The organism is Colwellia sp. RE-S-Sl-9 (genome assembly GCF_048296855.1).
Classification (GTDB): domain Bacteria; phylum Pseudomonadota; class Gammaproteobacteria; order Enterobacterales; family Alteromonadaceae; genus Pseudocolwellia.
On sequence record NZ_CP182631.1, the window covers coordinates 346,029 to 576,714 of the forward strand.

The following is a 230,686-nucleotide window of genomic DNA, read 5'->3' on the forward strand; positions in this document are numbered from 1 at the left end:
AAGACGAAGTAACCAAATGTATTCAAATGGTTTACGATGTTTATAAATCATTCGGCTTTGAAGATATCATCGTTAAATTATCAACACGACCTGAAAAACGTATTGGTAGTGATGAAATTTGGGATAAAGCTGAGCAAGGTTTAGCGCAAGCATTAACTGATTTAGGTATTACTTTTGAGTATCTTCCAGGTGAAGGTGCTTTCTATGGTCCTAAAATTGAATTTACTTTATTAGATTGTTTAGGTCGTAACTGGCAATGTGGTACAGTACAACTCGATTTTGCTTTACCTGAGCGTTTAGGTGCTACTTATGTAGGCGAAGATAACGAACGTTACACACCAGTAATGATCCATCGTGCTATTTTAGGTTCATTAGAACGTTTTATTGGTATTTTGATTGAAGAGTACACAGGTAAATTTCCAACGTGGTTATCGCCAAATCAAGTCACTGTAATGAATATTACCGACAAACAGAGCGATTATTGCAAAAAAGTAGTAAAAAAACTGAAAGAAAGTGGATTTAGAGCAAAACTAGACTTGAGAAATGAGAAGATAGGCTTTAAAATCCGCGAGCACACTTTGAAGCGTGTTCCGTATTTGTTAGTTGTTGGTGATAAAGAGATGGAATCCGGCGAAATAGCAATACGAACTCGAAGTGGTGAAGATTTAGGTACAATGTCTGTTGATGGTTTTATTGAGAAAATAACGGAAGAAGTTAACTCAAGAGCATAAACAGGTATAATAATATTTTATAATCCATATATTACACTTACGTAATAAAATATGGGAACAAAGTTCTTTGGAGGAACATGGCTATTAAAGGTGGTCAACGAGGCGGGCAAAAAGAGCCAGCTCATCGTTTGAATGAATTAATTACAGGTACAGAAGTACGTTTGATCCGTTATGATGGCGAAGCTGGAGGAATTGTTACTCTAGACGAAGCTATGAATCAAGCTGAAGAAGCCGGTGTGGATTTAGTAGAAATCAGCCCAACGGCACAGCCGCCGGTTTGTCGAGTGATGGACTACGGTAAGTTCTTGTATGAAAAAGCCAAAGAACAAAAAGAAGCTCGTAAAAAGCAGAAACAAATACAGGTTAAGGAAATTAAATTCCGACCTGGTACAGATGAAGGTGACTATCAGGTAAAACTACGCAGCCTGAAGCGCTTTTTAGAGGATGGCGACAAGATCAAGGTAACTTTACGTTTCCGAGGTCGTGAAATGGCCCACCAAGAACTAGGCTTAGATTTGTTAACTCGCGTTAAAAACGATTTAGCAGAACTAACTGTAGTTGAGTTTTTCCCTCGTAGAGCGGAAGGGCGTCAAATGGTGATGGTTTTAGCCCCTAAAAAATAGATAATATTTGGTCGTTAAAGTAATAAGCTAGCTTGCTAACTTATTCACCACTATTATCGGACACTGGTGATCCAGGCTTACAAGTAAAGCTTAACTAACTAATTGTAAAATTAGCTAAATGAGTTTTCGCCTAGGTTACTTAAATTTGGCATCCAATGCGGAGTTAGTAAAAATGCCTAAAATGAAAACCAATAAAGGTGCTGCAAAGCGCTTTAAACAAACAGCTACTGGCTATAAGTTCAAACAAGCTGGTCTTCGTCATATTCTGACTAAGCGCCGTACTAAAGTTAAGCGTCACTTGCGTGCTAAATGCATGATCGCTGCTTCTGATATTAAATCAGTTAAAAAACTTTTACGTCACGGTTAATAGGAGATATAGAAAATGGCAAGAGTAAAACGTGGTGTACAAGCACGTGCACGTCACAAGAAGGTTCTAAAGCAAGCTAAAGGTTACTACGGTGCTCGTAGTCGCGTTTATCGCGTTGCTTTCCAAGCCGTAACTAAAGCTGGCCAATACGCATACCGTGACCGTCGTCAACGTAAGCGTCAATTCCGTCAACTTTGGATTGCTCGTATTAACGCAGCAGCTCGTCAAAATGGTTTATCTTACAGCCGTTTCATTAATGGTCTTAAAAAGGCTGCTATTGAAATCGATCGTAAGATCCTAGCTGACATTGCAGTATACGACAAAGCAGCTTTTACATTCTTAGTTGAAAAAGCGAAAGCTTCTTTAGTTTAAGATTGAAATGTTGATTAGTAGAAAGGACGCCTAGTGCGTCCTTTTTCTATTCTGTTTTGTAAATGATAGATAAATAGTTTTAGCTAATGTTATTTAACGCAGATAATATTCGCTACAATTATTTTATATTTGAGATATGAAGGATTTATTGCCATGAGTCTTGCTGACAAAATTTTAGCGGTAAACAACGATTTACCTATTCGTACTGACGCACCAGTACACAGTGGTAAAGTGCGTTCAGTATATTGGTTAACTGAAACCGATAGTAAACGTTTAATAAAAGAAAAAGGCTACAACGTAGCAGAAGATACTGCCTTAGCTATTATGGTGATCAGCGACCGTATTTCAGCGTTTGATTGTATATGGAAAGGCGAAGGTGGTATGAAAGGTGTTCCTGGAAAAGGAGCCGCTTTAAATGCCATTTCAAATCATTGGTTTAAGTTATTCCAAGAAAAAGGTTTAGCTGATAGTCATATTTTAGATATTCCACATCCTTTCGTATGGATTGTTCAAAAAGCTAAACCAGTAATGATTGAGGCTATTTGCCGTCAATACATAACGGGTTCAATGTGGCGTTCATATAGTAAAGGTGAACGCGACTTTTGTGGTATTGAATTACCAGAAGGTTTACAAAAAGATTCTAAGTTACCTAAATTACTTCAAACGCCTTCAACAAAAGGTATTTTGAAAGGAATTCCAGATGTTCCTGAAGCTGATGATGTAAATATCACACGTAAGAACATTGTTGATAATTTTGACGCTTTTAATTTTAAATCGACTGATGATATTGCGTTATACGAAAAACTATTAACTGAAGGTTTTAATGTTATTTCAGATGCATTAGCTGAAATTGACCAAATATTTGTTGATACCAAATTTGAGTTTGGTTATGTAAAAGATAAAACTGGCGCCGAAAAGCTTATTTATATGGATGAAGTTGGTACACCTGATTCATCGCGTATTTGGGATGCTAACGAATACCAAAAAGGTAATATCGTTGAGAACTCTAAAGAAGGCTTCCGTCAGTTCTTATTAAATCACTTTCCTGATCCCGATGTTTTATTGAATAAAGAGAGAATGGTCGAAAGAGAAGCATTAGCAAAAAATAATGAGTTACCTGAATCGGCATTAATGGCTATTTCTGATACTTATACGGCCATTGCTGAGAAAATTACTAAGAGTAAAATTGTAATTTCTGATAATCCTAAACAAGAAGTTATCGATATTTTAAGAGATGAATATCAGCTTATTGATTAGCTTTATGAAATACTGAATCGTGAAATAAAAAATAAAAAACCACATTATATAATGTGGTTTTTTATTTTTTATGTGAACCTAGGTTCACATAAAACTTGGGGTTTTATAAATTTCCTAAAGAAGGTAGTTCTCTTATAATATCTTCACTTAAGGCTACATTGGTGTGAGATTCATCAATTGCATGCTTAGATTCATCAAGCATATCTGCAATGTTTTCTAAAATATGGTTAGTTTCGCCAACTTGTTGATGCATTTGTGCTATAACAGCTTCAGCAGCATGAGTACTCTCTAGAGAAAGAGAATGTACTTGGCCTAAGTCAGTTACTATATTTGACGTAATCTCAAGACTTTCTTCAATACTACCCACAACAATTTTTTGTTGTGTAATAATATCATCTGAAATGCCCATTATTTTTCCCATTCCTTCATGTATTTGTTCAGCTGATTCGTTTGAGATACTTGCTAAAGCTCTTACTTCATCAGCTACCACTGCGAATCCTCGACCATGTTCACCGGCTCTAGCTGCCTCTATTGCTGCGTTTAAAGCAAGTAAGTTTGTTTGACTTGCGATACTTTTTATCGCTTCTAATGATTGAGAAATAGTTTTATTGTTATTAGTTAAGCCTTCAAGTAGTACCGTAAATTCAGAAATGTTTTTTTCGGCCGTAGAAATTTTATCTGAAAGAGACTGCAATTGTTCTATGCTTATTGCACTTTTAGATGATGTTTCTTGTGCTGTAGATACTGAGTTTGCCGATAAGTCAGCCATAGCTGTTGCTTGTTCTGCTAATCGGCTAACTAGTTGAAAGTTATTTTCTATTTTGCTTAGGTGCGTTAATGACGCTTGGCTTGCGAGCTGGGTATTGGAAGCGAGTACCGATACTTTCTCTTGGAACTCGTTTGCAATTAATTGATCAACTATTCCTGCTTTTGTTTTTAAAATTTCTAGTTCAGCTTTATCAATTATGGTTTCGTTAGGAGATATTTTTTGTTTATTAAAAAAAGAGAGCATAAATTTTTTTCCATTTTATTATCATTTATCATGTTGTTTATTCATACTTTTTTGAATAAATACGACAACGGCATTGAAAACCTAATACATTAATTTTATTGAAGACTTAACTAGTATAGTTGAAATATACAATTAGTTTTTAATAAGTTGTAAAAATATAATGTTTCGTAAAGAGTCTGTCTACTTTTATATGAATTTACTTTTTATGCTCAGGTAAATATGAATTTTTCTATGGTGTGTAAATGACTATTAAATACGAAAACACATTACTTTCAATTGATTATATGTGTTTTTTTCTTAGTTTAAAAAAACGCTCTTATTTGTTTACTATCTGTCCAATAGCTTTTTTATGCATGTAAACTGTGAATATAATATATACCCGCTACCAATTAAGATGCTCATTTCTGAGTGTTCAAGCGATTCATCGAATGTGCGGTAGTTGAACTCAACAGGTATATTATTCTCCTTTTTTATGATCTTATTGTAGTTAAGTGCTACTAAATGTAATTTGATGTAATTGCAGATGGAATTCAGTTTTAGTCGTGTTAGATTGTCTTAATAAATCACTAAAATTAGTTTGTTCAGCTGTTGAAATATCTCTTATCCATTTTTTTTATTATTTGTCAGTACAGTATTAGCACATACAGTTTTGCTCAATGCGAAGCTGAAAGTACTTTATGTGCGCCCGTTGGACAATGGAAGTTATCAGTAGGTGTAGGGGCGGGAGTTTATACTAATCCTTTGTACGACAGTAAAAATATCCCTTTAATTGTAGTGCCTAGTATTAGTTATTATGGTGAACGTGTTTTTTTTCAAAACAACACATTAGGTTATACGTTTATAGAAAGCGAACAACTAACGTTAAGTGTGATCACTAAAGCAAATGTTGAAAAAGCCTTTTTTACTCGATGGCATCCTCAAAACATTTTTATCCCTAATTTATCTAACGATTTTGTAGAATCTGTACCCAGTTTTGGCGCAAGTATCAAGATCAGCCCTGATAAAGTCAGAAAAAGGAAATGGGCGTTAGATGCAGGTTTACAGCTAAATTGGTTTATATCAGATTCAATGAATGCTGAATTACAAATTATGCATGACGTTAATAGCGTTTATAATGGTTTGAACGCTAACCTAGAAGCTTCAAAAACATTGAGTGTTACAACAGAATCATCTTTAGAACTAACCGTAGGGGTGCAATGGAATAGCGCTAATTTGGTTGATTATTATTATGGTATTGATGAATCAGAAACGATTTATAATAGTGATTTATTCGAAGGTAAATCAAGTATTAACCCTTATATAAGTATTGGTTATGCATATAAATTATCACCAGATTGGACGTTTAAAAGTTACCTTAAAAGAAAAAGGTTAGACAATAATACCTATTTAAGTCCACTCGTTGAAGACCGTTATATTGATTTAATGTTTGTAGGTTTTTTCTATGAATTTTAAAAAAAAATTCTTAATGTTAATTATATTTAATATAAGTACTCAAGTTGTCGCTCAAGACGAATTAACATCAACTGTATTACAAAGTTCTGAAACCTCGAGTGTTATTAACATGTCTATTTCTCCTTCTATTTGTGTTGTAAAAACAAGGGGAGATCTTTGTCAAATGACGGCCTTTGTTATGTGGCAAGCTGGATTAGCAATAGATGCATGTTTATATCAAAACGATGACTTAATTACTTGTTGGGAAAAAAAACGTCAAATTAAGAAAAAATTAGAATTGTCGTTAATTCAAGATATTATTTTTACCTTAAAAGACCAAGATAAAGTGTTGGCTAAACAGCATGTAAAAGTGAATGCGAGCAGTTCAACCAAATACAGAAGACGATTACGATCGCAATGGAGTTTATTTTAATGAAGCACATATTGTTAGTTGAAGATGATATGAGATTATCTAAATTAATTTCAACTTTTTTAGAGCAAAGTGGCTTTCAGGTATCTGTATTAAACCAAGGTGATCAAGCCATAAGCTATATTCAAAAAAACTCATTAGATTTAGTTATATTAGACGTTATGTTGCCTAAGCTTGATGGTTTTAGTATTTGCCGTAAAATCAGAAGTTCATTTGAAAAACCAATCATTTTTCTTACCGCTAAAGACAGTGATTTTGATCATGTATTAGGATTAGAAATAGGCGCCGATGACTATATTATTAAACCTGTTGAACCTCATGTTTTATTAGCACGAATAAATATGCTACTTAGACGTAATGCTAATCTTAAAAAGGCGAATATTGAACAACTTAATTATGGTGGCTTATCTATAAATAAACCGTCAAGAACAGTTATGTTAAATCAAGAAATTATTGATTTAACAAGCCATGAATTTGAGTTGCTTTGGTTATTAGCACATCATGCTGGTGAACCTCAAAGCCGCGAATATATACATAAAAAAATGATAGGCAGAGAATATGATGGGCTTGATCGTAGTGTTGATGTCAGAGTATCTCGCTTACGAAAAAAATTAGGAGATAATACTGAAACCCCAACTAAAATTTTAACCGTTTGGGGTAAAGGATATTTATTGAGTAAAACAGCTTGGGATTAGTGAAGCGTTTATTCTTAGTTTTACTTTTAAGGGATTGTATTGAATCGTTTATTTATTAACTTGTACGTTGTTATTATTTGTGGATTGTTAGCCATTAACTTTGTGACTGAACAGTTATGGTTATTTTATGCGAATGAAAGCGACGAAATTGTTAACTCACAACACTTTATTGAGTTATTACCTCAATTTATTTCTCCTTCAGAACGTGACATTCAATTAGTTTCATCATCATTAAAAGTTCCAGTGAGTGTTATTTCTATTTCAGATGTAGCATGGTTAGACGACCAACTTAACCAGTTAAACTTAGGGCGTTCGGTTGCTCAATACAATGAGCAAGACGATGTTGTATTTTATGTAAAAGTAGCTAATGAAGAGCGTTTGTATCAAATAGGGCCATTTGTTAATCATCAAATATCATCTGCGAATGTATATATAAAATGGGTTATTCTTGCGTTTTCTTATCTGCTTTTAGCGGGGGTTGTTGCTATTTGGATAAAGCCTTTATGGCGAGATTTACATCAGCTAAATCAAATGGCCGCTACTATTGCTGACGGTGAACATGAGGTTAAGCTAGTTACCCATTCAATATCACCTATTAATCATGTTGTTGTCACTTTTCATCAAATGGCTCATCGTATTAAACGACTTCTTTCTGATCAAAAACACCTTGTGAATGCCGTTTCTCACGAACTACGAACGCCTTTGTCGAGGTTAAGGTTTGCTTTAGCTTTATTGCCTGCTGAAGACAAATTAGCGGTTAAAGAGATGGAAAAAGATATTAAAGAAATAGAAACGCTTATAGATGAAATGTTAGGTTACGCTCGGCTTGAAAATGTAAATCAACAAATTGAAAAGTCATCAGTAGACTTATCTACATTAGTTAATCAGCAGTTAAGTAAGTTAGTTTTTGTTCGCCCACTCAATATCAGTAAAAATATTCCTACTTCACTTTTATATGTATGCAATGCCAAACTCATTGAGCGAGTTATCCAAAACTTATTAGTGAATGCGACGCGATATGCTAACAACACTATAAATATCTCATTAGAAACTGATACTACAAAGTTAAATTTAGTCATTGAAGATGATGGTGTAGGCATTGCTGAAAATGAAGCAAGTAAAGTATTTAAACCTTTTTATCGACTTGAATCTCTCAGTGATAATAGTGAGACCAGTTCAGGTGCTGGATTTGGTTTAGGGCTAGCCATAGTGAAAAGAATTTGTGACTGGCACTTGGCTACATGTAAGGTAGAAAGGTCTTCTTTAGGCGGCTGTAAATTTATTTTATCTTTTCCGTATCATCAATAGCGGTATATTTACGCGTAAATCATTAAAAACTCCTATTTTTACTACATTTTTTCATCGTAATTGTGTAGAATCGGTCTCCATTTTATTAATCAAATTAGTCTACCCAAAGCCTTAACTTTTCAGTAGGGTGCTTAGAGGAAATCATGAATTTAGACGATATTATCTTGCAGGCAGAACAAGCAATAGCTGCTGCTACCGATCCTGCTGCACTTGATCAAGTACGTGTTAACTTTTTAGGTAAAAAAGGTTTATTTACAGAGCAAATGAAAGGGCTTAGTAAATTACCAAAAGAAGAAAAACCTAAAGCAGGGCAAGTAATTAACATAGCTAAACAGCACGTTCAAAAATTACTAACTGAGCGTGGTGAATTATTACGTGCTGAAGTGATTAAACAAAAGCTAGCGGCTGAATCTATAGATGTAACATTACCTGGTCGTGGAAACGAGTTAGGTGGTTTGCATCCTGTTACTCGCACTATCGAACGTATTGAAAGCTTTTTCGGTGACTTAGGTTTTTCTGTTAAAGAAGGTCCTGAAGTAGAAGATGATTTTCATAACTTTGATGCGTTAAATATTCCTGAGCATCATCCAGCAAGACAAGATCACGATACTTTCTATTTTAATCCTAAGCTTGTGTTACGTACGCAAACTTCAGGTGTACAAATTCGTACAATGGAAAAAGAAGCGCCACCATTAAGAATTATTTCTCCGGGTAAAGTATACCGTAACGATTACGATCAAACACATACACCTATGTTCCATCAGGTTGAAGGTTTGATGGTAGATAAAGACGTTAGCTTTACTCATCTTAAAGGTATTTTGCACGACTTCTTACATCACTTTTTTGAAGAAGAAGTTGAAATACGTTTCCGCCCATCTTATTTCCCATTTACAGAACCTTCAGCAGAAGTTGATATTATGGGTAAGAACGGTAAATGGTTAGAAGTATTAGGCTGTGGCATGGTTCATCCTAATGTATTGAAATCAGCCGGTATCGACCCAGAAGTATACACAGGCTTTGCCTTTGGTATGGGCGTAGAGCGTTTAACTATGCTTCGCTATGGTGTGAATGACTTACGCTCATTCTTTGAAAACGATCTTCGCTTCTTAAAACAGTTCAAGTAGGAAAGCCAACAATGAAATTTAGTGAATCATGGTTAAGAGAGTGGGTTAATCCTGCTTTATCTTCAGATGAGTTGTCTCATCAAATTACAATGGCTGGCTTAGAAGTTGATGCTGTTGATCCTGTTGCAGGTGAATTTACCGGTGTTTTAATCGGTGAAGTGGTTGAATGTGGGCCTCACCCCGATGCAGATAAATTACAAGTAACAAAAATTAATTTAGGACCAGATTTCAACGACGGTGAGTTAGTTGATATTGTTTGTGGTGCTAAAAATTGTCGTTTAGGGCTTAAAGTTGCTGTAGCCACTGTTGGCGCAGTTTTACCTGGCGACTTTAAAATTAAAAAAGCTAAATTACGTGGTGTACCTTCTCACGGTATGTTGTGTAGCGAATCAGAAATTGGTTTAGCTGATAGTTCTGACGGTATTCTTGAATTAGCGCAAGATGCACCATTAGGACTGTGTGTTCGTGAATATCTTGATTTAAATGACGTAACTATTGACGTTGACTTAACGGCTAACCGCGGTGATTGTTTAGGCCTTAAAGGTTTAGCACGTGAAGTTGGTGTATTAAATGGTTTAGCGGTTACTGAACCTGCTATTAATGATGTAGCGGCTACGATCACTGACGAGTTGACTATTACATTGTCAGCTGAAAAAGCCTGTCCGCGTTATTTAGGTCGTGTGATTAAAAATATTGACGTAACAGCTCAATCTCCTTTATGGATGGTAGAAAAATTAAGACGTTGTGGTATTCGCTCAATCGATCCAGTAGTTGATGTAACAAACTACGTGTTATTAGAGCAAGGTCACCCAATGCACGCGTTTGATTTAGATAAAATCGAAGGTGGCATTAACGTACGTTTCGCTAATAAAGAAGAGAAATTAACCTTATTAGATGAAAATGAAGTGACGCTTTCAACAGAAACTTTAGTTATTGCAGATGACAACAAAGCATTAGCAATGGCTGGTATTTTTGGTGGCTTAAACTCAGGAGTTACTACTGAATCTAAAAACATCTTTTTAGAAAGTGCTTTTTTTAGCCCATTAGCTATTTTAGGTAAAGCTCGTCAGTATGGTTTACATACAGATGCTTCTCATCGTTACGAGCGTGGTGTAGACCCACAGTTACAACTTGATGCAATGAACCGTGCAACTGAATTACTGCTTGAAATTGTTGGTGGTGAAGCAGGTCCTATCACTGAAGCTAAGTCTGAAGAAAATATTCCTCAAGAAAAACAAATTAGCCTGCGTAGAGTTAAATTAGATTCTCGAATTGGTCATCATATTGCTGATGAACAAGTTGCTGACATCCTGACGCGTTTAGGTTTCACTATTTCGTTTGCAAACGACGTATGGCAAGTAACGGTTCCTGCATATCGTTTTGATATTAAAATCGAAGTAGATTTAATTGAAGAAGTTGCTCGTATATTTGGTTACAACAACATACCGAATGTTTCGCCTAAAGCAACATTAAGTATGTGTGCAAATAAAGAAGCAAATTTAAGTGTAAGCAAATTACGTAACGCTTTAGTTAACCGTGGTTATCAAGAAGCTATAACTTACAGTTTTGTTGATCCTAAAGTTCAAGCCTTATTACATCCTGATCAAGAAGTGATGACATTGCCTCATCCTATCTCTTCAGAAATGTCAGTAATGCGCCTAAGTTTATGGACAGGGCTATTACAATCAGTTGCTTATAACCAAAACCGTCAACAAAACAGACTACGTTTATTTGAAACAGGTTTACGTTTTGTTCCTGACGAGTCTGCTGAAAACGGTGTAAGACAAGACAACATGCTTGCCGGTGTTATTACAGGGCAACGTAATGAAGAACATTGGGATATGGAAAAAGCTGCAACAGACTTTTACGATATAAAAGCTGATGTTGAAGCACTTCTTTCATTAACAGCTGATGCTTCTGCTTATGAATTTTCAAAAGCAGAAGTGAGTGCATTACACCCTGGTCAAACGGCTGGTATTTATCGTAATGGTGCTATTGTTGGTTATGTTGGTACCTTACATCCTGAATTAGAACGTAAATTAGGCTTAAACAGTAAAACATTAATTTTTGAACTATTATTATCTGAAATTTTAACTGCTAAAATTCCTGAAGCCGCTGCTATATCTCGCTTTCCGTCTAACCGACGTGACATCGCAGTAGTAGTAAAAGAAGATGTTGATGCAAAAAAAGTGTTACAACTTATTGAAAAGGTTGGCGGAAATTATTTAATTGATCTAAACTTGTTCGATGTATACCGTGGTGAAAGCATAGAGCAAGGTTTTAAAAGCCTCGCGATAGCCATGATACTACAAGATGATGAGAAAACACTTGAAGAAAAAGACATTTCTGATGTTGTAAATCGAGTGGTAGATTCATTAAAAACTCAATTAAACGCATCACTGAGGGATTGAGCAATGGCGCTTACCAAAGCAGAAGTAGCAGAACATTTGTATGAAAAGGTCGGTCTTAGCAAACGCGACGCAAAAGATATGGTTGAAATATTTTTTGAAGAAATACGTGAGACGTTAGAAAGCGGTGAGCAGGTCAAACTTTCGGGATTTGGAAATTTTGATCTGCGTGTTAAAAGCGAACGTCCGGGTAGAAACCCTAAAACTGGCGAAGATATTCCTATCTCTGCGCGTAAGGTAGTTACGTTCAGACCGGGTCAAAAGCTTAAAAGTCGTGTTGAAGACGGTAACGGATAAGAAATTCGTTTTCATATACTTTTATAAAAGGCTGCATTATTGCAGCCTTTTTTATTGCCTATTATTTGAAGTTTTTCTATAAATATTACTTCTCTGTAAATAATTCATAAGGTATTTTGTTATACCTTATCTTTATTGGTCGTGTAATTTACTTTACAGTGAGTTTTATTGAAAATTTGTACTACCCCGATACGTAAAATCTAGTATTATTTGAAGCAAAAAAGCGCTAAATGTGCTTGTCGTCACTATAGATGTAAGGAAAAAGTATGTTTAGTCTTAAAATTAATGGTGAATCTGTGGAAGTTGATGCTGAACCTGAAACATCGTTGCTTTGGGTTTTGCGTGAACATCTTGGTTTAACTGGAACTAAGTTTGGCTGTGGTGCTGGTGTGTGTGGTGCCTGTACAGTGCATATTAATGGGAAAGCGAGTGTTGCATGCCAATTAAAGGCTATAGATCTTAGCAAAGCCGAAATCACTACAATTGAAGGCTTGTCTGAAGATGGTACTCATCCACTACAACTTGCTTGGATGGAAGAACAAACACCTCAGTGTGGTTATTGTCAATCAGGCCAGATAATGCGTGCAGCCGCTTTACTTACCGAAAAACCAAACCCATCTCGTATAGAAATAGTGGACGGTATGTCGAGCAATATTTGCCGATGTGCAACTTATCCACGAATTATCCGTGCCATTCAACGCGCATCGAAAGAGGTATAAATCATGACGGATACTATGAATCTTTCACGTCGTCAATTTTTAATTGGTACAAGTGTTACAGCCTTTGCAATGTTAAGTACGGGCGCAATAGCCATTTTGAACGAAGATCCGCTTTCTAAAAATGAATCAAACCTTAAAGATCTTGATGCTTGGATCTCGATAAGCTCTGATAATCAAATCACCATTCGGTTTGCATCAACTGAAATGGGGCAAGGGGTTATGACCTCACAGCCAATGATCGTGGCGGAAGAGTTAGATGCTGATTGGTCAAAGGTGAGAGCAGAACAAATCAATCAAGGACCGTTAGAGACATACGGAAACAAAGAGTTAGGTGGCTTATTGTTTACAGCAGGCAGTGCCTCTATTCAAGGCTACTTTACAAAGCTTCGTTTCGCGGGCGCAAAAGTTCGAAGAATTCTTATTTATTCTGCGGCAAAAAATTGGGGCGTTCCCGTAGAAGAATTGACAACTGAACAAAGTGAAGTGATGCACCATTCCTCTGGCCGGCGAGCAACATTTGGATCAATAGCAACAGGAGGTCATCTTGTTGTTGACGTTCCAGAGGTGACTGAAGAAGAGCTTAAACCACAAAAACAATGGCGAATTATTGGTCACGATCAAGATCGTTTAGACATACCAGAAAAGACAAGAGGTGAAACTGTCTATTCTATAGATGTGCGTATTCCAGGGATGGTCTATGCCTCTCAAGCTCTTGCTCCTGTAGAAGGTGAAACACCTATTACTGTTAATGCTGATAAAGCACGTAAAGTGAAAGGAGTAATTGATGTTGTTACATTAGATAACAGTGTTGCTGTTGTAGCTAACACACTTGAAAGCGCTATCGCTGCGAGAGATTTTTTATCAATTACTTGGTCTCAGTCATCGCGATTTAGAAAAGCCGATAGCGAACAGGAATTACTGGATTTACAAAACGCGGCTAATGACCTTTCAATTCCTGCAATGGCTTGGGAAAATAGAGGGGAAACTGTTGAAAAAATTAAGCGTGACGCAAGTAATGTAATCAGCGCTACTTACGTTACAGAGCATGTTTATCATGCACAAATGGAGCCTCTTTGTGCTATTGCCGATGTTGATGATGATGAAAAGGGGGCTGAGGTTTGGTTAGGCACACAAAGTCAAACTATGTCTATTGTTGCTGCAGCACAAGCTTTGCAAACAAAGCCTGAACGTATTCGTTTTCATGGTATGCAAATGGGGGGAGGATTCGGACGACGCACCTTTTTTGGAAGAGATCTACTTAAAGATGCCGTATATATTTCACGCGCTGTTAAAAAACCCGTTAAGCTTATATGGACACGAGAAGATGATGTGAAAAACGCATGGTTGCGACCTGCAACTGCACATCATATGTCGGCAAGTATTAATGAAAATGGTGATGTTGAAGCATTTCGACACAGAGTTGCTAGCCCTTCAATATTTCAATTCGTTTTACCGCAACGCTGGAAAAAGGATGAGCCTGATGCATTAGTGATGGAAGGTACTGAAAGCTCTGATTATGATATCCCTAACTTTTTGGCTGAAACTGTTCGTTTAGAGCGCAAGTCTCGTCTTTCAGCATGGCGAGGGATAGGTTGGGGAGTAAACAGTTATGCACGGGAGTGTTTTATTGATGAACTGGCCAGTAAAGCAGGTAAAAATCCAGCAGATTTTCGTCGGAGATTGTTAAGGAAAAGCCCACGAGGCTTAGGCGTATTAGAAGAGGTTATCAAAATATCTAACTTTGGTAATGCGCCAGAAGGGCGAGCCCATGGTTTATCATTTGCAGGATACAAAAACACATTTGGAGCAGGGGTAGCTGAAGTGTCGGTTGATCCAAAAACAAAAAAGGTAAAAGTTCATAAGTTTTGGGCGGCAGTTGATCCTGGCATTGTGATACATCCAGAGAATTATATTGCACAGACGGAAGGGGGAATTTTATTTGGTCTTTCCGGGTTAATGCGTGAACGTATCAGTTTTAAGAAAGGTGAAATAGAGCAGAATAATTTTTACGATTACGAGTTAATGCGTATGAACAATGTGCCTGAATTAGAAGTGAGCATAGTAGAATCGGGCGAAGCACCATCAGGTGGTGGTGAAATTGGTGTACCTATGACCGGTGGAGCAGTTGCTAATGCAGTTAAAGCATTGACAGGAGTAAGTATTCAGCAAATGCCTTTTAATCAGTACCTGTGAATGAGAAGGAATATAGTGGGAGGTTGAAATCAATTATTTCTTGATGAAACTAAGTCACTATAAGATTAGTCGGGCTTTTAACCGTTTATACTATTCCGCTTCGTTATACATTGGCGATAATGGCTATATTGTGCATAAATTATTTGAATCTCTTGATACAGTAAAGAGGCCTTAACTATTATTACATTCACTCTATAGTGTTTAACTCCGGTGAATAAAGTTGAGGTTTGAGTAACTGACATTCTTAAAAATTGTTGTTGTATCAAGTACATACCAATTGGTACAACCTACTATCACTAAGCATATATACCCGTTATCATTCAAGATGCTCTGAAATACGCATCTTGAATGGTAACGGGTATAGACAAATCGACGTCGTTTTTGATATTTATGATAAATGCTTAGTCATCTTTTTATTCTCATGGAGACTCATGATAGTTTCTGTTTGTATTAGCTAAACCTATTTATCATTAATTACTTTTGAATATTTATTTGTTATTGAACGTATAAATATTATTGTATAGTTAATAACTATATGACTTGTTATAACAATGAATAGAGCAGATGCAACTCCTGTAGATAACGCAGGTAAACTTAATGGAATAGCTAACTGATATTGTTGAAATGTAGCTTGAACCATAGACTCATCAAATTCCGTAATAAAGTAATAAACTCGTTTAATGTAATCAGTTTCTTGTATATTAAATAAATGCGCTTGTAAATCTGATGCTCGAGTTGATGTATTCATAATGATCTCACCGGTTTCTTTAATAGAAGGTTCGCTGTTTAGTAAATACTTCTCTATCATCGTTTTTAAATTTCCGTCAAAATGACGGTTAGCAATTAGCTGGTATTCGTTTAATTGTAATAATGCTTCGTTTAAATGTCCTGATAGCCTTTGTGAATACTGTTGAATAAATTCAGGAAATTGCACACCTACAATAAAAGTAAGAGTAAACAAACACCGATCAAAGAGTGTCGATAAAATTTTTAACATAGGTGTTCTCATCTTTAACTGATTAAACCGAATTCAGGTTAATTAAAAAGCTGGCTGATTTTTTAAGGTAATGTTCAATATTACTACTCAGCATAAAATGCTGTGCGGCAGTAGTAAAGCTTTCTCATACTAAACTCACAGTATCCCATTGTACTGAAAACTCAAACACTATATGGTTAGCCCATTATTTTTTAAGGTAAATTAAATATGCGTCCAAGTCGTTTTAATGAAAATGAAGCCACTGAAATTAATTGGCGAGTAATTAAAATGTTACTTCCTTATATGATGGAGTTTAAAGCCAGAATAGCCCTAGCTTTACTGTGTTTAGTGTTAACTAAAGTCGCGAGTGTTTATTTACCTTTTATATTAAAAGATGTGGTTGATACATTAGATCAACAACAAGAAAACAATATTTACCTCGTACCATTTGGGCTAGTTGCTGCTTATGGCCTTGTTCGACTATCCATCGTTTTATTTGCAGAAATAAGAGATACTTTATTTGGCCGTGTAACTGAAAGAGCCATTAGACGCATTGGTTTAAAGGTATTTAAGCATTTACATGATCTTGATTTAGATTTTCATTTAAATCGTCAAACAGGGGGATTATCGCGAGATATTGATCGTGGTAATTCTGGTGTTAGTTTTTTAATGCGTTTTATGATCTTTAATATTATTCCCACCTTATTAGAAATCGTCATGGTTATTGGTATTTTATTTGTAAATTACGGAATATGGTTTGCTTTAATTACCGCAACTTCAATTACGCTTTATATCTTATATTCGGTAAAAGCTACTAACTGGCGTACTGAATTTATTAGAGAAGCCAACAAAGCAGACTCATCGAGTAACACTCGAGCAATAGATAGCCTGCTTAACTACGAAACTGTTAAATATTTTACTAACGAAGCCTACGAAGCTAAGGCATATGATCACCAGTTAGAAAATTGGGAAGAAGCTAAAAAGAAAAATCGTTTATCGCTCTTTGCTTTAAATGGTGGTCAAGCCATTATCATTTCAGTATCTATGACCGCAATGCTGGGGTTAGCGGCCTATCAGGTTACCTATGGGCACATGACTTTAGGTGACTTTGTTTTGATAAATGCATTTATGATGCAGTTGTTTATTCCTCTTAATTTTCTTGGCTTTATTTATCGAGAAGTTAAAGGATCTCTGGCGAATATTGAACATATGTTTGGCTTGTTATTAAAGTCACCCAAAGTGAAAGATAAAGATAACGCTACAGAGTTGGTTATTAATGGTGGCGAGGTTGAGTTTTCAAATGTGTCTTTCGCTTACGATGAAAAAAGACCCATTATAAAAAACATCTCGTTTTCAATAAAACCGGGTCAAAAAGTAGCGGTTGTAGGCGAAAGTGGCTCAGGTAAGTCAACCTTAGTTAAATTGTTATTTCGTTTTTATGATGTGAATCAGGGTGAAATAAAAATAGATAATCAGGCCGTTGACCAAGTTAGCCAACATTCATTAAGAAAAAATATTGGTATTGTGCCTCAAGATACTGTGTTGTTTAACGACACTTTATTTGAAAACATTAAATACGGTAATACCAATGCGACAGATGCCGAGGTTGCAAAAGCGATAGAGTTATCTCATTTATCAAGCTTTATCGCGTCGTTACCCGACGGAGATCAAACTAAAGTAGGAGAGCGCGGTTTAAAGCTTTCTGGTGGCGAAAAACAGCGTGTTGCTATTGCACGTACTATATTAAAAAATCCTGCTATTTTGGTGTTTGATGAAGCGACATCATCACTGGATAGTCATTCAGAGCAAGCTATTTTACGTGCTATTCAAACAGTAGCAAAAGGTCATACGAGTTTAGTGATTGCTCATCGTTTATCAACTATTGTAGATGCCGACAATATTATTGTGATGAACAAAGGTGAAATTGTGGAAGTGGGCGACCATCAAACCTTAATCGCTAAGAAAGAACATTATTACAATATGTGGCAATTACAACAATCTAGCTAATGTTAAGCCGAGTTCAGGTTAACTATTTAACTTTAATAAATATACGAATATAAAATGAATAAAGAACCCCGTGAAATATCACAAACACGACAATGGATAGAAGACATTATTGTTGGGCTTAACTTTTGTCCGTTTGCAAAAAAAGAACTGGTTAATGATACGATTTATTATTATTTATCTCATCATAAAAAGCTTAAATTAGCTCTAACAGAGCTTTTTGAGCAATGTCATTATTTACAACGTAATATTCAAATTGAAACAAGCTTAGTGATATTTGACAAAGGTTTTAAGTCGTTTGAGCAATATTTAGAACTTGTTGACTATGCTAACGAGCTGCTTATTGATTCAGAATATGATGGTGTATTTCAATTTGCGACTTTTCACCCTGATTATTATTTTGATGGCGTGGGCATTGACGATGCGGAAAATTACACTAATCGTTCGCCGTATCCTGTTATTCATATTTTAAGAGAAGAAAGCCTAACGCGAGTATTATCAACCTATAAAAATCCTGAAAATATTCCTGACAATAATATTGCTTTAGCACAAAAAAAAGGTCGAACGTATTTCGAGCAAGTACTTAAAAATATAAAACAATCATAATTTAATTTTAAACCGTTACAGCTTCTAAACGGTTCTAGCTGAAACATAAACTAATAATAGGTATACTGCGTGGCCCTAATATCGCAGTTAATAAATAGGTATTCTTTTTCGTGGAAAATAATAAATTAATCAATGTGGGTGGTAACGTTGAAAGTGCAGAGCAAGGCAAATATTCAATCGATATAAAATTGGTGTTACAAGAGGCTTGGAGCCTTACTCATAAATCGAGGCTTCCTATTATTGCCGGTGCGTTGATTTGTAGTGTTATAACATTGTTCATTGTATTTATTGCCAGTCAGTACCTAGGTGGCGTTGAAAACGCTTTAAAGGATATGCAGGCGCAGTACATTATTAATATTTTGGTTACTTTAGTTGTTTCGCCTTTTATTGCAGGAATAGAAATGATGGGCGTATTTCATGCTGTAGGATTAAAAACTCAGCCTAAATTAGTGTTTTCTTTTTTAAATAAAGGCGCTGTTATTGCTATATGCGCTTTACTTTCATCAACATTATCGTCATTGGGTTTTAATTTATTGATTTTACCTGGAATATTTTTATTGGTAACACTGTCTTTAACCGTACCTTTGGTGATTGAAAAAAATATGATGCCAATTAAAGCGATTATATTAAGTGTTAAATCATTACGTTTTCAGTTTTTTAAGTTATTAGCAATTTATGGCATTTTATTTATGGCTTTATTACTGTCTACTTTCCCTCTGCTATTATTATTTAAGTCTGGTTTTGAAATTATTGGTGTAGCATTTTTACTGTTTGCGCTTACTTATTTAGCTCCTCTTTTTTATAACACTAAAGGCATCTTGTATCGTGAAATTTTTGGTGTGCAACTCAATGCGTCTGAAGGCCCAACTCAAGGAGACAGTGGAAGTTTTTCCGCTTAACACTATATGGTAGGTCAAACGAATAGAGCTTTACATTATTTTAAAGTAGCAAGCTGTTGGTTGTTAATAGGGCTTTTTATCGTCGCATTAGTTGCTCCTTTTACTTTTATGAAACCACCTGTTGATACTCCAAGTAAAAAAACACCTGACGTAAAAGTTATACCGATTGAAAAACCGTTGCATAATGTAAAACTGCCTAAGTTTTCTAAAATTAAAGACGTTAAAGAAAAAAAACGTACATTCTTTGCTTTTATTAAACCCGTAGTGGAAAAACAAAATAATAAAATTCTTAGCCAAAGAAATAAGCTATTAGAAATAAAAGAACGTTATTTGAATGAATCAGTATTAACGAAAGCAGATAAAAGTTTTTTGGCTAAACTGAGTCTTAAATATAAAAGTAAAACGCAATTTGGAGTACTTGCACAAATAGATAAATTATTACTCAAAGTTGATATTGTGCCTATTCCTCTCGTTTTAGCGCAAGCTGCGAATGAATCTGCTTGGGGAACATCTCGTTTTGCTAGAATAGGTTTAAACTTTTTTGGTATGTGGTGTTTTGAAAAAGGTTGTGGAATGGTGCCAAGAAGTAGAAATGAAGGTGCTTTTCATGAAGTTGCTGCATTTAGTAGTGTAGAAGAAGCTATTACCAAGTATTTACATAACATTAATACTAATACCGCTTATAGCGTTTTTAGAACCATAAGAGGGCAGTTAAGACTACAAGAACTACCGTTAACTCCCGAAATATTAGCCACGGGTTTACTACCTTATTCTGAAAGAGGTACAGACTACGTGTTAGAAATTACCGATATGATCAGGCATAACCGAAAATATTTTTAACCTGTTATCGTATATACCCACACCACCTTAAGGTGCAGGATTCAGCTGCATATTGAGGTGGTATGGGTATACCTTCAATCATCTTCCGTAATTGTTCTATTTAAAAAGGCTCGATAATTAAATGCCATTTTTATATAGTCTGTACCGTCTAAGCATATAAGTCATTTGTGGATGCGAATTACATATGAGCTTTTCACGAGCGACAGATCACGTGCTTATCTTTAACACCAGAAAGCCTTAAAGCATTGAAGAATAAGTCATTTAACTAAAAATAATAGCAGGACTAACGTAGAGGTAGTGTTTATGGATGAATATTGGTTATTAAATGTATTAATTCAGATTTTTATTACTGTGATGATTATTTGGTTAGTTTTAAAGAGAGATAAAAAATCATTTATTGATAATGGTGATACTGTTGTGATTAGAAATACAATATTATCTAGAGTCTTTAACTTTGGAGTGAGAACGGTTAAAAAGTCAGATATCAATAAAGTTCAACTTGCAGGACGTTGTATAAGTATTTTTAATAACAGTAATAATGCTTATGATGTTTTTACTCATTCAGAATCACCCCAGAAGGTATTCAATCAAGCAAAAGCTATATTCACACATGCTGAGTTTATAGAAATAAATAGCTAAACAATCCACCGTAAAGAACCAAAACAGCTAGTCGTTGCTCGTGCGTTTTTCTTCATAGTCTGCCTAGCCTAACTTTTGTATGGGTCAGGATAGGCAGTTACACAGGCTTAATTTAAATAACCTCAGCTCGGGATAAGCAAAGTTACTCAACAAGCTATTTTTATGCCTAACTTCGTTGAATTTATTACTAATAGCTAGCTATTAGATAGAAAAATTCGCCTTGTTATACACACAAATATCAATGTTGAGAGACTAATATAACTTAGGAAAACAACGATACAGATTAAGGTTTTGATAAATAATAATTTTAATTCATTATCTAACATTCATTAACCCGAGTTGAGGTTAAATAGCCAGTTTTTATGGTTTTCCGTTGTTTATTTTTAGTAAATGTATTTGTTTAGCATTCAATTTTTTCCTACGGGTTTGCCAAGTAGCCCCACTCATTATTAATAGTAAAATACCCGCTAAGCTATAATAAATAGCGTTGTTTGGTTCAATGCTTTGCACGATTTGTTTTTCTAATTTTTGTCCGTTAACTTGTTGCTCTGCTTTTTCTACTTGGTTTTGCTGTTCAGCAAGCTGTTGGTTGTTCATTTCTTGCTGTAATTTTGCATTTGCTGCCATAGCTGCCATTGTTTTTGTTACTAAGGGAGCTAAACCAAAACCTTGCGCAAGTTCATTAACATGGGTTTTTACGGCATCATTTAGAATGACTAAGTCATTGTTATTAACCACAGCAATATATTGTTCAACCAGTTGTTTTAAACGTTCAGGATCTGCTTGCCAATAATCTTTACGTTCTGCTTCTAACATGCGCTCCATCATACGAGCAAAGGCAGCAGGGTTAATTTCTTTAAACCATTCATCGAGCTCTAAAGCTAATTTGTCATTAACATAAATGTCCATGTACTCATCCCATTGATCATTTCGTATCAAGTTAGGATCAACCACTTGCCAACCGAAAAAGTTATCCATTTTTGACGCTAATGACACGGCACCGGAATAACCTTCTTTTTGTAGCTCTTTTATCCAACGCGGGTGGAACATACGCGTGCGTAGCTCTTTAGCTAAAAATAAGTCGGCGTTTTCGGCTTTAGCATTTTTAGCGTCACGTAAATTTGCTACAACCATATCAGGGCTTTTACCATCAATATTACGAACGGCTAAACTGAGTGCTCCAAAGTATTCGAATGGATCATCGGTACTTAACATGCCAAATAGGTTTGACGAGCGTGCAAACATAGCAATGTCGGTACCTGATAATTGCTTGGCATAAAGTTGTACTTCTTTACCTTCGCTATTCGCGGCTTTTTGTCCCCATCGGCTGTTGTCGGCACCGAAGAAGTAACCCATTTTTCCAAGGTAGTTATCAGAGATTTTTTTGTCATTTTCCCAAGTGTCACTTGCCCAAACCGCATCATCAATACCTGTACCGTAATCTCCTGATTGATTGGAAAAAATACGTATAGTAGATAAATATTCGGCTTCTTTTTCTTCTACACCTTCAGCTAATAAATCGGCTTTTACTTTCTGGCTATTTTGCCAAACTGAGTTGTTGTCTTCTTTTATAGCTGCAACTTGATTGACGGCTTTTGCCAGCATTTGCATAACATTAGGAAATGCATCGCGATATAAACCTGTTGCAGATAATACAACGTCGATACGCGGTCGTTTTAATTCACTGTAGGGAATTATTTCAGTGCCAGTAACACGGCCGCTTGCACTCCATTTGGGTTTAACACCCATGGCATAAAGCACTTGAGACTCAAGTACGCCGTAGTGACGCATAGTTTCAATCGACCATAATGAAAAGGCCATTTTATCAGGGTAGGCTTTATGCTTTTGGTAGTAGTTGGCAATCATTTCTTCAACCAGTTCTTTACCTTGCTCGAAAGCTGCTTGGGTAGGAACCCGAGAAGGGTTAAAGCCAAATAGGTTATAACCTGTAGCCAATGATTCAGGATGTCGTATGGGATCACCACCTGATTTAACAGGGATATATTTAGCACTTAAAAAGTCAACCATAGCATCAAGCTCGTGGATACTTGCCATGCTTTGGTAAAGCTTTTTACCACGCTCAATATCAGCTTGTAGCTCAGTTGAAATTTCACTTAATGCTACTGGACGTTGCGCAGTTTGATCGTCAGCATCAATGATATAATTTTTTACGGTTAAATAACCTGACAAGCGGCTGATATCATTTTCTTGAGTTGTTTTAGTGTTGGTGATTTTATCGTTTTCAGAGTGTTGTTCGACGTTTTTCTCATTATGTTCGTCATGACTCTTTTCATGATAGGTATGGCTATGATCTGTGTTTTTATCTTCTTCATCGTCGTGGTGCTCACCGATTAAGCTTTCACTATAACTATCATGTTCAAATTCACTGGCCCGTTGTGTAAAGTCGTTACCTAGCATTTGTATTAAGGTTGAAATGGTAAGTGGCTGTTCAGGAATATAACCAAAGGTATGTAAACCTAATGGTTGATTTGCCGTTGCTAACGCCTCTAAGTGAATATGTAAGGCGTCAATAAACTCATCAAATGCTTGATCAATGCGTTCTTGTTCCCAGGCTAAGTCTTTACAAATATTGGTATCGAAACATAACTTAGTTAACTGAACGGCAGTTTTTTGCTTTACGCCACCTTGATCAAGCTGTTTATATTGATGCATTAATTCATGTAAATTACGTATTTCACCTTCTAAACCAGCAGCTGCGAATGGTGGTGTCATATGGGAAATAACTGTAGCGCGACCTCTGCGCTTGGTTTGCATTGCTTCGCCAACATCATCAACAATAAATGGGTAAACCACGGGCGTATCCCAAACCGCTAAATTACCTTGGTCATAAATTGATAAACCACGTTCTTTGCCACCTAAATACTCTTGTGAGCCGTGCGTACCTAAATGAACAATTGCGTCTGACTTCCAGTATTCTCGGGCATAATAATAAGCGGCTAGGTAAAAATGGTTAATAGGCACTAAACCTTGGTGATAAATCATGTTTTCGTCGTTCTTATTATCAGAACGAGGAGGCTGTCGCATGATCAACATATTACCGTTGCGAATGCGAGGTAGAATAAAAAAGTGTTTACCGCTTTTTTCTACGGCCATAAAGTTATCTTCTGGCTTGCCCCAATGATCGTTTATTGTTTGGGTTAACTCAGCGGGTAGGGCATTAAACCATGTTAAATAATCATCAATTGGCATTAACTCAGCTAAATCATTGTCTAACAATTCTGTTAACTGATAATCGCGGTAGAAAGGGTTGAGGATTTTTTTTGCGTTAGCTACAAAGTATTGCGCATCACGCTCTGCGGTTTTATAGCCTTCATTGGCTAAACGTTGGCTAATAGCTTCAATACTTTTAGGAATATTGAGAAAAGAGGCTCCTACGTCTTTGTCGCCCCAAACAAATAGGGTGAGTTTTTTATCTTTATTGGCTTTATATTTTAGATTAACGACATTAATCGCTTTGTTCACTAAATGCTCTAATTGGTAGTCGATAACTTCGATATTCTGGTCGCTCATGTTCCTCGCGGCTACGATCATAGGATCGATTACGCCGGCATTCTCTGGTAGCACTAAGGTAAATGACATCATATTGGCACTAACGCCTTGCATGTCATTTTCCCATGTTTCCTTATCGCCAGAATAGTAAGTCATCGCTTGCATGACAGGTACATTGAATTTTTCAAATTCGACTTTACGTTGGTTAGCCCAATGGATGTTACGAAAGTTAATGATCAAATCTACATCGGTTTGTTGGCCAATAACTTGACCATCCTTAGTCATTGGCAGTTGCAGTAAGTGGCTATAGTCGCTGGTAACAGGACTCAGTTTGAAAAAGAAGGGTACAACATAAGCACCTTTAGCTTCTAATTGGGCAATGGTGGCATCAATTAATTGCGTTTGCTCAGATTCAATCAGTGTTCGTTGTAATAGTATTGCTATTTTAGGTTGCTGAGGCTTTGCTGGACGGTGCTGTTTATATGTCGCTAAATCGTTAATGATTAAGCTCTCTAGCGCTGGATGGTAAATACCTTGCTGTGGAAAAATAATTGGAGTAGGCACGGTATTTTGTACTAAAGCATTGCCTTGGCCTGCTGATTTAATAATGTTTAGTGAGATATATGACAACATGTTATCGAGATTACGTCGGCCAGCATTCATCCAATAATCTTGTAAGGTGCTAGCACTATCAGCGTCTAAGCCTTTATTAAGGCTGGCGTTTTGTAAGTAGTTAAAAGCAACAATGTTAGTGTTTGTTTTAACTACTGCATTGTTATAACTATCAAAGGCCGCGCTGGCTTCTCGTACCGAAACCGCATCAAGAATAACTAAGTCATATTTATTGAATAGTGCAGCAAGGGCATCTGCTTGATTGGCAGTTTGTAATAATGATTTAGCTGATTTTTGCTGAATGTTCCATGTTGAGTTGGTTTTTTTATCGGCAACGGTTTTTAACAGCGTTATTTTGGCTGTGTTGGTATGAGCGGTACTGACAAAAAGTACACTATGGTTTGTGCTTTTGTTGCTAACACTATCTGTGACGGCATTACTAATAAAGCTAATGACGGAAAATAGTAAGATGGAAATTTTAATTAAAAGGTTTTTCATTGGATAATATCACTATTCTTTTACGTAAATCATGCTGCCGTCTGCCATTTCGTAAGCTGTACCGGCTTTTTTACCTGTACCTGCTCCCGTTGTTCCATCACTTTTGAAGCTTTCGATGGTATTGCCTTTTTTGACGATAATTTCCATATTCTCTTTGCCTTCGTTTTTAATGACAGTGACATCCTCAGCTAGGAAGGGATTTAATGGATTTTGTGCGATGGCGATGAGTAAAGCGGCAACGAGCACTAAAAACACATCAACTAAATTAACTACTGATAGCGCAGGGTTAATACCTTCGTCTTCATCAAGCAACCTCATAGTTTTTCTCCACGGCTTGTACAGGTAAGGTGAGTGCTGGTTGGTTAATTTCTGGCGCTTGGTTGTTGATCAGCGGCATTAAGGCCACAAGTTCTTCAACCATCCAGCGTTTTTTCACTGAAGCTATCCAAAAGGTAATTGACGCGATAATCAAACCAAAAATAACTGCAGAGAAAGCTACAATCAGATTTTCACTAATGCCTTGTATATTGCCATCGGCTAAGCTTTTTAATGCAGGCCCCATTGGGATCATAGTAGCGATTAAGCCTAACATTGGCGCAAGTCGGCTAACGTTACGTACACCTTCTAGCTCTTTCAGTGCTGCAACATCAAGTTGATCTTGGCTGATTGTAGGTACTTCATTGGCTAAGCTTGCCATTGGATAACCGTTTAGCGTTAGTTCAGGATTTTTGCCTAAATTATCGTTAAGTAATTGGATAAATGCTTGATAGTGACGACGGCGTTGTATTGTTTGGCTGAAAAACTGTCCGGTAGCAAATAGTGAATAAACAAAAAGTAAAGCGATAAGACAGAGTACTGGTGCCATAAAAAAATCTGACAGCTGGTACATGGTTTGTTCGATTAGATCGATCATAATAATTTCCTAGCGGTATTAAGATAAATTCATTAAGGGTGAGTCAGTGACTCAAGGCACAGAATGTGTGCCTTGAGTATGAGGTTTACAGGTTGGTTTTAATTACTTGCTTCGCCAGCAAGTTCATTGACTTCATCAGCTCTAAAACTGATGTTGCCAGAAATTCCATCGGCATCGTAATAGCTTGTTAATTGAAACTTATGGACGGTTGTTGGTGTTTTAATTAAGTAAACATCAAATTGTGACCATAATAAGTGACCACCATTTAGGGCATATTGATACCAAGGTGTGTTGTCAAAAGCCTTGATGGTGTGGCTATTTTCTTGAAAGTCGTAGAATGAAACGGCTGTTGGGTCAATGGCATTGTAGTTGTTGTCAAAGTCTTGTATCGCTTGAGCATCATCGGCAATATTGATGGTGAAATCAGCAGAGACTTTATCGGTAGCACAGGGCAAGTTAATGTCCCAATCATCGGCGTTGGTAACTTCTTGGTTCGTATCAAAATCTACATAAACATGGGTTACATCACCCGAACAAGTTAACGCTGCATCGATAACCAGTTCTTGTTCTGCTGCGAAGGCTGCATCACTGCTACCTTGGTAAGCTGTTTGTAACGTGAATTGACCAATACCTATGCCAGCGGTGACAATGTCAGTTACTCTAAACTTAGTGAATGCGTCATCTGAATTTACAATAAAGTAATGGTTTTGTGCTGCCGTGACCACATGTGTAGTGGTATTGTAATCGTAAAAACCTTCAATAATGTTTGATGTAACATCACCAATAAATTGAGTGTCATCTGTAGGAATATCAATGGCTTTAACGGCTAAGTAGTCATCTAATTCAGTGTCTGCGTTTGCAGCAATAAAGCTGGCAGCAATTGCACTGCCATCAGCGTTAAAAAATTCGCTGTTATTACCTGTTGCATAAGCTTTGACTGTATTTTCACTATGTTGATTTAAGTAAATGCCGCTGCGCTTAAAGGCCATATCCCATACTGAATTGGTTGCTGCTTGCTCTTCGGTGAGCTCAAGAACGGCTTTAGTTTCTAAATCGTAATAAACAAAGATCGGTTCGCTAACACTACCTGTGCTATGTGGGCCACTGATCGCACCTTGCTCTGGTGCAGTAGGTGCAGGAGTTGGTGTAGGTTCTGGAGTAGTTTCTTTACTTGAGTCACTTCCACCGCCACAAGCGGTTAGTAAAACACACAGTGCTAAGCTGCTTAATTTAAATGTATGGCTGATGTTTGCGTTAAATGTCATGTGATTATCCTAGAGTTTATTAAAATTGGTAACTAATGCCAGCACTGATGGTGCGGCTACTAACAGGTCTTGCATCAAATAGATTTTGATTATTTGTCGACGGGCTTTTATGCTCGTCAAAAATGTTGTCAACACGAATGCGCCAAGATAATTGCGTGGTTAATGCTTGATTTAATAGCGCATTAACGGTGGTGAATTCATTGTTTTCTACAGCTTGATAGCTATCGGGTACGGCTTCACCGGCTTGGTAAACGGCATAGGCAATAAATTCGATATCGTAGGCATCTATGTCGTAATTTATGTTGAATTTTATTTGATGGCGCGGGCGAGAAAGTAAGCGCTGATTTTTTTCATCTTCACTAGTTAAGTAACTGTAATTTAACTGCATCTTCCATTGGTTAAAGGTTAATTGACTGCTGATATCGATACCGTGTATTTTGGCTTTGTTAATATTTTGATATTGGTATATTGATAAGCTACTTTCTTCTGAAAGCTTAGGATCTATAATCGAGTCGATAAGATCGTCTGTTTTTGAATAATGCACACTAATATCACTGCGCAGGTCAACTGTGTTATCGGCAATACTGGTATTAAAGGTTAAACTTGAACTCATTGAATTGGCTGTTTCTGGTTTAAGGTTTTTATTACCTAAAACCATGTAGCCAAGAGCGCTGTGATCAAAAATATAGAAACGTTCTTTTAAGTTAGGTACGCGATAACTTTGACCAATGCCTGCACGCCATTGCAGGCTGCTTTTACCGAATGTAAAGTTTTTCATTGTGCTCAGGCGTAGGGCGTTATGCCAGCCAAAATCTGAATCGTATTGGCTGCGTATTCCTGCGAGTATTTGATCGTTGGATTTGCTCCAGTTGCCTTGAGCAAAAATTTCTACACTTTCTCGACTTTCATTGTCTATTTCAATAACACCGTCAGCAGGCTTATATTGATCTAGCTGGTCAGCATGAATCACACCGCCGGTAACTATTTCTATATGGTGTAACTGAAAAACTTTTTGAGCGTTAATTTCAGATAACTTGATACTCGAGTCTCGAATACTGTTTGACTGGCCACTCGTTTCTTGATGATTAATATATCTGGCGTTGATCTGCCATGGAGTTTTTGGGCTTGCAGCACTTTTTAAACCTAGCTCTATTTGTTGCTGGGTTACATCTGTTTGGTAATAAATTATCTGACTTTGTCCAGGTATTGCAGAGGTGTCACGTAGTTTCTTATCACTGAGCCATTGATACTTAGCACTTGTCGCTAAGTTGTTATGGGTTTTACTGGTGCTTAAGGTGATGAATTTTTTTTCTACGCTAGCGGCGTCTTGACTCACAGTTGTATTGTCATAGTCAAAACCCTGATCGTCGATAAGTAGCGCATTAAGTTGTGTACGCCAACCAGAGAAGTTATCAACCGCATTCATTTTAATGGTGTGGTTAAGATCACCATTTTTGATGGCATTCCCCTGATACTGGCTAACGTCGTAATCAAGTGCAAGTGTAGGTTGGTTTGTTTTCTGGGTAATAATGTTTATCACACCTCCCATGGCCGAACTACCGTACATCACCGACGCTGCACCGCGAATAACTTCTATTTGAGCTATGTTATTAGCGGGTACTTGGTCTAAATCGGCTGATGAACCGGTTGGGCTAACAATAGGTTGACCATCAATTAAGACTAAAACATGGTCACCATCGAATCCTTGCATTTGAATGTTATAGCCGTCTTTAGCGCTGCGCTTTACCACAACACCCGGAATATAATTTAGTGCTTGTGCTAAGGTGCCGTTACTAACCTTTGCAAGAGTTTCACCATCAATAACATCTACTAAAACAGGTGAGTTACTTAATAGTTTGGCTGTTCGTGTTCCTGTTATAACAATGTGTTCTGCACCTTCGGGCTTTGATGATGCTTGAATAGGGGGACTTATGGCTAACATAAATACCAGAGTTGATATGCTATTTTTTATATACATTTTACATTTTTACGTAGTGCGAATGAGATCGATTCGCATTATCATTCTAAAGTTAGGTTATTGCAACCCATTTTCAGAAAATAACTTACTTAAAAACTACCTAACCTGAATTTTGGTTTGATATTTTGATGTGTTTGAGAGGGGATGTTTTTTATAAGGCGTTTATAGAATGGGCTAAGGTAAGTTACGAGGTGAAAACTTACCTAACGTAATATAATACTTAATCTGAACTCGGTTTAATCTGTTATTAATGAATTGAAGTATACCCGTTACTACTCAAGAGTTTATTTCAAAGTGCTTGAGCTATATCAATTCAAGGCAGTGCTTTGTAATAATGGTCGTTCCCTTATAAAAAGCATTATCTTTTATTGCAAGTAAATTTAACGTAGAAGTTAGGAAAAATAGCTGTTAGAGAAGCATTTATCAAGCCGAGTTCAGATGACTTATCATATAAGTTGATGAGGTGCGCTACTATAGTGAAACTATTTTGAGAGACACCTTTAAGATAAATTATTTTGTTATTAATATTTTATGAGATATTGGTAATGTTAATAAACTGGTTTTCATCTATGTTTGTAGATGATACTACTTCATCAGAAAACTCATATGCTTTCCGTTTTTCAGTTCTATCTATGGCAAGGTTTGAAAAGTCGAATAGGTCAGTATCTGCTAATTGGCTTAAACTTACATTTTTGAGTGACTTGAATATATTTTGAACACGTCCGGGTGTTTGCTTATCCCATTCGCTTAGCATGGCTTTAATGTTTTGTCTTTGAAGGTTCTCTTGTGAACCACATAAATTACAAGGAATGATAGGGTAGTGTTGAAAGTTAGAATAATCTAAAATATCTTGCTCTCTGCAGTGAGCTAAAGGCCTAATCACAATATTTCTGCCATCGTCAGAGCGAAGTTTTGGAGGCATAGACTTTAGTTTTGCACCATAAAACATATTGAGAAACATGGTTTCAACAATATCGTCCATATGATGGCCAAGTGCTATTTTAGTGGCTCCTATTTTTTCAGCAAATGAATATAAGGTTCCTCTGCGTAAGCGCGAACATAAACCACAAGTGGTTTTTCCTTCTGATATTTTTTCTTTAACAACAGAATAAGTATCTTTATCAACTATGTAATAAGGAATATTTAACGATTCAAGATATTCAGGAAGAATATGTTCAGGGAAACCCGGCTGCTTTTGATCTAAATTAACTGCAACGATTTCGAAATGAATAGGAGCAGCTTTTTGTAATTTAAGCAGAATATCTAGCATTGAAAAAGAGTCTTTACCTCCCGATAAACACACCATGACTTTATCGCCGTCTTCAATCATATTGTATTCAGCGATCGCCTGACCCACATTGCGTCGTAAGCGTTTTTCTAGCTTAGATAGTTGTATGGCTTGCTCGGATGTTAGTGATACTTCAGGTGTTGTAGGTAAAGCGTTCATATATGTTCTCACGTTAATAGCGAGCGCATTATACCTAAAGGTTTGTTCTTAATAAACTAGGTAAGAGGAGAATTAAAAGAGTCTAGAGTTATATTAATAACTCTAGAGTATTTAGGGAGAAAATTTATTTAATTGTTAGTACGTTACTGCTATCTGACCAATCGATACGCTACCGCCTGACCATGTTGTACGACATTTTAATTCTAAAGTACTGTCAGCTTCATAATTGTTATTAATATTATTTGTACTATAATTTACAAACTGCTCACCTGTTATATTATAGTTTGTAATAGTACTCCAATCAAAACCTTCACCAGTCCCAAATCTAAACCATTTAGGTATTCCTCCATCGTTTACTTTCCGTATACGTGAAATTAGACACCCACCTGGTGCTTGTTGTATACCATTGACTTTGCCATAAACGTTAAGTGAAATATTACCCATATTGGCTGTTAGAGGGACACTACAATTGAAGTATCTAGTGGTTCTTTCAAATTGAGGATCAAAGATAAAGTAACCTTGTTCGGTTGGACCTACAGACTCAGAAGAAATAGTTGATAGGGCATTTAAGGCGCCTTCAGCCGTTTTTAAGTTATTAAATGCAGTTGCATGTTTAACTACATCTTCATTACAGTGAGTTGCACCAGAAAACGTAAGAGTATCAGCTAATGCAGATGTTGAAGATAAAAAGGTAAGGGTACCTAATATAGAGATGAGTTTGTTCATAATAATTTCCTTTTATATAATATTTTTTCCCTAAATACGAAACTAACATTACACAACTTTAATAATAAAATCAATAGATTGATTTGTTAATTGTAGTGTTATATATCGCTAATTGAGTTTTGTTATTGGCGAGGGATCAATTTAATATTACTACAAATAGGAGGACTTGGTTACTAAGCTAGTTAAAGTAGAGTTAAGTTGATTTAGATGTAATAGGTAATAAAGTAACTAAAATAGTAATTAGCTACTTTATTAGTGTTTTTATTACTTAACAAAAGGTGATTCATATCCATCAGGTTTTAACGCGAGTACATCACAGTTCAGTCGATCTATTACGTGTTCAGCGGTATTGCCTATTAATGTGGCTGATAATCCTGTTCTACCTACCGTGCCTAAAATCACTAATTCTGCGTCGATTTGGTTGGCAATTTCTTCGATAACATCTTCAGGTAAACCTTCTTGAACGTAGGTGTTCTCTTTCGCTATCTGGTATTTTTCACAATGTTCTGTCATCGCATCTTGGTGATGTTTTAACATAGTATCGTTGTATTCTACCGCGTTAAATTCAGGTATTTCTATGGTGATGTTAACAGGCGTACCGGGATAAGAATTAACAATGTGCACGTTACCGTTTATTGTTTTTGCTAAGTCGCTCGCTTGTGAGGTGATTTTATGGTTAAGCGAAAGGTGTTCTTCTTCATCACTTCCTACATTTATTGCTGCAAGTATATTGCCGTTTTCAGGCCATAAATGATCTTTAACTAATAACACAGGGCAAGGGCATTTACGTAAAATATGCCAGTCGGTAGGCGTAAATATAACGGATTTTAGTTTGTCGTGTTCGTGAGTACCTTTAATAACAATGTCGTGATTATGATCAAGCACTTCGCTGATCACTGCTTCAAAAGGTCTGTTGTGCCAAACAACTTTGGTGTTGATAGTAAGTGACTCTGTATCGAGTTGTTCGATAATGTTATTAAGCCATTGGTGTCTATCGTCTATAACGGTTTGTCGCATAGATTCACGTTCATCGCTTGATAACATGGTGGTCATTTCGTAAGAAAAATCAAAAATAGATAAGAAGGCTGTGATAGTAGCCTTAGTATGTTGTGCTAGTTCAATACTACGCTTTAACGCTTTTTGGTCGTCTGTCGTAGGATCAATAACCGTTAGTATATTTTGATACTTTTTCATAATATCGTCCCCAATTATTTAGCTCGTATTTATAATACCATGAGTATCAGTATAGTGTATGAACGAGTGTTTTTTAATTGTTTTACATCAAGATATTCTTAATTAATAATATCTTGATGAAGAGGGGAATATGAAATTTAAAATAGATCTTTTACGGAGATTAACAACAGTAATAATAACGTACCTTTTACTACTGTTGTTTATACCCGTTATCATTCAAGATGCAGGTTTCAGTGGGAACTAAAAACAATTTAAGCACAGATTTTACGTTCCAAACAAAATCTAAGGTCTACATCCATGTATGCAAGGCATTAAGTTTACGTCATGGCTATTCTCGGTAACTGCTCCTGCGTTACCCTAATGTCCTACATCCGTGTAGGAACCTGACTAAAGTTAATAACGAAGCATAAATTGTTTTAGACCCATCGAAGAAGCGCTTGAGCAAAATCACTTCATCAACAACGCTTTTCATAAGGGAGTAACCATTATCACAAAGCGTTGCCTTGAATTGATATCGCTCAAGCACTCTGAAATAGCCTCTTGATTGGTAACGGGTATATATCGAATTACAGTGAAGCAACTTCGTTAAGCTTTTCAATATTTTTAATGGTAATCAGTTTGCCACTCACATCGATTAAACCATTTTTATGAAACCTATTCAGTAAGCGGCTAATCGTTTCAACCGTTAAACCAATAAAGTTACCTATATCGCCACGTGTCATGGTTAATCTAAACTCAGACGCAGAAAATCCTCGTTCATGATATCTTTTACTTAACGTACTAATAAAAGTTGCTAATCGTTGCTCTGCATTTTTATGATTAAGTAACATAAGCATTTCATGATCTGAACGAATTTCAGAGCTCATCATTTTTAATATTTGTTTTTTAAGCTTTGGCATAGTGTTAGAAATAGAGTCTAACGTGTCGTATGGAATTTCACATACCATTGATGTTTCCAGTGCTTTAGCAAAACTAGGATGTTCTGAATTGGCAATGGCGTCAAAACCTAATAAATCACCTGCTAGATGAAACCCTGTAATTTGTTCTTCTCCTTGCTCATTAACGGTAAAGGTTTTAAATGTACCAGAACGAATGGCATAAAGAGATTTCATTTCGTCGCCGTCTTGAAAAATTTGCTCACCTTTATGGATAGGCTTTTTACGGTCAATAATATTATCAAGCGTATTAAGTTCTTGCTCGTTTAACGAAAATGGAAGGCATAATTCACTAATACTACAGTTTTGACAATGGATGTGTTGTTTTCCTGAGCAATTGTTGTTTTCCATAATGTCCATACTTAATCAAAGGTTAATTGATTTGGATCATATTCTAACCTTCATCTATATGCAATCGATTAAACGAGCAAGTACAAGGTATAAATACCGTAACCGATAAGGCTTATTGCCATTGTTTTTCTAAATAAGGGGTGGTTAAGTAGCGTTTTTGCTTTGATTAAGCTATACGACATAATAAGCAATGCTGGTAGGGTTCCTAAGCCAAAGCTAGTCATAATTAATGCGCCCGTAGTTACGCTGCCACTAGCTAATGACCATGTTAGCATTGAATAAATTAAACCACAGGGCAACCAGCCCCATAGCGCACCTAAACCTATGGCTTTTTGTGGTGAGTCTACAGGTATTAAACGTTTGGAGTAAGGTGATAAATATTGCCAAATAAATTTACCTAAGCGTTCAACTCTATTTAACCACATAAGCCATTGGCCAATATAAAGTCCTAAAAATATAAGAAATAGAGCGGATATTACGCGTAAACCAGCTAAAGGTACGCCAAGATTTTTAGCCGCGACAGAACCTGTAAAACCAACTATTGCGCCAATTAGGGTATAAGATAATATGCGACCAAAATTATAACTGAAAACTAAAAGTGTTTTTGAGTACGACGAATGTTTAGGTAGAGCAGAGGTTAGCATTGAGGTTATGCCACCACACATTCCTAAGCAATGGCCAGATCCCAAAATGCCTATAATAAAGGCTGAAAAATAATCAATGTTCATTAACTATCTTTTGGTTGATTTGATGCGTTGGTGTTTTTATTCTTTTCTGATATTAATTCTGATGTTGATTTATTTTTATCAGCTGCTTGATCGTCATTTTCGTCAAACAAAATACTTAAACCTTGTTTTTCAAGATCATCAAATTGTTCTGTTTTAACTGCCCAGAAAAAAAGATAAAGGCCAATAGCCGTTAATAGTACCGCGATAGGAATTAATACGTAAATTATGCTCATTGAATATATTAGCCTTTTGTATCTTTTTTGATATTAAGTAAGCGCAGTGAGTTAGTCACAACCAATATGGAACTGGCTGACATACCAATAACTGCGAGGTAAGGCGTAATATAGCCAGCCATTGCTAACGGCAACACTAAGGCATTATAACCAAATGCCCATAAGTAGTTTTGCCAAATAATTTTTTTAGTTTTTTGAGCAATGAGTTTTAACGCAGTAATATTAGTTAAATCACTGTTTAATAATATAATATCTGCGCCGTTTTTCGCAATATCTGTACCACTTCCCATGGCTATGGCTATATGAGCCGCGCTAAATACAGGCGTGTCGTTGACACCATCACCCACCATGGCAACAATATGGTCAACTTGTTTGGCTTTTAATAGCTCAACTTTATTTTTAGCACTTAAATTACTGTGAGCTTGAGATAAATGCAAAACAGACTGTGTTTTATCGCAACCGGCTTTATTGTCGCCTGAAAGCATTAAGGTTGATATTGATTGGTCATGCAAGTTTTTAATTAAGCTAGCGGCGTTATCTCTTACACTGTCTTCTAGGTAAAAGGCAGCGATAAGTTGTTCGCCTGTTACCAATACGCATTGAGCATTATTCACATTAGCTTCTGAATCGGCTAAACGTAGGGTGGGTAATAACCAACTGGGTTTACCTATTTGGTAGGTTTCGTTTTGATAATTACCTGAAACGCCTGAACTGGGTGTTACTTCTATTTGGGTGACATTAAGAGAAAAGTCTCTATGTTTAATAAATGCTTTTGCGATAGGGTGTTCTGAGTGAGATTCTAATCCAGCAGCAATAGCTAATACTTGTTTTTCGCTAAACGCACGATCAAATAATTCCACCTTACTGATAGTAAACTCACCCGTGGTTAACGTGCCTGTTTTATCAAAAGCAAAACAATTAACGTTAGGTAAGGTTTCCATTACGTGGGCTGACTTTATCAAGATACCTTTATTATTTAGTGTAACTGTTGCGCAAGTTAATGCGGTTGGTGTGGCTAACGATAAAGCACAAGGGCAGGTTGCCACTAATACCGAAAGCGTTATCCAAAAGGCTTCTTCAGGTAAGTGTATTTGCCAATAAATAGCCGTTGCTATTGAGGTAAGTAAAATTGTTGCGACAAAATATTGTGCTATTTTGTCTGAAAGCTTGGCTAATTTAGGTTTATGGGCTTGAGACGATTCACTTAAACGTATCATCTGGTTTAAGAATGAATATTGATTTTCTTTTTTTACTTCAACCGTAATATTACCATCGCCGTTAATGGTACCCGCTAAAACATTATCGCCAATATTTTTGTTAACAGGTGTTTGTTCACCAGATAACATCGATTCATTAATTTGGCTAGTACCTGAAATAACCATGCCATCGGCAGGTACAGTTTCACCAGGCTTGATCAATACAAGATCAAACTTCTTTAAATGTTTCGCGGCTATTAATTTTTCTTGTTGAGTTGTGCCTTTATCGTCAGTGATAGAAACAAGCTTGGTTGCGGTCATCGGCATTAGCTTGAGTAAATTAGCCGAAACATGAGAGGCTCGCATTCGCGCTCTAAACTCTAAAAACTTGCCAATAAGTAATAGGAAAGTAAACATGGCGACTGATTCAAAATACACTTCTCCTTGCTGACTAACCGTTGCCCAAGCGCTGGCAGAAAAAGCAAGAGTTATAGCAATAGAAACAGGAACATCCATTGAAAGGCGTTTTATTTTTAATGTATTTATCGCACCTTTATAAAAAGGAAAAGCGCCGTAGGTAACTATAGGTAAAGTTAAAATTAAGCTAGCCCATCTTAAATAAACAAGGTTGTATTCAGACATATCTGAAAACGCGCCAAAATATAATCCTACGGCAATCATTAATACCTGCATCATTAAAATGCCTGAAACGCCTAAACGCTTGATAAATGATTTACTTTGAGCTTTGTTTAGTTCTTCGATTTGGCTGGCTTTAAAGGGAAGTGCTTTATAACCGATGCTGTCTATGCGTTTTAATATTTCACTTAACTTTAGTTTATCATCTTGCCATCTAACGGTTGCGCGTTGTGTGGTTGCATTTACGGTAATAGAAACTATGCCTGTGGTTTTCGATAGCTGCATTTCAATTAACCATGCGCAGGCAGCACAACTAATACCATCAATAGTTAAAATAGCTTCTTTGTATTCGTTAGTTTTAAAGGTAAATTCGTTTTGTAAGCTTTCGTCATCTAATAATTGATTACGTTGTAACTGTTGTGGAACCAGTTGTTCGCCTTTTTTGGCTGGCTCGGTGCGGTATCGATAATATTCCGTTAAATTATTTTCAACAATAACAGAAGCAACGGCTTCGCAACCTATGCAGCACATAGGTTGTATAACGTTATCTATTTTAACTGATAAATCTATACCTTTAGGAATAGCTTCACCGCAATGGAAACACAAAGATGACATAGGTTGTTTTATTTCAGTAATGTGAGTTTATCAATAATTAGTTTAGTCATAATTAACTGGGTAATATGACTAAACTAACATGAAGGTTTAACTGTCTTTAGGTGCAGGCTCAATACTAATAGCTGAAGCTTGAGGTAAATATATCGTGTTTTGAATTTTCCATTTATTATCAAAAGTAGATAAGGTAATTTGCCACTTACCTTTAACGTCATGATCTAAGTGATGTCTAAAATTGCCATCGCCATCTGGAGTTAACGTTAAAGCGAAGTCTTTTTCTTCTTGTGTAGGATGATAAAAATTAACGCTAAGTAATGAAAATTCTTTTTCAATACCCGTAGGTTTTATCACGAGTTCATTATCTTTTAATGTAAGAGAAAATTTCATGCCTAGTTTTTGAGCTAATTTTATTTTACTTAACTCTAAGTTAATTGCTTTCCCTTTTTTGTAATAGTTACCAACTACCAGTGGATCAGGTTCGTGGTTGGCAATAATATAAGTAGCAATACCTGCAACTACGGCCGAGAAGGGTAATGCGAATACCAACCAAGCCCATGGTTCTTTGTACCAATATGTTGTCATTTATATGCCTTGTTCATGAAAATAAATAAGCGCGTATTATACGTTTTTATTAGTGATGAACCAATAAAAGATGGAGGGAATTGATTTAAATCTATAATTTTATGTGAAGGAGGTATAATTGTTTTAATTTACATTATTATAGCCGTTAAGGAGTTTTCATTGATTTACCCTGTATTTTTTATGGTATTACTTACATTAGTTATCGGAATTGTTGCATTTTTTACACGTGTAAATAGCGTAAAAGCACGTAAAGTTAATCCCAAAGCGTATAAATTAATGGATGCTGAAAGTTTTCCTGAGAGCGTTATTAAAACCACGCGTTGTTTTAATAACCAGTTTGAAGTACCGGTATTATTTTATGTGGGATGTTTATTTTACGTTGCTTTAAATATTTCTAGTGTTGTCGGTTTATACTTTGCGTGGGCTTTTGTGATACTGCGCGTAATGCATGCTTATATTCACATTACTTATAATCATTTACTACATCGTATTATTGTTTTTTGGGCCGCTGTTTTTATGGTGTTAGGTTTATGGATAACCTTGATGCTGAATATGGCGTAAATAAATGAGAAGAAAAAGGAGTGATGATCAGCTCATCTCTCCTTTTTATATTATTTTTTAATAGGTGCTTATAAAGTTACACCGTTTTTCCAAATAGAAATTTCACGATTATCGTTAATCTCGTTATTTGTTTTTTCACCTGATGCAACTTTTAGTAAGTAACTAAATAATTGTTCGGCACATTCATCAATACTCATATCAGACGTTAATATTTGGCCTGAATCGAAATCAATCCAATGTTTTTTACGCGTCGCTAAATCTGTATTCGACGATATTTTTACGGTAGGAACAGGAAAGCCTAATGGAGTTCCTCTACCTGTGGTAAAGAGAATGATATTAGCTCCTGCAGCTGAAAGGGCGGTTGATGATACCGCGTCGTTTCCAGGCGCTTGTAACAAGGTTAATCCTTTGCCAGAAGACGCTTTTTTACCATAACCAATCACTTCATTAATAATGGCTTTGCCTCCTTTTTGAATGGCGCCAAGAGATTTTTCTTCTAATGTGGTTAAACCACCAGCCTTATTACCCGGTGATGGGTTTTCGTAAATAGGTTGATTGTTTCTAATAAAGTAATCTTTAAACTCTTGCACAAGGTCAACAATTTCAGTGTAAATTTCTTTACTACATGCTCTGTCCATAAGCACTTGTTCAGCACCAAACATTTCAGGGGTTTCGGTTAAAATAACGCGACCACCGTATTGGGTGAGCATATCAGTAATTCGGCCAACAACAGGGTTTGCTGTTAAACCACTAAAACCGTCTGAACCACCACATTTCATGCCTAATGTAAGTTGCGATACCGGTACTTCGGTGCGAACGTCTTTGTCCATTTCATTCAGTAATTCTTCAACGTATTTCAAGCCCACTTCAATTTCGTTGTCTACTTCTTGGGAGTTGAAATAACGTACTTTCTTGGTATCAATATCTTTAGTTTCAGACATTAATGTAGATAACTGATTGTTTTCACAACCTAAGCCAATAACTAATACGCCACCAGCATTCGGATTTTGCATTAAACTACTTAACAGATTACGTGTATTTGATAAATCATCACCTAATTGAGAACAACCGAATGGGTGTGTTAGTGCCACAAATTCATCAGCACGACCTTCAAACTGTCTTTTACATAAATCAGTTATGCGTTTTGCAGACTGATTTACACAACCTACGGTATTAATGATCCATAAATCGTTTCGGATACCAACCTTACCATTTTTACGTACATAGCCTTTAAAGGTAGGCATGTCTGTTTTATCAGCTAAGGGAGTAGGCTCTTGATCATAATGATAGGTTTCACTACCGTTTAACTTAGTAGATAAATTATGGCTATGGATATGAGAACCCGCGGCAATATCAGCTGTCGCTTGGCCAATAACAAAACCATATTTAACAACATCATCGCCTTGCTTTAAGTTTTTCAACGCGAGTTTATGGCCTTTAGGTATCTCTTGGCTGAGCGTTACATTTTTGTATTCTTTAGATAAAACAGTGCTTTGAGCAAGAATAGAAATGGCAACGGCAACATTGTCATCATTATGTACTTTGATTACTTGGCGAAGTAAATTATTTTCAGAGTTTTTCACGTTAATAAAATTCTTAAATATGATCGTGAGTAAATTATATCATTTATATATAAAAATGTTAATCTTTACTTAATGGTCTAGCCGTAATATTATCAAACCTGAAACTTGCTATTTTTTATTTAGAAAGGAACATTCTTTAGGGTGGTAAATTAATAACGGTATTGTACGTAAAAGTCAGTGCAGCATGTAATAAAAGCAAACCATAATTAAAACAAGAGTTATAAAAATAATATAATTTATATATAAATAACTTAGGTTGTTTATAAATAGGGGACATAGATGAACACAAGCGTGAACGAAACCATTGGCGAACCGTCAACGGCTAACAATGAAGAGCAGTCTTCAAAACCTAAAATTTTAGAAGCACAATATATAGTACCTTTTATATTGGTGGCTTCGTTATTCCCTTTATGGGGTTTTGCAAATGACATAACCAATCCACTTGTAAAAGCATTTAAAGATATTTTTCTTATTTCAAATGCTCAAAGTAGTTTAGTGCAGTTTGCTTTTTATCTGGGTTATGGTGTTATGGCTATTCCTGCGGCAATTTTTATTCGTCGATTTTCTTATAAATCAGGGATATTACTTGGTCTTGGGCTATACGCGACAGGGGCGTTATTATTTCTTCCTGCTTCCATTACTATGGAGTTTAATTACTTTTTAGCTGCACTTTGGATTTTAACTTGTGGTCTAGCTTTATTAGAAACCACAGCCAACCCTTATGTTTTATCTATGGGGCATCCGGACACTTCAACACAGCGCTTAAACTTAGCGCAAGCGTTTAACCCTATCGGTTCACTTACCGGTATGTTTGTAGCCTCTAGTTATATTCTTGGTGAGTTAAAAGTTGAAGAGTTTAGATTAGCAGAAAAAGCAGCAAATCCTGACTATGCGAACATGTTGCCGTCAGTCGTGGACGGAAAATTAACACAAGCTATTCAAGATTTCTCGGTAGCTGATCCTGTTGCACATCAAGCGATGCAAGCAGCAGATTTAGTGACTGTGCGTGGTCCGTATATTGCCATTGCAGCGGTTGTTGCTGTGTTATTTGTTGTGTTTTTATTTAATAAGTTACCTAAAACTATTTCTACCGATCACCCGTTAACACTTAAAGAATTAAAAGAAACTTTCTGTCGTTTAATCGCTAATAAATGTTATTTAGAAGGGGTATTAGCACAAGCCTTTTATGTTGGCGCACAAATTATGTGTTGGACGTTTATTATTCATTACGGCATGACCTCAGTCGGCTTAACTGCAGCAGAGTCACAACAATATAATATGGTTGCTATGGGCGTGTTTTTAGCAAGCCGATTTATTTGTATTTTCTTATTGAGTTTTGTTCGCCCTGGGCAACTATTAATGTTACTTGCAGCTGGTGGCTTTGTGTTGTCGTTAGGTACTATTTTCTTAGGTGGTTATGCTGGTTTATATTGTTTAATTGGTATTTCAATATGTATGTCGTTAATGTTTCCAACCATTTATGGTATTGCCCTTAAAGGCATGGGTGACGATGCAAGTTTAGCGTCAGCGGGTTTAGTTATGGCGATTGTAGGCGGTGCGCTTATGCCACCATTACAAGCAAGCATGATTGACGCAGCTCCTCTTATTGAAGGTATTCCATCGGTGCAAACTTCGTTTGTTTTACCTCTAATTTGTTTTATTGTTATTTGTGTTTTTGGTTACAGAGCGCATAACAAATATAAAGTATAAGCTGTTCAGCAAAGGTTAAAACGAAAAAATGAAAGGCGAATACTTAGGTGTTCGCCTTTTTGTTTAGTTTTTTATACGGTATTAAGGTTTTTTACGTTTATATTTATAAAGTATTTTATATTAAAGGTTAATACCTGTTCCGAAAAACTGCTTAAGTTTAAGAGGAGTGGCATTTTCGTCACCTGTTACAAGATAATACACCAAGCCAGCATCTGAAGCGTCAGCGACTTTTTCAGGATGCTCCTCCATTCTTTTATATATCCATGCAATATTTTTATCTTTATGATTTTTCATCCAATGCCAAACTGTCCAGTCTTTACCTGAGTTCCAGCCTTGGTTTACATCCCATTTTACATTTTGATCTGTAATACGAATATATTTTAATCTGTTGCCACTTAATGCCATAACATCTTCTAATTTGTGATGGCTATTTTTTGCTAATACAGGTTTTTTATCAAATTTAGGATCGCCTCTGCGTAAGTGATTGTCATTGTAGCCACTATGAGAAATGATAGTGACATGAGCAAGGCTTTCTATATTTCCATCTGCTATCACTTGCTTTACAACTCGATAAAAAAATTCAGCAGGTCCCATATGCAGAAAAAACAAAGGATCGGCAGCGGTTGATTTAGCAATCTCGTTGACTAAATGACCTCGAGCTTTATTGTATTCTTCAGTCACGTCAAAGAATTTAGTTTTATCAAAGTTCCAACGCTTGATGGCCCCATCGACACCAATTTCCATTTGATTGATATCGCTTGTATGAGCTGGCGAGTCAATAAAGTTATTGTATGAGTAATGAACAAGTTTGTTGTGCAGTTTCTTCTTGGCAATAATAGCTAGGGCAAAAGGGGTTCCTCCCCAATCATCAGGATCGGCTCTTGGCCAAAAATGTAAATTATCTGCTTGATTATTACCATCAGCACTAATCGCAATGCGATTATTGTGGTAATTACTGTTTTGAGATTGGGCTAGAAACGAAGTTGAAATGAGAAGTATTAATAAGGTTAAATATTTCATTGTAACTCTTTTGTGTTTATATAATAAATTATATGTTTATATATAAGTTGTGCGGGTAATCTAGTCAAGTGAAGTCGATAAAGGTTTTATGGTTAACCAGTACCCTGAACTAACTCATATATACTTAACTTAGCGTTGGAGTATATAAATACCTAATAATAACAACTTAATTAAAGTAAGTTTTTTTGTGGGTACTAAAACCTATACCAATAAAAAATTTAATAATACATTTATATGATTAACCTCAACTCGGGTTAATGAATGTTAGATAATGAATTAAAATTATTATTTATCAAAATCTTAACCTGTACCGTTGTTTTCCTAAGTTATATTAGTCTCTCAACATTGATATTTTTGTGTATAACAAGGCGAATTTTTCTATCTAATAGCTAGCTATTAGTAATAAATTCAACGACGTTAGGCATAAAAATAGCTTGTTGAGTAACTTTGCTTATCCCGAGCTGAGGTTAATTACAATAGGTTATGTGTTTTTCTTTTAATATAAGTAGTTAGTTGGGTTTGTATTTTTATAGAGTAACTAAATGCACAATAAGATGTTAGTTCCTTGCTGTTTAGCCGTTGTTATTCTTAATAAATAAAGTAAAAATTATAGTTGAATCATATTACTCATAAAAATGTATTTATTTTATTGATGTGTTGTATGTAATCTGTTTGGTTTAAATGTAAAAAAATAAAAGGTGTTTTTTGTGAGTGTTTTAAAAGTTATTTTAGTACTAATTGTTCTTTTTGTAACAACTGCATGCGGAGGTAAAGACGATAAAAAGGCTACCAGCATCAATAAAGTTGAACAACCAAAAACAGAAAATAAGGTAACAAAAAATTTTTCAGTTAGCTTAACTCATGTTGAAATTTCTACCGTAGCAAATAGTACTCCTGTTGTGGTTGATACGAATAACATCAATAGCGGTACGCTAACGTTAGATAAGGAACAATAAGATGTCTCATATAACAAAAAAAATTGTCTTAGCAAGTACAATTACCACCGCGTTAACTTCAACTCTAATTATTGCACAAACGCCAGAACCTGAAGCGGGTAAACGCTGGGTACTGAATGCTGAATTCTCTGATGAATTTAATGGAAACACCCTAGATAAAACGAAATGGCGGAATTACCATGAAACATGGAAAGGTCGAGTGCCAGCAAAGTTTGAGCCTAGTGCTGTTTCTGTAAGTAATGGCAATATGCAAATTAGAAATCATAAATTGGCAGTACCTGATGGTAATTACACGATTGCTGGAGGGGCTGTACAGTCAATTACGAAAAACGCTTACCATGGTTATTATGAAGCACGTTTAAAGACTTCTCGTATTAATATGTCGACGACTTTTTGGCTATCAAATGGTAATGAGGACTTATTATCTCCCAATAACGTAAATGCTGATTGTGATAATGATAAATGGAGTATGGAACTCGATATAGCTGAAGCTGTTGGTGGTGTTATTGATAAGGAGTGGGGAGCGTCATTTAGAAATGGTCAACAATACAATACTCATGTGTGGTATTCAGATTGTAGTGGCAACCGTCAGGGTTTTGCTAAAGGTGTTAATGTCGCTGAAGGTGATGGCTCAACACCCGTTAATAATAAGTTACCCGATGGCGAAGAAGTTTGGCAAAATTTTAATACTTTTGCAGCTTGGTGGAAAAATGAAAATGATGTGCAATTCTATTTAAATGATAACTTTTCAGGCAAAGTTAAAGTAAGTACAGCGCTGCATAACAAACCGTATAGTCGTCCAATGGGAATCCAAATGTTAACGGAAACCTATAACTGGGCAACACCTTATCCAACAGATGATGAATTATCGAACGATGCAATAAATACCTCATATTATGATTGGATACGATCATATCTTTATATAGGTGTTAATGATGATTTACCTGTAAAAGACTCGGTTTTATTCACCAATTCAGGCTTTGAGTCAGGTGATTTTACGGCTTGGAGTGGTTGGGGAGGCTCACCACGTGATGTTGTACAAACTAATGTGAATACAGGTACATATGCCGGCCATGTTGTGGGCGGTGGTGCAATTGAAAAGGTAGTTACTTTATTAACCAATACCGAATATACCTTCAGTGCTTATGCTAACGTGATTAGCGGTAGCTTGAATTTTGGTGCTAAAACTAACAATGGAGATGAGATAAGTTTTGGTGTGACTATGCTAGCGGTTAATGATGGTTATGAAAAAGTTACTCTTACGTTTAATACCGGCGAGCAAGAAAACATAAAACTATACTGGTATGCTCCAAATGGCAGTGAATTTTATGTGGATGATATTAAGTTAGATCAAATAGTTCCAGCGCCTGAATCTGTTAATAACCTCTCAACTGCACTTTATACTGAAAACTTTACTATAAAAAATTATGTTTTGACTGAAGATAATCTAGCGTTAGCATTTTTATATCAAATAAACCAAGATCGAGATGCGGAAATCGTTGTTTTTGATGGCAATAATGAAGTAACCCGTAAAAAAATCACACTTAAAGCCGGTTATGGTCATTACCTTACCGACATTGATTTATCGACAATAGATCATTTAGTTAAACCGGTATTTGAAATCAACCTGATGCCTGTTGGCCAAATGGCAATATTAACGAGCACAGGAAAAGTTGCTATCGCTGATTCAGTACCTCCTGCTGAAATCATTCCAACGCTAACTTTAAGTAAAGATATGATTGCAGATACATCATTTAAAACAGGGAGTGGTGAACAAGTTGTTTTAAAAGCCATACTAAATAGTGATGCGGTAGGAGCTCAATTACATAACTTAACTTTTAAAGCAGAAGGGGATATTAATGAACTAAATGATGTTAGCTCTATTAAGCTTTATCACGACAAAAATAATAATGGTGTTGTCGATAGCGATGAATTGCTCGCTTCAGGTAATTACAGTGCTGATAATGGTGATATTACCTTTAATTTAAACAAGGTTATTGTGTTACCGGTTGGAAATACTGCGGTGTTGTTAACCTATACTTTTTAACACCAAACTAGCTATTGAAAAACATATAGCAAAGGTTAGTACGTTTTAATGTTATTGTATTTTGGGTTACAGAGTATATGCCCATCTGTTGGTTTAAAAGCCTCTTATGCTGTGTGATTGATTTCGATAAGGTTTCTACAAGGATGTAGTAAGCGTTTAAACGAAAAAGAAAAAATGAAAGGCGAATACTTAGGTGTTCGCCTTTTTTGTATAGTGAAAATAAAAAAACAAAACATAAATAATAACGTATTACTTGTTGCAGGACGTGACCTCAAATCTATTGAAAAAGCTTACCCTAACTATTTAAGTGATACTTCTGAATTTCTAGCCGAATATAGCCGAATTATACTTTCATAAACTTTATATTAGTAGATTAAATAAGGTAAGACAGTTTTCTTACCTTATTTTTAATTTAACTTTTTTGGAAGCCTAAGCCAATATCGCTTTAACTATTTTACCGTGAACATCAGTTAGTCTGAAGCGACGACCTTGGTATTTAAAGGTGAGCTTTTCGTGATCAACCCCCATCAAATGCATTAATGTCGCCTGAAAGTCGTGCACGTGTACAGGGTCTTTAACTATGTTGTAACCAAATTCATCGGTTTCACCGTATACACCCGGTTTAACACCGCCACCAGCCATCCACATAGTGAAACAACCGGGGTGGTGATCTCGGCCATAACCTGTTTCTGTTAGCTTACCTTGTGAATAATTTGTTCTACCAAATTCTCCACCCCAAACAACAAGGGTATCGTCTAATAAACCGCGTTGCTTTAAGTCGGTAACTAATGCTGCTGATGCTTGGTCGGTTTTTTCACAATTAGCTTTTATACCACCGGGTAAGTTGTCGTGTTGATCCCAACCTTGATGATATAACTGGGTAAATTTAACGTTGCGCTCTGCAAGTCGCCTAGCAAGTAAACAGTTAGCTGCATAGGTGCCCGGTATTCTTGAATCCGGCCCGTACATATCAAATACCCAGTCTGGCTCATCGCTAAAATCAGTAGCATCAGGAACTGATTTTTGCATACGTTCGGCCATGTCGTATTGGGCAATACGCGATTTAATTTCTTCGTCTTTCCATTTTTGGTATTGCAGATCTTGTAGTTTTCTGAATTTTTCCATCATTGAACGACGGTCACCGGTACTTAACCCCGGAGGATTATTAAGATATAAAACAGGATCTTGACCACCTCTAAATTGAACACCTTGATGTATAGACGGTAAAAAGCCATTACCCCATAAGCGTGAATAAAGCGGCTGTCCACTCGCGTTACTCGACACCATAACAATAAAAGGCGGTAGATTTGGATTATCAGTACCTAAACCATAACTCAACCATGCGCCAATACTGGGTCGACCCGCAATAGGAAAACCTGTTTGTAAAAAGGTAATAGCCGGATCATGATTAATCGCGTCGGTATGCATAGATTTTACGATACATAAGTCATCAACAATTTTTGCGGTATGTGGCAGTAATTCACTTACCCAAGCACCAGACTCGCCATGCTGTTTAAAATCGAATACTGAACGTGCTAGAGGCAATGAGGTTTGTTGAGCACTCATGCCTGTTAATACTTGTTCGCCTCGTACTTCGGCAGGAAGTTCTTGCCCATGTCGTTTGTCTAACATAGGTTTGTAATCGAAAGTTTCTAGTTGTGAAGGCCCACCACTTTGAAATAAATAAATTACACGCTTTGCTTTTGCAGGTACGTGTGGTGAACCTAAAATACCGTCTAGGTTTGGACCTTGTTCAGCCGCGGCTGTAGCTGCTGCAAGATGAGGGTAGCCAGCTAAAGCACTAGCGCCTAAGCCGAGTGAAGCACCTTTTAAAAATTGACGTCTGTTTATCATTATATTTCTCTTTTCAATTCTTGTATTGTGATTAACGCTTAATAACTACAGCATCGTGATTCATTAACATGTTGGCTATTGAACCAAGTGACGCAAGTTGAACCTTATTGTCTGACGCTTTTAATGGTTTATCGCCAACTGCTAAAAACTCATCAGCTTGCGCTGGGTTTGCCGCAAAGGTTTGGTTAATTTCGTTATACATACTGATAATTATCTCTAACTCTTGATCTGTTGCTTGATTACTCGTTAGCTTGCGATATACCCACTTTAGCTGTTCATCAAGTGATGCCGAATGGTTGATAGCTTTGCTTGCAAGTGCACGTGATGCTTCAATAATTTGCGGATCGTTTAGTAAGGCTAATGCTTGTAATGGTGTACTAGTTTGTTGTCTTTCACCTACGGTGTAACTACGCATTGGAGCATCGAATGCGGTCATATTAGGTGGCGGCACACTACGTTTGTATATGGTGTACATTGATTTACGGTATAAATCGTTGCCTGAACCGTGCTTGTAAGGGGTTTTACTGTTCATTTTCCAAATACCGTCTGGTTGATAAGGATATACGCTTTCTCCACCAATAGAATCGACTAATAAACCACTGGCTGCTAAGGCGTTGTCGCGGATCATTTCTGCTGTTAAACGGTTTGTTGGACCACGTGCATAAAGTTTGTTTTCAGGATCCGCTTCCATTAACTCTTGGCTAGCTATAGAGGATTGTTGGTAGGCTGATGACGTTACCATGAGTGTTAACATGTGTTTAATGTCCCAACCTGAATCAACAAATTCTCGTGCCAACCAGTCTAATAACTGCGGGTGAGTTGGTAGTTGACCTTGGTTACCAAAATCTTCAGGCGTTCGCACAATGCCTGTGCCAAATAGCATTTGCCAATATCGGTTTATTACTACACGAGATACTAATGGATGTTTAGGATCTGTTAACCATGCTGCCAAACCTAATCTGTTTTTAGGGAGCGATTCATCGTAAGGTAAAATGGTTTCTGGTACACCTGGGCTTACTTCTTCGCCATGTGATGCATAACTACCGCGTTCCAATACATAAGCCTGTCTTGGTTCTGGCATTTCTTTCATTACCATGATTTCTTGAACTTGCTCTGCCATGCTGTTTTGTTTTTGGCGCAGCGCAGTTAATTGAGATGCTGTTTTTTTATAGTCTGGGTTAAAACTTTTGTTGAATAAAGCTAACAGTTCACCTTTGTTATTTAAAATAGAAGGATTGGATATATTGTTTATATTAGCAATTTCGATACCGGTTAAGTCTCTATTATATATTTTTAGATCGTCAACTAAAGCGTCTTTAGTGCCACGGCTACGCCAGCGAGCACCAACTTTAATGCCTATTTCTTTTAAAACACCTTCACGCGTGTGTTTAATGTCTTTGAATAGGTTATCTCTATCAACATTCATTGGAACCGCTTTGCCGTTAATATAAAAATTAACACCTTCTGCTTTCGATGAACCATCGTAGGTCATGGTTACGTTTAACCATTGATCACGTTGTGCGTTTTCTGGAGAGGTTAAAGCAATGGCATTAAAAGGGTAAGTGTGGGCTAAGCGTACTAACCAGCGGTTGTTTTGAATACCAATATCAAAGCCTTTAAAGTTATATAAAATGCCGGCCTTGTTGTAATGCACTAATACACCTTCTTCAAGTTCGGTTGGTAGTTTTACATCAATACTTACGCTGAAAGGTCGTGCTCTATCAAAGTCGTTAACCGACGGAAAATAAAGCGGGTCGTCACCATTGAGTTTAATGGCTTCACGTCCATTTTCATTAACGTGAACCATCGCAGGGCCTTCTTTTTTCTTGGGATTTGAACCAAAAATTACTTTACCGATGGCTTTAGGTGTCACGCTATTCGCTATTGTTTTGTTGTTGTCGCGTTTGGTTAACGGGAAATGAGCAATAAGCGCATCTTCACCTTTAGCTTCTTTAATGGTTTGAGTATTAGCTGTTAGCCATGCATTAAAGCGTTGGCTTTGTGCGTTATATTGGATATTTATTTTATTAGATAAATCTGAAATCTCGTTGGTTACATGAGTTAATTCTTGTGTTTGTTGGCTTGTTGGTATTAACAAGGTAGGTACAGGAATGTCTGTAGGGTCGTAAGAAATTTGTCCTGAATCATCAATATTATTGAAAAAAGCAAAGGTTGAATAATAGTCTTTCGCAGAGATAGGGTCGTACTTGTGATCATGGCATTGCGCGCAATGCATGGTTAAACCAAGTAAACCAGTACCAACGGCTTGAACACGGTCTTTTACGTATTCAACTCTGAACTCTTCTGCAACTATTCCACCTTCACCATTTTGTGCATGAATACGGTTAAAAGCGGTTGCTAAGATTTGATCTTGGCTCGCGTTAGGCAGTAAATCCCCAGCAATTTGCCAAGTAATAAACTCATCAAAAGGACGGTTTTCGTTAAAACTGCTTATTACCCAGTTACGATAAGGCGACATATCACGATAATAATCTGTACTGTAACCATGGGTATCAGCATAACGAGCAACATCAAGCCATTCAACCGATAAACGTTCCCCAAAACTTGGTGAAGCCATTAAACGATCAACTAATTTCTCGTAGGCGTTTTCGCTGGTATCCTGTAAAAAATTATCTATTTCTTCTAACGTAGGTGGTAAGCCAGTTAGATCGAACGTTACACGTCTTATTAGGGTTTCTTTTTCTGCTTTTGTATTGGGTGATAAACCTTTATCCGCTATTTTTTTAGCAATAAAATTGTCGATAGGGTTACTGACCCATTCATCATGCTTAGAGGTTGGTGTTTTTGCTTTAGCTGGCGTAATGTAAGCCCAATGTTTTTTGTACTCAGCTCCTTGGTCAATCCACTTTTTAATAATGGCTTTTTGTCGAGGCGTTAATACTAAATTAGAAGATAAAGGCGGCATCATGTAACTTTCGTCGGTAGACATAATACGCATGAAAGCTTCACTACCTTCAGCATTACCTGGTATTAGTGCCTGTATACCATTGTCGGTTACATGGGACGTTGCTAATTCAAAAGAAGCGAAACTCAAGCCATTTTTCGCATTAGGTAAATCAGGCCCATGACACAAAAAACAGGTGTCAGACAAAATAGGTCTAACATCAAAATTAAAATCAACTACCTCAGGAAGCGGTTCGCTAAATTCAATTTCAGGTTCTTTATCATTACAACCTAGCAGTAAAATACTGGTTGCAGCGAGTAAGGTTAACTTATGTGGTTTTAAATAATTTTTCATTTTAGCTCTTATTATTAATACTTAAACGCGTTCTAATTTAATAGGGTAAATTTGGTTTGAATTCCATTGGCCTACATATAGGTTTTCGTCGTCATCTACACATACGGCATGGCAATGGTTAAATACATCGTAAGTGGTTTGCATGGTAGTTAACTCGCCATTTTCGTACTGAGGCCTTGTACCACCTGGATTTGAAACGACTTTATTGTTTTTATCTAAAATGGTAATAAAACCTGAGTTTGGTGCCATTTTTCCATCAATATGGGACCAACAAACGGGCGCATAAAAGTTTTCACCTTTAAAGGTTGGTCCGCCAACATAAGCACCTGGTAACGAAATGTCGCCTATGTATTTACCGTCTAATGTATATTTTTTAAGTGCGCGTTCAGCGCGAGAACTAATAAGTAAATGATGATTATTTGGATCACGTGTATCAACACCAATACCGTGAGTGTTTTTAAGGTTTAGGTTTTTATCAGCGTTCTTTTTTCCGCCCCAGTGTCTTATGTAGCGACCATTGCTGTCGTAATGAATAACGTAGTCAGATCCGTAACCGTCAGTTACATATAAATCACCATTGGGTGCTATGGTGATGTCGGTAGGTTGAAAAGGCATGCCCGGCTCGTAAATACCAATGGTTAACGGGTGGCCAAGGGTATAAACCAATTTACCTTCAATGGTTAATTTAGAAATAAAACCGCTTTGTTTATACCATTTGTTTTTCCATTGATTATCAGGTCTATTTCTATCTAATACCCAACCACCATCAACGATGTAGATAAAGTCTTCACCGTTTTCTCGCGATATTTTAACGGAATGAGCGCCGGGGTATTGTGTTCCCCAAGCGTCTATAAACTTTCCGTCTTTGTTATATATAACAAAATTGTTTACGTCGCTATCTGTCACCATAATAATTCGACCTTTTGAGTCGAAATCCAATCCATGACAGTTTTCTACAGGTACTTTATGAGGCTCTAAATCGCCCCATAAGTAGTTAACTTTGTATTTAAAGTCGCCGTGACCAACTATTTTTCCATGGGGACTTCGGCCTGCTTTAGGTAATGGCTTTTTTGGTGGTTCATGGGCGATAGCTGAGGTTGATGTACCAGCTAGGATAGCGCCAGTAGTTAACCCCGCGCCTAACATAGAAGATTGTTTAAGAAACTGGCGCTTCTTCAAATCGGGTCTAATAAAATCGGTAGTTTTATCAATATTTTTATTCTTATTTATTGTGTTTTTATTATTCATAATATTTACCTTCAAAGAATCCAGTTTCTATGCTTTTTTGTTTGCATTAATATTTGCAGTAGATAAGCCCAAAATAATGCTTTGTTTTGCTTTATCGTTAAATGATGATGCGCTTGTGGGTGTTATTTTAGTTTGCCCTACATAAACTGCTTTTAACTTGGGTAGGGTTTCTAATAGAGGTAAAGCCTCATCATCTACATCAGTTCTATACAAATTTAAGTATTCAAGATTAACCAAAGGAGATAGGGCATTGATACCTTTACTGGTTACCTTGTTTTTTTCTAATCTCAGTTTCATTAAATAGGTTAGTTGTGCTAACTGGTTAAGCTGTTCATCGGTAACTTGTGAATTAACTAAATTAAGGTAAGCAATATGAGATTTAGCTTTGAGTAAACTAGCGAGTGCTTCAGGCGTTAGTCCTTCACGAGACGAAGACAAATCAACATCAATGTAATTAACGTTTTTAGCAATAGTTTTCACGACAAAACCATGGCTTTGTAAATCACGTATTATCTCTACTGATAAAGGTTCTATCTTAGCTAGCGGCCAACTACCTGCTTTAGGTGTTAGTCCTAATGTACGCATTACTGCGAGTTTAGATTCGCTTGATAACGTGTGGTCGGTTACCATGCCTGATGTTGGTGAGCCGGCGTTTATCCACCACGCTATTGTTTGTACTTGCTCGTCTGAAAGAGGTGTTTTACCTTCTGCTGGCATGTATTTTTTATCATGACTGTCAATAGTTATACGTTTGTATAACTCACTTTTTTCAATACTATTTCCAAAGGTTTTACCTGAACGACCGCCTTTTTCTATGCCTTTAATGCTAGCTAAATTTAATTTGCCTTTTTGTTTACCGTCGTTATGGCAACTTACACAGCGTTGTTTAAATATAGGTTCAATTAAGTCGGCATAGGTTTCAGCTTGAGCAATAGACGTAATAGGGGGACGAGGTTCTTTGTGTGGTTCAAAACCTGCGAGTACACGAACAACGTTAGGTGCATGTTCAACCAAGTAGGTTTCACCGTGAGTCATATTCGCGCCGTAATGTCCGGTACTAAACAATAAAAAAAGTTGTAATGAAGCGAGTGCACTTATTACAATTTTGTTTGTTTTTTTACTCGGTATGAGCGCGCCAAAATACACCCAGCAAATAATGGAACAAACGGCCACCGATATTCCAAACGATTTATGTATAAATACTGCGTCAGCACTGTAACCGCCGCCTAGTGATAACATGTAACCTAAAGTACATGCTCCAATTGCAGAAATAGCTCCCCAAAACCAAATCCACTTTAATAGTGAATTTCTAGGCTTATTTTTTACAGCGTAGAAAATTTCCATTAATGCCGACATTAACAATATGCCTATGGGCAAATGTAAAACTAATACGTGAAAACGACCAAAAAATTGAATTATATCCATCAGTAAATTATATTTTTTATATGTAATAATTGTGATGTTACTTAAATTGTAGAGGTAGTTACATTGGTATTTCTGATATGGATTTGTGTAAAATTGATAAATGATAGATTGATATAGTTCAAATAATAAGAGAGTATTCGTACCAGCCTTTTTGAATGATAAAAATTACATGCAACCAGAAAAAATAGAAACCGGTTCAAATGGCTTTGTTTGGAAAAACGTATTGCCCGACGAGCTTATAAGCCAGATTAAGCTACATGTTTATACGGCTCATAAAATGAAAACAGATACTTCGTGGGCGGGTAGCGACTTTATCAATCATTACAATCGTCTGTACTATGTAGAGTCAGGAGAAGCGGTTTTACAGTTTAAAGACATTGAGATTTTAATGCAGCCGGGATATCTATATTTGATCCCTGCATATCAATTAATATCTCATTACAGCAAAGGTGATTTCACTTTTTATTGGACTCATTTTCAGGCATCACTTGATGCAAATCTTGATTTATTTATGATTTATGGGAAGCCGCAAGGGATAAATTGTAAAACATTGCCGCATATTTCACAGAATTTTGATGCACTTATTCAGTCTATGAATAATGTACACCCAACGGTTGGTTTAACACGTATGCTGCATTTATTACGCTTACTTGAACCTTTTATTGAGAAGTTTTCAAAATCGCCTAACTTACCGACTAATTTTAAACATCAAGCCTTAATCCCTGCTTTAGATATGATCCAAGCAAACTTAACTAAACCACTCGAAATACAAACTTTAGCTGAAATTAGTAACTTATCGCCAGAGCATTTTTCGCGTAAGTTTAAATCAGCGTTTAATATTTCACCTAAGCGATATATTTTATCCAAACGTATTGAACTCGCTAAGCAGCTTTTATTAGAAAAATTTTCTGTAGGAGAGGTGTCGGAGCAATGTGGATTTTGTGACTTATATCACTTCTCACGAACATTTAAACAAAGTACGGGGATGTCACCAACGCAGTTTTGTAAAGCTTATGGTCGTGATGCTTAGTTTACTAATTTAAAAGATTAAAAAAGCCAAAGCATTTTGATGTGCTTTGGCTTTCATTTTTAAACTCATTAAAAAACGATTAATTTTCTAACTGTATTTTATATACAAAAGGTAAGTCGTTATTAAAGCTGAATTTTTGATGCTTTATGGTTAAACCTTCTTTTGATTGCTGCCACTCAATTTTGTTTGGTTTACCTATTAGAACAACCGATTTGACCTTTATATTATGACCATACTGCAAGCGTGAAAGCGCTGTAAGTAAAGTATCATTACCAGATTGACCAAATTGAATCGCGTATAGGGTTTTGTTGTCTTTTGAACGAGTATAGCGAATATCTTGTGGACTAAAGCCTTTAAAATGTAAATCAGCTAAATGACCTTCAGGTGTAATAGTAGGGCCTTCACCATAAGTATACCAAGGACGAGTAGCATAAATTGCTTCGCCATTAACCTTCAACCATCCGCCTATAGCAAGTAATAGATCTTTTTGTTCTTGTGGAATGGTGCCGTCAGCTTTGGGCGCAATATTAAGTAATACGGAACCATTTTTGCTCACAATATCTACCAAGTCTTGCACTAAACGCTGCGCACTATAGTATTTCATAGGTTCAGCGTAACCCCACGAATTAACACCTACTGATGTGTCGGTTAACCAAGGTTGTGGATAAATACTGCTCATTCGGCTACGTTCTAAATCAATGGTGGCTGAACCTACAAGTAAGTCAGGTGTTTTGTAAGTCAATACAACATCTTTCTTCCATTCTTCTGCGCTGTTGTAATAATTGGCCACCATATTCATTCGCGTTTGTTCTGGTAGAATATTCATGCGGTTATCAAACCATAATAAATCGGGTTTGTAGCGTTCGACCACTTCATTAACTTTGGCTAACCATTCATCTGCAAATTTCTGTGGCGGTAACGTTTCAGGATGCAAAGGCGTTATTACACCATTCGCTTTAGCTGAGCCCCAAGCGGTTTTGTCAGATGTAGGGCCATATAAGGCTTCATTTTTTGGGTTGCTTGTATCGGTGTTTTTGTCTGATGTTGGATACCAACCCCATTTCCAATGATGATGGAAAGACGTCATAAACTTTAAGCCTTCACTACGTATCGCTTTTTCAAGTTCAGCAACTACGTCTCTTTTCGGGCCCATATCAGCGGCATTCCAAGGTGTTAGTTGTGTGTCCCACATCGCAAAGCCGTCGGCATGTTCAGCAACAGGTCCTGCAAATTTAGCTCCTGCTGCTTTGTATAATTTTGCCCATTCGGTCGCATTAAATTTTTCAGCTTTAAACATCGGAATAAAATCTTTGTAGCCAAAGTTTTTTAAATCGCCGTAGGTTTCTTTGTGATAAGCGTTTAAAGGATGACCTTCTACATACATGTTACGACTATACCAATCGGATCCAAAAGCCGCTTTAGTTGCAGAGTAAGGTCCCCAATGTGCGTAAATGCCGAACTTAGCGTCTTGAAACCACTCAGGCGCTTGCTGATACTGAGCTAAATAATCCCAGTTAGCTTTAAATTTAGGTGTTTCAGCGGCATTAACCGAGGAAGCAGCTACGAACATAAGTGCCGTAGAAGTAAGCGTTAATAGTTTATTCATTATTATCTCTGAAGTTGTTTTTATTAATGAGGTTATTATGTGAATTATTGACATTCTACGGAGCAAATCAATGAAAATGAATAGATATAACTGATATGGTTTTGTGTTTTTATGATTTTTAGGTTTTGTAAATATGGTATTAGTTAGTGATCAAATTGTACTGATAAAATATTAACTACCGAGAAGTGTAATCTCTGTACCCTCTGTGTAGGACGAAGTCCCTCAGTGCTCTCTGTGGTGAACTTATAGCTTTTAATTAGAAAAATTCGTGTAATTAGCTGGCAAGCAAATCATGAAAAGATAAAAGATGTTAACCACCGAGAAGAACCACGGAGAAACTACCGAGAAGTATAATCCTCTATACCTCTGTGTAGGACGAAGTCCCTCAGTGCTCTCTGTGGTGATCTTATAGCTTTTAATTAGAAAAATTAGTGTAATTAGCTGATAAGCAAATCATGAAAAGATAAAAGATGTTAACCACGAAGAAGAACCACGGAGAAAGTCAAAACAATAAACCTCTTGTATAAAACTCTATGTCCTCAGTGCTCTCTGTGGTTGCACTTATGGTTTTAATTAGAAAAATTAGTGTAATTAGCTGATAAGCAAATCATGAAAAGATAAAAGATTTTAACCACAGAGATGAGTATGGGTATTAATTTATAAAATATTGTTAAACATGCACTTTTAAATTTGCGTAATAAGATTTCTCTTCTATATTCATAGGGTACGGTATTTTTAATGAGGAACGTAGTATGGAAAAATGTGAAGGATTTAGAATGAAAAAGATGAAGTACATGGTGGTTGTACCACTACTTTTAGCGAGTTACTCCAGTCATGCTGATTTTACTTGGAATGGTTTTGCATCAATTGGTGCTGGTGTAACAATGGATGAGGATGAAGTTTTTGTTATAGATGAGTTAACTGGTGCTCGTTATACCGATGAACTTTCTTTCAAACCTGATACGCTTTTTGCCTTACAAGTGAGCAGTGATTTAGGTGATGACCTAAGTGTTACTGCTCAGTTGTTAGGAAACGGAGGCAATGACTTTGATATGGAGTTTGAATGGGCTTACCTTTCTTACAATATAAATTCAGAGTTGACCTTCCAAGTTGGGAGATTAAGAACTCCATTTTTCGTTCACTCACTTTCTCTTGATGTAGGATATACATACAATTGGATCAGGCCTCCTTCAGAGTTTAATACTGTATCTGATTTATCTAAACGTATAGAAGGCGTAGATCTTACTTGGTCTAAAACATTAGGAGATTTCGATACTACATTCTCTTTAACCTATGGTAACTCAGAAGTTGATGCAATTATCTCGTTGGGTCCTTCTAATCTTAAATTTAAAGATGTTACAGGACTTACAGGGCAGGTGACTTATGATTGGCTTACTGTTAGAGCTGGTTATTTAGAGGCTGATGCTGAGGTTACTCCAGAGAGTAGTGGTGTAACTCTTCCGATTAATGCTGGTTATCAAATATATACTGTAGCAGCTATTGCAGAATGGGATCAGTACTCTATAAAAAGTGAGTATTTTCAACGTAATTTCCCTGGTAATGCGGGTAATGATGATACGGGGTGGTACTTAAGTGGAGCTTATACTATAGGTGATTTCACACCACATATTACGTTTTCAACTTTCAAAGATAACGATACTAACTCTAACCCTCTTGCATTAGAAAAATATAACTCGACGATTGTAGGTGTAAAGTATAACTTTCATTCAAATGCTGCACTTAAACTAGAATACATTAGTCGTAGTGTTGATACTACCGAAGAGGCCGCATCTGCTTTAATTGCACGTGGTGGTATACCAATTGTCGAGGCAGATGTACTGGCTGTAGCTGTAGATCTGATCTTTTAAAAGGAGTCAATTATGAGATTAAAATTAGTTAAACTTGCATTAATGTTTAGTATGTTCTTTAGTTCTTGGGTTTATGCAGGAGTCGCAATAATTGTACATCCTTCTAATAATGCATCTTTGGATGAAGAAACAATCGCGAAAATATTTTTAGGTAAGTATAAAAAATATCCTGATGGTGGCCAAGCTATTCCTGTAGATTTAACACAAGGAGCTAGCGCAAGAACATCATTTGTAGATACTGTTTTAAAAAAGAGTGATTCACAAATGAAAGCATATTGGTCAAAATTACTTTTTACTGGTAAAGGCGTTCCTCCAAAAGAGGTTGATACTGATGCTGAGGTAATAGATTTAGTAGCAAATAACCCATCTATAATTGGTTATATAGATTCTTCAGCTGTTAACGATAGCGTGAAGGTTGTTTATCAATTCTAAGTAGCGATGTTGTTAAGTAAAAATAATAAGGGCACTCTAAAAGTGCCCTTTTTCTTATATATCTGTTACCAATCAATATACGTATTTCAGAGTGCTTGAGCGATATAAATTCAAGTCAACGCTTTGTAATAATGGTAGTCTTCTATAAAAGCATTAACGTTTTATTTAATGGTAAACTTAACGTCTTGCTCTCGTAATAAGTAAAGCGTAAAACATGCTGCCCACATTGGCCATGCAGTAAAGAATAATAAGTTATTAAAACCATCAAGATATTGATTGTAAGATGACAGGGTAGACATACCGTGCATAATAAAAATTATGCCATAAGTAATGCGTTTTTTTATTCCTGCTAAAAAAGCGAGAACAAGTATTAACTGTAATGCACCGAGTATGTAAGTAATAATATCGCTTGAACCACTAATACCATAAAATTTTTCAAAAATTCGGGCGCTATGCCCAGGGTTTAAAAATTTATCTAATGTCCACATAACCATCACGATAAATACACCCACACGCAAAGATAATAAAGACCATTGCAAACGATTTTGCACATCAGCACTTATTGAATTACTCATAAAACTAAAATTTCCTAAACTAAAAAATATATACATTAGAAGTAGTAAGACCGTGGTTTTATTTTTTTCTTTCAAATAAAAATCGTATTCTTATAAATATCTCGGCCGCAAGTGACCGAGTTTTAAAATAAGTCCAGCTGACCTGAGTTAATTTCTTTATGACCTAATTCAACTAGTTGGTTTTAAGTATATTTTTGAATAACTTCTTCGCTAGGGTCTATTGATCTTTGCTGATTGTTGCAAGGAATTTACATAGAACAACTATGCTAGATCCCTTGCGCCGCGAGCAACAAGCATTTAATTCAAACAAAATTTAAACATGAAAGATCAACAGACTCTAATAATTTAGATGAAGCCCAAATGTTTACGCATTTGGGCTTCTTTTTATAAGATAGAGAAGAGCTACAGAGGCAGGGATAGAAAGCTTCGATATCTTTTAATTTATCACTTCGGTGTTATCTGTGGCTTATGGGACGCTTATTAATTCGAGTAATTAGTGTAATTAGGTGAAAAGACCTTGTTAACTAAAGAGGCTAATAATAATCACAGAGGCAGAGATAAGAGAGCTTCGATATTTTTAAATTTCTTATTTCGGTGTTCTTTGTGGTTGCTCTTGTGTTTTTAAAGCCTTTTTAAATAGCGGTATATAAATAACCTCAGCTCGGGATAAGCAAAGTTACTCAACAAGCTATTTTTATGCCTAACTTCGTTGAATTTATTACTAATAGCTAGCTATTAGATAGAAAAATTCGCCTTGTTATACACAAAAATATCAATGTTGAGAGACTAATATAACTTAGGAAAACAACGGTACAGGTTAAGGTTTTGATAAATAAGAATTTTAATTTATTATCTAACATTCATTAACCCGAGTTGAGGTTAAATATTATTGAATAATACATCTAACTAAACACAGCGCTTACTTTAAATTTCTTGGGTATAACGCTCTGTTTTATTTATGCTTTCATATAACATTTTATTGTAATCTCATAAATAAATATTCTTTATAATTATTGCTAAGCCCTTTAACTCAAGCTAAGCTCTTGAATAGTTTTAACAATAAATTTTTATAATATTGTTGTTTTTAATTACCAGAGGTTATTTTGAATATTCCTGACATCCCCAATAATCATGCATTAATGATATTAATTATTACTGCTATCGCCCTATACTTTTTTAGACGCGACGATATTCCTTTAGAAACCTCGTCTTTGGCTGTTCTTGTGCTTTTATGTTTGGTTTTTACTGTGTTTCCTTTTGAAACTAGTACTGGCCATTTAGAGGCCTCTTCCTTGTTCTTTGGCTTTGGACATGAAGCGTTAGTCACCGTTTGTGCCTTAATGATAATAGGGCATGCATTAGTCAGAACTGGCTCTTTAGAGCCTGTAGGGCGGTACTTAGCTAAACTCTGGAAAATAAGCCCAACATTATCTTTATTGCTCACGCTTATTATTGCCGGTGCTTTAAGTGCGGTGGTTAATAATACGCCAATTGTAGTTTTGCTTTTACCTATTTTAATGAGCGTTGCTATAAGAACTAAGACCGATTCTTCACCCATGTTGTTACCCATGGGATTAGCAACATTAGTGGGCGGTATGACCACCACAATAGGTACATCAACTAACTTACTTGTTGTAAGTGTAGCCAGTGATATGGGGTTGCCTAGAATAGGTATGTTTGACTTTATTGTACCTGCATTAATTGCCGCTAGTATTGCTATAGCGTATTTATGGATAGTAGCACCGCGTTTATTACCTACTCGATCGCCTACATTACCTGATACATCACCTCGAATTTTTACGGCTTACTTAAATATTAATGAAGAAAGCCAATCTAATGGTAAAACCGTTGCTGAGTTACTTAAGTTAACTGATGATCAAATGACGATAGAGTCAATTCAACGCAGCCCTGATAACCGTAATGTTATTCCATTGCCTGATACTTTGATTAAGGCTGGAGACAGGTTGCAGGTAAATGATTACCCTGATCAATTAAAAGAGTTTGAAACGGTTATTGATGCAACGCTTTATTCAGGTAACCAAAAAGTTGATGATGATCATCCTTTAAAAGAAGATAAACAAGTTTTAGCTGAAATTGTTGTAATACAAGCTTCAGGCTTAGTAGGCAGAACATTGAAAGATGCTAATTTCGCATATCGTTATGGAGTCTCTGTGGTTGCTCTTCATCGTGAAGGTAAAGCGATGAAAATTGGCCGTCAAAGTATTGGTCACGTTACTATTAAAACAGGCGATGTACTTTTAGTGCAAGGTGAAGCTGAACAAATAGATGGTCTAAAAGGAACACGTGGGCTTTTAATTATTGATGGCGCGGCAAGTTTACCTTATACAAAAAAAGCACCTATAGCGCTTTTAGTTCTAGTTTTTGTTGTTATATCAGCAGCCGTTGGCTTATTACCTATAGCGGTTAGTTCTCTTTGCGGTATTCTGGTGCTATTAGCAACTAAGTGCTTAGATTGGAGCGAAATTTCTTCAGCACTAAGTAGCCAAGTTATTCTTATTGTTGCAGCATCTCTTGCGTTAGGTTCTGCCATGATGCAAACAGGCGGTGCAGAATATATTGCACAAGTTTTTGTTGCTGTTTCATCAGGTTTACCACCCGCCGGAATTTTATCAGCGCTTATGTTGTTATTAGCCGTGTTAACCAATATCGTTTCCAATAATGCAGCGGCGGTTATAGGTACACCTATAGCAGTCTCAGTTGCTACACAGTTAAATGTACCCGTAGAGCCGTTTATTTTAGCGGTTCTATTTGGCGCTAACCTAAGTTATGCCACTCCTATGGCGTATAAAACTAATATTCTAGTTATGAACGCGGGAGGTTATCGATTTTCAGATTTTATGAAAGTGGGTATACCGCTTATTATTCTAATGTGGGTGGTATTATCGTTTTTGTTAAGCTGGTTTTATCTTTAGTTGAATGTAGTTCAGTAAAAAAATTAAAAACAATAAATAAAAATTCTTAGGTAGTAATTAATGAACAACATAAAAGCAGCAAAAATTTTATTAGAAAACCGATTAACCAATCAAAAACTTGATCGTTTACCCGAAGACATTCGCCCTAGAAATAATGAACAATCGTTAGCTATACAAGCTAATATTGCTGAACTAAATAGCGAAAATGCACAGGTAGCAGGTTGGAAGTGTTTACTGCCTTTAGCTAATGGAAATATAGTCGTAGCGCCTATTTTTTCAAATACGGTTACCCGCTTAAATGAAGGTTCTGAAGTTTTTTTGGTGCCAGATAACGAGAAAGCGAGAATTGAACCTGAAATAACCTTTATATTAAATAAAGACATTCCAGCCTCCGCTACTCCTTACTTAGAAACTGAAATAGATGATGCTATTGGTCAAACGCATATAGCCTTAGAACTTATCCAAAATCGTTTTTCGGCAACTAGCGAAGCAAATTTTGATGAAAAGCTAGCAGACTGTTTATCAAACCAAGGTTTATTTATTGGGCCTGAAATAGATAAAAAACAAGCTTATGTTGCATCGACTATTGATATTGCTATTACTCAAAATGGCGTTAATTTGTCATACGAAGGAAAGCACCCAAATGAATTACCTGCTTTGCCTATTTATTGGATGATTAATTACATGACGCAACGTGGTGTTAGTTTTAAAGCAGGGCAAGCTATTATTACGGGTTCATATTGTGGTGTTGTTGATTTAGCTTTTAATCAAAAAACGACTATTGAGTATAAAGGGTTAGGTTCGTTTAACGTTGAATTTAAAGCGACTCGTTAATAAAAAGAGTGGTAACGGCTATAAATAGACGACATGCAAGTGTGTTATTAGATTAAATAATAACGAATAGTTAAGTTTTTAGAAAATATGACTGTAATTATTCTTATTAATGTTACGAATTTAAAAAGCTAAACTACACTTACATAAGTCTCTACTTGAACAGTAATGTAAATAATTGTTTAAGTGCTAAACTTTTTTAATAAAAATAAACTAAAATTAAGTAGAATTTGAATACATTGCTTGAATTTTATAATAAATTGACACGCTTAAAGTCTATAAGTATAAATGGTCAATCGCTTTTTTGTATAATGGAGTAACAATGATTAATTATGATGATAATCGCGATTTTTATCGCATGATGATAAACAGCCAAGTTACCGTAACTATTATTGATGATGAAGTTAATTCAACAATATTAGCTGTATGTCGAGATTTGAGTGCGACAGGGATGGCGATTGAAATGCCTCATCCATTAGAGTTAGGGACCGCGATAAGAGTACATGTAGATGCTGCAAATAATAGTATTTCAGCGTTAGATGTAAAAGGGAAAGTCGTTCGATCTAACCAAGAAAGTGATGAATGTTACTTGCTAGGTATCAATATATCTGAAATTGATTAAGTTAATTTTACTGCCTAGGAATTAACAAGCACAGCTACAATGAACAGCTGTGCTTTTTTTTGACTGTAGTATTACTCTACTTGGCAAACTAAACCTTTCAGATAGTAACCTTCAGGGTAGTTTGACGATACAGGGTGATCAGGTGCTTGATGCAAACGATCAACAATATAAGCATTTCTTCTAGCGTCTAATGCTGCATCAGCGACAATTTTTTGAAATAATCCCGCTTCCATTAAGCCTGAACATGAAAAGGTTAGTAAAATTCCACCAGGTTTTAATAATTGCATGGCGAGCATATTAATGTCTTTATAACCTCTGCAAGCTCCTGTTAGCTGCGCTTTAGATTCAACAAACTTTGGTGGATCTAGAATGATCATATCAAACGTGCGTTTTTCTTCTCTGTACTCACGTAATAATTTAAATACATCAGCTTTAACAAATTTTACATTATCACCAAGGTGATTAAGCTCAACATTTTCTTTTGCAATATCAAGAGCTGATTGAGAAACGTCAACGTTAATAACTTCTTTAGCGCCTTTTAAAGCGCAATGCAGTGCAAACGTTCCAGTATAAGAGAAACAGTTCAGTACTGATTTTCCTTCAGCATATTTACCTGCTGCCACTCTCGATTCACGTTGATCTAAATAAAATCCTGTTTTATGACCCGTAACAATATTAACTTTAATTTTTACGCCATATTCTTCAATAACACATTCAGTAGTGTCTTGTGGTTCAGTTAACCAACCCGTTACTGGGAGCAAACCTTCTTTTTTTCTTACATCAACATCTGAACGTTCATAAATATGGCAATCGGGATAAAGCTTTTTTAACGCTGAAACTAAAGTATAACGATGAAAATCAGCGCCAGCGCTAAGTAGCTGACAAACAAGAAAGTTATCGTATTTATCTATGGTTATTCCCGGTAAACTGTCAGATTCACCTGCAATTAGGCGATAGCCCGTTAAGCCACCTTTTTCAATAAACCAATCTCTGCGTGCTTGAGCACTTGATAGTTTTTTGAGAAAAAAAGCTTCGTCGATTTCTTCGTTTTCATCAAAGGTCCAAACACGTATACATATTTGTGATTCTGGGGAATATGCGCCTCTAGCCAGCCAATTATCCTTACTGTCGTATATATCAACAGTATCTCCTAATTGAGGATTACCTTTAATTTTATTGATGGCTCTTGAGAATACCCAAGGGTGTTTTCTCAACAAAGATTTTTCTCGGGAAACTTTTAAATAAATTCTGGCTGACATATGTCTATACTTAATATTAAAGAGGCGTGGATCATACCATATCAATTGGTATTAACCATCTTGGCGAGGTACTCATTATTATGATCTCGGCTACATACAAAGGAAAAAGAACATGAATGTAAGTTACATCGCACATTTAAGTGGCAAAGTACAAGGAGTTAGCTTTAGGTCGTTAAGCCAACAAATGGCAATTGATTATAGTTTAAGTGGTTATACGCATAATTTAGCTGACGGAAGTGTAGAAGTGCTCATTTGTGGAGAGCAGGTCAATGTAGACAAAATGTTGTTATGGTTAAAACAAGGGCCACCAGACGCTATTGTTAATAAAATGGACCAAAAACAAGTAGAGTGGAAAGAACATCATTTTTTTGCAATTAATTGAATATATAGGATTTTATATAATGTTTAGTCATTTATTGAGTTTTAAATGATTTATAATACCTTTAAAAGTTGACACTGTAGTCAGCTTTTTGCTTTACTATAGCAATAGTTTACGTAATGCTGGCATAACAATAGAGAATTCAACATGGCAAATGGCGCGCTTCAATTTCTGCTCAATGATGAAATAGTTACACTCGATCACTTTGATCCTAATTTAACGGTGCTTCAGTATTTAAGAAATATTGAAAACAAAACAGGCACTAAAGAAGGTTGCGCATCGGGCGATTGCGGTGCCTGTACAGTTGTTGTAGCTGAACTCTCTAATACGAGTACAGATTTAGCTTATAAATCGATAAATTCGTGTATAACATTTTTAGGTGCGATGCATGGTAAGCAACTTATAACCGTAGAGCATTTAAAACCTGCTAGCCAGCTTGATTCAAATGAAAAACTTCATAGCGTACAACAAAACATGGTTGATCATCATGCATCACAATGCGGCTTTTGTACGCCGGGTTTTGTTATGTCGTCGTTTGCGTTACACAAAAACAAGCAAAACCCTGATAGAGAAGAAGTGCTTGAAGCATTAGCTGGAAACTTATGTCGTTGTACAGGGTATCGCTCCATTATTGATGCCGCGATAGATCAAACCAACGATTGCGCTAATGATTCATTCGCACAAAATTATCAGCAAACGGTTGATAAACTTTCAGTATTAAACCAATTACCAGCGGTTCAAATTCAAAGTACAAACAAGAGCTATTTTGCACCTAAAAACAGCAAAGAATTATCTACTTATTTATTAGCACATCCTGATGCCATTTTGGTAGCTGGCGGAACAGATTTAGCTTTATCAGTTACTCAACATTTATCCTCTATTAACGAGCTTGTGTATTTAGGTGAAGTTGAAGAGCTAAATACAATCACTGTTGATGACGAATTTATACACATAGGCTCTGCTGTTCCTTATCATAAATTTACGCACTTACTTGAAAAAGAATATTCAGACTTAGGCGATATGATTGAGCGCATTGGCTCAATGCAAATACGTAATAACGGTACGTTAGGGGGGAATATTGGTAACGCGTCACCAATAGGTGATATGCCTCCTGCCTTAATTTCATTGGGCTGTACTATGGAGTTACAATGTGGAGATAAAACTCGCACCGTTTTAGTAGAAGACTACTTTGTTGATTACAAAAAAACGATACTAGCACCTTCAGAGTTTATTAAATCTATCAGCATCCCTAGAGCGAACAAGCCTAAAGCTGAAGTAGCTTTAAAAGTGTATAAAATATCTAAACGTATCGATGATGATATTTCTGCGGTACTTGCTTCATTTTATATCGAATTAAAAAACAACCAAGTTACTGCTATTCGCATAGCTTTTGGTGGTATGGCTGCTATTCCAAAACGTGCACTAGCGACTGAGCAAGTATTATTAAATAACGCGTTTACGAAAAAGAACATTGAACGCGCTCAGCAAGCATTAACGCAAGATTATCAACCAATGTCAGACGTAAGAGCGTCAGATGCTTACCGAATGCGTGTTGCACAAAACTTGTTAGAAAAATGCTTTATTGAACTTACACAAAGTTCGGCTTCTTCAACACCACATCAACTTATTGAAACGCGAGTTATTAATCATGCGTAATTTAACTAATGTACCAAAAGGTACCGATAAAAGCGTAGATGCTGCTACACAAGCTATAGAAATAGGTTTAGGTGGTGTAGGTAAACATAAAAAACATGAAAGTGCTGAAAAACATGTCAGTGGCGAAGCGCTTTATATTGACGACAAGCCAGAGTTACAAGGGCAGTTACACGCAGCAGTAGGGCAAAGTACTCATGCCCATGCAAACATAAAGTCACTTGATTTATCAGCCGTTAAAGCAGCTGAAGGCGTTATTGCCGTAATTACTGTGGAAGATGTACCGGGGCATACTGATATTGGCCCTGTATTTCCGGGTGATCCTGTTTTAGCGATAGGTAAGGTTGAATATGTTGGCCAACCTATTTTTGCTGTAGCGGCTACAAGCCATGATTTAGCCCGCAAAGCGGTTACCTTGGCAAAGATTGATTACGAACCACTTGAAGCCGTTTTAACGGTTAAACAAGCGTTAGAGCAGCAATCATTTGTTAGACCACCCTTTACAATGCAACGTGGCGAGTCCGATGCTGCAATTGAAAAAGCTAAACATCAACTTAGTGGCGAAATCACCATAGGTGGGCAAGAGCACTTCTACCTTGAAGGGCAAGTCTCATCAGCAGAGCCTACCGAAGATGGCGGAATGGTGGTTTATTCATCTTCTCAACATCCGAGCGAAGTGCAAAAACTAGTCGCTGAAGTGTTAGCCATTCCTTTAAATCTTGTCGTTGTAGATACTCGAAGAATGGGAGGTGGTTTTGGTGGTAAAGAAACTCAAGCGGCACCTTGGGCATGTTTGGCGGCACTTTTAGCGAATAAAACAAAACGTCCGGTTAAATTTAAATTAAGCCGAATGGACGACATGATCATGACGGGAAAACGTCATCCATTTGAAAATAATTACACCGTAGGATTTGATGATAAGGGTGTAATCGAAGGCATTAATATTACCGTAAATGGTAATTGTGGTTATTCGCCCGATTTATCAGACGCCATTGTCGACCGAGCTATGTTTCATTCTGATAATGCCTATTATTTGAATGAAGTAAAAGTAACGGGTAACCGCTGCAGGCTAAATACAGTCTCGCATACAGCATTTAGAGGTTTTGGTGGTCCACAAGGTGTTATGACCATTGAAATGGTCATGGACGATATCGCAAGACACTTAGGTAAAGACCCTTTAACGATAAGAAAAGCAAATTTATACGGGAAGAACGAGCGTAACATTACTCATTATTATCAAACCGTAGAACATAATAAATTACCTGAATTAATGGACAGCTTAGAACAAAGTTCTGACTACCAAGCACGTCGTAAAAGTATTAACGATTTTAATAAACAAAGTCCTATTTTGAAAAAAGGCATAGCTTTAACACCTGTTAAATTTGGTATTTCATTTACCGTTCAGCATCTAAATCAAGCAGGGGCTTTAGTTCATATTTATACCGATGGCACTATTCATTTAAACCATGGCGGTACCGAAATGGGCCAAGGCCTATTTACTAAAGTTGCTCAAATTGTGGCTGAAGAGTTTCAAGTGAATGTTGATACCGTAGGTGTGTCTGCCACTCGAACCGACAAAGTACCGAATACGTCTCCTACAGCAGCATCATCAGGAACCGACTTAAACGGTAAAGCGGCACAAGCGGCGGCAATTACGATTAAAAAGCGGTTAATTAATTTCGCTTGCGAACATTACTTTATTGATGAATCAGGTGTTGTTTTTGACAATAACCAAGTTATTTTAAGTATGAACGACAAAGTTATGCATACGTTTAGCTTTGCTGAATTTGTTCAACAAGCTTATATGAACAGAGTTTCTTTATCGGCAACCGGTTATTACAAAACACCTAAAATACACTTTGACCGTTCAACAGGTAAAGGTCGACCATTCTTTTATTATTCAACGGGCGCATCAGTTTCAGAAGTATTAATTGATACGCTAACTGGCGAATACAAAGTACTACGAGCCGATATTTTGCATGACGTTGGTCATTCATTAAACCCCGCAATTGATAGAGGCCAAATTGAAGGGGCTTTTATTCAAGGCATGGGTTGGTTAACTACCGAAGAATTGATGTGGAACGACCAAGGTCGATTACTTTCAAATAATCCGGCAACTTATAAAATTCCGGCAATTAGTGATACACCTGAAGACTTTAGAGTAAATTTAGTGCCTGACGATCCTAACCGAGAGCAAACTATTTATAACTCGAAAGCGGTAGGTGAGCCTCCATTTATGTTAGCTATTTCTGTGTGGTCAGCTTTAAAAGATGCCATTGCAAGTGTGGCTGATTACAAGTTAAGCCCTAAGCTAGATACACCAGCAACGCCTGAACGTGTGCTATGGGCGGTAGAGTCGATGAAAGCTCATAACAAAGCAGATAAAACGGCATAGGTGTGTGTTTGTCTAATGATTTTGGTGAAGGTTTAGGAAAGGTAAATATGTTGGGTGAATGTTCATGAATAAGCAAAATTGGAGTAGTGCAACCTACCAGCTTAACCAGCAAGGTAAAGCCTACGTAATGGTAACCTTAATAGGCATTACCGGATCTACACCGCGTGATAGCGGCACTAAAATGGTGATCACTCATGATGAGTTTTTCGACACCATAGGTGGAGGTCATCTCGAATTCAAAGCGACAAAGTTTGCCCATAAGTTATTAAAAAAAGGTGTGAATGCTCAACATATTGAACACTTTCAATTAGGTAGCCAACTAGGGCAATGTTGTGGTGGTACAGCAACCGTTTTATTCGAATGTTTTGCAGCTACAGGTATTAACATTATGTTATTTGGAGCCGGACATGTAGGCCAAGCACTTATGCCTATATTGTCAGCTTTACCGTGCCAAATTACGTGGGTAGACAGCAGAGCAGAACAATTTCCAGCGAATGCCGAAACCCTTAATAATACCTGCGTTATTGTAAGTGAAACACCAGAAGACGAAGTAGCAAATATGCCCGCGAATAGTTATTTTATCGTTATGACACATAATCACCAAATGGACTTTGATATCTCTCAAGCCATTTTGAAGCGTGGCGATTTTGCTTACCTTGGTTTAATTGCGTCTGACACTAAATGGCGTCGATTTAAACAAAGATACAAACACAGAGATATTGATGAAGCGTTAGTTGAACGTATGCATTGTCCAATCGGTTTACCTGACGTTACCGGTAAATTACCTATGGAAGTTGCGGTATCGGTTGCGGGGCAAATTATCAGTTGTTACCAAACGAACGAGCATCAAAAGATAGCTCCAGAGAAAGGAAGCCAGCAAGGTGTTCCTTTAAAAACGATTAAACAATTAGTTAGCGATATAAATTAGGATCAAGTTATGCACTTTGCGTTACAAAGTAAAAAAGTGATTGTTCAGGGGCAAATGAAGCCTGCATGTATTGAAATTAAAAATGAATTAGTGGTTGCTATTCATAACTATGATCATCCTTTAGATTGCCAAGTGATTGATCACGGTGAACTGGTTATTTTACCAGGATTAGTCGATTCACATGTGCATATTAACGAACCTGGTCGAACAGAGTGGGAAGGCTTTAACACCGCAACTCAAGCCGCTGCTGCAGGTGGAATAACCGCCTTAGTAGATATGCCATTAAACTGCATACCGGTAACAACCACTAAAGCGGCATTTGAAGAAAAGCTAGATGCGGTACACGACAAACTTTGGGTTGATTGTGGCTTTTGGGGCGGTGTTATTCCCGATAACATTGATCAACTTGACGATTTATTAAATGCTGGCGTATTAGGTGTTAAATCTTTTTTAATTGATTCAGGTGTTGAAGAGTTTCCTAACGTACAAGCTGACGACATTCGCAAAGCACTGCCTATTTTAGCTAAACATAATGTGCCTTATCTTATTCATGCAGAGCTAGATTGTGGTTCGCATCCAGATCCTATTATCGGTGATAAATACAATAGCTTTTTAGCGTCTCGCCCTAAAAAATGGGAAAACGATGCGGTTGCTTTAATGGTTGATTTAGCGAAAGAAGCTAAGCAAAACGGCCACGACTGTAAGGTGCATATTGTGCATTTGTCGTCTGATGAAGCCCTTGAAAGCATCAGCGAAGCTAAGCAAGCAGGATTACGCTTTACGGCTGAAACATGCCCGCATTATTTAACCATAGCGTCTGAAAATATTCCTGATGGCAAAACGCTATTCAAATGTTGTCCGCCTATTCGAGAAAACACCAACCGTGAATCGTTATGGACGGCGGTAAAAGATGGTCGTATTAGCTTTATTGTGTCGGATCATTCACCTTGTACACCTCAATTAAAGCATATTGATACAGGCGATATTGAAAAAGCATGGGGAGGTATTTCAGCCTTACAGTTTGGTTTACCTCTTATATGGACCGAAGCCAAAAACAGAGGCTTTAGTTTAGTGGACATCGCTCGTTTAATGTCGCACGAAACTGCTAAATTTGCTGGTCTTGATCATTACAAAGGTCAAATTAAAGTTGGTTACCATGCTGACTTTGCCATATTTGACGAATCAAAAATTTTCACTATTACCAATGAGATGATCAAACATAAACATAAAATAACGCCTTACGTGGGTAGAGAAGTTACCGGTGAAATTAAACAAACGTATGTGCGTGGGCAACTTGTTTATAGCGACGACAGTTTTGTAAATACACCTAAAGGGCAGGTACTACTGAAGCAAAAGTAGATACGGTTAAAGCATTTAATATAAAAGCATATTAAAAAATAGATAAACAACAAATTCAGCCATGAATTGGAGCAAATAATGATCGAGAACACACAACAACAAAATAAACTAACAGGCGAGAGTGCCGAGTTAGCTTTAAAACTTAAAACACACTATGTAGATTTAGCAAGCGAACGTGTTGGCGGTGAAACATTGTCGTGTAGTGACGATTTTTTTGCTGAAATGGAAAATCTACTTAAATCAGGTCGTGGCATCTTTATTGATGACAAATATACCGAGCGTGGTAAGTGGATGGATGGCTGGGAGTCGCGCCGTAGTTATGGTCGAGACAATGGGCGTGAATTTGACTGGTGTATTATCCGTTTAGGTATTCGTGGTGTTATCAAAGGTTTTGATATTGACACAAACTACTTTAGAGGTAATGCACCACAAACCGTTTCAGTTGAGGCGTGTGTAAGTGAAGTACAACCTAATGATGATACCGTTTGGCACACAATTTTAGCTGAAAGTGCGGTAGAGCCACATAGCCAAAACTTATTTGAATTAACGCAAGCATCGGCTGGTGAGTTACTTGAAAAGTCATGGACTCATGTGCGATTAAATATGTTTCCTGATGGTGGCATAGCTCGTTTTCGTGTTTACGGGGAAGCTGATGTGAGCTGGGATGATTTTGTTGCAGGTGAACTTGTTGATTTAGCTTATATTAAAAATGGCGGTAAAGCCTTACTCGTAAGCGACATGTTTTTTAGCGATAAAAATAATCTGATTATGCCTGGTCGTGGTAAAGACATGGGCGATGGTTGGGAAACTAAACGTCGTCGCGATCCAGGGCCAGATTGGTCCATTGTAAAATTAGGCCAGTCGGGTACGGTAGAAAAAGTGATTATTGATACCTGTCATTTTAAAGGCAATTATCCAGATAGCTTTAAGCTAGAAGGTACTATTACGATGGATGATGACTTTACGCAAAACAATGCGCGCTGGGAACCTATTATTGAGCAAACTAAACTGTACGCACATCGCGAGCACTTGTTTATCAATGAAATAATTAAACCTTCAAACATATATACCCATGTACGTTTAAGTATTTACCCCGACGGTGGTATTTCACGTATGCGCGTATTTGGTAAAGGTTCTGAACTTGGAGCGGATCTAAATACTTTAGATGAAGCATTAGGTGGTGAATTAGGTACAAACCATGAGTAACTCTTTAGCAATTGATACACTAAACGCCTTACCTGAAAATGATGCAATACATGCGTTTATGCAGTGTTGCACATCGTCAAAATGGGTAGAACGAATGCTGAATTCTTTACCTGTTGCAGATAAAGACCAGCTGGTAAACCTTGCGAACGAACATTGGAAAAATTTAACCGAAAACGATTATTTAGAAGCCTTTGAAGGTCACCCTAAAATTGGTGATGTTAATTCACTTCGAGCTAAATATGCTAATACCAAAGCCTTAGCCAGTGGTGAACAGAGCGCTGTTGATAATGCGACTGAAACAGTATTAACCCAGCTCGCGAAAGGTAATGATGATTATCAGCATAAATTTGGTTTTATTTTTATTGTTTGTGCAACAGGAAAGTCAGCTGAAGAAATGCTGACGCTATTGCAACAGCGTTTACCCAATAATAGGCAAACAGAGCTGGAAAATGCGGCAGAAGAACAACGTAAAATATTTCAAATACGAATAGACAAAATGTTAGATCACCTTAAGGAAGGTAATAATGACTAGTACAAATTCAAACCCAGTGAGTCAAGGTGTTAGCCAAATAACCACGCATGTATTAGACACTTCTCGAGGTTTACCAGCTAAAGGTCTTCCTATTACTTTGTTTCAGCAGGATAAAGACTCTGTATGGCATTCATTAGCGAATGGAGTAACCAATGATGATGGGCGTATTGCAGGGCTATTAGATCCTACACTCGTATTGCCTGCGGGTTTATATCGTATGCATTTTGATACTAAAGCTTACTTTGATTCGATAGATGAAAAAGGCTTTTATCCGTATGTCGATATTGTCTTTGAATTAGACGCAAGCGGTGATCATTACCACATTCCATTACTGCTCACAGCGTACGGCTATTCAACTTACCGAGGCAGTTAATCAATGACCACCGATGTAATTTCAGTAAAACCTAAACCATTAACTAAACAAAGCTTTTTACCTTTTGGTGATGTGATAGAAGTTGATGAGTCAAATCAGCATTTTACGATAAACGATGGTTTTACAGAGCGTTATCACGATTTAGCTAACATTGATGTAGAAACCAATAACGGCAGAACACTTGTTAATATATTCAGAGCAACACCATTACCTCAGCCTATTACAATCAATATGATGGAAAGGCATCCATTATCAAGCCAAGCTTTTATGCCATTAAGTCAACAACCTTATTTGGTTGTTGTTGCTCCTGCTGGCGATTTTAATATTGATGAATTACAAGTATTTTTGGCAACAGCTAATCAAGGTGTTAATTATCACAAAGGTACTTGGCATCATTACTGTTTGGCATTAAACGAAGTGTCAGACTTTTTAGTTGTAGATCGTGGTGGTGTAGGAGATAACTGTGATGTTATTTCACTAGATCCAATAAAAAATGATGCCGTTAAGCATTCGTTAGTTATTTCTTTAGAAAAGAACAATTAAGGTAAAACCATGTTAAAAGTTTATCGAGGTGAGTTATTACATTTCTTAGCCGATCCCTCTAAAGTTAAGTTAGAAGACAGCTACGAATATTTTCCAGACGCCTTACTCATCATTAAAAATGGCTTGGTTGATACCGTAGGGCATGCTCATGATTTATTATCTACATTGCCTTTCGGTACTGAAATTATTCACTATACCGATGGTTTAATGATGCCGGGGTTTATTGATACTCATGTTCATTACCCACAAACAGAAATGATCGCCTCTTACGGTGAGCAGTTATTAGAGTGGCTTGAAAACTACACCTTTCCCGCTGAACGACAATTTAGTGATGAAGCACATGGTAAAAAAGTTGCTGAGTTTTTTCTTTCTCAGATGCTTGATGCAGGAACAACTACTGCTTTAGTTTTTGGCACTGTACACAAAGCTTCTGTTGATGCCTTTTTTAGTATTGCAGAACAAAAAAACCTTCGTATGATTTGTGGCAAAGTCTTGATGGATCGTAATTGCCCAGATTATTTGTCTGATACCGCAGAGAGTGGTTACACTGATAGTAAAGCTTTAATTGAAAAATGGCATAACAGAGGTCGGCTTCAATACGCAATAACTCCACGGTTTGCACCTACGTGTTCAACAGAACAATTGAATGAAGCAGGGCGTTTACTTAATGAATATCCTAGCGTTTATTTACATACACATTTATCTGAAAACAAAAATGAAATTGAATGGGTAAAGTCATTATTCCCAGACAGTGAAAACTACCTAGACGTTTACGATAAAAGTAACTTACTTGGCAGGCGCAGCGTTTTTGCACACGGTGTACATTTACATGACGATGAATGTCAGCGTTTATCTGATACCGAATCAGCTATCGCATTTTGTCCAAGCTCAAACTTATTTTTAGGTAGTGGTTTATTCAATTTAAAACAAGCTGAAGAATTTAACGTTAACGTGGGGTTAGGTTCAGACATTGGCGCAGGCACAACTTTTTCTATGTTAAGCACCTTAAACGAAGGTTACAAAACGCAGCAACTACGTGGCGATAAACTTAGCCCGTATAAATCGTTTTATCTCGCTACCTTAGGAGGTGCAATCGCATTAGATTTAGAAGGCACCATAGGTAACTTTGTAAAAGGTGCAGAAGCCGACTTTATTGTAATAGACACAAAAGCTACACCATTAATGGAAAGACGAATGCAGCATTGTAAAACACTAACAGAAGAATTGTTTATTTTAAGTATGTTAGGCGACGAACGTCACGTAATAGCAACACACATAATGGGTGAACGAGTATGTTAATTTTTACACCACATGTTTTACTCTATTTAAGAGGAAATGGTTAATGGATCCTTATATTACTGAATGGCTGAATTTAATTATTCGTTTCGCCCATTTAATTACAGGGATAGCGTGGATAGGCGCGTCTTTTTATTTTGTATGGTTAGATAATCACTTACAAAATCCACCCGAGTGGAAAAAAGAAAAAGGTATCTCTGGTGATTTATGGGCCATTCATGGTGGTGGCTTTTACGAAGTGGCTAAATACAAATTAGCGCCTGAACAAATGCCAACAACATTACATTGGTTTAAATGGGAAGCCTACACTACATGGTTAACGGGATTTTTATTACTTTCATTAATGTTTTACGTAGGTGCCGATTCATACCTTATTGATAAAAATGTGGCTGATATTAACCAAACCCAAGCAATATTATTAGGTTTAGGCTCTATCGTTATAGGCGTAGGTAGTTACGAAATATTAGTAAGAACAAAGCTTAAAGATCACAGCTTAATATTAGGCGCTATTCTTATTGTTTTAGCTACCGCTTTATCTTATGGATTAACGCAAATATTTAGTGCTAGAGGCGCTTACATGCATATGGGCGCGATTATCGGCACTATTATGGCGGGTAATGTGTTTTTTGGTATTATGCCTTCACAACGTGCTTTGGTTAAAGCGGTTGAAGAGGGTAGAAAACCTGACGCTAAATATGGGCTAAACGCCAAGTTACGTTCAACACATAATACATACGTTACGTTACCCATATTATTTATTATGATTTCTAATCATTACCCTATGACCTACAACCATAGCGCTAATTGGTTGGTACTTATGGCTATTGTGTTAATTACAGCAGCAATAAGACAATACTTTGTATTAAGACATTTTGGTAAACAAAAACCAATGATTTTTGTGGGCGCTATTGTGGCTGTTATTGCCTTAGCTTACGCGATTGCACCTAAAAAAATGGAATTTACAGAAGAACAAAAAAGTACTCAAATATCAGATGCGACGATTACTCAAATAATTGAAAAACGTTGTTCTAGCTGTCATTCCGCATCACCCACAGATGATATTTTTAAAGTAGCTCAAGCTGGCGTCAGTTTAGATAACATTACAGCTATAAAACAGTGGTTGCCTCGTATTAAAGCGAGAGTGATAGACAGTAAAGACATGCCGTTTATGAATAAAACTCAGATGACAGATGAAGAAAGACAACAACTTGCTTTATGGATTGAGCAAAGCCAATTAATAACACAGTAGAAGTTGTAACGCGTTGGTTTTAATTACATATATTAAATTAAAATCAACGCAATATGTGATATGGAATCGCTTATGTTGTATATTAATTTTTCAATAATGAAAATTATAAATATAAACGTAAAATAGAAAGGGGAGTTAAGTGACAGATAAAAAAGCAGTTGATGGAAGTATAAGAAAAAAGAATAAAGCCATTATTTTAAATGCCGCTAAAAATGAATTTGTTGAACATGGTTTTCAAGGCGCATCTATTAAGCGTATTGCTGAAAGAGCAAATATTCCAAGAGCAAATATACATTACTATTTTGAAGACAAAACTGATATTTATAGCCAATTACTCGATAGTATTCTTGATATTTGGAACACTCATTACGATACATTAAATGCTCAAGATGATCCTAAAACCGCGTTAACTGCTTATATTCGCTCTAAGGTTATGTATTCGAAAGAAGACCCTGATGCATCTAAAATATTTGCTAGCGAAATTATTCATGGTGCACCCGTTTTAAATACCTACCTTTCAGGCGTGTTTAAAGCATGGGTTCAAGAAAAAGTAGAAGTTATTGAGTCGTGGATCACGAGTAAACAAATAGACCCGATAAACCCATATCATCTACTGTTTCTTATTTGGGGAGCTACACAGCATTATGCTGATTTTAATGTGCAAGTTGCTGCTGCCATGGATAAAACTGAAATATCGTCTCAAGATTTTGACGAGGTTGTTGATTCATTAACTGCAATTATTTTAAAAGGCGTTGGTATAAGCGCTTAATATACCTTTGATACACCAGATGTTTTTGCTAAAATTTGTTTTTAAATATAATGTTAGCGCGATAAAATACGTTAGTGCAGATTAATAGCGCTAAACACATCGGTAAATATTAGGTAAATTATAAAAATGGCAAAGCCTAAAAGAGCAAGGATCCAAGACGTCGCAGAAAGAGCTGGCGTATCAAACATGACAGTATCTAGGGTTCTAAATGAAGACTCTAAAGTCAGTGATGCTAAAAAAGCATTAGTACTTGATGCTGTTAAGGCTTTAAATTATCGCCCTAATGTTTCAGCAAGACGATTGGCCAGTAACAAATCATTTTTCTTAGGGTTACTTTATCTTGATACGCGTAATGCCTATGTCAGTAAATTTTTATTCCAAGCCTTAAAAAGTAGTAGAGCTAAAGGTTATCATATTGTAGCTGATGGTATTGATGACAGCATTGAAACAGCACTTCACTCTATTCAAGAACTTATCGACGTAACTCAGGTAGACGGCGTAATACTTTTACCGCCCGTGTGTGATATGCCAGAAGTGTTGAATTTACTACAAGCATCTAAAGTTCCTTTTGTACGTATCGCGCCAGACAGTCAACTTACCTTGTCGCCTTATATTTGTATTGACGACTATCAAGCGGCTTTTAATATAACTGAATTATTAATTAAAAAAGGCCATACAAAAATTGGTCATATTATTGGAAATGCACCAGAAGGGGTAAGTCGTTTACGTTATCAAGGCTATTTAGATGCGTTGCGATCAAATCAAATTAACGTACCACCAGAATATATTGAACAAGGTGATTTCAGTTACGACTCAGGCGTTATTGCTGCCAGAAAAATGCTGGCGTTAGAAGATAAACCTACAGCAATATTTACCAGTAACGATGAAATGGCAGCTGCCGCTATTTCTGTGGCGCATATTAATGGTATTGCAGTACCTGAAGAACTTTCTATTGTAGGTTTTGATGATACGCCATTAGCGACAACAATTTCTCCTCACTTAACTACTATCAGACAACCTATCCAAGAAATGGCAGAACTTGCTATTACCATTTTAACGTCGGGTAAGTTTTCAGATTTATCTAAAGCTAATAGCCACGATTTTAGAAATGTTTTAGGTTTTGATGTGATTGAAAGAAACTCTGTTACACAATTATAATAGGGCGTGTTGACTTTCTCTGTGGTTAAAATGTTTTAGTCTTTTATAAGTAACCGTCAGCTAATTACGCGAATTATCCTAATTAAAAGATCAACCACAGAGTACACAGAGGGGCTTCGCCCTACACCGAGAAAAGATTAGTAAAGAAAAGGGTTTGACTTTCTCCGTGTTCTTCTCTGTGGTTAAAATGTTTTAGTCTTTTATAAGTAACCGTCAGCTAATTACGCGAATTATCCTAATTAAAAGATCAACCACAGAGTACACAGAGGGGCTTCGCCCTACACCGAGAAAAGATTAGTAAAGAAAAGGGTTTGACTTTCTCCGTGTTCTTCTCTGTGGTTAAAATGTTTTAGTCTTTTATAACTAACTGTCAGCTAATTACGCGAATTACCCTAATTAAAAGACCAACCACAGAGTACACAGAGGGGCTTCGCCCTACACCGAGAAGACTTCTTCTTATTTTTAATCATTCGTGAAATTAGCGTAATTCGTTGATGACGTCTTTTAAAACACAAGATCAACCACAGAGTACACAGAGAGGCTTCGCCCTACACAGAGGATTTTAAATCATTACTTCTTATGTTTTGACCTTCTCCGTGTTCTTCTCTGTGGTTAAAATGTTTTAGTCTTTTATAAGTAACTGTCAGCTAATTACGCGAATTACCCTAATTAAAAGATCAACCACAGAGAACACCGAGGGACTACGTCCTGCACCGAGAAGACTTTTTCTTGTTTTTAATCATTCGTGAAATTAGCGTAATTCGTTGATAACGTCTTTTAAAACAAAAGATTAACCACAGAGAGCATAGAGGGACTAGGTTCTAAACCAAGGAACGATTAATAAAGAAAAGGTTTTATTGTTTTGATCTTCTCCGTGTGTGCGAAGCACAGCTCTGTGTCCTCGGTGGTAAATTTTCTTAGAAAACCTTGTCAGCTAATTACGCGAATTACCCTAATTAAAAGACCAACCAGAGAGAGCACGAGGGGCTACATCCTTCTCCGAGAAAAGATTAAGTACATAATTTCTCGGTGCTCTCATTGGTAAATTTTTTAAACTAAGCTTTCACCAAGGCGTAAACAATTTTAAAGCTTAACGGTGTTTCAGGTCCGGTTAACTCAAAAGGGAAATGTGGCTTGTTTGGGCTATCTGGAAAGAACTGAGGTTCTAAACATATGCCTTGAAATGAGTTGAAAGGCGCTTCTAAATAACGCCCAGTATACACTTGAACACCCGGTAAATTGGATGAAACGTGTAATGCTAATGCATTATCAGGGCTGGTTAAAACACCTTGTTTATTTAACGCGTTTTCTGCGTGGGATTGGTATCCGTGATCATCAATAATAAAGTTATGATCTAAATCGTCTAGGCCTACACCTAAATTTAACGCTCGTGTTTCTCTAAAATCAAAGGCTGTGCCTTCAACTGAAGCAATCTCACCTGTCGGTACATTTACCTCATCAGTAGGTGTGTAGTTCGATGCATTAACTTGCAATGAATGGGCTTGAGCCGATTGTTCAGCACCCATCAAATTAAAGTATGGATGTGATGTTGGTCCAATAGCCGTTAGTTGCTCACTCGTCATTTTACCTGAGATAACTAAAGCACCATCATTGGTTAATTCATAGTTAATTTCAGCATTAATAGGGCCAGGGTAGCCATTAAAACCATCATTTAAATAACACGTAAGTGTCAATACCTGATCACTTCTACTGGTCACTTGCCAAAATAATTCACCAAAAGCTTTAGAACCACCATGTAATTGGTTTTTACCTTCGTTAGCCGCAAGACAATACTTAGTATTGTTTGCAGTAAAAGATGCACCGCCAATTCTATTGGCATAAGGCCCAACAATGGCACCTAAAAAAGCATTATCGTCGAGGTATTTTGTAGGATCAGAAAACCCAAGAACAATATTACGAGTTTCACCTTTTACAATGGTGTTCCATTGGGTAATTCTGGCGCCATAATTACAAAGAATTATCTCGTCACCTTGAGTATTTGATAACTTAAATGTTTCTACGGTATTTGTTGTCATGCGTTTTCTAACCTATTCCTTAGATGATTTATAAAAATCTAATAAACCATAAGTAGAACTATCTAAATTATCACTTAATTTATCTGCTGATAATTCAGCTAATACTTTGTTAGCAAGCCCTTTACCTAATTCAACACCCCATTGGTCGAACGAACAAATTTGCAATAAAATACCTTGTACAAATATTTTGTGTTCGTATAACGCAATTAAACTTCCTAATGTTTTTGGTGTTAATTTTTGCATTAAAATAGTGTTAGAAGGGCGATTACCTTTATGTACTTTATGTGGAGCTACTTTGTCTATTTCTTCTGCCGACATGCCTTTAGCTGTTAGCTCTTCACGTACTTGCTCTTCAGTAACACCCTGCATTAAAGCTTGAGTTTGAGCAAAAAAGTTAGACATTAAAATATCGTGATGATTGTTTACCGGAATTAAACTTTCCACTGAACCAATAAAATCAGCAGGAACGATTGTATTACCTTGATGTAAATATTGGTAAAAAGCATGCTGTCCGTTTATACCTATTTCGCCCCAAATAGCAGGTACGGTAGTATATGTGATTTCTTCGCCTTCCCACGAAACTGACTTACCGTTACTTTCCATTTCGGCTTGTTGTAAATAAGCAGGTAAACGATGTAATGATTGGTCGTAAGGTAGAATAACCTGAGATTGCGAGCCTAAGAATGTGGTATTCCATAAACTTAACATAGCCATAATCACAGGAGCATTTTGTTCTAATGGCGTATTACAAAAGTGATAATCAAGATCGTACGCACCCTCAAGCAATTCAACAAAGTTATCGAAACCTAAATCAATCGCAATAGGTAAGCCTATTGTTGACCATAAAGAGAAGCGACCGCCAACCCAATCCCACATATCAAATATGTTTTCTTCGTTAATACCAAAGGCTGTTGCTTTTTCTTTGTTTGAAGATACAGCAACAAAATGTTGTGCAATAACACTTTTATCAAACGCAGCAGCAACTAACCATTCCATTGCGGTTGTTGCATTGGTCATAGTTTCTGACGTTGTAAAGGTTTTACTTGAAACAATAAAAAGTGTGGTTTCTGGATTTAATGGGCGTAATACATTGGCAATTTGAGTACCATCTACGTTTGATACGTAATGCATTTGAATGTCTTTAGAACCGTATTCCTTTAAGCCTTCAGTTACCATTTCAGGCCCTAGATTAGAACCACCAACACCAATACTTACAACGTCAGTAATACACTCGCCAGAATAACCTAACCATTCGCCATAACGCACTTTATCGCTAAAAGCTTTAACATGGTTTAACGCTTTTTGAACATCTTCGTTTACATTTTTACCATCTACTAATATAGGTGTATTGCAGCGGTTACGTAATGCGGTATGTAAAACTGCTCTGTTTTCAGTTTTGTTAATACGTTCACCAGAAAACATTTTATTGCGCCATTCTTCAATATCACATGCCTTAACTAAATCTAGAAGTAGGCTAAACGTTTCATCAGACATTAAATTTTTAGAGTAATCAAATAAAAACGCTGGTGTTTTTATTGAATACTTAGAGAAACGTTCACTGTCGTTAGCAAATAAATCAACCATATGTTGTTGTTTCATTTCTTCTGCGTGCGAGATGAGTTTTTGCCAGCTTGGGAGTGATGTTCTTGAAGTCATATTGAGTTCCTGTTATTGCAACTAATGCTAATATATTTCAATAATTTAAAGAGTTAACATATGAAAACTTAAGTGTGTTTTAATCATTGAAATAAAATTAGAGAAGTAAGCCTATTAAACGTGTTTACAGTGATAATATTTATTTTGTTTATGTTTTAAACTAGGTTAACGTTTAAAACATAAACAAAATAAAACCTATTACGCAAAGCGTAATAGGTTAGATGTGTAGTTACTTAATTAAATCAGCAACTAGGTCTTCTAAAATGCGTTGATCAACAGCAAATTTACGAATACCTTCAGATAATTTTTCAGACGCCATAGCATCTTCGTTATGTTGCCAAGCAAATGTTGCTTCAGTTAATGGAACAATCTCGCTTTGCGACTTAACTTCAATACCGTCAGTAGAAAGTTTAGTTTCTAAAGTACCTTCAGTATTTTGTAACTCCGTTAATAAAGCAGGAGAAATAGTTAACAAGTCACAACCTGCTAATTCAATAATTTCTCCGGTGTTTCTGAAACTTGCGCCCATTACTACTGTGTTATAACCGTAAGTTTTATAATAGTTATAAATACCTGTAACAGAAATAACGCCTGGATCTGCAGCGCCAACAAAGTCTTTACCTTCGTTTGCTTTGTACCAATCTAAAATACGACCAACAAACGGAGAAATTAACGTTACGTTAGCTTCAGCACAAGCAATAGCTTGAGCTTTACTGAATAATAAAGTTAAGTTACAAGAAATACCTTCTTTCTCTAATTGTTCAGCCGCTTTAATACCTTGCCATGTAGACGCTAATTTGATTAAAACGCGTTCTTTAGCAATACCTGCTTCTGCATATAAAGCAATTAACTTACGGCCTTTTTCAATACTTGCTTGTGTATCGAACGACAAGCGAGCGTCTACTTCACTAGAAATACGACCTGGGATTATTTTTAAAATTTCACAACCAAAATTAACAATTAATTGATCACAAACATCATCAATATTGCTACCAGCTTTAGCAATAGCGCTATCAATAAGGTGCTTATATTGTGGTAATTTTGCTGCTTGTAAAATTAATGAAGGGTTAGTTGTCGCATCAACTGGGTTTAATGCTTTAATTGAATCAACATCGCCACTGTCTGCAACAACGGTAGTTACTTTCTTTAATTGCTCTAATAAATTCATGGGAACTCTATCTTATTTGATTATTCTGAATGCATTACTTTGTAATTCATCAGTAATACCAATTGAATTAATAAATTCATTATTTCAGTTATAAACTGGTGAATTTATTCTTTCAATTGGTATAGTTAAGGCATAGCTGATTAGAGCTATAACCCGCGAAAATAATGAACATATATTATTGCTAATATTTTATGTATAGCAAAGACTTATTTGAACTATTTAACAATGTTTTTTTATATCAAATTTAAAAGAGCAAAGTCGTAGAAATAATGGACTATTCCTGCGTGTTTTTACTGTTTTAAATAATGTATGAACTATAACATCACACTCATTTTTATACTTTGTATAAATTATAAACTAATGGTTGATGGGTTTGTTTTTGTTTCAATAAAATCACCTATTGATAGGGGGGAATTACTTGTATTCATCAAAGGGGTAAAATATTATTCATGTGATTTTCGTCAATATTCAAATCTCTCTCATTAAAGGATCTTAAGTGCATCAATACCTCAATAACAATGAATTAAAAGAGCCTAGCTTTCTTGAAACTAAACTTCCCGTTTTATTTTTAATTTTAAATCTTTTTGTTTTTCAAATTATATTTCATATATCAACCGCAACATTAACGTCAGTAGCAGCTAAGCAAAACTTACTATCGTTTGAAGGATTAACCGAATTTACTGTCGACATGTGGTTTGTTGTTATTTTGTTTTCTATTGGGCTGTTTAGTTACGCTAAAATAAAAAAGCAGAGTGAATTACTACTAGTGATTTTTATTACCATGCCTAGCATTATTGTAGTGCTGTCGTTGTTACGTAACGTATCGTCAATTATTGTGGTGGCATTAGTCGTTGTTATATCTTTTCTTATTTGCCGTTTTAATTATCAAAAGCTTTCAGCTAAATATTTAGAAGATGCCGCAAACGCTAACCAAGGCCCATATTAATTGTTATGAAACAGTTTTTGTATTTAATGATATGTATTGTCGCTTTGGGGTTGGGAAGTTTGTTTGTACTGAAAAAACCAGACGGACAACCTTGGTTAAATCTATCTGATTTTTATAACCATCAAAGTGTTACACAAAAAGTAACAGGCTTTAAAGATACCGTGGTCGATAAAACGAATTCGTTACTAAATCAAAGTAGTAACTCATTAAGCCGTGGCGAAGATCCTACTATTTATAAATGGCAAGACGAGCAGGGCATTTGGCATTACTCAGACAAAAAAATTGAGAATGCTAAAGCTTGGACAAAACCAGAAAACTTAACCATTATTCCAGCCATTAAACCATTAGATAAAGCCGAAATAAAAAGTGTAAAAACTGACAGTAAAATTGAAAAAACAAGCTCAGCACCTTCACAATCGAATAAAATAAAAGACTTAATTAATGACACTAATAATGTTCAAAATATTATGGATAACAGAACAAAAAATATTGATAAGCAACTGAAGCAAATGCAATGAGTGACCTATTAAAAAAAGTATTAATTGGTCTTATCGCACTTTATATTATCAGTTATATAGCTGCCTCGTTGTTTAACGCGTTTTACCTATCAGAAACAGAGTTAGCTATTCAACAAACATCCTTGTATTTAGAGCAAGCTAAAAAGAATCAAGAGGCTTATTTAGAGGCTAAATATCAGCAAAAAGAAAACATATTAAATCGCCAGTTAGAGATGGAGCGTAATATGAATGCTCAACTTCGAAGTGGTTATAAGCAAGCCGGATATAAAACTAATGAGCAGTGGCAACAAGAAAGAATAAGACAAGAAGCCTACAAAAAAGCACAACAAGAAAAAAGAAAGAAAAAGGTCGAAGCTGATAAAATTAAGCAAGAACAAATAAACGAAAAAAACAGAATAAGAAGAGAAAATGAACGTGCTGATAGAGAGCACATCAGAAAAGAAAATCTTAAAACCTGTAAATTTTGGACTCAAGCGTATAAAGAAAATCCGACTATCAAAAATAAAAATTTAAGACAAACTTCTTGTGATCGTGTTTATGGTCGCTGATTTTAAATACGCTCATTACCGTCATGACAAAGTCGTTATACCAAGCTGATCTATTTATTACTTAAATTGGTATTGTGTTTATTTACCTTATGATTGATGCATTAAGCTAAACATTATACCGTTTGTTCTATTTCGCTTAGTTACACATTTTAGTAAACTAATCAAAAACTTCATTTAAATATACTACTACAGGAATCGCCTTATTGTTTTTTCAACAAATATTCAGTGATTGTAAAACACAAGTCTTTTTATTTTTTATTTACATATTTACCGCTCAGCTAGGAGACAAGTCTTGAGAAAATTTCTTTTTTACATATCACAAGATTATAGTTTTGCTATTTTAAGACCTTTGCAAGAACTACTCTTCGCAAGAGGAGATGAAGTCAATTGGTTTTTTGAAGGTAACAATGTCACTAAAAGTTTTCTTACGCCCGACGAGCGTTTAATCGATACAGTTGCAGAGGTATTTAATTACCAACCTGATGTTGTAATTGCTACAGCAAATAGTATCCCAAGTTTTTTACCCGGCTTAAAAGTTTGTGTTTTTCATGGTTTTGATGCCGGAAAAGTTGATAAAAGAGGTGTCAACGATCATTTCAAAGTTAGAGGGTGCTTTGATCTTTATTGTACGCAAGGACCTAACACAACAAGTCAATTTAAAGCATTACAAAAACAGTATGGTTATTTTAATGTGGTTGAAACAGGATGGTCGACTTTTGATAAATTATTCGATCCATCTCAAGAAATAAAAAAGAACAAGCAGCCGACTATTTTTCTAGGATCTACATTTAGTAAACGCCTTACACAAGCTAAGTATATATTTCCGCAAGTTAAAGCGCTATCTGAAACTATGGATTGGAAATGGATTGTTTCACTACACCCCAAGTCTGATCCAAGTGTTATTGAGTTATATAGGTCAATTGAAAATAAAAATCTCAGTTATCAAGCAACCGATGATCTTATTCCTATATTGCAAGAAGCCGATATTATGATAGGAGATACTTCTTCTTCTCTTACAATGTTTATTATCCAAAACAAACCGGCTGTAACAGTTAAAAATATTGATGCTAAACCCTATTTACTTAATATTACTGACGCTAAAGATTTAAAATCAGCAATAGAAAAAGCGTTAACTTATCCTGCTGAATTAATGCAGGAAATACTGAGTTATAATGAAGAAACGCACCCCTATACTGATGGTAAATCATCAGATAGAGTTATTAAAGCAATAGATGATGTGCTTGATAATAAATATCCTTTATATAAATCCAAGCCTCTAAATTTTCTTAAAAATTTAAAATTTAGAAAACGTTTAAATTATTGGTCTTGGTAAAAGATAGACTAAATCTATGGCTGCTTAGAAACAAGAATGTTTTATGTTAAGTGAAGAGCCATTCATTTTAATTTAATTTAGTTTTGGAAAATATAACATGCCAATAATTGTTGCAGGTAAGCTTATTATAAAACCTGAATTACGAGACGAATTTATTACAAAATCTCAAGAGTCGATTCAATTGGCAAGAAGTAATACTGCTTGTGAAGATTTTTCTGTATCACCAGACGCTATTGATTCAAATCGAGTTAATATTTTTGAAAAATGGCAATCTTATACTGCTCTTAAAGCATTTCGAGATTCAGGACCAGATAGCGACTTGTTCTCACTTGTAGAATCATTTGAAGTAAAAGAATACGAAGTAAATAGTGAATAACTAATAGATATATTTTCCAAGGATCTTTATGAATTTTCAATCATTATCAGACCAGCAAATTTTTGATATAGCTGATCCTATTATGGATAACTTAATGGCTGCGTCTACCGAAATAAACCATACAAAACATGTTCTGCACTTTACAGAACGGATGAAAGGTATAGTTACACCTGCTTATCTTCAATCGGTTTGTGAACATTACCAAAATGAAAAAGGTGTATTTCGTGACAGAACACCTGTAGCTGTATTTAAAAGGCCAAATGCTGCAGCCATTATTTGGAAGCAAACGTTCAGTAAAGCGGAAGGTGAGTTTGTAGCTGAAATGTTGTTGGTTTATGAAAATGGCCAATACCTTGTTGATCACGTAATGGTGTTTTAATTTGTAAGCGAAGGAAAGAAAAGTATGCAACTCGTACAACCTCTTAACGAACATTTGATAGAAATGATGAGTTGGTTTTCTAATGAAAAAGACCTTACGGACTGGGCTGGCCCTAACTTTAGCTTTCCTTATAACAACACTTCTTTTGTTGATGATTTACAGCTTAATGATTTAAGTTCTTTTTCTCTTGTATCGAACGACTCTGATTTTTTAGCTTTTGGGCAATATTACCTGCGTTTAGGTAAATGTCATTTAGCCCGACTCATTGTAAATCCTAATTTTAGGGGGAAAGGTTTAGCAAAAGAGTTAATCAATTGTCTTTGTGAGTTAGGTCTTAAAGAATTAAACGTTATTCAATGTTCACTGTTTGTGTTCTCTCATAATGAAATAGCATTAAACACTTATAAGAAAATTGGTTTCACTATAGCGAACTATCCATCTGAATTAACAATAAAAAATTGCTTATATATGGTTAAATAAGTTTTTTTATTTGAGCTCAGCACTTATATACGGTAAGTTGGCTGCACTTCAATAATCTAAAAATCTGTCGTAGGGATTATGCAGCATTTACTATCTACTATTGTTCAACAAGTTGGTTCTATTGTTATCGGAAAAGAGCCTCAAATTCGCTTAGCCTTAGCGTGTTTATTTGCCAAAGGTCATATTCTTATCGAAGATTTGCCGGGTACGGGTAAAACTACCTTAGCTCAGGCGCTTTCTAAAACCTTGGGTTTGTCTTACCAGCGCACACAATTCACGAGCGACATGTTACCGTCAGATGTTGTGGGCATTTCAATATTCGATACTGCTGAAAATAAGTTCACTTTACATAAAGGGCCTATTTTTAATCAGGTTGTGCTGGCCGACGAAATTAACCGAGCTAGCCCTAAAACACAAAGTGCATTGCTTGAATCGATGGAAAGTGCACAAGTCAGCATAGACGGAACAACTTATCCGTTAACAGAACCTTTTTTTGTAATTGCTACACAAAACCCTTTATTCCATTCAGGAACTTACCCGTTACCTGAGTCGCAATTAGATCGTTTTACCATGCGAATTTCATTGGGCTTTCCGAGTATAGAGGCCGAAAAGCGCATACTCAGTAATAGTAACAACAAGCACGACATTACTAACTTAGTTGCTTGCATAAGCCCTGAACAACTTATTGATATTCAAAAAAGCGTAGAAGATATTCACGTATCTGACGCTATTTTAGAATACGTTATAGCCTTGTGTCGTATATCTCGCAACGGCTTAGGTAATGTAAATCCATTATCGCCAAGAGCAGGTAAAGCACTGTTAGCGTCAGCTAAAGCTTGGGCGTTTATTGATAATCGAGATCATGTTTTACCGCAAGACATTCAAGCCGTTTTTGAAGCCGTTTGCGAACATCGCTTAGACACCAGCGGTACTATTTCTATGAACAACGAAATAAGCGCAGCAAAAAATATACTGCAGCAAGTTGACCCAACTAACCCGTTGTAAATAGTTCGCTGTAATCAATTTTTTGTAAATAACTCTTGGCTATTATGTTTAAACAACTAAAACCATTTTTTAAAAAGCGCTTTAATAATTTTTTGAAAAAAAGAATGCCAGCGGCAGCTAAGCAAAACTTAAGTAATAAAAATATTTTTATATTACCTACTAAGTTTGGCTTGGCTTACGTGCTGTCGGTATTCGTTTTATTTTTATTAGGTACTAACTATCAAAACAATTTAATTATTTTAATGAGCTACTTATTTGCTAGCGTGTTTTTAACCACTATGCTGTATAGTTTTTTAAATATGTTTGGTTTGCAGTTTTTATTTAAAAGCCAAGTAAGCGCGTATGCGACACAAACCGTTTCGGTTCCTTTAACCATTATCAGCAACAAACCACGTTTTGATATTAATTTTGAGTTTGAGAACAACCAACAAACTACTGAAGTAGCGATAAAAGAGGGCGAGTCTGCCACTAAAATACCGTTTTACGCACTAAAGCGTGGTGTAAATAATCCGGGTCGCTTAAAAATATTGAGTGAATATCCTTTAGGTTTATTTGTATGTTGGACACATTTAGATTTTGATTGTGAAGTAATAACCTATCCCGCTAAAAATACCTTTCATCACATAAAACAAGATTCATCACAACAACATGAAGAAATTAACGGCAATAACGTTGTTGAAGGTGGAGAAGACTTTGGCGAATTACGTGAATACAAGCAGGGCGAGTCGAATGCTAAAATTGCATGGAAACAACTTGCTCGCGGTCAAGGTTGGTTAACTAAAACCACACAAATAGAGCTAGGCCATAAAGTTTGGTTAAGCTTAAAGCAATTACCATCTGCACCTATTGAAACAAAATTAGAAATGCTGTGCTTTTTAATACTCGATCATCATAAAAACAATATTCCGTTCGGGCTAGATTTAGACGCTATTCAAATTTCACCATCAACCGGTAATAAGCATATCAATAAATGTTTAACCGCTTTAGCTTTTTACGGCAAACCACAACATAGCGGCGCGTTGTCTGCATTAAATAGCCATGCTGAATCTGAGGTGGCGCTTAATGTTTAATAAAAAAGCTAAAAAGAAAAAAACTCAGTCAACAAATACAGGGCAACAAAACTTTAAACTAAGCGCTAACAGTATTTTGTTGCTGATTGCTTGTCAGTTTTTTAACTTAATTACCTTGTCGTTAGAGTTGTCGTGGTGGATGTTATCTATTATTGGTATTTGTTTAGTTTGGCAAATACTCATCACTAAAAATAAAACCCCACAACCCAGTAAAATATTAATAGGCGTACTCTCAGTAATTGGTTGTTTGTTATTAGCTTTTACGGCAAAAAGTTTAGGTTTGCTATCAACTATGCTGCACCTACTGTGTTTGTCGTATGTGTTAAAAAGTTTTGAACAAAACAAACGATCCGACTTTTATCAAATTGTTTTATTAGGTTTATTTGTCGTGGTATCGTCGTTAATTTTTCAACAGTCGTTGTACTTTGCTCTAATATTATTTTGTATTCTTATTGTTAACTTTACTCTTATTATTGGATATTTTGCGCCAACTAAAAACTATATGAATACAGTTAATCTCTCTGCGAAAGTGTTTGTGCAAAGTATTCCATTAGCCGTTTTTCTGTTTATTGTATTTCCTAAACTCTCGCCATTATGGGCAGTACCTAGTGCTAAAAGTGCAAAAACAGGGTTGTCTGATTCTGTACAAGTGGGCGATATAGCTAACCTAGCATTGTCTGACGAATTGGCGTTTAGAGTTAAGTTTGAGCAAACCGTTCCTAATTATTCACAATTGTATTGGCGTACTATAGTGATGGAAAACTTTGACGGACGCTCATGGAAAACCAACATAAACCCAAGAGTTATTTATCAATATCCTTTTGATCAAGCCAGCGCAAAAGGTAAACGTGTAAATTACCAAGTTATAGCATCACCTACGTATCAAAACTGGTTGTTCGGGTTAGATCTTGCTCGTATCGACAGCACTAAACCGCAAAGTACCGATATTGTTTACCGACAAGATTATTCGTTGTATAGCAAAAAAGAACTCACACAAAACACCAGTTATAACGTAACCAGCTATGTAGAAGCGCCACTAGCGTTATATATTAGCCAACGCTCTTACCAAAGAAACTTAGCAGTACCCGAACAAAGCAATCCAAAACTGGTTGAAAAAGCTAAAGAATTACGTGCAAAGTATCAAAATAACGAAACCTTAATTAACGCAGTTCTAGCTACTTTTAATCAAGATACTTATCGTTACACCCTTAATCCACCGCGATTAACGAATAATAGTTTGGATCAGTTTTATTTTGAAACCAAAGCCGGATTTTGTGAACATTTTGCCAGCAGCTTTACTTTTTTAATGCGAGCTGCAGGTATACCTGCTCGACTTGTTACCGGTTATATGGGCGGAGAATATAACGCCCAAGCCGACTACTACAGCATTTACCAACGCGATGCTCATGCATGGAGTGAAGTGTGGATACAAGGTAAAGGCTGGACAAGAGTCGACCCAACCGCTGCTATAAATCCTGAGCGGGTAGAGCGTGGATTTTCAGAACAACTACTGCGAGAACAAGCCGCCACCTCAGAAAACTTTTCGCTATTACGTTTTAGTAACAACAACGCCTTTATTAATAGCATTCGATTACAACTTGAAGCGATTGACTATAACTGGACACGTTGGGTAATAGGCTACACCGCCGACAAGCAAAACAAGTTTTTACAAAACATAGCTCTCGCTTTTAAATCAATGCTCGACCTACATTGGCTAACCTTAATTTATTACGCATTGTTATTAATAAGCGCCATTGTTTTATGGTGGGTAGTACGCCAAATAAACCAAGCACGTAAACCACAAAATATTAATTACTACTACCAACAAATACTTGAACACTTAGCTAAACAGGGCATACAAAAACCAACAGATATGACCCCGAAAGACTTTGTATTAGTGATCAAAAATGAATGGCCAACACTTGCCATTGAATTTGCTAAATTTACCCAACTGTATACTTCGCTTCAATATCAGCAGTTAAATGAAAAGCAGCACGCATCAGTGGTTAAAGCATTGAAGAAGAGTTATCGAGAGATAAAGAAAATAGCTTAAAGAATAAGGTTTGATATCAATTTTATTACTCCCGAATAAGACATCTTATTGACATAAGTCTTAAATGAGACTAAATTGGTGTTATTGTCTAATCTGGGAGCAAAGCAATGGCAACGATAGCAGAAGCTCAATATGCACCAAGTATCAATCATAGTGCAGCTTTTACCATGGGTAACAATATTCTTGAAAAATGGGGATGCTCTGCAGCTCAAAAACAAGCGATTTTAGGGATCCCAAAAAGCACTTTTCACCGTTATCAAAAAGATCCTAGCTCTGCCTCTTTAAGCAGCGATCAGCTTGAGCGCCTGAGCTATCTTGCTAATATTCATCAGGCATTAAGAATCATATTCTCAAACCCTGATAACGTTTATGGTTTTATGGGTATGGCTAATAGCAATCCATACTTTAATGGTAAAAGTCCGTTATCTATTATTAGCACCGGAAACTTTGGCGCCTTGTATGAAGTATTTAAGCGAATCGATAGCATGAGAAGCGGACAATGGTAGAGCAGAAACGTGTATCTTTCTCTAAACAAGCCTCTTATCGCATGGTTAACTCAAAGTTTCCGCCAATTACCTTGTTCGACGATGTAATAGACGAAACCGACTTTGAAACGGCATACGCCTTGCAAGCATTAACCAATCCCAGACATCTTGATGAGCTTGGCGATCTAAACCTTATTCCAACCAATGAAATACCTTTTGGTATAACAGGAGTAAACTACGTTACGGCGCCATTTACCCATGTTACCCCCGACGGCTCTCGTTTTAGTGATGGCTCATTCGGTGTCTTGTATCTTGCTGATACTGCGGAAACCGCGATAGCAGAAACTCGATATCACCAAGAAAAGTATTTTCGCAATATTGAAGGACTTCACTACGACACCGTTGATATGCGATGCCTTAAAGTAAAGTTCTCAGTAGAACTTATTGATGCTGTGTCAGTTGATGATATTCATACACCTGATGATTACACTGCCTCTAGAATTTTTGGCGCTAAAGTAAAAAAAGCAGAAGAAGCGGGTATTCAATATCGTTCAGTTAGACATAAAGGCGCTGTTTGTTGGGGACTCATGTCTCCCGTACATGTTGAGTCAGCGGTTCAAACCCAACACTTTGAATTTGTGTTTGATGGTAAGGGTATTTCAAAGGTTCGTGAACTGACTATGGAGTGTTAGCTGTTGGGTTTATTTATAAATCAGAGTAATAGCTTTTAAATTGTGTTGTTAGCGCCTGTAGCTTCATTTATCAAAGATGAACAAGCGACATAAATTTTGCGAGATTGAGTTCATAGGTTCTAAAAAATTACATAATATTTTTAATGCAACAAACTGCGTTTATTTGATGCTTGGCAAATTATTAAATAGAAAAATGATTTTGTTGCTGGTACATCTACATAATCAGAAATCACTAAATGGATAACTAGTAAATGGATAATTACAAATGAATGACATTGCTCAACTACATCTCAAAAATTGGCTAAATTATTTTTTTCTAATAATTATGTTAATAGTTCAAGGGTGCTCTCCTGATAAAAATAATCGAATAGAAGATCTTCCTGAGAGTGAGCAACGTGCATATGCTGATGCGCTTGCACTCTCTACTTCACAATCTGAGCCATATGCATATATTGAAGGGAGTGGTTATATCGACAAAATGGGACGAGGCTCTGTAGTTAGCTGGTTGTCTTCTAATAAAGTTATTTATGGTGTTAATTCCACGAAAAGAAAGAATAGCTTTTATGGTGTAGAATATTCTGATCTTGAATCGTCAAAACAAGTAAATATTCTAGATATTACAACCCATAAAACTATTCTCTATAAAAAAGGACAGTTGATAGGGCATAAAAATGGTAAAATACTTATCCGTTTAGCCATGGGTGGATACAATCCTAAAAACAACCAACATACGTCTAAACCTAAGTTGTTATATGGTAACTTAGGCTCGGAAACTCAAGAAGAATATGATCAAGCTAAAAGTAAGCCTTTCCAATACTTACCTCCTATAGATAAATGCCCTTTTGATAACACCAGTGGTGAGGCCTATGACGCATGGAAGTTGAGCTCAGAACATGGATGCTTACGAATTCCAAAAAATTATGGAAAAGATAAAAGGTGGATTTATTATCAAGCTAATGGACAAGCTCTTGAGCTTATTACTTCGTCAAGTCAATTCACTCCAGATTTCAAATGGATTAGTTGGTTAAAGGCTTATGTGATAGAAAATAGATTCCCTTCAATAGAAACTACAGCAACAGTGAGGGTTTTACATATAAATGGAAAGTTTGAGTTAATGGATATTAGTCCAGCACTTCAACATGCGAAACCAACAAAAGCAGGTATTATTGGTGCAGTCAATAATAAAGGTAGTATTGATGGACTTAGGCTTATTCATGATGGAACAGCGTATCAAATCACTAGAGGAATTGTACGGCTCACAGAAGTATCTCCAGATGGTTGTCAAGTTGCTTATGTAACAAATCAAAAGTTACGTGTGATTGATGTTTGTTCTATATTTTAGATAACGGTAAAGGGATTTGAATTCACTGGTAATTCAGGATCAAGCTTAACGTCCAAAGTTATCTAATTATCTATAAATCATCGTATTCTCTATATTCATCAGAAAAACATCCATGTTCAGCGATAAAATCATTGTATGATTTTATCGCTTTTTTATTTTCAGTTATCCATTTTTTAGCTTCAATTGTTTTTAACTTATTTTGTAGGGCTCGTTCTAATGTCGTTGATAAATTGATGTTATGAACTTTTGATTTTTTAAGTAAGTCGCTATTTAAATTAAGATTTATCTGTTTTTTAGGTGCATCTAAATCATATAGTGTTTGCATGGTTTTTATCTCTATCATTATTTAGTATTTAATTATGAGTATGGTAATAGCCATGCTTTTATAACTCATTACATTCGTATTATCCATAACTTGCAATCTACATCAAAAAGGTATAGTTTTTACTCTATGCATACTTTTGAATTTGATTTAAATAAAAGCCTTACCAATTTAGAAAAACATGGTATTGAATTTAATGAGGCAAAATTACTATGGGACGATCCTTATTTAGTCGAAATTCCTGCTAATACGAGCGACGAACCGCGCTATGTTATTATTACATTTTATAATGGTAAACACTGGTCAGCTGTTATTACATATCGAGATAATAATATTCGTATAATTTCAGTTAGGCGTTCTAGAACAAACGAGGTGAAATTTTATGAAAGCTTCTGATTTCGATAAAGAGTTTGATGCTGGTAATGATGTGCTTGCCAACTTAGATTTATCTAAAGCTAAACGAACAACGCAAGTGACCAAAAGGGTAAATGTTGACTTTCCTGAATGGATGTTAGATTCACTCGATCGTGAAGCAAGCCGTGTTGGCGTCACCAGACAATCAATTATTAAAGTGTGGTTGGCTGAACGTATTGAGAGTTTAAATAAACATCAATTTAAGCATGAGTAATGAGTGCTATTTATCAAGTAAAACGACTTGGTTAAGAGTGAGATTATTATTAAAGCTTCCTCTTAATTAAAAAACATACAACGCCTCTAAACTATCCTCAATAAATCCTTATTTTAACTCGTATTATCCCTATGCTTATGGTTAAATTTACTTAATTAAAATCCATAAGAAAGGTATCGTGTGATCTATCTTTATCCCGCTAATAAAATGGAAAATTTGTTAGTACTTTTAGATAAAATCCAACAGGTTTCACCACTTCCTATTTTCTCCAAAGACGTTATTGTTGTGCAAAATGCGGGTATGCAGCATTGGCTTAACATGTCGTTGGCAAAACAACGTGGTATCAGTATGAATATTGATTACGCGTTACCGTCTCAGTTTTTATGGAAGCTAGTCAGATCAATAGCTAGCGAAGAAGATGTGCCTGATCAATCGCCTTTCTCTCGTGAAGTACTCGCATGGCGAATTTTTACGTTATTTGCTCAGCCAGAAGTAATGAATGATGCTGATTTTGATACCGCAACTCAGTATTGGCGATCGCACACTTCAGCTTCAAACAATCAATTATCAAACAATCAACTAAAAGCCAGTTCAACTACTGATGTAGAACAGGGCGTAGATTTACCACCTGAGTTTGCAGACAAAATAACAAATACAGAACAATTAAAGCGTTATCAGCTTGCTTGCCAAATGGCCGATTTGTTTGAACAATATTTAATCTTTAGACCTACCTGGATTGATGCTTGGGAAAACGGAAATTTTACTGCGGGTTTTGTGCAAGGCGAACAATCAGACGCAGCTGAAATTGCTCAATGGCAAGGTAAGTTGTGGCACTTGTTAACGCGCGAGCAATCGTATAATCCTATTACCTTAATTGAACAAGCCATTACTCAACTTAATGCGGGCTGTTTTGATCAACAACAGTTAAAAAATAGTTTACCTAAACGTATTTCTTTTTTTGGTATTAATATTATGGCGCCTATGTGGTTGTCGTTTGTTAATGAACTTAGCGAATATGTTGATGTACACTTTTTTCATTTAAACCCGTGTTATGCCTATTGGGGCGATGTAATTACTGAAAAACAAGCGATTAAGTCGATTCAACAATGGGTAGACGGTTACGACGATATTACTCAGTCGGTGGGTAATCCGCTATTGGCTAATTTAGGCCAGCAAGGGCGCGAGTTTATGGCCTTGTTGCACGGTTACAGTACAATTAATATTGATGCTTTTGAGGATATTCACGACGAGTTAAATAATGAATCAAGTGATACCTCAGATGATACATCAAGTAATAACACCTCAACACAAGCCAGTGTGTTACAGCAAGTACAACACGACATTTTAACGCTAACGGATGCGCGTAATGCACCCATTGAACAACGCGATAACTCTATTGTATTTACCAGTTGTCATAGTGCTTTAAGAGAAGTGCAAGGGCTGCACGATTGGTTGTTACATCAATTTAATAACGACAGCATGTTAACACCCAAAGACGTTTTAGTGATGTGTCCGCAGGTAGAAGAATACGCACCTTACGTAAATGCTGTTTTTGCCCGAGGTTGGCAAGACTTTGACGATAAAGTACCGCCGTTGCCTTGTTCAATTGCTGATCGTGTTAGTAAAGATTCTGAGCCTGTTGTTGCTGCGTTTTCAGACTTGCTTACTTTGCCTGATAGCCGATTTCAGGTGTCGCAGTTGTTATCGTTTCTTCGTATTCCTGCTATGCAAACCAAGTTTGATTTAAGTATTGAAGACATTGATAAAATTTCAGTGTGGTTAGATCACGCCTCTATTCATTGGGGGCTTGATGAAGAGCATAAACAGCACACCCTTAAAACCCATGCCGTTTCAAATAACTTTACATGGCAGCAAGGTTTATCACGTTTATTGCGTGGCTTTGCGTTTGGCGATGTCGAAACCATTTACGATGAGCAATTATTATTACCCACAGTAGAAGGCAACGATGCTGAGTTACTTGGGCAGTTAATGCTGATATTAGAGCAACTGCAACAGTTTTCATTTAGCTTAACTAAAGAACGTACCGCAACTGAATGGCAAACTTTTTTAACTACCCTGATTAACGAGTTATTTGATACCAGCAATGACGACGGTTTTAACATTGTTACTGATGCCATTGAGTCGTTAATTGAATATTGCTTACACGCTAAATTTGAAGAGAAAATTGATTTACTGATAGTGCGCGATTTTTTAAATCAGCATTTTAGCCAACCAGATCCCGGCAAGCAGTTTATTGTGGGCCAAGTAACGTTTTGTTCTATGTTACCTATGCGGAGTATTCCTTTTAAAGTGATTGCTATATTGGGCTTAAACGATGGTTTGTTCCCAAGGCAACGTCAGCCCTTAAGTTTTGATTTAATGTCGATAACGCCTGCTATGTTAGGTGATAGATCGCGACGTGGCGACGATAGGTATTTATTTTTAGAAGCGATTATTTCTGCCAGACAATCACTTTACTTAAGTTATCAAGGTAAAAACATTAAAAACAACGCGCCGAAACAAGCGTCGTTAGTATTAAAAGAATTAATGGAGTATTTAACTTTAGGTTATGGTTGGGCTTTATCTGAAGAGAGTGCAGAAGACGCTAAAGTAAGCGATTATACGTCTCCCGATGGTAAGTTAAGACATTTACCTATGCAGCCTTTTAGCCATAAAAACTACCAAGGTTTGTTAAAAAGCTTTGATAACCATTGGCTAAACTTAGCGCGACTATCAAGCAAAGAGAATGCAGCGCAAGGTGATAACTTATCATCAGGCATTGATATTCCTTTGCCCGAATCAGACTTAATAGAATATTCAGCTGCAGATGCTTGTTATGTTATGCATGTTGAGTTGTCGCAGCTTATTGCCTTTTTTCAACATCCATCAAGATACTTTGCTAGAAAACAGCTCAACCTGAATTTTGATAATTATTCGTTAGAGTTAGACGATGTAGAGCCGTTTGAGTTTGACCGATTACAAAGCTATTTATTACGTGAACAATTAATAAAAGCTCAACTTACCGATGATGAAAGCACAATAGAAGCCGCAGAGCAGGCGGTTCAACAATGCTTAAAAGCAGCAGCTCTTTCGGGGAAATTTCCTGAAGCGGCAACCCGAGATATAACTTTTGAAAGTTGGAAGTTAGACAGTGAAAATTTTAGTCAAACCATTACAGAGCATAACGGTAAAATTAAACATAAAGAAGACTGTGCAATAACATTCGATTTAGATGCACAAACCTCGCAATTGCTAATACAAAAGTTAACGGGTAACAGTAGTTCAGTAGGCGTTAAAGTAAAAATATCGACTAAGTTACCTATAAGTGACGACAAGTTAGTGTTTTATCGCAGCAGTTCGCCTAAGTTTAAAGATTTTATTACCTTATATTTTCACCAATGTGTGTTGACGATTGCGAAAGAGCAATTAGCTGAAAAAGCATCACTTATTGAAGGTGTTACCGCCACACATGGTTTTTACTTTGATACCAAAAGCCAGAAAGTAACGCAGTTTAAATATGGCGAAATAGTAGACCCTAAAGCTCAGTTACTTAAGTTTATTCAACAATATATTGTCGGTTTGCAACAGCCGTTATTAGTGAATGGTGAAATTGCTGAAAAAGCCTTTAAAGCGAAAGTGTTTGAACAAGCGCAATTCGAACTTTATTGGAGTGATCCTAATTCGATGATGTCGTTAGGTGACGATCCTTACATTCATTACTTTTGGCCACAATGCCCTAATTACGAAGAGGTTCAACCTAACATTGAGTATTTATACCTTGATGTTTTTAACGCAAGGGAGCAAATAAAGTAATGGCTAATACGATGATTCAAAATCTAAGTGCTCATACTATTCCTTTGCAGGGTAAACATTTAATTGAAGCCAGCGCAGGAACAGGTAAAACCTTTAATATAACGCGTATTTATTTACGCTTACTGTTAGAGAAAAACCTAACGGTTGAACAAATATTAGTGATGACCTTCACTAAAGACGCAACGGAAGAACTACGCGGCCGAATAGACGCTTTTATCAGACAAGCCCTAAACGAGTGGGATACGTTATCAGTAGAAGATGAATATTTTATTGCCATAGCAAAACACGTTGAAGCCGCTGACGCCAAAATACGCTTAAAACAAGCGTTATTGTATTTAGATGAAGCGTCTATTTTTACCATTCATGGTTTTTGTAAAAGGGTGCTTACTCAACATGCTTTTACCAGCGGACAATCATTTAACTTAGCGATGGAGTCAGATTGTAACGATGTGCTGCTAGAAAGCACGCAAGATTGGTACAGAGTGTTAGCAAAGCAATCGTCAGAGCAATTTTTATTAATATCTGAGTTTTGGCCAACACCGCATGTATTTGTTAATCAGTTTGCTAAAGCAATCAATCAGGGAAATTCGAGTACATTAGATTTAATTGATGAAATTTCAGTTATTGAAAACTTTATTGATATTGTTGTGCAAGCAAGAACCTCGTTACAAAATAATAACGCTGAATTAGTCGCGTATTTGGTTGATGTTAAAAAGGGCGCAGACAGAGAAGTTAGACTACAAGAACTGAACGAATTAATTGATTGGCTGATTAAATTAGAAGGCGAACTAAAAACCAATATTCAATCAGCTTTGGTGTTAGCGAATGGCAAAATGCCTGATGCTTTTATTGATGGAAAACGCTATTCACGTTCAGCGAATAAAGAAATATTACTCGCAATATTTGAACCCGTAAAACAAGTAAAAACGTTATGTAAAAGCTTGAATAAAAGTATTAATCGCGCGAAAGCTTTATCTGTTGTGAGAGAAGGTATTTACTCAATACGTAAAGATGTAAACGATAAAAAGCTCACACGTGATTTAGTGAGCTTTGACGATTTAATTAGTCGCTTAGCTAATCAGCTAAGTGTAACGCGTAACGATAATGCTATTGAATTTAAAGAAAATAATTTAAACGTAGATGATGAGGCGAATAATAAGAATAACTCACTCGCAGAGTTATTATTTAAGCAATATCCCGTTGCATTAGTGGATGAATTTCAAGATACCGACCCTCAACAATTTACTATTTTACAAGCCATATATTACCAACAGCCTACAGCTGCTCTTTATATGATTGGTGATCCTAAACAAGCCATTTATGGATTCAGAGGCGGCGATGTATTTGCCTATTTAGCTGCACGTTCTGGCTGTGATTACCAATGGATAATGGACACCAATTGGCGTTCAAGTGAGTCGATGATTCAAGGTTACAATCGCTTATTTTATGGCAATAATTTAGACCAAGGCGCTACCGATGTTTTTAAATACAACATTGAATATATACCGGTAAAAGCATCGCCTAAAGCGGCCGAAAAACAATTAGCCGATGCGACTTTTAAAGCATTGCAGTTTGTGCATTTTACGCCAGAAAAAACTAGAGGTTCTGTTAATCAAGCTTTTAGACCCACCATGGCCAAGTGGTGTGCACATGAAATTATTCGTTTACTGGGCTTAAATAACACAAGTAAACATACAAGTGAGAACATTCAACCGCAAAATATCGCCATTTTAGTGCGCGACGGTGCCGAGGCGAGTGTAATAAAACAAGCATTAGATGATGCGGGTTTGGCCTCTGTATTTATGAGTAATCGTTCAAACTTATTAAAAAGTGCGCAAACACAACAATTGGTACAAGTACTTAAAGGTATTTTGTTTGTTGAAAACGATCGCTATTTTTCTGCGGCTTTAGCGTCTGACTTATTAGGTTTTACCGCGAATAAACTGTATGCACTTCAACAAGACGAACTTGCTTGGCAAAATCTTAAATTGTCTTTTGCTGCTTTAAAACAAGAGTGGGAAAGCAAAGGTTTTATCGGTATGGCGTTAAAGTTAATGCACGAACACTTTACTGCATTTATGCATGATAAAGACCGCGTATTAACTAACTTACTGCATTTGTTTGAACTGTTGCAATCAGCCAGCCAACGCCATAAACAACCGCAAGAGTTATTGTATTGGTTTGAACAACAAACCCTACAAGATAACCCTGATATTGAAGCCGAGCTACGATTAGAAAGTGACGATGACTTGATTCGAATTGTGACTCAGCATGGCGCAAAAGGTTTGGAATATCCTATTGTATTTGTGCCTTTTGCGACACGTTTTAAAGATCCCCTTAAATTCGGTGCACGTGCGGTAACCTTTATTGAATATCATAACGAGCAAGGGCAACTAGCGTTAAGCTTAGATGGCACCGAAAAAGCCAAACAAGCCATGGCAGACGAAGCTTATGCTGAAGCAGTTCGACTTTTATACGTAGCGGTAACAAGAGCAGAGCAACGCTGTTATATGTTAACGGTTGAATTTGATAAATGCGAAAACTCGCCATTAGGACAAGCCTTACATTGGCAAAAAGGTTGTGATATTGAGCAAAGTATTCAGCAATTAGTAGCTGATAACCCAGATGATATTGCGCTTCTTACGATTAACGACATAGAAGCATTACAAAACGAAAATCTAACTTATATTGGTGAAGACTCGGCATTACAAGCGCAAAATATGCAAATGTTAGCTGCCGAAACTTTCCGTGGAAAAATTGAACGCGACTGGTGGCTAAGCTCTTTTTCAGCCTTGAGTAGAAACCTAAAACATAAGGGTGTATCAAGTCCCGATCGAGATAATGAGCTTAATAATCAAGAAGACGCTAGTTTAGCGCTGATGTTAAATGTTGCTCATAATTTGGTAGATATTCAACCGCCGAGCTTAGCTAATCAATTACGTTTTGTGATTGAAAAGGGCGCTCGTACCGGTAATTTATTACATAACATTCTTGAGCTCTTACAGTTTGATGATCCTAATTGGGAGCTTGCACTTGAACGCCCACTAACCCGTTATGGCGAGTTCACTATAGGTTACACAGAACATGATCTTCAGCATTGGCTTGAGCAAGCATTATTAGCACCTTTAAATATTGATGATTCAGATACCTTTTGTTTGCAAGATTTGTCTTTAAATCACTGCATTAAAGAAAGTGAATTTTATTTCCCGATGAATGCAAATAGCGCTAACGAGTTAACTAACTTACTCACTGAACATCGTAAAGGCGGTAATACTCATAACAATATGATTGAAGCGTTATCAAGCTCGGTACAATTACCTTATTACCAAAAATTAAAAGGTATGATGCACGGTTTTATTGATTTGATTTTTGAAAAAAATGGCAAGTTTTATGTGTGCGATTATAAGTCGACCTTTTTAGGTGAAGATTTTAGTTTTTACACACAAGAAGCCATGAGAGCCGATATTGAACATAACCATTACGACTTACAGTATTTAATTTATTCGTTGGCATTGCATCGTTACTTGGCATTTTCATTACCTGATTATGATCCCGAGCAACATTTTGGTGGTATTTATTACTTGTATTTAAGAGGTCTAACTAACGATCCTACTTATAAAGGAGCAGGCGTGTATCACCGTGCTATTAACATAGACGAGCTTGAATTACTCGATGCACTTTTTACTGGCGAGCATGTAACAGCAGAACATATTGCTAGAGAAAATGGTACAAGGGAGCAAGCTGATGTTTGATCAAACAGAGGGTAAAACTTTTAATAAGACTTTCAACAAACCAGCATATGCAAGCTATGCGCTAGCGAAAAAAGAAATAGCGTCTATAGCGCCTATCGATTATTTTTTTGCGAAAGACTTAGTTCAGCTGTTCAATCTTAATGAAACACAGCGTACAGAGCTCTTTCATTTGTTAATGGCGTTAAGTCAAAGCTTGAGAGAAGGGCATGTTTGTTTGCCTATTCACGCAATAGCTAATACCCAGTATGGCTATTTAAGTGACGATTTTGGTTTAGTGCAACACCATGGGTATATTTTTTCAGATGTGGCATCTTTACACCAATTACTCGATATGATGAATATTGGAGCTGAGGCAGAGCAGCCGATTGTTTATCATAATCATAATGTTTATATGCGCCGTTATTTTCAGTTTGAGCAAGACTTGTTTAAGTCGATTGCTGAAAAGAATACAGCTGACACTGATGAGCTTTCACAAGCAGATATCAATCTAAATATTAATATAAATAATAAACAGTGTATTGATATGTTATTTCCCGAAACGAATGCAGCAAACACGGAAATAGATTGGCAAAAAGTTGCGGTAGCAAACGCGTTAAATAAAAACTTTAGTGTAATAGCTGGTGGGCCAGGTACAGGAAAAACCTATACGGTAACTAAATTATTGGCCGCTTTAGTGTATTTACATCAACAAAAGCAAAGCGCTAACTTACATGCTCAACAAGCTGCATCGCTTAACATAGCGTTAGTTGCGCCAACAGGTAAAGCCGCTCAACGTTTATCTGAATCTATCGTAAATGCTATAACAGGATTTAGAGGCGCCATTTCGGATGACATTTTAAATGAAATACCAAGCGATACACACACTATTCATCGTTTATTAGGTGTTATTCCGAATAGCCCTAACTTTCGATTTAATGAGGAAAATCCTTTAAACATTGATGTATTGTTGATTGATGAAGTGTCGATGGTTGACCTTGCAATGATGAACCGCGTGTTTAAAGCATTACCCTTAGGTTGCAAAGTGATTTTATTGGGCGATGCTGATCAACTCCCGTCTGTAGCAGCTGGTAGTGTTTTAAGTGATGTAGCGCCTCGACCTTTTTTAGGTTATAGCCGAGAAAACGCTCACTATTTAAAACAGGTAACAGGTTTTAATGTACCTCAAATATCGAAAAAATCAGAAAATAAACAAGTACTCAACCAAGCATCAAACCTATTTAATAGCTGCGATAACGTAACTTTTTTAACTAAAAGTAGACGCTTTGACGGGCAAGGCGGTATTGGGCAATTATCTCAAGCGGTTATTGCAGGTAATTACGATCAAAGCTGGGCTTTATTAAATCAAGCTACAGGCGAAAATCAAATAACACATTTACAAGGCGAACTGGTTGAATGGTTATGGCCTTTAGTTAAACAGTATTACCTTCCTATTTTTAAGTGTATAAGTGTGGGTGATGCGTTTGCGCTATTTAATCAATTCAGGGTGTTATGTGCCACGCGCGTTGGTGAGCAAGGTGTCGACTTTTTAAATGAGTTAATTACGTCGTTACTGATCAATAAAGGGGTTATTCGATCAGATAAAGTGCTTTATCAGGGGCGACCTATCATGATTTCAGAGAATAATTATCATCAAGGTTTGTATAATGGCGATATAGGCTTTTTATGGAAAAATGATGCGGGGCATTTAATGGCAGTGTTTGAAGATGTTGATGATACTTACCGTTGGATCATGACCAGTAAATTGCCTCATTACGAAACCGTGTATGCAATGACCATCCATAAAACACAAGGGAGTGAGTTTTCTCATGTTGCTATGATTTTACCCAATCAAAAAGACAATCGACTATTATCGCAAGAATTGTTATATACTGGCATCACAAGAGCAAAAACTCATATTAGTATTGCTTCAAACGCGAGAGTATGGAGACAAGGTGTAGAAACAAAAGTTAAACGCTATTCAGGTTATTTTAAGAATTCTTAAATTTTCAATTAACATATTACCAAGAAGAATGTACATTTTTTATGCAATTAATAGATATAGACAAATCACTTTACCGAAAACGATTAAACATTGTTATCGGGCTTTCCATCCTATGCTTAACTTTTTTTTCCATTAGTTTTGGCGCCATCCTCATTCAATTATTTGGGCATGCATTACCCGCGGTTCATCCAGAAACGGGTGAGCCATTAAGTAATTTTAGGTTTAATTTTGTTGGCGTTATTTTAGGTTTACTTACTTGTATAAGTATTTTACAACAATTAAAAAACCATCCGTTTTGTTATGAAATTCATTATGTTATGAAATTAAAACAAATTCATAACATAATATATAGACGCTTGAAAAACATAAAAAAAGCGGCTCAAGACTATGAAACGGAAGGTGATGTTAATGCCTTTATTGTGTTGAATTATTATTATACCAGTTTAAAGCAAGTATATTTGCTTGATAACAACACATTAACGCTTTCTGCTTTAGCAAGAGATACGGAAGCCTTACAAGACCGCATGAAAACTCTAAATATTGAAGTTAATACCGATCAATTTGAAAGAGTTATGTTAATTGATTATCGCTAAGTTGTTTAAAATTTACAGAGTAGATTAATAATGAAAAAAATTAAAAATGAAGCAGATCTTCTTAAAAAAGCTATTGAAGTAGGTGAAAAGTACGCTAAAAACCGTGGTTACAAAGGTTTTGATGCGACAAATTCGGCAAAAGATAAAGTAGAAGCTCTTTATCGTTTATTAGTAAACGATAAGTTGGTTCAGCCTTTAGCGGTTACCGATGAAGATCAACCTCATATGAAACATAAACTTGCGTTATGGATTTCGAAACAGCTACCAGCTGATCATCCATTGAATCAATAAATTTATAAACGATAGAACTGACTGATGAACCGTAAAAAGAAAATTAACCAAGTGTTAAAAAGCAAAGTTAAAAAAGCGAATGCTAAGCTACAGAAAAGCAATAAACCTAAATATATCTCGAAAGCTGAACGTGAAAAAATTGCGTTAGCAGCAGAGCAAGCAGAAGAATAATCTTCAAGAGGTGTTTCTTTTATACTAGGTTGGTTGCTGGTTATTAAGTTGTTTTTCTCTCTAATGTTTGCGCTGATATTTGACTCTCTCTAAATTGTGAGGGTAATTGGTCAAACATTTTTTTGAATTGCTTACTAAAGTAGCTGTGTTCACTAAATCCCGTTGCGTTCGCAATATCAGAAATAGATCGGTTTGTTTCTACGAGTAAGCGTCTGGCGTTTTCTAATCTAATTTCATTTAGAAATTGTTTAGGCGTTTTTGCTAAATACTTTTTAAAGCGGCGTTCTAGCGCGCTTACCGACAAATGCGCAACGCCGGCAAGTTCGTTAATACAGATGTCATTCATATAATTATTTTTTATATATTCTACTGGAGTCTGTACTGCGTTTAGGCCTGATAAAACCTCTGAAGTTTTGTTTAAATGTCGAGTAATTCCGTAAGTACCAACAACTTCACCCGATTGATTACGCAATGCCCGTTTAGATGTTGTAAACCACGACAACTTGCCATTTTTAATACTATTCATTTCTAAACGATCATTTACTACATGACCTTGTATATTTATTGTTTTTTTTGAAAGGCTTTATCAATACGCCGAATTTATCATATAAAAAAACGAATTTATCTTAACATCATTTTATCTTTAACTTTAATATCAATGGTCAGTTTATTTCTATTTAGTACAACTGTTATACCCGTAACCATTCAAGATGCCCTGAAATACGCATCTTGAATGGCTACGGGTATATATAACGATAAAACTAAAATAATAATTATAGAGGAAACAAAATGACTGAAAGTAATCAAAACAGCTCTCGACTGTTTTTAATCAGCTGTATAGCATTAACGGTTACAGCAATGACATTCGCAATAAGAGCGGGGATTCTTGGACAACTAGGTGTTGAATTTGAATTAAATTCAGAAGAATTAGGCTGGGTTAACTCCATGGCTTTTTTAGGTTTTCCGTTAGCTATGATGTTTGGAGGTGGTTTATATAACGCCTTAGGTGCTAAAAATTTACTTATTATTGCTTTTGTTGGGCATTTATTAGGTTTAGTACTAACGATAACCGCTGGTGGTTTCTGGGGGCTGTTTATTTCTAGTTTATTTATTGGTTTTGCCAATGGCTCAGTTGAGGCTGCATGTAATCCTTTAATTTCAGAAAGCTACCCAACCAAAAAAACCGCTATGTTAAACCGATTTCATGTCTGGTTTCCAGGGGGGATTGTTATTGGTTCATTAGTATCTAAGTTTATGACCGATGCAGGTTTAGGTTGGCAAATGCAAATAGGTGTTATGTTGTTACCTACACTGGTTTATGGCGTAATGACGTTTAGCCAACAATTTCCTAAATTTGAAAATGTTAAATTGTCTACTGCAAGTAACTTTAAAGCATTGTTCTCACCATTATTTTTGTTTATGGCATTTTGTATGACATTAACGGCAACATCAGAGTTGGCAACAGGACAATGGATTAATACCATTTTAGGTGCGTCTGGTGCATCACCAATGATCATATTAGCAATGATCACAGGTTTAATGGCGGTAGGACGTTACTTTGCAGGGCCTATTGTACATCGTTTGAACCCAGCGGGTGTTTTACTATGTTCTGCAATTTTAACCACTCTGGGTTTATATTTATTAAGTACCAGTACAGGTGGTTTAGTATATGTGGCGGCAATCGTTTTTGCTTTAGGTGTGACTTATTTTTGGCCAACTATGATTGGTTTTATCGCCGAAAATGTTCCACAAAGTGGCGCATTAGGTATGTCGATTATTGGTGGCGCAGGTATGTTTGCGGTAAGTATGTGGAATCCTGTTATTGGCCAGTGGATAGATGATGCTAAAGCTAAAGCCTTACTTAAAGTAACTGAAGGTGTGAACCCTGAATTAGTCGCAGGGCAAGAAGTACTTTCAACGATGATAGTGTTTCCTGCTATTCTTATCGTGGCTTTTAGCTTGTTATACGTATACATGAAAAAGAAGAAAGCAGAGTAAATTTATACCCGTATCATTCTGCACTCTGAAATACGCATCTTGATTGGTAACGGGTATATATACCTGTTTTCTAAGCATAAAAAACCAGTCAATAGACTGGTTTTTTAGTTTAAAGCAGGGCTTCAAATATTAGTTTTTGTAGCTATCGTTATGAACACTCATAACAGCACGGCCAGATGGATCCGCGTTGTTTGTAAAGCTTTCATCCCAGGCTAGTGCTTCTTGAGTACTACAAGCAACAGACTTACCACCAATTACACAATCTGCGGCAGAAGGTAATGGGTACTTGTCTTCAAAAATACAACGGTAGTAATAAGCTTCTTTACTGTCTGGTGTATTTACAGGGAATCTGTATTCAGCACTTTCTAATTCGTGATCCGTTACTTGTGTTTCAATAAACTCTTTTAAGCTATCGATCCAAGAATAACCTACGCCATCAGAAAATTGCTCTTTTTGACGCCATAAGATTTCTTTTGGTAAATAACCTTCGAAAGATTCACGTAAAATCGCTTTTTCCATTTTACCGTTACCACATAACTTATCTTCTGGGTTGATGCGCATAGCAACGTCCATAAAGTTTTTGTCTAAGAATGGTACACGAGCTTCAATACCCCAAGCGGACATAGACTTGTTAGCACGAAGACAATCGAATTTATGTAAACGGTCAAGCTTACGGTTAAGCTCTTCATGAAACTCTTTAGCGTTTGGTGCTTTGTGGAAATATAAGTAACCACCAAAAATTTCATCAGCGCCTTCACCAGAAAGTACCATTTTAATACCCATAGCTTTAATTTTACGCGCCATTAAATACATTGGGGTAGAAGCACGAATCGTTGTAACATCGTAAGTTTCTAAATGGTAAATAACTTCTTTAAGTGCATCGATACCTTCTTGCTCAGTAAAAATAACTGAGTGATGAATAGTACCAATAGCATCAGCAACTGTTTGTGCCGCAACTAAATCTGGAGAGCCCGCTAAGCCACAGGCGAACGAGTGAACTTTTGGCCACCAAGCTTCAGATAAATCATTTTCTTCAATACGACGAGCCGCAAATTTTTGTGTAATAGCAGAAATAAGTGATGAATCTAAACCACCAGAAAGTAACACACCGTAAGGTACGTCAGTCATAAGGTGACTTTTAACTGATTCTTCTAATGCTTCACGAATTTTAGTTGTGCTTGTTGTATTGTCTTTAATCGCATCATATTTGTGCCAGTTACGGTTGTAGTATTTTTGCAACTCACCAACACGGCTATCTAAAATATGACCAGGAGGAAATTCGCTCACTGTTTTACAAATAGGCATTAACGCTTTCATTTCTGAAGCAACATAAAAGTTACCTTCTGCATCGTAGCCAGTGTAAAGCGGGATAATACCAATATGATCACGTGCGATAAGGTAAGAGTTGTCTGTTTCGTTATATAAACAAAAAGCAAACATACCTTGAAGTTTATCTACAAACTCAACACCAAACTCTTCATATAAAGGCAGTATTACTTCACAGTCAGAACCTGTTTTAAATGTGTAATCAACGTTTAAGTTTTTAGCCAATTCTTTATGGTTATATATTTCACCATTAACAGCTAATACGTGAGTTTTATCTTGATTGTATAGTGGTTGCGCGCCATTTTCTGTATCTACAATTGAAAGACGTTCATGAACAAGAATGGCGTGCTCATTACTGTAAACACCTGACCAATCTGGTCCACGGTGACGTAAAAGGCGAGAAAGTTCTATTGCTTTTGGGCGTAATTCTTCAGCCCCGTTTTTTATATCTAATATACCAAAGATCGAACACATTGAAGCGCTACTCCTTTATAGTTAAGTTATATACAATCGTTTATTTTGAATGAAATTGTGACATTTTCTTGAGGTGTTATGACAGAAATAAACAGGAAACAAGTCGTCAGAAGACACTTTGCCATTTTTGTAGGAAAAATCAATATAAATATGGTGATGATCTTAAATTATTTTATGTGTACTATGTCGCCATAAAATATAATAAGTAATTCAAAACAGACTAATTATTGTTAAGTGAACAATAAATTGAATCTGATTGATATAAAAACAGGGTCGTTTTTTCATGTTATTTACTAATAAATTAGCTTGCTCTATAGCTATAGCTCTTTCTATATGTAGTCTTAATGCCCAATCGATAACGATTGAAGAACAACGTATAGAAAAAGCAATTAAAGTTATGCCATCTGTTTCTTTGGCGCTGTCTGAACGCGTAGATTTATTTGCTGAGCAAGTGCAAAAAGCACGCAATTTAACTGTGCTAAGTCAATTATCTATTAGACACGGTAAAGGCATATGGAATGATGCTAAACAACATTTTAAAAATACCAATAGTTATGATGATAGGCCGTTGTATTGGTCTCGACTGCAAATGTCTAAAGCCCTTAAAAGTACTAAGGCTTATAAAGAGTCATTACCAGATCAGCAAAATAAATTACTTTGGAAATTTGAATTATATTCACGTGGTCAAACGGATATTAAATACGATAAAAATACCAACAAAAAAATCTTAATTACAGGCTTTGACCCTTTTTTACTTGATCGAAATATCAAGCAAAGTAATCCATCAGGCATTAGTGCACTTGTTTTAGATGATTTAGTGATTAGTACTGAAGGTAAAAGTGCTGAAATAGAAACACTTATTTTACCTGTGCGATTTTCAGACTTTGACCAAGGCATTGTTGAAGAGATATTAACACCTTATTTGAGTGTTAACGCCGTTGATATGATCATAACGGTGAGTATGGGAAGAAATAGCTTTGAGTTAGAGCGTTTTCCTGGCTTAAGGAGAAGCTCTGTAGCGCCAGATAATTTGAATGTATTAACAGGCGCTAGTAAAGATGAACCGTTAGTTCCTATGTTGCACGATAAAAAGCTTAATGGCCCTGAATTTTTAGAATTTACTTTGCCCTCTGCACAAATGAAGAATGCAGCTGGATTTTATCCAGTTGAAGATAATCGCATTGTTACGACTAAAAATATGACATTAGAAGTTCAAGCATTAACTGAATTAATGAATGAAATTTCGGTACAAGGTTCAGGTGGTGGTTATTTGTCTAATGAAGTGTCGTATCGTAGTTTATTGTTAAGAGATTTATACAGCCCAGTATTGCCAGTTGGGCATATTCATACACCAAGTATTAAAGGGCATGATAACAATAAATTAGAACTCATTGTGACTCAGCTTAAAGCGATGTTAACTCAAGGGTTAAAAACATTGTAGTTGTTCTTAATATCAAAAGTGAGTTGAAATTTTATTAAGCGTCACTGAGAAAATTCACCTCTTATGAAATGTAAAAATCTGATTAAATACTTAGATCAATATGCTGAAAATAATGTTACCCAATTGGGCACACATTTAGCCGATTTGCTTCCACACAATGTGAATTTTGAGCACGTTGTTGTTATACCTGCTTATAAAGAGTCGCCTCAGTTTGTAGCGCGACTTTTATCTTCTCCTGTAATAGTACCTGTTTTATATATTATTGTTATCAACCAGCCAGACAGTGATGTTGATAGTTCACCACAGATAAATTTATATAATTTTATAAAAAGCTCAGGTACGTCAATTTTTAAAGAAGGGGAGATCGAGCTAATTTCTGCAAGCGAACAAACTTATTTTTTGATTGTAGATGCTTTTACTCATCCATTACCTGTAGATCAAGGTGTAGGATTAGCGAGAAAGATAGGTTCAGACTATGCCTTATGTCTAATTAATAAAAATAAAGTATTATCTGATTGGATCCATTCAACGGATGCTGATGCTCATTTACCTGAAGGTTACTTTGAAGCAACGAGTGCTTTATCAAAGCAAAAAAAACACAATCAAACCGTTGCTGTAAGTTATAACTTTACTCATGTAGATAAGAATATAGAGCTACAGCAAGCGAACAAGTTGTACGAAACGGCACTACGATATTATGTTGCTGGCTTGAGTTATGCCGGATCTGATTATGATTTTTTTACCATAGGTAGTGTTATCGCTTTCAAAGCAAAAGAATACGCTATGGTAAGAGGTTTTCCTAAACGCAGTGCAGGAGAAGATTTTTATTTGTTAAATAAACTCGCTAAATTAGGTCAGGTTAAATTTTTAAAAAATGCGGTGGTAACGATTGAGGCGAGGGTGTCTGACCGTGTTCCTTTTGGTACGGGTCCTTCGGTGGCTAACATATTGCAGCTGAAACAAGACAATAAACCTTATTGTTACTATCATCCTCAGGTATTTGAAGAGTTAAAAAACTGTATTCGTACTTTTGATACCTTGTGGGAAAATCGATTTAACCTTGACGATTGGACAAGCGCTTTATCTAAAGAAAGCCAACACGCCTTACAAGATATTAAATTAGCGTCGTTTGTTGATAAGCAAAAAAACAATAACCAAATACAGTTTAATAAACAGTTAACTGTATGGTTCGACGCTTTTAAAACATTAAAGTTTATTCACAGTTTACGTGAACAAAAATACGCTGATATTCCATTACAAAAAGCGATTGAAAGCGCTGGTTTTACTTTCGACCATTATTAATTTTCTGTTCATATTCTAATGTTTTTAAGGTTACAACAGTTTTAACTATCAGCAATTTCTACTAAGTTTGCGTAAAAACCCCCTAACTGAATAAGTGAGTTATGTGTGCCTTTTTCGATAATTTTACCTTGATCAAGTACGATAATTTGATCTGAGTGCTGAATAGTACTGAGCCTATGAGCAATGGCTATAACTGTTTTTTCAGCAAAGACATGATCAATAGCACGTTGGATCATTTTTTCAGTTACAGAGTCTACAGAACTGGTCGCTTCGTCTAGTAAAACAAGATCGCTACCACTTGCCATAGCGCGTGCAAAAGCAACTAGCTGAGCTTGGCCTGCAGAGATGTTACTGCCATTTTCATCCAGTATAAATTGATAGCCACCGGGGAGTTTTTCAATAAATTCATCAGCGTAAACATATTTAGCGGCAGCTTTTATGGCTTCATCGTTAATGCCTTCACGTTGTAAACCTATATTAAACGCTAGGCTTTCATTGAATATATAAACTTCTTGCTGCATTAAAGAAAAGAAATTATTTACCCATTTTTTAGGGATATCTCTTAGTTCTATATCATTTAATTTGATGCTGCCTTCGTAATTATTATAAGTTTTAGTAAGTAGACGAAGGATTGTTGATTTCCCCGAACCTGTGCTACCGACTAATGCAATTTTATCCCCTTTTTTTAGTGAGAAAGTTACACCTTTTAGAACATAAGGACCCGTTGGCTTATATCTAAACTGCACGTTATTAAATTCTAAAGAAATAAAAGAACTTAACTGCTTAGACATTGATTTAATTTGGCTTGCTGATAAGTGCGCTTCATCATTGTCTGTTTCTAGTGGTTGTTCATATAAAGTTTGAATGTTACTTAACGCAGCTAAAGCTCTTTGGATGGCGGCCATTTGTGATGTAAAATCTCTTACTGGAACAAAAATTTTATCTAGTGTTTGTATGAAACCAATTAAAACACCTACCGATAAAGCAGCAGCTAAAATCTCATGAGCACCATACCAAATAATAAGCCCCATACTGATAGTTGTGATCCCTTCGATAATGGAAAATAAACTGGCATCAATTAAATTTGATCTTGACTGAAAACGGAAAAAGGCATTTGTAAAAAAGCCAAAGCGATTTTGTGCTTCTTTTTCTGCATTGTAGAGCTGTACAGTTTTGATACCTTGTATGCTTTCTTGTAAATAACCGGTGCTTTGAGATAATACTTGACGTGAAGCTAGTTGTGACTCGTGTAATAAGCGCCTTAATATGGTTGTTACCCAATAAATAGGTGGCGCAATAATTAAAGTAACTAGGGTCAATTGCCAACTGATTGTTGCTAAGAAAATTAACAAAGCTGTAGTAATTAAAACATCCCGAATCATGGCGAGCATTCCAGCAGCAAGCGATTCATTAATAGCTTCTAAATCACTTGTTAATCGGGTTAATACAGATCCCATAGGAGTTTTATCAAAATAACTACGAGGGAAGTTTAATACACGGTTGAGCATGTCTATTCGCATGTCTCGCATTGTGTAAAGGGCAGCTTTTTGTATAAAGTAGGAGTAACTCGAACTTGCCAAGTAATTAGTGAACAGCACTAAAGAAATCAAAATAAGCCATAGTGTCATTCCATCCCATTTTTGTACGGTAAGCTGTTTGTCTACGATCTGAATAATCAGCCAAGGAAAAGCAATACTACAAAATATTGAAATAGGAATGGGTAATACCCCAAAAAAGTAGAGCTTTTTATACGGAGCTATAAAAGGCAAAAATTGCTTCCAATATTCTTTTATCGTTGGCTTTTGGTTAGCCGAGTTAGAAGAACCGTTTAAAGCTGTGTTAATTTTTTTATTATCTGAGGAAGATGCATTATTTTTAATTTTAGACATTTTCTTCCTCCGTTGTTCCTGTTTGAAGAAATTGCCACGTTTCTCGATATAAGTTAGATGTGCTTAACAACTCATTGTGGCTACCTGATGCTGTAATTTCACCGTCCTCCAATAATAAGATTTTATCTACCCGCTCTAAAACTGCTTGGCGATGGGAAACAATTAAACAACTTTCTGTTTGTGTGCTATTAAATATTTGATCTAATAAAAAGCTTTCTGTTTCATTATCAACAGCCGAAAGTACGTTATCTAGCACCATTAATTTTGTTGGTGTATACATTCCGCGAGCTAAGCTAATACGTTGTTTTTGCCCTCCAGATAATAAAATCCCTTTTTCTCCCACTAAAGTTTGAATACCGTCAGGAAAGGTTTTTATTTCTTTTTCCATGGCGCTTTGTTTTAACACTTTTTGCATTGAAATAGACTTCTCTGACAAGCTTGAACCAAACGTTATGTTGTTTTCTAAAGTGTCAGAAAACAAAAAGGGCTCTTGTGTAATGGTTCTTACTGCGGATCGTAGTTCATTACGAGACAACTTAGTTATATCAAATCCATCAATATAAATGCTGTTTTCTGGTATGTCATAAAAACGATTTAAACAATTAACTAGTGTCGATTTTCCACTGCCAACACGCCCTAAAATAGCAATTTTCTCTCCGGGGTTAATATCAAACGAAATGTTTTTTAGTGCGAATTCGTTTTTGTTTATCTCATTATCGATATTGTTTTTATTTGTTGTTTTTGGGTATTTAAAATTTAAGTTTCTTACCTGTAAACCTTTTGAAAAAAGTTTTTCTTGGTTAAATGACGATTTTTCAGTGTCATTCAGGGTGTTTGTATCTTCTATGGTTTGATTTAATATACGGCCCATACTTTTCAAACTTACCATTCCCATTTGAACGGTTGATATCAATCGACCTAACGACATAAAAGGCATAGCTAATAGGGTTGCGTAAGCTAGAAAAGCGGTAATATCTCCTAAAGAAAGCTCTGATTGAACAAGGTACCAACCACCTAGCCCTAATATAATTATTTTTAAAACAGCTTCTGTATATTCTAAAATGGGCATAACGAAACTACGAATTTTAAGTTGTTGTAATGAAACTTCCAGTATTTCATCATTACTTTGACTGAATTTATTTAAGGCCCAAGGTTGAATACCGCTGCCTTTTATTACATCAACCCCATTTAAAAAGTTGACTGCCTGAGATGATAGCGTTTGTAGGTGACGCATTCTTTGTGACATTAGTTTTCGCATAGTTGAAATAGCATAGTTCACAATTAAAAATGCAATAATCATAGGGATAAGACAGTACAGCATGAGTGTAGGAGATATTTGCCACATTTTTATAGGGGTCATTGAAAGCGTAAAGAAAATATTAAAAATATTCATCATGCCAACACCAGCCATAGCGCGTATGCCGTTAATGTCATTATTTACAATAGAAATTAAGCCGCCTACAGGATTTGAACGATAAAAGCTTTGTTGTGATTGGGTTAATACTTTAAAGGCATCGTTTTTAAATGCTTTTTCGACTAGTCGACCGGGGTTGAAAAATAGCATTCTTGAAGCTGTACGAGTTAATAAAACGCACAATGCAAAACCAATAACCCAGTAAATTTTTTCTATTAACAGTTCATAATCTTCTTTGCCTGAACCACCCAATAAATCGATGCTATCACCTAAGTAAATAGGGATAGTTACTGCTAATAAATTTGTTATAAAAAGGCAAACAATACCTAATAAATAAGAGTATTTGTGTTGCAAGGTATAAGAGAAAAATAAGCGTAATTCGTTCAAAGTAATAAACCAGTTTTATAAAAACAAACCAATAAGAATATATATTCTTAGCATGAGAAAGATGAATTAAATAATGAGTTAAGAACTACAGGATAACATTGAGCAACCCACTTTGTTTTTTGCCCAATCTGGACGTTTACCTGCGTATTGCTCAAACTCAGGTTGTTCGTCATAAGGATTTTTAAGTAAGGCATGTAACTGTTTTATTTCGCTAAAGTCACCATTTTCTGCTTTATCTATCGCTTGTTGAGATAAGTAATTTCTTAACACAAACTTAGGGTTTACTTTATTCATTTTTGTTGCACGTGTTGTGTCATCGTAATTTTCAGCAGTAAAGATTTCTTGGTATTGGCTCATCCACAGTACAAGCTTTTCTGTATAAGCATCAGTTATTTGATCTGCATCGTAATAACAGGGAGTGAAGTGTTTTATTAATGTTTCTGCTGCTGTTGGTGCATTCATATCTGTATTTTTAAGTTCAAAAGTGGCGAGTAAACGATAGAAAATGGTCATATCTGTTTCTATCTCACTTAATAGGCGATCTACGTTCTTACATAGGGTTTTATTCGTTTCTTTTGTTGTTTGGTCTTCTAGGCTTGAAGGTGCAGTTAATCCTAATTTTTGCATCATCATTTCATACCATTTTTGTTCATACATAGCGCTATAACTTTCTACTTTAGTTTGTAGTTCTTCAGTACTACCAACAAGTGGGATAATGGCATTCGCTAATTGGCATAAATTCCATAAGCTGACTTCTGCTTGTGCGCCAAAACGGTAGCGTCTGTTTTGGCTGTCGGTTGTGTTAGGTGTCCAGCTTAAGTCAAAGTTATCTATCCAGCCGTATGGGCCAAAATCTATAGTTTCTCCTATAAGTGACATATTGTCGGTATTCATTACGCCATGAACAAAGCCAACTCTCATCCAGTGTACAATTAGGTCGCATGTTGTATCACAAATTTGATCAAACCAAGCGAGATAAACGTTTTTGTCGATAACGGGCTCTTTATCTTGCTCTACATTTTGCGAAAGTAAAGCAGGGAAGTCGTGTGTAATACTGTAATTAACTAACTGTGTTAATAACTCAAGATCACGTCGCATAGCGGGTAATTGAATTGAACCAAATCGCATAAATGATGGAGACACTCTGCAAACTACAGCACCGAGCTCAGGCTTAGCATTTCCGTCGTACATTATATCTCGAACAACGTGTTCTCCTGTTAAACATAAACTTAACGCGCGCGTTGTTGGAATGCCAAGATGGTACATAGCTTCAGAGCATAAAAATTCTCTTACTGATGAACGTAAAACAGCAAAACCATCAGCCGTTCTTGAATAAGGGGTAGGGCCTGAACCTTTTAATTGAAGTGTTTGAGAGCCTTGTTCATCGGTACTGACTTCACCTAAGTTAATGGCTCTACCATCACCTAATTGCCCAGCCCAATTACCAAACTGAAAACCGCCATAACACATAGCATAAGGCTCCATACCGTCAATTAATTGATTGCCTGAAAATATTTGCGCAAAGTCTTCTGAATCAACAAATTCGTTTGTAAAGTTAAACAATTCAGCGACTTCTGTTGCTACTATAATGGTTTTCGGCTGTTTAACGTTAATAGGCATAGCCTGTGAGTAAGCCGCGTGTTCAACTTGTCGGGGATAGGTTTCTTCAATGGGATCACAAGGTAAAATTTTTCGAAAGGTATTATTGAAGTTTAATTTAAGTTTTTGCACAATATCACTTTATAGCATGGCTTTTGTTTTGTATTGCGAATTATAACTGATAGCAGCCTTGGCATAAATGGATCTTTATTTATTTGTTTAGCGTTTTAGCCTATACAGTTTATGCTATAGGTTGTTGGTATCACTTTATTTAAGGTAATTATTTTGCTTGGATATATTCAAAAAAGTTCATTAACGCATACTTATTTTGGTCCTCAAGGTTTTCAGTTATTTAGCTCAGAAGAAGAGCAGAGGGCAGTACAAAGAAAATTCACCGATGATCCATCGTGGAATAATGCTTGGTTTATTGTAGGTATGGATACTGAATTAGGTGATCCCTATTTAATTAATAAAAGTAGTGATGACGCCGTTGTTTACACGGGTGTTTTTAATGGAAATACATGGGAACTTGTACCTGTAGCGCAAACCATATATAGCTTTATTGAATGTTTAACGCTCCTTAGAACCGTAAGTGCGCAAACATCAGAAATATTTGTGCCAGATGATTCAACCTTAACTGATAAAGATATTTTGAAAGACTTAGAACAACAATTAATTGAAATATCTAAATGTGAAGCATTTTGGCAACAATTTATTGTTTGTTATATAGATTGGTTAACAGAGTGATTTTTTCCTAATCCAACATCTTGGTTAACTTTCTAGTAGTACACTCATTGACTTCCCCTTAGAAGAATTATATTCTTTACAAATGTAAGCGCTTTCATTTTTATTATTAAGTGATTTTTACTTTATAACTATTCTAGGAAATATAATGAATTCAAAAGCTTTAGCCGAGCAAAAACTATCATTAAAAGAAAAACTTGGTTATGCATGTGGAGACGTAGCCAGTAATTTTTATTGGCGTGTTTTTGATGTGTTTTTATTTATATTTTATACCGATGTTTTTGGTATTCCTGCAGCAGCCGTAGGTACTATGATGTTGGTGACTCGTTTAGTGGATGCCTTTTCAGATCCCTTAATGGGAGCGCTAGCTGATAGAACACAAACTAAATACGGTAAGTTTAGACCTTATTTACTTTGGGGGATTTTACCTTTAGCGGCAGCAGGGGTGTTAACTTTCACCGTTCCTGATTTGGATGAAAGCGGTAAACTTGTTTGGGCTTACGTAACCTATATTTTTATGATGTTGGCGTATACATTTATTAATGTGCCTTATGGCGCTTTATTAGGTGTAGTTACAGGCAATACACAAGAGCGAACTACGCTAACCAGTTTTAGATTTATTGGAGCATTTTCTGGTGGTAGTTTAGTTGCATTTTTAACGCCTGAGTTGGTGAGCTATTTAGGTAGTGGCGATGAAATTACCGGTTGGCAATTAACCATGGGCTTATATGGTGTTGTAGCGGCTATGCTATTTGCGTTTTCTTTTTATTCCACCAAAGAAAGAATAAAACCTCCAGCCAATCAAAAAACACCGGTTATACAAGATTTAAAAGACCTAACAAAAAATAAGCCATGGATCGTATTATTTTGCCTTGCGCTTATTATTATGATGACAATTTCGCTTAGAGGAAGTACAGGTACTTTTTACTTTAAGTATTTTGTTGGACGAGAAGATTTAATTGGTAGTTTCTCTCTTGCTTATATGCTTTCGTTAGCGGTTGGCGCGGCATCTACACCTTTATTAACTAAGTTTTTTGATAAAAAATCTCTTCTTACTTTACTAATGATGATTGTGGCCATTTTGTCTGTGAGCTTTTACTTTGTGCCAAAAGATCATATTGAATTAATGTTTACTCTTCAAATACTCATTGGTTTAGCGCTCGGACCAAAATCACCTTTGGTTTTTTCAATGTATGCAGACACTGCTGATTATTCCCAATGGAAAACTGGGCGAAGAGCAACAGCGATGATTTTTTCTGCCGCGGCTTTTGCACAAAAGTTAGGAGGAGCAATAGCTGGTGCCATGATAGGTTGGATTTTAGCGTCTATGGGCTATATCGCCAATCAAGCTCAAACTGGTGCATCGGAACAGGGTATTGTTTTATTGATGACCTTGATCCCTGGAGTTATCGCTATTGTTGCCGTAGTTGTTATTCGTTTCTATCCCTTAACTGACGAACAACAAAAACAAATTCAACACGACTTATCAAATCAAATATCAGCAGGAAAATAATTAATGTTAGATCGTAATACCTATTCATTTGCTCATGATGGCCAAAGCATTACTTTACATAGTCCAACTAAGTTACCCAATGCCAGTGGTTTTTTATGGAATAGCCAAATGATGATAAACATGAATTGTAGAGGTTATGCCATATCGCAATTCATGCAACCTGAACCTGCTAAATACTCGTATGCCCCTAACATGGAAGCTAAAACCTTTATGCAACCCGAGCATGCGTATTTTTCTCATCATCCAGGGCGTTTTTTTTATATTAAAGACGAAGATACAGGTGAGATTTTTTCAGCACCTTACGAACCGGTAAGAGCTTCGTTAGACACATTTGATTTTGTATTGAATAAACACAACATTAACTGGGTCATTAGAAAGCTAGATATTGAAGTGCAATTGTCTTTAAGTTTAACGGTAGATAAACCGATTGAATTATGGACGGTAGCGATTAAAAACTTAAGTGATCGAGCGCGTAATATTAGCGTATATCCGTATTTTTCTATCGGTTATATGTCGTGGCTTAATCAGTCAGCTGTGTTTGATTCATCTTTAAATGCTATTGTTGCGACTTGTGTTACGCCATACCAAAAAGTTGAAGACTATCCAAAGCTGAAAGAATTTAAAGACAAAACCTTTTTAATAGCAAACCGTAAACCTATAAGTTGGACGGCTAATCAAAAAGTATTCGAAGGTGAAGGCGGGTTACATAACCCTAGTGCTTTAGCTAATCAATACTTAGCTAAAGAAGAGGCTATATATGAAACTCCGGTTGCGGTACTTCAATATCAATTTCATTTAGCTCCTCAAACATCTGAGTCATTAAAACTTATTTTTGGCGCAGCTAAAACAAATGATGATATTGCGCAGGTAAAGAAACACTTTTTTACGACTAGGCAAGAGAACAGTGGAGAAGATGGCTTTACTGATGAACTAAAACAATATGAAAACTATGTAAATAGCGGTAAAAGTAATATCAACATAGCATCGCCAGATGCTGAATTTAATCATGTAATAAACCATTGGTTACCTAGACAGGTTTTTTATCATGGTGATGTAAACCGACTATCAACCGATCCCCAAACTCGTAATTATCTGCAAGACAATATGGGCATGAGCTACATAAACGCTTCGTTAACTAAACAGTCGTTTATTACCTCGTTATCACAACAGCTATCAAGTGGTGTGATGCCTGATGGCATTTTGCTGCACCCAGATGCGGAGTTAAAATATATTAATCAGGTTCCTCATACCGATCATTGTGTGTGGTTACCGATTTGTTTGTCAGTCTACCTATCTGAAACGAACGACCAAAGTTTGTTAAGCCAACAAATACCTTTTGTTGATTCAGCTCAAACTCAAAGTGTTAAACAGCATATTGATTTAGCTATGGAGTCGTTAATTGCAGCTAGAGATCACCGTGGTTTAAGTTTTATTGAACAAGGCGATTGGTGTGATCCTATGAACATGGTAGGACACAAAGGTAAAGGCGTATCAGCATGGCTTTCTTTAGCAACCGCTTATGCATTAAATACATGGGCTGACTTATGTGAAATTTACACGAATGATCATAATAAAATTGAATATTATAGAAAAACTGCTGCTGAAATTAATGAAGCCGTTAACCTAAATTTGTGGGACGGAAAATGGTATGGCAGAGGTATTACAGACGATAATGTTGTGTTTGGTGTTAAAAAGGATGTGGAAGGGCGTATTTATTTAAATCCTCAATCGTGGTCTATTTTAAGTGGTGCAGCAAATAAAGATAAAATTTGCAGTATGTTAGATGAAGTAGAACAACAACTTTCAACACCTTTTGGTGACATGATGCTAGCGCCGAGTTATACCAAAATGCGTGACGATGTAGGTCGTTTAACGCAAAAGCATCCAGGTGTTTCTGAAAATGGGGCGGTTTATAACCACGCTGCTATTTTTTATGCATATAGTTTGTATACCATCAATAAGAGTGATGAAGCCTTTAGTCTTCTTAAAAAGATGCTCCCATCGTTAGATGATGTAGAAAAGCGCGGACAATTACCCAATTTTATTCCCAACTATTATCGAGGTGCTTATAAACAATTTCCAGAGCAAGCGGGTCGATCAAGCCAGTTGTTTAACACAGGTACAGTGGCATGGTTTCAACGATGTATTGTTGAAGGTTTATGTGGTTTAAAGGGGGTAAAAGGGGAGTTAGTTATTCATCCGCAATTACCTAGCCATTGGAATGAAATGGAAATTACCCGCTCATATTTAGGGGCGCAATTTAACGTTAACATTGTAAGAAAAGACATAAATAAAATGCGCATTATATTAAATGGAGAAGAGTTAATGAGCCATATTATTTCAAATATTAAACAAGGTAGGTGTTATAAACTTAACATTAGTATTCCTTTAAAAAATAGCGATAACTGATTATGAGCTCTATTAAAAAAGCTACCACTAACTCATTGCAATTCATCATTGTAATGGGGGTTAGCGGTTCAGGTAAATCAAGTATTGCAGAAAAAATAGCGAGTCAATTAGGTTATTTATTTGTAGAGGCCGACGATTTTCATTCAGATGAATCAAAAGAATGGATGGCGTCAGGAAAACCTTTAACTAATGAAATGCGTGAACCTTGGGTTATCTCAGTTCAACAATACATAAAAAAACAATTAGCTAATAATGTTTCATGTGTACTCTCATACTCAGGTTTAATCAAATCTCATCGAGATATCTTCAGGCAATTACAGATCAATATACAATTTTTGTTTTTAGATGGTTCAGAGGAACTGATTAAAGGCAGATTGAAGAAAAGACAAAATCATTTTTTTAACCCTTCGTTGTTGCATAGTCAATTTGTTGCTTTGGAGCGACCATTTCATAATGAATATGATACAAAAGTTATTGACATATCTGGAGATTTTGAACAGGTGTATAAAAAGTGCCTTATACATTTAAGCCAATAAAATTAAATGTTTACTTAGTTGCGAGTTGTTTATTTTAGGTTTGTTGTAGTGGGGGTTTTGTGATGGTAACTAATGAGATTTATACCCGTTACCAATCAAGATGTGAATTTCAGAGCATCGTGAATGGTTACGGGTATATATTACTTTAATTCAAACTGAAATAAGGTGGCATTGAGTAGAAAATATACAATAAGGGATGTTTGGTCTATACTAAATTTATGTTTTTATTATTGTGAGAAATCATCATGAAAAGACATTATGCTCAATTTGTAGTTCTATTCCTTTCACTTTTATTACTTTCGGGTTGTGAAAGCATCACTAATGGCTATCGGCAAAACATTAAAAATACCAACGAATTATATTTAGATAGCGCCTACCCAACATCAAATACATTTCAAATAGAAAGCGAAGAAGAGCTTTTCGCCATTGATGAAGAAATGGCAAACATGGTTGAATATGTTTTAAAGCCAGTACGTGATCATGAAAAAAAAGCTCGTCTTTTATTAGAATATATATTTTCATCTAATCATATTGCTATGTCTTATGAAAGCGGCGCTAATGTAACCGCGATAGATGCTTTTCATGGGAGAAAAGCAAATTGCATGTCGTTAACCATTATGGCTTATGCTTTAGCCACTAAAGCAGGTATGAAGTTAAAATTTCAAGATATTCAAGTACCTGAATATTGGATGAGAAAAGGTAGTCATCAATTATTGATGGGGCATGTAAACTTACTAATAAATAAACCTGTGTCTAATTTAGGTAATCAAATTTGGTCAAAGGACATTTTACAAATTGATTTTGACCCCAGTGCAGCTAAATCACATTTTAAACGTAAAGTTGTGAGTAAAAAAACGATAGTCGCCATGTTTTATAATAATAAAGGCGCAGAAGCACTCATTCGCTCTGAATACGATTTAGCTTATGCTTATTTTAAAGCGGCAACACAGGTTGATCCTTTATTTTATAGTGGTTGGGGCAACTTAGGCGTTTTATATAAAATGAATCATCATTACGACTTAGCGGTGAATGCTTATAAGTATGCATTAGATTTGAGTCCTAATGATTTGACTTCTTTAGAAAATATTGCGCTTTTATTCAAAAAATTAGATAGAAAAGACGAAGCATTAAATATACAAAATAAGTTACATACTAAGCGTTTAAGTAATCCTCATTATCATGCGTTATTATCAAATGAAGCGAATTATAAAGGTGAGTACTTATCAGCAATTACCCATTTAAAAAAAGCGATTAGGTTAGAATCTAAGTTTCATGAGTTTCATTACAATTTAGCTAAACTTTATTTAAAAACTGAACAATTAGATTTAGCTAAGTCTTCAATGAGAAAAGCCCTTAAACTCAATAAAAACATGAATACTGAGCGTGAGTACAATAGAAAATTAAATTTTTTGAACCAAGCTTCAATCAGATACGAATCTAAATAAGATTGGAGCAAGTCATTAATTTATTTGTTCCTTTTTCGTGTATTCATTTTATTGTAAAAATCGTATCGTCTCTTTTCAATAAATTGGGTTTTATACTATAGTATTCACCTTCAAATTTAATTATTTCGATCTTTTAATTCAAAACCTAACCATTTGGTAAAGAAATGGTTATAATGTTTTAATTATTAAGATATCAAGAGGCATGAATACCAATGGAAAAAAAATTTATTACCGCTCAAGAACTTTTAGAAGATTCTTTCAGGCTTGCAGCTAAAGTTTACGAAGACGGTTTTAGACCTCAGTTTATAGTAGGAATATGGCGTGGCGGCGCACCTATTGGTATTGCAGTACAAGAATATTTTGATTTTAAAAAAGTTGAAACCGATCATATTGCTGTTCGTACATCATCTTATTACGGCATCAATAAACAAAGTAAAGAAATTAAAGTTCATGGTTTACATTATATTATTGAAAATGCGAATGCTGACGATGGATTACTTATTGTAGACGACGTGTTTGATTCTGGCCGCAGTATCGATGCTTTAATCAAACAATTGAAAAAACTGAGCCGTAATAACATGCCAACAGATGTAAGAGTGGCCTGTCCTTGGTTTAAACCTAAAAATAATAAAGTGGATATTGTTCCTGACTACTATGTACACGAGTCGGATGAATGGTTAGTTTTTCCACACGAGCTTTCTGGGTTAACTGAAGAAGAACTTCTTAACGGCAAAAGTGATTTAGCGAATATTGTACATCTTTTAAAATAAAAATTGTGGGTGGTGGCTAAGATAATAGCCACCATTGCTTTAATAAAACCTTAATCAATTTATTCTAAACTATCATTTCTTTTTACTTATTTAATAGCATCATAATCTAAATATGAAAAATCTCTTTATTGCATCGATTGCTGGTATTGTTTTATTTTTTTCTTTTTTACTTATTACTGACTCAAATAAACAAACAATTAAAACACTTCAAATAACACCAACGATCTTATTGTCGATTGATGGTTTTTCTAATGATTATTTACAACGCTTTAAACCAAAAAATATATTAATGCTGGCTGAAGGCGGCGTAAAAGCTAAGTCGTTAACGCCTGTATTTCCAAGTAAAACATTCCCAAATCATATTTCAATGGTTACAGGAAATTATCCTGCTAAACATGGGGTTATTCATAACAGTTTTTATAATAGGGCGTTAGATAAAAATTATAAATTAGGTTTAGGTAAAGATGACCCTAATTGGTTACGCAGTCCTACGTTATGGTCAATAGCAGAACAACACGATATTAAAACGGGTATTTATTTTTGGCCTGAATCAGAAATTAATACAACTCAATATAAGCCTACCTATGTAAAACCTTATAAACATAATACGCCTAACGAACAGCGCTTTAATCAAATTATTGATTGGTTAAAAATGCCAGTAAATGAACGTCCTTCATTAGTGTTAGGCTATTTTTCGGTAATTGATAGTGCAGGGCACGATTACGGTACTACATCTAAAGAATTGGAAGAGGCGATAGCAGAGCTTGATGATCTCTTAGGTCAATTTATTGATAATTTAAAACAAAACCTAGATTACGAAGTCAATATTGTTTTAGTTTCAGATCATGGCATGACGAATATTTCCCCCAAGACAATATTATATAATCACCTTTTTGAAGGGCTGGAAGATATACGTGTTGTTGATGGCCAAACTCAATTATTTCTTTATCTACCAGAGGACGATAAAGCGAAAGAAGCGGCATTGGTTCGCACTATAAAAAATAGACTAACACCTTTTGAAAAAACATTAGTTAATGTTTATGATTTTGATAATTATCCAAAACATTGGCATTTTAAAGATCGTTCATCGGTAATGCCTAACGTGATTTTAGAAGTATTGCCGCCTTACGTTTTTGGTAAACCTAGAGAAAAAGGTAATGCTACTCATGGTTATGATCCAAAGCTTACTTCAGAGCTGAATGCTATTTTTATTGCTAATGGTCCTAGTTTCAAAGAAGGGTTAGTCATTGAGCCTTTTGAAAATATCTATATATTTCCTATGATGCTTTCGCTGTTAGGGATAGATTTACAACCAGACGCTGATGCCCATCAAAATATTTTATTACCTATATTAAATACCAATAATTAGGGTCTATTGAGCTTTAAATTTTGTTCGAATTTAAAGCTTGTTGAATTGCGGTGTTAAATTGCTGTAGAAACAATTAGACCCTAATGGTTATTTTTGAAAATTAAAATAAGCAGCTTATTGCCTTCTCATTGCATGTAGCTCATTTTGGAGTGATGAGTAGGTTGAAACACAAAAAGGTACAAAGTAAGTCGCGATAATTTTAAAAATATCTAAAGAACTTAAGTCTACGGTTAATAATTTGTCTCCATGGTTTAAAACCGCCAGAAAGCTACCCACAATAAGTGAAATTTTTATACTTCTTTTAATTATGTCTGGACGAGTAGCTATTTGTAACCATGTTGCAGCGTTAGAATTTTCAGTCGTTAACATATAACCTTCTGTAGCTTATCTAAGGTGTGCATTGCTTTTAAGCATTGTACTAAGCTTGCATTAGGTTCTTTCCCTGTTTTTATCGCGTTTATAAACTCTCTGTCTATTAATTCTACGCCATCACCTAATAATGCAAGGTCACCTAAGTCTATTTCTTTACCTGAACCATCAAAGAGTTGATCATAATGAGCTATGTAAGTGCCGTTATCGCATATATAACGGAACTTAGTGCCGAGAGGTCCATCACTATTAAAAGATAGAGATAGGTTACATATAGCTCCGTCTGTTGCTTTTAAACCAATACTCATATCCATAGGGATACCTAACTCTGGGTGTATAGGACCTTGTAGAGCAAAACAATGTTCAATACTTTGGTCTGTTTGATATTGAAATAAATCGACAGTATGACAAGCATGATGCCAGAGCAAATTATCTGTCCAGCTACGAGCTTCTCCTTTGGCGTTGGTATTTGTACGACGAAAGAAGTGTGTTTGTGCTTCAAGTTGTTGTATTTTTAACTCTCCACATTGAATTTTATTATGTATCCATTGGTGACTAGGGTTAAATCTACGGATGTGTCCCGCCATAGCGATAACATCCGTTTTCTTCTGGATCTCAACCAACTCTACGGCATCTTCTATATTATCTGCCATAGGTATTTCTACCAATAAGTGCTTACCTGCAAGCATAACTTGTTTTGCTTGAGAAGCATGAATAGGAGTAGGACTGGTTAGAATGATCCCGTCAATCTCTGAACTATTGAGAGCATCGTTGAGATTGCAACTCCAGTTAGGAATGTTGTGATGCTCGGCAACTGACTTTGTTGATGTTTCAACACCGCCAATTAACCAAGAAACATCAACATTTTCTATTTTTTTTAAAGCTTCTAAATGTTTATTTCCAAAAGCTCCTTCACCGACTACGCACAGTTTTATCATGTTATATTTATTATTTAAGTTCAGGCCAATAAAGCTTAAGAGGGTTTGCAACAAGTAGTTTATGTTGAAGCTCTTGAGTAGGGGCTATTTGAGGTATGAAGTTAACTAAGTTCCCATCATCTGGTATATGAGTTTTCATATTAGGATGTGGCCAGTCTGTTCCCCAAAGGACTCTGTCAGGAAATTCTTCAACTACCCTACGCCCAAATGGAATAGCGTCTTGATATCCATTTGGTCCAGTATTTGATATCCGTTCAGGACAACTTACCTTCGACCAAAAATTATCATTATCACTAAGTAATTTAATAAACAAATCAAAATCAGAACCTTTAACTGGCTTACTTACATCAGGACGTCCCATATGATCAACAACAATGGTTACTGGTAATGATGTGAAGAAATCATAATATTGAGCAAGATCTTGAGCTTCAAAATATATAACAATATGCCAACCTAGTTTTTTGATACGATGAGCAATACTTTCTAATGAATCAAACGGTAATGTATCAACAAGGCGTTTTACAAAATTAAAACGAACACCTTTTACGCCTGCAAAGTCGAGCGCTTGTAGCTCTTCGTCTGATATTGTTGATTTTACAGTTGCTACACCTTTTGCTTTACCTTGGCTATGAATAAGCGCATCAACTAAAGCGCTATTATCTGAACCATGACAAGTGGCTTGAACGATTACATTGCGTTCAAGACCTAGGTAGTCTCTTAATGCAAATAATTGATCTTTAGAGGCATCACAAGGGGTATATTTACGCTCTGGAGAAAAAGGAAATATATCTCCAGGACCAAATACATGGCAATGTGCGTCTACCGAGCCTTTAGGTAATTTAAATGTTGGCTTTGTTGGGTTTTTACACCAATGTAGCCAATTTGCATCTACTTCAAATTTACTCATTCACTGTCCAGGATAATTAATCCTGCTCCTGTATTAGATACGGGTACATGATAATGGCGATAAAGTTCTTTAGGGTTTTTTAAAGCCCCAAGCATGATCATCCACATCACCATTTCTGCGCCTTCTGACCCAGCTTCTCTTAAATATTCTGCATGCCCTATATTTATTAAGCGTTCAGGGTTAGCTGTTAAGTCATCTAAAAATGAAATATCAAATTCTTTATTAACTAAGCCAGCTCTTTCGCCTTGTAACTGGTGCGACATACCACCAGTACCTAAAATACATACTTTCAAATCTTCATCAAAGCTCTCAACAGCATCACGAATAGCTTGACCTAAAGCATAACAACGGGTACCTAAAGGTTGAGGGTATTGAATAACATTGACACAAACAGGGATGACCTGACATGGCCATTCTTCGGGCTGGTCATACATTATTGATAGAGGAACGGTAAGGCCGTGATCAACAGGCATTTCATTGACGATGGTTATATCGAATGAGTTTTTAATCAGGCTTTCGCAAATATGCCAACCTAATTTAGCGTGACCTTTTACTGTAGGCACTTTTCTTGGACCGTAACCTTCATCAGCAGGTTTGTATTCATCAGCTACCCCTACAGCAAAAGTTGGGATCATTTCTAATGAAAATGCTGATGCGTGATCATTGTATACAATAATACATACATCGGGTTTTTCTTTTTCTATCCATTCACGTGGATATTTATACCCATCCATTAATGGGCGCCAATTTTCTTGGTCTGCCATACCTTTATCGACTATAGCACCAATAAGTGGAACATGAGATGTACCTACACCAGATGTGATTTTGGCCATTATTTTTCTTCCCATTCATGTTTATAACGATTACCTTCAGGCTTTCTACCGCCATTTTGCATCATTGTTTTAAATTCTTCTTCAGTAACACCTGACATTAATCCTCCAACGCCTTGCATGGTCATTCCGTCAAATATGGCTAATTTAAAAGTGTAGTAGTAGTTACCGCCTAAACGAAGTAACCCTATCCAATCACGCTCTAAAACAGCTTTCTTTTGATCTTCTGTCATTGGAAATTGTTCTAGGTATTTAGGCTCGTTTGCACGGAATTCGTCGCGGTTTTCTGCTTTATTGAGAGACATGCAAAACATGTTTAAATGGTAACCCATCATATTATGATGAGGATCGAAGACATATGTACCAGGAATGTCGCTATAGTCTCTATCATTACGCATAAAATAACCTTTTCTCTAATTTTATTTATTGACTAAATTCTAACGCTATACAGCGAAGATGTACCAATTATAAAAGATAAAAAGCAGATGAAATTTTATCTTTGCTCTTTTAACCCATACAGAAAGAGTTATAGTTTGCATTTTGAAGGAAAAAATATGAAAAATTTAGTCACTATAACTTCTGCTGATGGTCACCAATTTTCAGGTTATTTAAGCCAGTCTAAGCAAAAAAATATTAAAGGCGCTATTGTATTAGTTCATGAAATATTTGGTATAACGGAACAGATGACAGAGTTAGCTGATCATTATGCAAATTTAGGTTTTACTACGCTTGTTCCTGCATTGTTCGATAGAATTTCAAAAGATGCGGTATTTCCATATAATGAACCCAAAAAAGGCCTAAGCATAGTTGCTCAATGTTCAAAAGAATCTTTATTGTTGGATATTAAAGCGTCTATTGATTATTTAAATCTGAGTAAAGTTTCTGTCGTCGGTTATTGTTGGGGGGGGGACTCGCTTATCTCGCTGCCTGTGAATTGGAGCTATATAGCGGTGCAGCATTTTATGGTACCCGTTTGGAAACATACTTACCTAGCATACCCAAATGCCCATTTCAATTTCATTTCGGCGCATTAGATGACCATAGCCCTAAACACGTTATTGATAATATGAAGAGTGCTGCGACTGAGGCACAGTTTTATATATATCCTGAAGCTGGCCATGCTTTTGCTAATCATCATAAACCTAGCTTTAATCAGAGCGCTAATGAATTATCACAAGAGCGTTTGTTAAAAATTCTCTCGTAATATCTACTATATTTTCGACGCTTAGCTTTCTTTCGAATATGAAACCTGTGACTCAACAAGTTTCATATTTTAAGTTAAATTAATATATTGAATGGTAAAAAGATCTTATTATGCTTAATATTTTCTACTGCTGGAAAGTTAGCTAAGCAACTACAATTTCATCTGCCACTTGTCTTAATTTATTTAGAAACAATTGAGCTGCCGGTGATGGTTCAGTGTGTTTTCGCATTGTTATACCTATGGAGCGATATGTGTCGTCCATTTTTACTGGCAGAACATCGAGTAAATCACTATGTTCATCATAAAAGATTTGGTGCTTAGAAAGTAAAGCAACACGATCGCTGCTAATGAGTAACCCTCTGATCATAGATAACGAACTTGTATGTATTGCTTGGTCAGGTAGGCTGCATCCATGACTATTCATGGTTTCAATGAATAGTTTGCCTGCGGGAGTATGGAATTCTGGTAAAATCCAACCGTATTCATTCAAATCATTTAACGTTACTTTTGACTTATTCATCAAAGGGTGATGCTTACGAGCCACAATCGATAGTTTATCTTCTAAAAGAATTTCAGTTTTTATATCATTCGATTTATCCATGGTTCGTACAGCTCCTATAATAAGGTCGATATCACCACTTCTTAAAGACGACTCCATCAATTCATATGTGCCTTCATAGGTAGTCACTCCTAGTCCAGGGTATTCTTTTAATAATTTATTAATTGCGTTTGGTGTTAAATATGTTCGGGTATATGGCAGTGTACCTATTTTAACGTTACCGCAAGTAATACCGTCAATATTTGCCATATCTTCTATACCATGACGTATTTCAGCAAATGCTAGCTTTATATGTTGTGCTAATACATGACAAAAAGGAACAGGTGAAACTCCGCTTGGAGCGCTATTGAATAGCGGCATTTCAAGCCATTCTTCCATTTGTCGTACTGAGCTATAGATAGCTGCTTTAGTTATATTGAGTTGTTCAGCAGCTCGTTGATAATTATTTAAATGATACAAAGCAATAAACGCAGATAATCTTTTGTAGCTTATATCCATTGAAAATATAGGAATATTCTCAACAGGCCGATTTATATCTGAATATTCAAGCAGTTTGTCACCAACTTTTTTAAATTCATCCATTGCTCTTTTTGAACGTACCGTTAATGATTTTCCGTGTGGAGTTAAAATCATTCCTGTAGAGGTTCTATCGAACAGCTTTTTTCCTACAGTTAATTCAAGATCTGAAATGGCTTTAGTGATTGCTGTTTGAGAACGATTTAGTTCTTTAGAGGCTTTGGTTACATTTTGATATTCGGCCACATAAACAAGAGCTCTTAACTGTCTAAGGCTAATGTCTGGTATTCCATTTGGATCAAATTGAATCATTTTAATGCGCCTTTTATTAAATAAGTTCTACGGGTGTAATGAACAAGAATTTAGCATGAATTTAAATATTCAAGCAATGAGTATTTGTTTGATGTTAATAATATTTTGTTCTTTAGGCCTTTAAAAACTGTAATTGTATATTTGTTTTTGTGTTTTTTGGTATGAATTTTATTGAGTTGTATTCTTTATTTTAGTTGAGGTTAATTATTTTGCATGGCTAGAAAACAGTTTCCCATTGGAAGTTAAACGTATATCGCCTTTATGCTTTACCCATCTCAAAATAAAGGTGGTTAATATTGTGAGTCAAATGTCTATTCCATTTATGCAAATTCGAGGTGGTAGTTCTAAAGGTCTTTACTTTTTAGCTTCTGATTTACCAACCTCTGAAAGTTTAACAAATCAAATAATATTAGATGCGGTAGGAAGGGATGATAGTCAAATAGACGGTTTAGGCGGTGGTCATCCTTTAACGAGTAAAGTAGCTATTGTATCTCCTTCTAAGTTGCCGAATGTTGATATTGATTTTTTATTTATTCAAGTTGTTGTTGGTCAGAATCAAATTGATACGACGCCAAATTGTGGAAATATACTTGCAGGAGTAGGTCCTTTTGCTATTGAATCTGGCTTAGTTACTCCTACTGACTCTATGACTAAAATTACTGTGAACATGCTTAACACAAATAAATTGTGTGAATTGATTTTGCATACCCCGAATGGAGAAATCAATTATAACGGTGACCAGCGTATTGATGGTGTTTCTGGTACATCGGCTCCTATTGTTTGTAACTACATGGATATTTCAGGTTCTGTAACTGGAGAGCTTTTTCCGACCGGAGCCGTTAAAGATAATGTTGATGGTGTTGAAGTGACTTGCATTGATAATGGTATGCCTGTGGTTTTAGTTAGAGCAGAAGACTTACAAGTTAGCGGGTATGAAACACCCGAAGAGCTTAACAGTGATCAAAATCTCAAAGATAAGTTAGAAAGTATTCGTTTAGCTATATCACCTAAAATGAACATTGAAAATGCTCAATCAAAAGCCGTTCCTAAAATGTGTATTATCTCACCAGCAAGGTATGGAGGGCTTATAAATACACGCACATTTATACCACATCATTGTCACTCAGCTATTGGAGTATTAGGAGCTGTTTCAGTTGCTACTGCTTGTATTGTAAAAGGTAGTGTTGCTGAAAATTACAGTAATGGTGTTATTACGCCGAATGATCCTATTTCTGTTGAACATCCGTGTGGGGAATTTACCGTTAATTTAGATTTTGAAGATGATGGCGTTATCCCTCAAATTAATGGTGCGGGAGTTATTAGAACGGCAAGATTATTGAGTAAAGGTGTTTTATTCGTACCACAACCGAATTGATCTAAGGAAATTTAAAATGAAACCTGTAGTTATTAGAAATATTGAAAGAAATGAAGTATCAAGCCTAGATGAGTTGGCACATTACGGAACATCAACGGTACATGAATCTCAAGGTCGAGTCGGGTTATTAAAACCGTACATGAGACCCATTTATCCTGGCGCTAGAATTGCGGGTAATGCCGTTACCATACTGGCTCAACCGGGTGATAATTGGATGTTGCATGTAGCTATGGAATTATGTAAACCGGGCGATATATTAGTTGTTGCATGTACTACTGATAATACAGACGGAATGTTTGGAGATTTACTCGCAACATCAGCACAAGCTAGAGGAGTAAGAGGCTTAGTCATTGATGCTGGTGTTCGTGATGTTAAAGACTTACAAGAAATGTCTTTCCCTGTATGGTCACGTGCTGTAAGTGCTAAAGGAACCGTAAAAAATACCTTAGGTTCGGTAAATATTCCCGTAGTTGTCGCAGGACAAGTTATTAACCCTGGAGATGCAATAGTTGCCGATGATGACGGTGTTTGTGTTGTAGCAAGAAGTGAATTGAAAGAGGTTTTGGTTAGCTCTCATAAAAGAGAAGTTAATGAAGAAGAAAAAAGATTAAAACTGAAAAGTGGTGTTTTAGGATTAGATTTATATAATATGCGTCCACGTCTTGAAGAAGAAGGGTTAACTTACTTTGATTCAAACGAGGAATGGAAAAAAAGTCTTTAGTTAAAAATGTAATACCCGTTCTAATTAAGGGGGGCTATTTATCCAGCTAGAATTTAAAAATTAATTAGTGGGGTTGGTTATGTGGCATAAAATTAAAGCCGCCTTAGGTCTGACAGGAAAAAACAATATAGTTAATGGTGTTATCCTAGGGACCGATTCTCACGAGTATAGTATGTGTAAAAAGTTGCGTTCAAAAAAGGTACAGATCTTGTTTTTTATTTCTGAAGATCCATGGCAATATAATACTTGTTTTGAAGGAGCTATATGCAAGTATCCTATTGAACTGAAAGCCTTGTGTGCAAAACATAATATAACAAACATATATTATTGTGATGAATCGTGGCTAAAAAAAATACCTTCCCTGCCAGTTGGTACTACGCTTATACAATATCACTAATGACCGATTTAATTATTATTAGCTTAGGCTGTTTTGTTGCAGCCTTTATAAACGCTTCATTTGCTACTGGTGGCGTTTATATTATGTTAGCTACTGTGTCTGCTGTATTACCTTTAACTGTAACTATACCTTTATTACCCGCACTTGCCTTACCTTCATTATTTGCTCGCATTGTTTTATTTAAAGATCATATCAATCCATCCATTGTTAAAGCATTTATTTTTGGATCAATTTTTGGCGTTTTGCTTGGTGGGCAAATATTTGTCAGTTTAGATGAACATATTATTTCACTATCAATAGGAGGATTAATATTACTCATTACATGGTGGCCTAGTATTAGTATAAAACTCCCCCGTTTTAATGTGTTTTCGTATATTGGTTTTAGCCATTCGTTTATTGGTACTTTGTTTGGTGTTGGCGGCATTTTACAACCTGCTATATTTAGAACCGCAATGACACAAGCACAAATAACAGGAACTTTAGCTGCTTGCCTGTTTACTATGGATATATTTAAAATTTCTAGTTATGTTTTTAATGGTTTTTCATATTTTTCATATACGCTTCAATTATTGTCTGCCATTTTCTTTGGCTTTTTAGGTGCATGGATAGGTAAGCGAACTTCAGTTGCTATTTCTCGTAAAACGTTTAGACGTATTTTTAAGTTCATTATAACGATGGTGGCTTTAAGACTTATATTTAAAGGGATTATTTATTAAGTAACCTGAACTCGACTTAATAAATACTTCTCTAGCCACTATTTTTCTAACTTCTGCGTTAAATTTACTTGCAATAGAGGAGTATTGACGCGAAATTTGCCTGAATTAATAAAAACTAGCAAGCTAGAGGCTTAAGAAAACTATTTTTTATATTTCAATTTGTTAAGAATCTCTTAAACCGAGTTCAGGTTAAGTACAAAAGCATGATAAATATTTTATTATGGCAAAGTAATTAATATGCATTGGTTTACATTTAATCTTACTCATATGCTATAGCTTGAATTATTTTATTTAGGGAAGTTTATGATTATAGATTGCCATGGCCATTATACGACCACACCCGATGAATTAGGTTTTTATAGAGAGCAACAAAAGCAAGATTTATTAACGGATAAAAACTTTAAGCATCAAAAAGGTATCATTAATATTTCTGATGATCAAATCATAGAAAGCCTTGAAAATGCTCAACTAAAATTACAGCGCGAACGTGGCACAGACCTTACGATTTTCTCTCCTCGAGCAAGTTGGATGGGACACCATATTGGTAATGAGTCAACCAGTAAATACTGGAGCGAGCATTGTAATGATCTGATTCATCGTATTACAAATTTATATCCTAAAAATTTCGCGGGTGGTTGTCAGTTGCCTCAAACACCAGGCTCAGATTTAACTAACAGTGTTATTGAGTTAGAGCGTTGTATTACTGAATTGGGATTTGTAGGCTTTAATTTGAATTTAGATCCTTCAGGCGGACACTGGGATTCTCCACCATTAGGTGACCGTTATTGGTATCCTATTTATGAAAAAATGTGTGAACTAGATGTTCCCGCAATGATTCATGTTAGTGGTTGTTGTAATCCATCTTTTCATACTACGGGTTCTTATTACTTAAGTGCTGATACGGTTGCTTTTATGCAATTAATGACCTCTGATGTATTTAAAGATTTTCCAAACATTAAGTTTATTATTCCACATGGTGGTGGGGCTGTACCTTATCATTGGGGACGATTTAGAGGCTTAGCTGATATGCTTAAGTTACCTCCATTAAATGAGTCTGTTATGAATAATATATACTTTGATACTTGTGTGTATCATCAAGCAGGTATTGATTTATTACTTAAGGTTATTCCCGTTAAAAATATATTGTTTGCATCTGAAATGGTTGGTGCTGTTCGTGGTATTGATCCTGAAACAGGGCATTATTTTGATGATACAAAGCGTTATATAGATGGTAATAAACAACTGAATAGTACTGAAAAACAAGCTATCTTTGCCAATAATGCTCTTAATGTCTTTAGTCGACTTCGCATTTAGCTTAACTATATGGAAATAAATACCTGTCAATAGATGTGATATTAAATCTGACGATGGGTATTTTTTCTATTTATTACACGTTAATTAGCCGAAATTCGCTTTAATCAATGTTTCTCTAGTCGCTATTCTACTGATTTTATTATTATATTTACTCGCAATAGACCAGCTATTGACGAGATATTTGCTTTAAAGCCTAAAAAACGTTCAAACTAGCATAAATTTAAAAATATTATCAATTATTTCAATTGTTTAAAAATATATTAAGCCAAGTTCAACTTAATTATTCGTATTAATATTTTAAGGGTACCTTTATGAAAAAAGTATTTAAATTACTCTGTGGTAGTATTTTTGTTCTGTTACCACTATCGATTCATGCTGCTTCACCTAATACCGCTGAAGATGAATTTCATGTAGCCTATGAAATGCCTGTATTTTCTCCTAGTTTAGGTACACAGTCAGCGGGTACACACCTAAACGCCCCAGGCGATCGTTATCGCTATACTTATATTATTGAAGATAAATACGCAACAGATCCAAGTTTTATATTAAAACGCGCTAATCTTGGTGTACATATTATCGATTCTGACTTCAATAAAGAAACAGGTGACCAAAAGCCTGAGTGGGGCCAAATATTGATTAACAATCAGCCTCGTTATTGGATCCACTTCAAAGAAATAAAAAACTATCGTAAAGACGATGTTTCTGAATTAACAAATTTAGTTGAAATGAAAAGTGATGATGAAGTAGGGGGAGTTCCTCCTTATATTTTTAATGTTACAGAGTTGATAAAAGATCGAAAACTGATCTTGGAAGTTATTAATTTACGTAGCGATGGGGCTATTGATAGTTCTGCGGATTATGGTGATTTTAATGTGTTGCGTGGTGGTTTACACCTTTATTACATTAAAAAATAGATGATATACCCGTTACCAATCAAGAGGCTATTTCAGAGCACTTGAGGGATATCAATTCAAGGCAGTGCTTTGCAATAATGGTCGTTCCCTTATAAAAAGCACTAACGAAGAAGTGATTTTGCTCAAGCGCTTCTTCGATGGGTCTAAAAACAATTTATGCTTCGTTATTAACTTTAGTAAGGTTCCTACACGGATGTAGGACATTAGGGTAACGCAGGAGCAGTTACCGAGAATAACCATGACGTAAATTTAATGCCTTGCATACATGGATGTATGTACTTAGATTTTGTTTGGAACGTAAAATCTGTGCCTAAATTGTTTTTAGTTCCCACTGAAACCTGCATCTTGAATGATAACGGGTATATATACCCGTTACCAATCAAGATGCGGATTTTAGCACCTGAAAATGGTTATTAATGCTCATCCCTAAGGTTATTACCGATACTTGGGGTAATATGGATGAAATACTTTTTCATAGTGACTGATATCAGTGGCGACTACCTGTAGTTTCGATACCTTATCTATCCCTGTTTTTATCCAACCATAACTGACCTTCGTCGCTCATGGTTGGATGTATTGCATCCATGAATAATATAGGTTTATCGCTAACGCTGCTTTTCAACTTGCCATATTGTTAAATGAAATTATGGATTGTTTTTTTAGTAAAAGATTTTACGTTTCTATACTAGTCTTTGTAGGTTATGCTAAGCCAACTTGAATTATACCAATCGCTTAGCTATATCAACCCAATACGTAACACTCTTATGAAATACTTACATTATCTTCCTTTATTTTTATTTATATCTTCTTATCAATGTTTGGCTCAATGGCATGAAAAAAATTTTCATGTAATGGGGACTGAAGCAAAAGTTCAGTTTTGGCATGAAGATTTCCAAAAAGCTCAATTATTGATTAACGCAGTAGAAAATGAAATGGAACGCATTAATCAAACAATGAGTCCATACATTGAAACCAGTGATTTATCGGTCATTAATAATACTGCGGCTATTCATCCTGTTAAAATAAGTACTGAGTTATTTAACTTACTTAAAGCCGCTAACGATATTTCTCGTTTAAGCCATGGTGCATTTGATATCACCTATGCATCAGTGGGTTATCAATATCAATACCGTAATAAAATTAAGCCTAATGAAAAAGCGATTACTGATAATTTAAACAAAATTAACTATCAGGGGATTATCCTCGATCAAGAGAATCAAACGGTTTCATTTTCTGTTGAAGGAATGAAGATTGATCTAGGTGGTATTGCTAAGGGCTATGCAGTGAAAAACTGTTTGACCTTACTAAAAGAGTCTGGCGTAAATCATGGTTTAGTGAGTGCAGGAGGCGATACAGGCTTACTGGGCGATAAACGTGGCCGACCTTGGATTGTGGGTATAAAGCATCCACGGGCAGAAAATAAAACGGCTGTTCATCTACCTTTAGAAAACGAGGCTATTTCCACATCAGGCGATTACGAACGCTATTTTATTGAAGACGGTGAGCGATACCATCATATTTTAAATCCTAAAACGGGAAAATCAGCTAAAGAAGTAGTGAGTGTGTCGGTTATTGGTGATGACCCAACCGTGGTTGATGCACTTTCAACAACGTTGTTTGTGTTAGGTTTACAACCTGCGATGAAACTTATTGATTCGTTAGAAGGGTATGAAGCGATTATTATTGATAAAAAACAGACATTGCATTTCTCGAAAGGGTTAACACAATAATTATTGTTAACCCTTTTAGTCTACTATTAAGTTCATATTAAATTTACAAAAACTGGTATACCCGTTACCAATCAAGAGGCTATTTCAGAGCGTTTGAGCGATATCAATTCAAGGCAATGCTTTGTAATAATGCTTGTTCCTTTATAAAAAGCATTGTTGATGAGGTGATTATGCTCAAACGCTTCTACGATGGATCTAAAAACAATTTATGGGGCTTATTAACTTTAGTCAGGTTCTTACACGGATGTAGGACATTAGGGTAACGCAGGAGCAGTTACCGAGAATAACCATGACGTAAAATTAATACCATGCCTAAATTGTTTTCAGTTCTCACTGAAACCTGCATCTTGAATGATAAAGGGTATATAACCTCAGCTCGGGATAAGCAAAGTTACTCAACAAGCTATTTTTATGCCTAACTTCGTTGAATTTATTACTAATAGCCAGCTATTAGATAGAAAAATTCGCCTTGTTATACACAAAAATATCAATGTTGAGAGACTAATATAATTTAGGAAAACAACGATACAGATTAAGGTTTTGATAAATAGGAATTTTAATTCATTATCTAACATTCATTAACCCGAGTTGAGGTTATATAACTAAACCTGATTGATTGTTCCTGTTACTATGGGTTTAAAAGCGGTTAAAGAATCTAACATTTTAGTGTTTCCTAAGCCTTGCCTTGGTACTAAATTAGTAAACTGACCTGTTTCGCCATGTAAAGCGAGATAGTTTAATAATACTGTTTCTACCAAGAGGTTAACATTATTCGCTGAAGGTGCTGAGGCGGTATCAACAGAAGCGTCTGAACGCATAAAACCTATTTGCTGACTTCTTGCCATTTGATCTTCAGTTGAACCCATTAATTCAGGTTTACCACTTGGGTTAAATACTAAAATAAAAGCAGCACCTGTCGATGAATTATCACCCGTCCATTCACCTTTGCCACGGCCTTCGGTTGAATCGTCTACGCGGCCATTACTGGCAACCGAACCATCGCTAAATACATACATCATTAAAGGTGTGTTTTTTCTAGCGGCATATTCCAAACATGCGCCCATACAGCGACCTGCTCGTAAGTCTCTTAGTTCTCCAGTACCACGTTCACCTGTGTGATAATCAAATCCACCCATGGTTACGGTACCTGCACCTGAGTATCCATCGATGACTAATTTCATGATAGATGATGTTTTTTGAAATTCGCGTTCACTGTCAAATTCATCAATTTTGAATATACCAGCGGGACCTACAATATCAGGATCTGCTACAGGGTTAAGTGTAGAAGGATCACCAAAGCGATCAGCAATATCAGTACTTTTAACGTAACCACAATTAATTAAGTCTTTGATCACATCATCGCGTGTTACTTGTGTATTTACTTGTGACATTTTTTGCGCACTAACTCGCTGAATACTTTCCATTACGGTAACAGCATCTTTTTGCGATAAAAGATTAAATAAATCCCCTACGTCCACTAAACCTGTTGCGTCAGAAGGGCGATCAATTTTGGTTGGTCGTTTATTTAAATCCATAAAAGTAGCGGATGCCATTGAGTTTCCACCCGAATCGGTATTTCTTGAACCGATCAATGGCATTAATGAGCCATCAGCCCCTGCATGTGATATAGCGTACATAGGATTATGTGGATTATTGCTAGTGTCATTATCTGAACGATTTGGTATTACTGCACCGTTAATTTTGGCAGCAGTTTCCGGCGATACCTTTTCTAAAATACCTCTTAAAAATGCAGAGTCTGAATGAAAGGCCAAACCAAGATCTGTATTAATAAAATCTGACTCTCCTGTATTTGGGTTAGCGATAGGAGGCGCCATATCACCAGGTAAGCCTAATTTGTTATAACCGGCGGTTGAAAGAAAGTCTTGTTGTCCGCCCAAACCACCTACTAATACGTTAGAGCCAGCTATATTAGCGCCACCAGCAAGATCAAAAGCAATAAAAGGTATTTTTCCTGCTCCTTGTACATTGATCCCGCAAGTCCCGCTTAATGTTTGAATATCTGGCGATAAAGCTGCATTTGCGCGGTTTGGTGTAGCAAAAAGACTCGCAATAGAAAGCCCCGCTAACATGCCTCCGCCTGTTCTTAAGCCTGAAGAAATAAAATCTCTACGAGATCTTGGTTTAGCATGATCTGAAAATAGTAATGGGCTATCTGGGTGAAAATGTGATGGCTTTTTCATAAGTTACATCCAATTAAATTTGTATAAATCATTACTTATATCTACACAGTTACATGATTAAAATAATGATCGAAATAAGTACGGTTACCGAGTTGCTAATGGCTCTATTGAACAAGTACAACTGCGCTGGCCAATATTGCTGTACATGATGCTTTAGCAATCGTTCTACTTCGATTAGCTTCACAGGCATTAGTACATGACGATAAGCGCGTAATTAACGCATCTATTTCTGTTGTTACAGCATCTTTTTCAGGCTGCGTTGTTATATTTAGCGGTAGTAATTTATCAATTAACAGGGTAATAAATTGGCTACGATTATTAGTATCAAACACAATACTAGGTGCTTGATCGAAATCTATCCCTTCGAACCATGTATTTCTAATAGTTGGATCTTCAATCGCACTATCGCAATAGGTAATGGCAAGTTGTGTTATACCCATTTGCTGTGCCGATATAAATGTTTCAATATTATCAATACTCGGTAGTTGTCTTTGAACTAATTGATAGGTGTTTCTTACTTTACTTGTTTGCGCAGGAATACCTGTTAATACACTCATAGTGGCATTTAATTCAGCAAAGTTTTTAATGCCAATATCTGACGTATTTGTTGCTGAAGGCACTTCAGGCGTAATGATGACTTCACCAGGAAGGGTGATATTGCTAAAGGTTCCGAGTGTTTCAAATGAAAGGAAAAATTCATCATTTTGCGCACCTTTATCAAGACCAATGATGGTACCTAATGATGAAAGAGGTAGGGGAGAAGCAATACTTTCCGTTGAGGATATCGTTACATCTACATTTTTAAATGCTTGCCCTTGAGCACTTTCTTTACCATTTATACCTAGCTTAATACCTTTAATATTTAATGATTCAGGTAAGGTTTTGTTGTCTAAGTTAACCAGCGAAGGGCTATTAAATAAATAACTGTAATTATCAAATTGACTAACTTCAAACACGATAAAAGTATTAGCAAGATTAACTTTTTCGCTAATTGAAAAGAGTAAAAAGAATTTTTCACCCACACCAATATCATAATTTTGTTGAATTTGATCTTGAGTAAGTACGTTATTGTAAATAGCTAATAAACGCACGCTGCCTTGCCAAACGTTGTTATTAGTTGCTTCTTGTCCGAGTATTAACGCAAAGCTGTCATCCCATGCGGATAATGGTGCAACTTCATTATCGGTAATATTAATTAAATTACCATTAACGTAAATTTTTCTCCCTTCAGTTGCATCATAAGTGAGTACTACATGTTGCAATGTTGCTTGTAGCACTTCGTCGTTATCAGGTGTACTCAACGCAGGTTCACCGTTGGTCGATGTTTGTTCGTTACGTAGCATGAAGTCGTAATTGTATTGGGTTTGCCCTAAGGTAAAGTTTCGTTCGGTTTCACTGGCTGAATAACTAATTATTTTTGCAGGGCCTTCTTGCACTACATTACTGGGAGTTACCCAAGCTTCCACAGAAAATTTTCCTGTGGCGGTAATTAGATCATGTAGCTTTTTACTGGAAGCTGTACTTGCTTGTGCTTTCCCATTATTTAATTGTATGCCCCAGCTACCAAGCCATTCATAATCACCGCTCAAGGTTAAGTTAGCGGCAGGGCTAATGCCTGATGTATCGTAAGCGGTATTACTTTCACCTGTTTTGAATTGGTAGAGTGCAATAACGTCTGTTTCAAAACGACCACCACTTGATGCAACAACACCATCAGTAAGTTTTAACGCTTTTGAAATAACCATTTCATCTGCAATCGTATTAATTTCTATTTCATCACGCATTGCCGTAATTTTTTCTAACATTTCGTTGCTGTTTTCTTGGCAGTTTGTCCAGCAATTATGAAACTCAGATCCCAAACGAATCACTAAACGAGATTGTGTAGGGTTATCAATATTAATTACACGCTGTGTCGCTAAATAAGCTTGCTCTATGTTTTGGCTAGCAAAAAATGGAGCCTGTGCATTTACCGCGGTTTCTTGATGGCAATTAGAACAATAGGTTTGTAGCAACGGGTAAACATGATCGTTAAATAAATCCGTAGACTCAGGAAAACTTCTGCTTGCGCCAGCCTCTTTAATAACAGGTGCTTTTAATTCTATGGTATTGGCAATGCTTACTTGATTATCTGCCCATAGTTTTATCCATTGTGTCATGGTTTCACCACAGGCTTGATCACTACCTAACCAACAATTATGACCTGACGCTACTTTAGTTACTAATCGAGAAAGTTCGGGTTTAGATAGGTCAACTAGTGCCGTTGTATCTGCATAGGCTAAGTTTACATCGTCATGGCGCGCGAAATAGGGCGCTTGATCATCAACACGATGACATCCACCACATTTATCGCTTGTTGATACATTATCCCATAAGTTTGCTTTATAACGTTGAATATCATCTGTTTGCGGTGCAGGGCCAGTATATACATTGGTTAATATTTCTGTCTGAACAGGAGGATTACTTTCTACTTCACTACCACCACAGGCGGTGAGTAAGACAAGCGAAACCAGTGTAAAAAAATGAATATGTTTCATGCTTACTCTCCCATGCAGTATGTGCCAATTTCAGCAAATACCTGTTTTAGTTGATAAGCATGCTGTTTGAATGATGCCGTAGTGGTTGTTATTTTAGTTAAATCGTTTTGACTTTCTGGTTCACGTAAACATACATTTTTAAATACCTTTTTAACTTGGCACTGAGCAAAAGCATGACTGTTTGCTAATTCTTCACCGAGGGATTTAGCGCCTTCACCTTGACCCGCTAAAGCTGAATTCCAGCCTAATTTTCGATTGACACCTGAACGCCAATAGTTTTGCCATTTATCGTCAGTGGTCATAAAACCAAAAGGGAAGGTTGTATTGTTATTATGATACTTTGATTGAACACGTGTACCTGTCTGATTATTAAGTTGCCCTTGAGCATTATAAACAAGCTGACCGCTTTCACCGGTAGGATCATTGTCTTGGTCAAAGTCATAATCATAATAAGCAAAAGCTTGGGCTAGTGGATCCATACCGCTATGACAAGCAATACAATTATTAAGAAATAAGCGACTATCACCTCCGGGGCTACGGCTTACATCTTGTCGTATACGATCAGGCGGTAAAGTATTATCTTTTAAAGGTTCTAAGTCGGTACATAAATGATTCATTAAGGTAAAGCGCAACATAGCGCGATTAGTACCTAAATAAAAAAAAGCTTTTGCAGCAGCACGACTTGTTAGTATACCGGCGGTTGCACTAGCGGGTATGTTTGTAATGGTTGATTGAGGTACTTGAACTAAATGGCGAGCTAAATCTGTAAATTCTTCATCAAGTCTTTGGTAGTGAGTATTATTATTGGCGCTAGCGGGAGGTAAACCTAGGTTTTCATTACCTACATAAGTAATGTCTGATTGTAAAATTTCTCTAAAGTCTAGGTCGTCTCTTACCATACCAATAATAGTTGCGCTGTAATCGTTTAGCGGAAGAAAGATATCTTGATCTTTATTTGTCCAAGGTGTGGCAAATAACTTTAATGTTGTTCGATAAAAATCAGGTGAATCCATCGCGATATAGGCAGCTTCAATATCCTTACTATCGTTTAGAAGTGCAGTCATACGGTTTAATGTTTCTTCGTTTGCTGGCACTCCTGCAATACGGTCATGAAGTCTTTTAGCTTGTTCTAAAGTACCTGCATAACTTAGGTTCACCATTGAAATATTGGAAAGGATAAATACTAGCCCAAGTTTATGGAATGTATTTTTTATTACTCCTATTTTGGCTAAAGCAAGTTTGATTATATTGATATCTTTACTACTTTTTTTTTCATATAAAGTGTATTTATTCACTTTATATGAAAACATATTCAATATGTTTTTGTTTGATCCTTGTAAAAAGAAACTCTTCACACAACCTCCTTGAAGGTGTAAATACTAGATTTTTTATGCCTAATTTATAAATATAAATAACATAATCATTTAATGATTTTCTAGATGGGGTAGAATGATTTTTAAACAAATCAGTTTAGAAACTTGGTAATTTATAATTTATTTTTTTACATAATGAAACTGATTTCTTACTTTTTTGTAAAAATAATAGACACTGTCGCCATATGGAAACACTTGATCTTTAAGGGTTTGTATATAAAACGTACTAATTGTGTTGTTTGTGTTATAAAAGTGGACATTCTCTTTCTTTACGATTAATCTTCCAAAAAAATTGAATAGGTCTTACTTATTCTTTTTTGTTTTTTTATAAAATATGGTGTTTTTCATGGATGGTAAGTTATACAGTAGCGGAGTTTTCGCTGTTATATTTTTATTTTTATTAACGGCGTGTAACTCTGAAAAATCAAGCACAGGCGAAATTACAGATCCTGTACTTATTGAATATCCAGTTGTATACATTGAACGGAATGTTTTTATTAATAAAGATGAAGAGCAACCTGAAAGAGCTAGCTTTTCTTCAACAGATCCTATTGCATTTAATCCGGGTGCTAATCTTCTTATAAAAAATAATGCTTTTGCTGAATCTCAAGCTGTTAGCTTAACTAATGGGCTTTTTACTCGCGATAAAGTAGAAGAAAATGATATGGAAATTGATAACCGTATTGATCTACGTGATTTAACTGTATCTGAAGATGGGCAACAATTTCTTATTTCTATACGTGCCCCCAAAATTGTTGATGCTGATGAACAACCCACATGGAATATTTGGCATTACACACAAACCACTAAAAAGCTTGAACGTTTAATTATTGATAACAGCATTGCAGAACAGGGCGATGATCTAATGGCCTCATTCTTACCTGATGGTCGTATTATTTTTGCTTCTAACCGCCAGAGATTGTCAAAAGCCATTTTATTAGATGAAGGAAAATCACAATACCAAGGTCAAAATGAACGACAAGATTTGGGTACTTTTAATATTCATGTCATGCAAGCTGATGGTTCATCAATCAAGCAGTTAACCTATAACCTTAGCCATGACTTTTACCCTTTAGTTATGCAAAACGGGAAAATACTTTATAGCCGGTGGGATGCTATGGGTGGTGTGAACAAAATTAACTTATATCAAATGTTACCTGATGGTACAGAAAATCAATTAGTTTACGGTTGGCATTCGCATGAACTCACGATTGACGATGAAAATTTCGATATCGAGTTTGTAAAACCTCAACAAATGCCTAATGGTGATATTTTGTTGATGTTATCTGCAGATAATGAGAGTACATATCAAAAACGTCCTTTAATCGTAAATATTAACGACTTTATTGATGAGTCTCAGCCTCTAGATAATAATGCTCCTGCTAATGAAACGGCTTCGTCAGTATTATTTTCATCTCAAGGTTTTAACTATAATTTTTCTGATGATCTTAATGAGGCTGGCAGATTAAGCCATATATTTCCTTTACCTGATTCGAGTGAACGTTACTTGTTAAGTTTAGATTTATGCAGGGTAGTGGTAGATGAACTTACTTTAGCCTGCGGTCAGTTAACGGATGAGCAAAAGCTAGATGAGTCAATTGTCGCTGCAGAATCAGCATACGAGTTATGGTTATACAATAAAACTGAAAATACTCAACAGTTAGTGGCTAGCCCAAGTGGTGATAACCAAATGATAACCGAAGCTATTATTTTACAGCCCAGTGATATTAATAATGAGTTTATTGCTGATAAAGTTGTAGGCAATGAACTTGATACTGAATTATTTAACGAACAAGCTGCTGCACTACATATTCGAAGTGTTTATGACTTTAGTGGTATAGATACCACTGAAAATGGAATAGACCAACTTAAAGATCCTACACAAACAACGGCAGCAGAAAGACCTGCTCGTTTTATTCGTATACTACGTGGCGTACCTATGCCTTCTGATGAAGTGAGAGATGTACTCAATACAGACTTTGGTCGAAGTCGTCAGCAACTCATGCGTGAAATTATAGGCTATAGCCCAATACAGCCTGATGGCTCAGTTAAAATAAAAGTACCTGCAAATATTCCTTTCGCTTTAAGTGTATTAGACGGAAACGGGCAACGTATTGGTGGTCGACATCGTCAATGGATAACCGTTAAAGCAGGTGAAACTCTAGAATGTAATGGTTGTCACACCGCTAATGATACCACACCTCATGGTCGTAGAGATGCCGAGATAACTAGTATAAATAGTGGGGCCATTTTAGGCGGAGTACCATACCCAAATACAACCAATACTATTATTCCTGAAATGGGCCAAACGATGGCCGAAGCTGCTGAACAAGTATATGGCTTAGCTGAATTATCAAGTGATTTGGTTTATAGAGACATTTGGTCAGATGGTGATATTTCTCTTGTAAATCCATCAATTGATTTTTTATATAGCCTGTTAGAAACACCTATGCCAAATGGCAGTAATTGTTTTACTAACTGGTTAGCCTATTGCCGAATACAAATTAATTATGCTGAACACATTGCGCCGCTTTGGCAACGTGATAGACAAGTCTTCGATGAAGTAACAAACGAGTTAATTCAAGACAATACTTGTGTGTCCTGCCATCAACCCTTTGACGCAGATAACGTAGCACAAGTACCCGCAGGGCAGCTCGACCTTTCAGCAATACCTTCTGAAGAACCTGCTCATTTAGTAAGTTATCGTGAACTCTTCTTTAATGATGTTGAACAAGAAGTTGTTGACGGTATTTTAATTACTAAATTAATTGAAGTGACTGATAATAATGGAAACACTCTTTTTGAAGTGGATAACGACGGTAACCTTATCTTAGACGATGACAACATGCCTATACCACAATTAACAACAGTACCAGTAAGCAGTGTTATGTCTACACAGGGAGCTCGTGCAAGCAGTAAATTTTTTGATGTGTTTGAACGTGATGATCACCGAAATATGTTATCACCAAGTGAGCGTAAGTTATTAAGCGAATGGTTAGATATTGGTGGGCAATATTATAATACGCCTTTCTATCAATTACCTTAATTCAGTAGGCTTAAGTGAAATGAATACTATGTTAACTGGTATAAACCAAACAAAAATAATAAGGCCGTATATGCCATATAAACGTTATCAGTACTTATATTTAATGTTCAGTTTATTGTTTATCTCATCTTATGCTTTTGCTGAGGCCCTAATTACTGAGCCTACAGCTACTAAGCCCCTTAATTCTGAAATTGTAAGCCAAAACAATCAATTACTCATTGAAGTTCCTTATATTGAATTACTTTCGGGCCCCAGTGCTGGCTACCCAGTTATTAACGTTATTGAAAAGAACGACTTAGTTACAGTGTTAATCAAACGTACTAGTTGGTTAAAAGTTGAAGATAAACGCGGTAATCAAGGTTGGTTCCATCAAAATTCATTATTAAACGTAAGTCATTCTGGTGAAAAAGTGACGTTAAGTGAAATTGAATTTCACGATTACCAGCAGCGCACTTGGGAAGGTACTGTTATGTTTGGTGATTTTAATGGAGCAAATTTTTATAACATTGGATTAGGTTATGTTTTTAGTCCTGTTATTACGAGTGAACTATCTTTGGCTAAATCTCAAGGTGATATATCAGACAGCAATATTTATGAACTACAGCTGGTCAGTCAACCTTTTCCTGATTTAACTGTTAGTCCATATTTTTCTGTTGGACTTGGTCTTATTACTACCGAACCTCATAGTGTTTTAGCCGATGCAAAAACAAGAGAAAACACCCTCATAAGTAGTGCTATTGGTGGGAAATACTATTTAGCTCGAAATTTTGTATTACGAGCAGAATATAAATACTCGTTAGTATTGACTGACAGAGACGACAATGAAGAAATCAAGTTATGGAAAGTTGGTTTCAGCGTATTTTTTTAAACAGGTAAATAAACTTTATGACTTTAAAAACATTAATTATCATCTGTTTAGGATGTGTTAGTTATACAAGCTTTGCGAGCGAAATTTCATCCAATGAAGCTTCATCAAGTGATGTAAATATAAAACCTATTGTTGAACGTAAAGATGTTTTAGATGATGTACTTGATACTGAAAATTTTGAAATTGGACTTCAAGGTGGTTTACTCAGTATTGAAGATTTTGAAAGTAGTAGCTGGGTAAGTGCTCATTTGGCTTATCACATTACCGAGCATTTTTATGTTAAAGCACGTTACGGCGCAGCTGAAGCAGGTACAACAAGTTTTGAGCGATTATCAAACACATCTCCATTATTAACGGATGAACAGCGAGAGCTAACTTATTACGGCTTAAATATTGGTTATAACTTGATGCCAGGTGAAATTTTCTTAGGAAAAAATCTCGCCTTTAACAGCGTGTTTTCTGTGGAATTAGGTGGTGGTACAACTGAGTTTGCTGGTGATGATAACTTTACTGTAAACCTTTCTACTAATTACCGTGTTTTTATTAACGATTGGATCGCTTGGGATATAGGTGTAAGTGATTATATTTTTGATACCACTATTACCGGTGAAACTAAAACAACACATAACTTAAACTTCACCACAGGTTTTGCTGTTTATTTTTAATTAATTTGAAGCACTTAATCCTTATATATTTAGCTAAATAGGAACATTACTTTGTTTATAAAACCTCACAAGAATATGTTAAATAAATTTGTACATACATTAGTTCGAATTGTAACCCGTTCTAGATCTATAAGCCTCACTAAAGGTGTTACAACGTCATTGTTAGTTTTGTTGTCTGTTATTTCATTAAATAGTTCAGCGAATGAATTAGTAAACACTCAAGCATCTGACTTTACTTTGAAAAGTATGGCAGGTGAGAACCTAAATTTAGTAGAGCAACGCGGCAATATAACCGTTATTAACTTTTGGGCTTCTTGGTGTGGCCCTTGTCGAAAAGAGATGCCCGTACTGCAAAATCTTCATAATAAATATACCGATCTTGGTGTTCAGGTTTGGGGTATTAATGTTGAGCAAGATAACCAAGCAGGTCGAGATTTCATCAAAAATATCAATGTAGATTTCCCTATACTATTTGATGATAAAAATATCTTGTCTGAGCTTTATCAAGTGTCTGCTATGCCAACAACTGTAGTAGTTGATCGTAGCGGAAAAATAAGGTTTGTCTTTCGTGGATACAAAGATGGCTACGAAAAAAAGTATGCTAAAGCCATTAAAAAACTTATTCGTGAGTAATGCTGTTTGAATCAAATGCCTTTTTAATAAAGGGCTTAGTTAATAAAAATCTTATTGGACTATGTTATGAACCGTCAATTAATAAAGTACAGTTTACTCATTATTGCCTTATTTATATCAGGTTGTGCCCAGCTTGGGGTAAAGCCTTGGGTTAAACCTTATGAAAGGCAAAATCTTTCGGATCCTGTTATGAATAAAAATCTTCATGCTATAGCCAATAAACATGCAGCACACGTTTCTGAGGCAAGAGAATCAGCTCGTGGTGCAGAAGGGATCGGAGGCGGTGGTTGTGGTTGTAACTAAACGCATTACATACAGTTTATGCGCCATTTTTATGCTCCATGCACTTTTATTTCCACTAAAAGCGGCAGTATTAGACGAAGATAAAGCGGATGTTTTATACCATAGCTATGAAGGTGGTGGTATGAAAATAGATGGACCTGCATTACTTCTGAGAAAAAAAATAAACGAAAACGTTGCTGTGTCAGCCTTTTATTACGTTGATACTATTTCTTCAGCTTCTGTTGATGTACTCAGTAATGCCAGTCCATATACAGAAGAGCGCCAAGAAGGATCGTTAGGCATTGAATACCTACACGACAAAACCACTATGTCATTTGCGGTTAGTAAAAGTGACGAAGACGATTTTTTAGCGCAATCAGTCAGCTTTAATGTGTCTCATGACACCTTTGGTGATTTAACTAATGTCAGTATGGGCGTTAGTTATGGTGATAATGATGTGATGAGAAATGGTGATGAAAACTTCTTTGAAAAAAGTAAACAATATCGTCTTAGAGCCAGCATAAACCAAATACTAACGCGTAATTTAACGGCTGGCATTAGTTTAGAAGGTATAGCTGATGAAGGATACTTAAATAATCCTTATCGTACTGTCCGATATCTTGATCCAACCTCTGAAGCGGGTTTTGCATCACAAGCTGAAATTTACCCTAATACTCGTAATTCTTTCGCGGTTAAATTATCAACCAGCTATTACTTACCTTATAGAGCCGCATTATTCGGGCAGTATCGTTATTTCTCAGATAGTTGGGATATAGAAGCTCACGAAATTGAAATAAGTTACCGTCATCCCTTTGGTGAAGCATTAATGCTTGAACTTAAATACCGAACTTACCAACAAACACAGGCCAACTTTTACAGTGATTTATTTGCCTATCGAGATGCTCAAAATTATTTAGCAAGAGATAAAGAACTCAGTGAATTTGATGATGTTACGGTGGGAATAGGGCTTACTTATTACATTCCTAAACAATACGTTTTCAACGGTCTGAAATCAGAAGCAACATTACAGTGGGATCGCATTACCTTTGATTACCATAACTTTAGAGACAGAACCGTAGGTGCGCCTATTGGCGAAGAACCTTTATATGGTTTTACTGCAGATGTTGTACGCGCGTTTATCAGTGTTTATTTTTAATATTTTAATTTACACGTTAGCTAAATTTGTTAACCAAAATAGCCAAAGAGTTTTTATGATTATAAAACAGTTAAGTAAGTTTCTTATAAGTGCAGCGTTAAGTTGCTCAGTAATATTTTGCACAACGCTGAGTTACCAGGCTATTGCTGAAGAAAACATTCAAAACCCAGAAAGTAATACTATAGCTAGTGAGATTGAACAAATTAAAAAAGAAGTTTTAAAACTTAACAGAGAACTTTTTATTTTAGAGGAAGACTTATTGTTTCCTGCGAGTACTCAAGTAGCTGTGTTTGTGTCAGTTGATATAGGACGTTTTTTTACCTTAGACAGTGTAGAGCTTAAGTTGAATGATGATGAAGTTGCAGGATTTTTATATACAAAACGTCAACGAGAGTCTTTAGAGCAAGGAGGTATTCAACGTTTATTCAAAGGTAATTTAAAAACCGGCCAACACGAGCTTACTGCAATTTTTATTGGTTTAGACCAAGAAAAAAGAACGGTAAAAAGAGCGGTAACCTATCAGTTTGAAAAAGAAGATGATGCAGTAATGATTGAGCTTAAGCTTGAAGACAATACCAGAAACTTTCAAACAGAAGTTATTGTTGAAGAGTGGATACTGTAAGGTTTTATGTTGTTAACTATGCGAATAAATTCAATTTTTCCATTATTAAATCTTTCTCATACAGACAATGAGTACACACTTGTGAAGTATCTTGCGAATCAGACTTTTTCTTTGCATATGTTGTGTGTTGTTATTATTTTAGGTTTAAGCTTTTCAACGAATAAAGCACACTCAAAAGAAAGTTCTACAAAAGTAGAACTTAATACAAAACAGCCATTAAAACAGTTACCCGAACATTTGTCTGAAAAATTTTACCGACAAGCACTTTATTATTATTTTCAAAATAAACCGGATGAAGCACTTAGCCAATTAAATATTAACGACGAGTATTTTACAGAGGCACCAGTACATGCGTCTTTATTTAGAGCTGGGTTGCAAATTTCTCAAGGTTTACCTGAAGAAGCACAAAAGCTTTTAGAGCAACTTTCTAAAAAACTCTCTAATGAGTCAGCTGATAATACTAATCAAACTATAGGTTCTTTTTTTAAAGAAAGTTCAGATCACGATACGATCAGAAGCAACGTACAAAAAGATGAGTTGATGATTATTGTGCTACTGCAATTAGCAGAACAAAAAATAACGCAACAAAATTCTCAATTAGCTAAAAAAGAAGCACAAGACATTTTAAATAACATTCACCTAATACCCGCTCAATATATTGCTCAATACTATTTACTACAACAGCTTATTGCTTGGCCACAACAGCCAAATATTGAAGATTTATCGTTAGCGGAAACAAGTAAAAAGCAATTAGTCGCGTTACTCAATAACGATACTCAAGCACCTTATTTACTCCTAAACGAAGCGTTAAGAGCAATGAGTCAACAAGAGTACGTATTAGCAGAACAAAAACTAAAAGTATTACAAGCTTTTAAATGGCAACAAAAAACAAACGGTTTTTGGCAGCAGCTCTTTGCTAACGAATTAAAACAAACAAGTAAAAATAGAGAAGAACAACAATCTGAACAAAAGATCGAACAAAACGGCATTCATCATTATGCTCAGCTTTTATTAGCTCAACTGTATTTAGAACAAGGCTTATTTCAACAAGGTTATAATCAACTTGAAAGTTTTCCTAAACATTCGCCGTTCACTGAGCAAGCTTTATTTTTGTTTGGCTACTCAGCCTTTAAGTTAAATAAATTTAAAGAGTCAGAGGTGGTATTTAATACTTTAATTACTGATTATCCTTATTCAACATTTACTCAACAAACGTGGGCGTTAAGTGCTGAACAATATATTGCTCAAAACAAGCTTAATCTTGCGCTTAATCGTTACTTACATATTGAAAAATATTATGAGAATAAACAACACGAACTGAACGCGTTTAAACAGTTATTAAATACTGAAGATAACCTACTTAATTTGTATCAAGCGTTAAATGTAGAAGGCATTAGTAAATATGATGTATGGCTGCAAGCCTCTTTAAAAAACACACCATTATCTATAACGTATCAACAGTTATTATCAGTGGACACGTTAATTAAAAAAATTGAAGCACAACAAAATAGAAGTACGTGGTTAGCTAATACCATTACATTAAATAACGCACGACAAAATAAAATTAGAGCCAACCAAAGTAAAACTAATTATCTAGCACTACTCGAGCAACTTGCAGATAAAAAAGCGCAACTAAGTCAATTGCTGAATAAGATAAAAGCTGAAAAATTAAAACAAGGTAATGGTGAGTTATTTGCAAATAATGTTGAACGTAAATGGTTAACACGTATTGAAAATAGTAAACGGGCATTAACTTCTCTACAACTGAGTAGCCAGAACAGCAGTAAAAATAAAAAAGCTAAAGAAACTAAAGCTAAATTTAATCATTACCAACAGCGCTTAGTACGTGTTCAAGGTGTTTTAACTTGGCAGTTACAACAAAAACTTCCTGAACGTTTTTGGCAATCTCAAGAGTCCTTGAATCATGTTGAAGAGTTATATACTCAAACTATGCAGCAGTATAAAAGGGTAGATGATTTACTGTCGAAAAAAAGCGTTTTAACGGGGTTAAGCCTTAAGCATCAAAGTTTAACAAGTAATATTGCGTCGTTATTAGAAATAACACAGCAGTTAAAAGATAGATTGAATGTTAAATTATTAGAACAAAATCAACAGTTTGTTAAAAATGAACAACGTAAAATACAGCAGTTTTTGCTATTTAATCAACGTGCAATGGCAAATGTTATAGAAAGCCTTAATCAACGAGAGGCTTTATAAATGACCGCAACTAATAAACGTTACACCTACTACCTTAGGCTTTTAGTCTCGTCGATACTGATTGCGGGTTGTTCTGTTGTAGGAAGCAATAACGAAAATCAAGGCGACTCTGAAACCTTAGGTAGCTTTGTTAAATCTTCAAATAGAAGTATCACTACCAGTAATGGTGCAGAACAAGGTGAAAGCGAAGATAGTGCTCTTAGTGCTCAGCTGCTCGCTAAACAATTAACAAGAAAAGAGCGCTCTGAAAAGTTAGAAAAAATATATCGTTCAATTTTAACATTAGAACCTAATAAGGGGGTAAGGGCCCAAATACAACACCGCATGGTTCAGCTAGATATTGAAAAATATGAACAAATTGACGTCTTAGAAAATAAAGACATATTAACGGCACTTGTTAGCCAGTATAAAAATTTATTAACGACATATCCAAATCGCCCCGAAAATGAAGATATTCAATATCAATTAGCAAAAACGTATGATTTATTGGCGCAGCCAAAAGAAAGTATTTTAACTATTGAAGCGTTATTAAAAAATTATCCTAATACAAAGCATTACGCAGAGTTACATTTTCGTCGTGCCGAATTATATTACAACGTAGAGCAATATCCACTAGCGTATAAAGCTTATCAAAAAGTACTTAAAGCTGAAAATAATGAGAACTACCGCTTAAATAGCATATACATGTCAGGTTGGAGTCTTTTTAAATTAAACCGACTGTCAGAAGCTGACGATAATTTTATTACGGTATTACACCAGATAGCTGATGTTTATAAAAAAGAGAAGGGGGCCACGAATACAGACATGAATTCAGAGCGTGATTTTTCTTTTAATAATGTATCGGTTTCACATAAAAGTTTAGCTATGGATACTCAGCGCGTATTGAGTATTTCGTTAAGTCAGCAACAGCAGTCTAAAAGCTTAGTTGAATTATTAAACCGACAAGCTCCAATCTTAAGTGCTGAAAGTAATCAACCTTCTACAACAATAACAACGTTGGCTAGTTTTGAACATATTTTATTTCAAAATTTAGCTCACTTTTTGTTAGAAAAAAAATTAGAACATGATGCTATTTTAACGTACAAAAATTATTTAGATTATGCTCCACATTCGTTCTGGTCAGCACAGTTCTCTTTGGCATTAATCGACTTATATAAGCAAAAAGGTCAGTTGGCTAATATAAGAAAAATGAAAGAACGTTTTGTAACCTATTATGGATTAACATCACTTTTTTGGCAGCAATCAAGCTCACAGACAAAAAATTATGTGTTACCTTTTTTGTCTGATTATAGTTTAGCTAAGAGTCGCCGTTTATATGCGTATGCGCAAGATGTAGAAGATGATAAGCAAAGGGAATTAGCTTTTATTGAAACCGCAACCTGGTTAAAAAAATATATTGATGTTGTGGCATATTCTAATACTCAAGTAGAAGAAAAAACTAACTTAGCAACACAAGAATACTTCTTATACGCAGAAGCAAACTTTGAAGCCAAACAATATCTAGAAGCACTTAAAACCTATAAAATGTTAGCCTATTCTTCACCTTATATTAACCAACTTAATACTTATCAAACTAACAAGTTAAGTGCTAATAAAATCAATAATGCTATAAGTGTGGCCGGGGATCAAAACAATAATAATACCGATAAATCTTCATTCGATAATTTACCGCTAAGTTATATTAATCAAGAATCGGCTTATGCAAGCATAGTTACAATGACTGAATTACTTAAGGCTTTTGAGGGGCCAAAAGTTAAAGTAAATTCAATTAATGCGTCAAATTATGTTAATGATAAAAACCAACAGTTACTAAGTCAGTTACTTGAACAGCATAAACAGTTGAATGATTTATTTATTGAACATCATGGTGATGACAGGCGCGCTAAATTAATTGCAGTAAAAGCAGCTGAATATGCCTTTACGCAAAATAACATAGACGACGTTATTAAATACGCTGACTTTGTTTTAACGGCATATCAAGCGGATGCTGCTTCTCTCGCTAAAACCCAAAATAACAGCAAAGTTAAGTATTTACCCAAGCTAGATAGTATAGCTTTAAAACAAGTTGCTATAGCAAGTCAGCTAAAAGCTAATATTCATTTTAAATTTAAGCACTTTGAAGTTGCGGAACAAGACTATTTATTAGCGTTAAACTTTGTGCAAAATCCTGCTAAAAAACAAGAGATAAACGAACTTGTTGCTTATTCAATATATGAACAAGCCAAAGCACAAAAGGCCCTTGGGAGTAAATTAGGCGACCAATCAGCTAATGAACTCGCCATACAGCATTACTTACGTTTAGGTAAATTAGTACCCAATTCGAAATATAGAGCAAATGCTGAATTTGATGCCGCTAATTTATTACTTGCTAGCCAACAGTGGGCAAGAGCTATACCTGTGTTAAATCAATTTAGTCGTCAATTTAAAACGCATCCCTACATTTCAACTATTCCTGCTAAATTAGCATTGAGTTACGAAAAGTTAGAAAACTGGTCGCAAGCAGCACAGCAGTTATTGGTGATGGTAGCGAATGAAAACAATAGTGAGTTAAAGCGTGAATCTCAATACACCGCTGCAGAATACTTTTTAAAAGCGGGTGATACTAAGAGCGCAATTACACACTTTAGAACCTATGCTCACCAATATCCTGAACCTTTTGCTGTAGCACAAGAAGTACGTTTTAAAATGAGCGAATTCTATCGTGAAACTAATGAGCCTAATAAGCGTTACTTTTGGTACAGAAAGATCATTAGCTTCCATAAAAAACAAGAAAAGCAATCTACAGCATTTGATTTAAGCCGTTCAACGTATTTAGCGTCTTACGCTGCATTTGCTTTAGGTCAAGCGCATCAACAAACGTTTAATCAAACTAAATTAAAAGTCCCACTTAATCAAAGTTTAAAACGAAAGCAGCAGGCAATGGCAGAAGCTATTAATTACTATCAATTAGTATTTAAGTGGCAGTTAGCTGAGTTTGTACCGCAAGCGAATTACTCTATTGGTCAGATATATCGTAATTTAGCGGCAGATGTAATGAAATCTGAGCGTCCTAAAGACTTAGATGAGTTAGCGCTTGAAGAATATGAATTTTTATTAGAAGAAATTGCTTATCCGTTTGAAGAAAAGGCCATTGAAGTGCATCAAGCAAATGCCGAGCGTGCTTGGGATAATATTTATGATCAGTGGGTTAAAAATAGCTTGTCGGTATTAGCTGAAATAGAACCAGCAAAATACGATAAATTTGAAATAGTACCTGAGGTGTTTGATGCCATTTTCTAAATCGTTCAATAAGTTATTATCAAAAGGAACACTTAAGTTATTGCCTAAGCTATATTCTACGGTGGCTTTATCCTTAATGGTGTTATCAGTACTTACATTGCAGTCTTGCACATTAATGAGTGAATCTACGAGTTCTAATGGAAAATCAGGCCCAGATGAAAGTAAGGATATTAAAGCAATAGGCAAAAATATTATTGAATTAGGGGATATCCCTAAAGATACGTTGAAGACTGATTCGGCATTACCTTCTAACGATCCTAACAATACTCAAATAGCTAATTCAACTACAGAAAGTAAAACACAGTACCAGATCTTTATCGCACAACAAGCATCACTTAAATCTGAGCTACCTGAAAATATTCATACGTTATATAAATTAGCATTAGCTGAAATGAAGAATAAAAATTGGCAGGGTGCTAGGGAGTTACTGGACGATGTTATTAAACAATATCCTCGTTTGTCTGTAGCCTATTTGAATAAAGCATTGGCTCTTTACCAGTTAAAACAATTAGATGGAGCCGTTATGTCTTTGCAGCAAGCGGAAAAAGTTAACCCTATCAACCCTTATATATATAATCTACAAGGAGTCATAGCACGTGAACAAGGGCAGTTTAATGAAGCTGAAAAACGTTACAAGCAAGCTTTAGCACTATGGCCTGACTATGCTGAAGCTCATCTGAATATTGCTGTGTTTTTTGAGTTATATCGCGGTGAATTTGTTCAAGCTAAAGCGCATTATCAAGCTTACTTAGCGTTAAAACCTGATGATGCTAGAGCAAAAAAATGGTTAGCTGGTTTAGAAGTCAAACTTGCTACTCGTCAGGAGAGTTAATATGAACCTTATAAATAAGTTAAACAGTAACTTTCCACGCTTTATATGGATGTTATCAATGGGGGGATTATGTATATCGTTAAGTTTTTTATCTTTTGCATATAACGAAGAGAGCCAAGCAGTTGAATCGGTAAAGCAGGCTCAAACAGTTCAAACTAAAGATACAGTAAAAAGTAAGACGAATAACTCAACGTATGTGATTGAAACCTTAGTACAGGGTTCGCAAGAGCAACCTAACGTTATTTACATTACGCCATGGCAAGCGAATGAAAAGGCAATAAATATTGAAGGGCAATCGTTACAAGTATCTTTACCTAAACCTATACCTGTCACACCTAAAACCTTTAAAAATAAATTACACCAATACTATAAAAATTAAACGCGTTACTCGCGTTATTAAGAACTGACTTTAAATCATTACATGCCAATCAGCATGATATTTAAGGTATATAACATTGAACACAATAAAGGAAACACCATGAATTTTTTTGATACTATTATTACTTTTTTACAAGATGGAGGTAGCTTTATATACCCTATAGCTTTGGTATTAGTAATAGGTTTAGCTATAACGATTGAGCGTTGGTTTTATTTAACAACCACGTTAAGCGCTAATAAAAAAGCCATGAAGTTAATACAACCGCATTTAATGAAAGGTGATGTTCAAGAAATTATAAATGTGACTAAATCAAGTAAAGCGTCTGTAGCCGATGTATTGTATTCAGGTGCTTCGCGTCTTACTCAGACTAAACGCCGTGAAGATATTGAAAGCGCAATGGAAGATGCCTTAATGGAACACATGTTACGTTTAGAAAAACGTACACCATTTTTAGCTACATTAGCGAATATAGCTACACTTCTCGGTTTGTTAGGAACTATTATGGGGCTTATCGCGGCATTCTCTGCAGTTGCAACAGCAGATCCTGCTGATAAAGCTAACCTATTATCATCAAGTATTTCAGTAGCCATGAACACAACAGCTTTTGGGCTAATTACTGCTATTCCTTTAATTTTATTTCATTCGAGTTTACAAACTAAAACAACGAATATTGTTGATTCTTTAGAAATGGTAGGCCGTAAATTATTAAACTCGCTTTCGTATACAAAGTTTACAGAATCAAACTCAGACCGAGGTTAAGCTTATGAGACGCTTAAGACGTCACAGAGGTGAAGAAGCTGAACTAGATATTACCTCTTTCATGAATTTGATGATTGTATTAGTGCCTGTACTACTGTTGAGTTTAGTGTTTTCACAAGTACGTATTTTAAATCTACAGCTACCGGTATCTGCAGCAGGTGAATCGCCTGAGCAAGAACAAAGTGAAGAAGAAAAACAGTTAGAGTTGGTGATCACAAAAGATAGTTTATATTTAAATTATCCTGCGGGAGTTTTACTTAAAACTTTTGATTTATCTACCGATGAAGGGCAAACGACTCGTTATAACTTCGTTGCGTTATCCTCTTTTTTACAAGATTTAAAACTAACTTTTCAACAAAAAAACATAGAAAAAAGCGATATTGTTATTTTATTATCGCCTGATGTTAACTACCAAAGTATTGTAACGGCAATGGATACAGTTCGTTCATTTAAAGCCGTTGTAGCAGCCAATTTAGTTAATGCTGAGTTATTTCCTAATATTTCTTTAGGTGATGCCCCTATTGATGACATTGAACAAGTTGAATCGAGTGTTGCAGGAGGTGACTCTTGAAACAATCACTTCGATCAAAACGTAAAGCACGACACCATAAACGATTAGGGCAGAGTAGTAAGTTAAACTTAGTTGCACTCATGGATATTTTTACCATTTTAGTCTTCTTTTTAATGGTTAATCAGTCTGAGGTGCGCGTATTACAAAATACAAAAGAGTTAACACTCCCCGTATCGATTGCAGAGCAACTACCTTTTGAAAATATTGTTATTTCAGTATTAAAAGATTCAGTGTTAGTGCAAGGGCGTTTAATTTGGCAACAACAACTTTCTACAACTGATACAGGTTTGTCTGATAATGAAATTGATGATTTATCAAAAGCATTAAAAACTGAGTTGGTTTATCAAACAAGTAAGCGTACTGAATTGTCTGAAAAAGAAATACTTAATGGCAGAGCGGTTACCATTATTGGTGACGCCACGATTGAATATGATTTGTTAAAACACATTATGGCAATATGTGCTGATGCTGATTATAGAAATATGTCGTTGGCGGTTGAACACACATCATCTAAACAGGGAGGTGTTTAATGCTTAACGTAACACTTTCTTATAACGATTCCTCGAACGCTGTATTTAGTGACAACGCCGAACTGTTTACCGACAATAAACAAGATACTTTATTTACTAAAGTGCTTATTGTATTACTGAGTTTGTATTTGATTTTTGGAATTATTGTTCCGTTTATGGATCGTATTGAAGTACAGCGAGAAATAAAAGAACAAGTGCCGGTACAATTAACACGTGTATTGCTAGAGATGAAAGAAAAGGAAATTACACCTCCTGTGGCTATTGAAGAAAAAGAACCTGAGCCAGAAGTTGAAAAAGAAGAAGTTCCTGTAGAAAAAGCTAAAACTCAACGTGAAGTCGCTAAAGAAAAAGCTAAAACTACAGGGCTTGCTGCAATGAAAGACGATCTTTTCTCATTAAGAGATGCGTTTGTTGTAGCACCTAAATCTAGTGTTTTAGTAAAAAGCAAATCAACAGAAGCTGAAAAAGTAAAACGAAAGTTACTTGCAGCTAAAGCGAACGAACAAAGTAAAAACATTGCTTCAGCACAAGTAACTAAAACCGTAGCAAGTGATGCACTGAGTCCCCGCAATACACAAACAGTTCATTTAGCTGAAGAAGAAATATTAGCAGACACAATTGAAAGTGAAGAAGAAAGTAGTGAAAACCTTGCGAGTATACGTTCAGAAATGAAATTACGACAAACGCTTGAAGCCAACAAATCACGCTTATATTCACTTTACAATCGTGCTTTACGTAAAAATCCTTTCTTAAAAGGTAAGGTACTTTTTGAAATCGAGATTCAAGCAAACGGCACAGTGAGTAAAGTAGTAATACAATCAAGCGAACTTGAGGACAAAGCACTAGAGAGACGTTTAATGAGTATTTTAAAATCAATAGATTTTGGTGAAGAAGACGTAAATGTAATGAGTACCATTTGGGCTATTGAATTTTTACCGCGTTAGTTTTTTATTGGTTGTTTAACCTGAGTTTATGATTGTTCAGGTTTAAGGTGGACTAAATTTTAAGCTTATTTGGTACGAATATCTTATGGCCTAATTGCTCCAGTACTGTGAGTATGTCTGCGCCACGTTGTAATAAGTGTGTAGGCGAAGGCAATGTATGTAAGTTACGTTTTTTCAATATTTACTTGGAGGAAGTTGCTTTAACGGCTTTGCATAATGAGATTTCATCAATGTGGTGTCGTCTGAGTAAGTTTGATTCATGATCAATACTTAAACGAGATGACGGAAATAAATAATGCCAACCACGATCCTTATTGGCTTGAATGATAACGGGTATAAAGTTTATACCCGTTAAAGATTAACCGTTACTGCTTACGTCTATTTTTAATTTTTGTCCCGGTTGTAAATATTCTTTTCTGGTTAGATTATTCCATTTTTCAATGTTCTTAATCGATACATTGAACTTGTTTGCGATACGAGCAAAAGAGTCACCACGTCTTACTTTGTAGGTAATACTTTTCGGTTTTGGTGTTGCTGTTGTATTCCAAACAATAAGTTTTTGACCTAACTTTAAGGTCGATTTAGTTGAAATACCATTCCATTTTGCGATGTCTTTAGTACGAACTTTATAAGCTTTACTTATATCCCATAAAGTATCACCCGAACTCACTACATGAATCTGTTTTGTTTCAGTTGGTTTGTTTTCTGTAAGTTGTAGTTGCTCAGGTAATATATATTGTTGATTTTCAGCACCATTTTTTGAGGCAACAGGAATTAATAAATGTTTACCTGCTCGTATATTATTACCTGATAATTTGTTGATGGTTCTAATTGAATCAATGTCTAAATGAAATTTATGGGCGATTTTTCCTAAGCTGTCACCTTGTTTTATTTGATAACGCTGCCAAACCATGTGATCTTTTTTAGGAAGTTTAGCTAACTTTTCGTTAAAACTAGCAATGTTTTCATTAGGTAAAAGAAAACTTGCTGAATGATTAGGATCTGTTGCCCATTGATTAAAGCCTGGGTTTAATTCTTGAAACTTTTGTAAGGGTAAATTAGCTAAATGAGCGGCAACTGATAAGTCAATTTGTGACTTAACGTTAACGGTACTTACTACGGGGGCATTTGCTATAGGGTAAAGGTCAATCTTATATTCTTGAGCGTGTTGAATAATATCAATAACGGCTAAAAGCTTAGGAACATAATCTCGTGTTTCTTTGGGGAGTTCTAATTCCCAATAGTGTGTAGGTCTATTTTTACGGGCATTTTTCTTCATTGCGCGCTGTACACGACCTTCTCCCGAGTTATACGCCGCTAGGGCAAGCATCCAATCGCCATCAAAAAACTTATGTAAGTATTTTAAGTATTCAACTGCACTGTCTGTTGATGCAATAACATCACGCCTGCCGTCGTACCACCAATTTTGTTTTAAACCAAATTGTTTACCTGTTGCAGGAACAAATTGCCATAACCCCGAAGCATCAACACTTGAACGTGCATGAGGGTTAAATGCGCTTTCTACTAAAGGTAATAGGGCAACCTCAAGTGGGATGTTATTTTCTTCTAATTTCTCAATAATGTAGTAAAGAAAAGGCTCTGAACGTTTTAATAAATTGTTTAATGCATTAGGGTGTTTTAAATAGGTGTTCCTATGCCTGATCACATTTTCATGAATAGGAATATCTAGTACGAGATTACTTTTAATACGCTCCCACACATTGGCATATTCTATCGGTGCACCGTCAGGAGTCTTTTGCGAAGAGAGCTCTTTTTCTTCTTGAATACCCAATACGAGTAATCGGTGAATATCAGACGGTTTAGCGGCATTTTCAGGATTTAGGTTAGGATTATTTGTTTGTTTTGCTTGTTGAGAAAATGGCGTGCTTTGACAACCAACAAGTGCTATCGATAATGCTAATGAGAGAGAAATATACTTCATGAAAAGTTCTATTCGTTAAATGTGGCGTAAGTGTTACTTATTTAAAATACTAATTCAAGAAAGAGTCTAAAGTTAAAACTCATTTTTCCAACTTCTTAATTGAGTAAAAACGTCTAATTCACTTGTTAAAGTTGCATTACAATAAGTTTCAACACTGTCTTTTATGTGTTTATCAAAACATCGTAAAAAGGGATTTATTTTTTTCTCGGTACAAATAGAAGTAGGAATACTGCTTTGATTTTTATCGCGTAATGTTTTTACATAGTTATAATAATTCACTAGTTCTTCATTACTTGGATCTACCGTAAGTGAAAAAGCTAAGTTAGCTAAAGTGTATTCATGTGCACAATAGACTTGTGTTTTTTCAGGTAAAGCAGATAGGGTTTTTAAGGAATTAAAGAGTTGTTCACTTGTACCGTCAAATATTCGGCCACAACCCGCAGAAAATAACGTGTCACCACAAAATAAATTATCTTCTATTAAATAAGCTATATGCCCTAAGGTATGCCCTGGAATATCAAGCACACGACATTCTGTCGCTAAGGTTTCTAGATAAATACAATCTGCATTTTTGACTTGAATGTTACTGTATTGTATTGCTTCTTTTGTAGGGCCATATACGGTAATAGGCCAGTTATTATCGTTACAGTACTTAACGAGCTTTTCAACACCGCCAACGTGATCACTGTGTCGGTGAGTAATAAGAATAGTGGCTAGCTGAAGTTTGTTATCTTGTATGTATTTAATACAAACGTCTGCATCGCCAGGGTCAACTATTACAATATGATTTCCTGTATTTGAATGAATGCACCAAATATAGTTATCGGTAAAAGCCTTAATTGCTTTCACATAAAGAAGTGAGCTAGGTTGTGTTGAATTCATTTTAGACTTATTTTTAATATATAATTTCTGTAATACGGTTATTATAAGCTTTCTGTGTAAAATACGATATCAACGTTTTTATTCTTCACAAATTTATTTAAGGAAATTAGGTATATGAAACCTGCTTTAGCTTTTAGAAAGCAACGTTACCCAAAAGGTTGGGAGCAATTACCTAATGGCGAAATTATTCTTGGTGAAATTAATCAAATTTTAGCTCGATGGACACCAAAATTTTTTGGGTACCATTTACTTAAAATAGGGGCGCTAAGCGGGGAAGTTGATTGTAGTCAATCATCTATTAAGCATCAGATAACTATAGATGAAAGATCGCCCGATGCATCTGTGATTTCTGATATTGACGATTTACCTTTTTTAGAGCATAGCGTTGATGTTTGCTTATTGAGTCATGTTTTAGAGTTTACAGGTGACCCTCATCATGTTGTTCGTGAAGCGAATCGTGTATTAATTCCTAACGGGTATTTAGTGATAACAGGTTTTAATCCATTTAGTTTAGCGGGTCTAAACAGCTTTATTCCATACAGACGACAAAAGTCTCCTTGGAATGAACGTTTTTTTTCATCTATGCGAGTGAAAGACTGGTTACATTTAATGGGCTATGAAATTTTAACTGATGAACATTTATTACACTCATCACTTGCAAGTACTATGGGAAAAGGTAAGTTTTTTTCTTATTGGCAACAATTTGCAAATAAATTTTTGCCTCAATTAGGTTCTGTTTACGTTATAGTAGCTAAAAAACGTGTATTGCCATTAACGCCTATTAAGCCGAAGTGGAAGTTACGTCCAAAGTTTTCACCTGTTAAAGTTACAGGCATGAGTTCTAGCCATAAAACACCTAATAAAACTTAGGTTTTTTTCATTCAATAATATTTAAATAGACTATGACATTTAAAACTATTTCCAGTTCAACATTAGAACAATACTTATCAAACTTACTTAAACCTGAAAAAATTAGAGATTTTTGCCCGAATGGTTTACAAGTACAAGGCTCTGAAAATATCGGCAAAATTGTTACGGGAGTTACCGCAACACAAGCACTGATAGATGAAGCTATTAGCGTAGGTGCTGATGCAATTTTAGTGCATCATGGCTATTTTTGGAAAAACGAGTCTTATGTTATTCGAGGTATGAAACATAAGCGTATTAAGTCACTTCTAATGAATGACATTAACTTATTCGCTTACCATTTGCCCTTAGATATTCATCCTACTTTAGGTAATAACGCACAACTCGCTAAGCTATTTGGCATAACCATTACAGGTCCTTTAGAAATTGGTAATGATTACAGTGTTGCTGTTCAAGGGGAATTTACTGAAGAAAAAACGGGTGAAGCCCTTCAGACACTAATTTCTGATACCTTAAGCCGCGAATGTTTGCATATTCAGCCACCTTCAAATAAGCCAATTAAAACGGTTGCGTGGTGCTCAGGTGGTGGTCAAAACTATATTGAATTAGCCGCAGAGCAGGGCATTGATGCATTTATTTCTGGTGAAGTATCAGAACAAACAACTCATGTAGCACATGAAATGGACATTCACTTTTTTGCGGCTGGTCATCATGCAACTGAGCGTTATGGAGCAAAAGCTTTAGGCGAGCACTTACAAGCCGAGCTAGGTGTAGAGGTTGTATTTATTGACATCGACAATCCCGCTTAAAGTCGTATAAAAGATATCCGCGGTCAGCTCTATTAACAGGACTGGCCTATTATACCCGTTACCATTCAAGATGCAGGTTTCAGTGGGAACTAAAAACAATTTAGGCACAGATTTCACGTTCCAAACGAAATCTAAGTACATTCATGTATGCAAGGCATTAAATTTACGTCATGGTTATTCTCGGTAACTGCTCCTGCGTTACCCTAATGTCCTACATCCATGTAGGAACCTGACTAAAGTTAATAAGCCCCATAAATTGTTTTTAGACCCATCTGAGAAGCGCTTGAGCAAAATCACTTCTTCGTTAATGCTTTTTATAAGGGAACGACCATTATTAAAAAGCATTGCCTTGAATTGATATCGCTCAAGTGCTCTGAAATACGCATCTTGATTGGCAACGGGTATATTCCTAAAAATAATCAATCATTGTTATCAGTTTTAAGCCATTGTACAAATTGTCCAAGTCTTTCATACCAAACAACAGATGTTTGATTTAATGCAGTAGATTGGGGTAGTTTTTCAAGAAAATTATCATTGCTGCCTTTATAAAAATATCCTGTTGGAGCAGGAATAGGGGTAGTGTTTTGGTTGATAAAATACTGCACAGCTCTTGGCATATGGTTAGCATTTGTCACCAACGCGAATTTTTTATTAATTAATAGTGGAGCAATTAATATGGCTTCTTCTTCGGTATCTTTAGGTGAAGGCTGCGTGATTATTTTAGCTTCAGGTATTCCTAACGATATAGCAGCATCTTTAACTTTTACAGCATTCGATTTTACATCACCCCCACCATAACCTGAGGTTATAATTGTTGATTCTGGATGTAATTGAAAAACCCTAAACGCTTCTATCAGTCGTTGTAATGAGCATGTTTGTAGTTGAGTTAAAGCAGGTAATTCATTATTGGTTGTATGACCACACCCTAAAATGACGATGTAGTCTAAGGTCGCATCTTGTTTATTAAAGGTTTTATATTGGTTTTCTATCGGCTTGATAAAGCTATTTGAAATAAAGGGTGTAGAAGCTATCAACAACACTATAAAACCTAATATGAGAACACCACGGCTAAGTTTTTGATGATATTTAAATAATAAAATAGCAATGAACAATAAGATAAGTACGATATTAATAGGCATTAATAAAATACCTAAAAGTTTTTTGATAAAGAATAAATCCATGAATATTTAATTAAATTAATACGTTTAGTTGAGTATAACGATTAGTAAAACATTATTCTTTCGATTTTTTCAAATAGCCATCTAAAAGGCTATTGCATTGCTTTTGTATTTAGTGTCTAATACGCATCGTTAAATGCTACTAATTCTTTATTAGTATTTTTTAATACCAGAAGAGGTGCGATAGCCAGGTAAATAATATGAGGAAGCCAATATTCCGATGATTATTATTGAGGGGGACTACCGCCGAGAATATTACTGTTAATGGCACATAATATTCGGTCGCTAGGGTTGAATCCTTAGGGCTGTCACCATGTTGGTGGAGAGCTTCTGGCTGAATGTTTAGTTATAAGTTCATCTGCACACTAATCCAATCAGTCATGCTCTTCCTTATTTTTTAAACGTTTACTAAACGTATTTAGGGAGACTTTAATGTTAAATATCTCACAAACAAATTCTATTCAATTATCTCATTCAATAAGAGCGAGTTTATAATGTCTACTGTAAAAAACTTAACTGTATCGAAATTTGGTGGAACAAGTGTTGCTGATTTTGATGCAATGCTTAGATGCGCAAATATAATTAAAAGTGACGCAGCTAATAAAGTTGTGGTTGTTTCAGCAAGCTCAGGTGTAACGAATTATTTGGTGCGTTTAAGTCAGCCTCAAATTTCACAAGACGAACAACTAGACATTGTTAATAAAATAAAAGCAATTCAATTCAATATTACTCAACATTTAAGTAAAGAGCTTGAGTTAAATGAAAGAGTAGAGCAGTTACTGGCTGAACTTACTCAGCACGCAAAAGAACAATCATTAAATCATAGTTTACGTATTGCCGACGCTATCCTTTCATATGGTGAGCAACTTAGCTCAATTATATTTGCAGAAGTATTACAAACCATAGGTGTAAACGGTAAAGCGTTTGATGTTCGCCAAATAATGAAAACAAATAGTTTATTTGGTAAAGCGGTGGTTGATCTTGATGCATTAAAAACAAATACCACGCAAGTGCTACTTCCTGAACTTGAAAGCAATGTCATTGTGACACAAGGATTTATTGGTCAAAATGAAGCTGGGCAAACAACAACTTTGGGTAGAGGTGGATCTGATTACAGCGCTGCGCTTTTAGCTGAAGCATTAAATGCTAACGATTTAGCTATTTGGACCGATGTTGTAGGCATTTTCACAACAGATCCTCGTATTACTGATCAAGCGCGAGCGATTAAAGAAATCAGTTTTGGTGAAGCTGCAGAAATGGCAACCTTTGGTGCTAAAATTTTGCATCCTGCCACGTTAATTCCTGCCATGAGACAAAACATTCCTGTTTTTGTAGGTAGTAGTAAAGCGCCTGAACAAGGTGGTACACGTATTCAAAAAGCGGTTGACTCTGCACCTACATATCGTTCAATTGCTTTAAGACGAGAACAAACTCTAGTTACCGTTAAAAGTCCTGAAATGCTTCATGCAAGTGGATTTTTAGCAAAAGTATTTACTATTTTAGCCAAGCATGAACTGAGTGTAGACCTTATTACCACAAGTGAAATTAGTATTGCACTAACCTTTGATAATCCAGCTGGTTCTACACAAGCGGTTATTACCAAAGCGGTTGTTGAAGATTTAGAGCAACTTTGTGAAGTAAAAGTTGAACATGGTTTATCATTAGTGGCTGTTATTGGTAATAATATTCATACCACAAGCGGTATAGGTAATGTTATTTTTGATGCTGTTGACGGTGTAAATATTCGAATGATTTGCCAAGGAGCAAGTGCACACAATTTGTGTTTCTTAGTACCAGAAAGCGAAGCTAATAAAGTGGTTGAAACCTTACACCGCAGACTTTTTCCTTTATCATAATAGGATGGTCATACTAAATAGATGCATTTGTTTGGTATGACTCCAGATATGCTTAAATTGCATATTTTAGAATGCCTAATTGTTATTATTTTAAGATTATGGCTATAAATGAAGTTTTTGTTAATAAAGTATTAAATTATTGTTTTAAAAATATTGAACAATGATTATAGTACGTACTATATCGGCTAACTTTTTAGGTGGTCATTAACTTCATTATAGGTGAAATATGTTAGAAAACAGCGATTTAAAAAATATTAACTCAATACTTTTTGTGTGTATGGGCAATATTTGTCGCTCACCGAGTGCTGAAGCTGTTTTCAGATATAAAGCTAATCAAGCGGGTTTATCTATTTTAGTTGATTCAGCAGGAACGATTGGATCTCATGCAAGAGAAAAACCGGATCATCGCGCTCAAAAAGCAGGCATGGCTCGAGGTTATTCTTTCGACAAAATTAAAGCACGTAAAGTTGTAGAGAAAGATTTTGATACTTTCGATCTTGTACTTGCTATGGATAGCGACAATGTTAAAAACCTCAAAAAAATAGCACCTGAACATCTACATTATAAAATTCAACTCTTTCTTGATTACGCTAATAATCATGAAGAATCTGAAGTACCAGATCCTTACTATGGTGGCGCAAAAGGTTTTCAGTTTGTTATAGATTTAGTTGAAGACGCTAGTGATGGTCTGTTAGCTAAACTAAAGTAAGCTCTTTTATTTATCAATAAGCATAAAGGTGCATAATTAATTATTTGTACCTTTTTTAATTTATACCATTACCCTGATAGTTTTTAGTATTCTATTTTCGTCAGCGAAGCCTGCATAATTACCAAACTAGCTGTTGCAAAAAGATGCAGCAAAGGTCAACACGCTCTAATTCCTTTCAAAATATAAATCTTATGTATACTTTTCATAACAACGTACAATGTAAAACATGAGATTTATTGACTTTTATTCGTATACATTTCGCTATTAATTCACTTAGTATAAACCTATTAATTCACTTAGTATAAACCTATTAATTAGCACATAAGTAATGGTGAAAATATATGAATAATCCACTTGTTTCTTCACATTGGTTAAACACGAATATCCATAAAAAAGATTTATATATATTAGACGTAAGTGTGGTAACCGTTATAGGTAAAGAGCCTATTACGTATGATGAATTAATCACTATTCCTAACAGCTACAAAGTGAGTATTGAAGCATTATCTAATTTACGATCACAAGCTATACACGCTTTTCCTTTAAAAGAAGATATTCAACAACTTGCGAAAAAAATAGGTTTTACAAAGCAAAGTACTTTAGTGCTTTACGATAATCAGGGAATATATTCTTCACCTAGAGCTTGGTGGGTTTTTAAGTCGTTTGGTTTTGAGCATGTTTTTATTTTAAATGGCGGTTTACCCAAGTGGATTCAAGATGGCTATTTAACTGAAGATCGCCATGTCGAAGCTTTAAAACCAATAGATGAAATAATCGAACCTAATTATAATCCTCAGTTATTGGTTACTAGTCATGATGTACTTAATAACATAACTTCAGAAACAGCTTTAGTTATTGATGTACGTTCAAAAGGGCGCTTTATGGGTATAGAACCTGAACCACGTCCTGGTGTTAGGTCAGGACATATTCCCAACTCAGTTAATTTACCTTTTGTTGATGTTCTTAATTCAATAGAATATAAAAGTATTGAAGAATTAAAAGCGGTATTTGAAAGTATATGTGGCAGTAAAATTTCATTGATATTTTCGTGCGGAACAGGTGTTACAGCGAGTATTGTTCTTGTTGCTGCTTATATTGTTGGGTTTGATGATGTACGTTTATATGCAGGCTCTTGGGCGGAGTGGGGCGCTGATGATTCACTCCCCATTTCAAAAGAGTAATTCCCATCCACTAATGAAATGTATCTCATTAAAAAATAATCATTTAATAAATTTATAAAGTCGTTTTGATTATTAGAACAAGGACATTGTTTTGAATATTACCTTAAAAGCCGTTTTACTTTCAGCACTTGTATATCCTGGTGCAGGTCATTTCATTTTAGATAAACGCATAACGTGTGTTGTGATTGCATGTGCTTTTACTCTACCTTTACTTTTTTTATTCAGCGATATTATTCAGGTGGCACAAAGCTTAGCTGACCAAATTACTGCTGGGCACATACCACTCGATGTTATTGAAATAAGGCATCACATAGATGCCGAACTTGAAAATATGACTGGTTTTAGTTTTTATATGTATGGATTAGGCATTATTTGGTTGATAGGAATAATAGATGCGTATCGATTGGGGAAAGCTGTTAGTCATTTAAAATAGAGAATATTTTATTATTCAGCTTTAAAAAAACGTTTAAAGCTGAATAAAATAAAGAAATAAAAACTATTTAGCGCGTGCAACTTTTACTGCGTTGGCTAGCACGTTAAGTATTTCTTCACTTTCCGTTAAGTTTACACAAGCATCGGTAATACTTTGTCCGTAGGTTAACGAGTCAATTGATTCAACTTTTTGATTACCTTCAACTAAAAAGCTTTCTACCATTAAACCAAATATAGATGTTTCACCGTTTTTAATTTGATCTGCAATTGAATTTGCAACATCTATCTGTTTTTTATGATCTTTGTAGCTATTTCCATGACTACAATCCACCATTAATTTGGTCTGAATACTCGCTTTTTCTAATGATTCACGCGTTTTTTTTATATCTTCTTCATGGTAATTCGGAGTTTTGCCACCACGTAAAATTACATGAGCGTGCGGGTTACCATGTGTTTGATAGATACACATTTGGCCACTTTTGTCTGGTGAATATAAAACATGAGGTACACTTGAAGCTTTAATGGCATCTAAAGCTATTTGAATATTACCGTCAGTTCCATTTTTAAAACCTACTGGACATGAAAGAGCTGAAGCCAATTCTCGGTGAACTTGGCTTTCTGTTGTACGTGCACCAATAGCTCCCCAACTGATCAAATCAGAAATATATTGTCCGGTTACCATATCTAAAAACTCAGTACCGGCAGATAAACCTAATCTATTAATGTCCATTAACAAATTACGCGCAAGGTTTAACCCTTTGGCTACGTTGAATGATTTATCTAAATTAGGATCACTTATTAAACCTTTCCAACCTACGGTTGTTCTAGGTTTTTCAAAATAAACACGCATTACAATTAACAGCTCGTTTTTATGCTTATTACTTAATACTTTAAGTTTTTTTGCGTAATCAATAGCGGCTTCGGTGTCATGAATTGAACAAGGACCAATAACAAGAAGTAGTCTGTCGTCTTCACCGGTTATGATGCTTTCAATGTTTTTTCTACTTTCGATAATAAAATCAGCGGTTTCTTGATCAAGAGGAATTTGATTAGCTAACTCTGCTGGAGAAACTAAGTTATCAATAAGGGTTGTACGTAATTCATCAGTTTTAATTGTCATGGGCATTTCTAAAAGAGTTGTACTCAAAGTTGATCGGTAAATATTATGAATAAATTGTACAGGTAAAAAGCATGTTAGTTAATGATTAGCGTAATTATTATTTTTATAAAACGCATTCAAAGTACACATTTATTAACATACACTTTATAAGTAAAAAATTTTGAATGATTTAGGTTTGTGATCATCATTTATTAATTATGGCGTGATATACTAGCAAACATCTTAAACGTTGCTGAAATATAATAATTACATGTTACCTAGGATTGATCACCTCGAAGTCGTAGCTCCGCTATATCAAGAATTTGCCCGTTTATTACAAACTAAGCCCTATCAAGGCGATATTAGTTGTCAATATAGCGCTCGTTTATCTGTTGCAACAGATAACAGCGTATATCAACAATTACCGCAATTAGTGTTAAATCCACGTAATAAATTCGATATTCAAATAATTACTCAACTCGCTAATGAAGAAAAATTTAATAACATTAAATTTAGCGCAAGAGGTGGTGGCACAGGCACTAATGGACAAAGTTTAACACCGGGTATAGTAGTTGATTTATCTAAATACATGAATCGTATTTTAGAAATCAACATAAAAGAAAATTGGGTTAAAGTTGAAGCAGGCGTAGTTAAAGATCAACTTAACGATTACTTACGTCCATTTGGTTTCTTTTTCTCTCCTGACTTATCTACAAGTAACCGTGCAACTATTGGGGGCATGGTTAATACGGATGCTTCAGGACAAGGTTCTTTGGTATACGGGAAAACCTCTGATCATGTTTTAGGGTTGGAGTCTATTTTAGCGAATGGTGATTTTTTAAAAACATCACCTATGAGCATGGATGAAGCTGTAGAGCTTTCTAAACAAGAAACAAGTTTAGGTAAAATTCTTAAGCAAATTCTTTCATCTTGCAAAGATAACCGTGAACAAATTATTGAAAAATTTCCACGTTTAAATCGTTTTTTAACAGGATATGATTTAGAGCATGTGTTTAATGATGACTTAACGCAAGTTGATTTAAGTAGAATAATTACAGGCTCTGAAGGTTCATTAGCATTTGTATGCGAAGCGAAACTAAACCTAACACCTATATTAAAAGCTAAAACGTTAATCAACATAAAATACGATAGCTTTGATTCAGCGTTAAGGCATTCACCTGCATTAGTTGAAGCAAAAGCCACATCTGTTGAAACCATTGACAGTAAAGTCCTTAATCTTGCTAAACAAGATATTATTTGGCATTCAGTAAGTGACTTAATTACTGATGTTGAAGGTAAGGTGATGGATGGTCTTAACGTAGTTGAATACAATGGAATTACTGTTGAAGGCTTAGCTGATCAGGTTGCGGAATTAACAACTCGACTCGACCACGATATTGCAAACAATATTGGCGGGATTATTGGTTACCAAGTTACAAGTGACTTAGCCAGTATTAATAAAATGTACGCTATGCGTAAAAAATCTGTAGGTTTATTAGGTAATACTAAAGGTATTCAAAAACCACTCGCTTTTGCTGAAGATACGGCAGTACCACCAGAAAATTTAGCTGACTATATTGGCGAATTCAGAGCATTATTAGACAGTTATGATTTACAATATGGAATGTTTGGTCATGTAGATGCAGGGGTTTTGCATGTACGCCCAGCGCTTGATATGTGCGATCCAGAACAAGAAGTTTTGCTCAGAGAAATATCAGATAAAGTTGTCGCATTAACAGCAAAATATGGCGGTTTAATGTGGGGCGAGCATGGCAGAGGTTACCGTAGTGAATACGGACCAGAATTTTTTGGTGAAGCACTGTTTTTAGAGTTGCGTAAAATAAAAAGTGTTTTTGACCCATTTAATAAAATGAATCCAGGTAAAATTTGTACACCTATTGAATCTACTGAAGAGTTAGTCTCGGTTGATGCAATTAAGCGTGGTTTTTATGACAGACAAATTCCGGTAAAAGTTAAAGAGTCATTTCAGTCAGCATTAGATTGTAATGGTAACGGATTATGTTTTAACTACGATGCCGACAGCCCTATGTGTCCTTCAAGTAAAGTAACGCGTGACCGTAGACATTCGCCGAAAGGTAGAGCTGGTCTAATGCGCGAGTGGCTACGCTTACTAGAGCATAGGGGAGTAGATATTCTACAATTAGAGAAAGACGTTAATGGCTGGTCAGTAAAACAACTACTTGACCAAACATTATTTAAAATGAAAAGTCGTTTCTCTAGTGAATATAAAAACGATTTTTCTCATGAAGTGATGGAAGCTATGTCAGGCTGTTTAGCATGTAAAGCATGTGCTAGCCAATGTCCGATCAAAGTAGATGTTCCTGACTTTAAAGCGCGTTTTGTTAACTTATACCACACGCGTTATTTCCGCCCTTTGAAAGATCACTTAGTCGCAAACGTAGAAGTTATTACGCCATTATTAGCTAAGGCACCAAAGTTAGTTAACAGTGTTTTAGGTACTAAAATTTATGACGCGTTTTCAAGTGCAACAATTGGCTATGTAAACACGCCATTGTTATCAGTACCAACGCTTGATGATAGTGTTAATACTCATGTTAATAATGGATTATTTGAAGCGTTCGATTTAGAAAAGTTAGAAGCATTAACCGAAGAAGAAAAACAACAATATATATTGATAGTACAAGATCCATTCACGTCGTTTTATGATGCTAAAACGGTTGAGTCTATGATGTTGTTAGCAAAAAAATGTGGATTTAAACCGGTATTGTTGCCGTTTAAACCGAACGGTAAAGCACAGCACGTAAAAGGCTTTTTAGCGCGTTTTGCTAAAACAGCTAAAAATGCTGCAGAGTTCTTAAATAAAATACATGCTCTTAATTTACCTATGATTGGTTTAGATGCTTCTTTAGTTCTTTGTTATAGAGATGAGTACAAACAAGTTTTAGGTGAAGATCGTGGTGAGTTTAATGTTATGTTAGCCCATGAATGGTTACTGCCAAAGCTAGATGTTATTAAAAGTAAATTTCAACTTGCCTCTCCAATAGAATATAAGTTGTTCTCACATTGCACAGAAAAAACAGCTTTACCTAAAAGTGAAGCACAGTGGATAACTATATTTAATGAGTTAGGCTTGTCTTTACAAAAAGAGAGTGTAGGTTGTTGTGGTATGGCTGGTACATATGGTCATGAAAAAGTGAATTTAGAAAAGTCTAAAACATTATTTAAATCAAGCTGGGAGCCTAAGTTAGAGCGTTTAAACGCACAACAAATTGTGGCAACTGGGTTTTCATGTAGAAGCCAAACTAAACGATTTGCTGATTTAAAAGCGCGACATCCTGCGCAAGTGTTAGCTGAGTTGTTATAATTTTTTATCAAGTTATTGATTTTAAAGGTTAAAAATAATAAAACAAAAAGGTCAGATAAAATTTTATCTGACCTTTTTATTTGAGGTGGAATTTGTAGTTAAATAGATACAAGAATTATTATTTATTTATTTTCTGCTTTCTCCAGCCTAACAAACCAATAATTATAAACATAAACCAACCCATCGAACCACCTGAGTCGCTACTTGAGTTGCTTTGATTTTGATTATTCGTTACGGTTGTTGCAGCACTAACAGTTATGTTATTGCTCACAGTTTGTGTTTGATCATCAGCATCTGTTATCGTTAAATTCACCGTATAAGTACCGGCAGCAGCATAAGTATGGCTAGGTGTTGCTGAAGTATCTGTTTGGTTATCACCAAAATCCCATAAGTAAGTGTAGGGTTTGCTTCCTCCTGTCACATTACTCGTAAAGCTTGCGATTAAATTATTTTTGGTTGATGTAAACGAAGAAATCAAGGGATTGTCTATCGTAATACTTTTACTGAAAACAAACGATTCACCTGTTTCATCTGTTACCGTTAACGAGACAGTATATGCGCCAGAATTCTTGTAGTTATAAACATCAGAAACCAAGGTTGAAACACCTTCGCTATCACCAAAGTCCCAACGATAAGTAAAGCTGCCTTGGCCACCCGTTAGTGTGGCACTATAATTCAACTGCGTATTACTAGCTGATAAGTTGATGTCACCTTGTATGGGTTCAGCAACGGTAATTGATTTTGATAATTGTTTTTCGCCACTGTCGGTTGAATAAGACACCTCAACATTATAAGTGCCCGCATTTTGATAAGTGTGGTTAATGGAACTTCCCGTTAATTGAGTACCATCGCCCATCTCCCAAATAAAACTACTGCTATTGGTTACTTCATCGTCTGTAACTGAAAGGCTAACAGTTAATCCGTTTTGTGTTTTTACTAAGCTACTCACCTCATTTTTTGTTAATAAAATAGAGGCTGTTGAACTGTTAGATGCTTGCGTAATAACTTCCATATTTAAACCTAACGTAGGGAGTTTGATACCTGATTCAGGTTGAAGTGGTGAAGCGTAGTTGTTTCGATCATTAAAAATAGCGTTATTCGTTAATGAAGTATCGAAATTCGATACGCTTTGCGTGTATAAACTAAAAGCGGCATCACGTAATTGTTTTTCAGTGGACATTATTGAGTTATTACGTTTTATTAAGTTTTGGTCTGCGTCAACTACGCCAATAAATACTTCACCTATATGTTGACTTATGTTGTTATCTTCAACACCTTCATTTCTATACCAAAGTAAAACGCCTGGGTCGTAATCTAACTCAGGTAATGCTGAATCGGTTACGCTATGGTTACGTAATTGAACATAGTAGTAATGCTCAGCTCCATCTATTTTATCGGTTATTCTGCTAAAGCCATTTAACGTCACTGGAGAGAGGGTTTCAGCACCATTATTAAATAAGGTGCCAGTACTAGAGGTTATTTTAATATCATCGGTTACAAATCCATAGCCTGATGTAGACTCATCAGTCACATACTCAATTTCAATATTGACATTTTGATTACTAAAACTTGATAAGTTAAAGGTTAAATCAACCCAACCTAACGGTAATGATGAGCCAGTGAGGTTAGTTGATTCACCACTAATAAAGTTTTTTACTTGTGGGTGATATTCGTTAGTAGCCTTTGTATGATTTCCTACAAGTACCTGATTATTTACTTTCACAAGAATGTAATCGTAATCTTGCTCTATATCCCATCTAGCTTTCATACTTAATACTGGGTTGCTACCAGAAATTGAGGCGTTGAACCTTAAGGTATTATTTAATTCATCACCTTTATCGGAATAATATTGGTAAGTACCAGAAAAAGGTTGGCCAAAATCTTCAGGAATATTAGGTAAGTTAATCTTTATTTGATTAACTCCACCACTGTGGTTGGTCGCGCTATTTATTGTTAATGTTTCGTTTAATGAATCTGTTAACGTGATATTTTGTTGGTTGATCCAATTTCCTTCATATCGTGTTTGAAAATATTCTCTAGCATAAGGGCTAAAGGATACCGGTTGCGATCCTCTAGGGCTTCCTAACCAGCTACCACTCCCCATAACAGACCATGCTTGAACGGGAGCACCAATATCATCGTTACCTGTATCGTATTCGTCAGGTACACCTAGATCATGTCCAAATTCATGCACTACTACACCAATAGAGGAATCTATTGGTGTTATGGTATAACCAAATATTTTAGTGGTTGAGCCTTCAACATTTATAGGTTGGTTGTTGTCATCAAATACAAAAAATCGATGCGACCAAATAGCGTCTGAACCTAAATTTCCTCCGCCAGATTCTTCACCAATACTTGAATGAAATATCATTAAATGATCTACAATACCGTCTGGTTCGTTAATGATGCCATCGTTATCGATATCAAAGTAATCCGTTTTGTCGTAATCGCTTAAATCTATTTGGTTCTGTGTTATCGCTTTAGTTACGGCTTCAATAACGAGTTCACCTACATTACTATCATTTTCATCGTTATTATTCGCACCATAATATTTTGCATTGTTATCTGCTGTTATCCAGCCATAAGTGTTACCTGTAAACGAAAGGCTTTCGCCTGATTCATGCTGATAATATTGATAGGCAGACTGTAAATTTTGATCAGAAGGGCCGTTATAACCTGTAGCTGAAAACAATAAATCTTCATAATGAGATTTAGGGTACTCATTGTAAAACATATCTGTATCGCCAGCACTTAAACCATGGTTATCATGCTTCAAGTCTTGAAAATCAATCATAATAGCGAGTACTTTTACCGTGTTTTTTACATCGGCTGAGGCAAAGTTAGGGCTATTGATTTTTGATAATTGATTTTTTGATTTTGATGCTGAAGTATTTGACATAGCATCAAGGGTTGCTTGATGTTGACCCAATATTTGTTTGTTTAATCGGTTAAAGCTATCATTTGCTGGTGCTCTTTTTGACAGATAAAGATTAACCGCTTCTTGTTTTTCTATTTCTGTAGCATTTGAAAATAATATGCCTCGTTTTTCTAACCAATAAACAATTCTTTCTTTATTAATTACACCAAGATCTGTCGGTGTAACAATTTTAGGTATTGTTTCAGCATAAGAGAAATTACTCGATATAACGATGCTGGTTAAAAGGGAGATTTTAAAAATTTTATGCATAATGAGTTTTCTCTAATAGGGGAGTCAAAGTTGCCTGTTTCGACGAAGGTTTGCACGACTTACTTGATTTCTTTTTAATAAAGTCATTAACATACTGAGTTATTTCTTCATCAGTCATACTATTATTTATTTTACCTTCTTTAAATAACATATCTTTAATTTTACTTTTGTCTTTAATTGGTGGAGCAGTGAAATTTTTACAAGGACTAGTAAGTGAGGGAAGAGTTGAAGCCTCACTTGTGCTTTCTTGAGTATCTTCAATACTATTAGTTTGTTGATTTTGACAAGCCATAGCACTTATTGAAAATGATATATATATCAATGGTTTTATAATCCGTGTCTTCATATTGTTCCTTAATGTAAAAAGCGATAACTAAACATTTATTATAATTGCATAATCAATATTCAGCGTTATTAATTGAATGTTTTATTATAATATTTATTTTAAGCTTATTTGTAAGTAAAGTTACGATTTAATAGGCTTTAAGCTAAATTTAAGTAATACATTGTTAATGTTAGTCATTTAGCTATAGAATAAACCTATTCATATTATTTCTATTTTTAGATGCCATGCAAAGTACTTATATAGCTCGACAAGCAATCTTTAATCGACAATCAAAAACTATTGGATATGAATTATTGTTCAGGGATAGTCCAGATAATAAGTTTCCTGAAATAGATCAAGATGTAGCTACATCTAAATTAATTATTCAAAATCATATTCATGGCAGTATTAGTGCTATAAGTTTAGGTAAACCTGCTTATATTAACTTTACCGAAAAAAGTTTAATTAACAAGTATCCATTAATGTTTGATAAGAGCTCTATTGTAATAGAACTTGTTGGCCATGAAAAAATTACAGACAGACTCATAAAGATTATTAAATATTATTTTGATAAAGGCTACAAAATAGCGTTAACAGAGTACAATTTAAGCGAACAATGGGATGCTTTGTTTCCGTATCTTTATTTATTAAAAGTAAATTTAGACAAGGTAAATCCTAAGCAGTTACCTGCTGTTGTTAAACGCTTAAAACCTTTTAATATAAAAATTTCTGCTGAGCGAGTTGAAACAAGATTTCAATATTTGTCATTAGTTGAAGTGGGGTTTGATTATTACCAAGGTTTCTTTTATCACGAGCCTGAAATTATTGAAGGTAAAGCATTAACACCTATTAAAACTCAAATGCTTGAATTAATGAGTGAGACCTTTAATTCACCATTAGTTTACGAGCGCATAGCCGATATTATCAGCCATGATGTAAACCTTAGTGTTAGTTTACTTAAAATGGTAAACAACGTTGCTACAGGGACTCGGGTTGAAATCACCTCACTTAAGCAAGCTACAGCATACTTGGGTGAAGAAAAACTTAAACAATTTGTAGCAATACTTGCTTTATCTAAATTAACCACCGACAAAACAGATGAAATATCTAAGCAAGCGTTAATTACAGGTAAGTTAATGGCATCTATTGCGTCTCATAGTAAATTTGCTTCAGTACGTGATTATGCATTTATAACAGGGTTATTAAGTTCAATCGAAGTCTTACTTGGTATGCCTATTAGCGATATTGTTAAAACCATGCCGCTAGCTAAACCTATTGAAGACGCATTAATTAATCGTTCAGGTGTTTTAGGGGAATTACTTGATTTCACTATGCATTATATTACCGGGCAAGATGTTGATATTGTTGAGCAAATGAACGCGTATGAGTTAAACAGCGAAACACTACATCAAGAGTTTATTGATGCAAGTTTATGGTGTCAGCAGCTGGCAAGTTAATTTATATGAAAATGATGTACACCACTATTGGTACAAATAACATGAGTAAAGCCGTTGAGTTTTATGATGCTTTATTTGAATCTGTAAATATTGAAAAATGGATACCAGACGGTAGAATTGTTGTTTACAGAGGTGATGGTTTTCTTTTTGGTATCGCAGAACCTTTTGACGAAAAGCTAGCAACGCCAGGAAATGGCGCTATGTTAGGCTTTATGATGGATTCGGTACCACAAATTGCTGAATTTCACGATCTAGCGATTAAGCTGGGAGGAACGTCAGAAGGATTACCAGGACCTCGCTCAAAAGGTCCTGCTGCTTATGTAAGAGATATTGACGGAAACAAGCTTTGTTTCTTTTGTATGGATTAGATCGCCTTTTATATTTGACATAGCATTAATATAAAGTGTGATTTCTACAACCTCTTAATTATTTTTAAAATTCAAAACACTTATATTTTTTTCATTCAAACAATCAAAAGGAATATTATTTGAAAAAAATTAAATTATCTCAAGATGAGAATCTTTCGATAAAAACTAGCTTTAGATTACTTCCTCAAGAGTTTCAACAACTAGATTTATACATTTCAATTCCAGAAGAAATGGGTATTAGCGCAAGTACATTAACCGAAGAGCAGTTTTTTTATAGTAGTCTTTCATTTAACAGTGCTTACTTTTCTGAAAATTTACATCTACCTTTAGTACGTAGTAGATTTGTCAGTCAACAAAAGGGTGAGCAAAGTGATTATCGTAGTAATTTAAATCTTTTTTCATATCAACTGCGTGTTGCAATAGAAACAGATATAAAACATACCCTTAAAATTACTGATGTTGATGAATTTTATGAAAGAGCTATTGATGTTGCCAAACAAACAGAGTCATTACTTAAAAAATTAAGACGATATACACCACCAGACACAAAATTAAGTTCTTACTTTGAGAACATTGACAACTTTTTAAGCTGGAAAACAGAGCAGTCTTTTTTAAGGTTATTATCTAAAAGTCCAAAATCTACAGAGCATTTAGAGCAGAAAAATAAACTATTTGAACTCTGTAAAAATGAGTCTAATTATAGAATTGATAAAAAATATAATTCTACGGTAACACTGGAAGATCCAAATAGAATTACTAATAAAATGCAGTTGTTGCAACGCTTAGGTGAATACGGTGTTGTGTTTTCTAAAAAAACAACCCATTTAAACGTAAACCTTAAACGTTTAGTACGGGGCTCTGTAACGGCCATTATTATGGCATTTGTTATGTATATAGTGCTGAGCGCTCGTACTGCCTTTACCGAAGTCACTGTTGTACTTATTGCGTTTTTAGGTTTTATTTATGGTGTTCGAGAAACATTTAAAGACGAAATCACCAGTGCAATTTGGCGAATGATACAAAGAGGTCGACCTAAATGGAGGCACACTTTTTCAAATAGTTTAACTAAAGCTAAAGTATCGATTCAAACGGTGTGGCTTGAATATATAAAGAATACCGATCTTCCTAAAGATGTAGATGAGCTATTTCAAAAAAGAAGGCAACAAAACAAGCTCGATGCACATCTTTTACATTTTAAGTGCGACTCAAAAGTTACCGTTAAAGCTTTTTTACCAGGTTATGAAGAAATACAAAATCAAATTATTTTTAATTTAACTCCTTTTGTTCGATATTTACGAAGAGGGGAAGGGCGATTATATAGTTTTGAAGGTAACAAGGTATCAAGTGAAGGGGTAGAAAAGCGATACCAACTCAATATGGTATTAGTACAAAAAAATAATAAGCAGCGTTACTTGCAACGAATTAAGATCACGATGAACCGTTCAAAAATTATTAATATTGAAACCGTTGGAACTGAAGGAAGTCTTTCGGAAATAAAGTAATTATTAGCACTGCGATCGTTAGTTTCACGTTTTTAGACTGGTAATTTACAAAAAATTAACATTATAATGTCTAAATAAAGTTATAATCTTGATATTTATGCATCAATAAACAGAGAATTAGGCAACTTCAATGAAAACATTATATAAATATATCGGTTTAGCATTTTTATTTATTAGCTTAACTGCTTGCCAATCTGCATATTACTCTGCAATGGAAAAAGTGGGTGTGCATAAACGTGATATTATGCTTGATAGAGTTGAAGGCGCTCAAACTGCACAGCAAGAGGCACAAGAGCAATTTAAATCAGCACTTGAACAACTCTCTACACTTATTTCATTTGATGGTGGTGACTTAGCTGAACAATATGAAATAACGGAAGAACAGTATGAAGCAAGTAAAGCGGCGGCTGAAGAAGTTACAGGTAAAATTGAATCGATAGAAAGCGTGTCAGAAGCACTATTTGATGAATGGCAAAATGAAATTGAACAATACAGTAGCGCGAGTCTAAAAAGACAGAGCCAAGCTAAATTAAAAAGCACGCAACGCCAATATAACGCTTTAATTAAGTCTATGTATAAAGCTAAAAGTAAAATGGATCCTGTTTTAGCTACCCTTAAGGATAATACTCTTTATTTAAAACATAATTTAAATGCACGAGCTATAGGCGCATTGCAAGGCGAATACAAAACACTACAAAAAGACGTAGCGATACTTGTAGATGAAATGAGTAAATCTATCAGCCAATCTCAGAAGTTTATTGACCTTTTACAAGATAATTAATATTTATTTTTCTGGTATTTCAAAAAGCATTAATCGTTGATTAATGCTTTTTTTTAAATATAAATTAATGATTTAGGTTGCGAAACTGTTATAGTCGATTAAATCAATATTTCTTGAGGAATATAAAAGTGAGAAAAAATAAAACGATAAACACTGAAGATGTTCTGGTTATGTTATGTCAATCAGTATCAAATATTCTCTCTACGGCGACGGGAAATAAAATCACATATTCAGGTATGGTACAAAAAATCAGTCGTACTTGTTTAAGACCTGATGTTGGTTGTTTTGTTTTATTCGATGGTGGATTTAACGGTATTGTTGTTAATAATTTTACAGCCGCAGCAGCGGTAGAAGTTTATAAAGATTACATGACAAATATGGGAATGCCTGAATCAGAAATTTCCAAGTCTCATTTATCTGACGATGTTGCTAATGTTTTAGGTGAGTTGATGAATCAAATCGTTGGCGGTTTCACTAGTAAAGTGCGCAGCGAGCTTCAAACAAATATTACTCAAAGCCAGCCTAAAATGTTGGTTATTAGTAAATCTGTTAATCTTTCAGTTGATACGGTGATGGATAAGCCACAAGCTTACCGTGTTACTTTTACGACGAAAAACAATAATATTTTTTACCTTGAGTTAGCAATGGATAAAACGGAGTTTATTAAGTTACATGATTTTGAACTGGAAGAAGAAGTAGATCCAGACGATATTATAGCGTTGTCACAAGAACAAAATACAATCAAAAAAGTTGATATTGTTGATTCAGCAGATGATAGCTTTATGGCTGAGTTGGGGTTTTAACATCAGTACAACCTCCTTATTGTTTAAAATTAGGGGAGTTGCTGACTGAAAAACATTTTACCACCGAGAACACGGAGTTGTGCTTCGCACAACACAGAGAAGTTCAAAACACTTTGTTGTTGTTGTTTTAAAAATATTGTCAACGAATTACGCTAATTTCACGAGTTATTCAGAGCAATCAAAACTTTCTTTACTGATCTTATCTCGGTGTAGGACTTAGGCCCTTAGTGCCCTCTGTGGTTAGTTGTTTTTAATTAGGGTAATTCGTGTAATTGGCTGGTCGTTATTTATGAAAAGATAGCTCTTTTTTACCACTGAGAACACGGAGTTGTGCTTCGCACACACAGAGAAGTTCAAAACACTTTGTTGTTATAAAAATATTGTCAACGAATTACGCTAATTTCACGAGTTATTCAGAGCAATAAAAACTTTCTTTACCGATCTATTCTCGGTGTAGGACTTAGGCCCTCAGTGCTCTCTGTGGTTAGTTGTTTTTAATTAGGGGAATTCGTGTAATTAGCTGGTCGTTATTTATGAAAAGATAGCTCTTTTTTACCACCGAGAACACGGAGTTGTGCTTCGCACACACAGAGAAGGTTAAAATACTTTGTTGATGTTTTAAAAATATTGTCAACGAATTACGCTAATTTCACGAATTATATAAAATAAAAAATCTCTTCTCGGTGTAGGGCGAAGCCCCTCAGTGTTCTCTGTGGTTAGTTATTTTTAATCAGGGTAATTCGTGTAATTGGCTGATAGTAACTTCTGAAAAGATAAAATATTTTTAATCACAGAGATGTGCCACAGAGGAAAAATCAGAGAAGTTCAAAACAATAAACCTCTTGAATAAAACCTCGTGTCCACTGTAGTTAACTATTGTTGTTAATTAGACTGTAGTGCTCCTGTTACTTCCAATTAATTGTCGATTTTTCTAATGCTTTTCTATGTAATTGTATAAAATTTATATGATTTGACTAAATCTATTACAAACCTATACTCAGAGAATAACCTCAAAAATAAGTTTTAGATTTATAGTTATGCTGACTATTGAACCTCTTTTTGCTTTTTTATCAGTAACCATACTATCCGTTAGCCTTATTATGTTTTTTGCTTCGGGATTACTTTATGCTTTGAATACTCAAATGGGGTATTTTTATCAAAAATACTGGGCTATGGCTTGGTTTATGATGGCGGGCTATACATTTTTTGGTGGCCTAACGATGATTATGAGAGTTCAAGGGATTCACGAACATTGGTCATTAATTGTATGTACGGGGTTATCTCAAGTTTTTGGATATAGCGGACCTGTCTTATTACTTGCGGGTTGCTTAACAATGAAAAGTAAACATAAAGTTAAATTTCATTGGTGGTTAGTTGCTTTAATTATTATTGCTTTTTCTGTAGGTATGACATTTTCTTTTAATTCACCTGAGCAATGGCAAGAGCGTTATATATCACGTGTTGGATTGAGAAGTTTATTCTGCCTTGTGGTTTCCTCTTGGGTAGCGATAAAAACAATTCAATTTTTTAAAGATGATCCCAAGTCTGGGCCTAAAATATTTGCATACGCCATGCTTACCTACGGCCTTTCATGGAGCGTATATGTTATCGCAAGTATAGATATGCTGTTTGGCGGGCTATTTTATCGCTATCTTGGGATTTTCGGAATTATTGAGTTTGCTTGCCAAGTGGTACTTATTTATGGCTTTACTATTTGGGCTATTCAAAATGAAAAAGAAAAAGTATCTAACGCGCAAGAAAAACTTGAAGAGATGGCTTGGCTTGATAGCTTAACAGGATTATATAATCGACGTTGGTTAGATTGCCATGCTGAACAGTGGTTGCAGCAGCATTGTATTCCAGTAAGTAGTGTAGCGGTTATGTTTATTGATCTAGATGGGTTTAAGCAAATTAATGATCGTTTTGGACATAAAGTAGGGGATGAATTATTACAAAAGGTTACCGCTGTATTAAAGTTAGAAGCAAGTAATACTGATATTCTTTGTCGGTTAGGCGGGGACGAATTTATTTACGTATATACGTCAAGCAGCTCACATGACGATATGAAAAACAAAGCAAATAAAATACGAACCAGTATTCGATCTATAAGAGATATAGGTAATAATCCCGTCAAACTTTCTTGTTCAATTGGAATTTCTTGTCCGGAGCAAGTTTTTAATATTGAGGCTCTAACCTTAGCGAGTGACAAAGCCATGTATGTTGCTAAACACAAAGGTAAAAATACAATACAGTTTGCATCAGATGATTCTTATTATAATAGCCAGCATTGGTCTCATGAAACATTGTAATGTTTTTATATTTTACAAAAAAAATATAATATTTAATCTGTTAAAAGCTTTTATAATCTATATGATAGCATTCAAATCTTATGTTTTAAGTTAAGGATACGGATGTTATCTCATTTCAGTAGTTCACGTGTTTGGACTATCACTTTTTTTGAATTAGCTCGGCTATTTGCGTCTAAACGCGGACTGATTGTTCTTGCTGCTTTTTCATGTCTTTGGTTTTTAATTTTTACTTATGTTATAGGGTCTGCGGCTGAGTTTATAACTTCTGAAAGTTTTAAAGACCTTGCTCAACAAGCGTTTGGGAAACTAAACTTGTTAGCGCTCTTGGAGTGGGAATTACCTGAATTAAGTATTTATTGGATTATTTCAGCTTATTTATTACCTACATTTGCAATTTTATTTTCATGTGATCAAACTTGTTCTGACCGTGAACGCGGTACGCTACGCTTTATTTTACTAAGAACCAGTCGACCAGAATTACTTTATGGTCGATTTTTAGGGCAAGTACTCATCCTCGCTATTCTTATATTTATTACATTAATTGCTAGCTTACTTTTTTCATTATTCAATGAACAAACGGTGAGTTTTGGTTCATTGATTTTGTCTTTTAGTATTTTATTGAAACTTATTATTATTAGCTTACCTTTTATTGCGGGAATGACGCTGATTAATGTGTTTGTTAAATCAGCTAAAATGTCATTAATAGTGTATTTTTTAATTTATATAGGCTCTGCAATAATCATTAATTTAATGACTCGTTTTGTTATGGATTTATCATTTTTGTTTTATTTATTTCCAGGTGAACAAATTGAATCTGTTGTAGGTTTTGAAAGTCATTACGTTAATAATTATATTATTCCTCTAACACAAACTGTTGTTTATTTGGCATTAGCGCAATTTATTTTTAAAAGGTCATCACTATGAGTTTATTAATTAAAGTCGAAGGCTTAAATAAAAGATATTGCAACAAACATGCGTTGAAAAATGTAAACTTTGAAATAAATAAAGGTGAACCTGTTGCTTTAGTTGGGCCGAACGGAGCCGGTAAAACAACACTCTTTAGTATTTTATGTGGTTATATTCCTTATGATAGCGGTAATGTATCTATTTTAGGTGAATCACCTAGTATTGCAGCCGTTAATCAAACATTTAGTGCATTACCACAAGATGCTCAATTAGATCCCAAATATTCAATAGAAAGCCAATTAAAATTTTATGCTCAACTGCAAGGCTTTAGCACTAAGCAAAGCATTATTGAAGCCCATAAAGTACTCGATATGGTTGGCCTTGAAGACAACTACAAAGTAAAACCTTTAGAGCTTTCTCATGGTATGCGTAAACGTGCTGCCATAGCGCAATCACTTATAGGTTCGCCTCAATTAGTTATTTTAGATGAAGCGACTGCGGGATTAGATCCTAAACATGCAAAAGATATTCGTGAAATTATCTCAAATTTATCAAACGAAATTACTTTTGTGCTAAGTTCGCACGATTTAAGTGAGCTAGAACGTTTATGTGATCAGGTGTTGTATCTTGAAAATGGTGAATTAAAAGAGCATCAAACACTAACGTCAAAAGATGATTTTAATTATTTAACGCTACGTATGAAGCAACACTCAGATAGCTTTGTAAAAGAAGTATCTATGTTGCCGTCTGTACAAAACGTATCTCAGTTGCAAGGTAAAGAATATCTTATTAGCTACACCCAACTAGACAATACTGAACCTTTTGATATTACTTTTTTAAAATATTGCCACGAACAAAATTGGGTGTATTCACAGTTAGTAAATGGTAAAACCCTTGAAAATCAATTGTTCTAAAAACAAATAAATATACGAAAGATATGAAACCTAATACACAAAAACTTTATGAGCTAATTGCAGAAGCCACAGACTTGTTTATTCAAAAAAACACTGGCATAAATACATCGGTTGGATTAATGGATAAAGCCCTTAGAAATAAAGGCTTAGAAGCTGATGCCGTAACCGTAGATGCTATAGCCTCTAAGAATCGATTAATATTTGTTTTACTTGATGCCAATACTGACATAGTTGGTATTGGCTTAGGCAATATTATTGAAGACAATATTGATCTGGTGGATCAAATAGCACTTAATGAACTTAATCCTAAAGTTGCTGCTGAATTACTGGTTAAGTATTTGAAATAGTAATACTTACCTTATTAAATGAAATAGATGTAACTTGTAGAATTGTAACTTAAAAAGAAATTAATTATGAATAGTCTTGAATTATTATTAAATCGTCAATCTAATCCTCATCTTTGTGAACCCGCACCAGCAGGTGATGATTTACACCATATATTAAGTGCTGGTATGAGGGTGCCTGATCATGGCTGTTTAACACCATGGCACTTTACGGTAATACAAGGAGAAGGCTTAAACACATTGAGCCAACACTTTGTAAACGCGGTAAAAATTGATACTGACGACGCTGCAAAAATAGAAAAAACCAGCAAAATGCCGTTTAGAGCGCCTATGATTATTGTGGTTAGCACCCAATATAAAGAACATAAAGTGCCTCAGCAAGAACAGCTCGTTGCAGCAGGTTGTAGTGTACATGCCATGCAAATGATGGCGTATAGTTTAGGCTTTGGTGCTGTATGGCGCACAGGGGAGTTAAGTTACAATAATTCGGTTAAGTACGCGTTAAACATTAACAGACAAGACGACATTGTTGGGTTTTTATATATAGGTACAGAGAAAAAACAATTACCCACAAAACCAGTAAAACCTTACGAAAGCCATGTAACTTACTTAAACTAATCTTATAGTTACTTCTTAAGTTTAAGTAGCTAATGAACTATTAGTTACTTAAACGGCTTAAATTATTTTATTTAACATGAATTCTTCTACAATTTGCTAGTCTTCAAATCTCTCAGCTAAACTCAGTGTTAACTCTTACAAAATATTGTAGCTTTGTTTTATCTATTAAGATCATAGCGTTTCATGATCACCACATATATAAAAATTTAGGGTATAACAATGAGTGCCTATCTAATAATAAAAGCACTACTTACTGATAAATAAAAATTTCAGACTACGTTAATACTGTTCGCGTAGTGGGAAACCTTTGGTGGTTTTTATATTCTAATAGTATATTGGCTGAAAGTTGTGTTGATTATTTTTAACTTCTAAAAGGATTATAGTATGGAAAATTTAGGTTTTATCTTCGGTGTGATGGGAATGTCGATGGGCGTTGCTGGGTTTGCTTTTGGTTTAATATCTATGACTAAAATAGATAAACTTGAGAAGAAACTAAAAGCACTTAATGTTTTAAATCAGGATTAAAATAAAATTAGAACTTGCAAAATGGATACTGTTTTTATATACAGCACTCTGTATTTCTCGCTTTCTACAACAAAGCAGGGTTTTTTCCTTCTTTCATACAGCTGCTAGCGTACTTAAAAAAGTTATATTGTTGATATTTCGATTAAAGTGACATAATCTAGGTTTTTAAAGTTGTTTGTAAATGTTTTGTGGAAAGCGGGAAATTTGCAAACTAATAAGCTGTTATGTTTTCCCGACTTAGAGTAACTATTTTTAAATAATGAAAAGGATTATTCTATTACCGGTAATCGTATTAGCAATTTTTATAATCTGCTTATTTCAATTACCTGAAATTTCTATTACTAATATCTTTAGTTGGTTAGGTTTTTCTATTGCAGTTGGTTCGATTTGTTTCTTTACAGTTTTTTCGCCTTATGGAGTTAAAACACATACAAGCGTATTTGGCCATCGCCAAAAATATCGTCATCCCGTTGCATATATACCAAGCAAGGTCATTATTGTAATATTAGGATTAGTTGTTTTATCTTTAGGGGTAAGTTTTACTATTAACATTCTTTAATGTATAAAAACATAACAAGTTGCTCAAGGCGGATAAAAATTGCTGTGGTTCGCCTTCGGCTCACTATACCACAGCAACTTTTACCGCTTAGCAAAGCGTTATGTGTAAACGGATATCGTCGAGTATATGGATATTTTCAAAGGTATAGATTTCAATGACTCGTTTGTTCTCGGTTGGAGTTCAAATGACACAGAAATCACATTCAAAATTGAGGCTAGCATTTGGCCTGATTCGCCTCATTATCTAAGTCCAAAACCTGATGAATATACTTGCTACCGTAAATGTGAAATTCAATTTACGGGTTTTACTTCATATTCAGGGCTTGCTGAACAAAGTAGTGTTAAACCAATCAAAGATATAAATGGTTCATTTGATTATGGCAATATAGATTCGTTAATTAAGACAAATCAAGGCTTTAAGGTTGTTGGTGAGTTTGGTAACTTAGAAATTATAAACGGCAAAGTTCAGCTAAAAATTTACACATAACAAGCTGTTCAAGCGGGACTTCTAACAGTTGGCTGGTTTCGCTTCGCTTCACATTTTAGCCAACTATTATAAGCCCCTTAACAGGGCGTTAGTTTGCTAAATGGAGTTAAGTTAAACTAGTCATGATAAGTCTCACTTTTGTAATTATATCTTTTGCAGTGTTTTTTGGTTTTGCTTATACCATGCAATTTATGGAGACCAAAAAAAGTATTTCTCTTAATAAAATACGAGATAACTTTTCTGTAGTTCTTGAATCGGATAATCAAAAATACAAATCTGAAATGGTTTATATTTGGCTTGAGAATGAAAAGAAAAACTACTTTAATGGTATGTTAACTTCATCAAACCAAGATGGCTTATTTATTAAAGGCGGGATTCTATTCTTTTGGGTTAAAGAGATATTTATCCCATGGTCTGAACTTGAAGCATCTGGTAAGATTTGGTGTTTTCTTTCTAGAAAAAATAAATATTATATTTCATCTCTTAATGTTTATGTGGCTGTTTTACAAGAGTATAGTTAGGTGTAAACCACAAACTAACAAGGCGTTCAAACGGACAAAAAACAGTTGGCTGTTTCACTCCGTTCACAATTTTAGCCAACAATTTTTTGCCGCTTAACGTGGCGTTATATGCAATTCATGAAGTAGGGTGGTTTAGCTAATAATTCGGTTATTAACTTTTACTTTTTAATGCGCTGCTACGAGTTTCGCTATTGTGGTTTTTCAATAGTCACTAATAAGCTTTGCCTTGTTAAAGAGACTTTTGTTGGCAAAGCTATTATTTCGTTCTGGCATTTGTGGGTAGCTCAATTTATAGTGCATTTATTACTACCGTCTTTTACTTCTGACTTATGTGTTTTAAGTTAAAGTTAATCAGGCATATAACAAGGCATTGCAAAGGACTAAAAACAGCTGGCCATTGCTCGTGCCTCGCTATTTTGGCCAACAATTTTTAGCCTCTGAATGAGGCGTTATATGCACTCAAATAGTATGGTTTGTTTAGCTAAAAATGTTTTTATCAAAGGTGCTTTTGTAAACGCTGCTACGAGTTTCGCTATTATAGTTTTTCAATAGTCACTAATAAGCTTTGCTTATTTAAAAGACTTTTGTTGGCAAAGCTATTATTTCGTTCTGGCATTTGTGGGTAGCTCAATTTATAGTGCGTTTATTACTACCGTCTTTTACTTCTAACTTTTGTATTTAAGTTCAGTTTTATCAGGCATATAACAAGCAATTTAACGGGACTTTTACAGCTGGCTGTGCTCGTTCCTCGCAATTATAGCCAGCAATAAAAGCCCATTAATTGGGCGTTATACGTACAGGGAGGATTAGTGCATAAATCTATTATATTTATCTTTCTCACTTTTATTTCCTCAGGGTTAACAAATGCTGCTGAATGGGATTATGCTAAAGCAGCGTGCAGTGATCTTGCTAAAAATGGAGAAAGTAAAATTGAACGAGAACACTGGTTTTACTTAATGTCTAAAGTTAATGGTATGGAAGCCGCAATTCGCCTTGCGTATTCTAAAAACAAAATTGATGCGGCACTAGTCCCAGAATTTCATGACTGGAAACATACTCTTGCTAAATCATGCAACGAAGTAGTCGAAGATCTATCCAATGAACGCGGATTGGATGTTCTTCATAATATACTGTACAAAAATCTAACGACTGGTTAGGTGGCTTGTACGTATAACAAGTCACTCAAAAGGACAAATAACAGTTGGTTTTTGCTCCTTCGTCGCTTATTTTAACCAACTATTATTTGCCTCTTAGTGAGGCGTTATATTTTCAAAGCAGGTCGAGTATGCGAATTCTATTAGCATTATATTTCTTTTCATTCTTTGCCAGTGCAACAAGTTGTGTTGAAACTGAAGAACAAAATGCAAAATGGGATGCTGCCTATGCGAGTAAATTTAAAATAAATAGTGAGTTAAATGAAAGCACATACAGTATTTCAGTTTCAATTCCTCAAGAGATTGACGGGCAACCATTTAATTTAGCCGGGATGATTATAGGTGATAAAAATAATCCAGCGTTTTATTCCGCACTAAAAATATTTGAAGACGAAGGTGAGGCTAAAGTGTGGTTCCTCGTTAAAGCCGATGCTATTGAAAAGCATAACTTAATTTTTAGTTACGGAGATGGGTGTGGTATATCTATAAACGTACCTGTTGCTGTGAACTGAAAATATAACAAGTCATTAAAGCAGGACAAAAACAGTTGGTTTTTGCTCCTTCGTCGCTTATTTTAACCAACTATTTTTTGCCTCTTAATGAGGCGTTATATGCAATTCATGTAGTAGGGTGCTTTAGCTAAAAATATTGTTATCAAAAGTACTTTTGTAAACGTTGCTACGGGTTTCGCTATTATCGTTTTTCAATAGTCACTAATAAGCTTTGTTGTTTTTATTACTTCGTAATGTAACAAAGCTATTATTTCGTTCTGGTATTTGTGGGTAGCTCAATTTATAGTGCATTTATTACTACCGTCTTTTACTTTGAACTTTTGTATTTAAGTTTAGATTTATCAGGCATATAACAAGCAATTCAACGGGACTTTTACAGCTGGCTGTGCTCGTCCCTCGCAATTATAGCCAGCAATAAAAGCCCATTAATTGGGCGTTATATGCAATTCATGAAGTAGGGTGCTTTAGCTAACAATTTGGTTATCAACTTTTACTTTTGTAAACGTTGCTATGAGTTTCGCTATTGTCGTTTTTCAATAGTCACTAATAAGCTTTGCCTTGTTAAAGAGACTTTTGTGGCAAAGCTATTATTTCGTTTTGGCAATTGTGGGTAGCTCAATTTATAGTTCATTTAAAACTACCGTCTTTTACTTTGAACTTCAGTAATTAAGTTAAAGTTTATCAGGCATATAACAAGCAATTCAACGGGACTTTTACAGCTGGCTGTGCTCGTCCCTCGCAAATTATAGCCAGCAATAAAAGCCCATTAATTGGGCGTTATATGGTAACAAAAGGATTCATTTGCTAAGGGATCTGTGGAAAGAAGGAGTATTGCCGCTTTTCTACAGCATAAGCGTTGAGTTTATCCAAACAACAAATTCTATTTAAAATCCCTTGACGCGTGCTAAGCTTCTTTTTAATCCTTAATCTTAAGTAAAGTTGCGTAAGTAGTGTCTTTTACTTGAAGCAACTTTACTTAAGATTAAGGTTTGTCGCACAAGTTAAGGTGATTTTTTTATTTTATTTTGTGTTTGATTTTACGCTTATGGTTATGTTGGCTCGAGCGCTTAGTGTTTATCTGAGTTACCATCTAACAAGCAATTGAACTGGGACACGTACAGCTTGCCGTGCTCGTTCCTCGCTATTTTGGCAAGCTTTACTTTGCCCGTTAATATGGGCGTTAGAAGCCTCTCAAACATAGGTGTATTCCTGTAAACTAAGGATGGTAAATGTATTCACTAGACAGAAAACTAAATAAATTAATACATATCAATAGAATATTAAACACAGGCATAAATAATTTTATACCTTTCGTACTGTATTTATCATTTGGTTGGCTATTTATAATATTGATTAGTTCATATACCTTAGTTTTTTTTGATGTATTAACTCTAAATATTACCAATAGATTTAATGAGTTGGATTTATTTAAATTTAAGTATTTTTCATTTATCGCCCCGATAGTCGAAACTATTATATTTCAATTTTTTTTACAAAATATTTTAAGGAGAGGATTTAAGAGTGTTACTCTTTCAGTAGTGCTAACTGCTGTACTATTTAATCTCGCACATTTAACCAGTTCGTTTACCAATTTTATTACGACAATTGGGCTGATAACCTCTCTAGTGTTAATTTTTGAGTTTGTTCGTTATAAGCACGGCCAATTATGGGCGGTACTTATAACAGCGGTTAGTCATATACTTTGGAATATTTCAGTTGTTTTATTTTCGTATTTTATATTTATAGAATCAGATAAAAAAATGATCATTGAGGAAGTATATAACCTCACAGAATTACCGTATGAGCTATGCGCATCAAAAGATAAAGAAAACTTTAACCTTTCAATACAAAAATTTCATAAAAAGTACCCCGATTTAATTAGGTTGTATCATGAGTCAGAGCATTTAAATTTCTTGAGAAGAAGATATGATACCGGGATTGAAAAAAGTACAGATAAACCTATTAGTGAACTTTCGAATAATTGTCTACTTTATCAAAGAACGTTAGATACTTACTCCTCATATATAGATGATAGGGTTACTCAGTGGGTTATAACTCTGAGGCAATAAAAGGCTTCTAACAAGAAATTGAAGCGGGACAAAATACAGCTGGCTGTTTTCACTCCGTTCAACATTTTAGCCAGCTACATTATTGCCCCTTAATTGGGCGTTATATGCCCTTAAAGGATTGTGCATGAATCAAAATTTATATTTCAAAACAGACAAGTTTGATTCTTCAAAAACTTTAGCTGAGTATGTGCACTCAGAACTAAAAAAGTTAAGCTTCAATCCTCAAGAACCTATTGACTCGGATTATATGTATTCCATTGAAATAAATGTCGAAGGCGATTTTGTTGATATTTTCATGGGTAAAAACGACGAAGAAACGGTAGTTCCGTTATGGCAAATTTGGCCAGAGCAGAGGGTTCCATTTCTTAAAAAAATATTTGGTAAAGCTGACAGATCAGCAGAGTTCAAAGTTAAAGAACAACTCGAGACTATTATTAAAAACATCGATGGCGTAAGTGCTGTCGAATGGGGCATATAACAAGTCATTCAAAAGGACAAAAAACAGTTGGCCATGCTCGTGCCTCGCTGATTTTGGCCAACAATTTTTTGCCTCTTAATGAGGCGTTATATGCAATTCATGTAGTAGGGTGCTTTAGCTAATAATTTCGTTGTTAACTTTTACTTTTGTAAGTTCTGCTACGGGTTTCGCTATTATAGTTTTCCAATAGTCACTAATAAGCTTTGTTGTTTTTATTACTTCGTAATGTAACAAAGCTATTATTTCGTTCTGGTATTTGTGGGTAGCTCAATTTATAGTGCGTTTATTACTACCGGTTTTTACTAGTTGCTTATGTATTTATGTTTAGGTTTATCAGGCATATAACAAGCAATTGAACGGGACTTTTACAGCTGGCTGTGCTCGTTCCTCGCAATTTTAGCCAGCGATAAAAGCCCATTAATTGGGCGTTATATGCAATTCATGAAGTAGGGTGCTTTAGCTAATAATTTGGTTGTTAACTTTTACTTTTGTAAACGCTGCTACGGGTTTCGCTATTGTAGTTTTTCAATAGTCACTAATAAGCTTTGTTGTTTTTATTACTGCGTAATGTAACAAAGCTATTATTTCGTTCTGGCATTTGTGGGTAGCTCAATTTATAGTGTGGCTATTACTACCGTCTTTTACTTCTGACTTATGTGTTTTAGTTCAGGTTTATCAGTCATATAACAAGCAATTCAACGGGACTTTTACAGCTGGCTGTGCTCGTTCCTCGCAATTTTAGCCAGCAATAAAAGCCCATTAATTGGGCGTTATATGCAATTCATGTAGTAGGGTGCTTTAGCTAACAATTTGGTTATTAACTTTTACTTTTGTAAGTGCTGCTACGGGTTTCGCTATTATCGTTTTTCAATAGCCACTAATAAGCTTTGTTGTTTTTATTACTACGTAATGTAACAAAGCTATTATTTCGTTCTGGCATTTGTGGGTAGCTCAATTTATAGTGTGTTTATTACTACCGGTTTTTACTAGTTGCTTGTGTGTTTATGTTTAGGTTTATCAGGCATATAACAAGCAATTCAACGGGACTTTTACAGCTGGCTGTTTCGTTCCTCAACATTATAAGCCAGCAATAAAAGCCCATTAATTGGGCGTTATATGCACTCAAATAGTATGGTTGGTTTAGCTAAAATTATTGTTATCAAAGGTGCTTTTGTACACGTTGCTTCGGGTTTCGCTATTATCGTTTTTCAATAGTCACTAATAAGCTTTGCCTATTTAAAAGACTTTTGTTGGCAAAGCTATTATTTCGTTCTGGCATTTGTGGGTAGCTCAATTTATAGTGTGGTTATTACTACCGCCTTTTACTAGTTGCTTGTGTATTTATGTTTAGGTTTATCAGGCATATAACAAGCAATTCAACGGGACTTTTACAGCTGGCTGCGCTCGTTCCTCGCAATGTTAGCCAGCGATAAAAGCCCATTAATTGGGCGTTATATGCACTCAAATAGTATGGTTGGTTTAGCTAAAAATGTTGTGATAAAACGTACTTTTTTAAGTGCTGCTACGGGTTTCGCTATTATAGTTTTTCAATGGCCACTAATAAGCTTTGCCTATTTAAAAAACTTTTGTTGGCAAAGCTATTATTTCGTTCTGGTATTTGTGGGTAGCTCAATTTATAGTGCATTTATTACTACCGTCTTTTACTTTGAACTTCAGTAATTAAGTTAAAGTTTATCAGGCATATAACAAGCAATTCAACGGGACTTTTACAGCTGGCTGTGCTCGTTCCTCGCAATTTTAGCCAGCGATAAAAGCCCATTAATTGGGCGTTATATGCAATTCATGTAGTAGGCTGCTTTAGCTAAAATTGTTTTTATTAAAAGTACTTTTGTAAATGCTGCTACGGGTTTCGCTATTATAGCTTTCCAATAACCACTAATAAGCTTTGTTGTTTTTATTACTTCGTAATGCAACAAAGCTATTATTTCGTTCTGGCTTTTGTGGGTAGCTCAATTTATAGTGTGTTTATTACTACCGTCTTTTACTTTAAACTTCAGTAATTAAGTTTAAATTTATCAGGCATATAACAAGCAATTCAACGGGACTTTTACAGCTGGCTGTTTCGTTCCTCAACATTTTAGCCAGCAATAAAAGCCCATTAATTGGGCGTTATATGCAATTCATGTAGTAAGGTGGTTTAGCTAATAATTTAGTTGCTAACTTTTACTTTTTTATGTGCTGTTATGGGTTTCGCTATTTATAGTTTTCCAATAGTCACTAATAAGCTTTGTTGTTTTTATTACTTCGTAATGTAACAAAGCTATTATTTCGTTCTGGTATTTGTGGGTAGCTCAATTTATAGTGCATTTATTACTACCGTCTTTTACTAGTTGCTTGTGTATTTATGTTCAGGTTTATCAGGCATATAACAAGCAATTCAACGGGACTTTTACAGCTGGCTGTGCTCGTCCCTCGCAAATTATAGCCAGCAATAAAAGCCCATTAATTGGGCGTTATATGCACTCAAATAGTATGGTTGGTTTGGCTAAAAATATTGTTATCAAACGTTCTTTTGTAAACGCTGCTACGAGTTTCGCTATTTATAGTTTTCCAATAGCCACTAATAAGCTTTGCCTATTTAAAAGACTTTGTTGGCAAAGCTATTATTTCGTTCTGGCATTTGTGGGTAGCTCAATTTATAGTGCGTTTATTACTACCGTCTTTTACTAGTTGCTTGTGTATTTAAGTTTAGGTTTATCAGGCATATAACAATAAATTCAACGGGACTTTTACAGCTGGCTGTGCTCGTTCCTCGCAAATTTAGCCAGCAATAAAAGCCCATTAATTGGGCGTTATATGCCATGGAGATTTAGGTGAAAATTCAAATAAAATCATTTTCTTCGCATCAATCGAGTAAGATCATCGCACTTACTTTTTTTGTTTTGATGTTACCGTTTAGCGTTATTAGTATTTTATTTTTTTTCTTGGTTCCAGAGATTGAAACATCTAATGGAAATACAATGCCGAGCTTTCCATTTTTATTTTTTGCATTAGCGCCTATATTTTATGGTGTTATGTTTTATTTGATGCAGCGTTTATTCTTTTTTGTTTATAATCGTTTAGCTAAAAAGTTTGGTGGTTTCGAATTTGAAACTTCAGAGTAAATTGGCATATAACAAGCAAATTAACAGGACTAAAAACAGTTTGTTGTTTTTCGTTCCTCAAAATTTTAACAAACAATTTTAAGCCTGTTATTTGGGCGTTATATGCAATTCATGTAGTAAGGTGGTTTAGCTAAGAATTTAGTTACTAACTTTTGCTTTTTTATGTGCTGCTACGAGTTTCGCTATTTTAGTTTTTCAATAGTCACTAATAAGCTTTGCCTATTTAAAAGACTTTTGTTGGCAAAGCTATTATTTCGTTCTGGCATTTGTGGGTAGCTCAATTTATAGTTCGGTTATTACTACCGTCTTTTACTTCTAACTTAAGTGTTTTAAGTTTAGGTTTATCAGGCATATAACAAGGCATTGCAAAGGACTAAAAACAGCTGGCCGTTGCTCGTGCCTCGCTATTTTGGCCAACAATTTTTAGCCTCTGAATGAGGCGTTAGTGCTACAGGAGTATTTTTTGAATTCTAGTGAAAGTTATCAGGTTTTCATACGCTTTGTTAGTGAAAGACATAATGATTTAATAAGTTCACTTGATGATTTGGTAAAGTCATTGGTGACTGTAAATTCATCAGGAAAAAAAGAAAATGCTGAATCAAGCTTTAAAAAATCAAAAGATTTAGAATCTGCAACAGCTGAAGGAGACCGCCCATCTTGGGTTTCCGATGTTACTTTGGCTTTACAAAGGTATATCAAAGGAGTACATGACTCACATCAGCTAATTACATATTTAGTTGATAATATGGCAATTATAAAAAATCATAAATGGGTCTTTGGTGATCCATCAGAAGATGCGTTTGATTTTGACTCTATATTTGAACATTATAAATCTCAAAGCCGTTTACCTGAATTATTTGAAGAAATAATAAAAATATTAGAAGAACTTAAAAGTAGTGATGAATTAGATAGTCGGTTAATGGTTAAAGGTCTTGGAAAAGTAATTTCTACTTTGAAAAAGAGTAAAGATGGTTCATACTTTTCAGTAAACGGAGCTTGGGAGTTTTTAGTTACCTTTCTGCAAAACTACATGTGGAGTGAGTTAAGTAAGATCCCTGCTCTGGGTAGCGTAATGCAAGCGTTAGAGAAAACAATTAAAGAAACAAATGAAGAAATGTTTAAAGTTCATTCTAATGTTCAAACTGAAATGGAAAACTCTATCGAGTCGGATATTAAAGCTCTAAAAAATAAGACTTCATTTGATTTTATTTCTTACAACAAGTCAGGATTGAAACTTACAAATAAAAATGAATCTTTGATGCTAGATAAAAAAGTGTAGCACTAACAAGTTGCTTAAACGGACACAAACAGCTGGCTGTGCTCGTTCCTCGCTATTGTAGCCAGCCATTTTTAGCCGCTTAGCAAAGCGTTATATGCAATTCATGAAGCAGGGTGCTTAGCTAACAATTTGGTTATCAACCTTACTTTTGTAAACGCTGCTACGAGTTTCGCTATTGTAGTTTTTCACTAGTCACTAATAAGCTTTGCCTATTTAAAAAACTTTTGTTGGCAAAGCTATTATTTCGTTCTGGTATTTGTGGGTAGCTCAATTTATAGTGTGGCTATTACTACCGTCTTTTACTTCTGACTTTTGTATTTTAGTTCAGGTTTATCAGGCATATAACAAGCAATTTAACGGGACTTTTACAGCTGGCTGTGCTCGTCCCTCGCAAATTTTAGCCAGCAATAAAAGCCCATTAATTGGGCGTTATATGCAATTCATGTAGTTGGGTGCTTTAGCTAAAATTATTTTTATCAATCTTACTTTTGTAAACGCTGCTACGAGTTTCGCTATTTTAGTTCTTCAATAGTCACTAATAAGCTTTGCCTATTTAAAAGACTTTGTTGGCAAAGCTATTATTTCGTTCTGGCATTTGTGGGTAGCTCAATTTATAGTGCGTTTATTACTACCGTCTTTTACTAGTTGCTTATGTACTTATGTTCAGGTTTATCAGGCATATAACAAGCAATTCAACGGGACTTTTACAGCTGGCTGTGCTCGTTCCTCGCAATGTTAGCCAGCAATAAAAGCCCATTAATTGGGCGTTATATGCACTCAAATAGTATGGTTGGTTTAGCTAAAAATATTGTTATCAAACTTACTTTTGTTAACGTTGCTACGAGTTTCGCTATTCTAGTTTTCCAATAGTCACTAATAAGCTTTGCCTTTTTAAAGAGACTTTTGTTGGCAAAGCTATTATTTCGTTCTGGCATTTGTGGGTAGCTCAATTTATAGTGCGTTTATTACTACCGGTTTTTACTAGTTGCTTGTGTATTTATGTTTAGATTTATCAGGCATATAACAAGCAATTCAACGGGACTTTTACAGCTGGCTGTGCTCGTTCCTCGCAATTATAGCCAGCAATAAAAGCCCATTAATTGGGCGTTATATGCACTCAAATAGTATGGTTGGTTTAGCTAAAAATATTGTGATCAACCTTACTTTTGTAAACGCTGCTACGGGTTTCGCTATTGTAGTTTTTCAATAGTCACTAATAAGCTTTGCCTTTTTAAAGAGACTTTTGTGGCAAAGCTATTATTTCGTACTGGTATTTGTGGGTAGCTCAATTTATAGTGCGCTTATTACTACCGTCTTTTACTTTGAACTTCAGTAGTTAAGTTAAAGTTTATCAGGCATATAACAAGCAATTCAACGGGACTTTTACAGCTGGCTGTGCTCGTCCCTCGCAAATTATAGCCAGCAATAAAAGCCCATTAATTGGGCGTTATATGCCTTAACCAAAAGTTTTTAAAATAATTAAATTTTGGTGTGTTTCGTCATTGTTAATTTAGGTGCAAACACTAATCAGCTTTACGCTATTGCAAACAAGTTTGCGGTAAAGCTATTATTTATTCTAGTTTGGGTTTACATGGCTCAAGGTAAGTTTGTTATCAAGGTAGCTTCGTATTAGCTTATCTGTAATTCGTTACCATTTTGCATATAACAAGCAAATTAACAGGACTTAAAACAGTTTGTTGTTTTTCGTTCCTCAAAATTTTAACAAACAATTTTAAGCCTGTTATTTGGGCGTTATATTTCATGGATGATCAATGCGTATATTTCTATTCTTACTTCTAATTACTATTTCTTTTTATTCTAATGCCAATGCTATTTGGCCGTTTGTGATAATGAATGCCACTTCTTTTGCTTGGTGGGCAATTTTAATTGGTTTAATGATTGAGTTTTTGTTTGTACAAAGACTTTTTAAAATTCCTCCCAAAAAGGCAATCAAAGCTACTATCTTCGCTAATTTGGCTTCTGCAGTACTCGGAATAGTTTTTGTTGGATTGTTTAAAGTAGTTCCCGGTTTGTATTTTTTTCTTATATTTGGTTTAGGACGATTAGGAATAATTTCTTGGATTTTAGTTTTTATTTTCGCATGCTTATTTAATGTTCTTATTGAAGGCATGGTTTATAAACGGAGCTTTAAATTATATACAAAGCTCAGTAAAAAACTGTTTTGGAGTTTCCTTTTAGCAAATGCAATCACAATCAGTGTTGCGATATTTAGTTTAGTAATACAAGCTATGGCAAAATGAAATCTAACAAGCTAATAAATAAGGACAAAAAACAGTTGGCTGTTTTCGTTCCTCAACATTTTAGCCAACAATTTTTTGCCCATTATTAGGGCGTTATGTGTATAGAACAACTTCGAGTTTGAGGTTATAAATGAAATACAATATCTACCTTTCTATCGTAGTGTTACTCGTAGCAGGTTGTGCGGCAGGCCATCAAGATTATTTGGATTTTAAAAATAGTAGGATTGGTAAAAAAGAAACTAAAACCGAACCATATAAATGGGATAACTCAGGTGAATTAATTCGTGCAGATTTTTTGATTTCTGGTCAAGGGCTTACAGAAATAACTGAAGATGATGACGGTAATTTAATTTACCACTATAGTGACCAAGAAGTTTTGCCTACTAACCCAAGAGAAGAATGGGTAGGTAAATGTTTAACTTACAATGTAGTAAACCCTGAAACAATGGTTATCATTGATTGGGGTTTTGATAAAGGCGGCAACCCTTTAAGTTGTAGAACTTGGCCTTAGAGTAAATATACACATAACAAGGGTTTTCAAGTCGGACAAATTACAGTTGGCTTTTTGTTCGTGCCTCACTTATTTTAGCCAACTGCAATTTGCCGCTTAAAACGGCGTTATGTTTTTTGAACACTGGTGTCTGGGAGTCAGGTTAAGCTTGACCAACCGAGGCACTTTGTGAGGAGTGCAGTTATTGTGAGTTTCTCGAATTCTCGGCAGTGCCGAACTCGAAACATAAACTTGCTTTAGCTGGTACTACACTCCGTTGGTAATGTTAGTACCATTACCACAATCCATACTTTGGGCAGCAATCCATTGTATGGCGTCACTGGCCTGTGACGTAAAGCTCAGGTGTTTAATTTTCCTGAGCCGGCTCGGGGTTTAATTTAGGAACTATTATGTTCACATTTAAAACTTCGAAAACAGAGGTTTCAGTGAATATAGCTGCCATTTTGATGGCTTCAGCTTGCCTTGTGCGTGCTGTTGCTTATCTAATGTCAGTTATGCCGCTGTAACCATTGGCGAGGGAGGCATTTGTCTCCCTCAAGCCAAAAACATAACAAGAAATTAAACAAGGACAAAAAACAGTTGGCTTTTTGTTCACTCCGTTCACTTATTTTAGCCAACAATTTTTTGCCTGTTAATTAGGCGTTATATGCAATTCATGTAGTAGGGTGCTTTAGCTAATAATTCGGTTATTAACTTTTACTTTTGTAAACGTTGTTACGGGTTTCGCTATTTATAGTTTTCAAATAGTCACTAATAAGCTTTGTTGTTTTTATTACTGCGTAATGTAACAAAGCTATTATTTCGTTCTGGCATTTGTGGGTAGCTCAATTTATAGTGCAGTTATTACTACCGTCTTTTACTTCTAGATTTTGTGTTTAAGTTAAGGTTTATCAGGCATATAACAAGCAATTCAACGGGACTTTTACAGCTGGCTGTGCTCGTTCCTCGCAATGTTAGCCAGCAATAAAAGCCCATTAATTGGGCGTTATATGTTTCTCGAGGTTTGCAGATTATGAGTACATTAAAAGGTAAAACTGAAGGCGGCAGCGGGGGTAAACGCGGCCATTCAAATATGACTCATTGGGCTTATACCGAAGAAATAAAAGAAGCCAGTAATATAAATCGTCGAAACAATAGTAAAACGATTATACGTAATGAGTTAAAACAAGTAAGCAGTCAAGATAAAGAGTAAACCACAGGGTTAACTATCTGTTTTGTATGTTTATCAAACATATAACAAGCTATTCAAGCGGGACAAATAACAGTTGGCTAGTTCCGCTTCGCTTCACATTATAGCCAACTGCAATTTGCCCCTTAATAGGGCGTTACAAGGCAGTTCAAATTATTTTGCAGTGTCGTTAAACACCTGCCACGAGCAGAGAAATAGCATCAAGGAATGTGCTGGTTTTTAGCCCCTTCCGTTCGTACCGGTGCCATTTAAAAGTGAACCGTATTGGCAAGTCCACTCCATTTAATCTGGGTGGCCAATAAGTAGGTGCAAGGCATCTTCGGCTTAGGTATTCTTAGGGTCTACTTGTTTACTATCGGTCTTAAGGTGCTTCGTAGTAGGTGAACACGCTGCCGCTGTAACAAAAAAAATCAATTTGACCTCCGCAAGCTGTCGTCTTTTTTGCGGAGCAAAAAAACCGCCAGCTTGCTCTGGCAAATTATTTTGGCGTTAAGTGTCATCGTCAACGGAGAGTTCAGTGACAGAAAAAAATAATGAAGAGTTCTTTGAAAAGGTTCGAGAACATAATCAAAACCTTTCTAAAAACCAGAAAAAAATTAGAAATTTTTCCTCATCCGTTGCGGGTATATCTGCTTCTATTGCATTAGCCATTACAGCTTCTATGACATTTAATATTTTCTTCGATTCTAAAAAGATATTAAGTAATGACGAACTAACAAATGAAGTTTCAGTGCAAAATACTCAAGTAAAGGGTATGTACCAAGATTTAAGTAATTTACAAGACATAGTTACTTTGCTTAAATCGAAAATGGATTCAGTTGAAAAATTCCCTGAAGGTACTGAATGGAAATCTGAGATTATTAGGCTTGAAGAAAAAATTGATAGTATTAGTATTAGAGTTACAGAGTTTGAGAACGCTATAACTGCAGATCCACTTAAAGCTCTAGCTGTTCCAATCTTGCGTAAAGATCTTGATAATGTCCGAAGCTCACTTAACACTGAGATTCGCCAGTCAAAAGCAGAGATTGATAGAATTTATGACCAAAATAAATGGTTTATTGGTTTACTATTCTCTATTGCTATAAGCGTTCTTGGTATGGTTATAACTAATTACGTAAATAGCAAAAAAGACACTTAACAAGACCTTCAAACGGACAAAAAACAGTTTGCTGTTTTCACTTCGTTCAACATTTTAGCAAACAATTTTTTGCCGCTTAAGGTGGCGTTAGCTGCCCGAGAGTGTTCGTTACTCCTTGCAGATTATTAGTAACTCGTTATTATGTAAGAACTCCCTTATGGGGATAACGGTGTTACCTTCTACCAGTTAGAAATGACTAGTCTTCAGTTGTGATGATTCACACTGACGGGGGAAAGGGGTCAAATCCTATCCAACCATGTGATAACTTACTTTTACTTGGGTTAACACCGTGAAAAAGCCTGAGTCTAACTCAGGCTTTTTTGTTTAAGGAACTTATGAAATTAGAGCAGCAGATTGCAAAAATTATCCGTGAAGAGGCAGAAAAGTTAATTGAACGCTATCACGAATATCACAATAGGGTTCACCTAGAAGCTAAGCGGAATCAGAAGCGATTAGGTGACTCTGCACCGAAAAAGAAAATTCATACTCCAGACTATTGGTCTTTTGATAGGAAGTTCAATCCATTTTATGTTAAAGCAAAGCATAAAAGCATTGCTCGATCTATCGCCAACAAAATTGAGAATAGAACCTATTCTCCGAATAGCCCATATATAAAAGAAGTTCCAAAGTCTGACGGTGGTATTAGAAAAGTAGCGATTTACAAAATACCGGACGCAGCTATATCAAAGTTTTTCTTTAACCGGCTTCTGGCAAAAAACCGACACCGGTTTAGTTCATTCTCATATGCTTATAGAAATGATAGAAATGTTCACTTCGCCATTCAGGATATTTCTGTCGATTTAAAAAGAAATGAGCGCACCTTTTTGGCTGAATTTGATTTCTCTGATTTTTTTGGGTCAATATCCCATGAATTCTTGAAAGGGCAATTTTCTGAAAACGGCTTCTACATCAGTCCTGAAGAAAAATTTGTTATTAATTCGTTTTTGAAAGAGAGGAAAGTCGGTATTCCTCAAGGAACGTCAATAAGCTTATTTCTTGCCAATCTAACCTGCTGGAAATTTGATCAAAATCTTGAGCGAGAGGGAGTTAAGTTCTCTCGATATGCTGATGATACTATTGTGTGGTCACCTGAGTACGCAAAAATATGTAATTCCTTTGGTTTGATTAATGAATTCTCTAGAAGCGCTGGAGTAAAAATAAACCCTACTAAGTCAGAAGGAATATCTCTTTTAACAACAGATGGTTTGCCATCAGAAATCGTAGCTAAAACTAGCCTAGATTTTTTGGGTTATTGCCTGTCCGTTGACAAGGTTTCCATTAAAGATAAATCCGTTAGGAAAATTCAAAAGCAAATATCATATATTCTTTACCGAAATTTAATTCAGCCACTTAAGCAAGCAGTGCTGGCTGGGCAGCGAATTCCTGCAAATGATAGAGATAAAAATTTTCTATCAGCAATGTGTGAAATTCGGCGATACATGTATGGTGGATTAAGCAAAAAGCAAATTAAAGACTACTTATCTGGTAGAACTAAAAGAATATACTTTAAAGGTGTAATGAGCTTCTATCCTCTAGTAGACGATGTTGATCAATTAACTCAGCTGGATGGATGGTTGCTCTCCGTAGTGCATAGAGTATTGAAGCTAAGGTGCAAGCTACTTTCAAGTCACGGATTTCATCGCTCGCATAGCTTTCCATTCAATGTATCAAGGTCGGAGCTTTTAGAACGTTGTGCTGTTGAAGTAGTATCAGGAAAGCATCTTCTTGAGATTCCAAGTTTTCTTCTAATACATAGAGCCCTGAAAAAAGGATTGGAGGAGTCGGGTATAGAGAGAGTAATGAACCCTGATTCACTGAATTATGACTATAGATAATGCAGCGTCCGCAGCTAACAAACGCATGTTGTCGGACTGGTTTTCCGCTGCGCTCCAAATCAGCCGCAAATGCGGGCGTTATGTGTTTGTAACTAAAGAAAAAGAAATATTAAAAAATAAGTGGTGTGTTTCGCCATTGTAAGTTTGGTTGCCACCACTAATAAGCTTTACGCAATTACAAAACAAGTTTTGTGGTAAAGCTATTATTTCATTCTCGTTTGGGCTTAAATGGCTCAAGGATAATTTTAATTAAGGGCAGCTTCGTTATTGCTCAGGCTAAGTTTTGTACTTGGTTTTACACATAACAAGTTGCTTAACAGGACAAAATACAGTTTGCTCGGCTCGTACCTCGCCAATTATAGCAAACGGTATTTTGCCCATTAGCAAAGCGTTATATGCAATTCATGTAGTAGGGTGCTTTAGCTAAAAATATTGTTATCAAAAGTACTTTTGTAAACGTTGCTACGGGTTTCGCTATTGTAGTTTTTCACTAGTCACTAATAAGCTTTGTTGTTTTTATTACTTCGTAATGTAACAAAGCTATTATTTCGTTCTGGCAATTGTGGGTAGCTCAATTTATAGTGTAGTTATTACTACCGTCTTTTACTTTAAACTTCAGTATTTAAGTTTAGGTTTATCAGGCATATAACAAGCAATTCAACGGGACTTTTACAGCTGGCTGTGCTCGTCCCTCGCTATTTTAGCCAGCAATAAAAGCCCATTAATTGGGCGTTAAATTGCAAAGGAGGCATCGTGCCATTTTCAAGTCTAATGAAAGATAAAGTTTCCGTACTAAAAAGTAATGGTGAGATTTTTAAGGATATTCAAGCAAGTGTTCAAACGAAGAAAACATTTATTCAACGTTCTGATATTTTGATCGAAACTGGCGACTTAATCCAAAGAACTATGTCAAATGGCGCAACTGAAACATATGAGGTTGTAGATCCTGGCTTTCATGAAGGACTTGGAGGCATACCTGCGGGCTATCAAATTGTTCATAAAAACCTAGGGTTGCCAGAGGCAGAGAAAGCAATTCAATCTATCACTTACAACCTCAACGGGAATAATACTAGAGTCAATAATAACTCAACTGATAACTCTACCAATGTAGTAAATATCAATAATGATATTGCTGAACATATATCTATGCTCAGAGATGAGATTAAAAAACTTGTTGAATCCAGTGAAAAGCAAAATGAAGCTTATGAAATTGTTGATGCAATCGAAGGACAATTCGAGTCCCCTAAGCCAAGTAAGGCAGTTTTAAATACTCTTATTAACGCATTACCTAGTGCGGGCAGCATAGCTTCTATAGGTTCGTTTTTATTGTCTTGTGTAGGTGGTTAATATGAAATTAGATAAATACGTAGAAGAAACTATAAAACAAGTGATCACTGGTATCGGTGCTGCTAAGTCGTTTGGTGAACAACATAATGCACAAGTAAACCCGGCCTCAGCTTCATTTTCCTCAGGCAGTCATAACAGTGTTATATATTGCTCGAATACAGGTGTTCCAATTCAAGAAATAAAATTTGATATTGCAGTTTCAGTTAATGAAGGAAGCACAGAAACAGAGGCTCCTGAAATAACTGTAGGAAGTGCCACCGTTGCTGGCCATAACTCAACAACTGAAACCTCAAATAGTTCAGTGAATAGAATACAATTTAGCATTCCTGTACTTTTGCCTATTTCAGGACGCAGGGGGTAATGCAATTTAACAAGTTGCTTAAACGGACACAAAACAGTTGGCTGTGCTCGTTCCTCGCAAATTTTAGCCAACGTTTTTTAGCCGCTTAGCAAAGCGTTAGGCCATAGAATCAACATATTCCGTTTAATCAAAGTTAAATAAAGGAGATAGAAAATGAAGATAATTAACCTATTTGGTGCAAAGTTCTCGATTGACGACAAAGCACTAAACTTTATCGAGCCAGCACTTGAGTCTAATAAGACAGATTATTGTAACGGAAATGCTTGCGATGATATTTATTGGGAATGGGATGACGATACCCGTTCTTATCATTTTTTTAATGAAGGGGAAAAAAGGGTGAGGCTAAAGGTTGAGGGGGCAAATTATCTTGGTTGTAATGGTGTCATAAAACGAAAGACTATGAGACCAGGTACGGAGTGGGAATGTAAACTTGGCGGAATATGTGAATTTAGCGCCAAATATACAGATTAATGGAGAATTTTTTATGACTAATAAAGTTAGTTTTAAAAAAAATGGTGAGCGCTGTACGGTAACATTATCTAACAGTAGTAAGACAGATGAATGCACTACTACTTATGAGATTTCCGTTTTTGATTCAGATGACGACCGTTGGGAGGATCATGCTAAAACAACTTCAACATTGAAACCTAAAACGGTCTTGTCCAAGGAGTATCATAAATATGGTGCCACAGACTGGGATTACACCATAGTAGATAATTACTGCGAATGAGGCCTAACAAAACCGTGCACACGGACAGCCCACTGCGTGGCTCAAATTATGTTTCCATTTCATTACAACATTATTTGTACCACTACGTGAGCTGCCGGTGACGGCGGCGTTATATGCACTCAAATCGTATTGCTGGTTTAGATAAAAATGTTGTTATGAAATTTACTTTTGTAAGTGCTGCTACGGGTTTCGCTATTATCGTTTTTCAATAGCCACTAATAAGCTTTGTTGTTTTTATTACTACGTAATGTAACAAAGCTATTATTTCGTTCTAGTATTTGTGGGTAGCTCAATTTATAGTGCGTTTATGACTACCTGTTTTTACTAGTTGCTTGTGTATTTATGTTCAGGTTTATCAGGCATATAACAAGCAATTCAACGGGACTTTTACAGCTGGCTGTGCTCGTCCCTCGCAAATTTTAGCCAGCAATAAAAGCCCATTAATTGGGCGTTATATGCACTCAAATAGTATGGTTGGTTTAGCTAAAAATGTTTTTATCAAACGTACTTTTGTAAACGTTGCTACGGGTTTCGCTATTGTAGTTTTTCACTAGCCACTAATAAGCTTTGTTGTTTTTATTACTTCGTAATGTAACAAAGCTATTATTTCGTACTGGCATTTGTGGGTAGCTCAATTTATAGTGCGTTTATTACTATCGGTTTTTACTAGTTGCTTGTGTATTTATGTTTAGGTTTATCAGGCATATAACAAGGCATTGCAAAGGACTAAAAACAGCTGGCTGTTGCTCGTGCCTCGCTATTTTGGCCATCAATTTTTAGCCTCTGAATGAGGCGTTATATGCAATTCATGTAGTAGGGTGCTTTAGCTAACAATTTGGTTATTAACTTTTACTTTTGTAAACGCTGCTACGGGTTTCGCTATTATCGTTTATCAATAGTCACTAATAAGCTTTGTTGTTTTTATTACTTCGTAATGTAACAAAGCTATTATTTCGTTCTGGCATTTGTGGGTAGCTCAATTTATAGTGTGTTTATGACTACCGTCTTTTACTAGTTGCTTGTGTATTTATGTTTAGGTTTATCAGGCATATAACAAGCAATTCAACGGGACTTTTACAGCTGGCTGTGCTCGTTCCTCGCAAATTTTAGCCAGCAATAAAAGCCCATTAATTGGGCGTTATGTATTACACGGAGTTTCGCATTGAATTCATCTAAAATTTCTAAAAAAATCATTCTAAGTATTATATTTTATTTATTTATCAACTCTGCATTAGCCATTAGTTGTGAAGATATAATCATAAAAAAATACGTCTCAAACATAACATATAGTCCCGCTAAAACATTATGTGGAGTAGATCTTAATTTATTGCTTATCAAATTAAAGAAAACTTCTAATAACAATGAAACGAGTTTAGGGGGGATAAGCTTAGATGTAAAAAATTCAAATGATGTTAGTGTTACTAGATATGCTTTAAAATCTATGAACTCTAGTAGCAATAAGATAATGACAGCATGTTTAAATAAAAATTATATTGAAAATAGTTCACTGATTTTTTCAATTACTCGTGAAAAAAGTGAACACAGTACTAATCACCGTAGTTTAACTCTAAAAAGTACACATACAACATGTAAGTTAAAGTCTCTTGTAAGTAATACATAACAAGTCATTGCAAAGGACTAAAAACAGCTGGCCGTTGCTCGTGCCTCGCCATTTTGGCCAACAATTTTTAGCCTCTGAATGAGGCGTTATATGCACTCAAATAGTATGGTGGGTTTAGCTAAAAATATTGTGATCAAACGTATTTTTTAAGCGCTGCTACGGGTTTCGCTATTATAGTTTTCAATAGTCACTAATAAGCTTTGTTGTTTTTATTACTGCGTAATGTAACAAAGCTATTATTTCGTTCTGGCATTTGTGGGTAGCTCAATTTATAGTGCATTTATTACTACCGTCTTTTACTTTAAACTTCAGTCATTAAGTTTAAATTTATCAGGCATATAACAAGCAATTCAACGGGACTTTTACAGCTGGCTGTGCTCGTTCCTCGCAATTATAGCCAGCGATAAAAGCCCATTAATTGGGCGTTATATGCACTCAAATAGTATTGTTTGTTTAGCTAAAAATATTGTTATCAATCTTACTTTTTTATGTGCTGCTGCGGGTTTCGCTATTATCGTTTTTCAATAGCCACTAATAAGCTTTGTTGTTTTTATTACTGCGTAATGTAACAAAGCTATTATTTCGTTCTAGCATTTGTGGGTAGCTCAATTTATAGTGTGGCTATTACTACCGTCTTTTACTTCTAACTTTTGTATTTATGTTTAGATTTATCAGGCATATAACAAGCAATTCAACGGGACTTTTACAGCTGGCTGTGCTCGTTCCTCGCAAATTTAGCCAGCAATAAAAGCCCATTAATTGGGCGTTAGCCTTACAAGGATAGTCATGAGAAAAATTTTACCTTTTATATTATTGTTCATTTCTTTTAGTGGAATTGCTAGTGACGACTTTCATTGGAAATTAGCTAATGGTGATCAAGCGCCCGAAACTGAAAATCAAAAAAGTGTAAAAGGATTTGGTGGTTGGCTATTAGTAACGCCTGATAAAGATTGGGAAGAAAAATGGATGACTCCAAGCGAAAATGTGCCTTACTTTAACGAAGCCAAGGACGTAAAGTTGGGTCAAGAACTCACTATTCTTCCTTTCTTTGCTAACCCAAAGTTAGATAATGCACGCAATTTTAATATTTTGTGTGATATTAAAGTTGAAAAGCCTGACGGAACATTTTCAATTAATGAGTTAAATGTCCCTTGTGCACAAGGGACATTAGAAGTAGATCCAATGTCTATATTTTTAACTCAAACAGTTATTAAATACATTGGCGAAAATGGAGACCCTTTTGGGCAATGGACAGTTTACTTTGAGATTAAAGATTTGATCAGAGGCGTTTCAGTTCCTTTAAAAACATCTTTTAACTTGGTGAAATAGTAAGGCTAACAAGCTGTTCAAGCGGGACAAATTACAGTTGGCTGTTTCGCTCCGCTCACATTATAGCCAACTACAATTTGCCCCTTAACAGGGCGTTATACGTACAGGGAATATCGGTGTTTAATAAAGATTACAATGTAATTAATCAGCTTGAAATCGAAAGTATAGGGCTAGTTAAAACAGGAACTTTGGTGGAGCACCCTGAATATGGGAAAGGTAAAATCGAAGAAATTTGTCAAGTTAAAGGAGATGACAACATTCTTAAAGTGAATTTTGAATCATATGGTGTAAAAGCTCTGGTAGCACTTTATGCGAGGCTTAAAATCATTGATGTCATAGATCGTGAACCGACGGTTTTAGGTAAAATAAAAAACCTTTTAAAATCAGTGTAAGTACGTATAACAAGCACTTCAAGCGGGACAAAAAACAGTTGGCTGTTTCGCTTCGCTTACATTTTAGCCAACAATTTTTTGCCCCTTAAGTGGGCGTTATATGCACTCAAATAGTATGGTTGGTTTAGCTAAAAATGTTTTTATCAAAGGTGCTTTTGTAAACGCTGCTACGGGTTTCGCTATTATGGTTTTTCAATAGTCACTAATAAGCTTTGTTGTTTTTATTACTACGTAATGTAACAAAGCTATTATTTCGTTCTGGTAATTGTGGGTAGCTCAATTTATAGTGCGTTTATTACTACCGGTTTTTACTTCTGGCTTTTGTATTTAAGTTCAGGTTTATCAGGCATATAACAAACAATTCAACGGGACTTTTACAGCTGGCTGTGCTCGTCCCTCGCAATGTTAGCCAGCAATAAAAGCCCATTAATTGGGCGTTATATGCACTCAAATAGTATGGCTGGTTTAGCTAAAAATGTTGTGATCAATCTTACTTTTGTAAACGCTGCTACGAGTTTCGCTATTATAGTTGTTCACTAGTCACTAATAAGCTTTGTTGTTTTTATTACTTCGTAATGTAACAAAGCTATTATTTCGTACTGGCATTTGTAGGTAGCTCAATTTATAGTGCGGTTATTACTACCACCTTTTACTTTGGACTTGTGTATTTAAGTTTATGTTTATCAGGCATATAACAAGCAATTCAACGGGACTTTTACAGCTGGCTGTGCTCGTCCCTCGCAATTTTAGCCAGCAATAAAAGCCCATTAATTGGGCGTTATATGCACTCAAATCGTATTGCTGGTTTAGATAAAAATGTTGTTATGAAATTTACTTTTGTAAGTGCTGCTACGGGTTTCGCTATTATCGTTTTTCAATAGCCACTAATAAGCTTTGTTGTTTTTATTACTACGTAATGTAACAAAGCTATTATTTCGTTCTAGTATTTGTGGGTAGCTCTATTTATAGTGCGTTTATTACTACCGTTTTTTACTTCTAACTTTTGTATTTAAGTTCAGTTTTATCAGGCATATAACAAGCAATTCAACGGGACTTTTACAGCTGGCTGTGCTCGTTCCTCGCTATTTTAGCCAGCAATAAAAGCCCATTAATTGGGCGTTATATGCAATTCATGTAGTAAGGTGGTTTAGCTAAGAATTTAGTTACTAACTTTTACTTTTTTATGCGCTGCTACGAGTTTCGCTATTATAGTTTTCCAATAGTCACTAATAAGCTTTGTTGTTTTTATTACTACGTAATGTAACAAAGCTATTATTTCGTTCTGGCATTTGTGGGTAGCTCAATTTATAGTGCGTTTATTACTACCGTCTTTTACTTCTGACTTTTGTATTTAAGTTTAGGTTTATCAGGCATATAAAAAGCAATTCAACGGGACTTTTACAGCTGGCTGTGCTCGTTCCTCGCAATTTTAGCCAGCAATAAAAGCCCATTAATTGGGCGTTATATGCACTCAAATAGTATTGTTTGTTTAGCTAAAAATATTGTTATCAATCTTACTTTTTTATGTGCTGCTGCGGGTTTCGCTATTATCGTTTTTCAATAGCCACTAATAAGCTTTGCCTTGTTAAAGAGACTTTTGTGGCAAAGCTATTATTTCGTTCTGGTATTTGTGGGTAGCTCAATTTATAGTGCGGTTATTACTACCGTCTTTTACTTTGAACTTGTGTATTTATGTTCAGTTTTATCAGGCATATAACAAGCAATTCAACGGGACTTTTACAGCTGGCTGTGCTCGTCCCTCGCAATTTTAGCCAGCAATAAAAGCCCATTAATTGGGCGTTAGCAGTTTCAATAATTCAGGTTAAGCAATTTAAGGAAGTTATATGTCAGGAAGTGAAATTATTGCACAAGGTGGCCAATTCTTTGTAGGAATGGGAACTTTAGCTTTATTAAATGCGGGATTAGCACAAAGTAAAAATAGGAGAGGGTTAGTATGGTTTTTGCTTTCTTTATTTTTAGGGCCTATAGCTACATTTCTTTTGGTTGTGCTAGAAAAACAACCGGAAGTTCAGGGTACAAACAGCTAACAAGGCATTGCAGCAGGACAAATAACAGTTGGTTGTTGCTCGTGCCTCGCTATTTTAACCAACAATTATTTGCCTCTGAATGAGGCGTTAGCTATACAGGATAGATAATGGAGTATCTCGCAATATTAGGAATATCTTTGGCTTTCTGGTTTCCAGCCTACATAGCTGGTTTCTATGTGGCATTTTCCAAATTAGAGATCCCTAAAAAGTTTATATTTTGCATAGTGTGTTTGGTGCTTTCGTATGGCTCTATTGCTTTAGTTGCACCAATTATAGTGTTGTTTGAGTGTGTATCTTCTTTCTTAGTCTACGATTGGACTCAACAAGGTCGAGACGAACTCGCATACTTCTTTATGGAGTATGGTGAAATCCCTAGTTACATTGCATTATTTATACCTGTAGTTGCATCTTTTTTAGTGCCTTTCAAGCTAAGTAAAAAATGGGAAAGCTTGGTGGCTATGTATAGCTAACAAGAAATTAAACAAGGACAAAAAACAGTTGGTTTTTGCTCCTTCGTCGCTGATTTTAACCAACTATTTTTTGCCTGTTAATTGGGCGTTATGTAACTAAAAAAATATGATGCAATCTAAAGGTAATGTTAAAGAGTTACGACAATTGATAAAAGATGCTCGTTGGGCAATTTGGGCGTTTGTTATTATTAATTTTTTTGTAATCGTATTTTTTATTGTTGACGGTCTGGGTAATGAGTTTGTTTTTATAGCTTTGTTTGTTCAGGTGGTTTTATTTGTTATTTGGTTATTACCCGTGTTTTTTTATCAAGTATTTATTAAAAAGCTAAGCGTAAAATATGCCTTTTATACATCTATGGCATCTTATAAAGAAGTACTCGGTCACGTATCGTGGTAGCGTTACATAACAAGAAAATCAAGCAGGACTAAATACAGCGGGCTGTTCGCTTCGCTCCATTTTAGCCCACTATATTTAGCCTCTTATTTAGGCGTTATATGCAATTCATGTAGTAGGGTGCTTTAGCTAATAATTTGGTTATCAACTTTTACCTTTGTAAACGCTGCTACGAGTTTCGCTATTTTAGTTATTCAATGGTCACTAATAAGCTTTGCCTATTTAAAAGACTTTTGTTGGCAAAGCTATTATTTCGTTCTGGCTTTTGTGGGTAGCTCAATTTATAGTGCATTTATTACTACCGTCTTTTACTTTGAACTTTAGTATTTATGTTCAGGTTTATCAGGCATATAACAAGCAATTCAACGGGACTTTTACAGCTGGCTGTTTCGTTCCTCAACATTTTAAGCCAGTAATAAAAGCCCATTAATTGGGCGTTATGTACAAATTGTGTAAATCTAACTATGGAGAGTAATATGGATATAAATTTAACAACGGGTTCGGTAGCTTTTTTATTTGGGATTTTGAGTGCTAAATGGGCAATGGAATTAGGTTATTCACAATTCACCCAGATAATTATCTTTTGTTTAGGTTTAATAGCTGGACCGCTAGTATTATTTTTCTTATACATTCGTCTTTTATATCAGCGTAAAGAAAATAATCAATCAGGTACTAAGTTTTTTGGCTATCAAGAAAAAGAAGTTAATCAAAGCAGTAATTGTACATAACAAGCAATTCAACGGGACTTTTACAGCAGGCTGTGCTCGTTCCTCGCAAATTTTAGCCAGCAATAAAAGCCCATTAATTGGGCGTTATATGCAATTCATGTAGTAGGGTGCTTTAGCTGAAATTGTTTTTATCAAAGATACTTTTGTTAGTGCTGCTACTGGTTTCGCTATTATAGTTTTTCAATAGTCACTAATAAGCTTTGCCTTTTTAAAGAGACTTTTGTGGCAAAGCTATTATTTCGTTCTGGTATTTGTGGGTAGCTCAATTTATAGTGCATTTATTACTACCGTCTTTTACTTTGAACTTCAGTAATTAAGTTAAAGTTTATCAGGCATATAACAAGCAATTCAACGGGACTTTTACAGCTGGCTGTGCTCGTTCCTCGCAATTTTAGCCAGCGATAAAAGCCCATTAATTGGGCGTTAGCAGTACAAGGAAGGTTTCGTGGACTCATCTAGTTTCAGAGATAAAATGCTATCTCAAATCACTATCGGATACGATTGGGAAACATCTAATAATTTCGCTGAAGTTAAGCTTATGACAAATGATGGCACCTCTTATTCATACAAGATTCATAACCTTACTGAATATTTACTTTACGAAGACTTTTCAGCTAGTTACATTAGTCAATGCAAGCTTATTGTAAATGACGGTATGGTTTATTTAAGTTTGGATCCATACGATGAGTTATCTAACGAAATAGACTTAGATAATGATTGCTTGTGGTTTAAGGGCAGTAACATTGAGGCAGTGTAATGTACTGCTAACAAGTCATTCAAAAGGACAAAAAACAGTTGGCTGTTGCTCCTTCGTCGCTGATTTTAGCCAACAATTTTTTGCCTCTTAATGAGGCGTTATATGCAATTCATGTAGTAGGGTGCTTTAGCTAATAATTTGGTTATTAACTTTTACTTTTGTAAGTGCTGCTACGAGTTTCGCTATTCTAGTTTTTCAATAGTCACTAATAAGCTTTGTTGTTTTTATTACTTCGTAATGTAACAAAGCTATTATTTCGTACTGGCATTTGTGGGTAGCTCAATTTATAGTGCGTTTATTACTACCGTCTTTTACTAGTTGCTTGTGTATTTATGTTTAGGTTTATCAGGCATATAACAAGCAATTCAACGGGACTTTTACAGCTGGCTGTGCTCGTCCCTCGCAAATTATAGCCAGCAATAAAAGCCCATTAATTGGGCGTTAGGTGCTATAGGAGTCACGGATGAGTCTTGGTAAATTAATCTGGCATGTTGGATGCGATGAATCAGGTATTGATGGGCAAGTCTATTATGGGTTTGGCTCTCTGTGGATGAAATACCAAAGACGGGGGGATTTCACTCGAATAATCCGTGAACTTCGTGAAAAGCATCGCATGCATGATGAAATCAAGTGGCAAAAAGCGCACAGTAAAAGGTATGCAGAGTTTTATTCCGAACTAATTGATATGTTCTTTAAAAATTCTTGGTTAGCATTCCATTGTATTGTTATTAGAAAAGGTATGGTCGACAAATCTTTTCATGATGGTGATTACGATTTAGCAATGAGAAAACACTTCACACAGCTTATTTCCGCGAAAATTAAGGCCGTGTTAAAGGCTCACCCTAATCGTGAATGTGAATTTCGAATTGAAGTAGATCCTCTACCATCAAGATATAAAAAAGCAGATGAAGCTTTTCATAAAATAGCTAACAGCATGTTAAAAAAGGAACTTGGTGGTGAAGCACTAATTAAAAGTGTAGTTACTAAAGACTCTAAGGATTCTGAGCATATCCAAATAGCAGATTTTTTATTGGGTGCTGTAATGAGTGCATTTCAAGGTAAAGCATCTTCACCTGCTAAATTGGCAGTAGCAAATAATATTGCTTCGTATTTGGGATGGGATAACCTTAAGCATGACACTTGGAATAGTGAAAGAAAATTTAATATTTGGTACTTCTTCGATCCAAGGTTTGGTTCACGAGAAATAAGTACAGAGAAAATCACATTAAAATATCCTCTGCCATTTCGCACCTAACAAGGGTTTTCAAGCCGGACAAATTACAGTTGGCTTTTTGTTCGTGCCTCACTTATTTTAGCCAACTGCAATTTGCCGCTTAAAACGGCGTTATATGCAATTCATGAAGTAGGGTGCTTTAGCTAATAATTTGGTTGTTAACTTTTACTTTTGTAAACGCTGCTACGGGTTTCGCTATTGTAGTTTTTCAATAGTCACTAATAAGCTTTGTTGTTTTTATTACTTCGTAATGTAACAAAGCTATTATTTCGCTCTGGCATTTGTGGGTAGCTCAATTTATAGTGCGTTTATTACTACCGTCTTTTACTTTGAATTTGTGTATTTATGTTTAAGTTAATCAGGCATATAACAAGCAATTCAACGGGACTTTTACAGCTGGCTGTGCTCGTTCCTCGCAATTTTAGCCAGCAATAAAAGCCCATTAATTGGGCGTTATATGCACTCAAATCGTATGGTTGGTTTAGCTAAAAATGTTTTTATCAAAGGTGCTTTTGTAAACGCTGCTACGGGTTTCGCTATTGTAGTTTTTCAATAGTCACTAATAAGCTTTGTTGTTTTTATTACTTCGTAATGTAACAAAGCTATTATTTCGTACTGGCATTTGTAGGTAGCTCAATTTATAGTACGTTTATTACTACCGTCTTTTACTTTGAACGTCAGTAATTAAGTTAAAGTTTATCAGGCATATAACAAGGCATTGCAAAGGACTAAAAACAGCTGGCCGTTGCTCGTGCCTCGCTATTTTGGCCAACAATTTTTAGCCTCTGAATGAGGCGTTATAAGCCAATGAGATTTCGGCATGAATGAAAAGCCTTGGGTGAAAATCAATAGTGAAACTTATGTTGATTGTGTTGTAGGAAATGAAGCAGGTTTAATTGCTTTAAAGGGAGCTATTGATCAAGCGTTGAATGAGAAAAATTCAAATGTAGACGAGTTCTTCAAAGCTGATTTTAATTCGGTTGTGCTAACTGATGATAAATGGGATGAAACCGAAGCAACAGAAGTTCCATGGTGGCAAGCTCTAATATTTCAAATGTCATTAGGGTTATGGTTAGTGCTTCTGCCAATATACGCACTTTATAAATTAATAATTGAGTAGTTGGCATATAACAAGCCAATTAATACGGGACTGCTAACAGTTTGCTCGGTTCCGCTCCGCTTCACATTTTAGCAAACAATTATCAGCCCCTTATTGGGGCGTTATGCTTTTCTGAAGTCATGAGTATTTAATCAGTACTGGTTGAATTGTCAGTACTTCGTCCCCATGTAATTTAATGAAGTCGTTGCTTCGAACTTTAATAAACCACATGGAGGCACTATGCCTAAAAACACAAAAGCTACATCGAAAAAGGTTGCATCAAAAGCAGCTAAAACCTTGACGGATAATAACGCTTCGCAAACAGCTAAAAAGCTTGCTGCATCAGCTTTATCTCAAAAGTCTAAAAGTAAACAAACTGGAGCTGAGTTGGAAGATTTAGCTTCTAAAGTATTAAAAAGTACCAAGTATAATTCTGATACCAAAGAGTTAGCTGCTTCCGTCCTTTCCCAATCAAATAAAGAACGGTAAACTAAAAGCATAACAAGCAATTCAAGTGGGACTAAAAACAGTTGGCTAGTCTCACTTCGTTCGCTATTTTAGCCAACTTATGTGGACTCCCTCCTGTCAACAACAAAACTTAAAACAAAGAAATTAATGCATACTTATGTACGAGCTCTAAATGAGAAGCTATCTCAGGCTCTTTGATATTTACGCGAACTGGTTGTCAAATCTATAAAGCGAGCGCTAGGCTCTTAGTTGGCTACTGACTAAACCAGTTGATTTTTATCTTCGTTAGTGCATTTTGTCGTTTGAACTCGTATTAAGCTGCGAGTAATTCAGCTTTGTATTCTGTACCTTGCGTTAACATCGCAAACGCTGTTCTTACTGTTTTATTTGCTAACGCTACTGCAGCACACTTTTTACCTCTACGTTCAACTAAGCTTTGGATCCAGGCATCTTTTTTTGTTTTAGCTTTTCGCTTCATTGCGTGCTGAACTGCTGCAGTTGCGCCACAGATTAGTTGACTTCTTAGCCGACTATTTTTGCAAAACTTCCCTATAGAGCCTAACTTAACTAAGCCGCCTGATGAATGCTGTATCGGCGTTAAGCCAATACAGGCTGAGGCGTCTTTTCCTTTACTGAAATACCCAATATCTAAACAGCCCAACGCAATATAAAGGTTAATCGCATTCATTGGACCAACACCTTCTAGCTTAGTGAGCTTTTTACATTCTGGGTGGGCAGAAACCGAACGTTCCATACAGTTATCATAATGCTTAATATCTTCAAACAGCCCTCTCAAGTGCTCTTTTGCTAAGAAAATAGCCCTGCGGAACTCTGTTGACAAGCCATTGCAGGCATCTTCTAACACACCTTCTATTGCTGAAATTATTCCTCCTCTACGACTTGAAATTTTGATGTTTAATTCAAAAAGCAAAGCAATGAGTTGTTTTTGAGAGGCGTCGCGTTGTTTAACCGATAATTCTCTTAAGCGTTTAATGGACTGTAGTTGTTGTTGCTCAACCGTTTTTCCGCCAATATAAGTCACATCTGGCATGAAGGTGGTCTGAACAATAGCGAGGGCATCGTTTTTATCTGTTTTTTGACTTTGTCTGACGACTGATACCAGTTTCGCTGAAACTAACCTGGCATCATGACCTGCTTCAATGGCTTTTTGTTTCCAGTAGTTAGACGTACTACAAGCTTCAAATATTATCGTAACGGGTTTATTGTTGATAAGCCAATAAAGGAATTCTTCCGGTGTCATTTCGATATTCGACTGCACTTTATTGTTTCTATAAATACAAACTTGAATAACTTTTTTTGCTAAATCAACGCCAACTCTAGTACGATACATATTAGGACTCTTTATAATATTTTGGTGTGGTAACTACAATATTACCTCACTCGTTAAGGGTGAGGGAGTCCAATTATCTATTTATTAGCCCCTTAATTGGGCGTTATATGCACTCAAATAGTATGGTTGGTTTAGCTAAAAATGTTTTTATCAAAGGTGCTTTTGTAAACGCTGCTACGGGTTTCGCTATTATGGTTTTTCAATAGTCACTAATAAGCTTTGCCTTGTTAAAGAGACTTTTGTGGCAAAGCTATTATTTCGTTCTGGTATTTGTGGGTAGCTCAATTTATAGTGCGGTTATTACTACCGTCTTTTACTTTGAACTTGTGTATTTATGTTCAGTTTTATCAGGCATATAACAAGCAATTCAACGGGACTTTTACAGCTGGCTGTGCTCGTTCCTCGCAAATTATAGCCAGCAATAAAAGCCCATTAATTGGTAATGCCGATCAGTTAAGAAATGTTTAACGATCCATTGACCGATCTTCTGGTTAGTATATAAAGGCTTCTGAATTTATTCAGGAGCCTTTTCTTTTGCAACTCTCTACCGCCTTATCACAAGTTTCACAAAATAGTTTTACTGAATTTACAGGATTAAATGAATTATTAGACCCAAGCATCGTTGATGAAGCGTTGGCTCAGTCAGGTATTGCGACCATAAGGAAGCGCAAGCTTCCTATGGAGCAAATGGTGTGGGCTGTTATTGGTATGGCTTTATTTCGTAAAATGTCTATTCGCCAATTAGTTAATCAGCTTGATATCATTCTACCTAACGGTGCCCCCTATGTTGCACCTAGTGCCGTAACACAAGCAAGAAAGAAACTTGGTCATAAAGCAATAGAATCTATTTTTAATAAAACACAATCGCTATGGCATGAGGAGTCTACTCACCCCACATGGTGTGGATTGACACTATTAGGTGTTGATGGCGTTGTATGGCGAACACCTGACTCAAAAGAAAATAATGAATATTTTGCACGTACAGGAAACTCTCATGGCAAGGCAAGTTACCCCCAAGTGCGCATGGTATGCCAGATGGAATTAACAAGTCATTTATTAACACAAAGTGCTTTTGATAGTGTTGATATTAACGAAATGAAATTAGCTGGCTCGCTAGTTGAAACAACACCAGATCATAGCTTGACACTATTTGATAGAGGCTTCTACTCGCTTGGATTACTTTATCGTTGGCAATCCACGGGAATATCACGTCATTGGCTGATACCGCTAAAAAAGAACGTACAATATGACATTGTTCGTTCATTAGGACGCCAAGATAAAATAGTTCGTTTAACCGCCTGTCCCCAAGCACGAAAGAAGTTTCCTGAATTACCTGAATCAATTGAAGCTCGATTAGTATCGAGAAAGGTTAATGGTAAAGCGTGCGAAGTGTTAACGTCTATGACGGATGCAATGAAGTTTCCTGTCGCTGATATTGTCGATTTATACGGACATCGGTGGGAGATAGAACTTGGTTTTAGAGAAATGAAGCAGTCACTACTTGATAGCCAATTTACCTTGCGTAGTAATCAACCTGAGCTTATAAAACAAGAGTTGTGGGGGATATTACTCGCTTATAATCTGATCCGTTATCAAATGGTATTAATGGCAAAGTCACTCGATTCAATACATCCAAACCAATTAAGTTTTCATGGTGCTTCAATGCACATAATTTATCAACTGACTATGTTGCCATTTTGTTCGCCAGGAAATGTGTCAAAATTTGTTATGGATATAACCAAAAGTGCCAAACAGTTTGTATTGCCAGCACGTAGAGAGCGGAGTTATCCGCGAGAATTGAAGTGTTCTAAGAATAGGTACCCTGTTAAAAAAAGAAATGCCGCTCACCTTAAGTGAACGGCATTACATTAATTGGGCGTTATATGCAATTAATGTAGTAGGGTGCTTTAGCTAATTTTGGGTTATTAACTTTTACTTTTGTATGTGCTGCTACGGGTTTCGCTATTATCCTTTTTTAATAGTCACTAATAAGCTTTGCCTATTTAAAAGACTTTTGTTGGCAAAGCTATTATTTCGTTCTGGCATTTGTGGGTAGCTCAATTTATAGTGCGTTTATAACTACCATCTTTTACTAGTTGCTTATGTATTTATGTTTAGGTTTATCAGGCATATAACAAGCAATTCAACGGGACTTTTACAGCTGGCTGTGCTCGTTCCTCGCAATTATAGCCAGCAATAAAAGCCCATTAATTGGGCGTTATATGCAATTCATGAAGCAGGGTGCTTAGCTAACAATTTGGTTATCAACCTTACTTTTGTAAACGCTGCTACGAGTTTCGCTATTGTAGTTTTTCACTAGTCACTAATAAGCTTTGCCTATTTAAAAAACTTTTGTTGGCAAAGCTATTATTTCGTTCTGGTATTTGTGGGTAGCTCAATTTATAGTGCGTTTATTACTATCGGTTTTTACTAGTTGCTTGTGTATTTATGTTTAGGTTTATCAGGCATATAACAAGCAATTCAACGGGACTTTTACAGCTGGCTGTGCTCGTCCCTCGCAAATTTTAGCCAGCAATAAAAGCCCATTAATTGGGCGTTATGTGCAAGTCATGAAATGAAAGTTTTCGATTTATTAAAATGGATAATATGGCTTCCTGTGTTAGCAATAGGCACGGGTGTCGCGTTCTTTTCTCAGTTGCTCGAAAAGAGAGTCGAAAGAAGTCGCGAAGAAGTTGAAGCTATATTGCTTAAAATGGAATCAGGAGTTGTGAGTGAAGATCTATGGGATGATTTTCTAAGTGTTCCAATTTTCGATAAGCAGTTGGATAAGATCAGAGAGCGTGTAGAGGTTCTTTGGGCGTACGATGATTTTCAAGCCAAAAACGATGATGGTTGCTACGTGCTAAATGAAAAGGGTCTATCAGAAATCAGAGAGATACTTGGTGAGCTTAGCAGCACATAACAAACAGCTCAAACCGACCTCCACTGCGTTGCTCGTTTTGTGCTTTTCCGCTACGCTCGCACAAAACAAACAACTCCGTTCCGGCGGCTTAGCTGGGCGTTATATGCCTAAGGGAACTATGCGTAGAATTCAACTTTTAGCACTAATTTCAATATGTTTATTTTGTAATTTCGCAAAAGCTATTGAGCTATGTGTTAACGAAATCGAATTGGATATTGATAAACCTCTTTTAGATAAATCCCTTGATAAAGTCGCCGTATACGCTGACGAAATTTACGGTAAAAGTTGCTTGGTTTGCGCTGAGGTTTTAGAACTCGATAAAGACAGAATTGAGTTTCATATAACAAGTCCAACCAATAAAGATGTAATTCTAAATACCTCTGCAACTATAGCAATAGCAATCCCAAGTGGTAAGATTCTAGATAAAAAGTTGTATCATAGTTGCAAAGTACGGGCGGTGGCATCCGGCATATAACAAGCAATTCAACGGGACTTTTACAGCTGGCTGTGCTCGTTCCTCGCAAATTTTAGCCAGCAATAAAAGCCCATTAATTGGGCGTTATAAGGCGCGTGCACTTGAATCAGAATCGGTACAAAGCATCTTTTCCAACACCTAACTCAACTAGTGAATTTTTTGATTCATCTACTTGGGTATTATATGGTTTTTGGGGAATGCTGGTCGTCTGCTTTTTTGCACATGGTATTTTTTATTATCACCCAGATACAGGCTTCGCTCACGAAGATGACTTAAAAATTATAGTCGTTAATGTTATTGGTTTGGCTGTTTTATTTATCTTAAAGTTATTTGCTCAAAACATTTATATTATTGGTAGAGTTATGGCTGCGTTATGCTTGATTGTATTTTTAATAATCATAGGCTTAACCATTTATATTACTTTAGTTGATCACTTCCCAGTTGCATATCTAGGTGGTGCCCTGTATTTTGGTTTTGCAAGTTATCTATTAAATAAAGACTATATAAAGTTAAAGTAAGCGCCATATAACAAGGCATTGCAGCAGGACAAATAACAGTTGGTTGTTGCTCGTGCCTCGCTATTTTAACCAACAATTATTTGCCTCTGAATGAGGCGTTATATGTTTGTAACTAAAAAAAAAGAAATATTAAAAATTAAGTGGTGTGTTTCGCCATTATAAGTTTGGTTGCCACCACTAATAAGCTTTACGCAATTACAAAACAAGTTTTGTGGTAAAGCTATTATTTCATTCTCGTTTGGGCTTAAATGGCTCAAGGATAATTTTAATTAAGGGTAGCTTCGTTATTGTTCAGGCTAAGTTTTTTACTTGGTTTTACACATAACAAGTTGCTTAACAGGACAAAATACAGTTTGCTCGGCTCGTACCTCGCCAATTTTAGCAAACGGTATTTTGCCCATTAGCAAAGCGTTATATGCACTCAAATAGTATGGTTGGTTTAGCTAAAAATATTGTTATCAATCTTACTTTTGTAAACGCTGCTACGAGTTTCGCTATTGTAGTTATTCAATAGTCACTAATAAGCTTTGTTGTTTTTATTACTACGTAATGTAACAAAGCTATTATTTCGTTCTGGCATTTGTGGGTAGCTCAATTTATAGTGCAGTTATTACTACCGTCTTTTACTTTAAACTTCAGTAATTAAGTTAAAGTTAATCAGGCATATAACAAGCAATTCAACGGGACTTTTACAGCTGGCTGCGCTCGTTCCTCGCAAATTATAGCCAGCGATAAAAGCCCATTAATTGGGCGTTATACGGTAAACGGAGTATTGATGAAGCCGATAGTTTTAGTTACGGGCGGTAGTCGAGGGATCGGTGCTGCGACATCTAAATATCTAGCAAAACAGAATTATGTTGTATGCGTTAATTATATTTCGAATAAAGCTGAGGCAACCAAGGTTGTATCGTGCATAGAAAAAGACGGTGGTACGGCTATCGCCGTACAAGCGGATGTATCAAAAGAAGATAATGTAATTCGTTTATTTGACACCATAGATAAATCATTAGGTCAAATAACCCATTTAGTAAATAACGCAGGTATATTGTTACCGCAAATGCGTGTGTCAGAAATGACAGCAGAAAGAATTAATAAAATTCTCACGACAAATGTCACCAGTTATTTTTTGTGTTGTCGTGAAGCAATCAACAGAATGAAAAATGGTGGTTCAATTGTTAATGTATCTTCGGCTGCATCAAGGCTAGGCTCTGCTGGTGAGTACGTGGACTATGCTTCATCAAAAGGAGCAATTGATACATTAACAATTGGTTTGTCTCTTGAAGTTGCTAATCAAAATATTCGGGTAAACTGTGTTCGACCCGGCTTTATATATACTGATATGCATGGAGATGGCGGTGAACCTAATAGAGTTGAACGCGTTAAACCATTAATACCTTTACGACGTGGTGGTACACCTAAAGAGGTTGCTGCTTCTATTGCGTTTCTGCTATCAAATGAAGCATCATTTATCACAGGTACGTTCGTCGATGTTGCTGGTGGGAAATAACCGTATAACAAGCTATTAAACAAGGACAAAAAACAGTTTGCTGTTTTCGTTCCTCAACATTTTAGCAAACAATTTTTTGCCTGTTAATAGGGCGTTATATGCACTCAAATAGTATGGTTGGTTTAGCTAAAAATGTTTTTACCAAAGGTGCTTTTGTAAACGCTGCTACGGGTTTCGCTATTATGGTTTTTCAATAGTCACTAATAAGCTTTGTTGTTTTTATTACTGCGTAATGTAACAAAGCTATTATTTCGTTCTGGTATTTGTGGGTAGCTCAATTTATAGTGCGTTTATTACTACCGTTTTTTACTTCTAACTTTTGTATTTAAGTTCAGTTTTATCAGGCATATAACAAGCAATTCAACGGGACTTTTACAGCTGGCTGTGCTCGTTCCTCGCTATTTTAGCCAGCAATAAAAGCCCATTAATTGGGCGTTAGGCATATTCGTAGGGATGCGATTTAATGAAATTTTTGAGTGTTATAATATTTAGTATTACTTTATTGGCGTGTTCTTCTACTGAAGTTCATTTATATACGCGTTATTTATCTGATATAGAAATAGAAAAAATAAGCTTAAAATTAGACCAGTCTAACTTTAACGTTGTAACCAATAATCTTTCATTTCCAGAAACAATTCATCAATCAACACTCCTTTATTCTCCATTTATTAAAGGAGATAAAACTTTAGATACTTTAATAAATTCACTTTCTGAAATAGGTTGGACTATTCCTAGTGTGGAAGCACTTGTGTCTGGTAATCATTGGTACAGCAAAAATAGTGTTGGTTTGTTTTTACTCCCAGAAGGAATAAAACAAAAAGATAAAATTGCTAATCAAGATCTAGCTAATGATTACGAAAGTCGAAATTGCGATACTTTAGTGAGCCTTCGTATAAACAAGGATAACACCTATCTACTCACTTTTGCTAACAAAACGCACGAGCGAACAGATCATCTCAAAGGACATTGGAAAATAAGAAGTTATCCTTATATAGAATTTACATCATTTAACGAACGTTGGTGGTTTTACTTTGAAATTGAGCAAAAAGTAGAATCTGATAAAGTAAGTAAAATAAATATTATTGAGCTTAAGCCCGTCGATCGTTATCCTTTCTTTCCTAATTGCAGTTTTGCAAATGGTGTAAGAATTTAATAATAATCAGCTAGGTGTAATATATGCCTAACAAGAAAATCAACAAGGACTAAAAACAGCGGGCTGTTCGCTCCGCTTCATTTTAGCCCACTATTTTTTAGCCTGTTATTTGGGCGTTATATGCACTCAAATCGTATTGTTGGTTTAGCTAAAAATGTTTTTATCAAAGGTGCTTTTGTAAACGCTACTACGGGTTTCGCTATTCTAGTTTTCCAATGGTCACTAATAAGCTTTACCTTGTTAAAGACATTTTTGTGGTAAAGCTATTATTTCGTTCTGGCAATTGTGGGTAGCTCAATTTATAGTGCATTTATTACTACCGTCTTTTACTTTTAACTTATGTATTTAAGTTCAGGTTTATCAGGCATATAACAAGCAATTCAACGGGACTTTTACAGCTGGCTGTTTCGTTCCTCAACATTATAAGCCAGCAATAAAAGCCCATTAATTGGGCGTTAGAGTTTTGGAGTGTTCATTGACGAACAAGTATCGTTATAAATTAAATTTTGTAGATCCTGACTCCGGAATTAATAAATGTTCTACGATAATCGGTGGTATTGGAATCTTGTTAGGGCTTTGGTCGCTTGCATTTTTTGGTCATGCTGAAGTTCATGGTTTAACTTTAATTTATGTGTTTTTTCTAGTAGCTCTTAACTTTTTAAGTTATCACTTTGAATTTCTCAGAAAGGTTATTGCTGTATTTTCTGGATGTATAGCAGTTTTCTTTTTAATATTTTCATTGCCTGATTTTATATCTAGCAATATGATACGCTCTAAATCTGGTTTGTATTTTATGCTGGTAGGTTTATATTCAGCTGCCGTGTATTTTTGTCAATACAAGACGCTATCAAAAAAACTCTAACAAGGCATTGCAAAGGACTAAAAACAGCTGGCCGTTGCTCGTGCCTCGCCATTTTGGCCAACAATTTTTAGCCTCTGAATGAGGCGTTATATGCAATTCATGAAGTAGGGTGCTTTAGCTAATAATTTGGTTATTAACTTTTACTTTTGTAAACGCTGCTACGGGTTTCGCTATTATCGTTTTTCAATAGCCACTAATAAGCTTTGCCTTGTTAAAGAGACTTTTGTGGCAAAGCTATTATTTCGTTCTGGCTTTTGTGGGTAGCTCAATTTATAGTGTGGTTATTACTACCGCCTTTTACTAGTTGCTTGTGTATTTATGTTTAGGTTTATCAGGCATATAACAAGAAATTCAACGGGACTTTTACAGCTGGCTGTGCTCGTTCCTCGCAATTTTAGCCAGCAATAAAAGCCCATTAATTGGGCGTTATATGCAATTCATGTAGTAGGGTGCTTTAGCTAATAATTCGGTTATTAACTTTTACTTTTGTAAACGCTGCTACGAGT

199 protein-coding genes, 2 pseudogenes and 1 riboswitch (1 of these 202 running past the window's edge) are annotated in these 230,686 nt (G+C 35.7%); of the genes and pseudogenes, 151 read left to right on the top strand and 50 right to left on the bottom strand.

All coding sequences use genetic code 11. From position 1 onward, the window contains the following. The 5 genes from thrS to ACM9HF_RS01465 all read left to right on the top strand — a co-directional run. Positions 1–731, top strand: partial view of a threonine--tRNA ligase gene (gene thrS, locus ACM9HF_RS01445; RefSeq protein WP_473613925.1) — the 3' end only. The gene continues 1,180 nt to the left of window position 1, outside the view; the window shows 731 of its 1,911 coding nt (coding positions 1,181–1,911); the start codon falls outside the window, past its left edge; the stop codon is at positions 729–731. A 77-nt stretch (positions 732–808) separates the two neighbouring features. Next, on the top strand, positions 809–1,354 hold the full coding sequence (gene infC / locus ACM9HF_RS01450) for a translation initiation factor IF-3 (protein WP_473613929.1): 546 nt from the start codon (positions 809–811) through the stop codon (positions 1,352–1,354). 172 nt (positions 1,355–1,526) lie between these two features. Beyond that, entirely contained in the window at positions 1,527–1,721 is a 195-nt protein-coding gene (gene rpmI, locus ACM9HF_RS01455; RefSeq protein ID WP_077342442.1) for a 50S ribosomal protein L35, read from the top strand. Between the two features lie 15 nt (positions 1,722–1,736). Further along, positions 1,737–2,093, top strand: a complete 357-nt coding sequence (gene rplT, locus ACM9HF_RS01460) for a 50S ribosomal protein L20 (RefSeq protein WP_076418046.1) — start codon at positions 1,737–1,739, stop codon at positions 2,091–2,093. 153 nt (positions 2,094–2,246) lie between these two features. Beyond that, the gene (locus tag ACM9HF_RS01465) at positions 2,247–3,350 is read left to right on the top strand and encodes a phosphoribosylaminoimidazolesuccinocarboxamide synthase (protein ID WP_473613937.1); all 1,104 of its coding nucleotides are present in this window, start codon (positions 2,247–2,249) and stop codon (positions 3,348–3,350) included. Positions 3,351–3,453: 103 nt separating this feature from the next. Here the strand turns inward: ACM9HF_RS01465 and ACM9HF_RS01470 are convergent, their stop codons facing one another. Beyond that, positions 3,454–4,362: a methyl-accepting chemotaxis protein gene (locus tag ACM9HF_RS01470; protein ID WP_473613941.1), complete on the bottom strand. Its 909-nt coding sequence runs from the start codon at positions 4,360–4,362 to the stop codon at positions 3,454–3,456. Between the two features lie 588 nt (positions 4,363–4,950). Here ACM9HF_RS01470 and ACM9HF_RS01475 point away from each other — a divergent pair. The 9 genes from ACM9HF_RS01475 (at position 4,951) to ACM9HF_RS01515 (ending at position 14,967) form a co-directional block, all read left to right on the top strand. Then, positions 4,951–5,814 (top strand): MipA/OmpV family protein, encoded by an 864-nt coding sequence (locus tag ACM9HF_RS01475; RefSeq protein WP_473613945.1) that lies wholly within the window; start codon positions 4,951–4,953, stop codon positions 5,812–5,814. Continuing rightward, positions 5,804–6,226: a DUF3019 domain-containing protein gene (locus ACM9HF_RS01480; RefSeq protein ID WP_473613949.1), complete on the top strand. Its 423-nt coding sequence runs from the start codon at positions 5,804–5,806 to the stop codon at positions 6,224–6,226. Before ACM9HF_RS01475 ends, ACM9HF_RS01480 begins: the two co-directional genes overlap by 11 nt. After that, a complete protein-coding gene (locus ACM9HF_RS01485; protein ID WP_473613951.1) occupies positions 6,226–6,918 on the top strand; it encodes a response regulator in 693 nt (230 codons plus the stop codon). Before ACM9HF_RS01480 ends, ACM9HF_RS01485 begins: the two co-directional genes overlap by 1 nt. A 39-nt stretch (positions 6,919–6,957) precedes the next feature. Beyond that, positions 6,958–8,226 carry an ATP-binding protein gene (locus tag ACM9HF_RS01490; RefSeq protein WP_473613952.1) on the top strand — a complete coding sequence of 423 codons (1,269 nt, stop codon included), beginning with the start codon at positions 6,958–6,960 and terminating at the stop codon, positions 8,224–8,226. Positions 8,227–8,369: 143 nt separating this feature from the next. Next, complete coding sequence (pheS, locus tag ACM9HF_RS01495; protein ID WP_076418053.1) at positions 8,370–9,350, top strand: phenylalanine--tRNA ligase subunit alpha; 981 nt, start codon at positions 8,370–8,372, stop codon at positions 9,348–9,350. A gap of 11 nt (positions 9,351–9,361) precedes the next feature. Next, positions 9,362–11,761 (top strand): phenylalanine--tRNA ligase subunit beta, encoded by a 2,400-nt coding sequence (gene pheT / locus ACM9HF_RS01500; RefSeq protein ID WP_473613953.1) that lies wholly within the window; start codon positions 9,362–9,364, stop codon positions 11,759–11,761. 3 nt (positions 11,762–11,764) lie between these two features. Continuing rightward, positions 11,765–12,055, top strand: a complete 291-nt coding sequence (locus ACM9HF_RS01505) for an integration host factor subunit alpha (protein WP_076418055.1) — start codon at positions 11,765–11,767, stop codon at positions 12,053–12,055. Positions 12,056–12,321: 266 nt separating this feature from the next. After that, positions 12,322–12,774: a (2Fe-2S)-binding protein gene (locus ACM9HF_RS01510; RefSeq protein WP_473613954.1), complete on the top strand. Its 453-nt coding sequence runs from the start codon at positions 12,322–12,324 to the stop codon at positions 12,772–12,774. Positions 12,775–12,777: 3 nt separating this feature from the next. Beyond that, the gene (locus ACM9HF_RS01515; RefSeq protein ID WP_473613955.1) at positions 12,778–14,967 is read left to right on the top strand and encodes a xanthine dehydrogenase family protein molybdopterin-binding subunit; all 2,190 of its coding nucleotides are present in this window, start codon (positions 12,778–12,780) and stop codon (positions 14,965–14,967) included. Between the two features lie 460 nt (positions 14,968–15,427). Here the strand turns inward: ACM9HF_RS01515 and ACM9HF_RS01520 are convergent, their stop codons facing one another. Then, the gene (locus tag ACM9HF_RS01520) at positions 15,428–15,964 is read right to left on the bottom strand and encodes a DUF2937 family protein (RefSeq protein ID WP_473613956.1); all 537 of its coding nucleotides are present in this window, start codon (positions 15,962–15,964) and stop codon (positions 15,428–15,430) included. 207 nt (positions 15,965–16,171) lie between these two features. On the opposite strand from ACM9HF_RS01520, the gene ACM9HF_RS01525 reads away from it, so the two are divergent. The 5 genes from ACM9HF_RS01525 to ACM9HF_RS01545 all read left to right on the top strand — a co-directional run bounded on the left by ACM9HF_RS01525 (position 16,172) and on the right by ACM9HF_RS01545 (position 20,931). Then, positions 16,172–17,950: an ABCB family ABC transporter ATP-binding protein/permease gene (locus ACM9HF_RS01525; protein WP_473613957.1), complete on the top strand. Its 1,779-nt coding sequence runs from the start codon at positions 16,172–16,174 to the stop codon at positions 17,948–17,950. Between the two features lie 54 nt (positions 17,951–18,004). Continuing rightward, positions 18,005–18,553 (top strand): DUF1415 domain-containing protein, encoded by a 549-nt coding sequence (locus ACM9HF_RS01530; protein ID WP_473613958.1) that lies wholly within the window; start codon positions 18,005–18,007, stop codon positions 18,551–18,553. 110 nt (positions 18,554–18,663) lie between these two features. Beyond that, on the top strand, positions 18,664–19,452 hold the full coding sequence (locus ACM9HF_RS01535) for a hypothetical protein (RefSeq protein WP_473613959.1): 789 nt from the start codon (positions 18,664–18,666) through the stop codon (positions 19,450–19,452). 6 nt (positions 19,453–19,458) lie between these two features. Continuing rightward, entirely contained in the window at positions 19,459–20,292 is an 834-nt protein-coding gene (locus ACM9HF_RS01540) for a glucosaminidase domain-containing protein (RefSeq protein WP_473613960.1), read from the top strand. Positions 20,293–20,595: 303 nt separating this feature from the next. Next, entirely contained in the window at positions 20,596–20,931 is a 336-nt protein-coding gene (locus ACM9HF_RS01545; protein ID WP_473613961.1) for a hypothetical protein, read from the top strand. A 360-nt stretch (positions 20,932–21,291) separates the two neighbouring features. Here the strand turns inward: ACM9HF_RS01545 and ACM9HF_RS01550 are convergent, their stop codons facing one another. The 13 genes from ACM9HF_RS01550 to ACM9HF_RS01610 form a co-directional block, all read right to left on the bottom strand. Beyond that, positions 21,292–25,551 (bottom strand): cobaltochelatase subunit CobN, encoded by a 4,260-nt coding sequence (locus ACM9HF_RS01550; protein ID WP_473613962.1) that lies wholly within the window; start codon positions 25,549–25,551, stop codon positions 21,292–21,294. Between the two features lie 12 nt (positions 25,552–25,563). Further along, positions 25,564–25,869 (bottom strand): DUF2149 domain-containing protein, encoded by a 306-nt coding sequence (locus ACM9HF_RS01555; protein WP_473613963.1) that lies wholly within the window; start codon positions 25,867–25,869, stop codon positions 25,564–25,566. Continuing rightward, the gene (locus ACM9HF_RS01560; protein WP_473613964.1) at positions 25,856–26,464 is read right to left on the bottom strand and encodes a MotA/TolQ/ExbB proton channel family protein; all 609 of its coding nucleotides are present in this window, start codon (positions 26,462–26,464) and stop codon (positions 25,856–25,858) included. The genes ACM9HF_RS01555 and ACM9HF_RS01560 overlap by 14 nt, the downstream gene beginning before the upstream one ends. A 98-nt stretch (positions 26,465–26,562) precedes the next feature. After that, the gene (locus ACM9HF_RS01565) at positions 26,563–27,729 is read right to left on the bottom strand and encodes an HmuY family protein (protein WP_473613965.1); all 1,167 of its coding nucleotides are present in this window, start codon (positions 27,727–27,729) and stop codon (positions 26,563–26,565) included. Between the two features lie 19 nt (positions 27,730–27,748). Beyond that, the gene (locus tag ACM9HF_RS01570; RefSeq protein WP_473613966.1) at positions 27,749–29,671 is read right to left on the bottom strand and encodes a TonB-dependent receptor plug domain-containing protein; all 1,923 of its coding nucleotides are present in this window, start codon (positions 29,669–29,671) and stop codon (positions 27,749–27,751) included. A 565-nt stretch (positions 29,672–30,236) separates the two neighbouring features. Further along, entirely contained in the window at positions 30,237–31,154 is a 918-nt protein-coding gene (ttcA, locus tag ACM9HF_RS01575) for a tRNA 2-thiocytidine(32) synthetase TtcA (RefSeq protein ID WP_473613967.1), read from the bottom strand. Between the two features lie 135 nt (positions 31,155–31,289). Then, positions 31,290–31,880, bottom strand: a complete 591-nt coding sequence (locus tag ACM9HF_RS01580; protein ID WP_473613968.1) for a hypothetical protein — start codon at positions 31,878–31,880, stop codon at positions 31,290–31,292. A gap of 264 nt (positions 31,881–32,144) precedes the next feature. Continuing rightward, on the bottom strand, positions 32,145–33,074 hold the full coding sequence (gene uspE, locus ACM9HF_RS01585; RefSeq protein ID WP_473613969.1) for a universal stress protein UspE: 930 nt from the start codon (positions 33,072–33,074) through the stop codon (positions 32,145–32,147). Positions 33,075–33,640: 566 nt separating this feature from the next. Then, positions 33,641–34,369, bottom strand: coding sequence for a fumarate/nitrate reduction transcriptional regulator Fnr (gene fnr, locus ACM9HF_RS01590; protein WP_473613970.1), 729 nt, complete (start codon positions 34,367–34,369; stop codon positions 33,641–33,643). A 59-nt stretch (positions 34,370–34,428) separates the two neighbouring features. Continuing rightward, entirely contained in the window at positions 34,429–35,088 is a 660-nt protein-coding gene (locus tag ACM9HF_RS01595; protein WP_473613971.1) for a sulfite exporter TauE/SafE family protein, read from the bottom strand. After that, positions 35,088–35,321, bottom strand: a complete 234-nt coding sequence (gene ccoS / locus ACM9HF_RS01600; protein ID WP_077342918.1) for a cbb3-type cytochrome oxidase assembly protein CcoS — start codon at positions 35,319–35,321, stop codon at positions 35,088–35,090. The genes ACM9HF_RS01595 and ccoS overlap by 1 nt, the downstream gene beginning before the upstream one ends. A gap of 8 nt (positions 35,322–35,329) precedes the next feature. Continuing rightward, positions 35,330–37,768, bottom strand: coding sequence for a heavy metal translocating P-type ATPase (locus tag ACM9HF_RS01605; RefSeq protein ID WP_473613972.1), 2,439 nt, complete (start codon positions 37,766–37,768; stop codon positions 35,330–35,332). Between the two features lie 87 nt (positions 37,769–37,855). Further along, positions 37,856–38,347: a FixH family protein gene (locus ACM9HF_RS01610; protein WP_473613973.1), complete on the bottom strand. Its 492-nt coding sequence runs from the start codon at positions 38,345–38,347 to the stop codon at positions 37,856–37,858. Positions 38,348–38,506: 159 nt separating this feature from the next. Here ACM9HF_RS01610 and ACM9HF_RS01615 point away from each other — a divergent pair, with 159 nt between their 5' ends. Next, complete coding sequence (locus ACM9HF_RS01615; protein ID WP_473613974.1) at positions 38,507–38,908, top strand: MAPEG family protein; 402 nt, start codon at positions 38,507–38,509, stop codon at positions 38,906–38,908. Positions 38,909–38,976: 68 nt separating this feature from the next. Here ACM9HF_RS01615 and ACM9HF_RS01620 read toward each other — a convergent pair whose 3' ends face one another. Next, positions 38,977–40,491 (bottom strand): UxaA family hydrolase, encoded by a 1,515-nt coding sequence (locus tag ACM9HF_RS01620; protein ID WP_473613975.1) that lies wholly within the window; start codon positions 40,489–40,491, stop codon positions 38,977–38,979. Positions 40,492–40,770: 279 nt separating this feature from the next. Here ACM9HF_RS01620 and fucP point away from each other — a divergent pair, with 279 nt between their 5' ends. After that, positions 40,771–42,201 carry an L-fucose:H+ symporter permease gene (gene fucP, locus ACM9HF_RS01625; protein ID WP_473613976.1) on the top strand — a complete coding sequence of 477 codons (1,431 nt, stop codon included), beginning with the start codon at positions 40,771–40,773 and terminating at the stop codon, positions 42,199–42,201. Between the two features lie 120 nt (positions 42,202–42,321). On the opposite strand, the gene ACM9HF_RS01630 is transcribed toward fucP, so the two are convergent. Next, the gene (locus tag ACM9HF_RS01630; protein ID WP_473613977.1) at positions 42,322–43,221 is read right to left on the bottom strand and encodes a hypothetical protein; all 900 of its coding nucleotides are present in this window, start codon (positions 43,219–43,221) and stop codon (positions 42,322–42,324) included. A 707-nt stretch (positions 43,222–43,928) separates the two neighbouring features. Here ACM9HF_RS01630 and ACM9HF_RS01635 point away from each other — a divergent pair. From ACM9HF_RS01635 to ACM9HF_RS01645, 3 genes are all read left to right on the top strand, one after another. Continuing rightward, positions 43,929–44,177 (top strand): hypothetical protein, encoded by a 249-nt coding sequence (locus tag ACM9HF_RS01635; protein WP_473613978.1) that lies wholly within the window; start codon positions 43,929–43,931, stop codon positions 44,175–44,177. A gap of 1 nt (position 44,178) precedes the next feature. Continuing rightward, the gene (locus ACM9HF_RS01640; protein WP_473613979.1) at positions 44,179–46,224 is read left to right on the top strand and encodes a carbohydrate binding domain-containing protein; all 2,046 of its coding nucleotides are present in this window, start codon (positions 44,179–44,181) and stop codon (positions 46,222–46,224) included. A gap of 174 nt (positions 46,225–46,398) precedes the next feature. After that, the gene (locus ACM9HF_RS01645; protein ID WP_473613980.1) at positions 46,399–46,581 is read left to right on the top strand and encodes a hypothetical protein; all 183 of its coding nucleotides are present in this window, start codon (positions 46,399–46,401) and stop codon (positions 46,579–46,581) included. 72 nt (positions 46,582–46,653) lie between these two features. Here ACM9HF_RS01645 and ACM9HF_RS01650 read toward each other — a convergent pair whose 3' ends face one another. Genes ACM9HF_RS01650 through ACM9HF_RS01665 form a run of 4 tightly spaced genes read right to left on the bottom strand, consistent with a single transcriptional unit; the run spans position 46,654 to position 53,941 of the window. Then, positions 46,654–48,078: a DUF1501 domain-containing protein gene (locus ACM9HF_RS01650; protein ID WP_473613981.1), complete on the bottom strand. Its 1,425-nt coding sequence runs from the start codon at positions 48,076–48,078 to the stop codon at positions 46,654–46,656. Positions 48,079–48,109: 31 nt separating this feature from the next. Further along, a complete protein-coding gene (locus ACM9HF_RS01655; RefSeq protein ID WP_473613982.1) occupies positions 48,110–51,337 on the bottom strand; it encodes a DUF1553 domain-containing protein in 3,228 nt (1,075 codons plus the stop codon). Between the two features lie 21 nt (positions 51,338–51,358). Then, on the bottom strand, positions 51,359–52,585 hold the full coding sequence (locus ACM9HF_RS01660; RefSeq protein ID WP_473613983.1) for an NHL repeat-containing protein: 1,227 nt from the start codon (positions 52,583–52,585) through the stop codon (positions 51,359–51,361). 27 nt (positions 52,586–52,612) lie between these two features. Next, positions 52,613–53,941 (bottom strand): c-type cytochrome, encoded by a 1,329-nt coding sequence (locus ACM9HF_RS01665; protein ID WP_473613984.1) that lies wholly within the window; start codon positions 53,939–53,941, stop codon positions 52,613–52,615. A gap of 238 nt (positions 53,942–54,179) precedes the next feature. Between ACM9HF_RS01665 and ACM9HF_RS01670 the strand changes: the two genes are divergently transcribed. Continuing rightward, positions 54,180–55,040 carry an AraC family transcriptional regulator gene (locus ACM9HF_RS01670; protein ID WP_473613985.1) on the top strand — a complete coding sequence of 287 codons (861 nt, stop codon included), beginning with the start codon at positions 54,180–54,182 and terminating at the stop codon, positions 55,038–55,040. Between the two features lie 79 nt (positions 55,041–55,119). Here the strand turns inward: ACM9HF_RS01670 and ACM9HF_RS01675 are convergent, their stop codons facing one another. After that, complete coding sequence (locus tag ACM9HF_RS01675) at positions 55,120–56,646, bottom strand: alpha-L-fucosidase (protein ID WP_473613986.1); 1,527 nt, start codon at positions 56,644–56,646, stop codon at positions 55,120–55,122. A gap of 752 nt (positions 56,647–57,398) precedes the next feature. Between ACM9HF_RS01675 and ACM9HF_RS01680 the strand changes: the two genes are divergently transcribed. Then, positions 57,399–58,514 (top strand): porin, encoded by a 1,116-nt coding sequence (locus ACM9HF_RS01680; RefSeq protein ID WP_473613987.1) that lies wholly within the window; start codon positions 57,399–57,401, stop codon positions 58,512–58,514. 12 nt (positions 58,515–58,526) lie between these two features. Then, the gene (locus ACM9HF_RS01685; RefSeq protein WP_473613988.1) at positions 58,527–58,946 is read left to right on the top strand and encodes a substrate-binding domain-containing protein; all 420 of its coding nucleotides are present in this window, start codon (positions 58,527–58,529) and stop codon (positions 58,944–58,946) included. A gap of 161 nt (positions 58,947–59,107) precedes the next feature. On the opposite strand, the gene ACM9HF_RS01690 is transcribed toward ACM9HF_RS01685, so the two are convergent. Next, positions 59,108–59,521: a hypothetical protein gene (locus tag ACM9HF_RS01690; RefSeq protein WP_473613989.1), complete on the bottom strand. Its 414-nt coding sequence runs from the start codon at positions 59,519–59,521 to the stop codon at positions 59,108–59,110. A gap of 1,103 nt (positions 59,522–60,624) precedes the next feature. Here ACM9HF_RS01690 and ACM9HF_RS01695 point away from each other — a divergent pair. From ACM9HF_RS01695 to ACM9HF_RS01705, 3 genes are all read left to right on the top strand, one after another. Next, on the top strand, positions 60,625–62,454 hold the full coding sequence (locus ACM9HF_RS01695; RefSeq protein ID WP_473613990.1) for an SLC13 family permease: 1,830 nt from the start codon (positions 60,625–60,627) through the stop codon (positions 62,452–62,454). A gap of 60 nt (positions 62,455–62,514) precedes the next feature. Continuing rightward, on the top strand, positions 62,515–63,288 hold the full coding sequence (locus ACM9HF_RS01700) for a hydratase (RefSeq protein ID WP_473613991.1): 774 nt from the start codon (positions 62,515–62,517) through the stop codon (positions 63,286–63,288). 319 nt (positions 63,289–63,607) lie between these two features. After that, positions 63,608–63,907, top strand: a complete 300-nt coding sequence (locus tag ACM9HF_RS01705) for a PilZ domain-containing protein (RefSeq protein WP_473613992.1) — start codon at positions 63,608–63,610, stop codon at positions 63,905–63,907. 71 nt (positions 63,908–63,978) lie between these two features. On the opposite strand, the gene ACM9HF_RS01710 is transcribed toward ACM9HF_RS01705, so the two are convergent. Next, positions 63,979–65,166, bottom strand: coding sequence for a class I SAM-dependent methyltransferase (locus tag ACM9HF_RS01710; protein ID WP_473613993.1), 1,188 nt, complete (start codon positions 65,164–65,166; stop codon positions 63,979–63,981). 112 nt (positions 65,167–65,278) lie between these two features. Here ACM9HF_RS01710 and ACM9HF_RS01715 point away from each other — a divergent pair, with 112 nt between their 5' ends. The 13 genes from ACM9HF_RS01715 to ACM9HF_RS01775 all read left to right on the top strand — a co-directional run bounded on the left by ACM9HF_RS01715 (position 65,279) and on the right by ACM9HF_RS01775 (position 79,006). Beyond that, on the top strand, positions 65,279–65,548 hold the full coding sequence (locus tag ACM9HF_RS01715) for an acylphosphatase (RefSeq protein WP_473613994.1): 270 nt from the start codon (positions 65,279–65,281) through the stop codon (positions 65,546–65,548). A 144-nt stretch (positions 65,549–65,692) separates the two neighbouring features. Continuing rightward, positions 65,693–67,201: a xanthine dehydrogenase small subunit gene (gene xdhA / locus ACM9HF_RS01720; RefSeq protein WP_473613995.1), complete on the top strand. Its 1,509-nt coding sequence runs from the start codon at positions 65,693–65,695 to the stop codon at positions 67,199–67,201. After that, positions 67,194–69,593 (top strand): xanthine dehydrogenase molybdopterin binding subunit, encoded by a 2,400-nt coding sequence (gene xdhB, locus ACM9HF_RS01725; protein WP_473613996.1) that lies wholly within the window; start codon positions 67,194–67,196, stop codon positions 69,591–69,593. Before xdhA ends, xdhB begins: the two co-directional genes overlap by 8 nt. 64 nt (positions 69,594–69,657) lie before the next feature. Next, on the top strand, positions 69,658–70,521 hold the full coding sequence (xdhC, locus tag ACM9HF_RS01730; RefSeq protein ID WP_473613997.1) for a xanthine dehydrogenase accessory protein XdhC: 864 nt from the start codon (positions 69,658–69,660) through the stop codon (positions 70,519–70,521). Positions 70,522–70,530: 9 nt separating this feature from the next. Beyond that, positions 70,531–71,880 carry an allantoinase AllB gene (allB, locus tag ACM9HF_RS01735; RefSeq protein WP_473613998.1) on the top strand — a complete coding sequence of 450 codons (1,350 nt, stop codon included), beginning with the start codon at positions 70,531–70,533 and terminating at the stop codon, positions 71,878–71,880. Between the two features lie 78 nt (positions 71,881–71,958). Next, positions 71,959–73,086: an allantoicase gene (gene alc, locus ACM9HF_RS01740; RefSeq protein WP_473613999.1), complete on the top strand. Its 1,128-nt coding sequence runs from the start codon at positions 71,959–71,961 to the stop codon at positions 73,084–73,086. Then, positions 73,079–73,618, top strand: coding sequence for a 2-oxo-4-hydroxy-4-carboxy-5-ureidoimidazoline decarboxylase (gene uraD / locus ACM9HF_RS01745; protein WP_473614000.1), 540 nt, complete (start codon positions 73,079–73,081; stop codon positions 73,616–73,618). The genes alc and uraD overlap by 8 nt, the downstream gene beginning before the upstream one ends. Further along, complete coding sequence (uraH, locus tag ACM9HF_RS01750) at positions 73,611–73,991, top strand: hydroxyisourate hydrolase (protein WP_473614001.1); 381 nt, start codon at positions 73,611–73,613, stop codon at positions 73,989–73,991. Before uraD ends, uraH begins: the two co-directional genes overlap by 8 nt. Before the next feature lie 3 nt (positions 73,992–73,994). After that, the gene (locus ACM9HF_RS01755) at positions 73,995–74,534 is read left to right on the top strand and encodes an ureidoglycolate lyase (RefSeq protein ID WP_473614002.1); all 540 of its coding nucleotides are present in this window, start codon (positions 73,995–73,997) and stop codon (positions 74,532–74,534) included. A gap of 9 nt (positions 74,535–74,543) precedes the next feature. Next, positions 74,544–75,833 carry a guanine deaminase gene (gene guaD, locus ACM9HF_RS01760; RefSeq protein WP_077341902.1) on the top strand — a complete coding sequence of 430 codons (1,290 nt, stop codon included), beginning with the start codon at positions 74,544–74,546 and terminating at the stop codon, positions 75,831–75,833. A 43-nt stretch (positions 75,834–75,876) separates the two neighbouring features. Next, complete coding sequence (locus ACM9HF_RS01765; RefSeq protein ID WP_473614003.1) at positions 75,877–77,079, top strand: urate hydroxylase PuuD; 1,203 nt, start codon at positions 75,877–75,879, stop codon at positions 77,077–77,079. Between the two features lie 139 nt (positions 77,080–77,218). After that, on the top strand, positions 77,219–77,848 hold the full coding sequence (locus ACM9HF_RS01770; RefSeq protein ID WP_473614004.1) for a TetR/AcrR family transcriptional regulator: 630 nt from the start codon (positions 77,219–77,221) through the stop codon (positions 77,846–77,848). A gap of 126 nt (positions 77,849–77,974) precedes the next feature. Next, the gene (locus tag ACM9HF_RS01775; RefSeq protein WP_473614005.1) at positions 77,975–79,006 is read left to right on the top strand and encodes a LacI family DNA-binding transcriptional regulator; all 1,032 of its coding nucleotides are present in this window, start codon (positions 77,975–77,977) and stop codon (positions 79,004–79,006) included. 1,055 nt (positions 79,007–80,061) lie between these two features. On the opposite strand, the gene ACM9HF_RS01780 is transcribed toward ACM9HF_RS01775, so the two are convergent. The 3 genes from ACM9HF_RS01780 to tal all read right to left on the bottom strand — a co-directional run bounded on the left by ACM9HF_RS01780 (position 80,062) and on the right by tal (position 83,866). Further along, positions 80,062–81,042, bottom strand: a complete 981-nt coding sequence (locus tag ACM9HF_RS01780) for an aldose epimerase family protein (protein ID WP_473614006.1) — start codon at positions 81,040–81,042, stop codon at positions 80,062–80,064. Between the two features lie 12 nt (positions 81,043–81,054). Beyond that, positions 81,055–82,698, bottom strand: coding sequence for a glucose-6-phosphate isomerase (gene pgi / locus ACM9HF_RS01785; protein WP_473614007.1), 1,644 nt, complete (start codon positions 82,696–82,698; stop codon positions 81,055–81,057). A 229-nt stretch (positions 82,699–82,927) separates the two neighbouring features. Next, positions 82,928–83,866 (bottom strand): transaldolase, encoded by a 939-nt coding sequence (gene tal, locus ACM9HF_RS01790; protein WP_473614008.1) that lies wholly within the window; start codon positions 83,864–83,866, stop codon positions 82,928–82,930. A gap of 496 nt (positions 83,867–84,362) precedes the next feature. On the opposite strand from tal, the gene ACM9HF_RS01795 reads away from it, so the two are divergent. The 13 genes from ACM9HF_RS01795 to ACM9HF_RS01855 all read left to right on the top strand — a co-directional run bounded on the left by ACM9HF_RS01795 (position 84,363) and on the right by ACM9HF_RS01855 (position 95,093). Continuing rightward, positions 84,363–84,812: a hypothetical protein gene (locus ACM9HF_RS01795; protein ID WP_473614009.1), complete on the top strand. Its 450-nt coding sequence runs from the start codon at positions 84,363–84,365 to the stop codon at positions 84,810–84,812. A gap of 59 nt (positions 84,813–84,871) precedes the next feature. Further along, on the top strand, positions 84,872–85,330 hold the full coding sequence (locus ACM9HF_RS01800; protein WP_473614010.1) for a hypothetical protein: 459 nt from the start codon (positions 84,872–84,874) through the stop codon (positions 85,328–85,330). Continuing rightward, positions 85,327–85,878, top strand: a complete 552-nt coding sequence (locus ACM9HF_RS01805) for a hypothetical protein (RefSeq protein ID WP_473614011.1) — start codon at positions 85,327–85,329, stop codon at positions 85,876–85,878. Before ACM9HF_RS01800 ends, ACM9HF_RS01805 begins: the two co-directional genes overlap by 4 nt. A 292-nt stretch (positions 85,879–86,170) precedes the next feature. Further along, entirely contained in the window at positions 86,171–87,211 is a 1,041-nt protein-coding gene (locus ACM9HF_RS01810) for a CDP-glycerol glycerophosphotransferase family protein (RefSeq protein WP_473614012.1), read from the top strand. Between the two features lie 97 nt (positions 87,212–87,308). Then, a complete protein-coding gene (locus ACM9HF_RS01815) occupies positions 87,309–87,587 on the top strand; it encodes a putative quinol monooxygenase (RefSeq protein WP_473614013.1) in 279 nt (92 codons plus the stop codon). 28 nt (positions 87,588–87,615) lie between these two features. Continuing rightward, positions 87,616–87,966: a hypothetical protein gene (locus ACM9HF_RS01820; RefSeq protein WP_077341922.1), complete on the top strand. Its 351-nt coding sequence runs from the start codon at positions 87,616–87,618 to the stop codon at positions 87,964–87,966. A 24-nt stretch (positions 87,967–87,990) separates the two neighbouring features. Continuing rightward, on the top strand, positions 87,991–88,446 hold the full coding sequence (locus tag ACM9HF_RS01825) for a GNAT family N-acetyltransferase (protein WP_473614014.1): 456 nt from the start codon (positions 87,991–87,993) through the stop codon (positions 88,444–88,446). Between the two features lie 78 nt (positions 88,447–88,524). Next, positions 88,525–89,451: an AAA family ATPase gene (locus ACM9HF_RS01830; RefSeq protein ID WP_473614015.1), complete on the top strand. Its 927-nt coding sequence runs from the start codon at positions 88,525–88,527 to the stop codon at positions 89,449–89,451. A gap of 44 nt (positions 89,452–89,495) precedes the next feature. After that, positions 89,496–90,521 (top strand): DUF58 domain-containing protein, encoded by a 1,026-nt coding sequence (locus ACM9HF_RS01835; protein ID WP_473614016.1) that lies wholly within the window; start codon positions 89,496–89,498, stop codon positions 90,519–90,521. Beyond that, positions 90,514–92,574 (top strand): transglutaminase TgpA family protein, encoded by a 2,061-nt coding sequence (locus tag ACM9HF_RS01840; RefSeq protein WP_473614017.1) that lies wholly within the window; start codon positions 90,514–90,516, stop codon positions 92,572–92,574. The genes ACM9HF_RS01835 and ACM9HF_RS01840 overlap by 8 nt, the downstream gene beginning before the upstream one ends. Before the next feature lie 107 nt (positions 92,575–92,681). Continuing rightward, entirely contained in the window at positions 92,682–93,080 is a 399-nt protein-coding gene (locus ACM9HF_RS01845; RefSeq protein WP_473614018.1) for an antitoxin Xre-like helix-turn-helix domain-containing protein, read from the top strand. Continuing rightward, positions 93,074–93,751 carry an RES family NAD+ phosphorylase gene (locus ACM9HF_RS01850; protein ID WP_473614019.1) on the top strand — a complete coding sequence of 226 codons (678 nt, stop codon included), beginning with the start codon at positions 93,074–93,076 and terminating at the stop codon, positions 93,749–93,751. The genes ACM9HF_RS01845 and ACM9HF_RS01850 overlap by 7 nt, the downstream gene beginning before the upstream one ends. A gap of 325 nt (positions 93,752–94,076) precedes the next feature. After that, positions 94,077–95,093, top strand: a complete 1,017-nt coding sequence (locus tag ACM9HF_RS01855; protein WP_473614020.1) for a hypothetical protein — start codon at positions 94,077–94,079, stop codon at positions 95,091–95,093. A gap of 70 nt (positions 95,094–95,163) precedes the next feature. On the opposite strand, the gene ACM9HF_RS01860 is transcribed toward ACM9HF_RS01855, so the two are convergent. Then, the gene (locus tag ACM9HF_RS01860; RefSeq protein ID WP_473614021.1) at positions 95,164–95,418 is read right to left on the bottom strand and encodes a type II toxin-antitoxin system CcdA family antitoxin; all 255 of its coding nucleotides are present in this window, start codon (positions 95,416–95,418) and stop codon (positions 95,164–95,166) included. Between the two features lie 126 nt (positions 95,419–95,544). Between ACM9HF_RS01860 and ACM9HF_RS01865 the strand changes: the two genes are divergently transcribed. The 8 genes from ACM9HF_RS01865 to ACM9HF_RS01900 all read left to right on the top strand — a co-directional run bounded on the left by ACM9HF_RS01865 (position 95,545) and on the right by ACM9HF_RS01900 (position 106,644). Continuing rightward, positions 95,545–95,811, top strand: a complete 267-nt coding sequence (locus ACM9HF_RS01865; protein WP_473614022.1) for a BrnT family toxin — start codon at positions 95,545–95,547, stop codon at positions 95,809–95,811. Beyond that, on the top strand, positions 95,798–96,043 hold the full coding sequence (gene brnA / locus ACM9HF_RS01870; RefSeq protein ID WP_473614023.1) for a type II toxin-antitoxin system BrnA family antitoxin: 246 nt from the start codon (positions 95,798–95,800) through the stop codon (positions 96,041–96,043). Before ACM9HF_RS01865 ends, brnA begins: the two co-directional genes overlap by 14 nt. A gap of 180 nt (positions 96,044–96,223) precedes the next feature. Further along, positions 96,224–99,856: an exodeoxyribonuclease V subunit gamma gene (gene recC, locus ACM9HF_RS01875; RefSeq protein ID WP_473614024.1), complete on the top strand. Its 3,633-nt coding sequence runs from the start codon at positions 96,224–96,226 to the stop codon at positions 99,854–99,856. Next, positions 99,856–103,608, top strand: coding sequence for an exodeoxyribonuclease V subunit beta (gene recB / locus ACM9HF_RS01880; protein ID WP_473614025.1), 3,753 nt, complete (start codon positions 99,856–99,858; stop codon positions 103,606–103,608). The genes recC and recB overlap by 1 nt, the downstream gene beginning before the upstream one ends. Then, a complete protein-coding gene (gene recD, locus ACM9HF_RS01885) occupies positions 103,601–105,589 on the top strand; it encodes an exodeoxyribonuclease V subunit alpha (protein WP_473614026.1) in 1,989 nt (662 codons plus the stop codon). The genes recB and recD overlap by 8 nt, the downstream gene beginning before the upstream one ends. A gap of 41 nt (positions 105,590–105,630) precedes the next feature. Further along, complete coding sequence (locus ACM9HF_RS01890; protein ID WP_473614027.1) at positions 105,631–106,182, top strand: DUF3087 family protein; 552 nt, start codon at positions 105,631–105,633, stop codon at positions 106,180–106,182. A gap of 30 nt (positions 106,183–106,212) precedes the next feature. Next, a complete protein-coding gene (locus ACM9HF_RS01895) occupies positions 106,213–106,473 on the top strand; it encodes a DUF5062 family protein (protein ID WP_473614028.1) in 261 nt (86 codons plus the stop codon). 24 nt (positions 106,474–106,497) lie between these two features. Then, entirely contained in the window at positions 106,498–106,644 is a 147-nt protein-coding gene (locus ACM9HF_RS01900; RefSeq protein ID WP_077341957.1) for a DUF2986 domain-containing protein, read from the top strand. Between the two features lie 43 nt (positions 106,645–106,687). Here ACM9HF_RS01900 and ACM9HF_RS01905 read toward each other — a convergent pair whose 3' ends face one another. After that, the gene (locus tag ACM9HF_RS01905; protein WP_473614029.1) at positions 106,688–107,170 is read right to left on the bottom strand and encodes a helix-turn-helix domain-containing protein; all 483 of its coding nucleotides are present in this window, start codon (positions 107,168–107,170) and stop codon (positions 106,688–106,690) included. A 263-nt stretch (positions 107,171–107,433) separates the two neighbouring features. On the opposite strand from ACM9HF_RS01905, the gene ACM9HF_RS01910 reads away from it, so the two are divergent. Beyond that, positions 107,434–108,642: an MFS transporter gene (locus ACM9HF_RS01910; protein ID WP_473614030.1), complete on the top strand. Its 1,209-nt coding sequence runs from the start codon at positions 107,434–107,436 to the stop codon at positions 108,640–108,642. Positions 108,643–108,771: 129 nt separating this feature from the next. Here the strand turns inward: ACM9HF_RS01910 and asnB are convergent, their stop codons facing one another. Then, a complete protein-coding gene (gene asnB / locus ACM9HF_RS01915; protein WP_473614031.1) occupies positions 108,772–110,442 on the bottom strand; it encodes an asparagine synthase B in 1,671 nt (556 codons plus the stop codon). A gap of 283 nt (positions 110,443–110,725) precedes the next feature. Between asnB and ACM9HF_RS01920 the strand changes: the two genes are divergently transcribed. After that, a complete protein-coding gene (locus tag ACM9HF_RS01920) occupies positions 110,726–111,883 on the top strand; it encodes a pyroglutamyl-peptidase I (RefSeq protein ID WP_473614032.1) in 1,158 nt (385 codons plus the stop codon). A 63-nt stretch (positions 111,884–111,946) separates the two neighbouring features. After that, positions 111,947–113,185, top strand: a complete 1,239-nt coding sequence (locus tag ACM9HF_RS01925) for a glycosyltransferase family 2 protein (RefSeq protein WP_473614033.1) — start codon at positions 111,947–111,949, stop codon at positions 113,183–113,185. Between the two features lie 41 nt (positions 113,186–113,226). Here the strand turns inward: ACM9HF_RS01925 and ACM9HF_RS01930 are convergent, their stop codons facing one another. The 3 genes from ACM9HF_RS01930 to ACM9HF_RS01940 form a co-directional block, all read right to left on the bottom strand. Further along, positions 113,227–115,074, bottom strand: a complete 1,848-nt coding sequence (locus ACM9HF_RS01930) for an ABC transporter ATP-binding protein (protein WP_473614034.1) — start codon at positions 115,072–115,074, stop codon at positions 113,227–113,229. Beyond that, positions 115,067–116,875 carry an ABC transporter ATP-binding protein gene (locus tag ACM9HF_RS01935; protein WP_473614035.1) on the bottom strand — a complete coding sequence of 603 codons (1,809 nt, stop codon included), beginning with the start codon at positions 116,873–116,875 and terminating at the stop codon, positions 115,067–115,069. Before ACM9HF_RS01935 ends, ACM9HF_RS01930 begins: the two co-directional genes overlap by 8 nt. Positions 116,876–116,953: 78 nt before the next feature. Beyond that, on the bottom strand, positions 116,954–118,606 hold the full coding sequence (locus tag ACM9HF_RS01940) for a protein adenylyltransferase SelO (RefSeq protein ID WP_473614036.1): 1,653 nt from the start codon (positions 118,604–118,606) through the stop codon (positions 116,954–116,956). Positions 118,607–118,759: 153 nt separating this feature from the next. Here ACM9HF_RS01940 and ACM9HF_RS01945 point away from each other — a divergent pair, with 153 nt between their 5' ends. The 7 genes from ACM9HF_RS01945 to ACM9HF_RS01975 all read left to right on the top strand — a co-directional run bounded on the left by ACM9HF_RS01945 (position 118,760) and on the right by ACM9HF_RS01975 (position 127,260). Continuing rightward, positions 118,760–119,221, top strand: a complete 462-nt coding sequence (locus ACM9HF_RS01945) for a hypothetical protein (RefSeq protein WP_473614037.1) — start codon at positions 118,760–118,762, stop codon at positions 119,219–119,221. 145 nt (positions 119,222–119,366) lie between these two features. Beyond that, a complete protein-coding gene (locus tag ACM9HF_RS01950; RefSeq protein WP_473614038.1) occupies positions 119,367–120,731 on the top strand; it encodes an MFS transporter in 1,365 nt (454 codons plus the stop codon). Positions 120,732–120,734: 3 nt separating this feature from the next. Next, positions 120,735–123,140 carry a GH36-type glycosyl hydrolase domain-containing protein gene (locus ACM9HF_RS01955; RefSeq protein WP_473614039.1) on the top strand — a complete coding sequence of 802 codons (2,406 nt, stop codon included), beginning with the start codon at positions 120,735–120,737 and terminating at the stop codon, positions 123,138–123,140. Between the two features lie 2 nt (positions 123,141–123,142). Next, positions 123,143–123,676 (top strand): gluconokinase, encoded by a 534-nt coding sequence (locus ACM9HF_RS01960; protein WP_473614040.1) that lies wholly within the window; start codon positions 123,143–123,145, stop codon positions 123,674–123,676. A gap of 245 nt (positions 123,677–123,921) precedes the next feature. Then, a complete protein-coding gene (locus tag ACM9HF_RS01965; protein WP_473614041.1) occupies positions 123,922–125,121 on the top strand; it encodes a tetratricopeptide repeat protein in 1,200 nt (399 codons plus the stop codon). Positions 125,122–125,333: 212 nt separating this feature from the next. Then, on the top strand, positions 125,334–125,891 hold the full coding sequence (locus ACM9HF_RS01970) for a phosphoribosyltransferase (RefSeq protein ID WP_473614042.1): 558 nt from the start codon (positions 125,334–125,336) through the stop codon (positions 125,889–125,891). Between the two features lie 112 nt (positions 125,892–126,003). Further along, the gene (locus ACM9HF_RS01975) at positions 126,004–127,260 is read left to right on the top strand and encodes an alkaline phosphatase family protein (protein WP_473614043.1); all 1,257 of its coding nucleotides are present in this window, start codon (positions 126,004–126,006) and stop codon (positions 127,258–127,260) included. Between the two features lie 114 nt (positions 127,261–127,374). On the opposite strand, the gene nrtS is transcribed toward ACM9HF_RS01975, so the two are convergent. The 5 genes from nrtS to ligA are packed head-to-tail and all read right to left on the bottom strand — an operon-like array spanning position 127,375 to position 130,702. Further along, positions 127,375–127,629, bottom strand: coding sequence for a nitrate/nitrite transporter NrtS (gene nrtS, locus ACM9HF_RS01980; protein WP_473614044.1), 255 nt, complete (start codon positions 127,627–127,629; stop codon positions 127,375–127,377). After that, positions 127,623–128,567, bottom strand: a complete 945-nt coding sequence (locus ACM9HF_RS01985; RefSeq protein WP_473614045.1) for a Gfo/Idh/MocA family oxidoreductase — start codon at positions 128,565–128,567, stop codon at positions 127,623–127,625. Before ACM9HF_RS01985 ends, nrtS begins: the two co-directional genes overlap by 7 nt. Before the next feature lie 10 nt (positions 128,568–128,577). Beyond that, positions 128,578–129,474 (bottom strand): amidohydrolase family protein, encoded by an 897-nt coding sequence (locus tag ACM9HF_RS01990; RefSeq protein ID WP_473614046.1) that lies wholly within the window; start codon positions 129,472–129,474, stop codon positions 128,578–128,580. Continuing rightward, positions 129,471–130,307 (bottom strand): class III extradiol dioxygenase subunit beta, encoded by an 837-nt coding sequence (locus ACM9HF_RS01995; RefSeq protein WP_473614047.1) that lies wholly within the window; start codon positions 130,305–130,307, stop codon positions 129,471–129,473. Before ACM9HF_RS01995 ends, ACM9HF_RS01990 begins: the two co-directional genes overlap by 4 nt. Further along, complete coding sequence (gene ligA, locus ACM9HF_RS02000; protein WP_473614048.1) at positions 130,307–130,702, bottom strand: protocatechuate 4,5-dioxygenase subunit alpha; 396 nt, start codon at positions 130,700–130,702, stop codon at positions 130,307–130,309. The genes ACM9HF_RS01995 and ligA overlap by 1 nt, the downstream gene beginning before the upstream one ends. A gap of 156 nt (positions 130,703–130,858) precedes the next feature. Here ligA and ACM9HF_RS02005 point away from each other — a divergent pair. Beyond that, positions 130,859–131,508 (top strand): annotated as a pseudogene (locus ACM9HF_RS02005) (dienelactone hydrolase family protein). A 142-nt stretch (positions 131,509–131,650) separates the two neighbouring features. Here the strand turns inward: ACM9HF_RS02005 and ACM9HF_RS02010 are convergent. Next, positions 131,651–132,895, bottom strand: coding sequence for a LysR family transcriptional regulator (locus tag ACM9HF_RS02010; RefSeq protein WP_473614049.1), 1,245 nt, complete (start codon positions 132,893–132,895; stop codon positions 131,651–131,653). A gap of 307 nt (positions 132,896–133,202) precedes the next feature. Between ACM9HF_RS02010 and ACM9HF_RS02015 the strand changes: the two genes are divergently transcribed. The 5 genes from ACM9HF_RS02015 to ACM9HF_RS02035 all read left to right on the top strand — a co-directional run bounded on the left by ACM9HF_RS02015 (position 133,203) and on the right by ACM9HF_RS02035 (position 138,332). Beyond that, the gene (locus tag ACM9HF_RS02015) at positions 133,203–134,270 is read left to right on the top strand and encodes a 4-oxalomesaconate tautomerase (protein ID WP_473618247.1); all 1,068 of its coding nucleotides are present in this window, start codon (positions 133,203–133,205) and stop codon (positions 134,268–134,270) included. A gap of 16 nt (positions 134,271–134,286) precedes the next feature. After that, positions 134,287–134,991 (top strand): 4-carboxy-4-hydroxy-2-oxoadipate aldolase/oxaloacetate decarboxylase, encoded by a 705-nt coding sequence (locus tag ACM9HF_RS02020; protein WP_473614050.1) that lies wholly within the window; start codon positions 134,287–134,289, stop codon positions 134,989–134,991. 339 nt (positions 134,992–135,330) lie between these two features. Next, positions 135,331–136,104, top strand: a complete 774-nt coding sequence (locus ACM9HF_RS02025) for a sulfite exporter TauE/SafE family protein (protein WP_473614051.1) — start codon at positions 135,331–135,333, stop codon at positions 136,102–136,104. 303 nt (positions 136,105–136,407) lie between these two features. After that, positions 136,408–137,418 (top strand): amidohydrolase family protein, encoded by a 1,011-nt coding sequence (locus ACM9HF_RS02030; protein ID WP_473614052.1) that lies wholly within the window; start codon positions 136,408–136,410, stop codon positions 137,416–137,418. A gap of 311 nt (positions 137,419–137,729) precedes the next feature. Then, positions 137,730–138,332 (top strand): hypothetical protein, encoded by a 603-nt coding sequence (locus tag ACM9HF_RS02035; RefSeq protein WP_473614053.1) that lies wholly within the window; start codon positions 137,730–137,732, stop codon positions 138,330–138,332. A gap of 493 nt (positions 138,333–138,825) precedes the next feature. Here ACM9HF_RS02035 and ACM9HF_RS02040 read toward each other — a convergent pair. Beyond that, positions 138,826–138,963 (bottom strand): annotated as a pseudogene (locus ACM9HF_RS02040) (IS630 family transposase); the annotation flags it as partial. Positions 138,964–139,096: 133 nt separating this feature from the next. Here ACM9HF_RS02040 and ACM9HF_RS02045 point away from each other — a divergent pair. Next, positions 139,097–140,062, top strand: a complete 966-nt coding sequence (locus ACM9HF_RS02045) for an FAD:protein FMN transferase (protein ID WP_473614054.1) — start codon at positions 139,097–139,099, stop codon at positions 140,060–140,062. Positions 140,063–140,664: 602 nt separating this feature from the next. Here ACM9HF_RS02045 and ACM9HF_RS02050 read toward each other — a convergent pair. From ACM9HF_RS02050 to ACM9HF_RS02060, 3 genes are all read right to left on the bottom strand, one after another. Continuing rightward, positions 140,665–142,263, bottom strand: coding sequence for a hypothetical protein (locus ACM9HF_RS02050; RefSeq protein WP_473614055.1), 1,599 nt, complete (start codon positions 142,261–142,263; stop codon positions 140,665–140,667). A 104-nt stretch (positions 142,264–142,367) separates the two neighbouring features. Next, positions 142,368–144,797 (bottom strand): LamG domain-containing protein, encoded by a 2,430-nt coding sequence (locus ACM9HF_RS02055; RefSeq protein ID WP_473614056.1) that lies wholly within the window; start codon positions 144,795–144,797, stop codon positions 142,368–142,370. A 2-nt stretch (positions 144,798–144,799) separates the two neighbouring features. Continuing rightward, positions 144,800–146,152 (bottom strand): hypothetical protein, encoded by a 1,353-nt coding sequence (locus tag ACM9HF_RS02060; RefSeq protein WP_473614057.1) that lies wholly within the window; start codon positions 146,150–146,152, stop codon positions 144,800–144,802. Between the two features lie 364 nt (positions 146,153–146,516). On the opposite strand from ACM9HF_RS02060, the gene ACM9HF_RS02065 reads away from it, so the two are divergent. The 15 genes from ACM9HF_RS02065 (at position 146,517) to ACM9HF_RS02135 (ending at position 162,953) form a co-directional block, all read left to right on the top strand. Then, positions 146,517–149,216, top strand: a complete 2,700-nt coding sequence (locus tag ACM9HF_RS02065) for an HzsA-related protein (RefSeq protein WP_473614058.1) — start codon at positions 146,517–146,519, stop codon at positions 149,214–149,216. A 70-nt stretch (positions 149,217–149,286) separates the two neighbouring features. Next, positions 149,287–150,084 carry an outer membrane beta-barrel protein gene (locus ACM9HF_RS02070; RefSeq protein WP_473614059.1) on the top strand — a complete coding sequence of 266 codons (798 nt, stop codon included), beginning with the start codon at positions 149,287–149,289 and terminating at the stop codon, positions 150,082–150,084. 17 nt (positions 150,085–150,101) lie between these two features. Continuing rightward, complete coding sequence (locus tag ACM9HF_RS02075) at positions 150,102–150,749, top strand: outer membrane beta-barrel domain-containing protein (protein ID WP_473614060.1); 648 nt, start codon at positions 150,102–150,104, stop codon at positions 150,747–150,749. 51 nt (positions 150,750–150,800) lie between these two features. Continuing rightward, entirely contained in the window at positions 150,801–151,382 is a 582-nt protein-coding gene (locus tag ACM9HF_RS02080; RefSeq protein ID WP_473614061.1) for a TlpA family protein disulfide reductase, read from the top strand. Positions 151,383–151,448: 66 nt separating this feature from the next. Further along, positions 151,449–151,685 (top strand): DUF4266 domain-containing protein, encoded by a 237-nt coding sequence (locus ACM9HF_RS02085; RefSeq protein ID WP_473614062.1) that lies wholly within the window; start codon positions 151,449–151,451, stop codon positions 151,683–151,685. After that, positions 151,672–152,820 carry a DUF3570 domain-containing protein gene (locus ACM9HF_RS02090; protein ID WP_473614063.1) on the top strand — a complete coding sequence of 383 codons (1,149 nt, stop codon included), beginning with the start codon at positions 151,672–151,674 and terminating at the stop codon, positions 152,818–152,820. Before ACM9HF_RS02085 ends, ACM9HF_RS02090 begins: the two co-directional genes overlap by 14 nt. Positions 152,821–152,875: 55 nt before the next feature. Then, positions 152,876–153,442 (top strand): AraC family transcriptional regulator, encoded by a 567-nt coding sequence (locus ACM9HF_RS02095; RefSeq protein ID WP_473614064.1) that lies wholly within the window; start codon positions 152,876–152,878, stop codon positions 153,440–153,442. Positions 153,443–153,460: 18 nt separating this feature from the next. After that, a complete protein-coding gene (locus ACM9HF_RS02100; RefSeq protein WP_473614065.1) occupies positions 153,461–155,659 on the top strand; it encodes a CDC27 family protein in 2,199 nt (732 codons plus the stop codon). Then, positions 155,660–158,938 carry a tetratricopeptide repeat protein gene (locus tag ACM9HF_RS02105; protein ID WP_473614066.1) on the top strand — a complete coding sequence of 1,093 codons (3,279 nt, stop codon included), beginning with the start codon at positions 155,660–155,662 and terminating at the stop codon, positions 158,936–158,938. Next, positions 158,925–159,770 carry a tetratricopeptide repeat protein gene (locus ACM9HF_RS02110; protein WP_473614067.1) on the top strand — a complete coding sequence of 282 codons (846 nt, stop codon included), beginning with the start codon at positions 158,925–158,927 and terminating at the stop codon, positions 159,768–159,770. Before ACM9HF_RS02105 ends, ACM9HF_RS02110 begins: the two co-directional genes overlap by 14 nt. Before the next feature lies 1 nt (position 159,771). Then, a complete protein-coding gene (locus ACM9HF_RS02115; protein WP_473614068.1) occupies positions 159,772–160,149 on the top strand; it encodes a hypothetical protein in 378 nt (125 codons plus the stop codon). A gap of 99 nt (positions 160,150–160,248) precedes the next feature. Further along, positions 160,249–160,908: a MotA/TolQ/ExbB proton channel family protein gene (locus ACM9HF_RS02120; protein WP_473614069.1), complete on the top strand. Its 660-nt coding sequence runs from the start codon at positions 160,249–160,251 to the stop codon at positions 160,906–160,908. 4 nt (positions 160,909–160,912) lie between these two features. Further along, positions 160,913–161,479 (top strand): biopolymer transporter ExbD, encoded by a 567-nt coding sequence (locus ACM9HF_RS02125; protein WP_473614070.1) that lies wholly within the window; start codon positions 160,913–160,915, stop codon positions 161,477–161,479. Continuing rightward, a complete protein-coding gene (locus tag ACM9HF_RS02130) occupies positions 161,476–162,009 on the top strand; it encodes an ExbD/TolR family protein (protein WP_473614071.1) in 534 nt (177 codons plus the stop codon). The genes ACM9HF_RS02125 and ACM9HF_RS02130 overlap by 4 nt, the downstream gene beginning before the upstream one ends. Further along, positions 162,009–162,953, top strand: coding sequence for an AgmX/PglI C-terminal domain-containing protein (locus tag ACM9HF_RS02135; RefSeq protein ID WP_473614072.1), 945 nt, complete (start codon positions 162,009–162,011; stop codon positions 162,951–162,953). The genes ACM9HF_RS02130 and ACM9HF_RS02135 overlap by 1 nt, the downstream gene beginning before the upstream one ends. 358 nt (positions 162,954–163,311) lie before the next feature. Here the strand turns inward: ACM9HF_RS02135 and ACM9HF_RS02140 are convergent, their stop codons facing one another. Continuing rightward, on the bottom strand, positions 163,312–164,895 hold the full coding sequence (locus ACM9HF_RS02140) for a LysM peptidoglycan-binding domain-containing protein (RefSeq protein ID WP_473614073.1): 1,584 nt from the start codon (positions 164,893–164,895) through the stop codon (positions 163,312–163,314). Between the two features lie 72 nt (positions 164,896–164,967). Next, positions 164,968–165,777 (bottom strand): hydroxyacylglutathione hydrolase, encoded by an 810-nt coding sequence (gene gloB / locus ACM9HF_RS02145; RefSeq protein ID WP_473614074.1) that lies wholly within the window; start codon positions 165,775–165,777, stop codon positions 164,968–164,970. A 114-nt stretch (positions 165,778–165,891) separates the two neighbouring features. On the opposite strand from gloB, the gene ACM9HF_RS02150 reads away from it, so the two are divergent. Both ACM9HF_RS02150 and ACM9HF_RS02155 read left to right on the top strand, forming a co-directional pair. Further along, complete coding sequence (locus tag ACM9HF_RS02150) at positions 165,892–166,647, top strand: class I SAM-dependent methyltransferase (RefSeq protein WP_473614075.1); 756 nt, start codon at positions 165,892–165,894, stop codon at positions 166,645–166,647. 32 nt (positions 166,648–166,679) lie between these two features. Further along, positions 166,680–167,453 (top strand): Nif3-like dinuclear metal center hexameric protein, encoded by a 774-nt coding sequence (locus tag ACM9HF_RS02155; protein WP_473614076.1) that lies wholly within the window; start codon positions 166,680–166,682, stop codon positions 167,451–167,453. A gap of 419 nt (positions 167,454–167,872) precedes the next feature. On the opposite strand, the gene ACM9HF_RS02160 is transcribed toward ACM9HF_RS02155, so the two are convergent. Continuing rightward, positions 167,873–168,592, bottom strand: coding sequence for an ElyC/SanA/YdcF family protein (locus tag ACM9HF_RS02160; RefSeq protein ID WP_473614077.1), 720 nt, complete (start codon positions 168,590–168,592; stop codon positions 167,873–167,875). A gap of 204 nt (positions 168,593–168,796) precedes the next feature. Beyond that, a riboswitch (Lysine riboswitch) is annotated at positions 168,797–168,969 on the top strand. A gap of 156 nt (positions 168,970–169,125) precedes the next feature. Between ACM9HF_RS02160 and lysC the strand changes: the two genes are divergently transcribed. From lysC to ACM9HF_RS02180, 4 genes are all read left to right on the top strand, one after another. Next, on the top strand, positions 169,126–170,487 hold the full coding sequence (lysC, locus tag ACM9HF_RS02165) for a lysine-sensitive aspartokinase 3 (RefSeq protein ID WP_473614078.1): 1,362 nt from the start codon (positions 169,126–169,128) through the stop codon (positions 170,485–170,487). Positions 170,488–170,713: 226 nt separating this feature from the next. Further along, positions 170,714–171,196 (top strand): low molecular weight protein-tyrosine-phosphatase, encoded by a 483-nt coding sequence (locus tag ACM9HF_RS02170; protein ID WP_473614079.1) that lies wholly within the window; start codon positions 170,714–170,716, stop codon positions 171,194–171,196. Positions 171,197–171,537: 341 nt separating this feature from the next. After that, positions 171,538–172,377: a sulfurtransferase gene (locus tag ACM9HF_RS02175; protein ID WP_473614080.1), complete on the top strand. Its 840-nt coding sequence runs from the start codon at positions 171,538–171,540 to the stop codon at positions 172,375–172,377. A 91-nt stretch (positions 172,378–172,468) separates the two neighbouring features. Then, positions 172,469–172,810 carry a hypothetical protein gene (locus ACM9HF_RS02180; protein ID WP_473614081.1) on the top strand — a complete coding sequence of 114 codons (342 nt, stop codon included), beginning with the start codon at positions 172,469–172,471 and terminating at the stop codon, positions 172,808–172,810. Positions 172,811–172,873: 63 nt separating this feature from the next. On the opposite strand, the gene ACM9HF_RS02185 is transcribed toward ACM9HF_RS02180, so the two are convergent. Beyond that, positions 172,874–173,929, bottom strand: coding sequence for a 3-deoxy-7-phosphoheptulonate synthase (locus ACM9HF_RS02185; RefSeq protein WP_473614082.1), 1,056 nt, complete (start codon positions 173,927–173,929; stop codon positions 172,874–172,876). Positions 173,930–174,179: 250 nt separating this feature from the next. Between ACM9HF_RS02185 and ydiJ the strand changes: the two genes are divergently transcribed. Next, positions 174,180–177,254 carry a D-2-hydroxyglutarate dehydrogenase YdiJ gene (ydiJ, locus tag ACM9HF_RS02190; protein ID WP_473614083.1) on the top strand — a complete coding sequence of 1,025 codons (3,075 nt, stop codon included), beginning with the start codon at positions 174,180–174,182 and terminating at the stop codon, positions 177,252–177,254. A 118-nt stretch (positions 177,255–177,372) separates the two neighbouring features. Here ydiJ and ACM9HF_RS02195 read toward each other — a convergent pair whose 3' ends face one another. Together ACM9HF_RS02195 and ACM9HF_RS02200 are read right to left on the bottom strand one after the other, a co-directional pair. After that, positions 177,373–180,444, bottom strand: a complete 3,072-nt coding sequence (locus tag ACM9HF_RS02195; protein ID WP_473614084.1) for an immune inhibitor A domain-containing protein — start codon at positions 180,442–180,444, stop codon at positions 177,373–177,375. Further along, the gene (locus ACM9HF_RS02200) at positions 180,437–180,790 is read right to left on the bottom strand and encodes a hypothetical protein (RefSeq protein ID WP_473614085.1); all 354 of its coding nucleotides are present in this window, start codon (positions 180,788–180,790) and stop codon (positions 180,437–180,439) included. The genes ACM9HF_RS02195 and ACM9HF_RS02200 overlap by 8 nt, the downstream gene beginning before the upstream one ends. Positions 180,791–181,014: 224 nt before the next feature. Between ACM9HF_RS02200 and ACM9HF_RS02205 the strand changes: the two genes are divergently transcribed. From ACM9HF_RS02205 to ACM9HF_RS02400, 40 genes are all read left to right on the top strand, one after another. Continuing rightward, entirely contained in the window at positions 181,015–182,226 is a 1,212-nt protein-coding gene (locus tag ACM9HF_RS02205; protein WP_473614086.1) for an EAL and HDOD domain-containing protein, read from the top strand. A gap of 5 nt (positions 182,227–182,231) precedes the next feature. Then, complete coding sequence (locus tag ACM9HF_RS02210; protein WP_473614087.1) at positions 182,232–182,594, top strand: VOC family protein; 363 nt, start codon at positions 182,232–182,234, stop codon at positions 182,592–182,594. A 119-nt stretch (positions 182,595–182,713) separates the two neighbouring features. Further along, positions 182,714–184,096: a hypothetical protein gene (locus ACM9HF_RS02215; RefSeq protein ID WP_473614088.1), complete on the top strand. Its 1,383-nt coding sequence runs from the start codon at positions 182,714–182,716 to the stop codon at positions 184,094–184,096. 130 nt (positions 184,097–184,226) lie between these two features. Beyond that, positions 184,227–184,877: a DUF2959 domain-containing protein gene (locus ACM9HF_RS02220; protein WP_473614089.1), complete on the top strand. Its 651-nt coding sequence runs from the start codon at positions 184,227–184,229 to the stop codon at positions 184,875–184,877. Positions 184,878–185,005: 128 nt separating this feature from the next. Beyond that, a complete protein-coding gene (locus tag ACM9HF_RS02225) occupies positions 185,006–185,680 on the top strand; it encodes a DUF3334 family protein (RefSeq protein ID WP_473614090.1) in 675 nt (224 codons plus the stop codon). Between the two features lie 1,037 nt (positions 185,681–186,717). Then, positions 186,718–187,989 carry a GGDEF domain-containing protein gene (locus tag ACM9HF_RS02230; RefSeq protein ID WP_473614091.1) on the top strand — a complete coding sequence of 424 codons (1,272 nt, stop codon included), beginning with the start codon at positions 186,718–186,720 and terminating at the stop codon, positions 187,987–187,989. A gap of 102 nt (positions 187,990–188,091) precedes the next feature. Continuing rightward, positions 188,092–188,913, top strand: a complete 822-nt coding sequence (locus ACM9HF_RS02235; RefSeq protein ID WP_473614092.1) for an ABC transporter permease subunit — start codon at positions 188,092–188,094, stop codon at positions 188,911–188,913. After that, positions 188,910–189,809, top strand: a complete 900-nt coding sequence (locus ACM9HF_RS02240) for an ABC transporter ATP-binding protein (protein WP_473614093.1) — start codon at positions 188,910–188,912, stop codon at positions 189,807–189,809. The genes ACM9HF_RS02235 and ACM9HF_RS02240 overlap by 4 nt, the downstream gene beginning before the upstream one ends. 23 nt (positions 189,810–189,832) lie before the next feature. After that, the gene (locus tag ACM9HF_RS02245) at positions 189,833–190,156 is read left to right on the top strand and encodes a hypothetical protein (protein ID WP_077341969.1); all 324 of its coding nucleotides are present in this window, start codon (positions 189,833–189,835) and stop codon (positions 190,154–190,156) included. A 66-nt stretch (positions 190,157–190,222) separates the two neighbouring features. Further along, positions 190,223–190,771, top strand: coding sequence for an NAD(P)H nitroreductase (locus ACM9HF_RS02250; protein ID WP_473614094.1), 549 nt, complete (start codon positions 190,223–190,225; stop codon positions 190,769–190,771). A 384-nt stretch (positions 190,772–191,155) separates the two neighbouring features. Beyond that, positions 191,156–191,296, top strand: a complete 141-nt coding sequence (locus ACM9HF_RS02255; RefSeq protein ID WP_473614095.1) for a hypothetical protein — start codon at positions 191,156–191,158, stop codon at positions 191,294–191,296. A 685-nt stretch (positions 191,297–191,981) separates the two neighbouring features. Beyond that, complete coding sequence (locus tag ACM9HF_RS02260; RefSeq protein ID WP_192022262.1) at positions 191,982–192,341, top strand: hypothetical protein; 360 nt, start codon at positions 191,982–191,984, stop codon at positions 192,339–192,341. 122 nt (positions 192,342–192,463) lie between these two features. Then, positions 192,464–192,862: a hypothetical protein gene (locus ACM9HF_RS02265; protein ID WP_473614096.1), complete on the top strand. Its 399-nt coding sequence runs from the start codon at positions 192,464–192,466 to the stop codon at positions 192,860–192,862. A gap of 809 nt (positions 192,863–193,671) precedes the next feature. After that, positions 193,672–194,019: a hypothetical protein gene (locus ACM9HF_RS02270; protein ID WP_473614097.1), complete on the top strand. Its 348-nt coding sequence runs from the start codon at positions 193,672–193,674 to the stop codon at positions 194,017–194,019. 128 nt (positions 194,020–194,147) lie between these two features. Then, positions 194,148–194,528: a hypothetical protein gene (locus tag ACM9HF_RS02275; RefSeq protein WP_473614098.1), complete on the top strand. Its 381-nt coding sequence runs from the start codon at positions 194,148–194,150 to the stop codon at positions 194,526–194,528. Between the two features lie 1,229 nt (positions 194,529–195,757). After that, positions 195,758–196,597: a CPBP family intramembrane glutamic endopeptidase gene (locus ACM9HF_RS02280; RefSeq protein ID WP_473614099.1), complete on the top strand. Its 840-nt coding sequence runs from the start codon at positions 195,758–195,760 to the stop codon at positions 196,595–196,597. 124 nt (positions 196,598–196,721) lie between these two features. After that, entirely contained in the window at positions 196,722–197,075 is a 354-nt protein-coding gene (locus ACM9HF_RS02285; RefSeq protein WP_473614100.1) for a hypothetical protein, read from the top strand. A gap of 1,455 nt (positions 197,076–198,530) precedes the next feature. Continuing rightward, positions 198,531–198,755, top strand: coding sequence for a hypothetical protein (locus ACM9HF_RS02290; RefSeq protein ID WP_473614101.1), 225 nt, complete (start codon positions 198,531–198,533; stop codon positions 198,753–198,755). Positions 198,756–199,909: 1,154 nt separating this feature from the next. After that, on the top strand, positions 199,910–200,200 hold the full coding sequence (locus ACM9HF_RS02295) for a hypothetical protein (RefSeq protein WP_473614102.1): 291 nt from the start codon (positions 199,910–199,912) through the stop codon (positions 200,198–200,200). Positions 200,201–200,663: 463 nt separating this feature from the next. After that, positions 200,664–201,479: a hypothetical protein gene (locus tag ACM9HF_RS02300; RefSeq protein WP_473614103.1), complete on the top strand. Its 816-nt coding sequence runs from the start codon at positions 200,664–200,666 to the stop codon at positions 201,477–201,479. A 1,772-nt stretch (positions 201,480–203,251) separates the two neighbouring features. Beyond that, positions 203,252–203,740 (top strand): hypothetical protein, encoded by a 489-nt coding sequence (locus ACM9HF_RS02305; protein WP_473614104.1) that lies wholly within the window; start codon positions 203,252–203,254, stop codon positions 203,738–203,740. A gap of 130 nt (positions 203,741–203,870) precedes the next feature. Further along, positions 203,871–204,251, top strand: coding sequence for a hypothetical protein (locus ACM9HF_RS02310; RefSeq protein WP_473614105.1), 381 nt, complete (start codon positions 203,871–203,873; stop codon positions 204,249–204,251). A 1,012-nt stretch (positions 204,252–205,263) separates the two neighbouring features. Next, complete coding sequence (locus ACM9HF_RS02315; protein ID WP_473614106.1) at positions 205,264–205,443, top strand: hypothetical protein; 180 nt, start codon at positions 205,264–205,266, stop codon at positions 205,441–205,443. Positions 205,444–205,957: 514 nt separating this feature from the next. After that, entirely contained in the window at positions 205,958–206,578 is a 621-nt protein-coding gene (locus ACM9HF_RS02320) for a hypothetical protein (protein ID WP_473614107.1), read from the top strand. Positions 206,579–206,913: 335 nt separating this feature from the next. Further along, complete coding sequence (locus tag ACM9HF_RS02325; RefSeq protein ID WP_473614108.1) at positions 206,914–208,413, top strand: reverse transcriptase domain-containing protein; 1,500 nt, start codon at positions 206,914–206,916, stop codon at positions 208,411–208,413. Positions 208,414–209,166: 753 nt separating this feature from the next. Further along, a complete protein-coding gene (locus tag ACM9HF_RS02330; RefSeq protein ID WP_473614109.1) occupies positions 209,167–209,760 on the top strand; it encodes a hypothetical protein in 594 nt (197 codons plus the stop codon). A 1-nt stretch (position 209,761) separates the two neighbouring features. Continuing rightward, entirely contained in the window at positions 209,762–210,121 is a 360-nt protein-coding gene (locus ACM9HF_RS02335; protein ID WP_473614110.1) for a hypothetical protein, read from the top strand. Positions 210,122–210,274: 153 nt separating this feature from the next. After that, positions 210,275–210,592, top strand: coding sequence for a hypothetical protein (locus ACM9HF_RS02340; protein ID WP_473614111.1), 318 nt, complete (start codon positions 210,275–210,277; stop codon positions 210,590–210,592). A gap of 13 nt (positions 210,593–210,605) precedes the next feature. Further along, positions 210,606–210,851 (top strand): hypothetical protein, encoded by a 246-nt coding sequence (locus ACM9HF_RS02345; protein WP_473614112.1) that lies wholly within the window; start codon positions 210,606–210,608, stop codon positions 210,849–210,851. Positions 210,852–212,013: 1,162 nt separating this feature from the next. Beyond that, the gene (locus ACM9HF_RS02350) at positions 212,014–212,472 is read left to right on the top strand and encodes a hypothetical protein (RefSeq protein ID WP_473614113.1); all 459 of its coding nucleotides are present in this window, start codon (positions 212,014–212,016) and stop codon (positions 212,470–212,472) included. 786 nt (positions 212,473–213,258) lie between these two features. Next, entirely contained in the window at positions 213,259–213,801 is a 543-nt protein-coding gene (locus ACM9HF_RS02355) for a hypothetical protein (protein WP_473614114.1), read from the top strand. Positions 213,802–213,917: 116 nt separating this feature from the next. Further along, the gene (locus ACM9HF_RS02360; protein ID WP_473614115.1) at positions 213,918–214,193 is read left to right on the top strand and encodes a hypothetical protein; all 276 of its coding nucleotides are present in this window, start codon (positions 213,918–213,920) and stop codon (positions 214,191–214,193) included. A gap of 1,844 nt (positions 214,194–216,037) precedes the next feature. Continuing rightward, complete coding sequence (locus ACM9HF_RS02365) at positions 216,038–216,241, top strand: antitermination protein NusB (protein ID WP_473614116.1); 204 nt, start codon at positions 216,038–216,040, stop codon at positions 216,239–216,241. Positions 216,242–216,348: 107 nt separating this feature from the next. After that, a complete protein-coding gene (locus tag ACM9HF_RS02370; RefSeq protein ID WP_473614117.1) occupies positions 216,349–216,711 on the top strand; it encodes a hypothetical protein in 363 nt (120 codons plus the stop codon). Between the two features lie 106 nt (positions 216,712–216,817). Continuing rightward, entirely contained in the window at positions 216,818–217,108 is a 291-nt protein-coding gene (locus ACM9HF_RS02375; protein WP_473614118.1) for a hypothetical protein, read from the top strand. Between the two features lie 473 nt (positions 217,109–217,581). Then, positions 217,582–217,833, top strand: coding sequence for a hypothetical protein (locus ACM9HF_RS02380; RefSeq protein ID WP_473614119.1), 252 nt, complete (start codon positions 217,582–217,584; stop codon positions 217,831–217,833). 445 nt (positions 217,834–218,278) lie between these two features. Then, positions 218,279–218,590 carry a hypothetical protein gene (locus ACM9HF_RS02385; protein WP_473614120.1) on the top strand — a complete coding sequence of 104 codons (312 nt, stop codon included), beginning with the start codon at positions 218,279–218,281 and terminating at the stop codon, positions 218,588–218,590. Between the two features lie 463 nt (positions 218,591–219,053). Then, a complete protein-coding gene (locus ACM9HF_RS02390; protein ID WP_077343698.1) occupies positions 219,054–219,845 on the top strand; it encodes a DUF3800 domain-containing protein in 792 nt (263 codons plus the stop codon). Positions 219,846–220,644: 799 nt separating this feature from the next. Continuing rightward, a complete protein-coding gene (locus ACM9HF_RS02395; RefSeq protein ID WP_473614121.1) occupies positions 220,645–220,944 on the top strand; it encodes a hypothetical protein in 300 nt (99 codons plus the stop codon). A gap of 219 nt (positions 220,945–221,163) precedes the next feature. Next, a complete protein-coding gene (locus tag ACM9HF_RS02400; RefSeq protein WP_473614122.1) occupies positions 221,164–221,412 on the top strand; it encodes a hypothetical protein in 249 nt (82 codons plus the stop codon). A gap of 292 nt (positions 221,413–221,704) precedes the next feature. On the opposite strand, the gene ACM9HF_RS02405 is transcribed toward ACM9HF_RS02400, so the two are convergent. Continuing rightward, positions 221,705–222,742, bottom strand: a complete 1,038-nt coding sequence (locus ACM9HF_RS02405) for an IS110 family RNA-guided transposase (protein ID WP_473614123.1) — start codon at positions 222,740–222,742, stop codon at positions 221,705–221,707. Between the two features lie 534 nt (positions 222,743–223,276). On the opposite strand from ACM9HF_RS02405, the gene ACM9HF_RS02410 reads away from it, so the two are divergent. From ACM9HF_RS02410 to ACM9HF_RS02445, 8 genes are all read left to right on the top strand, one after another. Next, positions 223,277–224,599: an IS4 family transposase gene (locus ACM9HF_RS02410; protein ID WP_473614124.1), complete on the top strand. Its 1,323-nt coding sequence runs from the start codon at positions 223,277–223,279 to the stop codon at positions 224,597–224,599. Positions 224,600–225,317: 718 nt separating this feature from the next. Further along, positions 225,318–225,665, top strand: a complete 348-nt coding sequence (locus ACM9HF_RS02415; protein ID WP_473614125.1) for a hypothetical protein — start codon at positions 225,318–225,320, stop codon at positions 225,663–225,665. Continuing rightward, positions 225,646–226,140, top strand: a complete 495-nt coding sequence (locus ACM9HF_RS02420) for a hypothetical protein (RefSeq protein WP_473614126.1) — start codon at positions 225,646–225,648, stop codon at positions 226,138–226,140. Before ACM9HF_RS02415 ends, ACM9HF_RS02420 begins: the two co-directional genes overlap by 20 nt. A 101-nt stretch (positions 226,141–226,241) precedes the next feature. Beyond that, positions 226,242–226,658: a hypothetical protein gene (locus ACM9HF_RS02425; RefSeq protein WP_473614127.1), complete on the top strand. Its 417-nt coding sequence runs from the start codon at positions 226,242–226,244 to the stop codon at positions 226,656–226,658. 775 nt (positions 226,659–227,433) lie between these two features. Beyond that, the gene (locus ACM9HF_RS02430; protein ID WP_473614128.1) at positions 227,434–228,165 is read left to right on the top strand and encodes an SDR family oxidoreductase; all 732 of its coding nucleotides are present in this window, start codon (positions 227,434–227,436) and stop codon (positions 228,163–228,165) included. A gap of 463 nt (positions 228,166–228,628) precedes the next feature. Beyond that, a complete protein-coding gene (locus tag ACM9HF_RS02435; protein WP_473614129.1) occupies positions 228,629–229,318 on the top strand; it encodes a hypothetical protein in 690 nt (229 codons plus the stop codon). 120 nt (positions 229,319–229,438) lie between these two features. Beyond that, positions 229,439–229,579, top strand: a complete 141-nt coding sequence (locus tag ACM9HF_RS02440; RefSeq protein WP_473614130.1) for a hypothetical protein — start codon at positions 229,439–229,441, stop codon at positions 229,577–229,579. Between the two features lie 214 nt (positions 229,580–229,793). Continuing rightward, positions 229,794–230,180 carry a hypothetical protein gene (locus tag ACM9HF_RS02445; RefSeq protein ID WP_473614131.1) on the top strand — a complete coding sequence of 129 codons (387 nt, stop codon included), beginning with the start codon at positions 229,794–229,796 and terminating at the stop codon, positions 230,178–230,180. The last annotated feature ends 506 nt before the right edge of the window (positions 230,181–230,686 follow it).

What these genes read in the sequence shown, in the direction of transcription:
- ACM9HF_RS01835 (WP_473614016.1), top strand. Translation starts at nt 89,496, where the DNA reads ATGTTTAAACAACTAAAACCATTTTTTAAAAAGCGCTTTAATAATTTT.
- ACM9HF_RS02400 (WP_473614122.1), top strand. Translation starts at nt 221,164, where the DNA reads ATGCCTAAAAACACAAAAGCTACATCGAAAAAGGTTGCATCAAAAGCA.
- ACM9HF_RS01515 (WP_473613955.1), top strand. Translation starts at nt 12,778, where the DNA reads ATGACGGATACTATGAATCTTTCACGTCGTCAATTTTTAATTGGTACA.
- ACM9HF_RS02075 (WP_473614060.1), top strand. Translation starts at nt 150,102, where the DNA reads ATGACTTTAAAAACATTAATTATCATCTGTTTAGGATGTGTTAGTTAT.
- ACM9HF_RS01470 (WP_473613941.1), bottom strand. Translation starts at nt 4,362, where the DNA reads ATGCTCTCTTTTTTTAATAAACAAAAAATATCTCCTAACGAAACCATA.
- ACM9HF_RS01550 (WP_473613962.1), bottom strand. Translation starts at nt 25,551, where the DNA reads ATGAAAAACCTTTTAATTAAAATTTCCATCTTACTATTTTCCGTCATT.
- ACM9HF_RS01825 (WP_473614014.1), top strand. Translation starts at nt 87,991, where the DNA reads ATGCAACTCGTACAACCTCTTAACGAACATTTGATAGAAATGATGAGT.
- ACM9HF_RS02185 (WP_473614082.1), bottom strand. Translation starts at nt 173,929, where the DNA reads ATGACAATTAAAACTGATGAATTACGTACAACCCTTATTGATAACTTA.
- ACM9HF_RS02140 (WP_473614073.1), bottom strand. Translation starts at nt 164,895, where the DNA reads ATGAAGTATATTTCTCTCTCATTAGCATTATCGATAGCACTTGTTGGT.
- ACM9HF_RS01815 (WP_473614013.1), top strand. Translation starts at nt 87,309, where the DNA reads ATGCCAATAATTGTTGCAGGTAAGCTTATTATAAAACCTGAATTACGA.
- ACM9HF_RS02285 (WP_473614100.1), top strand. Translation starts at nt 196,722, where the DNA reads ATGAATCAAAATTTATATTTCAAAACAGACAAGTTTGATTCTTCAAAA.
- ACM9HF_RS01650 (WP_473613981.1), bottom strand. Translation starts at nt 48,078, where the DNA reads ATGATAAACAGACGTCAATTTTTAAAAGGTGCTTCACTCGGCTTAGGC.
- ACM9HF_RS01700 (WP_473613991.1), top strand. Translation starts at nt 62,515, where the DNA reads ATGAACAACATAAAAGCAGCAAAAATTTTATTAGAAAACCGATTAACC.
- ACM9HF_RS01995 (WP_473614047.1), bottom strand. Translation starts at nt 130,307, where the DNA reads ATGGCCAAAATCACATCTGGTGTAGGTACATCTCATGTTCCACTTATT.
- ACM9HF_RS01510 (WP_473613954.1), top strand. Translation starts at nt 12,322, where the DNA reads ATGTTTAGTCTTAAAATTAATGGTGAATCTGTGGAAGTTGATGCTGAA.
- ACM9HF_RS02120 (WP_473614069.1), top strand. Translation starts at nt 160,249, where the DNA reads ATGAATTTTTTTGATACTATTATTACTTTTTTACAAGATGGAGGTAGC.
- ACM9HF_RS01930 (WP_473614034.1), bottom strand. Translation starts at nt 115,074, where the DNA reads ATGTCTAAAATTAAAAATAATGCATCTTCCTCAGATAATAAAAAAATT.
- ACM9HF_RS01645 (WP_473613980.1), top strand. Translation starts at nt 46,399, where the DNA reads ATGAAAGGCGAATACTTAGGTGTTCGCCTTTTTTGTATAGTGAAAATA.
- infC (WP_473613929.1), top strand. Translation starts at nt 809, where the DNA reads ATGGCTATTAAAGGTGGTCAACGAGGCGGGCAAAAAGAGCCAGCTCAT.
- ACM9HF_RS01580 (WP_473613968.1), bottom strand. Translation starts at nt 31,880, where the DNA reads ATGAACAAACTCATCTCTATATTAGGTACCCTTACCTTTTTATCTTCA.
- ACM9HF_RS01845 (WP_473614018.1), top strand. Translation starts at nt 92,682, where the DNA reads ATGGCAACGATAGCAGAAGCTCAATATGCACCAAGTATCAATCATAGT.
- guaD (WP_077341902.1), top strand. Translation starts at nt 74,544, where the DNA reads ATGTTAAAAGTTTATCGAGGTGAGTTATTACATTTCTTAGCCGATCCC.
- ACM9HF_RS01705 (WP_473613992.1), top strand. Translation starts at nt 63,608, where the DNA reads ATGATTAATTATGATGATAATCGCGATTTTTATCGCATGATGATAAAC.
- ACM9HF_RS01905 (WP_473614029.1), bottom strand. Translation starts at nt 107,170, where the DNA reads ATGAATAGTATTAAAAATGGCAAGTTGTCGTGGTTTACAACATCTAAA.
- ACM9HF_RS01955 (WP_473614039.1), top strand. Translation starts at nt 120,735, where the DNA reads ATGTTAGATCGTAATACCTATTCATTTGCTCATGATGGCCAAAGCATT.
- ACM9HF_RS01610 (WP_473613973.1), bottom strand. Translation starts at nt 38,347, where the DNA reads ATGACAACATATTGGTACAAAGAACCATGGGCTTGGTTGGTATTCGCA.
- ACM9HF_RS02035 (WP_473614053.1), top strand. Translation starts at nt 137,730, where the DNA reads ATGAAAAAAGTATTTAAATTACTCTGTGGTAGTATTTTTGTTCTGTTA.
- ACM9HF_RS01660 (WP_473613983.1), bottom strand. Translation starts at nt 52,585, where the DNA reads ATGAATAATAAAAACACAATAAATAAGAATAAAAATATTGATAAAACT.
- ACM9HF_RS01860 (WP_473614021.1), bottom strand. Translation starts at nt 95,418, where the DNA reads ATGCAAACACTATATGATTTAGATGCACCTAAAAAACAGATAAATCTT.
- ACM9HF_RS02095 (WP_473614064.1), top strand. Translation starts at nt 152,876, where the DNA reads ATGATTATAAAACAGTTAAGTAAGTTTCTTATAAGTGCAGCGTTAAGT.
- ACM9HF_RS02150 (WP_473614075.1), top strand. Translation starts at nt 165,892, where the DNA reads ATGAAACCTGCTTTAGCTTTTAGAAAGCAACGTTACCCAAAAGGTTGG.
- ACM9HF_RS02015 (WP_473618247.1), top strand. Translation starts at nt 133,203, where the DNA reads ATGTCTATTCCATTTATGCAAATTCGAGGTGGTAGTTCTAAAGGTCTT.
- ACM9HF_RS01605 (WP_473613972.1), bottom strand. Translation starts at nt 37,768, where the DNA reads ATGTCATCTTTGTGTTTCCATTGCGGTGAAGCTATTCCTAAAGGTATA.
- ACM9HF_RS01855 (WP_473614020.1), top strand. Translation starts at nt 94,077, where the DNA reads ATGTTAATAGTTCAAGGGTGCTCTCCTGATAAAAATAATCGAATAGAA.
- ACM9HF_RS02110 (WP_473614067.1), top strand. Translation starts at nt 158,925, where the DNA reads ATGCCATTTTCTAAATCGTTCAATAAGTTATTATCAAAAGGAACACTT.
- ACM9HF_RS02055 (WP_473614056.1), bottom strand. Translation starts at nt 144,797, where the DNA reads ATGAAACATATTCATTTTTTTACACTGGTTTCGCTTGTCTTACTCACC.
- ACM9HF_RS01805 (WP_473614011.1), top strand. Translation starts at nt 85,327, where the DNA reads ATGAGTGACCTATTAAAAAAAGTATTAATTGGTCTTATCGCACTTTAT.
- ACM9HF_RS02345 (WP_473614112.1), top strand. Translation starts at nt 210,606, where the DNA reads ATGACTAATAAAGTTAGTTTTAAAAAAAATGGTGAGCGCTGTACGGTA.
- ACM9HF_RS01950 (WP_473614038.1), top strand. Translation starts at nt 119,367, where the DNA reads ATGAATTCAAAAGCTTTAGCCGAGCAAAAACTATCATTAAAAGAAAAA.
- ACM9HF_RS01985 (WP_473614045.1), bottom strand. Translation starts at nt 128,567, where the DNA reads ATGATAAAACTGTGCGTAGTCGGTGAAGGAGCTTTTGGAAATAAACAT.
- ACM9HF_RS01970 (WP_473614042.1), top strand. Translation starts at nt 125,334, where the DNA reads ATGGAAAAAAAATTTATTACCGCTCAAGAACTTTTAGAAGATTCTTTC.
- ACM9HF_RS01690 (WP_473613989.1), bottom strand. Translation starts at nt 59,521, where the DNA reads ATGAGTAATTCAATAAGTGCTGATGTGCAAAATCGTTTGCAATGGTCT.
- ACM9HF_RS01910 (WP_473614030.1), top strand. Translation starts at nt 107,434, where the DNA reads ATGACTGAAAGTAATCAAAACAGCTCTCGACTGTTTTTAATCAGCTGT.
- ydiJ (WP_473614083.1), top strand. Translation starts at nt 174,180, where the DNA reads ATGTTACCTAGGATTGATCACCTCGAAGTCGTAGCTCCGCTATATCAA.
- ACM9HF_RS02245 (WP_077341969.1), top strand. Translation starts at nt 189,833, where the DNA reads ATGAAACCTAATACACAAAAACTTTATGAGCTAATTGCAGAAGCCACA.
- ligA (WP_473614048.1), bottom strand. Translation starts at nt 130,702, where the DNA reads ATGCGTAATGATAGAGACTATAGCGACATTCCTGGTACATATGTCTTC.
- ACM9HF_RS02050 (WP_473614055.1), bottom strand. Translation starts at nt 142,263, where the DNA reads ATGAAAAAGCCATCACATTTTCACCCAGATAGCCCATTACTATTTTCA.
- ACM9HF_RS01965 (WP_473614041.1), top strand. Translation starts at nt 123,922, where the DNA reads ATGAAAAGACATTATGCTCAATTTGTAGTTCTATTCCTTTCACTTTTA.
- ACM9HF_RS01975 (WP_473614043.1), top strand. Translation starts at nt 126,004, where the DNA reads ATGAAAAATCTCTTTATTGCATCGATTGCTGGTATTGTTTTATTTTTT.
- ACM9HF_RS02430 (WP_473614128.1), top strand. Translation starts at nt 227,434, where the DNA reads ATGAAGCCGATAGTTTTAGTTACGGGCGGTAGTCGAGGGATCGGTGCT.
- ACM9HF_RS01465 (WP_473613937.1), top strand. Translation starts at nt 2,247, where the DNA reads ATGAGTCTTGCTGACAAAATTTTAGCGGTAAACAACGATTTACCTATT.
- recB (WP_473614025.1), top strand. Translation starts at nt 99,856, where the DNA reads ATGGCTAATACGATGATTCAAAATCTAAGTGCTCATACTATTCCTTTG.
- pheT (WP_473613953.1), top strand. Translation starts at nt 9,362, where the DNA reads ATGAAATTTAGTGAATCATGGTTAAGAGAGTGGGTTAATCCTGCTTTA.
- ACM9HF_RS02010 (WP_473614049.1), bottom strand. Translation starts at nt 132,895, where the DNA reads ATGATTCAATTTGATCCAAATGGAATACCAGACATTAGCCTTAGACAG.
- ACM9HF_RS02085 (WP_473614062.1), top strand. Translation starts at nt 151,449, where the DNA reads ATGAACCGTCAATTAATAAAGTACAGTTTACTCATTATTGCCTTATTT.
- ACM9HF_RS01595 (WP_473613971.1), bottom strand. Translation starts at nt 35,088, where the DNA reads ATGAACATTGATTATTTTTCAGCCTTTATTATAGGCATTTTGGGATCT.
- ACM9HF_RS02175 (WP_473614080.1), top strand. Translation starts at nt 171,538, where the DNA reads ATGAATAATCCACTTGTTTCTTCACATTGGTTAAACACGAATATCCAT.
- ACM9HF_RS01890 (WP_473614027.1), top strand. Translation starts at nt 105,631, where the DNA reads ATGCAATTAATAGATATAGACAAATCACTTTACCGAAAACGATTAAAC.
- ACM9HF_RS01850 (WP_473614019.1), top strand. Translation starts at nt 93,074, where the DNA reads ATGGTAGAGCAGAAACGTGTATCTTTCTCTAAACAAGCCTCTTATCGC.
- ACM9HF_RS02275 (WP_473614098.1), top strand. Translation starts at nt 194,148, where the DNA reads ATGCGAATTCTATTAGCATTATATTTCTTTTCATTCTTTGCCAGTGCA.
- ACM9HF_RS01840 (WP_473614017.1), top strand. Translation starts at nt 90,514, where the DNA reads ATGTTTAATAAAAAAGCTAAAAAGAAAAAAACTCAGTCAACAAATACA.
- ACM9HF_RS02390 (WP_077343698.1), top strand. Translation starts at nt 219,054, where the DNA reads ATGAGTCTTGGTAAATTAATCTGGCATGTTGGATGCGATGAATCAGGT.
- ACM9HF_RS01780 (WP_473614006.1), bottom strand. Translation starts at nt 81,042, where the DNA reads ATGACAACAAATACCGTAGAAACATTTAAGTTATCAAATACTCAAGGT.
- allB (WP_473613998.1), top strand. Translation starts at nt 70,531, where the DNA reads ATGCACTTTGCGTTACAAAGTAAAAAAGTGATTGTTCAGGGGCAAATG.
- ACM9HF_RS02030 (WP_473614052.1), top strand. Translation starts at nt 136,408, where the DNA reads ATGATTATAGATTGCCATGGCCATTATACGACCACACCCGATGAATTA.
- ACM9HF_RS02290 (WP_473614101.1), top strand. Translation starts at nt 198,531, where the DNA reads ATGCACTCAAATAGTATGGTTGGTTTAGCTAAAAATGTTGTGATAAAA.
- ACM9HF_RS02160 (WP_473614077.1), bottom strand. Translation starts at nt 168,592, where the DNA reads ATGCCTATTAATATCGTACTTATCTTATTGTTCATTGCTATTTTATTA.
- ACM9HF_RS01920 (WP_473614032.1), top strand. Translation starts at nt 110,726, where the DNA reads ATGTTATTTACTAATAAATTAGCTTGCTCTATAGCTATAGCTCTTTCT.
- ACM9HF_RS01530 (WP_473613958.1), top strand. Translation starts at nt 18,005, where the DNA reads ATGAATAAAGAACCCCGTGAAATATCACAAACACGACAATGGATAGAA.
- fucP (WP_473613976.1), top strand. Translation starts at nt 40,771, where the DNA reads ATGAACACAAGCGTGAACGAAACCATTGGCGAACCGTCAACGGCTAAC.
- ACM9HF_RS02260 (WP_192022262.1), top strand. Translation starts at nt 191,982, where the DNA reads ATGGATATTTTCAAAGGTATAGATTTCAATGACTCGTTTGTTCTCGGT.
- ACM9HF_RS02020 (WP_473614050.1), top strand. Translation starts at nt 134,287, where the DNA reads ATGAAACCTGTAGTTATTAGAAATATTGAAAGAAATGAAGTATCAAGC.
- ACM9HF_RS01715 (WP_473613994.1), top strand. Translation starts at nt 65,279, where the DNA reads ATGAATGTAAGTTACATCGCACATTTAAGTGGCAAAGTACAAGGAGTT.
- ACM9HF_RS01640 (WP_473613979.1), top strand. Translation starts at nt 44,179, where the DNA reads ATGTCTCATATAACAAAAAAAATTGTCTTAGCAAGTACAATTACCACC.
- ACM9HF_RS02405 (WP_473614123.1), bottom strand. Translation starts at nt 222,742, where the DNA reads ATGTATCGTACTAGAGTTGGCGTTGATTTAGCAAAAAAAGTTATTCAA.
- fnr (WP_473613970.1), bottom strand. Translation starts at nt 34,369, where the DNA reads ATGGACATTATGGAAAACAACAATTGCTCAGGAAAACAACACATCCAT.
- ACM9HF_RS01665 (WP_473613984.1), bottom strand. Translation starts at nt 53,941, where the DNA reads ATGTCGGCATTAATGGAAATTTTCTACGCTGTAAAAAATAAGCCTAGA.
- ACM9HF_RS02205 (WP_473614086.1), top strand. Translation starts at nt 181,015, where the DNA reads ATGCAAAGTACTTATATAGCTCGACAAGCAATCTTTAATCGACAATCA.
- nrtS (WP_473614044.1), bottom strand. Translation starts at nt 127,629, where the DNA reads ATGTTAACGACTGAAAATTCTAACGCTGCAACATGGTTACAAATAGCT.
- ACM9HF_RS02265 (WP_473614096.1), top strand. Translation starts at nt 192,464, where the DNA reads ATGATAAGTCTCACTTTTGTAATTATATCTTTTGCAGTGTTTTTTGGT.
- ACM9HF_RS02125 (WP_473614070.1), top strand. Translation starts at nt 160,913, where the DNA reads ATGAGACGCTTAAGACGTCACAGAGGTGAAGAAGCTGAACTAGATATT.
- ACM9HF_RS02375 (WP_473614118.1), top strand. Translation starts at nt 216,818, where the DNA reads ATGATGCAATCTAAAGGTAATGTTAAAGAGTTACGACAATTGATAAAA.
- ACM9HF_RS01775 (WP_473614005.1), top strand. Translation starts at nt 77,975, where the DNA reads ATGGCAAAGCCTAAAAGAGCAAGGATCCAAGACGTCGCAGAAAGAGCT.
- ACM9HF_RS01710 (WP_473613993.1), bottom strand. Translation starts at nt 65,166, where the DNA reads ATGTCAGCCAGAATTTATTTAAAAGTTTCCCGAGAAAAATCTTTGTTG.
- ACM9HF_RS02230 (WP_473614091.1), top strand. Translation starts at nt 186,718, where the DNA reads ATGCTGACTATTGAACCTCTTTTTGCTTTTTTATCAGTAACCATACTA.
- ACM9HF_RS01570 (WP_473613966.1), bottom strand. Translation starts at nt 29,671, where the DNA reads ATGTTAGCCATAAGTCCCCCTATTCAAGCATCATCAAAGCCCGAAGGT.
- ACM9HF_RS01630 (WP_473613977.1), bottom strand. Translation starts at nt 43,221, where the DNA reads ATGAAATATTTAACCTTATTAATACTTCTCATTTCAACTTCGTTTCTA.
- ACM9HF_RS01555 (WP_473613963.1), bottom strand. Translation starts at nt 25,869, where the DNA reads ATGAGGTTGCTTGATGAAGACGAAGGTATTAACCCTGCGCTATCAGTA.
- ACM9HF_RS02065 (WP_473614058.1), top strand. Translation starts at nt 146,517, where the DNA reads ATGGATGGTAAGTTATACAGTAGCGGAGTTTTCGCTGTTATATTTTTA.
- ACM9HF_RS01545 (WP_473613961.1), top strand. Translation starts at nt 20,596, where the DNA reads ATGGATGAATATTGGTTATTAAATGTATTAATTCAGATTTTTATTACT.
- ACM9HF_RS02235 (WP_473614092.1), top strand. Translation starts at nt 188,092, where the DNA reads ATGTTATCTCATTTCAGTAGTTCACGTGTTTGGACTATCACTTTTTTT.
- ACM9HF_RS02200 (WP_473614085.1), bottom strand. Translation starts at nt 180,790, where the DNA reads ATGAAGACACGGATTATAAAACCATTGATATATATATCATTTTCAATA.
- xdhB (WP_473613996.1), top strand. Translation starts at nt 67,194, where the DNA reads ATGCGTAATTTAACTAATGTACCAAAAGGTACCGATAAAAGCGTAGAT.
- ACM9HF_RS01560 (WP_473613964.1), bottom strand. Translation starts at nt 26,464, where the DNA reads ATGATCGATCTAATCGAACAAACCATGTACCAGCTGTCAGATTTTTTT.
- ACM9HF_RS02335 (WP_473614110.1), top strand. Translation starts at nt 209,762, where the DNA reads ATGAAATTAGATAAATACGTAGAAGAAACTATAAAACAAGTGATCACT.
- ACM9HF_RS02415 (WP_473614125.1), top strand. Translation starts at nt 225,318, where the DNA reads ATGAAAGTTTTCGATTTATTAAAATGGATAATATGGCTTCCTGTGTTA.
- ACM9HF_RS01960 (WP_473614040.1), top strand. Translation starts at nt 123,143, where the DNA reads ATGAGCTCTATTAAAAAAGCTACCACTAACTCATTGCAATTCATCATT.
- ACM9HF_RS02115 (WP_473614068.1), top strand. Translation starts at nt 159,772, where the DNA reads ATGAACCTTATAAATAAGTTAAACAGTAACTTTCCACGCTTTATATGG.
- pheS (WP_076418053.1), top strand. Translation starts at nt 8,370, where the DNA reads ATGAATTTAGACGATATTATCTTGCAGGCAGAACAAGCAATAGCTGCT.
- uspE (WP_473613969.1), bottom strand. Translation starts at nt 33,074, where the DNA reads ATGAAAAAGTATCAAAATATACTAACGGTTATTGATCCTACGACAGAC.
- ACM9HF_RS02355 (WP_473614114.1), top strand. Translation starts at nt 213,259, where the DNA reads ATGAGAAAAATTTTACCTTTTATATTATTGTTCATTTCTTTTAGTGGA.
- ACM9HF_RS02240 (WP_473614093.1), top strand. Translation starts at nt 188,910, where the DNA reads ATGAGTTTATTAATTAAAGTCGAAGGCTTAAATAAAAGATATTGCAAC.
- ACM9HF_RS02170 (WP_473614079.1), top strand. Translation starts at nt 170,714, where the DNA reads ATGTTAGAAAACAGCGATTTAAAAAATATTAACTCAATACTTTTTGTG.
- ACM9HF_RS01865 (WP_473614022.1), top strand. Translation starts at nt 95,545, where the DNA reads ATGCATACTTTTGAATTTGATTTAAATAAAAGCCTTACCAATTTAGAA.
- ACM9HF_RS02210 (WP_473614087.1), top strand. Translation starts at nt 182,232, where the DNA reads ATGAAAATGATGTACACCACTATTGGTACAAATAACATGAGTAAAGCC.
- ACM9HF_RS01900 (WP_077341957.1), top strand. Translation starts at nt 106,498, where the DNA reads ATGAACCGTAAAAAGAAAATTAACCAAGTGTTAAAAAGCAAAGTTAAA.
- ACM9HF_RS02340 (WP_473614111.1), top strand. Translation starts at nt 210,275, where the DNA reads ATGAAGATAATTAACCTATTTGGTGCAAAGTTCTCGATTGACGACAAA.
- ACM9HF_RS02435 (WP_473614129.1), top strand. Translation starts at nt 228,629, where the DNA reads ATGAAATTTTTGAGTGTTATAATATTTAGTATTACTTTATTGGCGTGT.
- xdhC (WP_473613997.1), top strand. Translation starts at nt 69,658, where the DNA reads ATGAATAAGCAAAATTGGAGTAGTGCAACCTACCAGCTTAACCAGCAA.
- ACM9HF_RS01655 (WP_473613982.1), bottom strand. Translation starts at nt 51,337, where the DNA reads ATGAAAAATTATTTAAAACCACATAAGTTAACCTTACTCGCTGCAACC.
- ACM9HF_RS01820 (WP_077341922.1), top strand. Translation starts at nt 87,616, where the DNA reads ATGAATTTTCAATCATTATCAGACCAGCAAATTTTTGATATAGCTGAT.
- ACM9HF_RS02195 (WP_473614084.1), bottom strand. Translation starts at nt 180,444, where the DNA reads ATGCATAAAATTTTTAAAATCTCCCTTTTAACCAGCATCGTTATATCG.
- ACM9HF_RS02440 (WP_473614130.1), top strand. Translation starts at nt 229,439, where the DNA reads ATGCACTCAAATCGTATTGTTGGTTTAGCTAAAAATGTTTTTATCAAA.
- ACM9HF_RS01685 (WP_473613988.1), top strand. Translation starts at nt 58,527, where the DNA reads ATGAGATTAAAATTAGTTAAACTTGCATTAATGTTTAGTATGTTCTTT.
- ACM9HF_RS01925 (WP_473614033.1), top strand. Translation starts at nt 111,947, where the DNA reads ATGAAATGTAAAAATCTGATTAAATACTTAGATCAATATGCTGAAAAT.
- ACM9HF_RS02310 (WP_473614105.1), top strand. Translation starts at nt 203,871, where the DNA reads ATGAAATACAATATCTACCTTTCTATCGTAGTGTTACTCGTAGCAGGT.
- recD (WP_473614026.1), top strand. Translation starts at nt 103,601, where the DNA reads ATGTTTGATCAAACAGAGGGTAAAACTTTTAATAAGACTTTCAACAAA.
- ACM9HF_RS01990 (WP_473614046.1), bottom strand. Translation starts at nt 129,474, where the DNA reads ATGAGTAAATTTGAAGTAGATGCAAATTGGCTACATTGGTGTAAAAAC.
- ACM9HF_RS02380 (WP_473614119.1), top strand. Translation starts at nt 217,582, where the DNA reads ATGGATATAAATTTAACAACGGGTTCGGTAGCTTTTTTATTTGGGATT.
- ttcA (WP_473613967.1), bottom strand. Translation starts at nt 31,154, where the DNA reads ATGAACGCTTTACCTACAACACCTGAAGTATCACTAACATCCGAGCAA.
- ACM9HF_RS02155 (WP_473614076.1), top strand. Translation starts at nt 166,680, where the DNA reads ATGACATTTAAAACTATTTCCAGTTCAACATTAGAACAATACTTATCA.
- ACM9HF_RS02305 (WP_473614104.1), top strand. Translation starts at nt 203,252, where the DNA reads ATGCGTATATTTCTATTCTTACTTCTAATTACTATTTCTTTTTATTCT.
- uraH (WP_473614001.1), top strand. Translation starts at nt 73,611, where the DNA reads ATGACTAGTACAAATTCAAACCCAGTGAGTCAAGGTGTTAGCCAAATA.
- ACM9HF_RS02325 (WP_473614108.1), top strand. Translation starts at nt 206,914, where the DNA reads ATGAAATTAGAGCAGCAGATTGCAAAAATTATCCGTGAAGAGGCAGAA.
- uraD (WP_473614000.1), top strand. Translation starts at nt 73,079, where the DNA reads ATGAGTAACTCTTTAGCAATTGATACACTAAACGCCTTACCTGAAAAT.
- ACM9HF_RS02280 (WP_473614099.1), top strand. Translation starts at nt 195,758, where the DNA reads ATGTATTCACTAGACAGAAAACTAAATAAATTAATACATATCAATAGA.
- alc (WP_473613999.1), top strand. Translation starts at nt 71,959, where the DNA reads ATGATCGAGAACACACAACAACAAAATAAACTAACAGGCGAGAGTGCC.
- ACM9HF_RS01520 (WP_473613956.1), bottom strand. Translation starts at nt 15,964, where the DNA reads ATGTTAAAAATTTTATCGACACTCTTTGATCGGTGTTTGTTTACTCTT.
- ccoS (WP_077342918.1), bottom strand. Translation starts at nt 35,321, where the DNA reads ATGAGCATAATTTACGTATTAATTCCTATCGCGGTACTATTAACGGCT.
- ACM9HF_RS02255 (WP_473614095.1), top strand. Translation starts at nt 191,156, where the DNA reads ATGGAAAATTTAGGTTTTATCTTCGGTGTGATGGGAATGTCGATGGGC.
- asnB (WP_473614031.1), bottom strand. Translation starts at nt 110,442, where the DNA reads ATGTGTTCGATCTTTGGTATATTAGATATAAAAAACGGGGCTGAAGAA.
- ACM9HF_RS02070 (WP_473614059.1), top strand. Translation starts at nt 149,287, where the DNA reads ATGCCATATAAACGTTATCAGTACTTATATTTAATGTTCAGTTTATTG.
- ACM9HF_RS01755 (WP_473614002.1), top strand. Translation starts at nt 73,995, where the DNA reads ATGACCACCGATGTAATTTCAGTAAAACCTAAACCATTAACTAAACAA.
- ACM9HF_RS01505 (WP_076418055.1), top strand. Translation starts at nt 11,765, where the DNA reads ATGGCGCTTACCAAAGCAGAAGTAGCAGAACATTTGTATGAAAAGGTC.
- brnA (WP_473614023.1), top strand. Translation starts at nt 95,798, where the DNA reads ATGAAAGCTTCTGATTTCGATAAAGAGTTTGATGCTGGTAATGATGTG.
- tal (WP_473614008.1), bottom strand. Translation starts at nt 83,866, where the DNA reads ATGAATTTATTAGAGCAATTAAAGAAAGTAACTACCGTTGTTGCAGAC.
- ACM9HF_RS02370 (WP_473614117.1), top strand. Translation starts at nt 216,349, where the DNA reads ATGGAGTATCTCGCAATATTAGGAATATCTTTGGCTTTCTGGTTTCCA.
- ACM9HF_RS01680 (WP_473613987.1), top strand. Translation starts at nt 57,399, where the DNA reads ATGGAAAAATGTGAAGGATTTAGAATGAAAAAGATGAAGTACATGGTG.
- ACM9HF_RS01675 (WP_473613986.1), bottom strand. Translation starts at nt 56,646, where the DNA reads ATGAATAAACTATTAACGCTTACTTCTACGGCACTTATGTTCGTAGCT.
- ACM9HF_RS02135 (WP_473614072.1), top strand. Translation starts at nt 162,009, where the DNA reads ATGCTTAACGTAACACTTTCTTATAACGATTCCTCGAACGCTGTATTT.
- ACM9HF_RS01525 (WP_473613957.1), top strand. Translation starts at nt 16,172, where the DNA reads ATGCGTCCAAGTCGTTTTAATGAAAATGAAGCCACTGAAATTAATTGG.
- ACM9HF_RS01830 (WP_473614015.1), top strand. Translation starts at nt 88,525, where the DNA reads ATGCAGCATTTACTATCTACTATTGTTCAACAAGTTGGTTCTATTGTT.
- pgi (WP_473614007.1), bottom strand. Translation starts at nt 82,698, where the DNA reads ATGACTTCAAGAACATCACTCCCAAGCTGGCAAAAACTCATCTCGCAC.
- lysC (WP_473614078.1), top strand. Translation starts at nt 169,126, where the DNA reads ATGTCTACTGTAAAAAACTTAACTGTATCGAAATTTGGTGGAACAAGT.
- xdhA (WP_473613995.1), top strand. Translation starts at nt 65,693, where the DNA reads ATGGCAAATGGCGCGCTTCAATTTCTGCTCAATGATGAAATAGTTACA.
- rpmI (WP_077342442.1), top strand. Translation starts at nt 1,527, where the DNA reads ATGCCTAAAATGAAAACCAATAAAGGTGCTGCAAAGCGCTTTAAACAA.
- ACM9HF_RS01765 (WP_473614003.1), top strand. Translation starts at nt 75,877, where the DNA reads ATGGATCCTTATATTACTGAATGGCTGAATTTAATTATTCGTTTCGCC.
- rplT (WP_076418046.1), top strand. Translation starts at nt 1,737, where the DNA reads ATGGCAAGAGTAAAACGTGGTGTACAAGCACGTGCACGTCACAAGAAG.
- ACM9HF_RS02365 (WP_473614116.1), top strand. Translation starts at nt 216,038, where the DNA reads ATGTCAGGAAGTGAAATTATTGCACAAGGTGGCCAATTCTTTGTAGGA.
- ACM9HF_RS01485 (WP_473613951.1), top strand. Translation starts at nt 6,226, where the DNA reads ATGAAGCACATATTGTTAGTTGAAGATGATATGAGATTATCTAAATTA.
- ACM9HF_RS02395 (WP_473614121.1), top strand. Translation starts at nt 220,645, where the DNA reads ATGAATGAAAAGCCTTGGGTGAAAATCAATAGTGAAACTTATGTTGAT.
- ACM9HF_RS01480 (WP_473613949.1), top strand. Translation starts at nt 5,804, where the DNA reads ATGAATTTTAAAAAAAAATTCTTAATGTTAATTATATTTAATATAAGT.
- ACM9HF_RS01895 (WP_473614028.1), top strand. Translation starts at nt 106,213, where the DNA reads ATGAAAAAAATTAAAAATGAAGCAGATCTTCTTAAAAAAGCTATTGAA.
- gloB (WP_473614074.1), bottom strand. Translation starts at nt 165,777, where the DNA reads ATGAATTCAACACAACCTAGCTCACTTCTTTATGTGAAAGCAATTAAG.
- ACM9HF_RS02100 (WP_473614065.1), top strand. Translation starts at nt 153,461, where the DNA reads ATGCGAATAAATTCAATTTTTCCATTATTAAATCTTTCTCATACAGAC.
- ACM9HF_RS02315 (WP_473614106.1), top strand. Translation starts at nt 205,264, where the DNA reads ATGAGTACATTAAAAGGTAAAACTGAAGGCGGCAGCGGGGGTAAACGC.
- ACM9HF_RS01565 (WP_473613965.1), bottom strand. Translation starts at nt 27,729, where the DNA reads ATGACATTTAACGCAAACATCAGCCATACATTTAAATTAAGCAGCTTA.
- ACM9HF_RS01540 (WP_473613960.1), top strand. Translation starts at nt 19,459, where the DNA reads ATGGTAGGTCAAACGAATAGAGCTTTACATTATTTTAAAGTAGCAAGC.
- ACM9HF_RS01670 (WP_473613985.1), top strand. Translation starts at nt 54,180, where the DNA reads ATGCAACCAGAAAAAATAGAAACCGGTTCAAATGGCTTTGTTTGGAAA.
- ACM9HF_RS02250 (WP_473614094.1), top strand. Translation starts at nt 190,223, where the DNA reads ATGAATAGTCTTGAATTATTATTAAATCGTCAATCTAATCCTCATCTT.
- ACM9HF_RS02105 (WP_473614066.1), top strand. Translation starts at nt 155,660, where the DNA reads ATGACCGCAACTAATAAACGTTACACCTACTACCTTAGGCTTTTAGTC.
- ACM9HF_RS02220 (WP_473614089.1), top strand. Translation starts at nt 184,227, where the DNA reads ATGAAAACATTATATAAATATATCGGTTTAGCATTTTTATTTATTAGC.
- ACM9HF_RS02045 (WP_473614054.1), top strand. Translation starts at nt 139,097, where the DNA reads ATGAAATACTTACATTATCTTCCTTTATTTTTATTTATATCTTCTTAT.